The sequence below is a fragment of the Roseovarius sp. THAF8 genome (genome assembly GCF_009363735.1).
In the GTDB taxonomy this organism is placed as follows: domain Bacteria; phylum Pseudomonadota; class Alphaproteobacteria; order Rhodobacterales; family Rhodobacteraceae; genus Roseovarius.
Genome location: NZ_CP045410.1, coordinates 1,124,889 through 1,352,458 on the forward strand (window position 1 = coordinate 1,124,889; position 227,570 = coordinate 1,352,458).

Annotated in this window: 214 protein-coding genes, 1 tRNA gene, 1 pseudogene and 2 riboswitches (2 of these 218 cut by a window edge); of the genes and pseudogenes, 78 read left to right on the forward strand and 138 right to left on the reverse strand. The window is 64.5% G+C overall.

Annotated elements, in window-relative coordinates; translation table 11 throughout:
• A protein-coding gene (locus tag FIU85_RS05480; RefSeq protein WP_152496150.1) for a CocE/NonD family hydrolase crosses the window boundary here: on the reverse strand, positions 1-1,728 show its 5' portion. The gene continues 111 nt to the left of window position 1, outside the view; the window shows 1,728 of its 1,839 coding nt (coding positions 1-1,728); its start codon is at positions 1,726-1,728; its stop codon lies beyond the left edge, outside the window.
• Between the two features lie 116 nt (positions 1,729-1,844).
• On the opposite strand from FIU85_RS05480, the gene FIU85_RS05485 reads away from it, so the two are divergent.
• Together FIU85_RS05485 and FIU85_RS05490 are read left to right on the forward strand one after the other, a co-directional pair.
• Positions 1,845-2,768: a LysR family transcriptional regulator gene (locus tag FIU85_RS05485; RefSeq protein ID WP_152496151.1), complete on the forward strand. Its 924-nt coding sequence runs from the start codon at positions 1,845-1,847 to the stop codon at positions 2,766-2,768.
• Positions 2,769-2,841: 73 nt separating this feature from the next.
• Positions 2,842-3,915 (forward strand): serine hydrolase, encoded by a 1,074-nt coding sequence (locus tag FIU85_RS05490; protein WP_152496152.1) that lies wholly within the window; start codon positions 2,842-2,844, stop codon positions 3,913-3,915.
• 133 nt (positions 3,916-4,048) lie between these two features.
• Here FIU85_RS05490 and FIU85_RS05495 read toward each other — a convergent pair whose 3' ends face one another.
• From FIU85_RS05495 to FIU85_RS05520, 6 genes are all read right to left on the reverse strand, one after another.
• Positions 4,049-5,425: an MmgE/PrpD family protein gene (locus FIU85_RS05495; RefSeq protein ID WP_152496153.1), complete on the reverse strand. Its 1,377-nt coding sequence runs from the start codon at positions 5,423-5,425 to the stop codon at positions 4,049-4,051.
• A gap of 17 nt (positions 5,426-5,442) precedes the next feature.
• Complete coding sequence (gene purB, locus FIU85_RS05500; protein WP_152496154.1) at positions 5,443-6,804, reverse strand: adenylosuccinate lyase; 1,362 nt, start codon at positions 6,802-6,804, stop codon at positions 5,443-5,445.
• Between the two features lie 62 nt (positions 6,805-6,866).
• Complete coding sequence (metC, locus tag FIU85_RS05505) at positions 6,867-8,015, reverse strand: cystathionine beta-lyase (RefSeq protein ID WP_152496155.1); 1,149 nt, start codon at positions 8,013-8,015, stop codon at positions 6,867-6,869.
• A complete protein-coding gene (locus FIU85_RS05510; RefSeq protein WP_254703011.1) occupies positions 8,012-9,550 on the reverse strand; it encodes a tripartite tricarboxylate transporter permease in 1,539 nt (512 codons plus the stop codon). The genes metC and FIU85_RS05510 overlap by 4 nt, the downstream gene beginning before the upstream one ends.
• A 15-nt stretch (positions 9,551-9,565) precedes the next feature.
• Positions 9,566-10,000, reverse strand: coding sequence for a tripartite tricarboxylate transporter TctB family protein (locus tag FIU85_RS05515; RefSeq protein WP_172978805.1), 435 nt, complete (start codon positions 9,998-10,000; stop codon positions 9,566-9,568).
• An 85-nt stretch (positions 10,001-10,085) separates the two neighbouring features.
• The gene (locus FIU85_RS05520; RefSeq protein ID WP_152496158.1) at positions 10,086-11,036 is read right to left on the reverse strand and encodes a tripartite tricarboxylate transporter substrate binding protein; all 951 of its coding nucleotides are present in this window, start codon (positions 11,034-11,036) and stop codon (positions 10,086-10,088) included.
• A 148-nt stretch (positions 11,037-11,184) separates the two neighbouring features.
• Here FIU85_RS05520 and FIU85_RS05525 point away from each other — a divergent pair, with 148 nt between their 5' ends.
• A complete protein-coding gene (locus tag FIU85_RS05525; RefSeq protein WP_152496159.1) occupies positions 11,185-12,060 on the forward strand; it encodes a LysR family transcriptional regulator in 876 nt (291 codons plus the stop codon).
• Between the two features lie 51 nt (positions 12,061-12,111).
• Here FIU85_RS05525 and FIU85_RS05530 read toward each other — a convergent pair whose 3' ends face one another.
• The 11 genes from FIU85_RS05530 to FIU85_RS05580 form a co-directional block, all read right to left on the reverse strand.
• On the reverse strand, positions 12,112-13,683 hold the full coding sequence (locus FIU85_RS05530) for a rhodanese-like domain-containing protein (RefSeq protein WP_152496160.1): 1,572 nt from the start codon (positions 13,681-13,683) through the stop codon (positions 12,112-12,114).
• Positions 13,684-14,016: 333 nt separating this feature from the next.
• Positions 14,017-15,189: an AAA family ATPase gene (locus FIU85_RS05535; RefSeq protein ID WP_152496161.1), complete on the reverse strand. Its 1,173-nt coding sequence runs from the start codon at positions 15,187-15,189 to the stop codon at positions 14,017-14,019.
• A 46-nt stretch (positions 15,190-15,235) separates the two neighbouring features.
• Positions 15,236-15,466: a helix-turn-helix transcriptional regulator gene (locus FIU85_RS22590; protein ID WP_368372980.1), complete on the reverse strand. Its 231-nt coding sequence runs from the start codon at positions 15,464-15,466 to the stop codon at positions 15,236-15,238.
• 51 nt (positions 15,467-15,517) lie between these two features.
• Complete coding sequence (locus tag FIU85_RS05545) at positions 15,518-15,973, reverse strand: hypothetical protein (RefSeq protein WP_152496163.1); 456 nt, start codon at positions 15,971-15,973, stop codon at positions 15,518-15,520.
• Positions 15,970-17,277 carry a site-specific integrase gene (locus tag FIU85_RS05550; RefSeq protein WP_152496164.1) on the reverse strand — a complete coding sequence of 436 codons (1,308 nt, stop codon included), beginning with the start codon at positions 17,275-17,277 and terminating at the stop codon, positions 15,970-15,972. Before FIU85_RS05550 ends, FIU85_RS05545 begins: the two co-directional genes overlap by 4 nt.
• A 420-nt stretch (positions 17,278-17,697) precedes the next feature.
• Positions 17,698-19,509, reverse strand: a complete 1,812-nt coding sequence (locus FIU85_RS05555; RefSeq protein ID WP_152496165.1) for a GMC oxidoreductase — start codon at positions 19,507-19,509, stop codon at positions 17,698-17,700.
• A complete protein-coding gene (locus FIU85_RS05560; RefSeq protein WP_152496166.1) occupies positions 19,502-20,344 on the reverse strand; it encodes a glycosyltransferase family 25 protein in 843 nt (280 codons plus the stop codon). The genes FIU85_RS05555 and FIU85_RS05560 overlap by 8 nt, the downstream gene beginning before the upstream one ends.
• Complete coding sequence (locus tag FIU85_RS05565; protein ID WP_152496167.1) at positions 20,341-21,516, reverse strand: DegT/DnrJ/EryC1/StrS aminotransferase family protein; 1,176 nt, start codon at positions 21,514-21,516, stop codon at positions 20,341-20,343. The genes FIU85_RS05560 and FIU85_RS05565 overlap by 4 nt, the downstream gene beginning before the upstream one ends.
• Before the next feature lie 47 nt (positions 21,517-21,563).
• Positions 21,564-22,721 carry a glycosyltransferase family 1 protein gene (locus FIU85_RS05570; protein ID WP_152496168.1) on the reverse strand — a complete coding sequence of 386 codons (1,158 nt, stop codon included), beginning with the start codon at positions 22,719-22,721 and terminating at the stop codon, positions 21,564-21,566.
• A gap of 34 nt (positions 22,722-22,755) precedes the next feature.
• Entirely contained in the window at positions 22,756-23,346 is a 591-nt protein-coding gene (locus FIU85_RS05575) for a sugar transferase (RefSeq protein ID WP_254701800.1), read from the reverse strand.
• 430 nt (positions 23,347-23,776) lie between these two features.
• A complete protein-coding gene (locus FIU85_RS05580) occupies positions 23,777-24,694 on the reverse strand; it encodes a glycosyltransferase family 2 protein (protein WP_152496169.1) in 918 nt (305 codons plus the stop codon).
• On the opposite strand from FIU85_RS05580, the gene FIU85_RS05585 reads away from it, so the two are divergent.
• On the forward strand, positions 24,687-25,991 hold the full coding sequence (locus FIU85_RS05585) for a GNAT family N-acetyltransferase (protein WP_172978806.1): 1,305 nt from the start codon (positions 24,687-24,689) through the stop codon (positions 25,989-25,991). The two genes, FIU85_RS05580 and FIU85_RS05585, sit on opposite strands and share 8 nt — an antisense overlap.
• Before the next feature lie 23 nt (positions 25,992-26,014).
• On the opposite strand, the gene FIU85_RS05590 is transcribed toward FIU85_RS05585, so the two are convergent.
• The 3 genes from FIU85_RS05590 to FIU85_RS05600 are packed head-to-tail and all read right to left on the reverse strand — an operon-like array spanning position 26,015 to position 30,389.
• On the reverse strand, positions 26,015-27,274 hold the full coding sequence (locus FIU85_RS05590; RefSeq protein WP_216648894.1) for a glycosyltransferase family 4 protein: 1,260 nt from the start codon (positions 27,272-27,274) through the stop codon (positions 26,015-26,017).
• 8 nt (positions 27,275-27,282) lie between these two features.
• The gene (locus FIU85_RS05595) at positions 27,283-28,932 is read right to left on the reverse strand and encodes a hypothetical protein (RefSeq protein WP_172978808.1); all 1,650 of its coding nucleotides are present in this window, start codon (positions 28,930-28,932) and stop codon (positions 27,283-27,285) included.
• 8 nt (positions 28,933-28,940) lie between these two features.
• Positions 28,941-30,389 (reverse strand): hypothetical protein, encoded by a 1,449-nt coding sequence (locus tag FIU85_RS05600; RefSeq protein ID WP_152496173.1) that lies wholly within the window; start codon positions 30,387-30,389, stop codon positions 28,941-28,943.
• Between the two features lie 706 nt (positions 30,390-31,095).
• Here FIU85_RS05600 and FIU85_RS05605 point away from each other — a divergent pair.
• Genes FIU85_RS05605 through FIU85_RS05615 form a run of 3 tightly spaced genes read left to right on the forward strand, consistent with a single transcriptional unit; the run spans position 31,096 to position 35,884 of the window.
• Positions 31,096-33,177 carry a polysaccharide biosynthesis tyrosine autokinase gene (locus tag FIU85_RS05605; protein ID WP_152496174.1) on the forward strand — a complete coding sequence of 694 codons (2,082 nt, stop codon included), beginning with the start codon at positions 31,096-31,098 and terminating at the stop codon, positions 33,175-33,177.
• A gap of 19 nt (positions 33,178-33,196) precedes the next feature.
• Entirely contained in the window at positions 33,197-34,435 is a 1,239-nt protein-coding gene (locus FIU85_RS05610) for a glycosyltransferase (protein ID WP_152496175.1), read from the forward strand.
• A gap of 33 nt (positions 34,436-34,468) precedes the next feature.
• Positions 34,469-35,884, forward strand: a complete 1,416-nt coding sequence (locus FIU85_RS05615; protein ID WP_152496176.1) for an oligosaccharide flippase family protein — start codon at positions 34,469-34,471, stop codon at positions 35,882-35,884.
• A gap of 9 nt (positions 35,885-35,893) precedes the next feature.
• On the opposite strand, the gene FIU85_RS05620 is transcribed toward FIU85_RS05615, so the two are convergent.
• Positions 35,894-37,423 (reverse strand): hypothetical protein, encoded by a 1,530-nt coding sequence (locus FIU85_RS05620; protein ID WP_152496177.1) that lies wholly within the window; start codon positions 37,421-37,423, stop codon positions 35,894-35,896.
• A 307-nt stretch (positions 37,424-37,730) separates the two neighbouring features.
• On the reverse strand, positions 37,731-38,702 hold the full coding sequence (locus FIU85_RS05625; RefSeq protein ID WP_152491710.1) for a LysR family transcriptional regulator: 972 nt from the start codon (positions 38,700-38,702) through the stop codon (positions 37,731-37,733).
• 139 nt (positions 38,703-38,841) lie between these two features.
• Here FIU85_RS05625 and FIU85_RS05630 point away from each other — a divergent pair, with 139 nt between their 5' ends.
• The 11 genes from FIU85_RS05630 to FIU85_RS05680 all read left to right on the forward strand — a co-directional run bounded on the left by FIU85_RS05630 (position 38,842) and on the right by FIU85_RS05680 (position 49,341).
• A complete protein-coding gene (locus FIU85_RS05630) occupies positions 38,842-39,618 on the forward strand; it encodes a transporter substrate-binding domain-containing protein (RefSeq protein WP_152496178.1) in 777 nt (258 codons plus the stop codon).
• A 179-nt stretch (positions 39,619-39,797) separates the two neighbouring features.
• Positions 39,798-40,445 carry an amino acid ABC transporter permease gene (locus FIU85_RS05635; RefSeq protein ID WP_152491708.1) on the forward strand — a complete coding sequence of 216 codons (648 nt, stop codon included), beginning with the start codon at positions 39,798-39,800 and terminating at the stop codon, positions 40,443-40,445.
• Between the two features lie 18 nt (positions 40,446-40,463).
• Positions 40,464-41,120 (forward strand): amino acid ABC transporter permease, encoded by a 657-nt coding sequence (locus FIU85_RS05640; protein WP_152475523.1) that lies wholly within the window; start codon positions 40,464-40,466, stop codon positions 41,118-41,120.
• A gap of 17 nt (positions 41,121-41,137) precedes the next feature.
• The gene (locus FIU85_RS05645; RefSeq protein WP_152496179.1) at positions 41,138-41,908 is read left to right on the forward strand and encodes an amino acid ABC transporter ATP-binding protein; all 771 of its coding nucleotides are present in this window, start codon (positions 41,138-41,140) and stop codon (positions 41,906-41,908) included.
• Positions 41,905-43,257: an aspartate aminotransferase family protein gene (locus FIU85_RS05650; protein ID WP_152496180.1), complete on the forward strand. Its 1,353-nt coding sequence runs from the start codon at positions 41,905-41,907 to the stop codon at positions 43,255-43,257. The genes FIU85_RS05645 and FIU85_RS05650 overlap by 4 nt, the downstream gene beginning before the upstream one ends.
• Positions 43,254-43,946, forward strand: coding sequence for a CoA transferase subunit A (locus FIU85_RS05655; RefSeq protein WP_152496181.1), 693 nt, complete (start codon positions 43,254-43,256; stop codon positions 43,944-43,946). The genes FIU85_RS05650 and FIU85_RS05655 overlap by 4 nt, the downstream gene beginning before the upstream one ends.
• Entirely contained in the window at positions 43,933-44,586 is a 654-nt protein-coding gene (locus FIU85_RS05660; protein WP_254703012.1) for a 3-oxoacid CoA-transferase subunit B, read from the forward strand. Before FIU85_RS05655 ends, FIU85_RS05660 begins: the two co-directional genes overlap by 14 nt.
• A gap of 6 nt (positions 44,587-44,592) precedes the next feature.
• Positions 44,593-45,885: an ArgE/DapE family deacylase gene (locus FIU85_RS05665; protein ID WP_152496182.1), complete on the forward strand. Its 1,293-nt coding sequence runs from the start codon at positions 44,593-44,595 to the stop codon at positions 45,883-45,885.
• Between the two features lie 3 nt (positions 45,886-45,888).
• Positions 45,889-47,064, forward strand: coding sequence for a thiolase family protein (locus FIU85_RS05670; protein WP_152496183.1), 1,176 nt, complete (start codon positions 45,889-45,891; stop codon positions 47,062-47,064).
• 7 nt (positions 47,065-47,071) lie between these two features.
• Entirely contained in the window at positions 47,072-48,229 is a 1,158-nt protein-coding gene (locus FIU85_RS05675) for an amidohydrolase (RefSeq protein WP_152496184.1), read from the forward strand.
• Entirely contained in the window at positions 48,226-49,341 is a 1,116-nt protein-coding gene (locus FIU85_RS05680; protein WP_152496185.1) for an alanine racemase, read from the forward strand. Before FIU85_RS05675 ends, FIU85_RS05680 begins: the two co-directional genes overlap by 4 nt.
• Positions 49,342-49,347: 6 nt before the next feature.
• On the opposite strand, the gene FIU85_RS05685 is transcribed toward FIU85_RS05680, so the two are convergent.
• The 8 genes from FIU85_RS05685 to FIU85_RS05720 form a co-directional block, all read right to left on the reverse strand.
• A complete protein-coding gene (locus FIU85_RS05685) occupies positions 49,348-50,394 on the reverse strand; it encodes an energy transducer TonB (protein WP_152496186.1) in 1,047 nt (348 codons plus the stop codon).
• Positions 50,391-50,777, reverse strand: coding sequence for a biopolymer transporter ExbD (locus FIU85_RS05690; protein WP_152491698.1), 387 nt, complete (start codon positions 50,775-50,777; stop codon positions 50,391-50,393). The genes FIU85_RS05685 and FIU85_RS05690 overlap by 4 nt, the downstream gene beginning before the upstream one ends.
• Before the next feature lies 1 nt (position 50,778).
• Positions 50,779-51,159 (reverse strand): biopolymer transporter ExbD, encoded by a 381-nt coding sequence (locus tag FIU85_RS05695; protein WP_254703013.1) that lies wholly within the window; start codon positions 51,157-51,159, stop codon positions 50,779-50,781.
• On the reverse strand, positions 51,152-51,805 hold the full coding sequence (locus FIU85_RS05700; protein WP_152496187.1) for a MotA/TolQ/ExbB proton channel family protein: 654 nt from the start codon (positions 51,803-51,805) through the stop codon (positions 51,152-51,154). The genes FIU85_RS05695 and FIU85_RS05700 overlap by 8 nt, the downstream gene beginning before the upstream one ends.
• Positions 51,802-52,236: a hypothetical protein gene (locus FIU85_RS05705; protein ID WP_152491695.1), complete on the reverse strand. Its 435-nt coding sequence runs from the start codon at positions 52,234-52,236 to the stop codon at positions 51,802-51,804. The genes FIU85_RS05700 and FIU85_RS05705 overlap by 4 nt, the downstream gene beginning before the upstream one ends.
• Before the next feature lie 387 nt (positions 52,237-52,623).
• The gene (locus FIU85_RS05710; RefSeq protein WP_152491694.1) at positions 52,624-52,818 is read right to left on the reverse strand and encodes a PLDc N-terminal domain-containing protein; all 195 of its coding nucleotides are present in this window, start codon (positions 52,816-52,818) and stop codon (positions 52,624-52,626) included.
• 47 nt (positions 52,819-52,865) lie between these two features.
• Positions 52,866-53,078 (reverse strand): DUF2945 domain-containing protein, encoded by a 213-nt coding sequence (locus FIU85_RS05715; RefSeq protein WP_152496188.1) that lies wholly within the window; start codon positions 53,076-53,078, stop codon positions 52,866-52,868.
• A 1-nt stretch (position 53,079) separates the two neighbouring features.
• Positions 53,080-53,343 (reverse strand): Rho termination factor N-terminal domain-containing protein, encoded by a 264-nt coding sequence (locus tag FIU85_RS05720; RefSeq protein WP_152491692.1) that lies wholly within the window; start codon positions 53,341-53,343, stop codon positions 53,080-53,082.
• Between the two features lie 113 nt (positions 53,344-53,456).
• Between FIU85_RS05720 and FIU85_RS05725 the strand changes: the two genes are divergently transcribed.
• Positions 53,457-54,290 (forward strand): formate/nitrite transporter family protein, encoded by an 834-nt coding sequence (locus tag FIU85_RS05725; RefSeq protein WP_152496189.1) that lies wholly within the window; start codon positions 53,457-53,459, stop codon positions 54,288-54,290.
• Between the two features lie 78 nt (positions 54,291-54,368).
• On the opposite strand, the gene FIU85_RS05730 is transcribed toward FIU85_RS05725, so the two are convergent.
• The 4 genes from FIU85_RS05730 to FIU85_RS05745 all read right to left on the reverse strand — a co-directional run bounded on the left by FIU85_RS05730 (position 54,369) and on the right by FIU85_RS05745 (position 56,954).
• Positions 54,369-54,662 (reverse strand): hypothetical protein, encoded by a 294-nt coding sequence (locus tag FIU85_RS05730; protein ID WP_152491690.1) that lies wholly within the window; start codon positions 54,660-54,662, stop codon positions 54,369-54,371.
• 293 nt (positions 54,663-54,955) lie between these two features.
• On the reverse strand, positions 54,956-55,159 hold the full coding sequence (locus tag FIU85_RS05735; protein ID WP_152491689.1) for a hypothetical protein: 204 nt from the start codon (positions 55,157-55,159) through the stop codon (positions 54,956-54,958).
• Positions 55,160-55,231: 72 nt separating this feature from the next.
• The gene (locus FIU85_RS05740; protein WP_254703014.1) at positions 55,232-56,206 is read right to left on the reverse strand and encodes a DNA topoisomerase IB; all 975 of its coding nucleotides are present in this window, start codon (positions 56,204-56,206) and stop codon (positions 55,232-55,234) included.
• Positions 56,207-56,225: 19 nt separating this feature from the next.
• Entirely contained in the window at positions 56,226-56,954 is a 729-nt protein-coding gene (locus tag FIU85_RS05745) for a Crp/Fnr family transcriptional regulator (RefSeq protein WP_152496191.1), read from the reverse strand.
• Positions 56,955-57,031: 77 nt separating this feature from the next.
• Between FIU85_RS05745 and FIU85_RS05750 the strand changes: the two genes are divergently transcribed.
• Complete coding sequence (locus FIU85_RS05750) at positions 57,032-57,409, forward strand: hypothetical protein (protein ID WP_152496192.1); 378 nt, start codon at positions 57,032-57,034, stop codon at positions 57,407-57,409.
• Between the two features lie 93 nt (positions 57,410-57,502).
• A complete protein-coding gene (locus FIU85_RS05755; RefSeq protein ID WP_152496193.1) occupies positions 57,503-57,673 on the forward strand; it encodes a DUF1328 domain-containing protein in 171 nt (56 codons plus the stop codon).
• 127 nt (positions 57,674-57,800) lie between these two features.
• Here the strand turns inward: FIU85_RS05755 and FIU85_RS05760 are convergent, their stop codons facing one another.
• Positions 57,801-58,610, reverse strand: coding sequence for a response regulator (locus FIU85_RS05760; RefSeq protein ID WP_152496194.1), 810 nt, complete (start codon positions 58,608-58,610; stop codon positions 57,801-57,803).
• 123 nt (positions 58,611-58,733) lie between these two features.
• Between FIU85_RS05760 and FIU85_RS05765 the strand changes: the two genes are divergently transcribed.
• The 5 genes from FIU85_RS05765 (at position 58,734) to FIU85_RS05785 (ending at position 62,960) form a co-directional block, all read left to right on the forward strand.
• Positions 58,734-58,883, forward strand: coding sequence for a NepR family anti-sigma factor (locus FIU85_RS05765; RefSeq protein ID WP_315899485.1), 150 nt, complete (start codon positions 58,734-58,736; stop codon positions 58,881-58,883).
• Positions 58,880-59,428, forward strand: coding sequence for an RNA polymerase sigma factor (locus tag FIU85_RS05770; protein WP_152491682.1), 549 nt, complete (start codon positions 58,880-58,882; stop codon positions 59,426-59,428). Before FIU85_RS05765 ends, FIU85_RS05770 begins: the two co-directional genes overlap by 4 nt.
• The gene (locus FIU85_RS05775) at positions 59,421-61,160 is read left to right on the forward strand and encodes a sensor histidine kinase (RefSeq protein WP_152496195.1); all 1,740 of its coding nucleotides are present in this window, start codon (positions 59,421-59,423) and stop codon (positions 61,158-61,160) included. Before FIU85_RS05770 ends, FIU85_RS05775 begins: the two co-directional genes overlap by 8 nt.
• Positions 61,160-62,647, forward strand: a complete 1,488-nt coding sequence (locus FIU85_RS05780) for a phospholipase D-like domain-containing protein (protein WP_152496196.1) — start codon at positions 61,160-61,162, stop codon at positions 62,645-62,647. Before FIU85_RS05775 ends, FIU85_RS05780 begins: the two co-directional genes overlap by 1 nt.
• Positions 62,648-62,762: 115 nt before the next feature.
• Complete coding sequence (locus FIU85_RS05785) at positions 62,763-62,960, forward strand: CsbD family protein (RefSeq protein ID WP_152496197.1); 198 nt, start codon at positions 62,763-62,765, stop codon at positions 62,958-62,960.
• Between the two features lie 45 nt (positions 62,961-63,005).
• Here FIU85_RS05785 and FIU85_RS05790 read toward each other — a convergent pair whose 3' ends face one another.
• The 7 genes from FIU85_RS05790 to FIU85_RS05820 all read right to left on the reverse strand — a co-directional run bounded on the left by FIU85_RS05790 (position 63,006) and on the right by FIU85_RS05820 (position 68,061).
• Entirely contained in the window at positions 63,006-63,719 is a 714-nt protein-coding gene (locus FIU85_RS05790) for a gamma-glutamyl-gamma-aminobutyrate hydrolase family protein (protein ID WP_152496198.1), read from the reverse strand.
• Complete coding sequence (locus FIU85_RS05795) at positions 63,716-64,690, reverse strand: amidoligase family protein (protein ID WP_152496199.1); 975 nt, start codon at positions 64,688-64,690, stop codon at positions 63,716-63,718. The genes FIU85_RS05790 and FIU85_RS05795 overlap by 4 nt, the downstream gene beginning before the upstream one ends.
• Entirely contained in the window at positions 64,687-65,703 is a 1,017-nt protein-coding gene (locus FIU85_RS05800; RefSeq protein WP_152491676.1) for an AI-2E family transporter, read from the reverse strand. Before FIU85_RS05800 ends, FIU85_RS05795 begins: the two co-directional genes overlap by 4 nt.
• A gap of 15 nt (positions 65,704-65,718) precedes the next feature.
• A complete protein-coding gene (locus FIU85_RS05805) occupies positions 65,719-66,483 on the reverse strand; it encodes a hypothetical protein (protein WP_152496200.1) in 765 nt (254 codons plus the stop codon).
• Positions 66,455-66,871 carry a phage holin family protein gene (locus FIU85_RS05810; RefSeq protein ID WP_152496201.1) on the reverse strand — a complete coding sequence of 139 codons (417 nt, stop codon included), beginning with the start codon at positions 66,869-66,871 and terminating at the stop codon, positions 66,455-66,457. The genes FIU85_RS05805 and FIU85_RS05810 overlap by 29 nt, the downstream gene beginning before the upstream one ends.
• Positions 66,871-67,314, reverse strand: coding sequence for a hypothetical protein (locus FIU85_RS05815; RefSeq protein WP_152491673.1), 444 nt, complete (start codon positions 67,312-67,314; stop codon positions 66,871-66,873). Before FIU85_RS05815 ends, FIU85_RS05810 begins: the two co-directional genes overlap by 1 nt.
• A 201-nt stretch (positions 67,315-67,515) precedes the next feature.
• A complete protein-coding gene (locus FIU85_RS05820) occupies positions 67,516-68,061 on the reverse strand; it encodes a hypothetical protein (RefSeq protein ID WP_152496202.1) in 546 nt (181 codons plus the stop codon).
• A gap of 362 nt (positions 68,062-68,423) precedes the next feature.
• Between FIU85_RS05820 and FIU85_RS05825 the strand changes: the two genes are divergently transcribed.
• Together FIU85_RS05825 and phnX are read left to right on the forward strand one after the other, a co-directional pair.
• Positions 68,424-69,437, forward strand: coding sequence for a histone deacetylase family protein (locus tag FIU85_RS05825; protein WP_152496203.1), 1,014 nt, complete (start codon positions 68,424-68,426; stop codon positions 69,435-69,437).
• Between the two features lie 66 nt (positions 69,438-69,503).
• Positions 69,504-70,286: a phosphonoacetaldehyde hydrolase gene (gene phnX, locus FIU85_RS05830; protein WP_152496204.1), complete on the forward strand. Its 783-nt coding sequence runs from the start codon at positions 69,504-69,506 to the stop codon at positions 70,284-70,286.
• On the opposite strand, the gene FIU85_RS05835 is transcribed toward phnX, so the two are convergent.
• The 5 genes from FIU85_RS05835 to hisS form a co-directional block, all read right to left on the reverse strand.
• A complete protein-coding gene (locus FIU85_RS05835; protein ID WP_172978030.1) occupies positions 70,251-70,796 on the reverse strand; it encodes a DUF4166 domain-containing protein in 546 nt (181 codons plus the stop codon). The genes phnX and FIU85_RS05835 overlap by 36 nt on opposite strands.
• Entirely contained in the window at positions 70,793-71,254 is a 462-nt protein-coding gene (locus tag FIU85_RS05840) for a thiol-disulfide oxidoreductase DCC family protein (protein WP_152496205.1), read from the reverse strand. Before FIU85_RS05840 ends, FIU85_RS05835 begins: the two co-directional genes overlap by 4 nt.
• Before the next feature lie 122 nt (positions 71,255-71,376).
• Positions 71,377-72,072 carry an ATP phosphoribosyltransferase gene (gene hisG / locus FIU85_RS05845; protein ID WP_152491667.1) on the reverse strand — a complete coding sequence of 232 codons (696 nt, stop codon included), beginning with the start codon at positions 72,070-72,072 and terminating at the stop codon, positions 71,377-71,379.
• The gene (locus tag FIU85_RS05850; RefSeq protein WP_152496206.1) at positions 72,069-73,166 is read right to left on the reverse strand and encodes an ATP phosphoribosyltransferase regulatory subunit; all 1,098 of its coding nucleotides are present in this window, start codon (positions 73,164-73,166) and stop codon (positions 72,069-72,071) included. The genes hisG and FIU85_RS05850 overlap by 4 nt, the downstream gene beginning before the upstream one ends.
• Entirely contained in the window at positions 73,166-74,662 is a 1,497-nt protein-coding gene (hisS, locus tag FIU85_RS05855) for a histidine--tRNA ligase (RefSeq protein WP_152496207.1), read from the reverse strand. The genes FIU85_RS05850 and hisS overlap by 1 nt, the downstream gene beginning before the upstream one ends.
• A 165-nt stretch (positions 74,663-74,827) precedes the next feature.
• On the opposite strand from hisS, the gene FIU85_RS05860 reads away from it, so the two are divergent.
• Entirely contained in the window at positions 74,828-75,022 is a 195-nt protein-coding gene (locus FIU85_RS05860; RefSeq protein WP_152496208.1) for a SlyX family protein, read from the forward strand.
• A 23-nt stretch (positions 75,023-75,045) separates the two neighbouring features.
• Here the strand turns inward: FIU85_RS05860 and FIU85_RS05865 are convergent, their stop codons facing one another.
• Both FIU85_RS05865 and dnaE read right to left on the reverse strand, forming a co-directional pair.
• A complete protein-coding gene (locus FIU85_RS05865) occupies positions 75,046-75,903 on the reverse strand; it encodes a hypothetical protein (protein ID WP_152496209.1) in 858 nt (285 codons plus the stop codon).
• A gap of 117 nt (positions 75,904-76,020) precedes the next feature.
• Positions 76,021-79,569, reverse strand: coding sequence for a DNA polymerase III subunit alpha (dnaE, locus tag FIU85_RS05870; RefSeq protein ID WP_152496210.1), 3,549 nt, complete (start codon positions 79,567-79,569; stop codon positions 76,021-76,023).
• A 166-nt stretch (positions 79,570-79,735) separates the two neighbouring features.
• On the opposite strand from dnaE, the gene FIU85_RS05875 reads away from it, so the two are divergent.
• The 6 genes from FIU85_RS05875 (at position 79,736) to FIU85_RS05900 (ending at position 86,129) form a co-directional block, all read left to right on the forward strand.
• The gene (locus tag FIU85_RS05875; protein ID WP_152496211.1) at positions 79,736-81,253 is read left to right on the forward strand and encodes an ABC transporter ATP-binding protein; all 1,518 of its coding nucleotides are present in this window, start codon (positions 79,736-79,738) and stop codon (positions 81,251-81,253) included.
• A 90-nt stretch (positions 81,254-81,343) separates the two neighbouring features.
• Positions 81,344-82,426 carry an ABC transporter permease gene (locus FIU85_RS05880; RefSeq protein WP_152496212.1) on the forward strand — a complete coding sequence of 361 codons (1,083 nt, stop codon included), beginning with the start codon at positions 81,344-81,346 and terminating at the stop codon, positions 82,424-82,426.
• Positions 82,426-83,346, forward strand: a complete 921-nt coding sequence (locus FIU85_RS05885) for an ABC transporter permease (protein WP_152496213.1) — start codon at positions 82,426-82,428, stop codon at positions 83,344-83,346. Before FIU85_RS05880 ends, FIU85_RS05885 begins: the two co-directional genes overlap by 1 nt.
• A 28-nt stretch (positions 83,347-83,374) precedes the next feature.
• Positions 83,375-84,448, forward strand: a complete 1,074-nt coding sequence (locus FIU85_RS05890) for a BMP family ABC transporter substrate-binding protein (protein WP_152496214.1) — start codon at positions 83,375-83,377, stop codon at positions 84,446-84,448.
• Positions 84,449-84,726: 278 nt separating this feature from the next.
• Positions 84,727-85,386: a DUF938 domain-containing protein gene (locus tag FIU85_RS05895; protein WP_152496215.1), complete on the forward strand. Its 660-nt coding sequence runs from the start codon at positions 84,727-84,729 to the stop codon at positions 85,384-85,386.
• Positions 85,383-86,129, forward strand: a complete 747-nt coding sequence (locus FIU85_RS05900) for a GH25 family lysozyme (RefSeq protein ID WP_152491656.1) — start codon at positions 85,383-85,385, stop codon at positions 86,127-86,129. Before FIU85_RS05895 ends, FIU85_RS05900 begins: the two co-directional genes overlap by 4 nt.
• Positions 86,130-86,414: 285 nt before the next feature.
• On the opposite strand, the gene cysK is transcribed toward FIU85_RS05900, so the two are convergent.
• The 5 genes from cysK to FIU85_RS05925 all read right to left on the reverse strand — a co-directional run bounded on the left by cysK (position 86,415) and on the right by FIU85_RS05925 (position 94,912).
• Complete coding sequence (gene cysK, locus FIU85_RS05905; RefSeq protein ID WP_152496216.1) at positions 86,415-87,485, reverse strand: cysteine synthase A; 1,071 nt, start codon at positions 87,483-87,485, stop codon at positions 86,415-86,417.
• A gap of 170 nt (positions 87,486-87,655) precedes the next feature.
• Complete coding sequence (locus FIU85_RS05910) at positions 87,656-90,163, reverse strand: FAD-dependent oxidoreductase (protein ID WP_152496217.1); 2,508 nt, start codon at positions 90,161-90,163, stop codon at positions 87,656-87,658.
• A 152-nt stretch (positions 90,164-90,315) separates the two neighbouring features.
• The gene (locus tag FIU85_RS05915) at positions 90,316-92,022 is read right to left on the reverse strand and encodes a hypothetical protein (protein WP_152496218.1); all 1,707 of its coding nucleotides are present in this window, start codon (positions 92,020-92,022) and stop codon (positions 90,316-90,318) included.
• Between the two features lie 87 nt (positions 92,023-92,109).
• Positions 92,110-93,888, reverse strand: a complete 1,779-nt coding sequence (gene ggt / locus FIU85_RS05920) for a gamma-glutamyltransferase (RefSeq protein WP_152496219.1) — start codon at positions 93,886-93,888, stop codon at positions 92,110-92,112.
• 37 nt (positions 93,889-93,925) lie between these two features.
• Positions 93,926-94,912: a D-glycerate dehydrogenase gene (locus tag FIU85_RS05925; protein WP_152491651.1), complete on the reverse strand. Its 987-nt coding sequence runs from the start codon at positions 94,910-94,912 to the stop codon at positions 93,926-93,928.
• A 156-nt stretch (positions 94,913-95,068) separates the two neighbouring features.
• Between FIU85_RS05925 and FIU85_RS05930 the strand changes: the two genes are divergently transcribed.
• The gene (locus FIU85_RS05930) at positions 95,069-95,524 is read left to right on the forward strand and encodes an SH3 domain-containing protein (protein ID WP_254703047.1); all 456 of its coding nucleotides are present in this window, start codon (positions 95,069-95,071) and stop codon (positions 95,522-95,524) included.
• Positions 95,525-95,619: 95 nt separating this feature from the next.
• Positions 95,620-95,694 (forward strand) — tRNA-Gln (locus tag FIU85_RS05935).
• A gap of 130 nt (positions 95,695-95,824) precedes the next feature.
• On the opposite strand, the gene FIU85_RS05940 is transcribed toward FIU85_RS05935, so the two are convergent.
• Positions 95,825-96,187 (reverse strand): HNH endonuclease, encoded by a 363-nt coding sequence (locus tag FIU85_RS05940; RefSeq protein WP_152491649.1) that lies wholly within the window; start codon positions 96,185-96,187, stop codon positions 95,825-95,827.
• A 99-nt stretch (positions 96,188-96,286) separates the two neighbouring features.
• On the opposite strand from FIU85_RS05940, the gene FIU85_RS05945 reads away from it, so the two are divergent.
• Positions 96,287-97,434 (forward strand): IS3 family transposase gene (locus FIU85_RS05945; protein ID WP_152496220.1). Its coding sequence is split into 2 segments (ribosomal slippage): positions 96,287-96,539 and positions 96,539-97,434, totalling 1,149 coding nucleotides; the frame shifts between segments, so codons are not numbered across the junction.
• A gap of 35 nt (positions 97,435-97,469) precedes the next feature.
• Positions 97,470-98,531 (forward strand): annotated as a pseudogene (locus FIU85_RS22215) (DDE-type integrase/transposase/recombinase); the annotation flags it as partial.
• 448 nt (positions 98,532-98,979) lie between these two features.
• Here the strand turns inward: FIU85_RS22215 and FIU85_RS05965 are convergent.
• From FIU85_RS05965 to FIU85_RS05995, 7 genes are all read right to left on the reverse strand, one after another.
• Entirely contained in the window at positions 98,980-100,032 is a 1,053-nt protein-coding gene (locus tag FIU85_RS05965; RefSeq protein WP_152496222.1) for a 2,3-butanediol dehydrogenase, read from the reverse strand.
• A 93-nt stretch (positions 100,033-100,125) separates the two neighbouring features.
• Positions 100,126-101,925: an NAD(P)/FAD-dependent oxidoreductase gene (locus FIU85_RS05970; RefSeq protein ID WP_152496223.1), complete on the reverse strand. Its 1,800-nt coding sequence runs from the start codon at positions 101,923-101,925 to the stop codon at positions 100,126-100,128.
• A gap of 140 nt (positions 101,926-102,065) precedes the next feature.
• On the reverse strand, positions 102,066-103,814 hold the full coding sequence (locus FIU85_RS05975; RefSeq protein ID WP_152496224.1) for a sigma-54-dependent Fis family transcriptional regulator: 1,749 nt from the start codon (positions 103,812-103,814) through the stop codon (positions 102,066-102,068).
• A 270-nt stretch (positions 103,815-104,084) separates the two neighbouring features.
• Positions 104,085-104,837 carry an ABC transporter ATP-binding protein gene (locus FIU85_RS05980; protein ID WP_152491643.1) on the reverse strand — a complete coding sequence of 251 codons (753 nt, stop codon included), beginning with the start codon at positions 104,835-104,837 and terminating at the stop codon, positions 104,085-104,087.
• On the reverse strand, positions 104,834-105,778 hold the full coding sequence (locus tag FIU85_RS05985; RefSeq protein ID WP_152491642.1) for an iron chelate uptake ABC transporter family permease subunit: 945 nt from the start codon (positions 105,776-105,778) through the stop codon (positions 104,834-104,836). Before FIU85_RS05985 ends, FIU85_RS05980 begins: the two co-directional genes overlap by 4 nt.
• Positions 105,768-106,721 (reverse strand): ABC transporter permease, encoded by a 954-nt coding sequence (locus FIU85_RS05990; RefSeq protein WP_152491641.1) that lies wholly within the window; start codon positions 106,719-106,721, stop codon positions 105,768-105,770. The genes FIU85_RS05985 and FIU85_RS05990 overlap by 11 nt, the downstream gene beginning before the upstream one ends.
• A 3-nt stretch (positions 106,722-106,724) precedes the next feature.
• Positions 106,725-107,612 carry a siderophore ABC transporter substrate-binding protein gene (locus tag FIU85_RS05995; RefSeq protein WP_152491640.1) on the reverse strand — a complete coding sequence of 296 codons (888 nt, stop codon included), beginning with the start codon at positions 107,610-107,612 and terminating at the stop codon, positions 106,725-106,727.
• A gap of 125 nt (positions 107,613-107,737) precedes the next feature.
• On the opposite strand from FIU85_RS05995, the gene FIU85_RS06000 reads away from it, so the two are divergent.
• On the forward strand, positions 107,738-108,025 hold the full coding sequence (locus FIU85_RS06000) for a DUF2218 domain-containing protein (RefSeq protein ID WP_152496225.1): 288 nt from the start codon (positions 107,738-107,740) through the stop codon (positions 108,023-108,025).
• A 674-nt stretch (positions 108,026-108,699) separates the two neighbouring features.
• Here the strand turns inward: FIU85_RS06000 and FIU85_RS06005 are convergent.
• From FIU85_RS06005 to FIU85_RS06045, 9 genes are all read right to left on the reverse strand, one after another.
• Positions 108,700-110,643 carry a TonB-dependent receptor gene (locus FIU85_RS06005; RefSeq protein WP_152491638.1) on the reverse strand — a complete coding sequence of 648 codons (1,944 nt, stop codon included), beginning with the start codon at positions 110,641-110,643 and terminating at the stop codon, positions 108,700-108,702.
• Positions 110,644-111,041: 398 nt separating this feature from the next.
• Positions 111,042-112,487: an NAD-dependent succinate-semialdehyde dehydrogenase gene (locus FIU85_RS06010; protein WP_152496226.1), complete on the reverse strand. Its 1,446-nt coding sequence runs from the start codon at positions 112,485-112,487 to the stop codon at positions 111,042-111,044.
• Positions 112,488-112,490: 3 nt separating this feature from the next.
• Positions 112,491-113,537: a tartrate dehydrogenase gene (locus FIU85_RS06015; protein ID WP_152491636.1), complete on the reverse strand. Its 1,047-nt coding sequence runs from the start codon at positions 113,535-113,537 to the stop codon at positions 112,491-112,493.
• Positions 113,538-113,560: 23 nt separating this feature from the next.
• Entirely contained in the window at positions 113,561-115,024 is a 1,464-nt protein-coding gene (locus FIU85_RS06020; protein ID WP_152496227.1) for an aldehyde dehydrogenase, read from the reverse strand.
• 122 nt (positions 115,025-115,146) lie between these two features.
• A complete protein-coding gene (locus FIU85_RS06025) occupies positions 115,147-116,520 on the reverse strand; it encodes an NAD(P)/FAD-dependent oxidoreductase (protein WP_152496228.1) in 1,374 nt (457 codons plus the stop codon).
• Complete coding sequence (locus FIU85_RS06030; RefSeq protein WP_152491634.1) at positions 116,517-116,840, reverse strand: (2Fe-2S)-binding protein; 324 nt, start codon at positions 116,838-116,840, stop codon at positions 116,517-116,519. Before FIU85_RS06030 ends, FIU85_RS06025 begins: the two co-directional genes overlap by 4 nt.
• Positions 116,837-118,822 (reverse strand): hydantoinase B/oxoprolinase family protein, encoded by a 1,986-nt coding sequence (locus FIU85_RS06035; RefSeq protein ID WP_152496229.1) that lies wholly within the window; start codon positions 118,820-118,822, stop codon positions 116,837-116,839. Before FIU85_RS06035 ends, FIU85_RS06030 begins: the two co-directional genes overlap by 4 nt.
• A gap of 4 nt (positions 118,823-118,826) precedes the next feature.
• Complete coding sequence (locus tag FIU85_RS06040; RefSeq protein ID WP_152496230.1) at positions 118,827-120,881, reverse strand: hydantoinase/oxoprolinase family protein; 2,055 nt, start codon at positions 120,879-120,881, stop codon at positions 118,827-118,829.
• 91 nt (positions 120,882-120,972) lie between these two features.
• Positions 120,973-121,857 (reverse strand): LysR family transcriptional regulator, encoded by an 885-nt coding sequence (locus FIU85_RS06045; protein WP_152494410.1) that lies wholly within the window; start codon positions 121,855-121,857, stop codon positions 120,973-120,975.
• Positions 121,858-121,968: 111 nt separating this feature from the next.
• Between FIU85_RS06045 and FIU85_RS06050 the strand changes: the two genes are divergently transcribed.
• Positions 121,969-123,075, forward strand: coding sequence for an FAD-binding oxidoreductase (locus tag FIU85_RS06050; protein ID WP_152496231.1), 1,107 nt, complete (start codon positions 121,969-121,971; stop codon positions 123,073-123,075).
• A gap of 2 nt (positions 123,076-123,077) precedes the next feature.
• On the opposite strand, the gene FIU85_RS06055 is transcribed toward FIU85_RS06050, so the two are convergent.
• On the reverse strand, positions 123,078-124,403 hold the full coding sequence (locus FIU85_RS06055; protein WP_152496232.1) for an FAD-binding oxidoreductase: 1,326 nt from the start codon (positions 124,401-124,403) through the stop codon (positions 123,078-123,080).
• A gap of 158 nt (positions 124,404-124,561) precedes the next feature.
• On the opposite strand from FIU85_RS06055, the gene FIU85_RS06060 reads away from it, so the two are divergent.
• Entirely contained in the window at positions 124,562-125,056 is a 495-nt protein-coding gene (locus tag FIU85_RS06060) for an Lrp/AsnC family transcriptional regulator (protein WP_152491629.1), read from the forward strand.
• A gap of 15 nt (positions 125,057-125,071) precedes the next feature.
• On the opposite strand, the gene FIU85_RS06065 is transcribed toward FIU85_RS06060, so the two are convergent.
• The 9 genes from FIU85_RS06065 to argE all read right to left on the reverse strand — a co-directional run bounded on the left by FIU85_RS06065 (position 125,072) and on the right by argE (position 135,627).
• Entirely contained in the window at positions 125,072-126,736 is a 1,665-nt protein-coding gene (locus tag FIU85_RS06065) for an ABC transporter ATP-binding protein (protein ID WP_152496233.1), read from the reverse strand.
• Positions 126,736-127,602 (reverse strand): ABC transporter permease, encoded by an 867-nt coding sequence (locus tag FIU85_RS06070; RefSeq protein WP_152496234.1) that lies wholly within the window; start codon positions 127,600-127,602, stop codon positions 126,736-126,738. The genes FIU85_RS06065 and FIU85_RS06070 overlap by 1 nt, the downstream gene beginning before the upstream one ends.
• Positions 127,602-128,561, reverse strand: coding sequence for an ABC transporter permease (locus tag FIU85_RS06075; protein WP_152491626.1), 960 nt, complete (start codon positions 128,559-128,561; stop codon positions 127,602-127,604). The genes FIU85_RS06070 and FIU85_RS06075 overlap by 1 nt, the downstream gene beginning before the upstream one ends.
• A gap of 75 nt (positions 128,562-128,636) precedes the next feature.
• Positions 128,637-130,250, reverse strand: coding sequence for an ABC transporter substrate-binding protein (locus FIU85_RS06080; protein WP_152496235.1), 1,614 nt, complete (start codon positions 130,248-130,250; stop codon positions 128,637-128,639).
• 88 nt (positions 130,251-130,338) lie between these two features.
• The gene (locus tag FIU85_RS06085; protein ID WP_254703015.1) at positions 130,339-131,061 is read right to left on the reverse strand and encodes an HAD-IA family hydrolase; all 723 of its coding nucleotides are present in this window, start codon (positions 131,059-131,061) and stop codon (positions 130,339-130,341) included.
• Between the two features lie 178 nt (positions 131,062-131,239).
• Positions 131,240-132,151 carry a glyoxylate/hydroxypyruvate reductase A gene (locus FIU85_RS06090; RefSeq protein ID WP_152496237.1) on the reverse strand — a complete coding sequence of 304 codons (912 nt, stop codon included), beginning with the start codon at positions 132,149-132,151 and terminating at the stop codon, positions 131,240-131,242.
• Positions 132,148-133,527 carry an aspartate aminotransferase family protein gene (locus tag FIU85_RS06095; RefSeq protein WP_152491622.1) on the reverse strand — a complete coding sequence of 460 codons (1,380 nt, stop codon included), beginning with the start codon at positions 133,525-133,527 and terminating at the stop codon, positions 132,148-132,150. Before FIU85_RS06095 ends, FIU85_RS06090 begins: the two co-directional genes overlap by 4 nt.
• A gap of 12 nt (positions 133,528-133,539) precedes the next feature.
• The gene (locus FIU85_RS06100) at positions 133,540-134,379 is read right to left on the reverse strand and encodes a GNAT family N-acetyltransferase (protein ID WP_152496238.1); all 840 of its coding nucleotides are present in this window, start codon (positions 134,377-134,379) and stop codon (positions 133,540-133,542) included.
• Between the two features lie 123 nt (positions 134,380-134,502).
• A complete protein-coding gene (argE, locus tag FIU85_RS06105; RefSeq protein WP_152496239.1) occupies positions 134,503-135,627 on the reverse strand; it encodes an acetylornithine deacetylase in 1,125 nt (374 codons plus the stop codon).
• A gap of 218 nt (positions 135,628-135,845) precedes the next feature.
• Between argE and FIU85_RS06110 the strand changes: the two genes are divergently transcribed.
• Together FIU85_RS06110 and FIU85_RS06115 are read left to right on the forward strand one after the other, a co-directional pair.
• On the forward strand, positions 135,846-136,511 hold the full coding sequence (locus FIU85_RS06110) for a haloacid dehalogenase type II (protein ID WP_152496240.1): 666 nt from the start codon (positions 135,846-135,848) through the stop codon (positions 136,509-136,511).
• 17 nt (positions 136,512-136,528) lie between these two features.
• The gene (locus FIU85_RS06115; protein ID WP_152496241.1) at positions 136,529-137,818 is read left to right on the forward strand and encodes an FAD-binding oxidoreductase; all 1,290 of its coding nucleotides are present in this window, start codon (positions 136,529-136,531) and stop codon (positions 137,816-137,818) included.
• A 12-nt stretch (positions 137,819-137,830) separates the two neighbouring features.
• On the opposite strand, the gene FIU85_RS06120 is transcribed toward FIU85_RS06115, so the two are convergent.
• Positions 137,831-138,760: a GNAT family N-acetyltransferase gene (locus FIU85_RS06120; protein WP_152496242.1), complete on the reverse strand. Its 930-nt coding sequence runs from the start codon at positions 138,758-138,760 to the stop codon at positions 137,831-137,833.
• Positions 138,761-138,997: 237 nt separating this feature from the next.
• On the opposite strand from FIU85_RS06120, the gene FIU85_RS06125 reads away from it, so the two are divergent.
• Entirely contained in the window at positions 138,998-141,034 is a 2,037-nt protein-coding gene (locus FIU85_RS06125; protein ID WP_152496243.1) for an NADH:flavin oxidoreductase, read from the forward strand.
• A 121-nt stretch (positions 141,035-141,155) separates the two neighbouring features.
• Here FIU85_RS06125 and nrdF read toward each other — a convergent pair whose 3' ends face one another.
• The 4 genes from nrdF to nrdH form a co-directional block, all read right to left on the reverse strand.
• Complete coding sequence (nrdF, locus tag FIU85_RS06130; protein ID WP_152491615.1) at positions 141,156-142,136, reverse strand: class 1b ribonucleoside-diphosphate reductase subunit beta; 981 nt, start codon at positions 142,134-142,136, stop codon at positions 141,156-141,158.
• Between the two features lie 93 nt (positions 142,137-142,229).
• Positions 142,230-144,362, reverse strand: coding sequence for a class 1b ribonucleoside-diphosphate reductase subunit alpha (gene nrdE / locus FIU85_RS06135; RefSeq protein WP_152496244.1), 2,133 nt, complete (start codon positions 144,360-144,362; stop codon positions 142,230-142,232).
• Positions 144,344-144,760, reverse strand: coding sequence for a class Ib ribonucleoside-diphosphate reductase assembly flavoprotein NrdI (gene nrdI, locus FIU85_RS06140; RefSeq protein WP_152491613.1), 417 nt, complete (start codon positions 144,758-144,760; stop codon positions 144,344-144,346). The genes nrdE and nrdI overlap by 19 nt, the downstream gene beginning before the upstream one ends.
• A 4-nt stretch (positions 144,761-144,764) precedes the next feature.
• Positions 144,765-144,986, reverse strand: coding sequence for a glutaredoxin-like protein NrdH (gene nrdH, locus FIU85_RS06145; RefSeq protein ID WP_152491612.1), 222 nt, complete (start codon positions 144,984-144,986; stop codon positions 144,765-144,767).
• A gap of 101 nt (positions 144,987-145,087) precedes the next feature.
• Positions 145,088-145,281, reverse strand: a riboswitch (cobalamin riboswitch).
• Positions 145,282-145,407: 126 nt separating this feature from the next.
• Positions 145,408-145,615: riboswitch (cobalamin riboswitch) on the forward strand.
• A 114-nt stretch (positions 145,616-145,729) separates the two neighbouring features.
• Between nrdH and FIU85_RS06150 the strand changes: the two genes are divergently transcribed.
• Together FIU85_RS06150 and FIU85_RS06155 are read left to right on the forward strand one after the other, a co-directional pair.
• Positions 145,730-146,959: an aromatic ring-hydroxylating dioxygenase subunit alpha gene (locus FIU85_RS06150; protein ID WP_152496245.1), complete on the forward strand. Its 1,230-nt coding sequence runs from the start codon at positions 145,730-145,732 to the stop codon at positions 146,957-146,959.
• A gap of 4 nt (positions 146,960-146,963) precedes the next feature.
• Positions 146,964-148,040, forward strand: a complete 1,077-nt coding sequence (locus FIU85_RS06155) for a hybrid-cluster NAD(P)-dependent oxidoreductase (protein ID WP_152496246.1) — start codon at positions 146,964-146,966, stop codon at positions 148,038-148,040.
• A 792-nt stretch (positions 148,041-148,832) separates the two neighbouring features.
• On the opposite strand, the gene FIU85_RS06160 is transcribed toward FIU85_RS06155, so the two are convergent.
• Genes FIU85_RS06160 through FIU85_RS06170 form a run of 3 tightly spaced genes read right to left on the reverse strand, consistent with a single transcriptional unit; the run spans position 148,833 to position 150,657 of the window.
• On the reverse strand, positions 148,833-149,534 hold the full coding sequence (locus tag FIU85_RS06160) for a Crp/Fnr family transcriptional regulator (RefSeq protein WP_152496247.1): 702 nt from the start codon (positions 149,532-149,534) through the stop codon (positions 148,833-148,835).
• Between the two features lie 44 nt (positions 149,535-149,578).
• Complete coding sequence (locus FIU85_RS06165; protein WP_152496248.1) at positions 149,579-149,953, reverse strand: DUF3307 domain-containing protein; 375 nt, start codon at positions 149,951-149,953, stop codon at positions 149,579-149,581.
• Positions 149,950-150,657 carry a cyclic nucleotide-binding domain-containing protein gene (locus FIU85_RS06170; protein WP_152496249.1) on the reverse strand — a complete coding sequence of 236 codons (708 nt, stop codon included), beginning with the start codon at positions 150,655-150,657 and terminating at the stop codon, positions 149,950-149,952. Before FIU85_RS06170 ends, FIU85_RS06165 begins: the two co-directional genes overlap by 4 nt.
• Before the next feature lie 203 nt (positions 150,658-150,860).
• On the opposite strand from FIU85_RS06170, the gene FIU85_RS06175 reads away from it, so the two are divergent.
• The 4 genes from FIU85_RS06175 to FIU85_RS06190 all read left to right on the forward strand — a co-directional run bounded on the left by FIU85_RS06175 (position 150,861) and on the right by FIU85_RS06190 (position 155,399).
• A complete protein-coding gene (locus FIU85_RS06175) occupies positions 150,861-152,060 on the forward strand; it encodes a YcaO-like family protein (protein WP_152496250.1) in 1,200 nt (399 codons plus the stop codon).
• Positions 152,057-153,394, forward strand: coding sequence for a TfuA-like protein (locus tag FIU85_RS06180; RefSeq protein WP_152496251.1), 1,338 nt, complete (start codon positions 152,057-152,059; stop codon positions 153,392-153,394). The genes FIU85_RS06175 and FIU85_RS06180 overlap by 4 nt, the downstream gene beginning before the upstream one ends.
• A gap of 43 nt (positions 153,395-153,437) precedes the next feature.
• Positions 153,438-154,739, forward strand: a complete 1,302-nt coding sequence (locus FIU85_RS06185) for a hypothetical protein (protein WP_152496252.1) — start codon at positions 153,438-153,440, stop codon at positions 154,737-154,739.
• A 72-nt stretch (positions 154,740-154,811) separates the two neighbouring features.
• The gene (locus FIU85_RS06190; RefSeq protein ID WP_152496253.1) at positions 154,812-155,399 is read left to right on the forward strand and encodes a hypothetical protein; all 588 of its coding nucleotides are present in this window, start codon (positions 154,812-154,814) and stop codon (positions 155,397-155,399) included.
• 71 nt (positions 155,400-155,470) lie between these two features.
• On the opposite strand, the gene FIU85_RS06195 is transcribed toward FIU85_RS06190, so the two are convergent.
• From FIU85_RS06195 to FIU85_RS06220, 6 genes are all read right to left on the reverse strand, one after another.
• Positions 155,471-157,156: a tetratricopeptide repeat protein gene (locus FIU85_RS06195; RefSeq protein WP_152498191.1), complete on the reverse strand. Its 1,686-nt coding sequence runs from the start codon at positions 157,154-157,156 to the stop codon at positions 155,471-155,473.
• A gap of 93 nt (positions 157,157-157,249) precedes the next feature.
• Positions 157,250-157,894: a GNAT family N-acetyltransferase gene (locus FIU85_RS06200; RefSeq protein WP_152496254.1), complete on the reverse strand. Its 645-nt coding sequence runs from the start codon at positions 157,892-157,894 to the stop codon at positions 157,250-157,252.
• Between the two features lie 365 nt (positions 157,895-158,259).
• The gene (locus FIU85_RS06205) at positions 158,260-159,750 is read right to left on the reverse strand and encodes a tripartite tricarboxylate transporter permease (RefSeq protein ID WP_152496255.1); all 1,491 of its coding nucleotides are present in this window, start codon (positions 159,748-159,750) and stop codon (positions 158,260-158,262) included.
• 13 nt (positions 159,751-159,763) lie between these two features.
• On the reverse strand, positions 159,764-160,198 hold the full coding sequence (locus FIU85_RS06210; RefSeq protein WP_152496256.1) for a tripartite tricarboxylate transporter TctB family protein: 435 nt from the start codon (positions 160,196-160,198) through the stop codon (positions 159,764-159,766).
• The gene (locus FIU85_RS06215; RefSeq protein WP_152496257.1) at positions 160,198-161,148 is read right to left on the reverse strand and encodes a tripartite tricarboxylate transporter substrate binding protein; all 951 of its coding nucleotides are present in this window, start codon (positions 161,146-161,148) and stop codon (positions 160,198-160,200) included. Before FIU85_RS06215 ends, FIU85_RS06210 begins: the two co-directional genes overlap by 1 nt.
• A gap of 26 nt (positions 161,149-161,174) precedes the next feature.
• Positions 161,175-161,903, reverse strand: a complete 729-nt coding sequence (locus tag FIU85_RS06220) for a GntR family transcriptional regulator (RefSeq protein ID WP_152496258.1) — start codon at positions 161,901-161,903, stop codon at positions 161,175-161,177.
• A gap of 86 nt (positions 161,904-161,989) precedes the next feature.
• Here FIU85_RS06220 and FIU85_RS06225 point away from each other — a divergent pair, with 86 nt between their 5' ends.
• A complete protein-coding gene (locus FIU85_RS06225; protein ID WP_152496259.1) occupies positions 161,990-162,760 on the forward strand; it encodes an amidohydrolase in 771 nt (256 codons plus the stop codon).
• A gap of 50 nt (positions 162,761-162,810) precedes the next feature.
• Here FIU85_RS06225 and FIU85_RS06230 read toward each other — a convergent pair whose 3' ends face one another.
• From FIU85_RS06230 to FIU85_RS06295, 14 genes are all read right to left on the reverse strand, one after another.
• Positions 162,811-163,488, reverse strand: coding sequence for a cysteine hydrolase family protein (locus FIU85_RS06230; RefSeq protein WP_152496260.1), 678 nt, complete (start codon positions 163,486-163,488; stop codon positions 162,811-162,813).
• A gap of 24 nt (positions 163,489-163,512) precedes the next feature.
• On the reverse strand, positions 163,513-164,520 hold the full coding sequence (locus FIU85_RS06235) for a phosphotransferase enzyme family protein (protein WP_216648896.1): 1,008 nt from the start codon (positions 164,518-164,520) through the stop codon (positions 163,513-163,515).
• A 33-nt stretch (positions 164,521-164,553) separates the two neighbouring features.
• Entirely contained in the window at positions 164,554-165,324 is a 771-nt protein-coding gene (gene fabG, locus FIU85_RS06240; protein WP_152491595.1) for a 3-oxoacyl-ACP reductase FabG, read from the reverse strand.
• 36 nt (positions 165,325-165,360) lie between these two features.
• The gene (locus FIU85_RS06245) at positions 165,361-166,173 is read right to left on the reverse strand and encodes an ABC transporter permease (protein ID WP_152491594.1); all 813 of its coding nucleotides are present in this window, start codon (positions 166,171-166,173) and stop codon (positions 165,361-165,363) included.
• The gene (locus tag FIU85_RS06250; RefSeq protein WP_152496261.1) at positions 166,173-167,027 is read right to left on the reverse strand and encodes an ABC transporter permease; all 855 of its coding nucleotides are present in this window, start codon (positions 167,025-167,027) and stop codon (positions 166,173-166,175) included. The genes FIU85_RS06245 and FIU85_RS06250 overlap by 1 nt, the downstream gene beginning before the upstream one ends.
• Positions 167,024-168,097 (reverse strand): ABC transporter ATP-binding protein, encoded by a 1,074-nt coding sequence (locus tag FIU85_RS06255; RefSeq protein WP_152496262.1) that lies wholly within the window; start codon positions 168,095-168,097, stop codon positions 167,024-167,026. The genes FIU85_RS06250 and FIU85_RS06255 overlap by 4 nt, the downstream gene beginning before the upstream one ends.
• A 70-nt stretch (positions 168,098-168,167) precedes the next feature.
• Positions 168,168-169,310 carry a PotD/PotF family extracellular solute-binding protein gene (locus FIU85_RS06260; RefSeq protein WP_152496263.1) on the reverse strand — a complete coding sequence of 381 codons (1,143 nt, stop codon included), beginning with the start codon at positions 169,308-169,310 and terminating at the stop codon, positions 168,168-168,170.
• A gap of 35 nt (positions 169,311-169,345) precedes the next feature.
• A complete protein-coding gene (locus FIU85_RS06265; RefSeq protein WP_152491590.1) occupies positions 169,346-169,975 on the reverse strand; it encodes a microcompartment protein in 630 nt (209 codons plus the stop codon).
• A gap of 27 nt (positions 169,976-170,002) precedes the next feature.
• Complete coding sequence (locus tag FIU85_RS06270; RefSeq protein WP_152491589.1) at positions 170,003-170,290, reverse strand: BMC domain-containing protein; 288 nt, start codon at positions 170,288-170,290, stop codon at positions 170,003-170,005.
• 25 nt (positions 170,291-170,315) lie between these two features.
• Entirely contained in the window at positions 170,316-170,558 is a 243-nt protein-coding gene (locus FIU85_RS06275) for a EutN/CcmL family microcompartment protein (protein WP_152496264.1), read from the reverse strand.
• Positions 170,555-170,995: a hypothetical protein gene (locus FIU85_RS06280; RefSeq protein ID WP_152496265.1), complete on the reverse strand. Its 441-nt coding sequence runs from the start codon at positions 170,993-170,995 to the stop codon at positions 170,555-170,557. The genes FIU85_RS06275 and FIU85_RS06280 overlap by 4 nt, the downstream gene beginning before the upstream one ends.
• Complete coding sequence (locus tag FIU85_RS06285) at positions 170,995-171,606, reverse strand: BMC domain-containing protein (RefSeq protein WP_152496266.1); 612 nt, start codon at positions 171,604-171,606, stop codon at positions 170,995-170,997. Before FIU85_RS06285 ends, FIU85_RS06280 begins: the two co-directional genes overlap by 1 nt.
• Positions 171,603-173,147, reverse strand: a complete 1,545-nt coding sequence (locus tag FIU85_RS06290) for an aldehyde dehydrogenase family protein (RefSeq protein WP_152496267.1) — start codon at positions 173,145-173,147, stop codon at positions 171,603-171,605. Before FIU85_RS06290 ends, FIU85_RS06285 begins: the two co-directional genes overlap by 4 nt.
• Positions 173,144-174,424 carry an aspartate aminotransferase family protein gene (locus tag FIU85_RS06295; protein WP_152496268.1) on the reverse strand — a complete coding sequence of 427 codons (1,281 nt, stop codon included), beginning with the start codon at positions 174,422-174,424 and terminating at the stop codon, positions 173,144-173,146. Before FIU85_RS06295 ends, FIU85_RS06290 begins: the two co-directional genes overlap by 4 nt.
• Positions 174,425-174,567: 143 nt before the next feature.
• On the opposite strand from FIU85_RS06295, the gene FIU85_RS06300 reads away from it, so the two are divergent.
• Entirely contained in the window at positions 174,568-175,326 is a 759-nt protein-coding gene (locus tag FIU85_RS06300) for a DeoR/GlpR family DNA-binding transcription regulator (RefSeq protein ID WP_152496269.1), read from the forward strand.
• An 18-nt stretch (positions 175,327-175,344) separates the two neighbouring features.
• Here the strand turns inward: FIU85_RS06300 and FIU85_RS06305 are convergent, their stop codons facing one another.
• On the reverse strand, positions 175,345-175,791 hold the full coding sequence (locus tag FIU85_RS06305) for an NUDIX domain-containing protein (protein WP_152496270.1): 447 nt from the start codon (positions 175,789-175,791) through the stop codon (positions 175,345-175,347).
• Positions 175,792-175,907: 116 nt separating this feature from the next.
• Here FIU85_RS06305 and FIU85_RS06310 point away from each other — a divergent pair, with 116 nt between their 5' ends.
• Both FIU85_RS06310 and FIU85_RS06315 read left to right on the forward strand, forming a co-directional pair.
• Positions 175,908-178,181 (forward strand): propanediol/glycerol family dehydratase large subunit, encoded by a 2,274-nt coding sequence (locus tag FIU85_RS06310; protein WP_152496271.1) that lies wholly within the window; start codon positions 175,908-175,910, stop codon positions 178,179-178,181.
• Entirely contained in the window at positions 178,181-178,609 is a 429-nt protein-coding gene (locus tag FIU85_RS06315; protein ID WP_152496272.1) for a diol dehydratase small subunit, read from the forward strand. The genes FIU85_RS06310 and FIU85_RS06315 overlap by 1 nt, the downstream gene beginning before the upstream one ends.
• A 160-nt stretch (positions 178,610-178,769) precedes the next feature.
• Here the strand turns inward: FIU85_RS06315 and FIU85_RS06320 are convergent, their stop codons facing one another.
• From FIU85_RS06320 to FIU85_RS06340, 5 genes are read right to left on the reverse strand one after another with little or no spacing between them, the layout of a single operon-like run.
• Complete coding sequence (locus FIU85_RS06320; RefSeq protein WP_152496273.1) at positions 178,770-180,248, reverse strand: aldehyde dehydrogenase; 1,479 nt, start codon at positions 180,246-180,248, stop codon at positions 178,770-178,772.
• 8 nt (positions 180,249-180,256) lie between these two features.
• The gene (locus tag FIU85_RS06325) at positions 180,257-181,291 is read right to left on the reverse strand and encodes an LLM class flavin-dependent oxidoreductase (protein WP_152491578.1); all 1,035 of its coding nucleotides are present in this window, start codon (positions 181,289-181,291) and stop codon (positions 180,257-180,259) included.
• Between the two features lie 2 nt (positions 181,292-181,293).
• Positions 181,294-182,205 (reverse strand): flavin reductase family protein, encoded by a 912-nt coding sequence (locus tag FIU85_RS06330; RefSeq protein WP_152496274.1) that lies wholly within the window; start codon positions 182,203-182,205, stop codon positions 181,294-181,296.
• Positions 182,202-182,990, reverse strand: coding sequence for an alpha/beta fold hydrolase (locus FIU85_RS06335; RefSeq protein ID WP_152496275.1), 789 nt, complete (start codon positions 182,988-182,990; stop codon positions 182,202-182,204). The genes FIU85_RS06330 and FIU85_RS06335 overlap by 4 nt, the downstream gene beginning before the upstream one ends.
• Positions 182,962-183,561 carry an amino acid synthesis family protein gene (locus tag FIU85_RS06340; protein ID WP_152496276.1) on the reverse strand — a complete coding sequence of 200 codons (600 nt, stop codon included), beginning with the start codon at positions 183,559-183,561 and terminating at the stop codon, positions 182,962-182,964. Before FIU85_RS06340 ends, FIU85_RS06335 begins: the two co-directional genes overlap by 29 nt.
• 105 nt (positions 183,562-183,666) lie before the next feature.
• Between FIU85_RS06340 and FIU85_RS06345 the strand changes: the two genes are divergently transcribed.
• Positions 183,667-184,497 (forward strand): LysR family transcriptional regulator, encoded by an 831-nt coding sequence (locus tag FIU85_RS06345; protein WP_152491574.1) that lies wholly within the window; start codon positions 183,667-183,669, stop codon positions 184,495-184,497.
• A 301-nt stretch (positions 184,498-184,798) separates the two neighbouring features.
• Complete coding sequence (locus tag FIU85_RS06350) at positions 184,799-185,149, forward strand: hypothetical protein (protein ID WP_172978810.1); 351 nt, start codon at positions 184,799-184,801, stop codon at positions 185,147-185,149.
• On the opposite strand, the gene FIU85_RS06355 is transcribed toward FIU85_RS06350, so the two are convergent.
• From FIU85_RS06355 to FIU85_RS06390, 8 genes are all read right to left on the reverse strand, one after another.
• Positions 185,130-185,819, reverse strand: coding sequence for a GntR family transcriptional regulator (locus tag FIU85_RS06355; RefSeq protein WP_152496278.1), 690 nt, complete (start codon positions 185,817-185,819; stop codon positions 185,130-185,132). The two genes, FIU85_RS06350 and FIU85_RS06355, sit on opposite strands and share 20 nt — an antisense overlap.
• A 66-nt stretch (positions 185,820-185,885) precedes the next feature.
• Positions 185,886-186,218: a DUF6166 domain-containing protein gene (locus FIU85_RS06360; RefSeq protein WP_172978811.1), complete on the reverse strand. Its 333-nt coding sequence runs from the start codon at positions 186,216-186,218 to the stop codon at positions 185,886-185,888.
• A gap of 360 nt (positions 186,219-186,578) precedes the next feature.
• Positions 186,579-187,538, reverse strand: a complete 960-nt coding sequence (locus tag FIU85_RS06365) for an ABC transporter ATP-binding protein (RefSeq protein ID WP_152496280.1) — start codon at positions 187,536-187,538, stop codon at positions 186,579-186,581.
• On the reverse strand, positions 187,535-188,563 hold the full coding sequence (locus FIU85_RS06370) for an ABC transporter ATP-binding protein (RefSeq protein ID WP_152496281.1): 1,029 nt from the start codon (positions 188,561-188,563) through the stop codon (positions 187,535-187,537). The genes FIU85_RS06365 and FIU85_RS06370 overlap by 4 nt, the downstream gene beginning before the upstream one ends.
• Entirely contained in the window at positions 188,563-189,441 is an 879-nt protein-coding gene (locus FIU85_RS06375) for an ABC transporter permease (protein ID WP_172978028.1), read from the reverse strand. The genes FIU85_RS06370 and FIU85_RS06375 overlap by 1 nt, the downstream gene beginning before the upstream one ends.
• A gap of 1 nt (position 189,442) precedes the next feature.
• On the reverse strand, positions 189,443-190,381 hold the full coding sequence (locus FIU85_RS06380) for an ABC transporter permease (RefSeq protein ID WP_152496282.1): 939 nt from the start codon (positions 190,379-190,381) through the stop codon (positions 189,443-189,445).
• A gap of 21 nt (positions 190,382-190,402) precedes the next feature.
• On the reverse strand, positions 190,403-191,995 hold the full coding sequence (locus FIU85_RS06385; protein WP_254703016.1) for an ABC transporter substrate-binding protein: 1,593 nt from the start codon (positions 191,993-191,995) through the stop codon (positions 190,403-190,405).
• 106 nt (positions 191,996-192,101) lie between these two features.
• Complete coding sequence (locus FIU85_RS06390; RefSeq protein ID WP_152496283.1) at positions 192,102-194,108, reverse strand: CocE/NonD family hydrolase; 2,007 nt, start codon at positions 194,106-194,108, stop codon at positions 192,102-192,104.
• 112 nt (positions 194,109-194,220) lie between these two features.
• On the opposite strand from FIU85_RS06390, the gene FIU85_RS06395 reads away from it, so the two are divergent.
• A complete protein-coding gene (locus FIU85_RS06395) occupies positions 194,221-195,027 on the forward strand; it encodes a helix-turn-helix transcriptional regulator (RefSeq protein ID WP_152496284.1) in 807 nt (268 codons plus the stop codon).
• 19 nt (positions 195,028-195,046) lie between these two features.
• Here FIU85_RS06395 and pxpA read toward each other — a convergent pair whose 3' ends face one another.
• The 6 genes from pxpA to FIU85_RS06425 form a co-directional block, all read right to left on the reverse strand.
• A complete protein-coding gene (gene pxpA / locus FIU85_RS06400) occupies positions 195,047-195,826 on the reverse strand; it encodes a LamB/YcsF family protein (RefSeq protein ID WP_152496285.1) in 780 nt (259 codons plus the stop codon).
• A 1-nt stretch (position 195,827) separates the two neighbouring features.
• Complete coding sequence (locus FIU85_RS06405; protein WP_152496286.1) at positions 195,828-196,850, reverse strand: biotin-dependent carboxyltransferase family protein; 1,023 nt, start codon at positions 196,848-196,850, stop codon at positions 195,828-195,830.
• On the reverse strand, positions 196,847-197,608 hold the full coding sequence (locus FIU85_RS06410; RefSeq protein ID WP_152496287.1) for an allophanate hydrolase subunit 1: 762 nt from the start codon (positions 197,606-197,608) through the stop codon (positions 196,847-196,849). Before FIU85_RS06410 ends, FIU85_RS06405 begins: the two co-directional genes overlap by 4 nt.
• Position 197,609: 1 nt before the next feature.
• Complete coding sequence (locus FIU85_RS06415; RefSeq protein ID WP_152496288.1) at positions 197,610-198,905, reverse strand: TRAP transporter large permease; 1,296 nt, start codon at positions 198,903-198,905, stop codon at positions 197,610-197,612.
• 9 nt (positions 198,906-198,914) lie between these two features.
• Positions 198,915-199,463, reverse strand: coding sequence for a TRAP transporter small permease (locus FIU85_RS06420; protein ID WP_152496289.1), 549 nt, complete (start codon positions 199,461-199,463; stop codon positions 198,915-198,917).
• 72 nt (positions 199,464-199,535) lie between these two features.
• Positions 199,536-200,507: a TRAP transporter substrate-binding protein gene (locus FIU85_RS06425; RefSeq protein WP_152496290.1), complete on the reverse strand. Its 972-nt coding sequence runs from the start codon at positions 200,505-200,507 to the stop codon at positions 199,536-199,538.
• A 223-nt stretch (positions 200,508-200,730) separates the two neighbouring features.
• Here FIU85_RS06425 and FIU85_RS06430 point away from each other — a divergent pair, with 223 nt between their 5' ends.
• From FIU85_RS06430 to FIU85_RS06455, 6 genes are all read left to right on the forward strand, one after another.
• Positions 200,731-201,252, forward strand: a complete 522-nt coding sequence (locus FIU85_RS06430) for a winged helix DNA-binding protein (protein WP_152491559.1) — start codon at positions 200,731-200,733, stop codon at positions 201,250-201,252.
• Between the two features lie 113 nt (positions 201,253-201,365).
• Complete coding sequence (locus tag FIU85_RS06435) at positions 201,366-202,580, forward strand: CaiB/BaiF CoA-transferase family protein (protein WP_152496291.1); 1,215 nt, start codon at positions 201,366-201,368, stop codon at positions 202,578-202,580.
• Entirely contained in the window at positions 202,577-203,302 is a 726-nt protein-coding gene (locus tag FIU85_RS06440; RefSeq protein WP_152496292.1) for a glutathione S-transferase N-terminal domain-containing protein, read from the forward strand. Before FIU85_RS06435 ends, FIU85_RS06440 begins: the two co-directional genes overlap by 4 nt.
• A 227-nt stretch (positions 203,303-203,529) precedes the next feature.
• Positions 203,530-204,033: a (2Fe-2S)-binding protein gene (locus tag FIU85_RS06445; protein ID WP_152496293.1), complete on the forward strand. Its 504-nt coding sequence runs from the start codon at positions 203,530-203,532 to the stop codon at positions 204,031-204,033.
• On the forward strand, positions 204,030-205,034 hold the full coding sequence (locus tag FIU85_RS06450; protein ID WP_152496294.1) for a xanthine dehydrogenase family protein subunit M: 1,005 nt from the start codon (positions 204,030-204,032) through the stop codon (positions 205,032-205,034). Before FIU85_RS06445 ends, FIU85_RS06450 begins: the two co-directional genes overlap by 4 nt.
• Positions 205,031-207,214, forward strand: coding sequence for a xanthine dehydrogenase family protein molybdopterin-binding subunit (locus tag FIU85_RS06455; protein ID WP_152496295.1), 2,184 nt, complete (start codon positions 205,031-205,033; stop codon positions 207,212-207,214). The genes FIU85_RS06450 and FIU85_RS06455 overlap by 4 nt, the downstream gene beginning before the upstream one ends.
• Positions 207,215-207,313: 99 nt before the next feature.
• Here FIU85_RS06455 and FIU85_RS06460 read toward each other — a convergent pair whose 3' ends face one another.
• Positions 207,314-209,572: an adenosylcobalamin-dependent ribonucleoside-diphosphate reductase gene (locus FIU85_RS06460; RefSeq protein WP_152496296.1), complete on the reverse strand. Its 2,259-nt coding sequence runs from the start codon at positions 209,570-209,572 to the stop codon at positions 207,314-207,316.
• Between the two features lie 362 nt (positions 209,573-209,934).
• Between FIU85_RS06460 and FIU85_RS06465 the strand changes: the two genes are divergently transcribed.
• From FIU85_RS06465 to FIU85_RS06475, 3 genes are all read left to right on the forward strand, one after another.
• A complete protein-coding gene (locus FIU85_RS06465; protein WP_254701793.1) occupies positions 209,935-210,396 on the forward strand; it encodes a DUF1489 family protein in 462 nt (153 codons plus the stop codon).
• A gap of 319 nt (positions 210,397-210,715) precedes the next feature.
• Positions 210,716-211,315 carry an outer membrane protein gene (locus FIU85_RS06470; protein WP_152491512.1) on the forward strand — a complete coding sequence of 200 codons (600 nt, stop codon included), beginning with the start codon at positions 210,716-210,718 and terminating at the stop codon, positions 211,313-211,315.
• Between the two features lie 348 nt (positions 211,316-211,663).
• The gene (locus tag FIU85_RS06475; RefSeq protein WP_152496297.1) at positions 211,664-212,260 is read left to right on the forward strand and encodes an outer membrane protein; all 597 of its coding nucleotides are present in this window, start codon (positions 211,664-211,666) and stop codon (positions 212,258-212,260) included.
• Positions 212,261-212,510: 250 nt separating this feature from the next.
• Here FIU85_RS06475 and arsC read toward each other — a convergent pair whose 3' ends face one another.
• Genes arsC through FIU85_RS06490 form a run of 3 tightly spaced genes read right to left on the reverse strand, consistent with a single transcriptional unit; the run spans position 212,511 to position 214,242 of the window.
• On the reverse strand, positions 212,511-212,852 hold the full coding sequence (gene arsC, locus FIU85_RS06480; RefSeq protein WP_152498194.1) for an arsenate reductase (glutaredoxin): 342 nt from the start codon (positions 212,850-212,852) through the stop codon (positions 212,511-212,513).
• Positions 212,849-213,907 (reverse strand): quinone-dependent dihydroorotate dehydrogenase, encoded by a 1,059-nt coding sequence (locus FIU85_RS06485; protein WP_152496298.1) that lies wholly within the window; start codon positions 213,905-213,907, stop codon positions 212,849-212,851. The genes arsC and FIU85_RS06485 overlap by 4 nt, the downstream gene beginning before the upstream one ends.
• Positions 213,904-214,242 (reverse strand): DUF952 domain-containing protein, encoded by a 339-nt coding sequence (locus FIU85_RS06490; protein WP_152494401.1) that lies wholly within the window; start codon positions 214,240-214,242, stop codon positions 213,904-213,906. The genes FIU85_RS06485 and FIU85_RS06490 overlap by 4 nt, the downstream gene beginning before the upstream one ends.
• Before the next feature lie 102 nt (positions 214,243-214,344).
• Here FIU85_RS06490 and FIU85_RS06495 point away from each other — a divergent pair, with 102 nt between their 5' ends.
• The 3 genes from FIU85_RS06495 to FIU85_RS06505 are packed head-to-tail and all read left to right on the forward strand — an operon-like array spanning position 214,345 to position 217,819.
• Positions 214,345-215,904, forward strand: a complete 1,560-nt coding sequence (locus FIU85_RS06495) for a bifunctional UDP-sugar hydrolase/5'-nucleotidase (RefSeq protein WP_152496299.1) — start codon at positions 214,345-214,347, stop codon at positions 215,902-215,904.
• Between the two features lie 57 nt (positions 215,905-215,961).
• A complete protein-coding gene (locus FIU85_RS06500) occupies positions 215,962-217,149 on the forward strand; it encodes a bifunctional 2-polyprenyl-6-hydroxyphenol methylase/3-demethylubiquinol 3-O-methyltransferase UbiG (protein WP_152496300.1) in 1,188 nt (395 codons plus the stop codon).
• Between the two features lie 4 nt (positions 217,150-217,153).
• Complete coding sequence (locus FIU85_RS06505; protein ID WP_152496301.1) at positions 217,154-217,819, forward strand: SOS response-associated peptidase; 666 nt, start codon at positions 217,154-217,156, stop codon at positions 217,817-217,819.
• Between the two features lie 72 nt (positions 217,820-217,891).
• On the opposite strand, the gene FIU85_RS06510 is transcribed toward FIU85_RS06505, so the two are convergent.
• The 4 genes from FIU85_RS06510 to FIU85_RS06525 all read right to left on the reverse strand — a co-directional run bounded on the left by FIU85_RS06510 (position 217,892) and on the right by FIU85_RS06525 (position 221,246).
• On the reverse strand, positions 217,892-218,887 hold the full coding sequence (locus FIU85_RS06510; RefSeq protein WP_152496302.1) for a type I glyceraldehyde-3-phosphate dehydrogenase: 996 nt from the start codon (positions 218,885-218,887) through the stop codon (positions 217,892-217,894).
• Between the two features lie 88 nt (positions 218,888-218,975).
• On the reverse strand, positions 218,976-220,325 hold the full coding sequence (locus FIU85_RS06515; protein ID WP_152496303.1) for an MATE family efflux transporter: 1,350 nt from the start codon (positions 220,323-220,325) through the stop codon (positions 218,976-218,978).
• Positions 220,318-220,827 carry a PaaI family thioesterase gene (locus tag FIU85_RS06520; RefSeq protein WP_152496304.1) on the reverse strand — a complete coding sequence of 170 codons (510 nt, stop codon included), beginning with the start codon at positions 220,825-220,827 and terminating at the stop codon, positions 220,318-220,320. The genes FIU85_RS06515 and FIU85_RS06520 overlap by 8 nt, the downstream gene beginning before the upstream one ends.
• Positions 220,824-221,246 (reverse strand): PaaI family thioesterase, encoded by a 423-nt coding sequence (locus tag FIU85_RS06525; protein ID WP_152491503.1) that lies wholly within the window; start codon positions 221,244-221,246, stop codon positions 220,824-220,826. Before FIU85_RS06525 ends, FIU85_RS06520 begins: the two co-directional genes overlap by 4 nt.
• Positions 221,247-221,360: 114 nt before the next feature.
• On the opposite strand from FIU85_RS06525, the gene FIU85_RS06530 reads away from it, so the two are divergent.
• The 8 genes from FIU85_RS06530 to FIU85_RS06565 all read left to right on the forward strand — a co-directional run.
• The gene (locus FIU85_RS06530; protein ID WP_152496305.1) at positions 221,361-221,729 is read left to right on the forward strand and encodes a MerR family DNA-binding transcriptional regulator; all 369 of its coding nucleotides are present in this window, start codon (positions 221,361-221,363) and stop codon (positions 221,727-221,729) included.
• 190 nt (positions 221,730-221,919) lie between these two features.
• Positions 221,920-222,321, forward strand: coding sequence for a MerR family DNA-binding transcriptional regulator (locus tag FIU85_RS06535; protein ID WP_152491501.1), 402 nt, complete (start codon positions 221,920-221,922; stop codon positions 222,319-222,321).
• A gap of 41 nt (positions 222,322-222,362) precedes the next feature.
• Positions 222,363-224,141, forward strand: coding sequence for an acyl-CoA dehydrogenase C-terminal domain-containing protein (locus FIU85_RS06540; protein WP_152496306.1), 1,779 nt, complete (start codon positions 222,363-222,365; stop codon positions 224,139-224,141).
• 59 nt (positions 224,142-224,200) lie between these two features.
• The gene (locus tag FIU85_RS06545; protein ID WP_057796430.1) at positions 224,201-224,413 is read left to right on the forward strand and encodes a hypothetical protein; all 213 of its coding nucleotides are present in this window, start codon (positions 224,201-224,203) and stop codon (positions 224,411-224,413) included.
• An 11-nt stretch (positions 224,414-224,424) separates the two neighbouring features.
• The gene (locus FIU85_RS06550) at positions 224,425-225,564 is read left to right on the forward strand and encodes an acyl-CoA dehydrogenase family protein (RefSeq protein ID WP_152491499.1); all 1,140 of its coding nucleotides are present in this window, start codon (positions 224,425-224,427) and stop codon (positions 225,562-225,564) included.
• Positions 225,565-225,607: 43 nt separating this feature from the next.
• Positions 225,608-226,246: a glutathione S-transferase family protein gene (locus FIU85_RS06555; protein WP_152491498.1), complete on the forward strand. Its 639-nt coding sequence runs from the start codon at positions 225,608-225,610 to the stop codon at positions 226,244-226,246.
• A 63-nt stretch (positions 226,247-226,309) separates the two neighbouring features.
• The gene (locus FIU85_RS06560; protein ID WP_152496307.1) at positions 226,310-227,521 is read left to right on the forward strand and encodes an acetyl-CoA C-acetyltransferase; all 1,212 of its coding nucleotides are present in this window, start codon (positions 226,310-226,312) and stop codon (positions 227,519-227,521) included.
• Positions 227,521-227,570: the 5' end (the start) of a cupin domain-containing protein gene (locus FIU85_RS06565; protein WP_152496308.1), read on the forward strand. Its footprint extends 433 nt past the window's final position; 50 of the gene's 483 nt are visible here — the first part of the coding sequence; it begins with the start codon at positions 227,521-227,523; the stop codon falls past the right edge of the window. Before FIU85_RS06560 ends, FIU85_RS06565 begins: the two co-directional genes overlap by 1 nt.

Sequence of the window (227,570 nt, forward strand, 5' to 3'; positions counted from 1 at the left end):
CGCTGCCGCGACGGAGACGCGAATCCGGCTGCCGCGGGCAAAGCGCCAAGCGGTCGGCAACAGTGCGAACCTGAGCTCTGCGGGCTCGCCGGGCACCAGCGGCGCGCTGTTCTTGCGACTGTAATCTCGGTACGGCCATGTCCAGTTCTGATCCGCGGGCGCGGGAATTACCTTGCGGTGCAGGGCGCGCAACACACCTTCAGTGACGTATCGCAGGCTGCCATCCGCTTCCAGTTCGGACAGGTAGACGTGCAGAACCGCGTCGGCCTCGCTGGACTTTATCGACAGGTTCACGACCGGATGTCCGGCAATTTCGGACGCGGCTTCCAGCGGTGGCGACGTCCATGAGAGCAGACCGCTCTCCTTCTCGGACCAGTCGGCGTAGTAGTCCGTGACCGGCTGCGCCGACAAACGCTCGTGCCGCGTGCCGGAGCCGGTTCCCCGCGTAAAATCGGCACGAAAGCTGTCCTCGCCTTGGAGGCCCGGCTCGAAGGACAAGGCGCTCTCCCGGTCGGGATAAAGACGGCGGGCCTCGGATAGCGGGGGCCATTGCCGAGCCGTGCGCCATTCTTCGGCGTGCAGCGCGAAATAGTGGATGGGGGCTTCTTCCTGAAGCTGCGTATCAAGCCCCATCAGGTAGTGGTCGAAGAAACGCAAGACCGCGCCCATCATGGGAAATTCACTGCTCACTTCTTCCCGCCAAGGCGATACGTTGCTGCGTGCGCCATGATCCCAAGGCCCTAGCAGCACATGCTGGTTAGGATTCGGCAGGGACAGGAACCGCGCGATGGAGCCGTTGGCGAAGCCCGCGCCATCGAACCAGCCTGATACGGACAGGACTGCGACATCAGATGAAATCTTGTCGGCATAGTGATACGGGCTGAACGAATGACTGCCGAAATCGGGATCATATGGCAGGCGATCATCGGTGAATCTGAACTCGGTGATGAAATCAGGCATGTGGAAATTGCCCAGATGCTCCTTCACAGCCGCGCATTTCAGCGCTCCGTCAGGGTCTTCGTCCACGGGCTGCGGACCGGAATAATCCGGGTTGTTGAAATACGAGAACGCCTCCAGCACATCGGGGCGGTCGTGGTCCAGACCGACCATGATATCATCATATGTCGTCGCAAGTCGGTTCAGCAGCACGCCACCGGGATAGAAATGATCCGCGTACGTGTTCCAGACCGCGAAAAGCGGCGCGATGGCCTTGATCGCGGGATGCCCGGTACTTGCAAGGAAACACGCAGCCGCCCCGAGGTACGAGATACCGGTGGAACCGATCGTCCCGTCCGACCAATCCTGATCGACAATCCAGTCCGCGATCGTGTGAAAGTCCTCCCGCTCCGTCGGAGAGCGAAAGCTGTCCCGGGTCCCGAAACTCGCCCCTGTGCCACGGACATCCACGACCACCAACGCGTATCCGCGCGGCACGAAGAAGTCACGGTAAAGAGCAATGTTCGGGCTGGGTTCTGTCGCCGCGCTGTATCCATCCCGAAGTGCAAACCGACGATAATAGGGCGTCAGGATCAATATCGTCGGAAAGTCGCCGGAACTTGGCGTGTCCGATTGTGGCAGGTAGGTATCGACGGCCAGCCGGCACCCGTCCTTCATCTCGACATATTGCGACTGGGGCCGTTTTGGCAGCGTGTACGTCACCGGACGCTGTTCCAGGTATTGCGACGGCGCTTTAACCCAAGCCGCACTGTTTCCGTCGAAGTCTGACATCAGCCAACCTATTCCCGCGCCAGCTTCCCGCCGACATTTTCTGCTTTGCACGAACCTGCCGCAGGCTTATCATATAAGTCAAATGCGGTTTTTGTACTTATACATGCTAAAAACGCATGTATTTTGAGGGCTACGTAATGAACCACAAAAGTCTTCTGGCCTTCCGCGCCTTCATGGAGGGCGGGTCGGTAAACGACGCGGCCGAGCGGCTGCATCGGACCCAGCCACAGGTCAGCAGGCTTTTGTCCATTTTGGAGGACGAGGTCGGCTTTACCCTTTTCGTGCGCAAGGGCCGGCGCCTCAATCCGACCCGTGAAGCCCGCGAACTCTACTCACCGGTCGAACGTGCGTTGTCTTCCCTTGACGAAATCGAGAACGAGGCGCGGCGTATCAAGGCCCATCAACGCAGCCATGTGCGCATCCTGACTGCGCCTCACGTGACCAATGCCCTCGTCGCTGAGGCCATCGCAACCATTACGGAAGAAGACCCTCAGTTCACCGCCACGATTGACAGCCGGACGCGCATCGACATCGACATCTGGCTTGGCCGCGAGCAATTCGACGTCGGGATTTCGGTGCTGCCACTGGATGACAGCTCCATGGATATCGAACCTATGGCATCAGTAGATGCCGTCGCTGTGATGCACGAAGATCATCCTTTAGCCGCGCAAGACGAGGTATCGCTTGAAGACTTGATTGACGAACCCCTGGTCATCAACAGCCCTCGCACGGTGATGCGCCAGCGGATTGACGCACTGTTCCGAAGGAAGGGAGCATCCCCGAACATCCGGCTTGAAACACCCAATGGGGTCGTGGCCTGCGAACTTGCGGCACGAGGATTGGGGGTTTCCGTCTCCGATGGGTTTGTCGCGCGGTCCAGTATCAGGCCGAACATGGTCATCCGCCCTTTCGTGCCAAAGCTGACGCTGGAATACGTGATTTTCTTCCCCCGCTGGCGAACCAGAACTCCCGCAATCAACCGGTTGGCGGAACTGATCCTTCTCTCTGCAAAACGCGTCAATGAAGGCGCGCAGCCCTGAGCCTTCCCGGCAACACAAATCACGCCGTCGAGGCATCCAAAGCTTCAAAACTTAAACAAAAGAAAGACCAAACATGACGTCTCAAGCCGTAGATCCGGCCCTTCAACCCGTTGTCGATATCGCCCTCGCAAATGAAACCAACTGGCCACGGAGCATGTACCACGCGGACGGCACGTATGCGGGAAGTGCGGAATGGAACGAGTCCGGTCCCTTGGCCGAGGTCGTCGGTCCCGTGACCGAACGCGGCGGTCCTGCCGGGGTCATCCTGCATCGCGGCGAACGTGTCGCGGACTGGGGTGATACAGACCGGCCAGACATGACGTTTTCGATCGCGAAGAGCTACCTGTCTGTCCTCGCCGGCATCGCCGTGAAGGACGGGCTTATCACGGACTTGGACGAACCCGTCAGCGCCACCGTTGAGGGGCCACATTTTTCCAGCGATCAAAACCGCGCCATAACGTGGCGCCACATGCTCCAAATGAACAGCGAATGGCGCGGAGAGCTCTTCGGCAAGGACGACCAGATTGACCATTTTCGGCAGATCGGTGTCGGCGCGGACAATAGCCGCAAGGGGCAATTGCGCCAGGTTGGCCGCCCCGGAACTTACTACGAATACAACGACGTTCGGGTGAATGCCCTCGCCTATGCCTTGCTGTGCCGGTTCCGCCGTCCCCTGCCGGATATCCTGCGCGAACGGATAATGGACCCGATCGGCGCGTCGAACGGCTGGCGCTGGGACGGGTACTCCACATCTTGGGTAGAGATTGACGGACAGAAAGTGCAATCGGTCACCGGCGGCGGCCATTGGGGCGGCGGTCTGGTCATCAGCGCCGATGATCACGCACGCTTTGGACTGTTCATCAGCCAAAACGGCTGCTGGGATGGTCAACAGATCTTGCCCGCAGATTGGATGGCGCAATCCATCTTGCCGACGTCGACACTCGACAAGTACGGCTTCCTGTGGTGGCTGAACCGCGGCGGTGACGCCAATTCCAATCTGCCGTCCAGCGCCTTCAGCGCGCTGGGAGCGGGTGGACATTGCATCTGGATCAACCCGGAGGATGACGTCGTCGCCGTGATGCGATGGCTTGACCCAGCCAAAACACAAAGCTTTCTCGAGGCTCTGGTGGGCGCGATCCGGAAATAGGAGTTTACCGGCTGTTGGGCAGCCTTGACCGCACCCAGAGTGCCGACCGACTTTAATCGTAATGAGGCCAACTACGGGGTGTCCGTAGTGCGGCTCGCGGCTGGGTAGGTCCTGGCGACTGATTTTCTCCGGACTACATCACCAGTTCGCGCGACAGGTCTGATAGGTCCTGCAAGCTCTCCAATGCCCCTATCTTCTCTACGATCATCTTGGCTCGACGCTTGCTGAGAAGGCCATCGACATTTCGAAAGAACTTGTCGGCAACCTCCACGTCGCTCAGCGGCGCATCGGGATTTCCCCGGTTGATGGGCACCCGCTTTTCGACCTTGCGGCCATCTGTCAGCGTGACCACTAAATGGCCCGGGAAATACTTCGGAAATCCTGTGGTGCCTTTTTCAGCGTGCTCCGACGACACCCGGCTGGCCAATGCTAGCAGGTCGTCGCGCGCAATGGAGCTGTCGTCGAAGGATGCCATTGACACCTCGCCGTCGATAAGCCCCGAGGCCACCAGATAGGGCAGGCTGAACTTCGCACCGTATGCGCTTGTCGGAGCCCACTTGGCCTCGATCGGGTCACAGACGAAACCGGCGGCCACCTCGTCGATGATCGCGTGGATGTTCTGCACATCGGTCGCTACAATCCCGTCCTGCCGCAGGGCAATTGCGCAATCAATCGCGCCATGCGCAAAGTGGCAACAGGGATAGGGCTTGATCGAGACCCGCTCCGCCTCCCATCGAGCACCCAAATCCGCGACAAGCTGCGGCGGATCGATACGGTCCGGCAAGCCATGTGTGGCCAAGAGACCATTTGTGCCCTCGAACACGCTGAGCGGCCCGGTCGCCCCTGCCCGTGCCAGATACCCGATCTCCATCGCGTTACGGGCGGCCCAGCCAACATGGTATCCCTTGGATGAAGAGCTGTTCGTCAGAAATTCCGTGATCCCCGAGGCCTGGCTGCCGGCCAGGCCGAAGGCATGGGTCATTTGTTCCGGCGTCAGATCGAGAAGCTTGCCTGCCGCCGCCGTTGCCCCGAAGATTCCGGCAATCGCTGTCGAATGGAAGCCGCGGTTGTGGAAACTGTTCCCCGAAGCGATCCCGACCCGAGCGGCGACTTCCCAGCCCGCGACAAAAGCTGTCTGCACGTCCTTGCCCGACCGGCCCAGCTCTTCGCCCAATGCCAGGACGAGCGGCAAGAATATGGCGCTGCCATGCACGATCGAGGCCGTGTGCGTGTCGTCGAAATCGAGCACATGGCACGCCACCCCGTTGGCCAACGCCGCATAGGTGGCCAAGAATCGTGTCGAACATCCGATGACCGGATGGTCACCGCGTGTCCCGGGTATGGCCGACACGGCGGCCATTGCGTTCTCGAAGTTCGGATGGCGCGTCCCGGCGAGCCCGACACCAAGCGTGTCGGTCATCAACTGGCGCGCGCGGGCCCGCGTGCCTTCGGGGATTTTCTCCGTCGTAAGGGTGCAGACAAACGCGGCAAGCTCTTGGGAATACGTCATGGTCCGGACCTCGCGCCTTAAATGCGCCCTTTGGAGCGTACGGAGGCGACTGCATTATCCGTCAGTTCCGGTGCCGCGCCCACATAGGTGGTCGGATCCAGAAGCGCATCCAGCTCCTTCTCGCTGACGGCCGCACGGATCGCCTCGTTCGCCAACAAGGCGTCGCGGAACAGGATGTCAGATTCCAGCCCGCGCATGGCCGCCTCGTAGACTTCTTCATGCGCGGTCTGCTTGCCCATCTTGTCGGACAGCGCAAACATCACCCGCTCTGCAAGCGCGTAGCCCTTCAACAAGTTGAGGTTCGCCAACATGCTCTCCTTGCGGACGTCAAGATCTGAAAAGACGAACTTCAGGTTATCCAAAACGACGGAGAGCATCAGGCAGATCTCGGGCAGGATCTTCCACTCCATCTTCCACACCGCGCCGTCGCGCTCATGTTCGTGCTTGGTAATGTCCGACAGCATGTTGATATTCGACTTCAGCGTGTTGCTGACGGTGACGGAATTCTCGGTCACCGCCGGATTGCGCTTGTGCGGCATGGTCGACGAACCGACCTGCCCCTTCCCGAACGGCTCCGCGATCTCGTCGAACTCGTTATGCGCCAGCAGCAGAAGCTGGTTGCCGATCTTGTTGAGCGTGGCATTGATACCGCCCATCACGGATCCAAACTCGTAGAAACGGTCACGCGCAGCCTGCCAAGAAATGTTCGGCGTGCCGAGACCCAAGCGCTCGTTGATCGCGTGCTCCATCTGGTCCGCTTTGGGACCGAACGAGGCCTTGGTGCCAACCGCGCCGACGATGGAACCGACGAAAACGCGCTTTTCCATCTCGTCCAGCCGCTCGAGGTGCCTGTCGATTTCCGACATCCAGATCGCGGTCTTGAACCCGAACGTGACCGGAATGGCCTGAAGCGACAGTGTCCGCCCCATCATCGGGGTGTTGCGATGCTCCTCACTCAGGTGCATCAAGTCTCTGGCGATGGCCTTCAGATCGCGGCGCAGGATTTCCGTCGCGCTACGCAATTGCAGCACCAGCGCGGTGTCCATGATGTCCTGCGTTGTGACCCCGAAATGCACATATTCGCCGGCGCCGCCCTCGCAGGCATGTTCCAGCGCGCGTACGGTGGGAACCAAGGGGTGCTTAGTGACGCGAAGATGTTCCAGCACGAGGTCGAGGTCGATAGCGTCGTAGTTGGATTTCGCCGCGATTTCCTTGGCGGCCTCCACCGGGATAATGTCCAGCTCAGCCTGCACTAGCGCCAGGGCCGCTTCGACATCTAGCCAGGCCTGCATGCGGGCACGGTCATTGAAGACGTCGCGCATCTCGGCGGTGGACCATGCGTTCATCAGCAATTCGGAATCAAAGACACTCGTTCCCATGAGGTACTCTCCTAGTCATGTTTGGTTTTTCAGGCGCGGTAATCGTGCCCGTGATGGAGCCATCAGGCGTTGCAGAAAGATTGGTCCAAGTCGGCAATCAGGTCGTCGACATGTTCAAGCCCGGCGTGAAAGCGGATCATGGCGCGGGCGCCGGTGTCCGATCCGAAAGCGCGGCCATAGTCTGGGGTGCAGGGCATTGCAAGGCTTTCGAAACCGCCCCAGGAACTGCCGATAGAGAATAGCTGAAGGCGATCGACAAAGCGCTCGGCATCGAACCAGTCGCAGAAATCCACCGTCAAAAGGCCATTGGTGCCGCTTGCATCCCGGGCCCAGATACCTGCGCCCGGATGGTCGGGCAGACCGGGATGCAAGACCCTGGACACTTCCGACCGGCCCTGGAACCACTGCGCCAGTGCCAAACCATTCTCGCCGTGCCGTTCCATGCGCAGTCCGAGGGTCCGCAGGCCCCGGATACAGGCATAGGCATCATCCGGGCTGATCGTCTGGCCAGTCGTCGCAGTGTGCTTGCGCAAAGCATCCACCGCCTGCCCTCTTGCAGCCACCGCACCCATCATGCTGTCCGCGTGGCCGCCAATGTATTTCGTCCCGGCGATGATCGACACGTCGCAGCCCAGCGCCAGCGGCCGATAGAGCCAGCTTGACCCATAAGTGTTGTCCGCCGCCACGATCAGCCCGTGATCGTGCGCGTTCTTGCAAAGCGCGGGCAGGTCCATCACCTCGTAGGTTTGCGAGGCGGGGCTTTCGGCCAGCACGAGGCGCGTGCTTGGCTTTACGTACTCCGACAGGTCTGTCGTGCTCCACGGAATATAATCGACCTCAACGCCGTAGCGCGCCAGAACCGTGTCACAGAAGCTGCGCGTCGCGGGAAAGATCGTGTCCACCACCAACAGGTGGTCGCCCGACGCAAGGTACGGCATCAGGCCACCTGCAATGGCAGCCACGCCGGTGGGAAACAGAAAACACGCCTCGGCCTCTTCCAGCGAACACAGTGCCGCAGACAATTCGTGCGCTGTCGTTGTGCCGCGGCGCCCGTAGGACAGAACGCGGTCATCCGTGTCCCGCGCGGCTTTGGTTTCACGGTAAGATTCGACCGTGTCGTGCAGTACGGTCGATGCGCGCACGATCGGCGGGTTTGCGGGCCCCGGCGTCTGTGTCCGGCCGAAGTGCATCAACATGGTTTCGCGATTCATCTTTTGTCTTTCTTCATGGCGGCCCGGTCACGCAGCCCCACAAGGATCGGCACGATCCACAACAACGCCGAAAAGATCATCATGCCGAAGCTGATCGGGTGATTGACCGGATCAACGAACACCAGCCAGTTTCCCTGCGAGATGTTGAGAGAGTTGTTCAGCGACGCCTCCAGCTGCGGCCCCAGCACCAGACCGAGGATTGCCGGACCAAGCGGAATGCTGGCCAGGCGCATCACGTAGGCCACGAGGCCCGCAACGATGGCGACCCACATATTAAAAATGTTCGCGCCGTCAGAATAGGCCCCCATCAGGCAGAGCATCGCGATAACACCCACCATCGCTTCCTTGCGGATGGCAAAGATCGACCGGGACACCGTGCGCAGCACCAGCCATGCCACCGGCCACAGAAAGATGTTGGCGGCAAGAAACGCGACGATGATCATCCAAGCCACGTCTCCATGCTGGGTGAACAGCAGCGGACCGGGCACCATGCCATGCAGCGCCAGCGCACCGATGAACAACGCCGAGGTAGAGTTTCCCGGAATGCCGAGCGACAGTAACGGCACCATCGAACTGGCCGTGACAGCATTGTTGGCGGCCTCGGGCGCGGCGACGCCCTCGGGGGCGCCATCGCCCCAGTCGTTCTCGCCGGGCTTGCCGGCGAACTTGTTGCGAAAGCGGCGCGCGGCCTGGTCATAGGCAAGGAAAATCGCCATCAGCATCCCCGCACCGGGCAACATTCCGATCACGTTGCCGATGGCCGCGCTGATGCCCCAGACCGGCGCAAGCCGCCGAACCAGCCCACGCGAAAGCTTTAGCGAGCCGATCTTCGGCAGGGACGGCGTGGTCACATTGGCGTCGCGGTCCTTAAGGATATCGGCCTTCAGGTCCAGCATCGCGGCGATGCCGAACAACCCGACCAGCAGCGGCACGAAGGGAATGCCTTCGATCAGGTTGACGTTGCCGAAAGTAAAGCGCGGCGAGCCTGTCATCGGACTGAACCCGATCGTCGCGACCAGCAGGCCGATTACAGCAGAAATGCACCCTTTCAAAATATTGCCGCGCAGCAGCCCGACCACGCTCGACAAGCCCAAGATCGTCAGCGCGAAATTCTCGACATAGCCGAACTCCAGCGCCACCTTCGCCAGCGAAGGTGCGAACAGAAGCAACACGACAGAACTCAGCAGGCCGCCCACGACCGAAGAGGTGATGGCAATAGACAACGCCAGCCCGGCCTTGTCCTTGCCGGCCAGGGCGTTCCCGTCTTCCGCGGTCAACAGGGCCGAGGCCGTTCCAGGCACCTTGATGACAATGGCCGGGATGGCACCGCCCGTCGCCGCCGCGCAATAGACTCCGACCATCAGAGCCAATGCCTGATCGGCCGGCATCGAAAACGAGAACGGAATAAAGACCGCAAAGGCTATGTTGTCATTGATACCGGGTATCGAGCCGACAACCATTCCGGCGATCACGCCAACCAGCAGCATCATCGCGACCATAGGATCGGTAAGGGTCTGGAACCCTAGAAGGATCATTTCCATGGTCCTGCCTCAGATAAGATACGGGGAGAGGGCTTCGGGCAGACGAACGCCCAGCACCCACACAAAAGCCGCGTAACCCACAAGCGTGACAAGCGCAGCGTAAATCACGACGCGCCCGAACGGGCGGATACCGCAAATCGCAAGGAAAGCGATCTGCATCAGCAGCGTCGGCAAGACGAAACCCAGCCCCAGCGACAGCGCTGCGATCCAAAAGAGGATCACCAGTGTCGCGAGGGCGGCGACCTTCCCCGGCAGAGCAAGGGATACATTCTCAGGCGAGGACAGGACGACACGCAAGATCAGCCCTGCGCCGAAAACCATTAGCAAAATCGACAACAGCAGCGGATAGCTGCGCGACATAGGATCAAATCCACTGGCCATCGCTGTGGCCGCAGCTCCGAAAGCAAAGGTACCCAGACCGACCCAGGTATCGCTGTGTCCCAACAGACCCTTCCCGCGCGCATTAGACTTCATCGTTTCCCTCGACATGAATAAGCCCCCGGCCTGTGCCGGGGGCGTCGATCCGGCCTTATTGCCCGAGACCAGCTTCCTCGATGATCGCCGAGGTCTGATCCGCGTAGTTGTTGACCACGAATTCAAAGCCCTCCGCGTCGCGGTAAACCGGCACATAGCCGGCCGCCTGCATCTTCTCGACGTATTCCGGGGTTTCGTAGACCGACTTCATGAGGTCCGAAAGCACTTTCACGGCTTCATCCGGCGTGCCCTTTGGCACGGCCCATCCGCGGAAAGTGGCCCAGATCGGAATATCGATCCCGGCCTCCTGGAAGGTCGGCACATCGGGGAAATCCTCGTGACGTTCCTCGGACGCGATCGCGAGGATACGCACACCGTCGGGGCCGACCTGGCCACTCGCTTCGCCCATCGGCCACAGCGCGGCGTCGGCATGACCCCCGGCAATCGCCTGAACCTGCGCACCGAACCCTTTGGTCGGGACATAGGTGAACTCCAGCCCGGTGGCGCGTTCGATGGCCAGGCCCGACATGTGGTGCGACGTGGCAATGCCGGCGACCACGATGTTCAGACGCTCGTTCTCGGCCGCGGCAAGAAACTCCTCGGCGGTCTCATAGGGCGAATCCGCCGGAACCGCGATGACCTCGGGGTCCAGGTTATAAAGGGCAACCGGCCGGAAATCGGTCACTTCGTACGAGGCACCTTTCATCTGCGGGTTCGTCACGACCGAGCTGGTCATCGCCAGAACAGTGTAACCATCGGCTTTGGCCGTCGCGACGCTGGTCTGGCCGACGACACCGCCGCCGCCGGACCGGTTCACGACATTTATCTCCGCACCTTCGAGGATCGTGTTCGCAGTTTCCGCGATGATGCGAGAGGTCACATCAACGGAGCCACCGGGATCGAACGGAACAACTAGGTCGATGTCTTTTTCGGGGTACGACTGAGCCCAGGCGGACCCTGCCATAACAATTGCGCTGAGCGCCGTTGCAAGTGTGAGGTGTTTCATATTTTTCCTTCCCTGTACCTGAAAAAAATCCCGACAATCCCTGCAGGAAGGCCGGCGCGTTTGATCAGCGAGACTGTTACTTGAATAAAACCTTTTTAAAAATTAATAATTTTGGAGAACCCATAAGTTTTTCTTTAGGACTTTCACCATGCACCCGGATTTGCAGATTGCACATCTCAAGACCCTGATCGCGATAGACGAACACGGCAGCTTTACCGCTGCGGCAGACGTCCTCGGCCGGTCCCAGTCAGCCATCACGCAACAAATGCGAAGCCTAGAGGACGCTGTCGGCAGGCCGGTCTTTATTACCGCCGGGCGTCAAAGAAAGCTGACCGAGGCCGGGCATGCCCTTTTGCGACACGCCCGTGAAATCATATCTATGTGTAACCATGCCATTTTGTCCGCAGAGCGCAGCCACGCGTCTGAGATCGTGCGCATCGGCGCGCCGCTCGAAATCGCCAACGCGATCCTCCCAGGCATTTTACGAGAGTTCGCCCGCCTACACCCGACCAACCGGGTCATTCTTCAGATCGACCGCAGTCGCGCCCTGATGGAGGCGCTTGAGGATGGAGGTCTCGATCTGGCGATTAGCACCTGGCGCCTCGGCAACCGCGAAGGCAAGCTGATAAAGCTGCTGCGGGCCCATTGGGTCGCCGCGCAGGATTGGGAACGCCCCGACGAAGCCGCCTGGCCTCTGATCCTGACCGACGAGCCCAGCATGTTCCGCCGGATCGGTCTCAACGCATTGGACATGGCCGGCCTGCCCTATTACGAGCGCCTGACAACCGCCAGCCCCACCGGCGTGCGTTTCGCGGTCGAAGCGGGGCTGGGTATAACCCCTCGAGCACTGAGCGCCTTTCGCAGCGACGTCAAGATCCTGGGTCCGGAGTTCGGCCTGCCGTCGCTGCCTCGGGTCTCCTATTACCTGCACCGGTCCACAGTCAGGTACGGCGACCATATCGAGGCGCTCTACGAAATGGCGCTCTCTCATGAAAAGCGCAATCACGGGCCTGCTCCCGGCTAGATCGTTTGCTTGGTGGAAATTCCTTGCGGTACCACACCCACCTACGCCCCCTCACACATCCGCATGCGCCTTTGTCCGTATGATTTTAAAAGCCCTCCGCTCACCGAGGTCCAATTGCCGGACAAGGCCGGTTTCCCACTCAAGATAGCGCCGTGACGCCTCGAGGTTGCCGTCGTGGCGGTCATGGACGAAAAACAGAAAATCAATGGCCTCGTCATCCGCCGGTCTTTCAGGGGTGACCTCAATCGCGCCACCGGCCCGCGTCCACGCCTCCATCCCACCTTCGAGATATCGGCAATCCGCCAGAGTCTCGTCGTCAAGTTCCGACGCAAAGAGTGTCGCGACGCCAGAATCATCGGCAACGAGCACCACAGATCCCTCGACCTCCGCCTTGACGTCTTCAGCACGTGGCCGGATTGCCCAAAGCGCTCCCGGGATGTGGCCGGCGCGATAGGCCATACTTGAACGAAGGTCGATTACGGTTGCTGAACAGCCCAACCTAGCCAGTTCGACACATGTGATACCAGAGAGCCTCTCGGGCATTGAACGGGCCGAATCGTCTGCCACGAGCTTCAATCCATCCATGACGACAACTGCGTCATGACCCAACTGCCGCAACCAGAATGCCGCCAGGGCTGCACGCACGCCATTGTCGTCGAAGAGCGCAATCCGCGCCCGGCGCATTGCCACCCATTCATCCGTCGCCTGAACCAGTTGGACGACCGGTGCATGCACTGCCCCAGGCACATGACCGGCCGCAAATTCCGCATCCGAGCGGACGTCGATCACGTAGGCCTGTTCGTCGCGCCACGCCGGCACTTCCCCAGGGCCTATCGCGGGCAGGTCATACCGGGCGATAAAACGCTCGGCGAACGCGCGCCCTTGCTCCAACTGGTCCACTGAAAGGTCCGGCAAAGGCGCCGCGTCATTGCCGCGGGACAGCTTCCTGCCCGACAGCGCCCACCCTTGGGTCCCGTTTTCCATTGCATAAACTGGGTTCCGAATACCTGCGTTGATCAGGCTCTGCACGCCGATCAGGCCACGGGTGCGCCCGGCGCAATGAATGACGACCGGCTGGTCTTCGGGAAGGCCCAGCGCGGCGAACCGATAGAGCATCTCGCCATTCGGCAGATGTCGCGAACCGGGCACCGTCATCTTGCGGTAATCCCGGGCGGGCCGGCCGTCGAACAGGCTCAAGCCGCCCTCGTTCTTTTGCAGGTCTTCCAATGCCTCGGCGCTGATCTGCGGAGTACGTTCCGCCACTTCGACCAGTTCGCCCAGAACCTTGCTTGGCACGTTGACCCCCTTGAACGTCCCGTATCCCGCCGCTTGCCACGCGGCCAGACCGCCGCGAAGAACCAACACGTCTTCATATCCGATACACGCAAGCCGGTCAGCAGCGCGTTCGGCGACACCTTCGCCCTCGTCGTACAGATAAATCTCGGCTTTCCTGTCGGGTAACAGCAGCGGCGCGCGCAGCTCCAACCGACTGTACGGACAGTTTGAAGCGAAAAGAAGGTGTCCTTCGCCGTACTGGCCATGCTCTCGAACATCGATAAGTCCGATCCTCGCATGTGCATCTAGGCGGTCTTTCAGCTCGGTCGCTGAAGCGTATTTGATCATCTGAGCACCTTAAGCTTTACACGCCTATAAGAAGAACTTGGGAGCATACTAGCTTCAGGCCATGACGGACAGTTTCATGGGTTGGTAGAAAAGAATCCAGTTGACAGTATTGTCGGGCTAGCGGGGGCTTTCGAGCTGGCGTTTCAGAGCAATCTGAGATTGGATTTCTCTATTCAATTTCCATTCGCTGCAAAGAAAGGCTCCCTCTCCGGTCCTTTCCGAATTCGATTTTGTCTTGCCCCCTCCCCCCTCCAATTTTCCGCTTCCACCACCACCACGCCCTCCTTTATGAGGGCGTGGTGGTGGTGCGAGACGGGAGAACGCATGGAGCTCTCATTCGTTGGCCCATTCACCGACCACTACGATCGGAGTCTCCCGGGAATTGATTCGGGTCGTAGTCTTCAGCAGGGCGCCGTTACTGATCCAGGTATCGACCATCTTCTTGATCCTTGCCTTGTTCTTCTTACTGTCGAGGCCCAGAATAGGCGCAACCACGTTACCGACCCAGCGTTCGGACTGGCACGAATAACGAAACTCTTTGCCATCAATGGCATGTTGGGCCTGCAGCAGATGAGCCAGCGATACTCCATCGAAAACATCCGGCGGTTCAAAGCGCTCCACGACGGCCACGTCATCTCCCTGACCGAGAGCAACTGAAACAGTCCGGTAAACTTCCCGACCACCTGAATGGGCGAGATTGGCCTTGTCCCGCTCGACGAAGAAATACGTGCCCTTGTCGTCGGCCACGCCCCACTCACGACGGTCCTTCTCACTGACCTTCTGGATGGTCCTCGAGGATCGCGCTGCTGCAAGAAGGCTGCTGGCCCCCCGGCTGGCTTCCGAGGTCACGTCCGTCCCGTTGAGCTTCCGAGTGTGGTGAACGAGTTCAATAGAACAGTTGCAGTCCTTGCAAAGACGCGCGAGATGCTTCGCGATGCGATCAATTTTCCCGTTGTCGGCTTCATTGACCTGATGCGCCGAAACGAACGGATCGATTATGACAACGTCAATCTTCTCCCGGCGGATTTCCTCTTCAAGTCTCCGGAACACCGCCTCGTTCAGGAACAGGTCATCCCGCCTCTCGCTGGCGAGAAGAAGCTCCTGGTCGAGCCCGCTGTCCAAGAAGAGGCGGTCGCCGATGGCGCCGGGATCGAGGCCATGGTGCTTCATCGCCGCGGCGACGCGGCGTTGCAGTTCGTCCCTGTCGTCCTCGAGGTTAAACAGCCAAACCCGACTGGGAGCGCCGACACTATGTCCGAGCAGTTGTCGTCCAGAGGCCAGCTCCAATGCCTGCACCACCATCAGGCTCGACTTGCCCACGCCGCCGGGCGCGACTGTCAGCGAAACGATACCGCGCATCAGGTGTCGACCATAGAGCCAGTCCCTCGGCGGGATTAGTTCGGGATCCTGCCAGGTGAAACGTGTCGGCGACACCGCCGTGTTTGCAGGAGGTTCCGTGTACGGGTTCTCGATCTCTTCGACATTGAGCGAGACAGGAGCATTCATACGGTCACCCTCCTCTGCAGTGCCTTTGCAAAGTCAACGACGCGCATCACGCCTCTCCGCCCCCGCCTGCACGGAGAGCCTCCCATGCTTCGAGGTCGGAAAGCCGCCATCGCGTCGTTCCAGGCGTAAGCTTGACCGGCGTGGGAAAGTCTGGATCTGCCTTGCACCAGCGCCATATCGCGGCACGGTCAACAGCGTATCGCGCGGCTGCTTGCTTGTCGGAGAGATAAGTTTGATGGGTCATTAGTGCATCCTTGTTGTGATGGATGCTCCCCATTATTCACACGATTCGCCCGATTGCGACATCGAAGGAGTCCGAATAAGTCTCCTACTTCTTTGGATCTGAGATCGGCACATAGTGCGGGTGATCGCGCTTTGAGAGTCCGAGGACCATCTCTTTGTGCTCCTTGAATACATCCGGGTCACGGTCTTCTCGACAGCGCTTCAGCGCGTCGGTGACCGTCGTGCGCGAAACGCCGAACCTCTTCTCGGCTGCGTGGAACACGACTTTTGTCGGGACATTGTGGATATCGACCTGGATTTCCACGAATTCCTCCAGCTCCCAGTTCCTCGCCCTCGGCGGAGCGTGTTTCGGCCCCTTAAGCACGAGCTTCCTCCCCCCGACCGGACGCCGATCGGGATGGATCATGTGCGCCAGCATCGTGCGAAAAAGCGGATCGTCGTTGCCTTCCAGCACCTGGTCGGCAACTTCGCGCAGCGCGTCCTCCGGATTACTGAACCTGAGCCGGTAGATTGCCGAGACCTTGTCCTCCCATTTACTCATTTGCCCGTCTCCGTCATTTCGGTTTTCAAAGCGTCACCCTCGCCCATCGAACCGCCGGCTTGCCCGGGCTCGCCGGCAAGAAACCTGTACCAGTCTTCCATCATGTCCCGGCGCTTTTCGACCTGGTCTGCACGATCATAGGCCTGTCGCACTTTCGATCCCACCGAGTGGGCCAGCGCGATCTCCGCCATGTCGCCATCATACTGCGTGTGTTCTCCCACCCAGGTTCGAAACGTCGAGCGCAGTCCGTGCGGCACGGCCGGCGTCGTCAGGCGCGCATCAACGAACCCGCCTTCCCCTTTCCGAAGGCTTGCCTCGTGTATCTTGCGCATGACCGCGGCGAGCGCCGCATCGGAGAGCTCACCGCCTTTACCGTTCCAGAAGACAAGCTGTACGCCGGCAAGGCGCGGAATCTCGTCGAGCAGGGCCATCGCGCGCGATGAGAGTGGCACGCGGTGCGGCCGCCCGGACGGCGGGATCTTCGACGACGTCCGACCGGGCTGGATCGTCCAGAGCTTCCTGTCGAGGTCGATCTCGTCCCACGTCATGAACCGCACGGCACCAGAGCGCGCGGCCGTCAGCGCCTGGAATTCGAGGGCGCGAGCACTCAGCCCCTCGCGCGACAAAAGAGCGGCGAACCAGTCCACAGCATCGTCGAGCTTCAGCGCGGGATAATTGCGCCCGCCGGTCAGCTTCGTGGGCGCCGGCAGGATCATATCGAGGTTCCCGCGCCAACGTGCGGGATTCTCTCCTGCCCGTTGCCCCGCAACTGTCGCGTAATCGAGCACGCGCTCGACGCGCTGGCGCACCTTGGACGCTGTCTCAGTCTTGGTGGTCCAGATGGGTCGGAGAACGTCGAGGACATCCTGCAGTTCAACCTCTGCCACCGGCATATCGCCGATGACAGGTACGGCGTGGCGTTCCAGCGACGCACGCCACTGGCGCCGGTGAACCTTGCTACGGAATTCAACCGCCTTCTCGTCGTCGTAAAGGGCCACGGCCTCGGAGAAAGTCAGCAGCTTGCGCTGGAGCGACTGGCGGTGCGTGATCGGGTCTATCCCCTGCCTGATCTGGTCGCGCGCCTCCCGCGCGTACTCCCGCGCCTTGGCGAGCGGTACGTCGGGATAGGGGCCAAGGCCTGCCTCCCGTCGGCGCCCCCGGAACCGGTAACGAAAAACCCAGGATCGGGAATCGAACTGCCCGATCTGCAGCGCCAGCCCAGCTACCCCTCCAACCGCGTAAGTCCCTTTTCCTTTCAGGCGCTTGACTTCAAGCGACCCGAGCTCTTTCGCACGTTTTGGCATGCCTCGCCCTCCCGAAATCGGCCCGTTTTTGTTCGAACACGGAATCGAACCAGGCGCTTTCCGAGCCCCCGAAATTCTGACCCCTCACGTACCCGCCCAAAGCCGTGTTATTGATGGCTACAGGTCGCGACAGGGCGCGACAAGACATTTCCTGGAAGATACTGAAAGTAATACGGAAAGCGACGAATCGCGACCCGCGGAACACGGCGGTACTCGCCTCCAAATTCTCCCCGTGAATGACAGCACCCTAGGGGGAACTTCCGCTGTCATTAACGCATTCAGCCCCATCTTTGGGCCTGATTTAGCAGATTACTTGCAGTAAACCCTCTTGAACAAGACCCGGGTCAGTGGCGCCGACACAAGGGTGCGGACACCGTGGTTGGCCTTCACGACGCTTCCAGAAACCGGCTGCCACGCGGATCATGCGTTGTCTGCCGGGGCGGCCCGCAGATGATCGGCCAGCCTGTGAGCCAGGGCAACGATCATCAGCGTTGGATTGGCATGGCCGCTGGTTGCGAAAACCGAAGCGCCCGCGACGTAAATGTTGGAAAAGCCGTGCACGCGGCAATCCGCGTCGACGACGCCTTTCGTCGGATCCGTGGCCATCCGCGTCGTACCGGAGGAATGCGCCATGTCGATGATCGTCGCAGGGGCATCGCCCCCATCGCGCACCCAGGGGTCAAGCCTTGGACATGGCAGCCCGGCACGTTCGAACTCAAGCGCGACCAATTCCCCCAGTCGCGCCAATGTGCGCGTCTCCCGCTCTCCCACGCGCCACTGCACGAGAGGCAGCGGTTGCCCGAAGCGATCGACCCGGTCCGACAAGGATACTCTGTTCTCGGCATTCGGAGCCTGCTCGCATATCGCCTGAACGGCCAGACCCGTAAGCTTGTGCGGCATGCCGCCGGTAAGGTACTCCTCGGCGGCGAAATTCGGGCGGAAGCGAAGAACCTGTTCGACGGCGAAACGGGTCAAGCCGGTGGGAAATCGCGGGTGCTGCGCTGCCATGCGCGCGAGACCCTTTGCGATGATACCCGGTGAGCGCAGGACGTTCGCGATATCCTGCAACGTGTTTTCGCTTTGCCCTTTGAGAATCCGCTTCGCCGCCGGAAGCGGATCGTCAGCCGCGCGTTCGCTCGGCATGAACACCGCGCAGTTCAGCAATTCTTCCTTCTGCTGAACTGCGGCCGTCGGGGCCAGGCCCCGCATGTACATGCTGGTGCCGTGTTCGGTTCTCAGTCCGAAAAAGCCGAACATCCTGGACATTGGTATGATCGCGTCGTCTTCGAAATGTGCGACCACCGCACTTGGATGATCCATAAGATAGCGCCCGACGACACCATGACGGTTCCCCAGCCCACGACCGGGCTGGTCCGTGGAATTCAGAAGAAGCCGGGCGTTCTCGATCGCGCTCGCCGCAAGCACGACCTGCCGGGCAGGAATGACCCGGGTCGCACCTTTTGCATCGGCGACACGCACCCCCGTGACACGCCCGCCCGCGGCATCGCACAAAATGGTCAGCGCGGTCGCCCCGGTCACGACGCGGCAGTTCCGTGGCTGGTTCTTCCGAAACTCATGACCCATCTGCATGACTTCCATCGGCGCGATACGCGAACGCGCGAACTGCCAGAAATACGAACCAAGCACATCCCGGTCCGGGCAAGGCACTGGCGCCTCTCGGTTCATCAGCGCCCAAAGCTCTTCGTCATAGCAGTTCGGACCCAGATTGAGGGTACGTGCCGCGCGCTCGAGCGGCTCGGCAAGGTCGCCGGCCGAGATGGGCCAACCACTGTCTGGCAACCAGCTACGGGCGGAGAAGTCGATCGCGTCGAAGGCTGCCGATTTGCCCGCCCAGGCTTGAGTGGAACCACCCAGCACACGGCAACGGACACCGAAGCCCTGCCTGGCGTGATCCCACAAGTCCGTTTGCGCACCGTGAAAATCGCGGCGACGGGCTTGCTGGTCCTCGTTCCAGAGCCCCGGCTCGGTATCGACGGCATTCAGGGCCTCGGCCGCTTCGGTTTCCTCCAGACCGCCGCTTTCCAGCACCAGCACCTCGCGCTCTGTCCCTGCGAGGCCCTGTGCCACGGTCAGCCCTGCGGCCCCGCCGCCGACGATCACGACATCCGACGGCAATTCCTCGCACGGATCGATCTCGTGCAGATCACGCATGCGCCACGTCTGCCGGCTCGGCCGGGCGGGCACGCGACGGGCGCCGTCGCCTTCAACCATGGCGAATCATGTCGTCGTCGACCTGCTGAAAGCCCGGATCGCGGGCGCGCAGCGACCTGTCGGCTTGCGCCAACCGAAGGTTGGCTCGCAGTTTTCGCAGCTTGTTGCGCGCGCGATGCGCCAACCAGGCGAGCCGCTCGCGCGGAGACAGCGGCCCATACTCGTTCATCGGCACCGAGCTCGCCGAGAAACGCTCCATCACCGGAAACGGATAGACCGAGTAGATCGGAAGCCCGGTCTTCCAGAACTCGTCAAGCGACAGATCCCAGGCCGTCTCGATATCGCGGCATGTCTCCATCACGCGTGCCGCGCCTTTCCGGGAAAGCATATACGCCTGCGCGCCTGCCGGGGATGACCGATAGCGCACGATTGACCTGTCGAAAAAGAAATTTAGCTGTTTGGCCGCCGCGTAATACATCCCGAATAGCCGTATGTAATCGATCCCTGTGTCGCTGCAGTATCGGGTGAGTGCATCAAGAGGGAACGCGGTGTCGAAGAGCACGTCATCCTCAAAAACCAGCAGGTAATCGCCTGCACCGTTTTCGGCAAAGTCGGCAATCGCGGTGTAATGACTGGAACAAAGCGCAAGCTGTGATGGTGTCATCTGGCGCGCATAAGTGCGCAGGATCCGAGCGGGATCATACCGCAGAGCGGGGTTGGTGAGCGTCGTATGCGCCTCGAAGAACCGCCACGGGTGACCGAGCGTGGCGAACTGAGCCGTGATACGACGTCGTCGTTCCTCCGCCTGCCTCACGTTGATGACCACGATTTCGAGCGCCGGCGCGGACGGCAAGGTCACAGGTTTGCTGACCGATATGCTGGGTTCATGGATCATGCCAAAGCCTTGCCGGAAATGCCGGGTGCGCGCTGCAAAGCCCGCGCCACCGCGCGCCGCCGAAACTTCATTATCGGCAGCGGGTACTGCGCGCCTAGCGCGACCCGACAGGTGCGCCGCAGGATATCGAGTGTCCTCTCGAAGTCCTCGACGCGGTATTCGATGTCGCGCTTGGCCCACTGATAGGGGTTCATGCGCGGGTCGAACCAGCGCTTTGAAAAGATCACTTCCCAATTGGTAAAGACATGCCGATCGGTTTCGATCAACCGCTCGAAGCCGCGAAGCTGGCCGAAGGCCCGTGCATCCGCCTCGCGGTCGAAGATCACCGCCATGCCGATAGCGTTTTCCGGATCATGATGCGGTGACAGGCGCACACCGGGCGCGTCTTCAAAGACCTCCGCCATCATGCGGTGACGTCGGCGCAGTCGCGTCAGAAGCGGCTCCAGCCGTGCCAACTGCGCATCCAGCATTGCGCCCGTCAGCTCCGACACCCGCATGTTCAGGCAGGAAAACAGTGGCTCGTTGTTTCGCTCGTGACCCCGGATGAAATTGCCAGGATCGTGAAACATCCGCGCCCGCGTGAAAAGCCGGTCGTCATTGGTCAGAACGGCGCCGCCTTCGCCGGACGTCATGTTCTTGTAATGGTTGAAACTGACGGCGTTGACGTCGCCGATGCTGCCGACCCGGCGGCCCTTGTAGGTCGCGCCGATCGCCTGGCAGGCATCCTCGATCACCTTCAGGTCATGGGCGCGTGCGATCTGCATGATCCGGTCCATGTCGCAAACGAGGTTGAGCATGTGCACCGGCATGATGGCCTTGGTCTGAGGCGTTATGTTGCGCTCTATGTCCTCGGGGTCGATTGTCAGGCTTTCGTCGATGTTCACAAGCACCGGCACGGCCCCGACGGCCATGGGGGCGATTGCCGTGGACACCCAAGTATAGGCCGGCACGAGAACTTCGTCCCCCGGCCCGATGCCGGCCGCGGCCAAAGCCGCGACAAGCGCGTTGGTGCCGCTGTTGACGGTCAGGACATGCTCGACGCCCATTGTCTCTGCGAAGGCGGTTTCAAACCGGCTGGTGTATCCGCGGTCTCCTTTCGCATAACGGAGCAGTTGCCCGTCGGCGACCACGTGACCCAACCTGAAAAGTTCCTTGAATCCGACTCTCGGCATGGTGTTGTCCAATGATGTAAGGCGCCTTTTTTCGCGCCGAATAAGTATTAAAGCATCGTAGAAAGGCGTTGCCAGAGTGTCGCCCCGGCCTGATCCCAAGTCAATTGTTGCGCACGCACCCGCCCCCGGGCCTCAAGCGCCGATCGTGCGGCGTCGTCCCCCAGGTATTTCAGCACTGCCTCCGCCCACGCACCGGGATCACGCGTCGGCAACACGCAAGCACCCGGGCCACTGACCTCCGGGATCGCGCCGCCGTCCGACACCAGCGCGGCCGTCCCGCAATGCATCGCCTCGATCGGAGGCAGGCCGAACCCTTCCGTGACCGACGGAAAGAGAAAGGCCGTTGCCTGCGTATAGAGCGCACGCAATTCCGCGTCGTTTACCGGCCCCACGAAGACTGCGTTTCTTGGCGGGGACCACCCGCGCGCCTCGTAGTCCCGGCGCCCGGGCTGCCCGACCAGCACCAATGGGACATCGGCCAGTTGCGGAGCCTCGAAAGCGCGGAACAAAGTCGCCAGGTTCTTGTGCGGTTGCAGCGATCCCAACGCCACTACAAAGCGCCGGTCGGCCAGGTTCATCCGTTGCAGTATCGTTTCGTCCGGGGCGGTGCGCAGGATATGGTCCGTCCCGTTATGCACCACGAACGTCTTGTCGAGAGGCGCAAAACCCAGCTCCGCGAGTGTCTGGCGCGAATGCTCTGACACGGTCAGTATCGCGCGCGCGTGCCGCGAGATCTGCCGCCAGAGCAGCCGGTACCCCAGCACCTGCCGCCGGCTGTAGGACTGGGGCTGTGTCAGGATCTGCGCGTCATGGATCATCACGACGCTGTTGCGATGCAGGATCGGACCCAGATTGCAGAAATTGACCAGAAGTTCCCCACGGGTCAGCGCCGGCAAGGTCAACATCTCCCACCCCTGGCCCTTGCCAAGCCGGCCGGCGAACACTTCAGGCTCCAGGCCAAGCATGCCTACGGTCCTGACGTCGTTCACGTGCGGTGCCACGATCCTGGCCGGTATGACCCCTTGCGCCCGCCGCATGATCTGGGCGGAGAAGTTCAGGGCGGTCCGGTGCACGCCGTTCCGCATCAGATCACCTTGCAGGAACTTGCCGTTGATCGTGATACGGCTGACAGACGAGACGCTGTCAGTGTGTGCAAGAGCGAGATCAGACCTCTGGAGCTGTGTCACCGTTTCAACCGATCGCATCGAGGCAACGCCTTTTACCGGGATCTATACGCCATCATACAGCACCGCGACGTGCCAGAACAATTCCGATTGTTTGAAGCAGGATCTTCAGATCCGACGAAAGGGATGCCGACCGAATATAGCGTACATCAAGTGCGACACGTTCGGGATAATCCGTATCGCTGCGTCCGCTGACCTGCCACAGGCCGGTCAACCCCGGGCGCACGGACTTGTAGTACGCTGCGTGCAATCCGTAGAATTCCAGCTCCGCCTGGGTGATCGGCCGCGGTCCGACTAGCGTCATGTCGCCGCGCAGCACGTTGATCAGCTGTGGCAGCTCGTCGATGCTGGTGCGCCGCAGAAACCGTCCAACCCACGTGACACGGCTGTCATTCTCGAACTTGTAGTTTGCCGTCCATTCGGCACGCGCGACCGGGTCCGTCTTCAGAATGAACTGAAGCAGGTTCTCGGCATCCGGAACCATCGTGCAGAATTTGAGGCAGCCGAATTGTTGCCCGCCGAGGCCCACCCTTCGATGCTGGAAGAACACGGGACCGCCAGTTGTAAGCCTGATCGCTACTGCTGCCGCCAGCATCACGGGAAAAAGAGCCAGAAGAGCGGAACCGGCAATGACCTTATCGAGCAATAACTTGGTTACAGATGCGGATCTTCGGGCGTCAGTGCGACCGCTCAAATATGACGGAACTTCGACCTTTCCATTAGGCAATACCTCAACTGGACCCTGCTTAGCAGGATCTTCAAACACAAACATAGTATTTCCCCCAATTTTCGGGCCGCTATCGCCCGAAACCTTTCCTTAAAATGACATCAAATTGCCGCAATCCAACATATCACATGTTTTAACTTTCCATTAAGGAAATTCGACTCCACACACGCAGAGCGCGCATCCGCCTCTCGCAACTCTTCTTTCGCGACAGATTGCACTGCAGGCTTGAAAAAGATTGTTTCCAATACCTTGTGAGACCGCTTCAAACCGGGTGCTTGCGGACAAAAATCGTCCCTGAACAAGAGCGGTAGAGCAAAATCGCTCGATCGCGATGACCGTCGAAACGCCTTTAGAGCGAATCGATTCTGCCTGGAGTCGCCCGCCCGAGCAGCACATCGCAGAGACCGCGCCAGTTCCCACGCATCCGGCCCGCACGGTCGATCCACGGCTCCGGCCGGAGCGCCTTGACGTGGTTGGCCACCACGTTTCTCAGGACGAGGTTCAGGGCGTGACCGGCAGTGACCGTGCCCTTCCGCCACAGGTAGTGCAGGTTCACGACCTGGCTGTACCCAAGAAGCTCACCGCGACTCTCTCTTCCTGCCTTGGTTCCCAGATGCACACCCGTGAAGTTCTCGATCTGAACGCAGCGCCCAGGCAGTCTCGCACCGAAATCGACATCTTCCTGCCATCCATAGGCCGGCAGCACTTCATCGAACCGCAGACCATGAGCGGCACTGCTGCGTATGGCCATGTTGCAGCCGTAAAGCCCAAGTGTGTCCCGAACGATCCGCGGGGGGGCCTGAGGATCAGGGTCGAAAGCGGTGTCCCAATCGCTCAGCATGGTCGCGGCCTCTTGGGGCGAGAGCCCGGGCCCGTTGATGCCGTCCGCGACAAGCGTCCCGGTAATGCCATCCACATCCTCGTGAAACCCGAAGCCCCGCACCAGTTCGGACAATGCATGACGGGACGGGTAGAAATCGTCGTCGTAGAAAACGCAAAAGTCGATGTCGTCCCCCAGCCTGTCCAGGGCGCGATTGCGTTGCTTGCACGCCCCGGCCGCGCTGATGATCACCTCACCCGAGATTGCCGGGTCCAGAAGGGTCTCAAGGTCGAAATCGGCATCGGCAGGACTGGTGACCGCGAAAACCAGTTTCGCCGGTTTCAGGGTTTGCCGGTTGATAAATGGAACAAGCCCTTGCAATACGTCCGATCGCCCTTTCGAAGCGACAATTATGGCAACACGGGCTTCGGACTGGGACGTGAACATCGGGCGAATTGCTTTCCTGCGAATGGCGCACCCAGCTAGAAAGAATTTGCCGCGCGCGTCAATCCATCGCCGCATACGAAACATGGCAGCGCCCGCCCTGCGGGAACCCGGTTACACGCGTATCTCGGCAGGCCTTTTTCAAAGGGCCCCGAGTTTTGCTCACTATACGCAACCAGTGCCCTCCACTACTGTTGCCGACATGAACCCTATCTCAAGCAAGCTCCGGCCTGGTATCGAATTGATCGACCCGTCAGACCTCGATTCCGGGCTCATGCAGACATGGCGCCAATTGCAGGCGGGCAACCCTCTGTTGCGCAGCCCGTTCTTTTCGCTCGCGTTCCTTCAGGTCGTTGCCGACGTCCGCAGTGACGTCAAAATCGCCATCCTGCGGGACGGCGACACCATAAAGGGGTTCTTTCCATTTCACCGTCGGCCCGGCGCGCGTGGGGCACCACTGGCCGCGCCGATTGCCGATTACCAGGGCATCGTGGGCGAGGCGCCAGAGGCCTTGCATCCGCGCGATTTACTGGTGGCGTGCGGCCTCTCCACATACGATTTCGACCATGCGCTCCGCGACACCCCCTTGTTCGAAAGAAATGCGTTTCGACGGACCGGGTCACCATTGATAGACCTCTCGGACGGGATCGAGGCCTGGCGTGCGGGGCGGATGAACTCTGGCAGCGCACTCAAAAACGTCGAGCGCAAACTGCGAAAAATGGAGCGCGAACTTGGGCCGGTCCGGTTCGAAACGGATGACAAGGCAGCCGATACCTGGACAACCTTTCTGACCTGGAAGCGGGCGGCGATCGCTGCGATGGGCGCGCGGTTCGTGCTCGATCAGCCGTGGGCGATGCAGGTCCTCGAACGGATTCGCGGCACGGATCAGCCGGAATTCTCGGGCCGCCTCTCTTCGCTTTATGCGGGCGACCGCCTTGTCGCGGCGCATTTCGGGATGAGGTCGGAAAACACCTGGCACTGGTGGTTTCCCACCTACGACAACGCGGCGTCTCGGTACACGCCCGGGCTCGGGTTGCTGCTGCATTGTGTCCGGCAGGCCGCGAAAGAAGGACTGACCGAGATAGATCTAGGGCGCGGCGACGAGCGTTACAAAAAGGAATTCGCCAACGAGACGCGCGCGCTCTGCGAAGGGTCACTGGAACGCGGCCTGACACCGCCCGGCGCGGCGCGGCGTTTCCGCAAGTTCACCTATCGCACCGCGGAAACCGTGCTTCCGCCCCGGTATCTCGATCTCAAGCGACGCGCGTTCAACCGCCTTCTTCGGGCCGGACAGGTATAGGCACGACGCCGGCTCTCCGTCGCTCAACGCGCCACGGCAGCACCATAGAGTTCGACCAGCATGTCAGCCCAACTGTCCGGTGTCGTCGACAGGAGTGATCCGTCGGAGAAACCTCGTCTGCTCATTCCGGCGACCTCCGCGCTGTTCATATCCCGGATGCGTGACAGCTTGGCATCGACGTCCGCAGGATCGAACACATCAAAGGCCAGCCCGCAGCCCAGGCGTTCGACATCCGCCGCCAACGCCGTCTGGTCCGAGACAAGCACCGGAAGGCCGCATTGCGCGGCCTCGGCAATCACGAGACCAAAGGTCTCGGGATGTCGGGAGGGCATGACTAGCGCGCGCGCATCGGCGACCAGCGCACCGATCCGGTCCGCGGGCTGCCACCCTGCCAGTTCAACCGTGGGATAGTCTCGTTCGATCCGGTCATGCAGATCGCCAACCCCGATCAGCCTCAATCGCTGGCCGGTGCGTGCCGCGGCCTCGACCAGGTCCATGACCCCCTTGTCCCGTTCCAAGCGGCCGACATAGACCAAAAGATCATTCTCCTCCGCCTCAACCCGCGTAGCGGTGTAGGGTTCGGCCGGGTTGCGCACGACCCGCAACAGACGTTCCGGGTACCCCGCGCGTCGGAACTTTTCCACCTGCTGCTCGTGGATCGCGATGACACCGGCCCAGGGCGCTTGCCGGTCAATGTGCCGGAACAAGACCGCGTGGCGTGCAGCACGCCAAAGCTTGTGCGCATAGTTGCGTTTGTCGCAGTTCGTCATCCAGCAGGCCGCGCTCAGCGGCACCAGCGGGCAACTATGACCACGGCGATAATTCATGTACATCCCGTTCGGACAGGCCAGAAAATTGTCGTGGGCATGCAGGAATACCCGGTCCGCGACCGGCCTCAGGGCCCGAAAGACCGACGGCGAAAAGATCTGGGACCAGTTATGCATGTGATAGACCGTTCCCGGCCCATCCAGCCCGGAAACGGCCCGGGCGACAAACTTCTCCGCCGCAGCGTCATGCAATCCCCGGGCAAGGGCCTCCCCCTTCGACCGGCTCAGCAGATCGCTGCCACCATACGCGATCACGTCGACGCCCAGATCGGCAAGTTCCGGATTGTCGCCCGCATCCCCGGTGACGAAACTTACGGCCAGCCCGCGTTCCCTCAGCTTCTGGATCAGAAGCAGCGCAAGGATCGCGGCTCCGCCGTTGCGGCTACTGTGATCGTTGAACACCACCACGCGCTCGACCCTATCGTCAGCAGCGTACCGCGACGGCGTCGATGCCATGACCTCTGTCATTGCGCACTCAGTACGGTCACGCGCCAGCGCGTGTGGTCCCCCTCGGCGCTGCGGTTTGGCCCCAGGATGACCTCCACGCCTTCACCGGCACCAAGAGCTATCCCGTCGGATCGCAGGGTCGTCGGCGTCGAAACGACGGTCTTCGACACGACGCGCCCCTCGTGCCGCACTGTCAACAGAACCCCGTCCGTGCTGTCCGCGTCCGGCGCGACCTCTACGCGCAGATCGACCTCGCGCGGCGCGCGCGTGTCGTACCGATAGACAACCGACACCGGGTCGTCCGGCCCCCAGGATGACGGCACGGCCCAATCCGCGCCAACCCGGACCGTCCCGTCCTGCGGCAGGGCCAGATAGGGGGTCCAGGGGACGCCGTCGCTCTCCTGCCCAGGACGCGGTTCCAGCGGCAGGTCGGTCTCACCCCGCCGGACGAACAGGGACCTGTCCTCGACCTCCAGGTACGAAAACCCGTCATAGCTGTCGGCCAGCACCCGCTGAGGACCGAGCCTGACCGTGTCACCCAGCTCGACCGGGGGGCCATCCGAAAGGATCAAGAGCGTCTTGTCGCGCGACAACCGCAAAGGTGCCTCCAGCATGAGGCCCGCGCTGTTCAATGCCCGCAAACCCGGGGCCAACATGACGCCGCGCGGCGCGCCCCATATCACCAACGCGCTCTGGCCGAACTTGCACGCATAGGTAAAGGGGTCGGGTGCGACATCGCTTGCGACCCGGCCTTCGAGATGCGCACGGATAAGCGCGAAAGCCTGCCCCGTGGCCGTCGGCGTTCCGTCATCGTCAACGATGGGGACCAGCCCGTCGCCACGCGGGCTGAACGGGTACCAGATTGCACGGTTCACGCCGCCAAGCGCCATCTGGCAATACATACGCACAAGATAATCCGGGGCCTGGTCGGCATCGGTGGTGCCGAACTCGGTGATGGCGATCGGCATGTCCGACAGGCCCGGCACCTGGCGCAGCACGTCGATCTGGCGCCCGATCATTTCCGGCTTGCTCGTATAGGGGTGCAACACGAAGGCATCCATGTGCACCAGACCACCGGCGGCAACCACGGCTTCGGCCCACGCCACGGGAACCGAATGCGCCGCTCCGCCCAGGATCTCGATCTCCGGCCTGATCGCTCGAACGGCGCCCGCGGTGGTCGCAAGCAGGTCCACATAGGCCTCCGCCCGCGCCTGAAGGTCGGGTGGCCAGCCTTCGAGCTCCGCAAACTCCCACGAATTGAACTCGTTGCCGATCTCGATCGCCTCTATGGCGGGAAACCGCTGCAGGATCCGCGTCTGATAATTCGCGAACGCCGCCTGCCCCTCTGCGTCTTGCGGCACATGCCCCTCCTCCCAGTTCGGGTGCCCGCTATAGGCCAGAAGAAGCAGATTCGCGCCAAGCTCCGCAAGCATCTCCGGGTATGCCTCGCGCATTGACCCGAACTCCAGCCGTCCGTCCGACTGTTCCACGTGGTTCCAGATCACCTCGTCGCGAAACACCTCGACGCCCAGCTTTCGACCTCCCGCGAGCGCCTCCGGCTGCCAGCTTTGGCCGAAATTCGACGCCGCACCCAGCAAAGGCCCCCGCAGCGGCTCGGCTGCAACGGCGCTCGTCATCGCCACGAAGGCCAGAACCCAAGGTCGCACGGCGCGGATCAAGGCACTTGCCTCCGGCGCAGTCCATGCGCGGGTCGCGGGTGCGCAAGCCACTGGGAGGCGTTGTCCGCCCGCACCACGATCCGGCTGCGCGACAGCCCGACAACCAGGCCCGCGAAGATGAAAAAGAGCGTGCCCAGGTTCGGCGTAGCTGCCGTCAGCATTGCCGCGATGATCTGCGCCAGACACGCCACCTTCAGGGCTTGAATGACGTTGTCGCGTGGTTTCGACCCGGTTCTTGCCGGTGCCGAAAACAACGAGGCCAGGAACAAGAGATAAAGTGCCGTACCAAGGACCCCCAGGCTGCCGAGGCAAGCCATGAACCAGTTCGATGCCCGCACACTGCCAAGCCCCGCCCCCATCAGCCACGTATCCGTGAAATTCTTGTACGCCTGGGCATTCCACGCCATCCGCTCGACGCCCGAGTCGCTTTGAAGCTTGCTGAAAAGCGTTTCGTTCAGGAACCGCTCCACGACGTCGAACATATGGTACCCGACCAGCATCGCGATGCCGGCCAGCCACGCGACCGCGATCGTCGTGACAAGATAGAAGGCCACCCGTCTCGGAAACGCCCCTCCGGCCGATCTGAACAGTACCGCTATGGAATAGTATATCAGCAGCAATACCAGCGCGACATAGGCCCCCGACGAGGTCGAGCGCAGGACACAGAAAAGCGCGATCAGGAGCATCGCCGTGACCAGCCGTGACCTGGCCGACACCGTCCAGTAATGCAGCCAGAATCCGAAGAGCACGACAGAAAAGGAACCGAACGCCGAAGCTTCGGGCATGCCGCCCACCATGCGTTTGATACCCGCCATTTCATGGAAAACAGCCATGGCGTAATTCGCCGTCCGAAGCGGGTCCATCAGTGTCTTCAATCCGGCAGCGGCAGAGACCACGTCGATCATCCCGAGCGCGAAATTGACCGATGTGCAAATCACCAGTGCCTTGAACACCGCCCCTTCATCCGGCCGCAGGCGATAGAGCGTCGCCAAGGCCAGAAAGACGAGGGACGACAAAAGGAAATAAAAGCTCTGCGTGATGTTGCCGCTCGATGGCGCAAGAGGGATGGAGATGATCCGATCTTCGTTCACCGCGCGCGACAATCCGAAGATCTCCGTATCGCCCGCAAAGATCCGCGGAAAGAACACAGCCGAGATGAAGCAGTAGATCAGGAGCAGAAGCAGGAAGAAACCGGGCTGCAAGGGCATCAGGGTCCCAAGAATACGATCCGGCCCGCCATGACGGGCAATGGCTATGAAGAAGACGATGCACAACGTGAATTCGAGCTGCCCTATCGTGGCCCCACCGAGCGCCGGTAGGTTGAAGGCGGCCGCGGCGCCGAACGGCGCCAGTCCGACGAATGCCCAAAGTCCCCGGAACGGGCCGATCCAAAGCAGCGTTGCGGCAGCAACAAGCGCAAGAAATGTGCTTGGAACGATTTCCAAATCAGGCCCCTACAAATAATCGACTGCGCAGTTCATCGACGAACTTTGAAAAAACGCACCGCCCCGCACCTTGGCGCGTGTCGCGGTACCAAGACTAGACGATCCCGCGCTCAAACAAAGAAAATTGTCCAATTTCGCTCAAACCGCGCGCCATGCACCCCAAGCGCGTAAGCAGTGCGGTGGCATCGCGTGAATTGGACATGATTTGGCAACGATAAGACCTTCGACCCCGGTCCGCGAAAGCTGCGTGCAGGCCGTATGCCGACAAGCCTCGATTATCGTGCGGCTACCAGGAACCAGACATGACAGATGGCGAAACCCAGCAGGTTATGCCACAGAATTGCCTTCACAAGGACACCAAAATGGTCTTGGGACGAGAGTGATCGTCGGCTCTATCGCACAGCGCGAATCATCATGCAGAACACCCGAAACCTGATCTCCCAAAACCCGCTCAGCGTTCACTTTTACGCACGAATAGCAACAATTCTCCAAGACTGTTCACATTCTGACCCAAGATCAAATGCATTTCCCGGTATTCGTTGACTCGAAGCGGCGCTCCCAAGCTTAATTGGACGGGGGTTTTTACGAATTTAGTATCCCAGCCGCATTCGGATCGGCATGTATACGTGTCTGTCCGTCCGCTTGAAAAGCGGCGTGATTTTGACGGCAGGGTAAGACAAGTGATTGTAAACTGGAGTGGTCTCGGATGAATACGGTCTTCCCGGAGTCCGACCGGATGCGGGTCGACGCGTCGATGCACGGCGCAAGCAGATCGCGTGATCCTGACGCCGTCGACATGCGCGCGCTTCTGGGACAGTTCTTGCGCCGCTGGAAGCTGATCCTGGGCCTGAGCGCGTTGGCCGCATACACGGCATATTTCCTCGTCAGCCTTCTGCCCTTCTCCTATAGCGCGACAACGAAAATCCTGCTCGACCCCAGCCGTGCCCAGTTTCTCACCGGCATCGAGGTTCTTGAAAACCGCGAACCGTCGCAACAGGTGATCAACGGCGAAATCGCGATTCTGACCTCCAATCTCCTGCTTCAGGATGTCATCGAAACGGTCGGGCGCGAGCGTATCCTCGCCCTCGTTCCGGAACTGAACGAGCTGCCGCAGGAAACGCTCATGGACGGGCTTGTCTGGGCGGTGCGCGAACGATTGACGGTCTGGGCCGAAAACGAAAGCTATGTCATCGTGATGTCGTTTTCGTCGCGCGATCCACAGCTCACGATGGACCTGCCCAACGTGCTGGCAGAGCGTTACCTCGCCAATCAGGTCGACACCCGCAGGCAAACGATCCGACAAGCCGGAAGTTGGCTCGAAGAGCGGCTGGAAGCGCTTGGCGATGAAGTGGCCAAGACGGAAGAAGACGTCGCCAAGATGCGGACCGAAAGCCTGCTTGCGAATGGCGGCACGCTGGAAAACGCCAGCGAACAGATATCGAGGCTGAACAATCAACTGGTCGAAGCGCGCGCCGCGCGCACGACGGCCGAGGCGCAGATGCTTCAGCTGCGTCAGGTCATGGAAAACCAGGGCCCGCTTGCGGCCGCGGCCCTGGTGCCAAGCACTGCCATGGACGACCTGCAAGAGCGCGCTGTCGATCTGCGTCAGCTTGATGCCGGATGGGCCGAAACCGTGGGGCCCGATCACCCCCGCCGCGCCCGCATCCTCCGCGATCTGAAACAGATCGAGGACGAAATCGCCCTGGAAGTGCGTCTCGAACTGGAGAATCTCGAAAGCGGATACGAGGTCGCGCGGCTGAGTGAGGACGCGATCGGCGAGACCATCAGCCAGATGGAACGGCGCGTCGTCGAAATGTCCCGCGGTGAAATCGCCCAGCGCAAGACCGAACGGCAGGCACAGGCCGCACGCCAGACCTACGAGGCATTGCTTTCAAAGCTCACCGACGCGCGCACCCAGGAACGCCTGCAAAACGCCGAGGCCAAGCTGATCGAGCGCGCCACCCTGCCGTTGAGCCCCTCTGCGCCGAGGCCGAAACTGATGGCCGCGCTGGCCGGCACCACGATGTTGGCCCTTGTATCCGTCTGGGCCTTCATGGCCGAATTGACCGCAACGACCTTCCGAACGCCGAGGGAGGTCGCCGACGAGATCGGCCTTCCCGTCGTCGCCACCTTGCCCGCCGAACGCTGGTTCTCGACTCGCGGTTTCCTGAAACACATTCGAAAGAAGCCGTATTCGCCTTTCGCCGAGAATATTCGCAAGCTCATGACGATGCTGCTGATGCGCGATGAATTCGCGATCTCCACAAGCGTGACGGTGCTGTCCACGAAGCCAGGCGAAGGCCGCACGACCACGGCGCTGGCCTTGGCGGAAGTGTCGGCGCGCTCCGGTCGCGCCGCGATTTTCGTAGATTTCGACCTGCGCCAGGCAACCGTGGCACGGCAATTCCATTGGAAGGTTCAGCATGACCTGGCAGATGTAATCGCAGGCGAGTGCGACCTGAAACAGGCCATCAGCACGCCTGAAGACATGCCGTTCGACGTTCTGGTGTGCGCACGCCCCTCGCCCGAAATCGCAGAGGAGCTTTCGAGCCTGGATATCGAGGCGATCGTCGAAGAACTCAAACAGCTCTACGACATGGTCATTCTGCAGGGACCTGCGCTCCTGTCCTCGGCCTTTTCCGTCATCGTCGCCAAGGCATCGGACAATCGCGTTCTTGTCATCGAAAGCGAAAAGACCAGGCGCAGCGAAGTGAAGGAAGGGCTGGCCATGCTGCAAAAGCTGCGACTGCCGGTCGAAGGCATTGTGTTAAACAAGTTGCGCACGTAGGCGAAAAGGTCCCAATGGCATGAGTACGGTCGACGTATCACTCGTTCAACCCCTCGATCCCGGGCAATCCGGCCGGTCCGAGGCCGAGGTGCGTGGCTCTGCGTCCCACGGCCCCGCAATTCTGCACGGGGCGCAACCGCGCGTCGCGCTGATACATTACTGGCTGGTCGGCATGCGCGGCGGTGAAAAAGTGCTTGAAGCCCTCTGCCGCCTCTTTCCCGATGCCGACATCTACACGCATGTCTACGATCCTGGCAAAGTCAGCTCCACGATCCGGCGCCACAGGGTCTTCACGACGAACATCGCGCGGCTGCCGATGGCGCGGCGCTTTTACACCAAGTATGTCTCGAAGATGCCGCGCGCGCTGGAAGACCTGGATTTGTCCGCCTACGACCTTGTGATTTCGTCCGAATCCGGTCCCGCAAAGGGGGTGATCCCGCAACCCAATGCCCTGCATCTAAGCTATGTGCATTCCCCCATGCGCTACATCTGGGACCAGTACGGCCTCTACCGCAAGAACACCGATCCGCTGACCAGGGCCCTGATGGGGCCCTTGACCAGCCGGTTGCGAAGCTGGGACGTCACGAGCGCTGCACGGGTCGATGATTTTGTGGCGAATTCGCATTTCGTGCAGCGCAGGATCATGAAGTACTGGCGGCGCACGTCGCACGTGATCCATCCGCCCGTCGACGTGTCGGCTTTCGCCCCTTCGCCCGATACCGAAGTCGGATCGTTCTACCTCTATGCCGGCGAACTGACCTCCTACAAACGCCCCGATCTCGCGATCGAGGCGTTCAATCGCCTCGACAAGCCCCTGATCGTCATCGGCGGACCTGACAAGGCGCGACGTGCCCTGGCCCGGGGCGCCGGGCGCAATATCCGCTTCCTGGGTCGTGTCTCGGACGACAAGCTGAAATCCTACTTTGCCGCGTGCCGGGCCCTGATCTTTCCCGGCGAAGAGGATTTCGGCATCCTGCCCGTGGAAGTCATGGCGGCGGGTCGGCCCGTGATCGCGTATGGTCGCGGCGGCGTGCTCGACACCGTGGTGGACGGAGAGACCGGCCATCTCTTCCACGACCAGACGGCCGATTCTCTGGTCGACGCGGTGCGACTGTTCGAATCCGAACAGCTGCAACGGCTGGACAGCCGGCTCATCATGTCGCATGCCGCGCGTTTCGACGAGACCCAGTTCCGAGACAGGTTCATCGACCTGTTGGAATCACACGGAATTCAGACAGTAAGGCCAAAGGGGCCCTGAGCCTTTGGCGCGATCGGATCGGGAAGGGATTTGATGCTGCGGACCCTCTTGTCGCCTTTCGCCGTCGGCGTCGCCTCCAGGGTGGTTTCTCAGGTCTGCGCCTTCGTGCTCATCCTCGTGGCGTCTCGCGCGCTGGACCTTGCGGAATTCGGCAGCTTCGCAATCGCCTCGGCACTGTGCGTCATCTTCACCACCCTCATGTATACCGGCGTCTATCAGACGATCCTGCGCACCAAGGACCTGATAGCGGATCGCGACACGCTATTCGCGTTGCAATTCGCTATCGGCGCCGCCGGGTCGATGACGATGGTTCTCATCGGTCTGTCCATCGGCAACCTGTCGGACCTTGGAACGGCCTTCGCCCTGGTCGGCCTCGCCCCTATTCCGGTCCTCGCCTCGTTCAGCGCATGGCTCGAAGCCCATCTGGTGCGCGACGGTCGGGTTCGGGCCACCGCAATCCTGGTTCTGCTGTCAGAGCTGGTGGCCCTGGCGACGGCTGTTGGCATGTTCCGGGCAGGCTTCGGCATCGAGGCTTTGGTCATGTCGCGTCTGACCTCGATGGCCTTCATCCTGGTGCTCTATGCAGCGCTCGTGCGCATCGTGCCGAAACCCCGCATCAAGCGTGCGACCATCCGCAGCGGCCTGCGCGAGGCCTGGCCGCTCTGGGGCTCGTCCTCGCTGGGCATGCTGTCGAACTATGGCGCGGACCTGATCCTCGGCGCCTTTCTCAATCCCGCCGCGGTGGGCGCCTACCGGGCCGGCTCGCGCATCGCGAACACGGCCGCGGACGTCGTGACACAGCCGATGGGCATCATCAGCTGGGCACAATTCGCGCGCAAGGAAGCGTCGGACAACCAATCTGACATCCGAACCCTCTGGAAGAACAATGTCGCGCTGTGCTTCGCCCTCATGGCGCCGGCCATGATCACCGTCAGCGTCCTGGCGTCCGATATCGTCACGGCTGTGTTTGACCCCTCCTGGGCGGCCGCCGTCACGATCATCTCGATCATCGCAATCGCGCGCCTCATAGAAAGCCTCAGCTTTCTTCTCGAGCCGACGCTGACATGTCTGGGCCGTTCAAAGCAGCAGTTCTTCGTGCGGCTGGGCGACACGCTGTTGCTTGTCACACTGCTCTTCGCCATCGGCCGGCACTCCCCCGAAGCCGCGGCGCTGGCGGTCCTGCTCAAGACCTGTGTGACCATGTGCGTATCGGTGACCCTGATGATGCGTGCCGCCGGAATCACCGTGGCCGACCTGGTAGAGATCACGCTGCCCGGGCTTGGCCTGACCGCCCTGTGCCTGTCGGTCATCTATATTGTCGGCCTGCTTCCGCTTGCGGGCGGCTCGGCGACCCTCTTACTGGCCACTGCCGCAGCCGAGATCACCGTCTGGTCGATCTGCATCGCTGCACTGTTGCGCAGCCGGATACTGGTGATGCCCGCGATCTGACCTGCCCGTTCAGCGTTTGCGAACGTCGAAGATCACCTGTCCGTCCAACACGTCGATATGGTGGATGCCGATGGTTCCGGGCACCTGCCGCGGCGTGATGTGGCGCACCAGCCTTTCCTGGTAGCGGTCCATGTCCAGCGCCTCGATCTCCATGATGTTCAGCCCGTACCCATACGTGCCATGCGAATTGTCCTGGCTCGGGCGAAACAACCGCCCGTCCTGCTGAAACACGCGCCCTCCCCCGCGTGCGGTGCGCGAGTTGACCACGACCGGGTTCATCGGATGCGGGGTGATCTCGGCCAGGTCCGGCCCATCGACACGAAACAGATGCAACTCGGAGCAGAAATCATCGAAACTGTCCTCGCAAAGATTGGTGAACAACCACCAATCCCCGCCCACCTTGGCCAACGTGCTGTCGGACGCGCTTACACCCTCCATCGCCGTTGCATGCAACGTCCACCCCAGCGGAAAGTCGGTCGCACGCCAAAGTTCCAGCCTTTTCCCTTCGCTCGTCTCGGGCAGCATGAAGATGTCGTCGCCGTGCTGAAACACGAACGGATAGGACAAGTGATAAGAGGTCCGGATGGCATCCCCGACGAAATCCAGCCGCCCCGCGTTCAGACGGCCTGCCGCGATATGTCCGCGCCCCGAGCGGTAATCGAACACCTCGAAGAACACATGGACCGCGCCCTGATGCGCAATCAGAAACGGATCTGCCCAGTACGACCCGGCAGGCGCGTCGAACTCGACCGCCGAAACCGGATCGAAGGTCAGCGCGGTGCCCTCCGCCAGCCGCAAGCAAAATCTCCCGGGACGCCCGCCCATGCGCGCACGGATCGTGTTGGCGCTGCGCACTGCGGCTTCCGCCGCAACGCGCCCGACATATTGCGGCAACTGAAGAACCGACGCCGCCTTGTCGTCAGGCACCTCGTCCGGCAGCTCCTCCAGCGCCGGCACCTCGCACAGCGCAAGGCGCGCCAACTGGCCGGTCAGGAAGCGCACGGCCTTCTCGCGTTGAAACAGCAGGTTGCGCGAGGCCAGGAACTTGGTGTCAAACTCCGTTTCGGCAATCCTCCGCCAGCCATCTTTCTCCGACGTGAAACTCCACAGGCGGACCGGCGTGACCGGCGCATTCGTCACCGCAGCATGAAGCCCGCTCACCGGATCAACCGTCGAAAGCCGCCAAATTCCATGTTGCGCGTTTCCGGCAAGCTCTTCGACGGCGGGAATTCCCGAATCATCGAGGATAAGGTCAAGGTCCGGCACGATCCCGGGATCCGCGGGCAGGATGTCCCGGTCATGCAGGCCGGGTATCGGTACGTCCCGCGCGGTTTGCCGGGTGACGGCCGTTTCAAGCGCCAAAGCGGACGACATAAGGCTGGTTGCGCTTGTGGCCTCCTCGCCCGAGGCGACGATGCACACCAGGTCGACCAGGTCCATGTCATCGAGGATTTCGACCAGACGCGCACTGTCAGGTCTTGCCGCGTTGGGATCGCCGAGCACCAAACCGACGCGCAAGGCCCGTTGCTCATCCTGCATTGCAGTATCCGACTAGTCGACACGACTTACCGTCGCGGCCGCGGTCAACGCACCGTCGGCCCGTGTGGAATTTCAAATCGCTCAGATCCGTCACCGTTTTATCCCTGTGGCACTCGTTTCGACAAGTCACCTTGCATCCCTGACCCGCTCGCGTGCAGCCTGTCGAAAATGGTAGCTATCGCAAGCACACCAATCTACCCCAAAGGCGATCACACGCGACACTTCCCTTCGGCTTTCGGGTGACTGCTCCGGTCGAGGCGCACGCCCGGATCGGGCCGATGCCCTGCCGGATTCGCGTCCGATCCCGTCAGACCGGCGCCGACGCTCCATAGGTCCGATCCTTCAGCGCGGTCCGTGACAGGCTGTCCTCGACCGCCTCCAGGAACTTCGCCTCCGCCTCGGAGTGCCGTCGCGACGGGTTGCTCAGCAAGTATATGTCGACCATCGGCAGATCATCGAACGGGGGCAGCTGGCGGATTCGACCCGCCGCCACGTCCTGCGCCGCCACGTGCAGCGGCAGCGCCCCGATCCCCACATTCGCCATGATCATGCGCCGGATCTCGTTCAGGCTGGACGACACGCCGCGCCAGTTGCGCGACAGGTTCAGCCGGGCGCGCAGCTGCGAGATCGCCTCCAGCGGTCCGCCTTCCGCCTCGGTCTGGAAGGCCACGAACGGCTCGCCCTCCAGATCCTCCGGCAGGATCGCATCCGCCCCGAACAACGGATGCCGCGCGCCGCAGTAAAGGCCGAAATATTCGCGGTAAAGCACCATCGTCCTCAGGTTCTTGGGCATCGTCGTCAGCAGGCAGATCCCGAAACTGGCGCGGTTGAGCTTTATCATCGTCTCGACCTCGTCGCTCTCGAACACCGTGAAGGAATAGGTCACGCCGGGATGCGCCTGCGCAAAGCGGTTCAGCACACCGTCGAAATGTTCCGATATCACCGAAGAGGTGATCGCGATGGACAAGTGCCCGCGCAGCTCGGCCTTGTCCTCGTCCAGGATCGCCGGGATCTGCGACACCGTGCCGAAGATCGTCGCGCATTCGGTATACAGGACCTGCCCCGCCCGCGTGATGGTGAACTCGTTGGGTTTGCGGATCACCAGCGTCTTGCCGATGCTCTGCTCCAGCCGCTTCAGGGCCGCCGAGACCGTGGGCTGTTTCAGGCCCAGATGGCTCGCCGCCTTCGAGATGCCGCGCTGTTCGACGATCACCATGAAGGTGCGCAACAGGTTCCAGTCCAGGTTCCAGGGAAAGCGACGGCGCTGCGGCAGGCTCATAGATTTTCTCTATAATAAGAATGCTTATTATTTATTTGCGCGATAATTCCGACCATGCAAGGCTTTTGCGCAAGCGGCGCAGGCCGCCAATGCCGCACGGGCAAAAGACCCGGCGCCGAAAATCAACATGGAGACACATATGACAATCCGCCGAACCGTTCTGAAATCCGTTGTCGCGGCCATGGGCCTTGCCGTGGCGGGCCTCGCCCCCGCCGCCGCGGAAGAACTTGAAACCCTTAAGGAAAAGGGTGTCATCCGCATTGCGATGTCCGGCGCCTACCCGCCGTTCAACTTCGTCAACGACCAGAACGAGGTGGTGGGCTTCGACCCCGCCATCGGCACCGAGATGGCCAAGCGCATGGGGCTCGAGGCCGAGATCGTCACCACCGCGTGGGACGGAATCATCGGCGGGCTTCTGTCCAACAAGTACGACGCCATCGTCGGCTCCATGACCATCACCGAGGAGCGGGACGAGGTCGTGGATTTCGTCGGCCCCTATTATTCCGACAAGCGCGCCATCTTCACCCAGCCCGGCTCGGGTATCACCAGCCTCGAGGATCTCGAAGGCAAGAAGGTCGGCCTGACCCTGGGGGAAACCCATGAGGACTGGGCGCGCGAGCGTGGATACAACGTCAGCACCTACAAGGGCCTGCCCGAACTGCTCCTGGAGCTTGAAAACGGCCGCGTCGACGCCATCGTGAACGATTCCATCGCCGCCATCCTCGCCATGGGCGAGAAGGGCCAGGAATACGAGATGTTCGCCGACCCCACGACCGAACCCTTCGGCGCGGGCATCGCCATCCGCGAAGGCAGCCCCGAACTGGCCGCCGCCATGCAGGAGGCGCTGGATTCCATGATGGAAGACGGCACCTACATGGAAATCGCCGAAAAATGGGTCGGCGCGGACATCCGCTAAGCCCTTTTGCCCCGCCGCCATCGCAGGTTGGCGGGGCCTTCCGGACCCCTGCCCCGGATTGGACCGGCTGACCGCCCGGGCGCGGTGCGTCTTGCCCCTGACCTGTTCAGCCACGCTCCCGATTTCGCCGGAATGTCTTCGCCACGCCCCGGCCCCGCGACCTGCCAGAAGGAAACGCCATGGACATAGAGTTGATGCAAAGGGTCTATCCCTTCTTCCTGCAGGCCGCCTGGGTCACGATCCAACTGTCCGTGCTGACCGCCCTGCTCGGCCTTACGTGTGGCGCGCTCGGCGCGGCGATGCGCCTGTCGCGCCTCGCGGTCTTCCGTTTCCTCGGCGCGGCCTATGTCAGCGTCTTTCGCGGCACGCCCGCGCTCATCCAGCTTTTCATCCTCTATTTCGGCGGCCCCCAGGTCGGCATCCAGCTCGACGCGTTCGAGGCGGGCGTCATCGGCCTCGGCGTCAACGTGGGCGCTTACATGACCGAAACCATCCGCGGCGCGATCATCTCGATCCCCAAGGGCCAGCGTGAGGCGGCCCGCACTCTCGGCCTCAGCCGCTGGCAGGCGTTCTACAACACGACCCTGCCCCAGGCCGCGCGCCTGATGGTCCGCCCGCTCGGCGTCAACCTCAACATGCTCATCAAGTCCACGGCGCTGGTCGCGGCCATCTCGGTCGTGGAACTCACCTACACCGCCCAGCGCTACATCGGCTCCACCTACAAACCGTTCGAAATGTTCCTGCTCGCGGGCCTTCTCTACATGATCATCATCTACGCCACCGGCCGGGCCGTCGCCTGGCTCGATCGCCGCGTCCAGATTAACTGACCGGAAAGGAAAACCAGAATGGGCCTCGACTTCACGGTTGTTCCGGAACACCTCGACGTGATCCTGCTGGGTTGCCTCTGGACGATCTTCATCGCCGTCGCCGCCGCGCTCGTCAGCTTCTTCGGCGGCATCATTTTCGCGGTCATCGCGCTTTACGCGCCGTGGATCATCCGCCAGCCCTTCCGCCTGCTGGAATGGGTCTTCATGGGCACGCCGCTGCTCCTGCAACTCTTCCTGATCTATTTCGGCCTCGTGCAGATCGGCATCGACCTGCCCGCCTTCGTCGCCGGCATCATCGGGCTTGGCCTGCATTTCGCGGTCTACAATTCCGAACTGATCCAGACCGCCATCCTCTCGGTCGACAAGGGCCAGATGGAGGCCGCCCGCACCGTCGGCCTCAGCCGTGGCCAGGCGCTGCGCAAGGTGGTGATCCCGCAGGCCGTGCGCGACGTGATCCCGCCCATCGGCAACAACATGATCGCGCTTCTGAAGGACAGCGCGCTTGTCTCGGTGATCGGCGTCAGCGAGCTGACCCTCTCGGCCCAACGCGTGATCGGAGCCACCTACAGGCCGTTCGAGTTCTACCTCGTCGCCGCCGCCTTCTACTACGTCATTAACCTCTGCATGGAATGGGTGCAGCGCCGTATCGAACGCCGCATCGCAATCTCGCGCTGATCGTCAGGAGACCAACCATGACCGACAAGGACCATTTCGTCGAAATCAAGCACGCCCAGAAATCCTTCGGCAAGCTGGAAGTACTCAAGGATATCAGCCTCAACGTCGCCCGCGGCCAGATCGTGGCGATCATCGGCCCCTCCGGCTCGGGCAAGTCCACCCTCCTGCGCGCCATCAACGACCTCGACGCGCTGACGGGCGGCGAGATCTGGCTCGACGGCGTGCAGGTAAACAGGGACCTGCCCTATCGCCAGTACGAAAAGCACATCAACCAGATGCGCCAGGACATCGGCATGGTGTTCCAGCACTTCAATCTTTTCCCCCACATGACCGCCCGCGACAACGTCACCATGGCGCCAAAACTGCTCAAGGGCCTGTCGAACGAAGAGGCCGACAAGCTGGCCGAGGAACAGCTCGACAAGGTCGGGATGCTGGAACGGATCGACTATTACCCCTCGCAACTCTCCGGCGGCCAGAAGCAGCGCGTCGCCATCGCCCGCGCGCTCGCCATGAAGCCCAAGCTGATGCTCTTTGACGAGGCCACCTCCGCCCTCGACCCCGAATTGGTGGACGAGGTGAACCAGGTCATGAAGAAACTGGCCGAGGAACACATGACCATGATCATCGTCACCCACGAGATGGATTTCGCGGCCTCGGTCTGCGACCGCGTGCTCTTCATGGACAAGGGCGTCGTGGTGGAGGAAGGCCCGCCCAGCGTGGTCTTCAAGAACCCCACCAAGGAACGCACCCGCGAATTTCTTCGCAAACATCTTGCAGGCGCCAAGTGACCGACACCACGTCCTACCTCTTCTACCAGTCGCGCAACCCGCGACCCTTCCTCGACCACGGCGAGGGGATCTACCTGATCGACGAGGCGGGCAAGCGGTACATCGACGGCTCAAGCGGCGCGATGGTCTCCAATATCGGCCACTCCAACCCGCGCGTGCTGGCCAAGATGAAAGCGCAGATGGACAAGGCCACCTTCGGCTACCGCCTGCATTTCCGCACCCACCCGTCCGAGGATCTGGCGGCGAAAACCGTCGCCATGACACCCGATGGACTTGACCGCGTCTTCTTCGTCTCCGGCGGCTCCGAAGCCGTTGAAAGCGCCGTGAAACTCGCCCGCCAGTATGCGCTGACCCAGGGCCAAAACGACCGCTACAAGGTCATCTCGCGCTTCCCCTCCTACCACGGCTGCACCTTCGGCGCGCTCGACCTCACCGGCTACGCCCCCTTGCGCGATCCTTTCGCGCCGATGCTGAGCGGGATGCCCAAGGTCGCCGCCCCCACCACCTATCTCGACCGCGACAACCTCACGGAAGAGGCGCGCGGCCTCAAATACGCCGACCTCCTGCGCGACAAGATCCTCGCCGAGGGCCCCGACACCGTGCTTGCCTTCATCATGGAGCCCGTCGGCGGCGCCTCCACCGGCGCGCTGGTCGCGCCCGACAGCTATTACGGCCGCATCCGCGAAATCTGCGACGAGTTCGGCGTGCTGCTGATCTATGACGAGGTCATGACCGGCGCGGGCCGCACCGGTAAATTCCTCGCCGCCGAACACTGGGGCATCACCCCCGATATCGTCTCCATGTCCAAGGGCTTCGGCGCGGGCTACGCGCCCCTTGGCGCTATGGTCGCGGGCCGCCGCCTCGTCGATCCGGTGCTTGACGCGGTCGGCTTCGCCCACGGCTTCACCTATGCCGGCAACCCGCTGGCCTGCGCCGCCGGCCTCGCCGTGCTGGAAGAGATGGAGGACCACGACCTCATCGGCAACGCCGCCCGGATGGGCGACGTCCTGATGGCCGAACTGCGCGCCCTGATGGACCGCTACCCGTTCATCGGCGACGTGCGCGGCAAGGGGCTTCTGACCGCGTTCGAGTTTGTCTCCGACCGCACCACGATGGCACCGCTGGACCCTGCACTCAACGCCCACGACCGCCTCGTCGAACTGGCCTATGCCCGCGGCCTCATCCTCTATTCCCGCCGCACGCGCGGCGGGACCAAGGGCGACCATTTCCTCGTCGCCCCGCCCCTCATCATCACCGTCGATCAAATCGCCGAAATGATGGCAATCCTTCGCGACGCCCTCGACGCCTTCGCGGTTGAGATCGGCCTGCCGGTGGAGTCAGCGGCATGAGGCTCCCCGACAAGCGCACTTCCATCAAGGCCGCCATTGCCCAGATCAAGGACGGTGCCACCATCATGGTCGGCGGCTTCGGCGTGCCCGGCACGCCCATGACCCTGATCCGCGCGCTGGTGGCCCACGGCGCCCGCGACCTCACCCTGATCAAGAACGACGCCAACGAGCCCGGCATGGGCATCGACCACCTGCTGCAAAGCGGGCAGGTCAAACGCCTCATCACCACGCACCTGGGTCTCAACAGCCACGCCATCGGCCTGATGAACTCCGGCGCGCTCGAGGTCGAATTCAATGCCCAAGGCATCCTGGCCGAACGCATCCGCGCGGGCGGCGCCGGCATCGGCGCGATCCTCAGCGATATCGGCATCGACACCGAACTCGCTCGCGGCAAGCAGGTGGTCGAGATGAACGGCACGCCCTACCTCGTCGAGCCTGCCCTGCGCGCCGACGTGGCCCTCATCCACGCCGACACTGCCGACCCGTTCGGCAACCTCGCCTATGTCGCCACCGCGCAAAACTTCAACCCGCTCATGGCCATGGCCGCGCCCTTGGTGATCGCCGAGGCCGAGCGTGTCGTGCCCCTGGGACAGCTTGACCCCAATGCCGTCCACACCCCCGGCGTCTTTGTCGATCACGTCACGGAACTGCCTGAAATATCAGAGGATTACGCCGTTGTCCGACGCTAGGGATCGCATGGTCGCCCGCGCCGCGCGCGAGATTGCACCGGGCATGGTCGTCAACCTCGGGATCGGCCTGCCAACGAAGGTGGTCAATCACCTGCCCGCCGATTTCCCGGTCTGCCTACACACCGAAAACGGCATGACCGGCATCGGTCCCGCCCTCTCGCCCGACCGCGCCGACCGCAACCTGATCGACGCGGGCGGCGCCTATGTCACCCCCGTCCCCGGCTCCGCCTACTTCGACAGCGCCACCAGCTTCGCCGTGGTCCGCTCCGGCCGGCTGGACCTCACCATGCTCGGCGCCTTCGAGGTCAGCCAGACCGGCGATCTCGCCAATTGGAAGATCCCCGGCAAGTTCAGCCCCGGCGCGGGCGGCGGCATCGAACTGGCGCAAAAGGCCCGCCGCGTCGCGGTGCTGACCACCCACACCGACCGCGCCGGCAACCCCAAGCTCAAGGCCACCTGCGCCCTGCCCCTCTCGGCCAGCGCCTGCGTCACCCGCATCTTCACCGACCTCGCCGTGATCGACGTCACCCCTGACGGCTTCGCCCTGACCGAACTCGCCGAAGGCACCAGCGTCGAGGACGTGACCAAGGCCACCGACGCCCCCCTTTCGATTCCCGACGCCCCCATTCCGACTTTCTGAGCCCCCATGACCGAAGACCTCAAAACCCGCCTCTGCGCCGCCGTCGATGCCGCCTTCGACCGACAAGTCGCGTTCCTGACCGAACTCACGTCCCACCCCTCGACTCGGGGCAACGAACAATCCGCGCAGGACTTAATGGCCTCCGAACTGAACGACCGTGGCTACAACGTGGACCGCTGGCAGATCGACCTCGCCGACATTCAGCACCTCCCCGGCTTTTCCCCGGTCCTCGGCCCCTATGACGACGCGGTAAACGTCGTCGCCACCCACCGCTCGAGAACCGCGCGGGGCCGCTCCCTCATCCTCAACGGCCATATCGACGTGGTCCCCGCGGGCCCCCTCGACATGTGGGACAGCCCGCCGTTCGCGCCGCATGTGGCCGACGGCTGGCTCTACGGTCGCGGCGGCGGAGACATGAAGGCGGGCCTCGCCTCCAACCTCTTCGCCCTCGACGCGCTCCGCGCCTGCGGCCTCGCCCCGGCGGCGGACGTCCACTTCCAATCGGTGGTCGAGGAAGAATGCACCGGCAACGGCGCGCTCGCCTGTCTCGCCCGTGGCTACACCGCCGAGGCCGCGCTCATCCCCGAACCTTTCGCCGAACACCTGGTCTCGGCCCAGCTTGGCGTCCTGTGGTTTCAGGTCCACCTCAAGGGCCTGCCCACCCATGTGGCCTATGCCGGCACAGGCGCCAACGCCATCGAGGCGGCCTTTCCACTGATCCAGGCCCTGCACGACATGGAACACCGCTGGAACGACGCCGCCAACCGCCCGCCCGAATACGCCCACATGGACCACGCGCTCAACCTCAACATCGGCAAGTTTCAGGGCGGCGACTGGACCAGTTCCGTCCCCGCCTGGGCCGTCTTCGACGTGCGCATGGGCCTCTTCCCCGGCCACTCCCTAGACGCTGCCAAACAGGAAATCAGCCAAGTCATCCGCGACGCCGCACTGCAAAACGCCTTCCTGCGCAACTCCCTGCCCGAGATCGTCTATCACGGCTTTCACGCCGAAGGGTACGCGCTCTCCCGCGACAGCTCGCAGACCGCCACCAACGCCGTCACCGCGCTTGAGACCGCCCACCAGACCGTCACCGGCACCCCCCTCACCCGCGAGCCAATCACCGCCACCACCGACGCGCGTTTCTTCGGCCTCTACGCCGACGCGCCCGCGCTGGTCTACGGCCCCCGGGCCGAGGCGATCCACGGCTTCAACGAACGGGTCGACCTCGAAAGCCTCCGCCGCGTCACCCAGACCACAGCACTCTTCATCGCCGACTGGTGCGGCACCGAGGAGGCCTGAGCCATGCGCGACGCCGTCATCGTCTCCACCGCCCGCACACCCATCGGCAAGGCCTATCGCGGCGCCTTCAACACCCTCACGGCCCCCAGCCTCGCCGCGCCCGCCGTCCGCGCCGTGCTCGAACGCGCCGGGCTGGAGGGGGCCGAGGTCGAAGACGTCATCTTCGGCTCCGCCCTCACGCAAGGCACCTCCGGCGTCAACGTCGCCCGCCACATCGCGCAAGCATCCGGCCTGCCCGACAGCGTCGCGGGCGCCACCATCGACCGCCAATGCGCCTCGGGTCTCAACGCGCTCGCCATCGCCTCGCACATGGTCCGGGCCGAGGGCGTTGACGTGGCCCTCGCCGGTGGCCTCGACAGCATTTCCCTCGTCCAGAACGATCACTGGAACGCCCACCGCTACCGCGACCCATTGGTGCCCGACAGCTATTACATGGCCATGCTGGACACCGCCGAGGTCGTCGCCGCCCGCTACGGCGTCACCCGCGCCGCACAAGACGCCTATGCCCTGCAAAGCCAGCAGCGCACCGCCAAGGCGCAGGAAGCCGGCCTTTTCGCCGACGAAATCATTCCCGTCGAGGCGACCAAGCTCGAAACCGACAAGACCACCAAGGAAACCTACGAAGAGCCCGTCCGCCTCGCCGAGGACGAATGCAACCGCCCCGGCACCACCGCCGAGGGGCTCGCCAACCTCCACCCCGTGCGCGGCGAGGGCAAAACCGTCACCGCCGGCAATGCCAGCCAGCTCTCCGACGGCGCCGCTGCCCTCGTCGTGATGTCCGAAACGGAGGCTACCCGCCGCAACCTCACGCCCCTCGGCGCCCTGCGCGGCTTCGCCGTCGCCGGTGTCGCGCCGCAGGAGATGGGCATCGGTCCCGTCCACGCCATCTCCCGCCTGCTGAAACGCGCGGGCCTCTCCACGGACGACATCGACCTTTGGGAAATCAACGAGGCCTTCGCCGCGCAGCTTCTCCATTGCCGCGACAAGCTGGGCATCCCCGACGACAAACTCAACGTCAACGGCGGCGCCATCTCCATCGGCCACCCCTACGGCATGTCCGGTGCCCGCATGGCGGGGCATATCCTGCTCGAAGGCCGCCGCCGGGGCGCCAGATGGGGCGTCGTCTCCATGTGTGTCGGCGGCGGCCAGGGCGCCGCCGGCCTTCTTGAAATCTTCTGAGGATCCCATGACCACGCTGCCCTCCAACCAGATCGCCTACCTCACCGCCCTGCGCCAGGACCTGCACCGCCAGCCCGAGATCTCCGGCGACGAGGTCGAGACGGCAAAGCGCATCACCCGCGAACTTACCGCCCTCGGGGCAGACCGCATCTGGCAGGGCCTCGGCGGCCACGGCGTCGCCGCCGAATTCACCGGGCGCGCGCCGGGCCCCACGGTCCTTTTGCGCTCTGAACTCGACGGTCTGCCGATCCGCGAGATCAACGACATCCCCCATGCCTCGCAGATCGACGGCAAGGGTCACCTCTGCGGCCATGACGGTCATATGGCCACGCTGATGGGTGTCGCCATGCGCCTCGCAACCCGCCCCGCCAGGGGCCGCGTCATCCTGCTCTTCCAGCCGGCCGAGGAAACCGGCGCGGGCGCGCAGGCCGTCATCGAGGACCCGCAATGGCCCCAGATCCGGCCTGACTACGCCTTCGCCTACCACAACGTCCCGGGGCTGCCCTTGGGCGAGATCGGCCTGCGCTCCGGCCCCGCGAACTGCGCCTCGCGCGGGATGCAGATCCTGTTCACCGGCAAAAGCTCTCACGCCGCCTTGCCCGAGGACGGCCTCTCGCCCGCTCGCGCCATGGCGAGCCTGATGACAGCTCTGCCCGCCCTCAGCCGCGGCACCATCGCCGACGCCGATTTCACCCTCGCCACCCTCACCCACGCCAACCTGGGCGAGCCTGCCTTCGGCATCGCCCCCGCCGATGGCGAATTGCGCGTGACGCTGCGCACGATGACCAACGAGGGCATGGATCAGCTGATAGACACGGCCCTGCACAAGGTCGCCCAGGCCCAGGGCGACCTTGTCACCGACATCCATTGGCACGACGTCTTTCGCGGCGTGGTTAACGACACCGACGCCACCGACATCGCCCGCCATGTGGCCCATGATCTCGGGCACGAGGTCAACGAGATGCCCACCCCCATGCGCTGGTCCGAGGATTTCGGGCGCATCGGCGATGACGGCGCCAAGGCCACGATGCTCTATGTCGGCGCGGGCACCGACATGCCCCAGTTGCACAACCCCGACTATGATTTCCCCGATGCGCTCCTGCCCGTCGTGATCGACCAGTTCGCCGGCATCGTCGACCGCCTCCTGGGCCTGCCCGACACATGACCGACCCCGCGATCCCCGACGCCTGGTGCGAGGTGCATCGCGACCGGATCGACGCCAACCTCCGAATCGCGCTCGGCCTCGTCCCCAAGGGCCGCCGGTTCTGCGCCGTGCTGAAGGCCGACGCCTATGGCCACGGCATCGCCACCGTCGTACCGCTGGTCCGCGCCCACGGCATCGACTGCATCGCCATCACCTCGAACGCCGAAGCCCGCGCCGTGCGCGCCGCCGGCTACACCGGCCAGCTGATCCGCCTGCGCGCCGCCACGCCGATCGAGGCCCGCGCCGCCCTGCCCGACCGGGTCGAGGAACAGGTCGGCACGATCGAGGCGGCCGAGAACCTCGCCGCGCTGAAAATTTCCGGCGCGCCGGTCCGCGCCCACCTGTCGCTCAACGCCATGGGCATGTCCCGCGACGGGCTGGAAATCGGCACGGAAGAGGGCCGCGCCGCCTGCCGCGCCATTCTCGACCGGCTGGGCGACAGCATCACGGCCATCTGCACTCATTTTCCCGACAATGCGCCCGACGAGTTGCGCGCCAGCGCCGCGCTCTTTCAAAAGCACGCCGACTGGGTCCTGGACCAGGGCAACCTCTCGCGCGAAGGCACGCTCGTCCACGCCGGCAGTTCGCTGACGCTGGTCTCCGATCAGCCGGTCCGGACCGACATGTATCGCTGCGGCGCCGTGCTCTATGGCATCCTCAAGCCTGAATGGGGCTTTCAGACCACGATGACCCTCAAGACCCGCGTGGTCAGCGTCACCGATTACCCCGCGGGCGCCACGGTGGGCTATGACCGCACCTGCGTTCTTGACACGCCCCGCCGCCTGGCGTGCCTGTCCATCGGCTATGCCAACGGTGTCCGCCGCGCCGGTCAGAACACCGGCACCGTCCTGATCGGGGGGCACGAGGCCCCCATCCTGGGCCGCATTTCCATGAACACCACCGTGGCCGACGTCACCGGCCTCGACGGTATCTCGGTCGGCGACCCGGCGGCGATCTTCGGCGGATCGCACGACACGCGCGGCGCGCTGGACACGGCCGAGGCACAGTTCGGCACGATCATCGCCGATCTCTATACCGACTGGGGCCTGAGCAATCACCGGATCGTCCGGTAAGCGCCGTCAGCTGCCCTTGATGTTGATCGAGAAACTGGTGCGCGCGCCTGCGGGCGGCGGCGGGAAGGGCGCGGCGCGCTTCACCATCCGCAGCGCCGCCTGGTCCAGCTTGGCCGAGCCCGAGCTGCGGGCAATCGACAGTCCCGCCAGCCCGCCATTGCCGCCGATGCGGAACGCCACCACCGCCGTGCCCCGGCTGCCCACCCGCGGACGCGGCACGCGAGAGATTTTCCGCATCACCTGTCCGGGATAGTTGCTGGCGGCGGCATTGCCCGCGGCCTGCGACTTGCCCGATCCCTGCGCCGTCGATCTGGTCTGCGTCTGTGTCCCCGAGGCACTGCCCGCGCGCGCGTTCTGCTGCGCGTTGCCCTTGGGCTGGGTCTTGGGCTGGGTCCTGGGCTTTGACTGCGTCGTGCGCTGCGGCTTCGGTTCGGTCCGCTTCGGCTGCGCCTTCGGCGGCTCGGGCTTGTGCGCTTCCTCGAACTCCGCACTGCGCGGCTTGGGCCGCAACGACCGGGTCACCGCGCTCGGCGACTCGTCCACCGGCTCCAGGATTTCCGCCTGCTCCGGCTCTGTGGGCTGCACGCTTTCCTCCGGCACGGACTCCGACGGGGTCACGGGCACCAGCGGCACGTTCGGCGTGATCTCCGCCTGCTCGACAGGCTGGGCCTCGGCCGGCTCCGGCACGTTTTCGACAGGCGTTTCGGTCGGCGTCACCGGCGCGGTCTCGGCCTGCTCGACAGGTTCGGCGGTCTCCTGCGGCGCGACTTCGGGCGACGTGTCCTCGGGCCGGTCCTGTGCGGTTTCCTCGGGCATGTCCTGCGCCGAGACCTCTTCCGGGGGCGTTTCCTCGACGACTTCCTCGGTGGCGTCGGGCGTCATCACCCCCGCCGCCATGTCGGCAAAGCTGTTGCCGATGCTGGCCTCGACGCCGCCCGCATCGCCCTCGATCTCTATCGCTTCGCCCTGGAACACCGCCGCCACCACGGTGCCGTGCACCACGAGCGCCGCCGTCACGGCCACGGTTTTCACAAGACGCGACGACGCGATCATTCCAGCCCCCTCTGCGTGACGATCACCACGCGCTCCGCCCCGGCGCCGCGCAGGTCCCGCGCCAGGTTCACCAGCGTCTGCGCCGACAACTCCTGGTCCGGCACCACGCGCACCAACGCGCGGTCTTCCTCGCTGCGCCGCGCCAGGAAGTCTTCTGCCGAGGCAACATCGTCGCCCCGGAAGCTCATCCGCCCGTCGGGATGCACCACCAGCGTGTCGGGCGGCGACCGCCCTTCCAGGTCCGCCGTCCGCACCAGGCTCAGATCCTTGTCCAGCGGTTGCGACAGGGTGCCCGCCACCATGAAGAAGACCAGCATCAGGAACACGATGTTGATCAGCGCAATGGTCGGCTCCCGTCGCGAGGATGTCTTGACCTTGCGCATCTCAGGACCCCAGCACGCTGATGCTGACGCGCTCGATGCCGCGCAGCACGACCAGCAGATCGGTCAGGCGCTGCGCCGTCACGCCGTCGCGCAGGCTGACCACCACGGGCCGCGCCTCGTCGCTTTGCGGCATCTCGGCAAAGGCGGCGCTCAACCCGTCCAGTTCGACCTGCTGTCCGTTCAGGCTCAGGTCCTCGTCGCTCAGGCGCAGAAAGCTGATCTTGGTCTCGCTGCTGCCGCTGCCCCCCGCTCCCGCTGCGGCCAGCTCGACCTCCGCAAAGCGCGAAAAGGTCGATGACAGCATGAAGAACAACAGCAGCAGGAAGATCACGTCGATCAGCGACGTCATCGACAAGCGCCTGCGCCGCGAGGTCTTACGCACGGCCCGGCTCCGCTTCGAAATCCGCCGCAGGCGCCGGGCGGCCCTGTGGATGCAGCACCGTCGAAATCGCCCGCTCTGCGGTGACACGCTCGCCGTCCATCCGGCCCTCCAGCCAGCTTAGCACCATCGAGGTCGGCATCGCCACGGCCAGCCCCACGGCGGTCGTCAGCAGCGCCACCCAGATACCGCCCGCCAGAAGCGAAGGATCGACCTGCGCCCCGGCCTCCTGCAGCGACTGGAACGCTTCGATCATGCCCAGAACCGTGCCGAAAAGGCCCAGCAGCGGTGCCAGCTGCGCCACGCTGTCCAGCAGGCGAAAGCCGCGCTCCAGCCGCGCGAACCGCGATTCCGCCTCCGCCTCCAGCCGCTTGCGGTTCTGTGGCTGCGCGGAAAACGCCATCTCGACGACCGGAGCGAGGTAGCTCTTCGATTGCTTCAGCGCCGCCAGCGCGGCCGCCAGGTCACCCTCGTCCCACGACTCGACCGCCTCTTTCATCGCCTTGTGCCGTCCCACCCCGGCAGCCGAGAACTGCCACAGCTTGTAAAGCACCGTTGCCAGCGTGACCACCGACACCGCCAGCAGGATCATGACGACCGGACCGCCCAGGTCCGCAACCTGGCGCAGGCTTTCCAGAATCCCGTTCATCCCGTCACCTCGATATTCGTGCGCGTCTCCAGCTTCAGCCCGGTCTCGCAGGCGGTGTCGGGCAGCTCGGCCGCCTCGCAGGTATGCGCCCCGTTGATCAGCACCTGGCCCAGCCCGTCACAGGCCATGCCGGGCACGGAAAACTGCCGCACACGCGGCCGCCCCGGGGGCAGCGCGCCGAAATCGAACAGGGTCAGGCGATCCACCTGGCCCTCGCTGTCGAACAGCACGGTCTCGTAAACCGCCTTGTCGATCTGGGTGGGATGGCCGTTTATCACCAGGAAGGTCAGCGTGCAGCTGCTTTCGTTCGCCTTGGTGGCGTTCAGCTCGATCAGGACGGCCTCGCCCAGCTCTTCTTCCTGCGCCACTGCGGCCTGCATGCCGGCGATCCCCGTCAGCATCGCCATGAGGGCGGTGGTGAACCTTTTCATCTCGCGTCTCCCTTTCACGTGATCCGCGCCGCATCCCGCAAGATGCAGGCCGGGCCACGTTTCAAACCAATTCTCGGCGCGGTCAAGCGCTTCACGGCCGTGACTATCGCGAAAGATGGGGGATTTGGAACGCCGCTTGCCCTGAAGTCGCGCTTTCGTGTGCATCCCCGGTCTTCTGCAGCCGGCCATGTTCGTGCGTCGGCCTGGCAAAAGACGGGTCTCGGCTTGGGGACGCTTTGGCGAATGTCTCTCACATCCGGCCCGGACACTCAATACCCAAACAAATCTATCAGAAATAGAAATCGCCCGTCCTTGCCCCGGACGGCGCGAAACGAAAACGGGGCGCATCCACCGGATGCGCCCCGCAAATTCAGAATTTCAGTACAGTTATACCTTCGAGGCCGCCGCGCTGCGCGGGCCTGCGATCAGCCAGATGATGAAGCCGATAATCGGCAGGATGATCACCAGCAAACTCCACAGGACCTTCTTGCCGGTCGAGGCGCCCGAGCCGATGATATTCACCAAGGCCCAGATATCCAGGACCAGAACGATAAGGCCACCAAGGCCACCAATCTCCAACATGCTTGTCTCCTTTTCTGCGTGTCTAACGCGTCAGTCTCACGTTTGTTTCAGGCTTTGCGGATTTCGCTGGCACTTTTCAGCACCTCGTCGCCGTCTTCCTGTTGGATCAGGTACGCCGGGCAGTCGTCGTCGGCCTCCCGCGTAATCTCCGATCCTTTGATCTTGACGGTCGTCTTTTGGGTGTAGACTTTCCTGACCTCACCCTGACCGGTGCCATTGCCCCAGTCCCATTCAACGGTGTCGCCCTGGGAAAACGCCATCTCAGTCGCGCCTCAGCGCATCGATCAACTCTTCCTTGGTCATGTCCGACCGACCCTCGATGCCGACGTTCTGGGCCTGATCGTAAAGGTCGGCTTTCGACCATTCCTCGTAGGGCGGCGCCTTGCCGCCTTTCTTCGACGGTGCCATGTCGTCATTGGCCTGGGCATTGGCGATCCGCGCGGATTTGGACTTGCTGTAGCCCTTGTCGCGCAGCGCCTCGTAAGTGTCTTCGTCCTTGATGGACGAACCGTTCGACTGTGCCATGACGGTGTCTCCGAATAATGCTGGAGATAAAACGTCGCGCAGCCCTATTTGTTCCCGCAAACGTGGTGTAACCGCGATACGTGCAGCCAATGAGCCGATGACCGGAGTGGGTAATGTCGAAGTCCGATAACGATCTGATCAAGCAGGAAAAGGAAAAGGAAGCCATCGAGGAAGCCGCGGCGCTGTCACCGCGCCTGATCTTCGAGTCGATCCGCCGCAACGGCGAGGAAGAGCTCGAACGGCCGATGACCGCCCTGTGGTTCTCGGGCATCGCCGCGGGCCTTCTGATTTCCTTCTCGGTCCTGACCGAGGCGATCCTGCGCTCCCACCTGCCGGACGCGGAATGGGCCTACATCGTCGAGAATTTCGGCTATTCGCTGGGCTTCGTGCTGGTCATCATGGCCCGGCTTCAGCTGTTCACCGAAAACACCATCACCACGGTCGTCCCCGTCATGATCGACCCGTGCGCCCACACCATTGGCCGCACCGCCCGGCTGTGGAGCGCGGTTCTGGTGGCCAACATCGTCGGCGCCTTCATCGTCGCCGCGTTCTTCGCCTTCGGCGGTGTCCTGTCCGATGACGTCGCCGCCGCCTTCACCGATCTCAGCCGCCATGCCACCAGCTTTCCTGCGCTCGAAGGCTTCATGCGCGGTATTCCCGCCGGCGTGCTGATCGCCGCGATCGTCTGGATGCTGCCCTCGTCCAAGCGCAACGAGATCGGGCTGATCGTGCTCTTCACCTGGCTCATCGCGCTCGGCGATTTCACCCATGTCATCGCCGGATCCGTCGAAATGGCCTACCTCATGGTCCAGGGCCAGCTCGCGGTCGGCCCCGCCGTTCTGGATTTCTTCCTGCCCGTCCTGCTCGGCAACGTGGTGGGCGGCACGATGATCTTCACCGTTCTGACCTACGCCCAGGTCATGCCGGAAGTAGAAGAACAGCGCTGAGAAGCGCCGCGCAGGAAAAATGCGCGCGCCCGGGCTGCGGGCACGCGCATGTCGGACGCTCAGTTCCAACGATTTCGTTCAGTTGAGCGAAGCCAGATCGACCTGCGCCTCGCCTTCGTCCAGCGGGCCGCCGTGAATGTCGACATCGCGCAGCGCGTTGTTCCGGTCAAGAACGGTGTGAACGCTCAGCACCTTGTTGCCATGGCTTTTGGCCGGATCGTCCATGATGGTCCGAAGCTCGGCGCGGGCCTCGTCGTCCAGCGCGGCCACGTCCACAGCAACCACGTAGGCCTTCAATTCGTCCGCCAGTGATCCAGCGGTCGCGGTCACGGGCAGGGTTCCCATCAGTACGGCAAATGCAAAGCGTTTCATCGTTACTCCCCTCTCATAAGGTTCATCCTGTAAACGACTGAAATCAATTACGGTTCCCAGAAATAAAGCACCGCAGTCTGGGACGGACTGCGGTGCTGGGCGCGTCGGGCGCGCCGCGCTGACAGGGGACGGGGATGCAGTCAGCGCTATGTGTTGGCGTCAGTCGCGCATTCCGCGCGCTCTTGCCGTTTCATTCTGTTCTTCGACGCTATGCCGAATGCGACGAGTACAAGGTTCAGAGCCACGAACAGACCCGGCACGATGATGTCTGCCGCAGTGCCGGTCTGCACCGCTCAGTTGGTGTCCTCGGCGGCTGCAGGTTCCTCGCTGGTCGCTGCAGGTGCGGAGGCACCGTCATCTGTTGGGTCGTCGCTGGTTGCGAAAATGTAGAACAACCCGAACAGGATCGCGGCGAACGCAACCACCAGCAACATACCGCCAAGCGGACCGATATGGCGTTTCTTCTGCGTTTCCAGATTTGTTTCGGGTGCTGACATATCGTCTCCTATCCGTCTCGTTTCACTGGCCCAACGCCGCGGCTGGTGCGCGGTTCCGAAAAAAATTGGCGATCACGAAAGAAACTTGATCAGCGCTTCCTCGCCGCGCCGAAACCCGTCCCGCGCGGTCTTGATTGGCGGCAATTTCCGCTTGCGCGCGCCAGTGCCCGCCCGCGCCAGATCCAGCACATCGGGGTGGACGTAACTTTTCTGCGCGATGGCGGGCGTGTTGTGCAGCCGCTCCGAAGCGGCGCCTGCCAGCATCTTGATGCTGATCTCCTCGGCGTCCTCCGCTGCCAGGAACGCCGCCAACGTGCCGTGCCAGGTGCGCAGCGTCTTGGCCGTGGCGCGCGTCTCGCACAGCGCCTCCAGGCGCGTGTTCAATTGCTCGGACGATACCGCGCGGGCGGCTCCGTCCTCATCCACCCACGACACCAGCGATGGCCCGGGCAGGTCCTGGCACGCTTCCAGCACCTTGGCCAGCTTGGTGCCTCTCAGGGTCTTCTCGACCGGCTTTCCGCCCTTCCCCTTGAACGACAGCTCGACCGAGTCTCCCTCGATGCTCATGTGGCGCGCCTGCAACGTGGTCGCGCCATAGGTCCGGTTCTCGTCAGCATAGCTCTTCGCGCCGGGCCGTAACGCCGCCCGGTCGATCAGCGCAAGCGCCGCGGCCACGGCCATGTCCTCGCTGCCCACGTCGCCCGACAGGTTGTGATCTATCCAGCGCCGCAGGCGCGGCAGGCTCCGGGCGAACGTGCCCAGACCGTCGAACTTGGTCTGCGACCGCTGCGCCGACCAGTCAGGGTGATACCTGTATTGCTTGCGTGTCCGCGCGTCACGCCCGGTGGCCAGCAGATGCGCATTGGCCATCGGTGCCATCCACACATCGGTATAGGCCGGCGGCACCGCCAGCGCCTTCAGCTCGCGACGCTTCCTGGGGCAGTCGATGCGCGTGCCGTCCACGTTGATATACGAAAAGCCCCGCCCCCGCTTCTCGCGGCGAATACCGGGGTTGCTGTCCGGGTAATAGACCAGCCGCTCTGCCACGGGCGATATCCTCCATCATTCAGATAAGAGGACGCAAAGAGATCGTGTTGGGTTCCACGTTGCCCAGGCGGGCCAGTTCCTGTTCCTTGTGCACGACCAGGAAATCGTCCTGCCATGTCGCCACGCCCGCCTCTCGCAGACGCGTCAGGGTCTTGTTCGTATGCACCAGCGACAGGCCCACCGCATCGGCCAGATCCTGCTGGCGATAGGGCAGCGGAACACGGCCGTTCTTCATCATGTCCAGCGCCCGCAGCCGCTGGAAGAACCTGTAAAGCGCCCAGGCCACGCGCGTGACCCCGTTCATCTGTCCGATCGTGACCAGCGCCTCGCCCAGCATCTGCTCTTCCCGCGCGGCCAGGTGCGTCAGGTCGAACGCCCGCTTGGGTTGCGACTTGAACAGCCGCCAGAAATCGGACCTGTTGAACACGCACAGCTTCATCGTCGTCGTGGCCTCGACCGAATGCTGCATTTCTCCCATGACGCCGCTCTGCAATCCGACAAAGTCGCCCGGCAGCACAAAGCCCACCACCTGCCGGCGCCCGTCTTCCATCGTCTTGTAGCGGATCCCCATCCCGCTCAGCGCGGTGTAAAGCTGCGTCGACGAGGCCCCCTCGGCCAGGATCTCGGTGCCCTGCTCGGCCGTCAGCTCGCCGGTCTTGAAACTTTTCATGAATTCAAGCTCTTCGTCCGACATCGGCGCGAACAGCTCAAGCTCTCTCAGTGGGCAGGCAGCGCAATCGATGGCCATCTTCTCAATCTATGTCGCAGTTTAATGTGGACGTCATGATTCTGTGTCATATTCAACCAATACCGAGGGGGTAGTAAATGCAAAATACATCGCCGCGCGAGGACCTTGTGCTGGTGTCTTCACGTAAAACGCTCGAAGCCGCCGATCTGGCGGATTTCGCTCAGTCGCGTTCACTCGGAGAGGTGATCGTCGAGAGCGATACCGACCGTGCGCGTGTACTGCTCAGCGAAAGACACTTCTCCTTCGCCTTCATCGGCTTGCCCGATACCGAGGATCGCGGCACCCTGCTGACGGCGCTCAGCGCCGAACGCACGCACATCGTGCTGCTGGACGACAGCGGCGTCGCGGCGGGCTCTCCAAGCCTGCGTGTGGTGTCGCGGCCCTTCACGGACATCGATCTCGAAGGGGCGATTTCCGGCGGCATCACGGCCGTGGACGTGCCGGACCCGCAATAGGCAAGTCTCCTCCAACGCGCGAAAATCCACCGGAACCCGCGCGCAGCTTGATCGTTATGGTCGCGTATCGACTGTAATCGAAGGATCGAGCAAATGTTTCATTGGGCCCTTATATTTCTGGTCGTGGCCTTCATCGCCGGGATCTTCGGCTTCGGCGGCATCGCGTCAGCTTCGGCCGGCATCGCTCAGGTGCTGTTCGTGATCTTCATGGTGCTCTTCGTGATCGCCCTGGTGGCGCGGGCTTTCAACCGCACCCACTGGTGACCCGCCCGCACCACCGACGCAGCGGCAGGGGCCGGCGACACCGCTGGCCCTTTTTTGCGTCCCTGCCCAACGAAAAAAGCCCCGGCGCACGCCGGGGCTTTTTCAATGAAACGCGCTGACGCGGGTCTCAGGCCTTCAGCGTCTCGGTCGACGAAAAGAACATCGCCTGGCTCACCGCCGAGCGGACCTGGTCCGACTGGTATGGTTTCGGGATCAGGAATGCCGGCTCCGGCCCTTCGCCGGTCAGCAGGCGTTCCGGGAACGCCGTGATGAAGATGACGGGAACATCCGGCGCATTCTCCATGATGCCATTGACGGCGTCGATCCCGCTGGAACCGTCGGCCAGCTGGATGTCCGACAGGATCAGGTCGGGCGTTTCCTCGTTGAACAGCTTCAGCGCATCGGCCTCGGTGCGGGCGATGCCCGTCACGCGGTGCCCCATGTCGCCGACAATCCCCTCGAGGTCCATCGCGATGATCGCCTCGTCCTCGATGATCATCACGCGTCCTGACAGAACGCTCGACATCTCGTCATAGGCGATATCGACAAGTGACCGCGCCTCGTCTTCCGAAATGTCCATGATCACGGCCACTTCGGCAAAGCTGAACTCTTCGATTGTATGAAGCAGCAGAGCCTCGCGCGTGTTGGTCGTCAACTTCGCCAGGTGCGCCTGGGCTTTCGCCTGAAGCCCGGTCTCGTCGTCCGAAAAAACCGCGCCGGATGTCGCCCAGATCGGTTGGAAAACCTTGAACAGGGCCGTCTTGGACGCGATCGAGGCGTCGAAAACGCTGGGATCGCTCAGCACCGCTTCCAGCGCCGCCACCGCGTACTGATCGCCGCGCTCCTGCGACCCGGTCAATGCACGTGCATACCGGCGCAAATAAGGCAAATTTGCACCGATCTGTTCGCTAAGTTCCGCGGAGTTGGTTTCGCTCATTTGATAGCTTCCAGTTTTATTCTACTTTCATGGAACCCAACACGCATAGCGTGGTTAAGTTCCAGACACACTATACAAATGTGGCCAAAAGACAAAATGACTCGAGATAAACGGAATTCAAGAGTGCAAAATACCATCGACGAAAACCTCAAGCGCGCATTCGAGGATGTGGCCAGTGAGCCTTTGCCGTCTCGCTTCACTGACCTGCTGGAGCAGCTCAAGACAAGCGGGCACGGCGCGGACAAATCTTCCGGGACGGACGACAATTCATGAGCGACCCGCGTGAAGAACTGGTCGAACACCTCGGGCCCATGCGGGCGTTCGCCATGAGCCTGACGCGCAACTCCGCGCTGGCCGACGATATGGTGCAGGACGCCTTGGTCAAAGCCTGGACCAATATCGAAAAGTTTCAGCCCGGCACGAACATGCGCGCCTGGCTCTTTACAATTCTGCGCAACACGTATTATTCCCATCATCGCAAGGCGCGCCGCGAGGTGTCCGACACCGACGGCGAACTGGCTGCGTCGCTGGCGAAAAAGCCGGACCACGATGGCAGATTGCAGATGCGCGACTTTCACGTTGCCTTCGACAAGCTGCCCGACGAACAGCGCGAAGCCTTGGTACTGGTCGGCGCCGGCGGCTTTTCCTACGAGGAAGCCGCGGAAACCTGCGGCGTCGCCGTGGGTACGATCAAGAGCCGTGTCAACCGCGCCCGTGCGCGACTGGTGGAATTGATGCATCTGGACGAGGATCAGGTACTCGAAACGACGGACGCGGTCACCGCGGGCATCGTATCGGCGAACAAAAGCGTTGCCTAAGAAGTCCAAAGCCCTGCTCGACGCATACGGAACGATGGTCAACCGGCTGTCGTTCCGTCTTTTTGCGTTGCTGGCCTTGGCGCTGTTCCCGCTCGGCGTCATCGCCGTCTATCAGACCGACCAGGTCCTGGACGAGACCGAGAACCTGCGCCGCAACGCGCTTTTCTTCGAAACCACCTCGGCCGCCCGCGACGAACGCGAACTGATCCAGCAGACTCTCGGCTCTGCCGAAGGCCTGGCAGCGCTGTCGATCCTCGACGACGCCCCCGCCTGCCGCGAGGTCATGCGCGAATTCGCCGAAAGCAACGCCCACATCGCCTTTGCCGGCTACACCAAGCTTTCGGGCATCATGGAATGCGGCTCCGAGGGAGACGAAGTGCGCGACTTCCGCACGCTCGAGCGCCTGCAACGTGCGCTCGACGCGGACGGTCCCAGTGTCTATGTCGCGCCGCTCGGCTCCATAAGCCAGCAACCCGTGCTGGTCGTGAACCATCCCGTCTATGTCGATCGCAGCCTGACGGGCATTGTCTCGCTCTCGGTGCCGCTGCGCCTCACCTACCAGCCGCTCACATCGCCCCGCTACGACCATGAACTGCGCTTCGTCACCTTCACCAATGATGGCCAGACCATTTCCGCCAGCGGCGGCCGCGAGAATGCCGATGACATCCTGCCGCAGATGATCGACCCCGAGGATCTCACCCGCCATGTCGGCACCACCTTCACCGGCGAGGACGGCCTTGGCGAGGAACGCATCTACGCGGTGGCCAGCATCTTCCAGGACCAGGTCAGCGTCATCGCAAGCTGGCCCGCGCGCACCTCCGTCTGGGGCGGCGCGCTCGCATTCTACGTTCTGAATCTTCTGTTTCCCTTTGCGATCTGGGCGGCCGGGCTCGCCTTCGCCTGGTATGAACTGCGCCGCGTCGTGATCCGCCATGTCCGCGATCTGCGCTCCGCCATGCGCCGCTTCGCGCTGGGCCAGCGTGACGGCTTCCCCCTGCGCCTGCAAAACCCGCCCGAGGAATTTGCCGAGGCCGAACGCGCCTTCAACCGCATGGCGATCATCATCGCCGAATCCGAGGCGCGGCAGGACAAGGACCTGAAGGACAAGGAGGTGCTGCTGAAAGAGGTGCACCACCGCGTCAAGAACAACCTGCAAATGATCGCCTCGATCATGAACATGCAGCTGCGCAGCGCCAAGACGCCCGAGGCGAAGTTCATGCTGGCCAGCCTGCAACGGCGGGTCAACGGCCTCGCCATGCTGCACCGCACGCTCTACACCACGCCCGACCTGCTGACGATCGAGGCCAACGAGCTGCTCGAAGCGGTCGTCACCGACATCTCCACCATGATGACCGTCCCCGGCATCAAGATCGAGCGCGAACTCGATGCGTTGCCGCTCTACCCCGACCAGGCGGTGCCGCTCTCGATGCTGCTGGCCGAGGCACTGACCAACGCGCTGAAATATGTCGGGGCGAAAAAGGATGAAACCCCGTCCGTCCGGGTTACGTTGAAAGAACAGTCCGGCGGGCAATATCAGCTCAGCGTCATCAACTCCAAGGGTCCGATCATGCTCCGGCCCATCCCCGAGGTCGAGACCATCAGCGGCCTTGGCACCAAGTTGATGAAGGCGTTTGTCAGCCAGCTTGACGGCCACCAGGAGGTGACGGAAGACGACGACCACTACGGTCTGCACGTCACGTTCGAACGAAAGGACTTCGACTCGGCAACGTGATGCAGAATGGCGACGATCCAGACTTCCAGGTGATGATAACCGCGCAGGAGGCGTGGCCCGTGTTCGAGCGCGCCGTGCTTGCTGCCAAATCGCATATCTGGGGCTCCTTTCGCATCTTCGACCTGGCCACGCAGCTGCGCAGCCCGGAGGCCCGCGAAATCGGCGAGACGTGGTTCGACCTTCTGGAACACGTCCTCTGCCGCGGCGTGCGCATCCACATCACCGTCAGTGATTTCGATCCGATCTTCGCCACCGAACTGCACCGACTGACCTGGCGTACCGTGCGCCAGGCCGCCGCGCTGGCCGAAGTCTCCGATTGCTCGATCCACAATCTGCGTGTCACCCCGCACCTCCACCCGGCCAAGGCCGGGCGCCTCCCCTGGCTGGCCTTCCTTCCGGCTGTCCTGCGGCGCCGGTCCAAGCGGCTGATGGCGCTCAGCGACGACCAGAAGCTGCGCGAGGCCGTGCGCCTGGACAATGGTGCCCTGCCCGAGCTGCACACCACGTCGCATCACCAGAAGATCGCCGTGATCGACGACGAGGTGGTCTACGTCGGCGGCCTCGACCTGAACGAACGGCGCTACGACACGCCGCAGCATGACCGGATCGCCGCGCATACATGGTCCGACGTCCAGCTTCTGGTGCGCGGTCCCGAGGCGATCGAGGCGGCGCATCACGTCAAGACCTTCCTCACCAGCATCGACGCCTGCCGCAAGCCCGCGCCGATGAAATACATCCGGCGCACGCTCTCGGCCCCGCGTCCGACGCAACTGCCCTACGTCTCGCCCAAGACGCTGCTGCACGAGATCGAAGAGGATCATGTCCGCGCCTTCAAGCGCGCCAAGGACATGGTCTATATCGAGACCCAGTATTTCCGCGCTCGTGGCCTGGCCCGGCGGCTGGCCAAGGAAGGCCGCCGGCGGCCCGATCTCCACGCCATCCTCATCCTGCCCGGCCTGCCCGACGAGGTCGCCTATTCCAGCGAGATCGGCGTCGACGCCCGCTATGGCATGTCGCTTCAGCACGACGCGATCGAAATGGTGCGCGACAGCTTCGGCGACCGCATCATCGTCGCCACGCCGGTGCAGCCCCGGTTCGCCGCCCGCGACACGATCCAGACGCTCTCGGGCTCTCCGCTGATCCACGTCCACAACAAGATCCTCGTGCAGGACGACTCGTTCGCGCTGGTCGGATCGGCCAATCTCAACGGTCGCTCGCTCTACTGGGATACCGAAGCGGCGGTGCGCGTCACCCGGCCCGAGCGCATCCAGACCCTGCGCGAACGGCTCATGGCGCACTGGTGGTTCGAGGATCTGCCGCCCGAGGCACGCGCACATGACACCATGTTCCCCTGGTGGTCCAAGAAGATTGCCGAGAACAGCGTCATGACCCCCGAGAACCGTCACGGCTTCCTGGTCCAGCATGACAGTGCCCAATTGCGCGATACTTGGCTCAATCTGCCCGGCGTGACGGAAAATATCGTCTGACGGCGGCAACGGCTGGAACTCCGGCCAGCGAATTGCGTTTTCCCTATACAGACGAGATGACGGGCCGCCCCGCGGTGGGACGGCTCAAACCCCTAGGATTATTGGAGAATTCGAGATGGACCAAGATCGCATCGAAGGCAACTGGACCCAGATCAAAGGCAAGCTCCGCGAGATCTACGGCGACCTCAGCGACGACGACCTGGAAGAAGCGCGCGGCGAGCGCGAACAGATGATCGGCAAGCTGCAAGCGAAGGTCGGCAAGGACAAGGACGAAGTCCGCCGCGACGTCGACAAGATTCTCTCGGGCTACTGATCTGCCCCGAACGAGCCAGAAAGGGCGTCCTCGCGGCGCCCTTTTTCATGCGTCCTTCAAGACCGCGTCGACCTGCGCGCGTGACGCGCGATAGGCCCGTGCGGCGACCACCAACGCCTTGAACAGCAGCCGCTGGCGCCTGGCATAGAACAGGTGTTCGGGATGCCACTGCACCCCCACCGCGAACGGGTCGGTCGGACGTTCTATCGCCTGGATCATGCCCCAGCTGTCGCGCGCCGCCACCCGCAATCCGCGCCCCAGGCCGTCGACGGCCTGCGTGTGCAGCGCGTTCACCCGCATCCGCTCGGGCCCGCAGATCCGCGCCAGAAGTGTGTCTTCCAGAACGTCCACATCGCGCTTTGGCAGGATCGTCTTGATCTTTTTCGCCTTGCCGAACGTCTGCCACGCATTCTGGTCAAGCGATCCGCCGAAGGCGACGTTCATCATCTGCGCGCCCCGGCAGATGCCCAGGACCGGCACACCCTGTTCCAGCGCCTCGGTCGCCAGTTCGCGCTCCAGGTCGTCGCGGTCGCGATCCAGTTCCGCCGACAGGCCGATCGTGCCACCGTAAAGCTCCGGCCCCACGTCGTCCCCACCACCGATGATCAGGCCGTCGACCTCTTCCAGGTTCGCCGGACGTCCCACACCCCAGCGCACCGCGCCCGCACCGGCCAGCCAAAGGTTGAACCACACCAGAGGAAAGATCCGCCACCCCGACCGCTGCGAGGTCGTCACGGCAATGACCGGCTTTGTCGTCATGCGTCGTCGCGGCTCAGGATATCGCTGGCGACGCGCACCCATGCGCTGTCGCGGCGCAACACGCCGTGCGCCCGCTTTCGCTCGGTCCACGCCTCCTCCAACCGCTCCAGCCGATCCGACGCCGCCACCTCCTCGACCGTGCGCCACATCTCCCACGGCTCCCGCAGCGACCAGCCCGGCTCGTTGATTCGGCTGTCGGGCAGGCGAAAATGAAAGGCAGGCCGCGCCGTCGTGCTCTGCTCGTCGGGATAGCTCGCCTCGAACAGTTTCGGCCGAGCGTGTTTCAGAAGGGGCAGCAGGTCCAGCGCGTGGTTGCGGCTGCGCACATACGGGTCGATGAGGTCGATCAGCGCCGCCAGGCGATCCGGCTTTTCCTCGATCAGAAGGTCCACCAGCGCCCTTGGCCAGGATGTCACGAAAGGCAGCACGCGGCGGGTCACGTCAATGCCCTTCTCGGCCCGCAGCACCGGGTCGAGCAGGGCAAAGGCCCGGATCGTGCGCATCGTGTGCGGGTCGGCCGGCGCTACCACCTCGGCATTGAGATGCACGCCGAAGCCCAGGAAGACCCCGTCCCGTGATCCGCTCGCGCCCGCCTCGCGCAGCACCGGCATGACCGTGTCGAACAGCGCCACCTGGTCGGGAAGCAACGGTTCGGTGACGATCTCGACCGGCACCAGCCCGCGCAGCAGGTCCTTCAGCCGACTTTGGCTCTCCGCCCCCATCCCCGTCTTGCCAAGCACGGTGTCCAGCTCGACTTCCAGGTCGCCAAGCGCACCGCCGCGCACAAACAGCTGATGAGGGTTGCTGTCGTCAAGTTCTCCGCCGAAGGTCTCCTGCAGGATCGACGCGGCGCGGCGCTCGCTCAACCCCGAAAACTCCACCTCCACGCCGACACGCCGCGCCGCGCCTTGCGCGTTCGTCTCGATGGGCAGTGGCGAGAAACGATATGCGTCAGCGTCCTGACATGTCATGCAACCTGTTCCATCTTGTATTCGGACGCGGTCCCGCGCTTGGATTGCGCGGTGGTCAGGGCATAGGCCCAAATCACCACCGGCAGCGCGACGATACCGCCAAGTGGCCCCCAAAGCCACAGTCCGAATACGATGGACAGGAAAACGACAAGCGGATTGACCTTCAGCTGTGCGCCCACCAGCGCCGGTGTCACGAACTGCGCCTCGATCGCGTTCAGCATCAGGAACGACGCCGGCGCCACCATCGCATAGGCCGAACTGAAGGCGATCAACCCCGCCAGCAGCAGCGACAGCATGATGGCAAGCGGCCCCAGGTACAGCACGAAGTTGGCCAGGAACGCGGCCGCCCCCCACAGCATCGGATTGGGCATCCCGATCAGCATCAGGACGCCGCACAGCGCGGTGCCAAGACCCAGGTTGATCAGAGTGATCGTCACGAAATAATGCGACACGGCGCGATCCGCCTGTTGCAGCGCCACCCTGTACTGGGGCACCGCGCGGTAGATTTCGTCGCGGGTCAGCAGAAAGAAGAAGAGCGTACCCGAAAAGATCAGCAACTGCCCCAGAAGGTTCGGCGCCAGCCACAACGCTTCGGCAACCGATGGAATCGCTTTTTCGACCGCGTCCTCGCCCCCTTCCGAGATCGTCCGCTCAAGGTCGATCGTCATCCCGCCGAAACTGCGCAGCATGAACGTCAATTCGTTCATCCATCCGCGAAACTGCTGCTGGATGCGCGGGACCTGTTCGATCAGTGCCGACAGCAACGGCCCCAACGCGACAATCAGCAAGAAGATCAACGCGGCCGCCATGATCAGCGCACAGGCCGCGCTGACAGAGCGCGGCACGCCAAGACCGTGAAGCCGACTGGCGACAGGCGACAGAACGACGCCCAGCACGATGGCAAACGTCGCCGGAGCCAGCAGGTTCTGTGCCTGTCTGGCCGCGGCGACGGCTGCGATGAAGGTCAGGATGACAAGGCAGGTGCGAACCAGCTTTGACGACGCATGATCCATGGCCACCTTTGGTATTTACCCTGCCTTGGTCTGGAATTGCTCGGAACCGGCGCGAACCGCTTCGTTGACGGCAGCCTTGCCCCGGGTTTCGAGCTCGGCGATCTCGGCGCTCAGCCGTTCCTCGGCCGCGCGCAGAAACGCGTCGCGACGCGCCCCCATGATCTCGGCTTCGCGGCGGGTGCTGGGCAGAAGGGCGCCCAGAAGCCCGCCGATCCCGGCAGCGACCAGCCCGGTCACCAGCGGTTGCGAATTATGCGTGTCGACCGCCGATTTCGCGGCACCGCGGGCATAGCGCTCCGCAGCTTCCTGCGCGTCGACCGCTTTCAGCCGCATCGAGATCACGCGGTCGCGCGCCTCGGGTCCAAGCCGGTCCAGTCCGCTGTCCAGCATCCGGCGCATCCGCGAAGAGGACGGGCTGGCGCGGCCCACCGCGACCTGGGCGCGCTTGGCGTTCCGGTCGGCGGCCCGGGCAATGCGCTCGTCCTGGCTCAACTCGCTGTTGCGCCGCAGGTTCGGCAACGCACCTTTCTGATGGGCGGTACCCCCGGCGACCAGCATGGCGGCACCGATGCCGACCAGCGCGAGGCCCACTGGATGGTCCTTGGCCGATTGCGCGATGCTGTGCGTGGCGCTGCGGCCGTACTCGGCGACGTCGTGCACCGTCTGGCGGCCCAACCGCGCCGGGTTCACGGTGTCGGCGAAATCACCGATCGCATCGGCCAGGCCGGTGCGATGCTCTTCTGCATCTTTCTCAAGCTTTTCCATAGACTTCGCGGTCATTGTGACTCTCCTCGAATATTGCAATGTCAGACTTCAGGCTGTCGATCGTCCGCCGCGGCATCATCGCGCGGGCAGACAGGCGCCGCATCCCGATCATGGCAAGCACGATCGTCACCACGACGAACACGCCGAACACGATCGCCGCAGCCGTACCCAGCCCCAGGCCCAAGTCCGCCAGCGCCAGAACGGCGACGACGCCAAGGGCGTGGATGCTGACCAGGGCGAACAGCATCGCACCGGCAAGCAGGATAAGACCCGCCTTGGCCGAGCGAACGCTTTGACGCATCTCGCGACCGGCCAGGTCGGCGTGGGCCGCCAGCAATCCCCGCGCCTCGCGCAGGATGCGGGCCACAACCTCGCCAAGCGGTTGTTTCGGTCGGTCCGTCATCAGTCGCGGCTTTCCGCCTTCGGCGCTTCGGGCAGATAGCCCGACCACACGTCTTCATCCGCCGTGATCAGTTCGGGTTCGTCCTCCGCCGGGGCGCTTGCACTCAGGAAACGCGCCGCGGCGAACCCCGCCAGGGCGGCACCGCCCAGAAACAGCAGCGGGTTGCGGCGGGCAAAGGCCGACACATCGTCGACCAGATCGGGGATCGACCGTTCGCGCAGGCGGTTGGTCGCGTCTTCAACCGCTTCGCTCGCCTGGGTCAGGATCGAATTCACGGCATCGTAATCCTCGAACTCGCCAGCGGCCTTCCGGGCCGCACTCGAAACGGTATCGGCATGCTCGGCCATGTCGTCGCGCACGTCGTCCATGCGGGCTTCGGCTTCCTTGGTGACGGCTTCTTTTCCGTCGTTCACCATATCTTTCACTTTGGTCTTCGCGTTCATTTTTCCGTCTCCTCACGTAGGTGTAACGTGTTGCGATCTGTATTGCTCTCACAACGCCCCCACCCGTCAGAGGTTCCGCTCCGGCCGCAATATCTTTGCCGTCGCCACCGGGCCCAGAGCACCGGCAAAACCGCGCTCAGAACACAAAAAAACCGGGGCGCCGAAGCACCCCGGTTCATACTCGCTACGTCACAGCTGGCGTTAGCCGCGGTTGATCGCGTCGGCAATGCGGTCACGCAGGTAGTCGACCGAAAACGCGTACTCGAGCGCTTTACCTTGGTTGGTCGTCTGCAGCGACTTCACCTGAATGCCGACGGTCGGCACCTGGTAGCCGGCTTCGGGGTCGAGGTCGACAAAGACCAGACCACCCATCTCACCGTTGTCCTCGGTGTAGGACACGGTACCGACCGGCTCGCCCGTCACGGTAAAGATCTGGGTGCCCGGCTCTGCGATCAGCAGGATGTTTTCGCTCTCGGTGTTCTCCGAGCCAGTTTCGTCCTGCGCGACCTCGTCGTCGACACCTTCATCGGCCGAACCCGACGTCTGCGATCCGATCACGACGATGTCGTCGCCATCTTCAGAATAAGTTTTCGTCTCGACGGTGGTCTTGCCGTCCGTCACTTCGGCGGCGTTTTCGAGAACCTGACCTTTGTTGGTCACATCTTCGCCGACGGTGGAATCAGCGTAGGCGGCAAGGGCGCCTGCGGTCGAGAATGCGGCTGCGAGTGCAATCGTACGGTTAAACATGGTAATCTCCTTCGCTAGTGCAGCACCGTGCTGCGATCTGGGATAAGAACCACGTGCCCCCGTCCGAGTTCCCAAAAATTTCTTGCATGGATGATTTTATCCGATTGCTCACGGTGAAGAGAACCGCTGGGGCTTGACATGAATCCCACATAAGCATCTGAAAATACTTTGATTTTTGTCTTGCCAAAGCAGATTCTCGTGCACGCTCCTCACTGGCGCAAACAATATCGTGAACCCGCGAAACCGCTGCAGACGTGCCGTCACCGCGCGCACCTGTGCATCTTTTCGCCGAGCCTCACGGTGTCATTCCCCGACGCTCCGGGCTAACCTGAGTGCCGCACCATCTCGAACGGGACCCGATCATGCACGCCTACCTCGCCACGGCCCAGTCCGATCACGCGCCGCAAACCTTTCTGCACCAAGGCGTGCCGAAGCCCTCGCCCGAGGCGCCCGAACGCATCGGCATCCTTCAGGAGGCCGCCCTGGCCGCGGGCTGCAGTTTTACCGACCCACCCGATGCCGGTCTCGCGCCCATCGCCACGGTGCACAGTTCCGAATACATCACCTTCCTGCGCACCATCCACGCCCGCTGGTCCGCCCTCGACGGCGCCGCGCCCGAGGTCGTTCCCAATATCCACCCGCGCACGCGCGGCGACAGCTACCCCACCTCGCCGGTGGGCCAGGCCGGCTATCACCAGGCCGATACCGCCTGCCCCATCGGGCCGCACACCTGGGACGCCGCCTATGCCTCGGCTCAATCCGCCATCGCCGCCGCCGATGCGGTGGCTTCCGGCGCACCCCACGCCTACGCGCTCTGCCGCCCGCCCGGGCACCACGCCTATGCCGACCAGGCCGGCGGCTTCTGCTTTCTCAACAACTCCGCCATCGCCGCGCAGCGCCTGCTGGGCGCGGGCCACCGCCCCGCCATTCTGGATATCGACGTGCACCACGGCAACGGCACCCAGGGCATCTTCTACGACCGCGCCGACGTGCTCACCGTCTCGATCCATAAAGACCCGTCGGATTTCTACCCGTTCTTCTGGGGCCACGCACACGAACGCGGCACCGGCCCCGGCCTCGGCGCCAATCTCAACCTGCCCCTTCCCCGCCTGACGGATGACGACGGCTATGCCCCCGCCCTCGACACGGCACTGACCCGCGTCACCGATTTCGGCACCACCGCGCTGGTCGTGGCGCTCGGCCTCGATGCGCATCAAAACGACCCGTTTAAGGCGCTCGCCCTCACCACCCCCGGTTTCACCCGCATCGCCCGCACCTTGGCCGATACCGGCCTGCCGATCGTGCTGGTGCAGGAGGGCGGCTATGTCTCCGACCATCTTGGCCCGGCCCTCTCGGCCTTCCTCTCGGGCCTCTGACATCTGTCACAAAACCATCAAATCCGCCCGCTAGACCCGACCGAACCGCCACGAGGGACCGCTTTCATGACCCGCTTCACCGCCGCCGTGTTCGACTGGGCCGGCACCACCGTCGATTTCGGCTCCTTCGCGCCCATGGGCGTCTTCGTCGAGGCCTTCGCGCAGTTCGGCATCACCGCCACCATCGAACAGGCCCGCGACCCGATGGGCGCGCCCAAGTGGGACCACATCCGCACGATGCTCGACATGCCCGAGCTCGCCCGCCAGTGGCAGGATCGGCATGGCCGCGTGCCCACCGACGCCGATGTCGATGCCGTCTACAAGGTCTTCGTGCCGATGAACGAGAAGGTGGCGTCCGACTACGCCACGCTGGTGCCGGGCTGCGCCGAAGCCATCGCCGAACTGCGCCGAATGGGCCTCAAGATCGGCTCCACCACCGGCTACAGCCGCTCGATCATGACCCACGTCCTGCCCGTCGCGGCCGCACAGGGCTACGCCCCCGACAACCTGGTATGCTCCGACGACCTGCCCGAGGGCCGCCCCGGCCCGCTTGGCATGTACAAATGCATGATCGACCTCGTCGCCTACCCGCCCTCAACGATCCTCAAGATCGACGACACCGCCCCCGGCATCAAGGAAGGCGTTGCGGCGGGTTGCGTCACCGTGGGCGTCGCCCTCTCCGGCAACGCGGTCGGCAAGACGCCCGAGGAACTGGCCGCCCTCACCGAGGCCGAGATCGACCCGCTCCGCGCTCACGCTACCGCCCTGCTGAAAGACGCGGGCGCCGATCACGTCATCGACACCGTCGCCGACCTACCCGCCCTCGTCCGCCGCCTGGGCCACGTCTAACCACCCGTGATAGCGCAGCACCGGCGCGCGCCCCCAGGGCAACCCGATGGAGATCTCGAACAGGTAGCGCCCCGCGTCGGGACGCTCGCGCGCCGCGACCTTCGGCGCGATCCACCCCGGCACCGGCAGCCCCAGGCACCGGAACCGCCAGTCCGTCAGGTCCAGGCCCCCCTCCGCAGGCACCAGCCTGCTGATGGCCACCATCGCCCCCAACCGCTCGGCCAGCCTGCCCTCGGGCGTGGCCCATTGCACGGTCTCCATCACCTGACCGTCCATGCGGCGCGTCCAGACGTCCCTGTCGCCGCGCCCGCGCTTTTCGAACCGCAGTTCCGCATCCTCGACCTCCAGCGGAAACCCCGCCATCCGCAGCGCCGCCCGCAGCACCGGGTTGCGCGTCACCTCCACCGTGATCCGCCCGTGAAACACCCCGTCGCCCTTGTGCAGCGCCAGACATTCCGGCGCCAGCGCGGCCAACCCGTCCGCGCCCAGAAGCCGCGCATAGACCGTCACCGCAGCAACCGTCTGTGAACTTCCGCATCCGGCAGAGCACACAGGTCCGAATATCCGAACACCGCGTACCTGTTCCGCGCGATCCGCGCATAGATCCAGTCGCGCAAGCCCACCGGCAACGCCCACACCAGCCGCATCGGCGCATAAGCCCAATGCAGCCGCGGAAACAGCAGCGCCATGCCCTCCAGCGACCCCCAGGCCCGCCCCTCCTCTATCATCAGCCAGGACGCCGGGTCCTCCGCATCCAGCCCGCAATGCTCCAGCAGCGCCCGCCCCAGCCCGCCCTGCATCGGCGCGATCCGCACCCGGTCCTCCTTGTCCAGCCGCGCAATCCGACGCGCCGCGCGGGAACAGAGCGCACATCCCGCATCCATCACCACGACGATGCGGCCGTCATCGAAACCCGGCACCGCCGGATCGTCCCGAAACGAATAGGGCTGCCGCGCTTCGGGCTGCATCACCGCAGCCCGGGCTTTTTCTTGCCAAAAATACTCACAATCCCTCCGCCCACGTTCCGCACCGCCGCCGGATCATCGCACCGGCGGGGTGTCACACTCCCGGAAATACTCAAGAGACGTCGTCAGTCCACGCCCAGCGTATCCAGAAGCGCTTTCAGCGCCGCGTGATCGTCCGGGTCATGCGCCACCCGGCGCGAGCGAAACAGCGTCGCCTGGCTGCGCAGGATCATTCCGTCCTCCAGCGTCTTCAGGTGATTGGCCCTGAGCGTATCCCCGGACGAGGTGATGTCGGCAATCGCCTCCGCCGTCTCGTTCTTCACCGTGCCCTCGGTCGCGCCCTGGCTGTCGACCAGCTGGTAATCCGCCACGCCGTTGTCGCGCAGGAATTCCCGCACCAGCCGGTGATACTTCGTCGCGATCCGCAGGCGATACCCGTGTTTTTCCCGAAACGCCGCCGCCACCGCATCCAGGTCATCCAGCGTGCCCACGTCCACCCAGGCCTGCGGCACCGCCAGCACCAGGTCCGCGGCGCCAAAGCCCAGCACCTCGACCTCTTCCACGACCTGCTCCCAGCCGCCCAACTTCTCGCGCACCAGGTCCTGCCCGGTCACGCCCAGATGGATACGGCCCGCCGCAAGCTCGCGCGGGATCTCCCCCGCCGACAACAGCACCAGCTCGACATTCTCGACACCGCGCACGAACCCCGCGTACTCGCGTTCCTCGCCGCTCCGGCCCAGCTCCACGCCCCGGTCCGCGAACCAGCCAAAGGTCTTTTCCATCAACCGGCCCTTCGAGGGCACACCGATCTTCACGCTCATGCCCCGCCCTCCAGCGCCAGCACCTGGTCGGGGCGGACCACGCCGCCCACCGCCGGGATCTCGTGCCCCCCGCCCAGCCGCCGGGTCAGCGCGTCATAGCGCCCGCCCGTGGCGACGGGCGGCAGGTCCGGGCGCTTGGGCACCGAAAAGCCGAAGACGAAGCCGTCGTAATATTCCATCTGGGTGCGGCCATAGCTGGCCTCGAACTCCAGGCTATCGGGCGCCAGTCCCGCGCGCTCCAGCGCCTCCAGCCGTTTGGCCAGAACCTCCACCGCCCCGGCAATCGCCGGCATGTCCACCGCGATGTCGCGCAACTGCTCCAGCGCGTTGTCGGCGGTCTCGCGCACCGCCAGCACGGCGTCCAGCAACTCGACCTCCCGCGCCGCCAGCGGCGCGGTCCCGGCGTCCTCGCGCAGCGCCTTGATCCGCGCCGCAATCTCGTCCGGCCCGCGCAGGCCGATCATCGGCGCATCAGAGGCCATCGGGTCCTTCGCCTTCAAGAGCGCCGCCCGGCTCTGCGGCACCGGCGCCCGGCCCGAGAACCGCTCGATCAGCGCGCGGAACCGCCGGGGCCGCCAGATATGACGGCGCAGCGCCACCTTGCGCCGCTCGGTCGTCTCCAGCCCGTCGACCGCGGCCATCAGGATGCCGATATCGCCGATCACCGCCTGCAAGGGCAGATCCTTCACCGCCTCGTGGATCACCGCGAAGACCCGCGCATCCGCCTCTTCGGGCGCGCGCCGGTCGAACATCTCGAACCCCACTTGCAGGAATTCATTGGCCCGATCCGGGTCCTCTTCCTGCCGCCGGAACACCTCGCCCGCATAGGTATAACAGGCAGGCTCGGCGCCGTGCGCCATGTGCATCTGCACCACCGGCACGGTGAAATCGGGCCGCAACATCTGCTCGCCGCGCAGCGCGTCCGAGGTCACGTAGGCCCGCGCCCGGATATCCTCGCCATACAGATCCAGAAGCGTGTCCGCCGGTTGCAGTACCGAGGTCTCCACCGGCACCGCGCCCGCCGCCTCGAACATGTCGCGCAGCCGCGCCGCCTCGGCCTTGACCGCCGCACGGTTGTCGGGGGTCGGTCCCATCAGCCCTGTCCGTTTTCCTGCCCGTCCAGCATCTCGCGCACCTTCGCGACCAGTTGGTCGCGCGGCACCTCGAACTGGCTCGGGCGCTCCTTCCATTCCTCCAGCGTCGCGTTCTCGGCGATCTGCGCGCCCAGCACCAGATCCTTGATCTGCACCTTGCCCGCATCGAACTCTTCGCTGCCCGCAATGACCGCGACGGGACTTCCCCGCCGGTCCGCGTATTTCATCTGGTTGCCGAAATTCTTGGGATTGCCAAGGTACACCTCGGCGCGGATGCCCGCATTGCGCAGCTCCGACACCATCGCCTGGTAATCCGCCATCCGGTCCCGGTCCATGACGGTCACCACGATAGGCCCCTCGACCGAGCCCCCGATCCGCCCCTTTTCGCGCAGCGCCGCCAGCAGGCGGTCGACACCGATGGAGACCCCCGTCGCCGGCACCGCCTGCCCGGTGAACCGCTTCACGAGGTCGTCGTAACGCCCACCCCCCGCGACCGAGCCGAACTGTCGCTTCCGGCCCTTGTCGTCAAAGATCTCGAAGGTCAGCTCCGCCTCGTAAACCGGCCCGGTGTAATACCCAAGACCTCGCACCACGCTCGGGTCGATGACGATCCGGTCCGGGCCATAGCCCTGCGCCGCCAACAGGTCGGCAATCGCCTCAAGCTCCTGCACGCCCTCCGCGCCCATCGCGCTTTCGCCCACCGCGTCGCGCAGGTTCGCCAGCGTATCCGCCGCGTCCTCGGCCTTGGACGTCAGAAACGCCAGCACCGGCTTGGCCTGCGCATGGGTCAGCCCAACCCCGTCGATATAGGCCCCCGACGCATCCAGCCGCCCTTCGGTCAAGAGCGCGCGCACGCCCTCCTCGCCCACCTTGTCGAACTTGTCGATGGTCCGCAGAACCGCGTCGCGCTGGTCGCCTTCGTCAAGGCCCATGACCTCCAGCACCCCGTTCAGAACCTTCCGGTTGTTCACCCGGATCAAGTAATCCCCGCGCGGAATGCCCACCTCTTCCAGCGTGTCCGCCAGCATCGCGCAGATCTCGGCATCGGCGGCCATGCTGGCCGTGCCCACCGTGTCCGCGTCGCATTGATAGAACTGCCGGTACCGCCCCGGCCCCGGCTTCTCGTTGCGCCACACCGGCCCCATCGCGTAGCGCCGGTAAGGCGTTGGCAGGTCGTTGCGATACTGCGCATAGACCCGCGCCAAGGGCGCCGTCAGGTCATAGCGCAGCGCCATCCAGTCGCCCTTGTCGTCCTCGTCGAACTCCTGCCAGGCAAAGACGCCCTCGTTGGGCCGGTCCACGTCGGGCAGGAACTTGCCCAGCGCCTCGACCGTCTCCACCGCGCTCGTCTCCAGCGCGTCGAACCCATAGCGATGATAGACCCCGGCGATCTTGCGCAGCATATCGGCGCGCTCGGTGACTTCGACACCGAAATAATCGCGGAACCCCTTGGGCGTTTCCGCCTTGGGGCGCGGGGCCTTCTTGATCTTCGCCATGTCCCTAATTCCTTGGCTAAGGGCTTTGCGGCGCGGTCTAGCCGAAGGCGCGTTGCGGGGCAAGCACGGCGCGGGCCCGACTGTGACCTAGCATCACTTGTTTTCCCCTTGATCGCGGGCAGACAAGGTTTGATCATGTTTTGGCACACAGCCCCAAGGTCGCATATGCAAGAACTCGAAGAGAAAATCGCCCACCTGATCCGGGCCGTGGACGACCTGTCCGACACGGTCGCCCGGCAGGAAACCGTGATCGCCCTGCTCAATCGCCGCGTTCAGCTGCTGCTGGAGCGCGAGGCCGAACGCGAGTCGACGATGGACGGCCAGAGCGTCGTCGGCGACAGCCGCCCGCCCCACTGGTAGGCAAGACCGGATGCGAAGGGCGCTCAGCCCCCCTTGCGGTCCTGCGCCACCACCGCGCCGTCATGCACCAAGACCGTGTTCCACTGCGCATTGCTGCCGAACCGCTCGTAGATGCTGACGAACACCGTGTCCCGCTCCAGCCGGTTGATCCGGGTGCCGCAGGGCTTGCCCCGTCCCACCCGGCACACGCGTGACTTGAGGTCCTCGTAGGCCTTGTCGGTCGTGCTGTAGGGCTGCACCTCCGCGGGCAGACCATAGCGCAGTTGCTCGTGCGACTCGGCCCCGGCCAGCACCGCGACGGCGGCCGAGAACTGCCGCGCGCAGCCGTCGTCGAACCCGGTCAGGTAAAAGCTCCGCAGCGCCGTGCTGCCCGGTGCGCTGTCGTAAAGCGCGTACCTGCCCCGCCCTTCCGGCAGGGTCTCGACCCGCTTGCCCATCTGCCTGTCGCTCAGCCCGCAGATCCGGGCGACCTTGCCATAGGGCAGCACCGTGCCCGGCGCGACCTCGCTCGTGGCGCCCTCGGCGGGGGTGTCGCTCCCGCCGCCGCCCAGCAGCCCGAAAAGGCCGCGACGCTGCGGTGTCCGCTCGACCTCGCGCGTGGCGCCATAGGTTTCCGGGGGCGTCAGGCTGGCCGTCTCCACGGACGCACCGGCCTCCGCGTCTTCGGGATTGTCCGCGGCCTCCGCCTTTGGCGCGTTCCCGCCCAGCAGGCGCGCCAGGAACCCGCCGCTCTCGGCCTCTGCCTGCGCTTCGGGTCCGGGCACCGCGCCCATGGTCCGGGCATCCTCGGCCAGGTCCTGCTCCGACAACCGGCCGATCTCGGCCTCGGGCGCGCCACAGCCCGCCAGGGCCAGCACGCAAAACAACGCAATTTTCCGCATGGTCCTCCCGGGGTCCCATCGCATCCGGTCAACGACTTAGCCCAGAACCGCGATCCGGTCCACTGGCCCGCCGCCGCGCCGGTGGAGTGTTGCCGATCCGAATCACTCGAGCCCGGTTCAGAGGTCCTCGACCATCACCACGCCTTCCAGGCTCTTGATCGCGCCCTTGATCTGCGGCGTCACCGGAAATTCCCGACCCGCGTCGATCTCCACTTCGCCGGGCAGCGCCTCGTTCATCAGGCAGAACCGGATCGGCCCGCGCCCGCCCCGCGCCGCGGTCGTTGGCGCATTGCTCAGCACCTGCGCGACCGACCCGATGGCGGCCTCGCTGTCGACGAAAATCTTCAGCCCGCTGGCGCCCGCATCCGCGACCACCGCATCGGCGGGCTGCACCGACCGCGCCAGCAACTTCAGCTGATCGCTTTCCATCGTCGCCTCGACCACGATCACCACCTGGTTGCCGGTTTCCAGATGCTCGCGCGCCACCTCCAGCGTGTCCGAGAACATCGTCACCTCGTAGCCTCCCGTGACATCACTCAACTGGACGAAGGCAAACCGGTTGCCCCGCGCCGATTTCCGCTCCTGCCGCCCGGCGACGACGCCCGCCATCTTGGCCACGACGGCCCCCGACCGCGCCGCCAGCTCGTTCACCTCGTCGAGCGTTTTCACGTCCTTTCGCTTAAGCGCGGCCATGTAATCGTCCAGCGGATGCCCCGACAGGTAGAATCCCACGGCGGCATATTCCTCGGTCAGCCGTTCGGCGGGCAGCCAATCCTCGACCGGACTCAGCCGCGGCTCCGGCAGGTCCTCACCCGCCTCGCCGAACAGCGACACCTGCGCCGAGCCCTTCTGTTCATGGATCGCCGCCGAATAGCGCATCAGCGCCTCCAGGCTGTCGAACACGCGCCGCCGGTTGCGGTCCAGCTCGTCGAACGCCCCCGACCGCGCCAGCATCTCCAGCGGCCGCTTGCCGACCGCCTTCAGGTCCACCCGCCGCGCGAAATCATAGAGCGTCACGAACGGCTTCTCGCCGCCCCCGCCCCGGACCTGATCCGGGGCCTCCTCGCCCCCCTCACGCCGTGCCGCCACAATCAGCCGCATCGCCTCGACGCCCACATTCTTCAGCGCGCCCAAGCCATAATGCAGCACGCCGTCCTTCACATGGAAGGTCGCGTCCGACCGGTTCACGCAGGGCGGCGCCCAAGGCAATTCCAGCCCTTTCTTCACTTCCTCGAAGTAAATCGCCAGCTTGTCCGTCAGGTGAATATCGCAGTTCATCACCCCGGCCATGAACTCCACAGGGTGATTGGTCTTCAGCCACGCCGTCTGGTAACTGACCACGGCGTAGGCTGCAGCGTGCGACTTGTTGAAGCCGTAGTTGGCGAACTTGTCCAGAAGGTTCCAGACCTCCAGCGCCTTGGCATCATCGACGCCGTTTTCCTTGGCCCCGGCGATGAACTTGGGCCGCTCGGCATCCATCGCCTCCTGGATCTTCTTGCCCATGGCCCGGCGCAAAAGGTCCGCACCGCCAAGCGAATACCCGGCCATCTCCTGCGCGATCTGCATCACCTGTTCCTGGTAGACGATGATGCCCTGCGTCTCGTCCAGGATATGATCCACGGACGGGTGCAGATGGTCCCGCTCACTCAGCCCGTTCTTCACCTCGCAGTATTTCGGGATATTCTCCATCGGCCCGGGCCGGTAGAGCGCGACCAGCGCCACGATATCCTCGATGCAGGTCGGCTTCATCCGCTTCAGCGCATCCATCATGCCCGAGCTTTCCACCTGGAACACCGCGACCGTCTTCGCCTTGGCATAAAGCGCATAGGTCTTTTCGTCATCGAGCGGAATTTGTCCGATATCGTTCTCGGCCCCCTCGTTGGGCTCGTAGATCCGGCTGCCATCGGCGGCGGTATGCAAATCCCGCCCGCCCGCATGGATCTGCTCGATCGCGTTCTGAATGACCGTCAGCGTCTTCAGGCCCAGAAAGTCGAACTTTACCAGCCCGGCCTGCTCGACCCATTTCATGTTGAACTGCGTCGCTGGCATGTCCGAGCGCGGGTCCTGATACAAAGGCACCAGCTCATCCAAGGAGCGATCCCCGATCACCACGCCCGCCGCGTGCGTCGAGGCGTTGCGCAACAATCCCTCAACCTGCATCCCGTATTTCAGCAGGCGGTCCACGACCTCCTCGTTGCGGGCCTCCTCGCGCAGACGATCCTCCTGCGCCAGCGCCTTCTCGATGCTTACAGGCTTCACGCCTTCCACCGGGATCATCTTCGACAGGCGGTCGACCTGGCCGTAAGGCATCTGCAAAACCCGCCCGATGTCGCGCACCGCGGCCTTGGACAAAAGCGCACCGAAGGTGATGATCTGCCCCACCTTGTCGCGCCCGTATTTCTGCTGAACGTACTGGATCACCTCCTCCCGGCGATCCATGCAAAAGTCGATGTCGAAGTCGGGCATCGACACACGCTCGGGGTTCAGGAACCGCTCGAACAGCAGGGAATACCGCAGCGGATCAAGGTCCGTGATCGTCAGCGCATAGGCCACCAGACTGCCGGCACCCGAGCCGCGCCCCGGCCCCACCGGGATGTCGTGGTCCTTCGCCCACTTGATGAAATCGGCAACGATCAGGAAGTAGCCGGGAAAGCCCATCCCCTCGATGATCCCCAGCTCGAACTCCAGCCGCTTCTCGTACTCCTCGACCGACGCCGCATGGGGAATGACAGCCAGACGCTCTTTCAAGCCCTCCTGCGCCTGCCGCCGCAGCTCGTCCACCTCGTCATCGGCAAAGCGCGGCAGGATCGGGTCGCGCCGATACGCGCCAAAGGCACAGCGTTGCGCGATCTCCACCGTGTTCTCCAGCGCCTCGGGCAGGTCGGCAAACAGCGTCGCCATCTCGGCGGGCGACTTGAAATAATGCTCCGCCGTCAGCCGCCGCCGCGGCTCGGACTGATCCACATAGGCGCCTTCCGCGACGCAGATCATCGCGTCATGCGCCTCGTACATCTTGGCTTCGGGGAAATAGACGTCATTCGTCGCCACCAGCGGCAGGTCCATGGCATAGGCCATCTCGACGAACCCGCGCTCGGTCTGGGCCTCGGCCTCCGGCACGCCTGCTTCACCACGATGCCGCTGCAACTCGACATAAAGCCGATCCCCGAAGATCCCCGCCAGCTTCTGCATCAGCGCCTCCGCCGCCGGGCGCTGCCCCAGCTGCAAGAGCTTGCCCACGGCCCCCTCCGGCCCGCCGGTCAGGCAGATCACCGAGGCCCCATGCGCCTCCAAGTCATCCACCGTCAGATGCGGCAACTGCCCGTCCCCGCGCAGGTACAGCGCGGAGTTCAGCTTCATCAGGTTCTCGTAGCCTTCCTCGTTCTGCGCCAGCAGAACCACCGGCGCGGGTGGCACGGGCCGCTTGCCCGGCTCGGGCGTCATGTATTGCAGGTCCATCTGGCAGCCCATGATCGGCTGCACGCCCGCCCCCTGCGCCGTGACGGAAAATTCCAAAGCGGCGAACATGTTGTTGGTGTCGGTCACGACCACCGCGGGCATCTGATGCTTTGTACAAAGGTCGGCCAGCTTTTTCAGCCGAACCGCCCCTTCCAGCAGGGAATACTCGGTATGGACGCGAAGATGGATGAATCGGGGGGAACTGCTCATACCGACACACTATCCAGCGCCGCGCCCCTCGCCAAGCCCGACATCTGCCCAAATCCGCATCACCCGCACCCGCCCGACGCCGCGTCTCCCACGCGCGCCATTGCCGTGCCCGCCCGCCTTGCGCTAACAGGGACGGGGGACCGCGAAACCGGGGGGACAACGGCGCGTGACGGAACCGCTGCTCAGCATCGACGGGCTGACCAAGGCCTATCCCGGCGTGGTCGCCAACGAGGACGTCAGCTTCGACATCCGCGCGGGCGAGGTGCACGCCCTTCTGGGCGAAAACGGCGCGGGCAAGTCCACGCTGGTCAAGATGATCTACGGGCTGGTCAAGCCGGACAGCGGAACCATGCACCTGCATGGAGCTCTCTTCGCACCGTCCAAACCCAGCGACGCGCGGCAACAGGGCGTGGCCATGGTGTTCCAGCATTTCTCGCTTTTCGACGCGCTCACCGTGGCCGAAAACGTGGCGCTCGGCATGGAAGCCCCGCCGCCCATGCGCACCCTCGCCGCCCGGATCCGCGAGGTCTCGGAAACCTACGGTCTGCCGCTCGACCCCGGGCGCATCGTGGGCGAGCTCTCGGCAGGCGAACGCCAGCGTGTCGAGATCATCCGTTGCCTGCTTCAAGAGCCGCGCCTTTTGATCATGGACGAACCCACATCCGTCCTGACCCCGCAAGAGGTCGCGATCCTGTTCAAGACCTTGCGGAAACTCACCTCCGAGGGCGTGGCCATCCTCTATATTTCCCACAAGCTGGAAGAGATCCGAACGCTCTGCGACCGCGCCACCGTCCTGCGCCGGGGCCGCAACGTGGGCACCTGTGACCCCGCGCAGACCACGGCACAGGCGATGGCCGAGATGATGGTCGGCAGCGCCTTCGCCACCCCGGCAAAGCGCGACACGCAACCCGGCGCGCCACGCCTGACGCTCAATAAGCTTTCCGCCCGCGCGCCCTCGGCCTTCGGCACGTCGCTCCGGGACGTGTCCCTCACCCTGCACGCCGGCGAAATCCTTGGCATCGGGGGCGTCGCGGGCAACGGGCAAGATGAACTCCTCGCCGCGCTCTCGGGCGAGCTGCCGATGACGTCCGACGCCCTGCGCCTCAACGAGAAACCCATCGGCCGCCTGCCCCCGCAGGCCCGTCGCAACCTCGGCCTGTTCGCCGCTCCCGAGGAACGCCTGGGCCACGCCGCCGCGCCCGAGATGAGCCTGACCGAAAACACCATGCTCACCGGCGCCACCAAGCAGAATCTCTCCAACCGCGGCTTCCTCCACTGGCCCCGCGCGCAAGGCTTTGCCGAAACGGTCATCGCCGCCTTCGACGTACGCACCCCGGGGCCGAATACCGCCGCGCGCGCCCTCTCGGGCGGCAACCTGCAAAAATTCGTCATCGGCCGCGAGATGGCGCACGACCCCGAGGTGCTGATCGTCAACCAGCCCACCTGGGGCGTCGACGCCGCCGCCGCCGCCTTCATCCGGCAGGCGCTGATGGACCTTGCCGCCAAGGGCGCTGCCATAATGGTCATCAGCCAGGATCTCGACGAGCTGATGCAGATCTCCGACCGCTTCGCCGCGCTGAACGCAGGTCGCCTGTCAGAGATCCATCCCACCGCCGACCTCACGACAGAGCAGGTCGGCCTGATGATGGGCGGTGCCCACGACATGGAGGTGGCACATGTCTGAACCCGCGCAGAAAGAGTATCTTGCCTCCGGCGGGGATATTTTCGGCCAGAGGAAGACACGGGATTTCGCCCCCCGTACAGGACAAACCCCATGCTGAAACTCGAACGCCGCCCCCAGCCGTCCCGCACCTGGTCCGCGCTGGCCCCGGTGCTGGCCGTCGTCATCACCATGATCGCCGGCGGCGCGATGTTCGCCGCGCTCGGGCAAGGCCCGGTCGAGGCCATCCGAACGATCTTCTGGGAACCGCTTTTCGGCGAATTCGCCTTCTACTACCGCCCGCAACTGCTGGTGAAGGCCGCGCCGCTGATCCTCATCGCCATCGGCCTCGCGCTCGGTTTCCGGGCGAACATCTGGAACATCGGCGCCGAAGGGCAGTATATCATCGGCGCGCTCACCGGCGCCGGCGTCGGGCTGGCGTTTTACCCCACCGAATCCGCTCTCATCTTCCCGTTGATGGTTCTCGCAGGCGCCCTTGGCGGCTGGGCCTGGGCGATGATCCCGGGCTTTCTGAAGGTCCGCTTCGGCACCAACGAGATCCTCGTCTCGCTCATGCTGGTCTACGTGGCCGAGCAACTGCTGGCCAAGATGGCGCTCGGCCTTCTGCGCAATCCCGAGGGGCGCGGTTTTCCCGGCTCGCGCAACCTGCGCGACTATCCGTCGGCCCACAATGCCGAGATCTTCGCCGATACCGGCATCCATTGGGGGGTCGTGGCCGCCACAATCGCCGTGATCTTCGCCTATGTCCTGCTGACCCGGCACATCCTCGGCTTTCATATCAGGCTGACAGGCCAGGCCCCCCGCGCCGCGCGGTTCGCGGGCGTGAACCCGGCGCGTCTGACCCTGATCTGCCTCGGGATTTCCGGCGCGCTGGCGGGCCTTGCCGGCATGTTCGAGGTCGCGGGCCCCGCCGGCCAGATCAATATCGACTTCAACGTGGGCTACGGTTTCACCGCCATCATCGTGGCCTTCCTCGGCCGCCTGCACCCCGTCGGCATCCTGCTGGCCGGGCTCTTGATGGCGCTGACCTATATCGGTGGCGAGGCTGCCGAGTCGAACCTCGGCCTGCCCGCCGCCGCCATCCAGATGTTCCAGGGAATGCTGCTCTTCTTCCTGCTGGCCGTGGACGTGCTGACCCATTTCCGCCTGCGGTGGAAATCGGCGGAGGTGGCCTGATGGACCTCTCCGCGATCGACCCCATCCTGCTTCTGGCCTCGCTCATCGTGGCCTCCACCCCGATCCTGCTGGCCGCGCTGGGAGAACTGGTGGTGGAGCGCGCCGGTGTCCTGAACCTCGGCGTCGAGGGCATGATGATCACCGGCGCGATCTGCGGCTTCGCCATCGCGGTCAACACCGGCTCGCCCTTCATCGGCTTCGTGGCGGCAGCCCTCGGCGGGGCGGTCCTGGCGCTGCTCTTCGGCCTCCTGACCCAGGTCGCGCTCGCCAACCAGGTCGCCTCGGGCCTTGCCCTCACGCTTTTCGGCCTGGGGCTCAGCGCGCTCCTGGGCCAGGGCTACCAGGGCATCAAGCCGCCCGCCACGCGCAGCCTCGACATCCCCGTCCTGTCGGATCTGCCCGTCGTCGGCCGCATCCTCTTTTCCCACGACCCGATGGTCTACCTCGCCCTCGCGCTTGTCGTCGCCGTCTGGGCGATGCTCAAATACACGAGGCTGGGCCTCATCCTGCGCGCGGTGGGCGAGAACCACGATGCCGCCCATGCGCTGGGCTACAAGGTCGTGCGCGTGCGCCTTCTGGCCATCCTCTTCGGCGGCGCCTGCGCGGGGCTGGGCGGCGCGTATCTCAGCCTCGTGCGCGTCCCGCAATGGACCGAAGGCATGACCGCCGGCTACGGTTGGATCGCGCTGGCTCTCGTGGTCTTCGCCAGCTGGAAGGCCGGCCGCGTCCTCCTGGGTGCCTGGCTTTTCGGCGGCATCTCGGTGCTGCAACTCAACCTTCAGCCCACCGGCATCCCGATCCCGGTCGAATACCTCTCGATGTCACCCTACTTGATCACCATCCTCGTGCTGGTCATCATGTCCGGCGACAAATCCCGCGCGCCCGGCTCGCTGGGCCGAACGTTCCACGCCTCGCAATGAGGCCAAAAACCTTAATAGGGAGACCTCAATGATCCTCACCCGAATTCTGGCCATGGCGGCGCTGTCGCTCGGCCTCGCCCTGCCCGCGCAGGCGCAGGACAAGACCAAGGTCGGCTTCATCTATGTCGGCCCCGTCGGCGACGGCGGCTGGACCTATGAACACGACCGGGGCCGCCTCGCCGTCGAGGAACATTTCGGCGACCAGGTCGAGACAGTGTTTCAGGAAAGCGTCCCCGAAGGCGCCGATGCCGAGCGCGCCGTCACCCAGATGGCCCTGCAGGGCGCGGATCTCATCTTCACCACCTCCTTCGGCTTCATGGACGCCACCATGGCCGTGGCGCAGAAATTTCCCGATGTGAAGTTCGAGCACGCCACCGGCTTCAAGACGGCGGACAACGTCTCGGTCTACTCCGCCCGCTTCTACGAGGGGCGCGCGATCCAGGGTCACATCGCCGGCAAGATGACCGAATCCAACATCATCGGCTACATCGCCTCATTCCCGATTCCCGAGGTCATCCGCGGCATCAACGCCGCCTATATCCACGCGAAGAAGGTCAACCCGGAGGTCGAGTTCAAGGTGATCTGGGCCTACACCTGGTTCGATCCCCCGAAAGAGGCCGACGCCGCCACCGCGCTCATCGACCAGGGCGCCGACGTGATCCTGCAACACACCGACTCGACCGCGCCCCAGGCGGCGGCGGAAAAGGCCGAGGGCGTCATCACCTTCGGGCAGGCGTCCGACATGGCCGAATACAAGCCCGCACCGCGCGTGAGTTCCATTATCGACAACTGGGCGCCCTACTACATCGCTCGCACCCAGGCAGTGATCGACGGCACCTGGGAAAGCACCGAGACCTGGGACGGCATCGCCCCCGGCATGGTCGAGATCGGCGAGATCACAGACGCCGTGCCCGTGGAGGTCAAGGAAGAGGCGCTGGCGATGAAAGAATCCATCGCGGCAGGCGAGTACCACCCCTTCACCGGTCCGCTGAACCGCCAGGACGGCTCGAACTGGCTGGCGGAGGGCGAAGTGGCCGATGACAGCACGCTCCTGGGCATGGATTTCTTCGTCGAAGGCATCAACGCCGAGATCCCGCAATAAACATCAAGGCCCCGCCAACCCGGCGGGGCCCACGGTCATCCTCGGGTCCAATCGGGAATGACCTCCGCGCTTTCGTAGGGTGGGTGAAACCCACCTCTTTGATGGGTGCCAACCCGCCTCTCTGGTGGGCGACAACCCACGCGCCGCGCCGTCCGCCAACTCCGACACCCATCGGCGCCCTATGCCTCCCGCGCCCACCCGTCCCGGGCCTGACCCGGGACCTCCTGTCCGCAAAATCGCCCTTGCACGATGGCGCGATCCCGTCCCAACTGTCCCCCATGACAGACACGCCCCCCCGCATCTCCGTCGCCCACAAGGGCACAGGCGCCCGCCTGCACGCCCCCGCCGCCGAGCGCAACGCGGGCGCACTTCTCGACCTGCTCAAGACCCACGCTCCGGCGTCGGGCATGGCGCTCGAACTCGCCAGCGGCACCGGCCAGCACGTCACTCATTTCGCCACCCACCTGCCCCGTCTCACCTGGCAGCCCACCGACATCACCGACGACCGCCTCGCCTCCATCGCCGCCTGGTCCGCCGACGCACCCCAAGGCGCGATCCTGCCGCCGCTTGCCCTCGACGCGACCCGAGCCGGCTGGTCTGGCACCCACAACGGATTTGCCCTCGTCCTGCTGGTCAACCTGCTGCACCTCGTCTCGACCCAGGCCGCCCGCACGCTGATCGCCGAGGCCGGCAAGGCCCTCGCCCCGCAGGGCCGCTTCATCACCTACGGCCCCTTCCTGCGCGATGGCCGGGCTACATCTGACGGCGACGCCCGGTTCGACGCGGCGATCCGCGCCGATCATCCCGAAGCGGGCTACAAGAACGACGCCGACATGTTACGCTGGGCGGGCGAGTCAGGTCTGGACGTCATCGCGCGCACCGAGATGCCGGCCAACAACCTCGCCCTGGTAATGGTACGATCAAAGGACACTGCATGATCCGGTTTCTTGTCGCGGCACTGACCCTTTGCCTGCTCACCCTGACCTCCGCCTGCGCAGGCCCCCAATTCGGCGACAACGATCCGGTCGACTGGGACGGCCCTCCGCCCTGGGCCTACGACATTCACGGCATCGACGTCGCCCGTTTCCAGAACGACATCGACTGGGCCCGCGTCCGCCAGTCCGGCATCGAGTTCGCCTTCATCAAGGCGACCGAAGGCGGCGACAGGCTCGACCCGAAGTTCGCCCGCAACTGGGCCGGCGCGGGTCAGGCCGGCATCCCGCGCGGCGCTTACCATTTCTACTATTTCTGCACCCCGCCCGAGGTGCAGGCCCGCTGGTTCATCCGCAATGTCCCCCGCGAAAGCGGCGCCCTGCCGCCGGTGATCGACCTGGAATGGAACCCCTATTCGCCCACCTGCACCACCCGCCCGCCGGGCGCCGAGGTGCGCCGCCAGGCGCGGGTCTTCATGGACATTCTTGAACGTCACTACGGCCAGCGCCCGATCATCTACACCACGCTGGAATTCTACCGCCAGACCGGCATCGGCCAGCTGAACGAGGAATTCTGGCTGCGCTCCACCGCGCGCACGCTCGCCACGACCTATCCCGGCCAAAGCTGGAGCTTCTGGCAGTACACCGGCACCGGCGTGGTGCCGGGCGTGGCGGGCGGCGTCGACATCAACGTCTTTGCCGGCAACAGCAGCACCTGGCAACGCTGGCTTCGGGCGCGCACGCGATAAGGCGCGCCCAGGTCAGATCGCCTTAAGCCACGCGGCTCTTTCCCGATGGTGTCGATAGACCAGCGCCATCGACGGGCCGCGGCGCGGCGATCCGACGGTGGTTCGGCAGCACTTTATCCAAGCCAAATCCGAAACAGGATCGAGCGATTCACCGTATTTCACCCAATCGCCGGGCCGTGGGGGCGGCCCGTCGATGGCGCGGGGCCTGCGGCCCGTTTCCGCGCCGGGGCTGTCGATCGAGCGTCTTCTTTGTCCGCAAAGACCACATCCGAATCGACGACGCCCCTACCCCATCTGCGCCGACGGGGTGGAACGGGAAATCTCCGCCTCCTCCTCGGTCATCTCCTCCGGCACGCCCTCGAACAGCGGCGTCGACAAGTACCGCTCGCCCGTATCGGGCAGCATCACCAATATCACCGCCCCTTCCGGCGCGGTCTCCGCCACCTGCATCCCGACCGCGAAGGTGGCGCCGCCCGAAATGCCGGTAAAGATGCCTTCCTCCGCCGCCAGCCGACGCGCCCATTTCACGCCATCGGCCCCGGCAACCGGGATCAGCTCGTCATAATAGCTGTTGTCGATCGCCTCCTGGATCACGTAGGGAATGAAATCCGGCGTCCAACCCTGGATCGGATGCGGCTCGAAATTCGGGTGGCTTTCCGTGGGCTGATGCTGGTCGTTGCGGGTATTCACATACCCCGAAGAGATGATCGCCGCATTGGCCGGCTCGCTCAGGATGATCTTCGTGTCGGGCCGCTCGCGCCGCAGCACCCGCGCCACGCCCGTCACCGTCCCGCCGGTGCCATAGCCCGTCACCCAGTAATCCAGCCGCTCGCCCTCGAAATCGCCCAGAATCTCGCGCGCCGTCGTGGCCTCGTGGATATCGGCGTTCGCCTTTGTCTCGAACTGGCTCGCCAGGAACCAGCCGTTCTCCTCCGCCAGTTCCTTGGCCTTGGTGTACATCCCGAACCCCTTCAGCGCCTTCGGCGTCAGCACCACCTTCGCCCCCAGCATCCGCATCAGCTTGCGCCGCTCGACCGAGAAACTCTCGGCCATCGTCACCACCAGCGGATAGCCCTTGGCGGCGCAGACCATCGCCAGCCCGATCCCGGTATTGCCCGACGTGGCCTCCACCACCGTCTGCCCCGGCTTCAGGCTGCCATCGGCTTCGGCGGCCTCGATGATGTTCAGCGCCAGCCGGTCCTTGACCGAAGCCGCCGGGTTGAACGCCTCGGCCTTGACGTAGACGGTCACGCCCTTGGGCACGATGCGGTTCACCCGGATCACGGGCGTGTCGCCCACCGTGTCCAGAACGCTGTCATAGCGGCGGCCGCGGCCCTTTGTTGTTCGGCGTGTCATGGTATCCTCCCGGGGTCTGGTTTCCCCCGAGTCTTAACACAGTTTTAACCGCTTTTGGGACGCTCCATTAAGAAACGCGCCGGTGCGCAAGGCACCGACGCGTTACCACTGAAATACCGACGTGATACCGACCCGGGTTTCAGGCTTTAACGCCCAGGGTCGCGCACCCCTCACCCATCCTTGCGGATGGTCTCGTTTTTCGGGTCATACGGGCTGTCGCAGGTCACGGTCGCGTCCCACAGCTTGTCGAACATCTTGACCTTCAGCCTGGTGCCTTCCACGGCCAGATCGGGCGTGACATAGCCCATCCCGATCGACTTGCCGAAATGCACCGAGTAGCCACCCGAGGTCAGCCGCCCGACCCGCGTGCCGTCTTCCGAATAAAGCACCTCGCGGCCCCACGGATCGGCATCCTCCGGCCCGTCGATCAGAACGGTGCAGCACTTGGAACGGACACCCGTCTCCTGCAATTTATCCTTTCCGTGGAAGTCTTTATCCAGATCGACAAAGCGCGGCAGGTCGGCCTCCAGCGGGGTCGCGTCGCGGCCCAGCTCGTTGCCAAAGGCACGATAGGACTTCTCCTGCCGCAGCCAGTTCTGCGCCCGTGCCCCGACCAGCTTCATGCCGTGCTTCTCGCCTGCCTTTTCCAGCAGATCGAACAGGTAGTTCTGCATCTCCATCGGGTGATGCAATTCCCAGCCCAGCTCGCCGGTATAGGCCACGCGGATCGCCTTAACGGGGCACATGCCCAGCTCGATCTCGCGGCACGACAACCACGGAAAACGCTTGTTGCTCAAGGCCGTAGCCGGATCCGCGTCCTTGATCACCTCGTTCAGAACGGCACGCGATTTCGGCCCTGCGATGGCGAAGACACCCCATTGGCTCGTCACGTCCTGGATCTCGATATACCCGAACTCTTCGGCCTTGTCGGCGGCCGCCTTGCGCAGGTAATCGGCGTCATATTCCGTCCAAGCCCCTGCAGAGACACAGTAATACGCGTTCTCGCCGGTCCGGACGATGGTGTATTCCGTGCGCGTCGTGCCATGATCCGTCAGCGCATAGGTCAGGTTGATGCGGCCCACCTTTGGCAGCTTGTTGCAGGTGAACCAGTCCAGAAACGCCGTCGCCCCGGGTCCCTTCACCACGTGCTTGGTGAATGCGGTTGCATCGATCAGGCCCACGCCGTTGCGAACGGCTTCTGCTTCGGCCTTGGTGTGCTCCCACCAGCCGCCGCGGCGGAACGATCGCGCGTCGTGATCGAAATTGTCATCGGCATCCAAGGGCCCGAAATAGTTGGGTCTTTCCCACCCGTTGACGAAGCCGAACTGCGCGCCCCGTGCCTTCTGCCGGTCATAGGCGGGCGCCGTGCGCAGCGGGCGGCAGGCGGGCCGCTCCTCGTCGGGGTGGTGCAGGATGTAGACGTGCTCGTAGGCTTCCTCGTTCTTGCGCGCGGCGAACTCGGTCGTCATCCAGTTCGATGAATACCGCTTGGGATCGAGGCTCGCCATGTCGATCTCGGCCTCGCCCTCGACCATCAGCTGCGCGAGGTAATAGCCCGTACCACCGGCGGCCGTGATGCCAAAGCTGAAGCCCTCGGCCAACCACATGTTGCGCAGCCCCGGCGCGGGCCCGACCAGCGGGTTGCCATCGGGGGTATAGCAGATCGGACCGTTGTAATCGTCTTTCAAACCAACGGTTTCCGTCGACGGGATCCGGTGGATCATCGACATGTATTCTTCCTCGATCCGCTCCAGATCCAGCGGGAAGAGGTCAGCGCGGAACGTGTCCGGCACCGAGTATTCGAACCGCGCCGGCGCGTTCAGTTCATACGGCCCAAGGATCCAGCCGCCCCGCTCTTCGCGCACGTACCACTTGGCATCGGCATCGCGCAGAACCGGATGCTCTTCGCCACCGTCCTGGCGGTACTTGACCAGCTCGGCATCAGGCTCGGTCACGATGAACTGGTGCTCCACCGGGATCGCCGGCATCTTGATGCCCAGCATCCGCGCGGTGCGCTGCGCGTGGTTGCCGCTGGCGGTCACAACATGTTCTGCGGACACGACAATCTGCTCGTCCGAGAACACCAGGTTGCCGCCCTTCTCGACCATCTTGGTCAGCGTCACATCCCAGTGATCGCCCTTCCATTCAAAGCCGTCGGCCTGCCATTTGCGCTCGATCATCACGCCGCGCTGGCGCGCGCCCTTGGCCATCGCCATGGTCACGTCGGCGGGGTTGATATAGCCGTCGGTAGGGTGATAGATCGCGCCTTCCAGATCGTCGGTATTGACCAGCGGCCACCGCTCCTTGATCTGCGCGGGCGTCATCCACTCATACGGCACGCCACAAGTCTCGGCGGTCGAGGCGTAAAGCATATATTCATCCATACGCTCTTTGCTCTGGGCCATGCGCAGGTTACCCACGACGGAGAAGCCGGCGTTCAGGCCTGTCTCTTCTTCCAGCGTCTTGTAGAACTTGATCGAGTAGTCATGAATATGCGTCGTCGCATAAGACATGTTGAAATACGGCAAGAGACCCGCGGCGTGCCACGTCGAGCCGGAGGTCAGCTCGTCACGCTCGATCAGCATGACGTCTTCCCAGCCTGCGCGGGCCAGATGATAGGCGATCGAGGTCCCGACGGCACCGCCGCCCACGATCAGTGCTTTTACTTGGGTTTTCATGACATCCGACTCCCTTGGCAGGCATGCTGGCGAGCGTTGTATCACGCCTGTAAACATGCGGCGGGTCCATCCGACATGTCACCGAACAAAAACGACGCGCCGCGCCCATACTCGGGCACGGCGCCTTCAGGATTCGTTAAGACAGCTCTGGTCTAGTCGCAAAAACTTCCGACGCAGCGTTGGCCGGACTTTCCGCTGCCACTGGACAACTCGAGCCGCTTGGGCATGGCCGCGGGTTCCGTGGGTTGGGGCGTCAACGACGCGGCTTCCTCGCCGCCGGTGACCTGGGTGATCAGCTTGGACAGCAGGCCGCCGGGTTGTATTCCCTTCGACGTGTCGCATTCCACCCGCAGCGCAGCCATGTCAAAGCCGCAACTGCCCTGCGGCAGGTCGTGCCTGCTTTCGAAGCCCGAGGCGGCGATGGCCATGCCCATCTCCATTTCCTCGTCACTGGCATTGCGCGCAGCGCGGAATGTTTCGAATTCGACAAGGCCGATGGCCTTGGAAAAGATCATCCCGGCGTCGCGGTCGCTGTTTTCCTCGTCGACCTGCATCAGGATCTTGCCGCCCGCCGATGCCTCCATGTCCCGTGCCCGGTTGGCGGCGGCAATCGCTTCCGTGCCGAGCGCGTTCGATGCCGGAGCGGTCTTGAGCGGCATGTTCGTGGCCTCGCTCAGCGCGCCAAGCTCGGCCTGCAGCTCGGGCGACATTTCCGGCTCGGGCGCGTTGGCGGCGCGGGCTGCCGCGGCTGCGGTCTCGGCATCGGCCACCATCATCACGGTGTCGACCATCTGCTTGACCTCGGCCTGCACCTCCTCGGCGGATTTGCCCGCCATCACGGCCTCGCGGCCCCGGTAATAGCCGAGCTCGATCAACCCGCTCAGGTCGGTGACCTTGCCGCCTGTGATGTCGATGTCGCCGCCCATGCCCCCAAGGCGCGTCGAATAGGCACTGAGAACCATGGCGCCGGTGTCGATATTCTCGATCTTGTACTGCGCCTCCAGCGCGCGGAGACCCAGGAACTCCGTCTTCAGGCGGCGCAACTCCAGGCTCAGCGCGACCGGGTCGATGCCGTCGGGCAGGCCCACGTCATTGCCCACGCTCGGCACCGGACGCGGCAGCAGGCTGTTCAGGCCGTCATAGTCGATCCGGCTCAGGATTTCCTGCGTGGCGTCGCGCGACGCGTTGGCGTGGACCCGCAGGTGCACTTCGTTGCCGAAGCCGATCGACCCTTCGAGATAGCGAAAGTGATAGGGCCGCTCGCCGTCATGCGCCAGCTTCTCGGTCAGGCCGAACCCGCCGGTCACGCCGTATCCCACATTGCGCTCGAAGGCGTTCATCATGGCGCCATCCATCGCACTGGCCACGACACCGAAAAGCGAGTTCGAGCTGGGCCGCTTCACCAGCCGCACCTCGACAAGGACGGTTTCGGTTCCGCGCTGATAGATCCAGGACTGCTTGGCGCGCTCCTTGAGCTGCTTGACGTGGTCGCGCGCCTCCATCTGTTGCAGAAACCCCTTGCCGGCAGAGCTGCTCATAGAGCCGTCCACCCCGGCCTCGGGCGGCAGGATCGCACTGTCGTCGCCTTCCAGCAGGGCGCGCCGCTCCCAGCCTTCGGGTGCCTCGGGCAGATAGAGCTGGCCGCCCTGCCGCCAGCGGCTCTGGCGCTCGCGCTCGGCCTGCTCGGCCAGCTTCTCATCCTTGGCGGCGCTGAACCTGTTCGGAATGGTCTCGATATAGGCCCCAGGCGTCATTTGCCCGAACGAAAAGCCGGCCCTGTTCGATTGATCGTAATAATCCACACCGGCCAGGATGGTCCCGGCGGTCAGAACGAACCCGATGGAATATGCGTTAATCATGCCCTGCTCCGCAACGTGTTTGCGACATGGCATGCCAGTCAATTCGGGCAGGATTGGGATGGCTGCGGGGCGATTTCCCGGCGCGGTTTATTCGCCCAGGGCAATACCTTCGCGCCGCGGATCGGCCCCGCCTTGCAACGTCTCGCCAATGGAAATCGCGTGCAGCCCGGAGACGAGCACTTGCGGTGCCATCTCGAAACCCAGCGCTTCCAGTCCCGGCAAAAGCTCCATCGCCCCGGTCCCCACTTCCACGTCATAGGTGCCGAACCTGTTGACCAGATGGGGCAATTCCACTGCCGCCTGCACATCGAGGCCCCAATCCAGATGCGCGATGATCGTCTTGGCCACGTAACCGATGATGCGGCTGCCGCCGGGGCTGCCCACGGCCAGCACGGGTGCGCCGTCCTTCATCACGATGGTCGGCGCCATGGAAGAGCGCGGCCGCTTGCCCGGCTCCACCCGATTGGCGATGGGCCGGCCATCCTCATGGCTGCGAAACGAGAAATCCGTCAGCTCGTTGTTGAGCAGGAACCCCCGCACCATGAGCCGCGAGCCGAAGGCATTCTCGATAGTGGTGGTCATCGACGCCACGTTCCCGAAGCGGTCCACGATCGAGACATGCGAGGTCGAGGGCAACTCGATCGAGGCATCGTCCCCGAGATCGAGCGCATGGTCGAACTCGGGCTCTCCCGGCGAGACGTCCGGCAAAGCGGTGTTGCGGTTCAGACGTTCCGCGCGACCGGCCAGGTATCCCGGATTCAGCAGGCCTTTCACTGGCACGGGCACGTAATCGCTGTCTGCCATGTACCGGCCCCGGTCGGCAAAGGCGAGACGGCTGGCATCTCCGATCAGCCGCCATGCGTCCAGGCTGTCGGGTCCCAGATCCCCGATATCGAACGGTGCTAGCAGACCCAGGATCTGCCCGACGGTCAACGCACCCGAGGATGGCGGGCCCATCCCGCACACGTCGAAGCCCCGGTAGGGCGCACAGACCGCGGCACGTTCCTTGACGCGATAGATCGCCAAGTCGACTGCCGCCATCACCCCGGGGTTGCCCTCCGCCTGCGTCACGGCGGTCACGATGTCGGCGGCGATGTCTCCGGTATAGAACGGCTCCGCGCCCTCTTCGGCAAAGCGGCGCAAGGTGTCGGCATAGGCCGGATTCTTCAGGCGATCACCGGGCTCGATGCGCCGGCCTGCCGGAAAGAAATAATCGCGCGTCGCCCCGAACCGGAACAGGCGGACTGCGTCCTGCACCACCATCGCCGCCAGTCTCGGCGACACCTCGAACCCGTCCCGGGCAAGGGTCGTGGCCTCGGTGAACAGGCTTTCCCAAGGGGCGCCTCCCCAGCGTTCATGGGCTTCCTGCAAAAGCGCAGGTGTACCGGGAATCCCCACCGACCGCCCGCCCACGACCGCATCGTAAAAGGACAACGGCTCACCCGCCTCATCCTGGAACAATGTCGGCGAGGCGGCCAGCGGCGCGGTCTCGCGACCGTCGAGCGTGGTCAACGCGCCGCTTTCGGCGTCATACCAGACAAGGAACGCCCCACCTCCCAGGCCAGAGCTTTGAGGCTCCACCAGCCCCAGCACCAGTTGCACCGCCACGAGCGCATCCGCCGCCGTGCCCCCCTCGCGCAAAACCCGTGCCCCGGCCTCGACCGCCAGCGGATTGGCCGCCGCCACCATCCAGCCTTGTGCCTCGACCGGACGGCCCGCCTGTTTCGCGTCCAGCGCCGCGGCCACGGTTTCGGAGGTGACCACCGCGCCCGCGCCTTCGCCTTCAGGCTGGACCCCGTCGGCGGCCTGCTGGGCCACCGCCATCCCGGCAAGAAACACGGCGAGACTGGCAAGAAGCAGGCGCATGGGCATTCTCCGGTGTTTGCGACGCTCGCGCGAAGCCTTACAGCATGGACGGTACGACCTGGTCCGGCGGGCGGTGGCCGTCGTCGAAGGTCTTGATGTTCAGCAGGACCTTCTCGCCCATTTCCAGCCGCCCCTCGACCGTAGCCGACCCCATGTGGGGCAACAGGACCACGTTCTTCAGCTCTCGCAGGCGAGGGTTGATCGCGCCGGCGTTCTCGTAGACGTCCAGTCCGGCGCCGGCGATCTCTCCGGCGCGCAGCATCCGCGTCAGGGCGTTTTCGTCCACCACCTCGCCCCGGCTGGTGTTCACCAGCACCGCGTCGGGCTTCATCAGTTTCAGGCGCCGGGCATTCATCAGGTGAAAGGTCGACGGCGTGTGCGGGCAGTTCACGCTCAGCACATCCATCCGAGCCACCATCTGGTCGAGGCTTTCCCAGTAAGTCGCGCCAAGCTCGTCCTCGACTTCGGGCCGGAGGCGATGCCGGTTGTGATAATGCACCTGCATCCCGAACGCCGCGGCGCGCCGCGCCACCGCCTGCCCGATCCGGCCCATTCCGAGGATACCCAGGCGCCGTCCGGCGATGCGGCCGCCGAGCATGGCGGTCGGGGACCAGCCGGGCCAGTCCTCCTTCTGCATCAACGAAAGCCCTTCGGGAATGCGGCGGGTCACGCTCAGGATCAGCGCCATCGTCATGTCGGCGGTGTCGTCTGTCAGCACACCCGGGGTGTTCGACACGAGAATGCCGCGCTGCCGGGCGGTATGCACGTCGATATGGTCCACCCCCGCGCCGTAATTCGCGATCAGCTTCAACCGTTCGCCCGCCTGCCCGATCAGCCCGCCATCGATCTGGTCGCTCAGCGTCGGCACCAGCACATCTGCCGACTTGACAGCCTCGACCAGCGCGTCACGGCTCATCGGCCTGTCGTCCTCGCGCAGCGTGACGTCGAACAATTCCTGCATACGCCGCTCGACAGCCTCCGGCAGGCGTCGCGTTACGACAACACTCAGTCGACCAGATGGCATATAGCGTTTCCCCCGTCTTCCATAATGCGTGTTCTTCTGTACAGTGACTCAGGACGACCGAGGGCACAAGAACCCCGGGTCATATGAGTGAGCAGTATTGACGCCATGAAACGGTTTTCCGCCTCAATCGGGGCCGCCCTGATCGCGGTGCTGGCAATGCCCGCCCTCCCTCAGGACACAGAGGAACGCGGCCCGGTCACGAACCTTCCCCTGCCGCGTTTCGTGTCGATGAAGGCCGCCGAGGCCAACGTCCGACGCGGACCCAGCCTGACACACCGCATCGACTGGGTGTTCAAGCGGCGCGACCTGCCTTTGGAGATCATTGCAGAGCATGGCCATTGGCGCCGCGTCCGCGACCGCGACGGTCAGGGTGGCTGGATTCACTATTCGCTTCTGTCCGGCACGCGCACGGTGATCGTCGAGTCCGACATGGCAAACCTATATTCTAAGCCCGACCCCGGCGCGATGATGGTGGCGCAGCTGGAAATGGGCGTGGTCGCACGGATTGACGAGTGCGCGATCGACTGGTGCCGTCTGATGGCCGGCGGCTATCGCGGCTGGGCGGAAAAGGCGGCCCTGTGGGGCGTGGAATCGGGCGAAATTCTCGAGTGATCTCGCGTCCGACCACGGGCATCAAGAAACCGCCAAATAAATTCATCTCAGCCCTTGAACCGCACCGAAGAGCAGAGTAATTAGCGCGGCACCGTTGGGGTGTAGCCAAGTGGTAAGGCATCGGTTTTTGGTACCGTGTATCGTAGGTTCGAATCCTACCACCCCAGCCATCTCTCTCCGATCCTTGCCCCGCTGAGACCGCGACGCCGTCCGGGCGGCGAAGTGCCCCGGAAAGTGCCCCCGCCGGGTGCCGCGGGTGAGCGGCTCGGTGGTTCCGGCGGAGGCATTCCCGCTTGGCCGTCAGAGGAAGTCCGGGTCCGTTCCGTAGGCCCAATGCTCCCAGTCGTCGTGCTTGTTGTCTCTCTGCGACCCGATCCGGAGGTGGTCCGGGTTGACGCATCGACGATTGTGGCAGCGGTGACGCACCACCCGATCCCGCGACGCGACCTCGCCGGTCAACACGCAGCAGATGAAGCGGTAGGCGTCGATCGTGCGCCCGTGGAAGCGTATCTTCTGAGGTCGTTCGGTGTTTGTGACGAAGCACCCGTCCTCTTGCTTCACGGCGTTTTCGATGATCGAGAAAGCCCGTTTCCGGGCCTCCTCAATTTGGTCATCGATGACTTCTCTGAACCACACCTCGCTGTCGTCTTCGTATCGAAGCATTTCGGCTCCTTTCTAGATTTTGCTCAGTGTGCGTTAAGGATCATCTGGACTTGCCCTGGAAAAGTGGAGAGCACCAACTGAGGAACCAGGAGGTGTTCTATGGGAAACGGAAACAGACCGACGCCGGAGTTCCGGCGTGAAGCGGTGCGGCTGGCGCTGACCAGCGGCCGGACGCGACGGGAGATCGCGGAAGATCTGGGGATCGGGCTTTCGACACTGACGCGATGGCTCAGTCGCGAGCGGGACGCTGGTGGGCCGGTCGAGGCATCGGTCGATCTGCACGCGGAGCTGAAGCGGTTGCGACGCGAGAACGCGGTTCTGAAGCAGGAGCGCGACATCTTAAAAAAGGCCGCAACCTTCTTCGCGAAAGACGCAAGTCGATGAGCTTCGCTTTCATAGAGGCGGAGAAGGCCAGCTTCCCGATCCGGCGAATGTGTCATGTTCTCGGTGTCAGCCAGAGCGGGTTCTTCGCTTGGCGGGACCGCCCTGCCTGTCATCGCCAGCAGCAGGACATGATCCATCTTGCCCACATTCGAACGGCCTTTGAGCTGTCGAACGGGACCTACGGCAGTCCCCGCATGCACCGCGACCTCGTCGATGAGGGGCTCAAGATAGGGCGGCACCGCACGGCACGACTGATGCGCGAGAACCAGTTGATCGCGCGGCAAAAGCGGCGCTTTAAACGGACGACGGACAGTGAACATGCCTGGCCTGTGGCGCCCAACCTCGTGGCACAAGATTTCGCGGCGGACTGTCCGGACAGGAAGTGGGGGGCGGACATCTCCTACATCTGGACGGCAGAGGGCTGGCTTTACCTTGCCATTGTCTTGGACCTCTTCTCGCGCCGCGTCGTCGGTTGGGCCACGAGTGATCGTCTGAAGCGTGACCTCGCCATCGCAGCCCTGCGCCATGCTCTGGCCGCTCGCAACCCTGAGCCAGGACTGGTTCACCATTCCGACCGCGGATCGCAATACTGCTCGGTGGACTATCAGGCGCGGCTCCGCAAACGTGGCATCTTGATCTCGATGAGCGGGCGCGGGAACTGCTATGACAACTCAATGGTGGAAACGTTCTTCAAAACCATCAAGTCGGAGCTGATCTGGCCGGTCGCCTGGAAATCCCGCCAACAGGCCGAAAACGCCATCGCCAGATACATCGACGGGTTCTACAATCCCGTCAGACGCCATTCATCGCTCGGCTTCCAAAGCCCGATAGCATTCGAGCGAAAGGCCCGCGAAGTGAGCTAAACGCTCTCCACTTTTCCAGGGCAAGTCCATAGAGATGGGGACGACGACGCATGAGATATCCAGCCTCTGAAAAGCTGGAGATCATTCGTATCGTTGAGCAGTCTCACCTGCCGGTTAAGCGCACACTTGGGATGCTCGGCATCCCGCGGACCACCTTTTATCGCTGGTACGACCGCTACCTCTCGTTGGGCGAAGCCGGTCTTGAGGATCAGTCCTCGCGGCCTGGTCGGGTCTGGACCCGTATCCCGGACACCGTGCGCCGCCAGATCGTGGACCTGGCCCTGGATGAACCGGAGCTGTCGCCACGTGATCTCGCGGTCCGGTTCACGGATACGAAGCGCTACTTCGTCTCCGAGGCCAGCGTTTACAGGCTCCTGAAGGCCCATGACCTCGTCACGAGCCCGGCCCTCGCGGTGATCAAGGCAGCGGATGAGTTCCACGAGAAGACGACCCGGTCGAACCAGCTCTGGCAGACCGACTTCACCTATCTGAAGGTTATCGGTCACGCCGGAGGCGTGCCTTCGGCACGACGGCTGGTTCTATCTCTCGACGATCCTCGACGACTACAGCCGTTACATCGTTGCCTGGCAGCTCTGCACGACGATCCGCGCCGGGGATGTCACATCGACCTTGGAGGATGCCTTGGCTGCCTCAGGATGCGACGGCGCGACGGTCGCCCATAGACCGCGGCTGCTCAGCGATAACGGATCGTCCTACATCTCTGGCGATCTGGCCGCCTGGCTCGAACAGCAGGGCATGGATCACGTCCGCGGCGCGCCGAACCATCCCCAGACCCAGGGCAAGATCGAGTCCCTCTCGGCAGATTGCTTTGCAATCGCCTGCCGGGCAGTGGCTGGCACCAGACCCTGAAGGACCGCATCCTGCTCGAGAACTACTACCTGCCCGGCGCGCTCGAGGAGTCCATCGGCGACTTTGTCGAGCAATACAACCACCAGCGGTACCACGAAAGCCTCGGGAACCTGACCCCGGCCGACGTCTACTTCGGCAGGGCAGACACCATCCTCAGACGACGAAAGGAGATCAAACAGAAGACAATCGAGAAGCGGCGCTTGCTTCATCGCCAGACAGCCGCGTAGCCTAAACCATGAAAGAGCCAGAGCCTCCGCTAACCGTCAGGCCAACGTGTTCCAAATCATCTGACGACGGACAGTTCGCCGGTGAAAAGAAGGCTGCACGCCGTCTGCGAAGTGCCGCAAAGACCATGGACTTTCCGGCAAGCGAACTTTACATAACCGCGTTCTGGGCCATGTGAGGGGCCTCGGCGACCTGCACATTTGGTGCACTGACAACAGCACCGAACCCTTGGTAAATTCCCGAACCGATGGGCGACCGGAAAGGGACAGCCTGCTGCGCGAAGATGCAGCGTCCAGCATAGGTTTTTTCGCGAGCGTTTGAATTGCAGTGCCAACCGCCAGCGCCAAAACACATCAAACCGATGCAATACATGGGGTGTGGATGACCCCTGTAAGGGGCTCCGGCCGCCGCCTGTGATCGGGGTGGCCGGAATTCTACTGCCGCAGGACATCAGTCGGGCGCTTCGACCAGGATTTTCACATGAGACTTCTCCGCCGCAAGCGCTTCAAAGCCCTTTGCGACGATTTCATCCAATGGAATCCGCTTGGTGACCAGTTGATCGGCGCTGAAATACCCTTGGGTCATGAGCGCCATTACCGCCGGGTAGACATTGCGATAGGCGATGGTACCCTGCAACTGCCTCTCCTTGAGTACGACTGTGTTGGGCTGGAAGGAGGCCTCCTGTTCCCAGATCGACACGACCAGAACCTGTCCCTCGTGGCGCGTGGCGTCGATGCATTGCGGCAGTACCTGAGGTACGCCGGTCACCTCGAAGGCAACATGAACCCCGCCCGTCGCTTCTCGAACCTCCGCGACAGCGTCGGTCGCGGTTGGGTCTACCGCCGACGTCGCGCCGAGATCCAGCGCCTTTTTCCGCCGCACGTCAGAGGGTTCCACGACGTGAATCTCCGACGCGCCGGCAACGCGCAGCGACTCCACAACCAGAAGTCCGATCGGACCCGCGCCGAAGACAGCGGCCTTATCACCCGCCTTGATCTTCGAAAGGCGCACCGCGTGCAGGGCGACGGCAGCAGGCTCGACGAGCGCGCCTTGCTCCATGGATAGCGCCTGAGGCATCTTGTGCACCATGCGGGCGGGGACAACGCTGTGGGTGGCAAAACCACCGTGCCCGCCGGACAGGCCTACAAAACCGAGGCTGTCACACAGGTTGTATTTCCCTTCCAGGCAAGCGGCGCACTCCCCGCAGGCAAATATCGGCTCGATGGCGACGCGGTCGCCCACCGAAATATCCGTGACGCCCTCGCCCAGTTCCGCGACGGTACCACAATATTCGTGCCCCATGGTGATCGGCGCCTTGTCGTGGCTCAGGGGGTGATCGTCATCCACCGGCACGAAAATCGGCCCGGCCAGATATTCGTGCAGGTCGCTACCGCAGATCCCGGTCCATGCCACCTTGACCTTCACCTCGCCTTTGCCCGGTTTTGGTTCCGTGATGTCTTCGACGCGAATATCCTTCACGCCATGCCAACGTGCTGCTTTCATTTCTTTTCTCCAGTGTCAGTTAAGGGTGCGCCCGGCGGGAGGAAGGTGCCGGGCACTTGGGCGCGCCATGTTAGGTGCTGCCCGGTCACGGCATCACGACAAGTGATGCACCTCCTGCAGGCCGTAGACGGGGGTATCGATGCCTTCCATCCGCGCCTTCAGTTGCAACGCAAGGTACAAGGAATAATGGCGAGACTGGTGCAGATTGCCGCCATGGAACCAGAGATTGTCCTGCTGAGTCGGCTTCCACATGTTGCGTTGCTCGCCTTCCCAGGGGCCGGGGTCCTTGGTTGTGTCGGAGCCCAACCCCCAAACCTTGCCAACCTTGTCTGCAACGTCCTGGCTGATCAGGTCTGCGGCCCAGCCGTTCATCGAGCCGTATCCAGTCGCCATGACCACCAGGTCGGCGTCCAGATGCGTGCCGTCCGACAGCACGACACCGGTCGCGTCAAAGCGCTCTACCTGGCCTTTCACCAGCTTTATCTCGCCATCAATGATCAACTGGCTGGCGCCCACGTCGATATAATACCCCGAGCCGCGTCGCAGGTATTTCATGAACAGGCCAGACCCGTCATCGCCCCAGTCGAGTTCAAACCCGGCCTTCTCAAGCCCGGCATAGAACTCGGCATCCCGCTCGCGCATCTGGTCATAAAGCGGGATCTGGAATTCATGCATGATCCGATATGGCAGCGAGGCAAAGATCATGTCGGCCTTCTCGGTCGTCACGCCATTGGCCACCGCCTCCTCGGAGTAGAGCGCGCCAAGCCCGATATCCATCAACGTATCGGACCGCACGATATGCGTAGACGAGCGCTGAACCATCGTCACATCAGCATCTGCCTCCCAGAGCGCGGCACAGATGTCATGGGCCGAGTTGTTCGATCCGACGACGACCACTTTCTTGCCGCTCCAGGCGTCCGGGCCTTCATGCTGCGAGCTGTGCTGGATCGTGCCGTTGAAGCTGTCCATGCCGGGAAACTCCGGCATGTTGGGCTTGCCTGACATGCCCGTGGCCAGCACCAGCTGCGTCGGATGCAAGGTGACGTTTTCGCCGTCGCGGTTGACGGTGACGGTCCAGGTGCCTGCGGCCTCGTCGAACTTGGCGCTGGTGACTTCGGAGCGGCTCCAGTAGTTCAGTTCCATGACCTTGGTGTACATTTCCAGCCAGTCGCCCACCTTGTCCTTGGGCGTGAAGACCGGCCAATTATCGGGGAACTTGATGTACGGAAGGTGATCGTACCAGATCGGGTCATGCAGGCAGAGCGACTTGTAGCGCGACCGCCACTGGTCGCCGGGCCGGTCGTGTTTGTCGAGAACTATGGCCGGCACGCCCAGCTGGCGCAGGCGCGCGCCAAGGGCGATGCCGCCCTGCCCGCCACCGACGATCACGGTGTATGGCTGCTCGGAATATCCAAGCTCGGCGGCCTCGGCTTCGCGCTTTTCCTTCCACGACTTGCGGTTCTTGGCGGCGCCGTGTTCTGCCCCGAACGGACGGCGCTTGCCGCTGTTTTCCTCGAAGCCCTTCAATTCCTGCAGCGCAGTCAGCAGTGTCCAGATCCGCCCATCCTTCAGGCGCATCAGGCCCCAACCGCGGCCCACGGCGGTTCCAAAAGTGATCCATGCGGTGACGACACCGCCATCCTCGCCGGGAGCTTCGTCTTCTTGGATAGCGAACGCGTGCGGCTTGGTGTGTTTCAATTGCGCCGTCAGCATGTCCTGAACTCCAGACGGTCCTTCTACCGTCTTGAGGTTCCAGGTCACGGCGACCAGGTCGCGCCAGTAACTGTCGGTGGCAAACAGAGCGCTTGCTGCCTGCACGTCGCCTTCCTCCAAGGCGGCGTTCAGGCTGTCGAGCACCTCTTGCATCTGTGTGGTGACTGTCGAATCGAGCATTGCGGTTCCTCCTCATCAGCAATGTGATGAGCAAAGAGTGGCGAATGGCCCTGCGGCCATTCCACGGAAATCCGATCAATGTCGTCCTATGTGTGATTGCCGCGCTCCAGCATGTTGCACACGCAACAAGACGCAACATTTCAGTCGGGCGCCCGCAACCCTTCTTTGCGGATGCGGCGCAGAACCGTGGAACGGTTGACCCCCAATCGACGTGCGGCACGGGCCATGTTCCAGTTGCAGGCGTCCAGAACCGCCTCCAGATCCTGCTCGTGCGCCCGAGACTGCGGGGCGGGAGGTAGATCGGGCAGATCGATCACGTTGGTTTCCGCCATCGCGCAGGCCACATCCAGCACATTGCCAAGTTCGCGCAGGTTGCCTGGCCAGGTGCGCGCAGTCAGTTCGGCCCGCGCCGAAGGTGTCAGGCGCATTTCCCCGCCGCGGCGACGTCTCAGCAGGCGGTCAATCAACCAGCCAAGGTCTTGCCTTTCGCGCAGGGGCGGCAGTTCCAGTGCGGAGCCAGAAAGCCGGAAGTACAGCGCAGATGGCATGATCTTTTGCACCATCAGGTCCGACGGCGCGTATGTGGTGGTCGAGATCGGGCGCAAATCCGGGTTCGCATCCAGAAGCCCCGCCAGAACCCGCGCGGTGTCCGGCTGCAGATCCTCGATTCGGCGCAGCAGCAACGTTCCCGGCCCCGACTGACAGTTAAGCGCGTCACGCATCTCTTCGGGCTGCGTTCCGGCGCAATCAATGGCAACGAAACGCCCGCGGCGGGATGCCATGTGAATGGCGCGGGCCAGCTTGGTCTTGCCGCTGCCGCTTTCGCCGCAGATGAGCAACGGCACCTGCGTCGGCGCGAGCCGGTCCGCCTGCGACAAAAGCCGGATCAAGGTTGGATCGCTTCCAGCGAGGGTTGCATGGAAACCGCTCAGCGCACGTCTTTCCGAAGCCTCCGCACCCACGGACGCCCTGCGCGGAGCCTGCGGTGATATGGCATGGCCGAACACGGCGCCTCCGTCTCCCAAAGCCACGACCCTTTCTTCGGTGGGACGATCCCGCATCAGGTCAGGCAGGTCATCGACGTTCAACCCCAGAAGACTGTCGATCCTTTCACCGATAAGGCTCTTGCCACGCGACAGCATCCGTGTAGCGGCGCGCGTGGCCCCGATCACCCGACCTGATCCATCGAGGGATACGGCCGCTTCCGGGTCCACGTCGAGGAATTCGGGGCTGGAGGAAAACCTCAGCACCCACTCGCGACGGCTGGCCGCCATGAGGTTCGCCATTTCGACCCGCCGGGCGGCCGCCGTAACCAGGGACATGGCCAGGTTTTGGCTGCTTTTCGGGGCCGGAGAGCGCAGCAGAGAGATATCCAGCACTGCCGCAAGTTGCCCAAGGCTGTCGTAGATCGGCGCTGCGGTACATGACAGCCCCGTGTGGGCGTTTCCGAAGTGATCGTCCTGATGCACGGTCACCGGCTCGCCCGTGAAGATGCATGCCCCGACACCGCAGGTACCGGCAAGGTCTTCGGACCAGTTCGAACCGAGGTAAAGACCTGCGTTGCGCAACTCGTCGACAAACAGATCATCGCCGAAAAAGTCGACACAGACGCCTTTTGCGTCCGTCAGCAGCAGAACGTAGTTCTGTCCTGTGACCTGCCGAAACAGGCTTTGCAGGCTGGAGCGCGCCGCGCCGATCATCCAGTCAGCCTGATCGCGATGTATGCGAAACTCCGTGTCCGTTACGATATGGGCCGGATCGCTGCGCGTCGGGTCCATCCCGTAAAGCTCGACACACCGACGCCAGGAGGCATCTACGTAACCGTCCCGACCAGACGCATGACCGTCCAGAACCTGCGCGATCTCCTCGACATGATGACGCTCAACCATGAGACCCTCCTGACGAACACGATAGCACAATCAAGACATGCCCGCACAACCGAAGACCGTTCGTCAGGTTTCGGGGCCCCGCTCGGTGCTTCGCCGAAGATCGGAACATCACAGTCTATGCTTTGCGAAACAGGCGGCAGGCCAGCGGCATGAACGGCCCGCGTTGCGGCATGCCGCCCCAAGGCAACGGCTGAGACGCTCCGCTCAAGCTTGGCGACCTTAGCCTCCGAATCCTAAGCGGGAAGACGCCAGGAATCCGGACGGGCTTGTTCATACCGCCACGAAGGTCCGCCCGCCGATCCTGTGCACCACTGCGTCGGTTCCGAAAATGTCCTGCATCAGCCTGCCGTCCACCAGTGTTTCGGCATCCCCCTGCGGGCCGATTTGCCCGCCTTTCATGGTCACGATATGATCGGCATAGGCGCAGGCATAGTTGATGTCATGCAACACGATTACCACTGTGCGCCTGTGCTCCTGCGCCAGCCTCTGCAACAGCGCCATGAGCGACCGTGACGCCGCGATATCGAGATTGTTCAGCGGCTCGTCGAGCAGCATGTAGTCGGTGTCCTGCGCAAAGATCATCGCCAGAAGTGCCCGCTGCCGCTGCCCGCCCGACACCGTGTCCAGCGTCCGCTGTGCCAGCGGGTCCAGGTCGAACAGGGTCAGCGCCTCGGCCACCTTTTCGCGGTCGTGCTTGCCCGGCCGCCCCAGATGGTGCGGATAACGCCCGAAGGCGACCAGTTCCGCGATGGTCAGGCGCGGCGCGATTTCGGAACTTTGCGGCAGGATCGCCAGCCGCCGCGCCAGCGCGTTCGACGCGCAGACGCCCACCTCCAGCTCGTCCACCATGATCCGCCCCGTGCGATGCCGCGCCAGCCGCGCGATCAGCGACAGAAGCGTGCTCTTGCCCGCCCCGTTCGGACCGATCAGCGCGGTCACCTTGCCCTTAGGGATTTCCAGCTCGATATCGTGCAGCACCATGGTGCCGCCCAGGTCGTGGCTCACGCCCGTCACGGAAATCATCGCTTCAATCCTTTCATCACCAGCACTAGGAACAGCACGCCGCCCGCAAGGTCGATTACCACGGTCAGCGGTGTCACCAGCCCGAACACACGCTCCAGAAGGGCCTGTCCCCCGACCAGCGTCGTTGCCGAAATCAGCGCGGCCGAAACCAGCAGCACGGCATGTCGCCCCGTAGGCGTCACCGCATGGGCGATGCTGACCACCAGCAGCCCCAGGAACGCCGTCGGCCCGACCAGCGCGGTCGCTACCGACACCAGCACGCCGATCAGGAACAGCACCTGCAACGTGCCGCGCCGTACGTCCTCGCCCAGATTTATCGCCGCCTCGCGCCCCAGCGACAGCACGTCCAGCCGGTGCCGCATGGCCCATGCGCCGACCAACGCCGCGCCGATGGTCACCGCCGCGATGGCCAGCAGCCCGGTCTCGATCTGGTGGAACCGGGCATAGGACGACACTTGCACCACGCTGAACTCGTTGGGGTCCAGCATCCGCACCAACAGCGTGCGCAGAGATCGGAACAGCACGGTCAGCACCAGCCCGGTCAGGATCATCCGCATCAGGTCGGGGCGCTCCTGCAACAACAGCGTCCCGAACAGCAGCATCGACGCCCCGGTCATCAGCACCAGCGACACCACGAACTGCACCCACGAGGTTACGAGAAGGTAATCGGTCATCCCGAAAACGAAGACGCCCATCGCCACGATCAGCACGAACAGTTCGTCGAACCCCATGATCGACGGCGTCAGGATGCGGTTCTGCGTGATCGTCTGAAACAGAACCGTCGAGGTCGACAGCGCCACCGCCACAAGGCACAGCGCCGCCAGCTTCGCGCCGCGAAACTCCAGCACGAAGCCCCAGTTGCCGCGCGCGCCGATCGTCATGTAGGCCACCGCCGACGCCACGAACAGCACCGCAAGAACGATCAGACGCCTACGGTGCATGGCGCGCCGGACGGTAAAGCAGCCAGATGAACACAACCGCGCCCACCACCCCCAGCACCGTGGCCGAGGGCATCTCGAACGGATAGCGCAGCACGCGGGCCACGATATCCGCCGCCAAAACCAGCCCCGCGCCCATCATCGCGATCACCGGCAGCGTGCGGCGCAGGTTGTCGCCCATCATGCGCGATACGATGTTGGGCACGATCAGACCCACGAAAGGAATGATCCCCACGCTCACAACGGTCAGCGCGCAGACCAGCGACACGGCCAGAAGCCCGAACAGCATCACCTGCCGGTAATTGAGCCCAAGGTTGATGCTGGCCGCGTGCCCCAACCCCAGGATCGAAAACTGGTCGGCGGCCACGAAGCACAGCACCGCCGCGACGGCGGCCAGCCACAACGTCTCGTAGCGGCCCTGCAACACGGCCGAGAACTCTCCGGTCACCCAGACGCCGATCATCTGCAACAGGTCGTTCTGGTAGGCCACGAAGGTCACAGCCGCCCCGATCACCCCGCCATAGACCAGCCCCACGAGGGCGACCATGTAGGGCTGCGTCGGCGGCAGCCGCCGGGCAATGGCCAGGAAACCGGCGGTCGAGGCGAACGCCGTCGCCGACGCCATCGCGATCTTTGCAAAAAGCGATGCCGCCGGCGCATAAAGCGTGACCAACAGGATGCCCAGCGCCGCGCCTTCACCGCTGCCCACCGTCATCGGCTCGACGAAACGGTTGCGCACCAGCATCTGCAGGACCGTCCCCGCCACCGCCAGCGACGCCCCGGTGATCAAAACCGCAAACAGGCGCGGCGCGCGGCTCACCGCGATCAGCTGCAGCGCCGCGGGGTCCTGCAACAGCGCAGCCGGGCGCAAGTCGATCACGCCGATGAAAAGCGACACGACCGACAGCGCCAGCAGCGCCACCACCCCGAGGACGATCTTCCCCACAGTTCAGCTTCCGGAAAATGCGGCCAGCAACTGGTCCATGGTGAGATTGAGCGCCTGAACCCCGCCCGCCGCGATGTAGATCGGCGCACTATCGAGGGTGATGACCTTGCCGTTGCGCCACGCTTTCGTCTCGCGCACCAGCACGTTGTCCAGCGTCGATGTCGCCGTCTCCACGTCGCCGATCGCGGCGCTGCGGTCGATCACCAGGATCACGTCGGGATCGACCTGACGGATGAATTCGAAACTGATCGCCTCGCCATGGTCCGAGCCCGCCACCTCTTCGGCGGCCACCTCCAGCCCGAAGGCCGTGTGCAGCCAGCCGAACCGCCCGGACGGGCCGTAGGCCGAAACCTTCGGCCCGTTCGTCATCACGATCAGCGTCCGGCCCGCGCCAGCGGCGGCCTCGGTTACTTCGGCCTGCTTGCGGGTCAACTTGTCAGCCAATGCCGCCGCCTCGTCCTGCCTGCCGAAAATCGCGCCGTAGGCCTCCAGCCGCTTCAGCCCCGTCGCCAGCGTCTCCACATGGATCGTCATGTCGATCGTCGGCGCGATCTTGGCAAGATCGGGCACCTTGTCATGGCTGCGCCCCCCGGCCACAATCAGGTCCGGCTGCAACGCGTAAAGCGCCTCCATATCCGGCTCGAACAGGGTGCCGATCCGCGCCGCGCCCTCCGCCGCGTCTTCCAGGTAGTCCAGGTAAACATTGGAAATCGTACCATCCACCTCGACACCCAGCGCCTCCAGCGTATCGAGCGCGGCCATGTCGTATACGGCGACTGTCTCAGGGGTCTGCGCAACGGCCACAGCGCCGCGAAACGTCTCGACGGTCACATCCTGAGCACCAACCGGCCCTGCCGTAAGGCAAAGCGCAAAAGCGAATTTTCGAAGCATGTCTTCCCTCTGTCTTGAAAAACCTGCATGGCTGGGAAGTCTGGCTTTGCAGGCGCGGTCGCGCTGTGCTTAACCGCAGCGAAAAGAAGAGTCTACGCCCAACACTTCACGAAAAGGAGCCAGCCATGCCAACCCTCATCGGACGCATCGAAACCGAGCACGGCGCCAAATACCTCACCCAGCTCTGCAAGCATTTCGCCCACAAGATCGACGCCACCTGGGACGGCAACCACGGCCGTGCCGATTTCGTCTTCGGCCGCGCGATCATGGAGGCCGACCCTCAGGGCCTCACGATCTGCTTCGAAGTTGACAAGGACGAAAACGTGCCCGCCGCCAAGGGCGTCATAGACAGCCACCTCGTGACCTTCGCCCACCGCGAAAAGATCGCAGGCATGGAATGGACCGCAGCGTGACCCTGGTGCTGCGCCGCGCCCCCCAACGGCTGTCCGCTCAGCGGAACGAAGCGGACGTTATTTTGCCACGGTGAGGAGACGCGCATCGACGGGCCGTGGTGCGGCGAACCGACGATGGTGATGGGCAGTTTATGCCTGCCAGGCACATCCAACCTGAGAGCGTGGCACGTCACCTGCCAAATCGCCGTGCCGTCGCACCAAAGGTGCGCCAACTATAGTCGGCACGCCTCTGGCGAGACGGAGCGGCCCGGCGATACGCGGCGGGCTTCGCCCTTGTTCCGCGCCAGCGCTTTGTTACTATGGCAAATATGGGTTCGCACCGTACATTCGCTGCGATGAAAGTGAATGGCCGAGATGCAGGTCTTGCTGCCGTTCACGACGGAGGCGAGCGTCAGCCCCTGGGATGGCGATCCGACGGGAATTCTGACGCACTTTATGCCTGCCAAAGACATCCTCAGTATGATGATTGCGCCCAGCCTCAGCCAAATCGCCAGCCCAAGGGAGGGGCTGACGATGGCCGGGCCGCTTCGCGGCTGTTCACCGGCTAGGTGCTTGACGCCTTTGTCTGGCAACGGGCTCACAACGGACTTTCGCCCTTTGATGACCGCGACCCTTACGGTCGCGATAATCAACACGCCTTGCACGGACCCCCGCCCACACGGGCAGGCCCATGCTCAGAACCGCAGCGTGGCCCGCAGGTTGAAGGACCGGCCCGGCTCCCGCAGCGGCGTCACCGTCGCGAATTCCTGACCGTAGGTCGCCCGCTCGGTATAGGTCTCGTCGAAGATGTTGTCGATCTCCGCCCGCACGGTCAGGTTCTCCATCCGGCGCGGCGTGTACTCGGCAAAGGCGTTGACCACTTCGAACCCGTCGATCTCGCCCCCGGGCGCGCCCGCCGCCGACTTGTCGAACACGATCTGCGCATCCGCACCCAACGTCAGACCCAGCCGATCCCACGTGTTGGCCACCTCGAACACAAGGTTGTCCCCCAGGGGCGTGGTCAGGTAACGCCCGGTGTAGCTGTCGGCAGGACCTCCGTTGATCTTGGTGTCGATATCGGCATAGGCGATGCGGGCGAACCCGCTCGACCATGTATAGGCCGCGCCGATCTCGTACCCCTCGGTGTCGAGGTCCGAAACCTGCCCCGGCCCGCCGTTGAACAGGCCTGTCGTGGGGTCCAGCAGGGTCCGCGCGTTGTCGATATCGGTCTTGAACAGCTTGGCGTTGAAGTCCCAGTTGCCCACCCGGTAATTGGCCCCGAGGTAATAATTCTCCGAGGTCACCGGCTCGATCGACGCCGGATAGGTCCAGGCGGTGTCGAACAGGAAGCTTTCCGCCAATGCGATACCGCCCCACACGCGCGAGGCCCCGGCACTGACCGTGATCGCGTCGGTCACGTCGAAATCCCCGGCGATGTTCGCCGACAGCCCGTCATTGTCATAGGTCGTGCCGTCGACGCCCTCGAACTCTTGGAAATCGTATCGCGCGCCTGTCGACAGGCGGAACCGATCCGTCAGGTCCAGCTCGGCCTGCACGAAGAGGCCGATATTCGTGGCCTTCTCCTCGGCAAAGAATACCGCCGTGCCCTCGCCGTTGATATCCGCCACGTCGCTGTAAAAATCGAGACCCGCATTCACGGTGCCATTCGCCACCTGGAACTCGTTCTGGATCTTGCCCGTGAAACTCGTGGTCTTGCCCGCATAGGCGTCCGTGGCGCCCGGCATCGGCCCGGTGTAAAGGTCGGTCGAATTGTAGGCGATCTGCACCGACGGATTCCACATCGCCGTGGTGTTCCCGAACTCATAGGACAACACCAGGTTCTGGCGCTCCAGCGTATAGGTCCTCGTGTCCAGAACGCCGCGCAAGCCCGCGAAATCCGCCCGCAGGGGACGCTGCGCATCGTCGCGCACGATCTCGTACCCCAGTTCCAGCCGCCCGCCGTTGTCGGCGTTGAACGCCACCTTGGCCAACCCGCTGGTCAGCCCCGTGCCCGAGCCGGTAATATCCACGCCGGAGCCGTCCTCGCGCAGACCGCCATCGGCATACTTCCCGAAGGCCAGATACTCGAACCGCCCGGACACGCCAAAGAGCGCCAGGCTGTTGGTAAAGACATCACCATTGCTCTGATACTCGGTGATGAACCGCCCGCCGAACGTGCGTCCCTCTTCCAACAGGTCGCCCACGTCCTTCGTCTCGAACGCGATCGCGCCGGCCATCGCTCCGGGTCCCGCATCTGCCGGCGCCACGCCGGGGTCGACCCGCACCGCCTTCAGCAGTTCTGGGTCGATATAGGTCGTGGCGCTGTGGTGAAAGATTCGGTTGTTCTGCCGCGCGCCATCGATTGTGACGTTCAGGTTGTTCTCCTCGACTCCGTTTACATAGATTTTCTGCGATATCGGCAACGAACTACCCACCGACACCGACGGCTCGGACTTGAAGACCTCCTGCAGATCCTTCGGCGTCGTGCGCGTCAGGTCCTCGTTGTCGATCCCGATGGAGGTGGTGGCATCCGAACCGATATAGATCGTGCCCAGAACGAACGGTTCGGGCGCTTGCGCAAACGCGCTCCCGGTTCCGATGATGAAGATAGCCGACGCATACGGCGTGACAGTGCGCATAATCCATTCCCCAGTAGATTTGATTTTTCTGGGTAGCGGATGACTGGCTGCCTAAGGGTGGTCCATTTCACAGGCAGGTGCGGATTGCAATTCAGAACGGCACGCGGCCCAGCACGCTGAAGGAATGCGCAGCTATCCTGTGTCGTTCCGAGAACGTGCTTTCACTCTGCACGGAGATGACGACCATTAAGATCGTCGAGCGAATGCCAAGCCCTTGAGCAGAGTGCATTCGGTTGATTGACCCGCGCCTAGTGATTGATCGATTTCAACGCGACCAACTCTGCCTCTCCCGACGCAATATGCGAACCTTGACAGTTCGCGCCGAGAACCGTTCATCCCTTGGGCGTTGACGGCGGGCGGTGCGGCGGGCGTCCTGCGCCCGACGCCCGGCCGGTCCCTCAGGACACCGAAAGTCCGCCCACGTGAAACGCCTTGGTCTCGAGATATTCCTCGATGCCTTCCCGCGCCCCTTCGCGGCCAAGCCCCGATGCCTTGACCCCGCCGAACGGGCTTTCGGCATGACTGACCACGCCGGTATTTAGCGCGACGATGCCGAATTCCAGCGCCTCGCCCACCCGGAACGCGCGGGCCAGATCGCGCGTGTAGAAGTAGGCCGCCAATCCGAAGGGTGTCCCGTTGGCAAGCGCCAGCGCCTCGTCTTCAGTCTCGAACCTGAAGACCGGCGCCACGGGGCCAAAGGTCTCTTCCCCGGCAAGCTGCATGTCGGGCGTGGCATCGGTCAGCACCATCGGATCGGCATATTGCGTTGCCAGTTCGCGCACTTCGGTACTGCGCCGCGCGCCCTTCGACAGGGCGTCCTCGACATGGGCGGTGATCTTCTGGATCGCGGCCTGGTTGATCATCGGCCCGATGTCGCTGCCTTCCGCATCCCCCGGCCCGACCTTGAGCGCGTTCACCCGCTCTGACAGCGCCGCCACGAATGAGTCGTGTATCCCGGCCTGCACCAGAATACGGTTCGCGCAAACGCAGGTCTGCCCGCCATTGCGGAATTTCGACAGCATCGCCCCTTCGACCGCCGCGTCGAGATCGGCGTCGTCGAACACGATGAAAGGTGCGTTGCCACCCAACTCCAGCGAGAGCTTCTTGAGCGTGGGGGCGCATTGCTCGGCCAAAAGAGCGCCCACGCGCGTCGAGCCGGTAAAGGACAGTTTCCGCACCACCGGCGATGATGTCAGCGTCTTGCCAATGACCTCGGGCCGCCCGGTCAGAACATTCACCACCCCCTTCGGCAGACCGGCCCGCTCTGCCAGAACGGCCAGCGCGAGGGCCGAGTAAGGCGTGAAATCAGACGGTTTGACCACCATGCTGCACCCCGCAGCCAGACCGGGCGCGACCTTGCGGGTGATCATGGCGATGGGGAAGTTCCAGGGCGTTATGATCGCGCAGACACCCACCGGCTCCTTCATTGCGAGGATCTTCTTGCCCTGTACCGGCGACGGGATGATTGACCCGTCAATGCGACGGGCTTCTTCGGAGAACCAGCGGATGAACGATGCGCCATAGGCAACCTCTCCCCGCGACTCGGCCAGCGTCTTTCCCTGCTCGGCGGTCAGGATTTGCGCCAGATCCTCGGTATGCTCCAGCACCAGGTCGTGCCACCGCATCAGGATATCGGCACGCGCGGCATGGGTTCGCGCCCGCCAATCCCGCATCGCCGCCTCGGCGGCCTGAATGGCGCGCTCAGTCTCGTCGGCCGTCGTGTCGGGCATGGTGCCCATGACCGCGCCGGTCGCGGGGTTGGTAACCTCCATGTCAGGACGCGCAATCCACTCACCGTCGATCAGCGCGGCTTGGCGAAAAAGATCGGGGTCGGATAGCTTCATCGTTCAACCTTTCATCGCGGCAATCACCGCATTGGTGATATCGTCCGTACCGTGGCTGCCGGGGCGTATGCCGATGCCCTGAGCCGTCGTCGCGGATATGGCCTCTTCCACCCGATCGGCGGCACCGTCTTCGCCCAGATGGCGCAGCATCATCGCCCCCGACCAGATGGCCGCAATAGGGTTTGCAATCCCCTTGCCCGCGATATCCGGGGCCGAGCCGTGCACCGGCTCGAACATCGAAGGCGCGGTCCGGTCAGGACAGATATTGGCCGACGCGGCAAACCCAAGCCCGCCCTGAATGGCCGCGCCCAAGTCCGTCAGGATGTCGCCGAACAGGTTGGACGCCACGATCACGTCGAGATCCTCGGGGTTCATCACCATCTTGGCCGCCATTGCGTCGATATGCACATGGCTTACCGTGACATCGGGATAATCGGCCGCAACCGCACGCGTCATGTCATCCCAGAAAACCATGGAATACTGCTGAGCGTTCGACTTCGTGACCGAGGTCAGGTGCCCGCGCCGTGCTTGCGCCTGCTCGAAGCCAAAGCGCAGGATGCGCTCCACCCCCTGCCGCGTGAAGACCGAGGTCTGCACGGCCACCTCGTTGTCGCGCCCCGGGTGCACGCGCCCGCCCGCCCCCGCATATTCGCCTTCGGTGTTCTCGCGGATGCACAGGATATCGAAGGCGTCGGATTTCAACGGGCCTTCCACGCCCGGCAACAGACGATGCGGGCGGATATTGGCATATTGATCGAACGCCTTGCGGATCGGAAGCAGCAGACCGTGCAGTGAAACCGCGTCCGGCACCGTCTCGGGCCAGCCGACCGCCCCCAGAAAGATCGCGTCGAAGCCGCGCAGGGTCTCGATCCCGTCCTCCGGCATCATCGCGCCCGTCTCGTGGTAATAGGCGCAGGACCATGGGAAGGTCCCGGTGCGAAGCGTGAAATTCTCCACCTCGGCGACGGCGTGCATCACCTTCATGGTCGCCTCCGTCACGTCAACTCCGATCCCGTCGCCGGGGATCAAGGCAATCTGGTGCTCGCTCATGGAAATTCCTTTGTCTTACTCATTCAGATAGTCGCCAGCACGGATTTCGTGCGGCGGTTGGCGGTATAGGCTTCGCGACCAAGGTCCTTGCCCAACCCGCTGGCCTTCCAGCCGCCGGTGGGCAGGATGTGGTCGCGCGATCGGCCATAGCGGTTGATCCAGACCGTCCCCGCCTCGATGCGGCCCGCAACGCGCAGCGCGCGGGCCAGGTCGCGGGTGAAGATGCCGGAACACAGACCGTATGTCGGATGCGCCGCCATGGCGATGGCTTCTTCCTCGGTCTCGAACGTCTGGAAGGTGGCGACGGGACCGAAGATTTCTTCGGTGACGGCCGGATTGTCCGGCGACGGCCCCGCCAGCAGCGTCGGCCGGTAATAGCTGCCCTCACGATCGAACCGCGCAGCACCGCACAGCGGCTCGGCCCCGTGCTCGCAGGAGGCGCGTACAAGGCTGTCGATACGGCCAAGCTGCGCCTCCGAGATGATCGGGCAAAACCCGGATTGTGCGTCCCAGGTGGCTGCGGGCTCATGCCGGTTGAACCTTTCGGTCAGGCGCCCGGCCAGCTCGTCGGCGATGCTGCGGGCCACGATCATCCGCGACCCTGCCACGCAGAACTGGCCCGCGTTGGGCAATATGCCACGCTCCAGGCACTCTGTCGCAAGGTCGAGATCGGCATCCTCGAAAACGATCATCGGGCTCTTGCCGCCCAGCTCCAGCGTCATTGGCTTGATGCCGCAGCGTGCGACGTTTTCCATGATCGCGGCACCGGCGCGGGTAGACCCGGTAAAGGAGATCTTGTCGATCCCGGGATGCCCCGTGATCGCCCCGCCGGTTTCGGGACCGTCCCCGAGAACCACGTTGACCAGCCCTTCGGGCAGACCGGCACGCACTGAAAGCTCGGCCATGTAAAGCGCGGACCAGGGCGTCATCTCGGACGGTTTGAGAACCACTGCGTTGCCGGCTGCAAGCGCCGGTCCCAGTTTCCATCCCGCCATCGAGATCGGGAAATTCCACGGCGTGATGGCGCCCACCACGCCATGCGGCTCCGAGGTAATCATACCCAGGCTTCCCTCTGCCGTGGGCGCCAGCGTGTCGCATTCCTTGTCGGCGAACTCGGCGAAGAACCGGATCTGCTCGGCGGTCACGGGGATGTCCCCGGCCACCGTGTCGGACACGGGGCGGCTTGAACAGACCGCTTCCAGCCGGGCCAGTACGGGGGCCTCCTCTTCCATCAGGTCGGCCCACCGATGCAGCGCGCGCAACCGTTCGCGCGGGGCCGCACGCCCCCAGCCGGACGTGCGCAGAGCGGTGCGCGCGGCCTCGACCGCGCGGTCCACCACCGCCATGTCCGCTTGGGGCACTGCGCTCAGCGTGGCACCGTTCGACGGGGCCGTCACTGTGATTTGGCCGCGGGCGGGCACATAGCGTCCACCGATGTAATGCCCGCGGGGCAGCGTCAGCTCCGCAGGATCGAAGGCAAGTGTCATGGTCACCTCTCGTTGGTTGTCCACAGTCTGACGTGATCGGATTGGCAACACTTGCCGAAAGCGTTCGGATGGCGGCATTTTTCGCCGCCAACGCCATCATGGGACGCAGAAGATTGTGTCGCTCATTCGCGCGCGTCGGCGCGTGCGGCCAACAGGCCAAGCGGCGCTGGACGCGCCGGCGGCTGTGATCGCAGACGGCTCACGGAGGCCGGATCGCACCCCGCCTGCGCCGCCATCACCTCGGCCCCCGCAATCTGGCAGTACCGACCCTGGCAGCGCCCCATGCCGACACGGCTGAGCGACTTGGCCCGGTTCGCCTCCTTTCCGGACAGGCTCAGGCTCCGGCGCAGCTCGCCCGCGGTGATGCCTTCGCAGCGGCAAAGGACCGCTCCGTCCGGCACGGCCCGGACCATCTCCGCAGGCCAGGGAAACGCGGCGGCGACCGCCTTGGCGAAACGGGCCATGCGCCGCATCCTTCGAATATCGCCATCCTGCTCCCCCGTGTCCACGGGATGCCCCAGATCGGCAAGGCAGGCGCGCGCGGCCAACCGCCCGGCGATCTCCGCTCCGTCGGCTCCCAAAAGACACATCCCGTCCCCCGCCAGATACAGCCCGTCCCGGACCCGTCCTGCCATGTCCGTCCGGGGCAGCCACTGCGCCCATGTATCCGACCACGCGAACTCTGCCCCCGCCAGATCGGCCAGCGCCGTCTCGGCGCGCAGGTGCCACCCAAGCGCCACGGTATCGCAGGGCGTGCGATGATGCCGACCGCCTGCGTCCCGCCAGGTGATCGCGGCAGGGCCGCTCCCATCGCCCTCGATCCCCGTCAGGTTGACACCGGCCGAGTATCGCCGGCCCAGCCCGATCCGCAGCCGCAGACCGCGCAACGTGACCCCCGGCCGGGCCAGCGCCATACCGATACCGCCCCGGACTTGAGCACGCCATGGCGCGGTGTCCAGCACCGCAGCCACCGTCGCCCCCGCGGCAATCAGCTGCGAGGCCACCAGCGTCAAAAGCGGCCCGGAGCCCGCCAGCACGATCCGCCGTCCGAGCGCCACGCCCTGGGACTTCAGCGCTATCTGCGCGGCGCCCAGCGTGTAGACGCCGGCCATCTGCCATCCCGGCACCGGCGCCAGCCGATCGGTCGCGCCGGGCGCGAGCAGCAGGCAATCGTACGGCAGCGACAGGACACCGTCAGGAGAGAGCACCTGAGCGCTCCCGTCCTGCAGACCCAGGACACTGCACCGAGGGTGATAATCGATCTGCCGGTCACGCACGAGGGCATCGAACGTCTCGTGTAAGTTCATGGCCTTCCCGGCCTCGGATCCGTACAGGGTACGCGGCGGGCGCAGGAAGCCTTCGGGGGGGCGACGATAGATCTGGCCTCCGGCGCGTGCACCCTCGTCCACGACAACCGGGCACAGACCGGCGGCGACGAGCGTTTCCGCCGCGCGGATGCCCGCCGGCCCCGCCCCAACAATCAGAACGCGCGTCATGGCCCGGGCCAGCGGTCGGGCGGGGCCGGGTGCAACCGCATCCCCTCTTGCAGCAATGTCGAACAGGCGCGCAATCGCGGGCCGTTCTCTTGCCAGAGCCAGCAATCCTGGCACGCGCCCATCAGGCAGAACCCCGCACGCCGTTCCGGTCCGAATTCCGCGTCCCGCAGCGAGGGCTCCGACGCCAGGATCGCCGTCAGCACCGTGTCGCCTTGCAAACCGAAAAGCGTACGGTCTCCGAACGTAAAGGCCAGAACGGGACGGTCCGCCTCGGCCACCCGTTGCAGGCGCCCTGTTTCCGTCGGACCGGCCTGGCTCATTCCGCGGCCTCGACAGTGGCCTGCAAGTGCGGGATATCCGGAAAACGAACGCAGGTCTCTTCGAACGCGGCACTGACACCTTCGGCGCCTGCGCGTCCGTCCATCCTGCGGAATATCTCCGTCTTGACGAAAAAGCGCCAATGCACGGGCAGCGCCATCAGGATATCGGTCAGGCGCGCATAGGCCGGGGCCGTCCATTGCGCTTCAAACGCCTCTCGCTCGGGTCCGAAATGGAAATGTCCTTCATGCGCACGGGACTCGGCCCGCAGCCTGGCGGTCGCCTCTTCGTCCACCGCTCCGGCGACGATCACCACGCCATACTCGCTTCGGGCAGCCTCTTCGGATACATGCCCGCGCCGCACGTCCAGTGCGACACGCCAGGCTTCGCGCTCCATCGGGTCGCCGCGACCACCACCGCCGGCCGACCGCAGCGAAAGCACATCGCCCGGCTGCAGGATTGCGGTGTCGGCGCTGCCCATCCCGCGGGCCTCCGGCGTGCCGGGATTGACCACCATCTCGGCCAGCCCCGCCGCGCGCCCGCCCAGAACGCCCCAGGGGCGGAAACGCGAACGGTCGCGGTTGCGCGCCGTGATACGCGTGTCGGGCGCAAAGACGCGGAACGCCATTTCCGTGGCCAGCCCGCCGCGCCAGCGCCCTGCCCCGCCGGTATCCTGGGCCAGACCGTATTTCACGAATTCCACCGGCACCTCGGTCTCGGTGATCTCGATCGGCGTGTTGCGCAGATAGGCGGCGTCCGCGCCCGACCCGTTGGTGCCGTCACGGTCGGGCATCCCGCCGCCGCCGCCCACCACGGGGTTCACCGCCGCGATGATCTTCTGTCCGCTGCGCTCGTCATGGGTCATGACGTTGACGATGCAGTTGTTGCCCGCGGGCGCGGCGGGCATCCGCTCGGGCACCGCCTGGCTGAACGCACCGAAAATGACCGAGCGCAGCCGCGCACAGGTCAGCGACCGCATCCCCACCGCCGCCGGTGCGACGGGGTTCAGCACGGTCCCCTCAGGCGCGATGCAGGTGAATGGCCGCGTGATGCCGGTATTCAGCAACAGCTGCGGATTGAGGGTGTAAAGCACATAGTAGACCCCCACCATCAGGATCGTGTGGCGCGGGTCGCCACCCGACGGCACGTTCAGCGACGAGCCGAGTTGCGGGTCCGATCCGGTAAAATCCAGCTCCGCGGTGTCGCCACGGATGCGCAGGGTCAGGTTCAGACGGCAGGGATTGGCGAAATCGCTGTCCTCGTCGGCGTAATCGGCGAATGTATACTCACCGTCGGGGATCGCCTCCAGAATCTCGCGCGCCTGCGCTTCCGCCTGATCCTTGAGTGCCGCGACGCCTGTCAGAAATCCGTCCCGCCCGAAGCGGTCCAGCATCGCATGAACCTTGCGCTCGCCGGTGTTGAGCGCGCCCACCAGCGCTTTGATGTCGCCGATATTCAGGCCCGGTTTGCGCACGTTTGTCTCCATGATCCGCAGGATCTGCGCATCGAAAACACCTTCGTTCACCAGTTTCATGGGCGGGAAACGTACCCCTTCCTGGTGGATCTCGGTCAGCGACCGCGACAGTGACGCAGGCACAGCGCCGCCCATGTCTGTGTTGTGGATATGGCCGCCGGTCCAGGCCACGATCTCGCCGTCGCAAAAGACAGGCTTCCACAGGTGCGTGTCCGGTGCGTGGGTCGCCACGTGCCCGGAATAGGGGTCGTTGGTAAAGGCCACGTCGCCGGGACGGTAATCGTCGATCATGTCGATGGCCCGCCCGTAGGTCAGTCCGGGATACCACGTCGCACCCAGTTCCATAGGCACGGCAAAGGTATCGCCCAGGCGGTCCATGATCATGACCGTGAAGTCCTGCGTCTCCTTGACGAAGGCGGAATGCGCCGTGCGGTGCAAGGTAAAGGCCATGTTCTCAGCCGCGGCGCGGGCGTGATTTGCCAGAACCCGAAGGGTCATCTTGTCGGTCATGGGGTCACTCCGCGAATTCAAGGTGTATATTGAGATGGCGGTCGACATGCGCCGCGGCGCCATCTGGGATCGCCAGAGTTGTGTCCTCCTGGCAGACCACGGCCGGACCGTGGAACGCCGCCCCCGGCACAAGGTCGGTCCGCATGAACAGAGGAATGTCGCGGGCGCCGTGCAGATGCACCTGTACGTGCCGCGCGGGCAACGCGGGCGCCGCGCCTGTGTCAGCCTCTTCGGTCATGTCGGGCTTGGGCGTGATGCCGATGGTCGAAAGCCGCAGGTTCACAATCTCGATTGCGCCATTTCGGTCCTCGAAATCATAGATCTGGCGGTGCGCCTCATGAAACGCCCCGGCGATGCGTGCCGGATCGGTCAGCCAGTCAGGCTCCAGCGCCGTTTCGATCTCATAGCTCTGCCCGGCATAGCGCATGTCCGCCGACAGCCGCACCTCCGCCGGGCCATCGTGACCTTGCGCCGCGAGCCAGGCCTGCCCGTCGCGCCGCAGCGCTTCGAACGCGGCCCGCAGTTGAGGCACGGCGCCGGTATCAAGCCCGGTAAAGACGGTCTGCAGGAAATCGCCCCGCATGTCTGCCACGAGGCCACCCAGTGCGGACACCACCCCTGGCCGTCGTGGCGCCAGCACCCGCGCCATGCCCAACTCACGCGCAAGAAACGCCCCCAGCATCGGCCCGCCACCGCCAAACGGCATCAGCGTGAAGTCCCGCAGGTCCACCCCGGCCCGAGAGCCCAGCTTCTCGACCTCGACGAACAGTTCCGACACCGCGATATCGAGGATGGCTTGAGCGGTTTCTTCCACGCTGCGACCCACCGGCCCGGCAAGACGCGCAACCGCCGCGCGGGCAAGGTCGCGGTCGATGTTCAGTTGGCCATAGGCCATTTCAACCTGCCCCAACCAGCCGCAGACGGCCATCGCATCGGTCACGGTAGGTGCGGTGCCGCCGCGCCCATAACATGCAGGCCCCGGGGTCGATCCGGCGGATTCCGGCCCGACACGCAGCACGCCCTGGCGGTCGACACTGGCGATGGAGCCACCGCCGATGGCGATGGAACTGACCGAGACCGACGGGATATGCAGCGGGAAGTCGCCAATTTTCTCGTCCGAGCCGTACTGGACCTCTCCGTCCACGATCAGCGCAAAATCCGCCGACGTCCCGCCGATATCCAATGTCAGGATTCTCGATGCCCCCGCTTGCCGCGCCAGCCAAGCCGCGCCCATCACTCCCGAGGCCGTGCCCGACAGGAGCATCGAAACACAGTCGCGTCGCCCCTCGAAGGCGCTCATCAGGCCGCCGTTCGACTTGGTCAGCAACGCCTTCGCCGGCACCTCGCGCCCCGCCAGTCTTTCCTCCAGCGCCGCCAAATAACCCGATACCCGCGGGTGGACATAGCCGTTCAGGATCGCCGTGGAACTGCGCTCATATTCCCGGATGACCGGCCAGACCTCGGATGAGGTGAAAACAAAGAGGTCCGGCGCCTCGGCCTCGATCATGCCCTTCACCGCTGTTTCCTGCGCCCCGTTGCGCCAGCTGTGAAGGAACGACACCACGATCCCTTCGGCACCGACACCGCGCGCGTGTTCAACCGCCTGCCGCACGGCTTCGGAGGTCGGCGCCAGTGGTTCGCTGCCGTCAGCCCGCAGTCTTACCGGAATACCGAACACTCGGTCGCGCGGCACCAGCGGCTCTGCCCTGTGACAGAACAGCGAGTACATGTCGGGCATGGCAAGCCGCGCCAGTTCGATGACGTCCTCGAAACCCTCGTTCGTGATCAGCGCCAGCGTCGCGCCCTTGCGCTGAAGGATGGTGTTGATGCCCACCGTTGTCCCGTGCACGAACCGCGTCACGCAGGCAGGGTCGAGCCCCTCGCGCTCGGCCAGAAGGTCGAGGCCAGTCAGAAGTTCGGCCCCCGGATCATCGGGCGTGGTCAGTACCTTGAGCGACGCGATGCGTCCGCTGGTCGTGTCCAGCGCGCAGAAATCCATGAAGGTGCCGCCAATATCGACGCCGACCTTCCAGTCCGCCGGGGCGCGAGTGCCATCCATCTTGCCTGGTCCTTTCCGTGATTTGCCATGACAGGACCAGATAAGCCGCACGCCGTCCAAGACTGATCGCGCGGCGGCGCATAAGGATGGCTTATGGCTCGGTCAAGGGTGTCGCGTGGAGCAGCTTGCGCATCGCCTCCTCGGCGCGGGAAAGGCTCCTGTCGCGCGCCACCAGGAGCGACACGGGCAGGCTCGGCGTGTCGCTCAGCGGTCTCGGCACGACGCCGGGAAACTGTGCCCACGGCAATAGCGCATCGACCAGCGCCACGCCCAGCCCGGCGCGCACGAACCCCGCCGCCGAGATCGAACTGTCGATTTCGATCTGCGGCGCAAAGGTCTCGCCGCGCCTGCGCATCGCCATGTCCAGCTCGTCATGCGGTCGGGTCTGGCTGCGATACGAGATGATCGTCTCGTCCTTCAGGTCGCTGTAGTCGAGCGCCTCTGCTTCCGCGAGAGCATGATCTTCGGGAAGCAGGCAGCAGAAATGCGTCGTGCCGATATGTTCGACCGTGATATCAGGCGGCAGGTCGTCATCCAGCGCAAGTGCCATCGACGCATCCCCTGTGCGCAGCAGATCCACCATCGCCGCCAGCGGCGCCACGTGAGTCCGCAGCACCACCTCGGGGTGATCCGCGCGAAACGCCCGAAGCGCCCGAGGCAGCAGCGACATTCCCGGTGGCGGCGACGCGGCGATGCGCACCAGGCCCGCCCGGCCCAGTCGCAAATCCGACGTCTTGCGCCGCAACCCTTCGAGCCCGGCAAACAGGCGCTCGGCCTCGGGGTAAATCTCGAACGCTTCGGGCGTCGGCCGCAAGCGGCCTTTTTCCCGGTCGAAAAGGTCGAAGCCCAGTTGCGCCTCGGTGTGAATAAGGATCTGGCTCAGCGCGGGCTGAGATATGTTGAGCAGTCGCGCCGCTCCTGTGACGGTTCCGGCCCGCATGACGGCGGTAAAGACTTCAAGCTGACGTGCGCGCATCATTCATATCCTATAGGTGCGACTTATAGCGTGCCACGTATCCGGTCTTTGACACAAGCGGCCTTGCAGCGTCTCATTGCGCAAATTCCTGTGTCGAAAGGACAGTGCTGCATGGATGCAATCGTTCTCGGTGGCGGTCTTATGGGAACGGCCTCGGCCTATTTCCTGACCCGTCGCGGAGTCCGCGTCAACCTGATCGAGCGCGCCCGGATCGGAGCCGGGGCGACCGTGGCCTCCTTCGGCAACATCCGGCGCAGTGGGCGTCACCTGTCGCAACTGCCCCTGGCCGCCCGCTCGCTGGCGATCTGGAACGAGGCGGAGACACTCCTCGGTCGCGACGTGGAGTTCCGGCCCACCGGGCATCTGAGACTGATTTTCGACGCCGACAGCCTGGAGGATATGCGCAGCTACGCCCAGGCGGCCCAAGCCGAGGGCCTGGTCCTTGACGAACTCGACCCGGCGGAACTGCACGCCCGGTTTCCCGGCATCGGCCCGGACGCCATCGCGGCCTCGTTCTCGCCGCGCGATGGATCCGCAAATCCCCGGTTGATCGGCCCGGCCTTCGCGGACGCGGCGGCACGGGCGGGCGCGTCGGTGATCGACGAAGCCCCGGTCTCGGACATCCGCAGGACCGGCACGGGCTTCACGGTCGAGACCGCCAAGGGCACGTTTCACGCCGCCCACCTGCTGAATTGTGCCGGCGCTTGGGGCCGCGCCATCGCCGCACGCTTTGGCGAGGACGTGCCCCTGGAAACCTGGGGCCCGCAGATGGCGGTGACCGAGCCTCTGCCGCACCGTATCGCGCCCGTGGTTGGCGTCTGGTCCCAGGCGCACGGCGCCTATCTGCGCCAGGTCGAACGCGGCAACGTCGTCTTTGGCGGCGCTGTCGACCGCGTGCGCGTTGCGGAGGAGCCGGGCTATGCAAGACCCGATCCCGCCCGCCTGCCCGCCCAGGTGGCGGCGGTCCTCAAGCTGGTTCCGGCGCTGGCGGACGTGGCCATCATACGTCAATGGTCGGGCTGTGAAGGCTACGTGGCCGACGCTCTGCCCGTCATGGGGCCCTCGGGGACGACACCGGGCCTCTTCCACGCCTTCGGGTTCTGCGGGCACGGGTTTCAGCTGGGTCCAGGCGTCGGCTCGGCCATGGCAGAACTGATCGCGACGGGGCAGTGCGAGACACCGCTGGAAGATTTCTCCATCACTCGATTCGCGGCATGAGATCAGAAGTCGGCAACCTTGCCCCACTGCCCTTTGCCGAAACGGGCAAGACGATATTGCCGGGTCTCGGTGATCGGCGTGCGCCCAAGAACCAGGTCCGCCACCAGGTGCCCGACGCCTGGCCCGATACCAAAGCCATGCCCGGACAAGCCCGCGGCCAGCACCAGCCCGGGCGTGCCGATATCGGCGTCGATCACCGGCACGCCGTCCGGCGTGCTGTCGATATAACCCGCCCATTGCGCCTGCACCGGCAGCCCGGCCAACCCGGGCAACAGCGCACGCGCGCGCTTCAGCGTCAGGTCGATCAGCGCCTTGCTGGGTCTTGGATCCAGAATGCGGGTGTGCTCCATCGGCGTCTCGCGGTCGAACGCCCAGGCCTTGCGCGTCTCGAAACCGGCGCGCCACGCCTGTGCGCCACCGGGGCGCAGAACCCGCCATCGCCTGGCGAACATGGGCAGGAAATGTCGCGCCCCGGCTATGGCCCCCGGCGTCGGATCGAGATTGGCCAGCCCCGAGACCGCCAGCGTATAGGCGCCGTCCCGGCGCCGCGTGGCGGACACCTTGGCAGTGTGCAGCGCATCCGGAATGCCCGTCGCGCCGGGCGCCACCGACAGGATCGAGCTGCGCGCCGAGGCCTGCGGGAACCCTATGCCGTGGCGGTACATGAAGCTGCCGGCCCAGGCCCCGCCGGCCATCACCGCCACCCGGGTGCGGATCGTCCCGCGCTCTGTGATCACCCCAGAGACCGCGCCGTCTTCGGTTTCCAGCCCGCGCGCCGCGCATCCCTGCACGACAGTGCCGCCGTGCTGGATGATCCCCGTCGCAATCAGCGGGGCCGCACGCGACGGGTCCGCAACACCGTCACTGGGCGACCATACACCGCCCTGCCAGTCCTTGCCGGTGGCCGATCCGCGCTGCGTTGCCTCGTCTGCGCTCAACATCCGCGTGTCCACACCCTCGCCGCGGGCAAACCGTCCCCAGCGCGCCCAGCCGTCCAGTTCAGCCGCATCGTTCGACAGGTACAACAACCCGCAGCGCTGAAAGCCCAAGTCCGCGCCGATATCGGCAGTCATCTCTTCCCACAAGCCAAGGCTCCGGGTGGACAACGGCAACTCGCGCGCATCGCGGTTCTGCTGGCGGCACCAGCCCCAGTTGCGGCTGGATTGTTCGGCACCGATCCGGCCTTTCTCCAGCAGGACGACGCTTTGTCCCGCGCGGGCCAGCCAGTACGCGGCGCTGACGCCGACGATCCCGCCGCCGATGACCACGCAATCGGCGTGCTCCGGAATTTCGCTGTGCGTTTCGATTTCAAGCAAAGGTGCAGGCATGATTATTCCATGTGTTTCTCGAAACCTAGCTGTAGAGTTTCGGTGCTTTGTGCCGCATATGGGAAATTGACCGGCAGATCGTTGCGTATTTGCCGGGGCTCGTGGGCGGGCAAACCACGGCATGGCGTGGGGCGCCGTTTCATGCAAGGACAGGACTGATGAGCAATTCGCAAAAGCTGGACCGCATCGACGTCAGGATACTGGCCGAGTTGCAGCGCAACGGCCGGATCACGAATGTCGAACTGGCCGATCTCGTCCACTTGTCGCCCTCCCCCTGCCTGACCCGCGTGAAGAAGTTGCAGAAATCTGGCTACATCACCGGCTATTCGGCGCTGATCAACGTGGCCAAGCTGGGCGAGACGCTGACCGTCTTCACCGAATTCACGCTGAAGAACCATCGTCAGATAGATTTCGCCCGCTTTCAGGAGGCCCTTGAAAAGATCGACAACTGTGTCGAATGTCACCTGATTTCGGGCGGTTACGACTATCTGGCAAAGTTCGTCACGTCCGGTATCAGCGACTATCAGGAAATCATCGAGGACCTCATCGACCGCAGCGAGGTCATCGACCGCTATTTCAGCTTCGTCGTGATGAAGACCCCGTTCGTCAAGCGGCAACTGCCACTGACCCGGCTCTTTGCCGACACCCAGTGACACGCCGCGCTCGCGCTATCGGTCCGAGAATGCCGCCAACAGTTCCGGATCCTGCTCGAGGCCGGAAAGCCAGCCAGTATCCAGTTGCGGCACTGAAGAAACCAGCAGACGCGAATACGCATGTTTGGCTTCCTCGGACATGCGCGCGGCCGGCAGAGCCTCGACGACCTCGCCCTTGTACATGACCAGAACGTCGTCGCAGATCGCCTCGACCGTCGACAGGTCGTGGCTGATGAACATGTAGCTGAGGCCCAGCTCCTGCTGCAGTTCCTTCAGCAGCTCCAGAATCGCAGCGGCCACGACGGTATCCAGCGCCGAGGTGATCTCGTCACACAGGATCAATTCCGGCTCGGCCGCCAGCGCACGCGCGAGGTTCACACGCTGTTTCTGCCCGCCCGACAGTTCCGACGGCAGGCGGTGCCGCAGAGCCGGTGGCAAGTGGACCATGTTCAAGAGTTCGATCACGCGCTTATCGCAGGCCTCTCCGCGCAAACCCTTGTAGAACTTCAAGGGCCGCGCGATGATCGCACCCACCGAATGCGCCGGGTTCAGCGCCGTATCGGCCAACTGAAAGACGATCTGAGCACGGCGCAATTCCTGCTTGCTGCGCTTGGCCAGCGACGGATCCAGTACCTTTCCATCCAGCAGCACCTCGCCGCGATAGGCCGGCAGAATTCCGGCGACGGCCCGCGCCAGTGTCGACTTGCCAGAGCCCGATTCGCCGATCACGCCCAGGTTCCGACCGCGATACAACTCGAAATTCACATCTTTCATCACCTTGGCAAGAGGCTCACCATCCTTCATCGGGCCGTAGCCCGCGCACAGGTTCCGAACCTCCAGGATCGGCGTCTCCTTCTCGGGTTCGACCTGGGCGACGGCCTCGTGCGGCACCGGGTCGAAAGCCGCGAGCAATTCCTTGGTGTAGGGATGTTTCGGCGCGTTCAGGATCTGCTCGGTCGTGCCCTGCTCCTGGATCTCGCCGTTCTTCAGCACCACGATCCGGTCCGCGATCTGCGCCACGACGGCCAGATCGTGGCTCACATAGACACCGGCCATCCCCCCGTCTTCCATCACCCGCTTGAACGCGCGCAAGACCTCGATCTGCGTGGTGACATCCAGCGCCGTCGTAGGTTCGTCGAAGATCACGAGTTGCGGATCACCGATCAAGGCCATGGCCGCCGACAGGCGCTGAAGCTGCCCGCCCGACACCTGGTGCGGATACCTATCCCCGATCGTGTCGGGATCGGGCAGCGCAAGCGCTCGAAAGAGCGACCGCGCACGTTCGCGCGCCTTGTCCAGCGGCATCAGGTCGTGAATGCGCGTGGCTTCGACCACCTGGTCCATGATTCTTTTCGAGGGGTTGAACGCCGCCGCCGCCGATTGCGGAACGTACGAGACGTCCGAGCCACGCAGCCGCGCCCGTTTGCGTTCGCTCATGCCGGTGATGTCATGCTCGCCCACCCGGATCGTGCCGCCCTTGATGTCGCAGCCCCGGCGCGTATGGCCCATGAGCGACAGTGCGATCGTCGTCTTTCCCGACCCGGATTCTCCGATCAGCGCCAGCATCTCGCCCGGCGCAATGTCGAAATCCACGCCGCGAATGATCTCGACTTTGCGGCCCGAGTCGGTCACCGCGCCGATGTGCAGGTCGCGGACGGAAACAAGTGGTGTATCTGTCATCAGTCTGCCCTGTCTCTGATCTTGGTGGGAAGGTTGTCGATGAACATGTTCACCGAGATGGTCAGCGACGCGATGGCGATGCAGGGAAAGATCACCGCCGGCGCCCCAAGGCTCAGCCCTTCGATATTCTCGCGCACCAGTGCGCCCCAGTCCGCATAGGGCGGCTGAACGCCGAGCCCCAGGAACGACAGTCCCGACAGGACCAGAACGATAAAGACGAACCGCAAGCCCAGGTCCGCCAGCACGGGCCCCAGGATGTTGGGAAATATCTCGCGCGCGATCATGTAGGGCGTGCCCTCACCCCTCGCGCGCGCAACGGTGACGAAATCCATGGTGTTGATATTGACCGCCAGCGCCCGCGCGAATCGGTACGAGCCGGGCATGTAGATGGCCGCCAGCGTCAGGATCAGAACCGGGATCGAGGAGCCCACGGCAGCCACGACAACAAGGCCGAAAAGCAGCGAGGGGATGCCGTTGAACGCATCCAGCAGCCGCGACAGCAGCGTGTCGAACCAACCACCGATGACCGCCGCGATCATCCCCAGGATGACCCCGATCGAACAGGCCAGCGTCACCGCCGCCAGGGCAATCCCCACCGTGTAACGTGCGCCCATCAGGACCCGCGAGAAGATGTCCCGGCCCAGGTAATCCGTGCCCATCCAATGCGCCGCGCTGACGCCGCTGAAATAGTCCCAGTCGACAATCTCGCCCACGGGATAAGGGGTGATCCAGTTGCCGACCAGCGCGACGATCGCCCAGAACAGTATGATCGCGGCGCCGATCCTGCCGACCCAGCCAAAGCTGTAGCCCATGTTTCCGGGCGTCGGCAGGCGGAATTTGCGGGAAGAGCCGTTGGTTGTCGTCATCACTGGCGTAGCCTTGGGTTCGAGAGGATTGCGACCATGTCCGCCAGCGTGATCAGCGTCAGGTAGCTGACGCAGAAGACCATCGCGCAGGACTGGATCAGTGGCAGGTCCCGGGTCGAGACGGCATCCACCATCAGCTTGGCGACCCCGGGATAGTTGAAGACGGTCTCGACGATGATCACCCCGCCCACGAGATACGAAAGCGACAGCGCCACCGCGTTGGCAATGGGTCCTAGGGCATTTGGCAGGGCGTGAACCAGGACCATGCGCTGGCGCGACGCGCCTTTCAGCAGCGCCATCTCGACATAGGGCGTCTCGATCGTCTCGATCACGGCGGCGCGGGTCATGCGGATCATCTGCGCCGACACGACGAAGCTCAGGGTGATGACCGGCATCGCATAGGCCCGCAACATCGCGCCGATGCTGTCCACGTTGACGCCATAGCTTAGCGCCGGCAGCCAATCGAGCCAGACGGCAAAGACCAGAACGGCCAACGTTGCGACCATGAACTCCGGCACCGAGATGACCGAGATAGTCGCCACGGACACGGCCCGGTCAAGCCACGAGCCGCGGTACATCGCGGCGACGATCCCCAGGGTCAGCGCCACCGGCACGCAGATCGCGGTCACGATCCCGGCCAGCCGCAACGAATTCTGCAAGCGTCCGCCCAGCAACTCGGCCACATCGATGCCATTGACGTAAGAACGCCCCATGTCGCCCGTGGCAAGGCCCGCCAACCACCCCAGGAAGCGCTGCAATGCAGGTTCATTCAGGCCCATCGCATCGCGCAGGCCGGCCACGGCCTCGGGGGTCGCCGCCTGCCCCAGCAGGATCTGCGCCACGTCACCCGGCAGCATTTCGGTCGCGAAGAACACCGCGAAGGACACGATGATCAGCGTCAGGAACGCGATACCCAGCCGTTTGCCGACAAGGATCCATGTTGTGGTCGAGCGGAGCATGAGGCGCCTCGCGTGTCAGGAATGAAAGTGGCCCGCGCATGATACCACGCGCGGGCGTTTGGTTCAGCCGGGGCCTCAGGCGTCCAGCCAGACGTACTCTGCAAAGGCATAACCCATCTGCCCGCCAAGCGGGTTCGGACGCATGCCCTTCACTTCCTTGGCCATGCCGTCCACGTTCGAGATGTAGGTCGGGATGATCGTGCCGGCCTCGTTGGCGACCATCTCCTGCATCTCCCAGTACATGTCGGTCCGCTTGGTCTCGTCCAGCATTCCGCGCGCCTCGACCAGCATGCTGTCGAACTTCTCGGACTTGTACTGGCTTTCGTTCCAGGGCGCCTCGGAATGATACAGAAGCGAGAACAGGATGTCCGGCGTCGGCCGCGGGTTGATGTTGCCGAAATGGACAGGCGACTTCAGCCAGTAGTTGGACCAGTAGCCATCCGACGGCACCCTCTGCACATCAAAGGTCATGCCGATTTCGGCACCGGCCTGTTGCACCACGGTCGCCATGTCGATCGACGCGTTGGCGGCGTCCGACGCGATGATCGGGATCGTTTGGCCCATCAGACCGGCCTTCTCGAACAATGCCTTGGCCTTCTCGGGATCATAGGCCTTCGGCGCCAATTCGCTGTTGTGATAGCGGTTCGCGGGCGAAACCGGCTGGTCATTGCCGATCTCGGCCAGACCGCGCAGAACCGATTTCTGGATCTGCTCACGGCGCACAAGGTGCTTCATGCCCTCGATGAACCCGGCCTTCGCGCCCGGCTCCAGGTCCAGACGGATATTCAGGTTGGTATAGTTGCCGGAGGTGCTGATCATCGTCTCGACGTTCGGCTGGCCTTCCATCATCCGCAGCGACCGCGCGTTGACCGCCGCGGCCAGGTGGATGTCCCCGGACAAGAGCGCGTTGACGCGGGCATTGTTGTCGGGAATCGCGAAGTATTCGAAGCTGTCCAGGTAGGGCCCGCTTTCTTTGAAGTAATCCGGGTTCTTCACCAGGATCGACCGGACGCCCGGCTCGAACTCCTCCACCTTGAATGCGCCGGTGCCGTTGCCCTTGGCGAAATCCGTGGTGCCATCGGCCACGATCATGAAGTGGTGCAGCGACAGGATGGTGGGCAGGTCGGCGTTGGGTTCCGACAGAACGATCTTGACGTTCAGATCGTCCACCGCCGAAATCTCGGCCATCTGCGACGCGATCGAGTTCACCTTCGAGCCGACATCGGGATCCAGGTGGCGCTTCAGCGTGAACACCACATCGGCAGAGCTCAGCGTCTTGCCATCGTGGAAGGTGACGTTCGGTCTCAGCTTGACGTTCCAGGTCTGTGCGTCTTCGGACTCGACCGCTTCGGCCAGTTCCATCTCGACTTCGCCTGCCTCGTTCAGGAAGGTCAGGCGGTTGTAGATCGCGCAGCAGCGGGTGTAGTCGGTCGACAGCGACGCCTTTGCGGGGTCAAGCGTGTCAGCGGTCGAGGCGGACCAGCCCGCGGCCTTGAGGTGACCGCCGCTCTTGGGCGTCTCGGCCACGGCGCGGCTTGCACTCATCAGCAGGCTGCTCCCGGCGCCAAGGGCGATACCGGAGCCCATGAGCATCTTCAGCAGATCGCGGCGCGAGGCACCGCGGCGAATCGCATCCTCGACCATGGCGTCGTCGCGCCCGGTCCAGTTGTTGGGTTTCTTGTGGGTCATGTCTTGTCTTCCCTGTTGCTAAGTCGGTTTCTGGTTCAGGTTTGGCCACGCCCGGCTCTGGCGGCCGGTTCGCGACTGGATGCCGGGCTCAATTCCCGGCGGCGCGGTCGGCCGCATCGGCCAGTTCCGCAAGAGATTTGAAGTGGTAATCGGGTTCGGTAACGGCCTCGGGTTTGATGGTGCCGCCGTACCCGGCCTGCCCGTGGCGACGCTCGATCCAGGCATTCGTCATGCCAAGCTGCCGCGAGATTCCGATGTCGTGATACTGGCTTTGCGCCGCGTGCAGGATCTGCTCCGGCGTACCGCCTGTCGCCTCGACATGGGCGAAAACCTTGTGAAAGAAGGCCGGGTCCGGCTTCTCGGTGCCCGTGTCATCGGTCGTGAAACCGGCCCAGAAGGGATGACCCAGCTTGGCGTCGTAGCGCTCGAAAGCCCACCGGCGGGCGTTGGTCATGGCAATCAGCCGGTAGCGTTCGCCCAGCCGCGCCAGCGCCTCGGCACTGTCGGGGAAAGGGTCGGCATCCCCGACCGCCTCGACGATGCGTGTGCGCAATTCGGGTGTGTCGGGCAACCCGAACTCGGCGGCGATACGGCCGTAGCACCGTGCCAGGTCATCCGGGAAAAGTTCCGCCTCGGGCTCGCTGCGCAGTGCGCCGTAGAATGACAGCACCTTCTCCAAGTCGAGGTCGACACCCGCCTCCACCGCGACGCTGTCAATCGCCCCGGTGATCGCAGCTTCGAAATCGATCAGCGTGCCGACCACGTCGAAACTCACGTAGCTGAAGGTGGTCAAGGGTTTTGTCGCTGTCATCTGTGCCATATGAACCTTTTCGTTGCCTGCCACCGCGTTACCTGCGTAGAAGGCGCCTTTCCTTCATTGATACTGGCCGCGTCAGCAGGCGGTGTGGGATCGAAAGTTGCTTGCGAAGCGGCAGATTCTTTCGTTTTGCCCGGTTGCGCGGTGCGAAATGCCGGGGCATTTTCTTGCGTCAGTACCCCTTTTTTCCGTGTACGAGACCCGGCAGATCATCGCCCGTCCGGCTGGCGCGAATGACAGCCAGGGCGTGACGCGCCCCTTCTTCCGAATCCGTCTGCCCGCCGATATGCGGCGTGACGATGACCCGCGGATCCTGCCAGGCCCAATGGTCCTTCGGCAGGGGCTCGGGCTCTGTCACGTCCAGCATCGCGGACTTGAGGTGTCCGTCGTCCAGCGCAGCACGCATCGCCTCCATGTCCAGCTGCGCGCCGCGTCCCGCATGAACCAGCGCAGCCCCCCGGGGCAGCATTGCGAAAACGCGTGAGGACAACAGCCCTCGCGTCTCATCGGTCAACGGCAGCAGGCAGATCAACAGGTCGGTCCGCGCCAGGAATGGCTCCAGATCATCCGGCCCGTAAACATCGACGCCGGCGACGGGCGCGCCCGACCGGCTCCAGCCCGCAACATCGAAACCCAGCGCCCCCGCGACCTCCGCGACCGCGCGTCCGATCCGGCCCAGGCCCATGATCCCCACCCGGCCGGCACTGGCCCGTTGCGGCGGATGGGCGCGCCATTCGCCCTCGGAGGCCTGCGCAAGATAGCGCGGCATGTCGCGGTACAGCATCAGGGTGGCCATCAGGACCCAGTCGCGAACCATCTCGTCGACGCTGGGCGCCAGCGTGCGCACAAGGGCGACGCCTTGCGGCATTGGCGGCATCTGGTCGACCCCGGCACCGACACTGATCACGGTCTTCAGGTTGGGATAGCGCCCCAGGTCATCGGGCGGGTTCCAGCAGGCCAGGTGAGAGACCGCCTTCGGATCGTCCACCGCGTCCTCGCCGAATACCATCGGCTCCCCGGCCTCATCGAAGATCTGGCGCCAGACCCGCCCCCGTTCGGATGGTCCGATCAACAGCAAGGTCATGCGCGCATCACCTCGCGGATCTCGGGATCTTCCAACGTCAGGTCCAGCACCCGGCGAGTGCGCTCGATGATCTGATCGATCTCTCCATCGGTGCAACACAGCGGCGGGGCAAAACCCAAGATGCCCTGGGCAAAAGCCCGTACGATCAAGCCGTTATCGTAGGCGCGGTCGAACAGCCGCGTACCGCCCTCCAGCGCAGCTGCGGGCAGCGGTGTCTTTTTGTCCTTGTCCGTGACAAGCTCCACCGCCGCCAGCATTCCGCGTCCCCGCACATCCCCCACCAGCGGGTGGTCCGAAAGCCCGGCCAGCCCGGCCTGCAGTCGTGCGCCTTGCCGGCGGCCGTTTTCCAGAAGCCCGCCTTCGTAGAGTCTCAGGACCTCGAGGCCCACCGCCGCGGAGACCGGGTGCCCCGAATAGGTAAACCCGTGCCCGATCAGCTTCTGGCCCGCGCCTTCGGCGATCGTCTGGTAGACGTGGTCGCGCATGAACACGGCGCCCATGGGGGCGTAACCCGAGGTCAGTCCCTTGGCGACCGTCATCAGGTCGGGCACGATCCCTTCCTCTTCGCTGGCGAACAGTGGCCCGGTCCGGCCGAACCCGGTGATCACCTCGTCGGCCACGAACAGGATGCCAAGCTCGGTGCACACCTCGCGCATTGCCTTGATCCATCCCTTGGGCGGGACCAGGACCCCGCCCGATCCCTGGATAGGCTCGACGAAGAACGCGGCGACGCGCTCGGGGCCAAGTTCCTCGGCCTTGGCACGCAGGGCCGCGGTCGAGGCGGCGATGATCCCGGCCTCGTCCGATCCAACCGGATTGCGATAGGCATAATGCGACGGGATCTTGTGCTGCCAGTCATAGGGCACACCGAACCCCTCATGGAAAACCGGCAGCGCCGTCAGACCCGCGCCCGCCGAGGTCGAACCGTGAAACCCCTGCGCGACAGAGATGAACTGATCCCGCTCGGGCTTGCCTTGCGCATGCCAGTAGTAGCGGATGAACCGCACGGCACTGTCCACCGCATCCGACCCGCCCAGGCTGAAATAGACGTGGTCCAGATCGCCCGGCGCCCGCTCGGCCAGTTCCGCCGCCAGCCGGATCGGTGCCTCCGCGCCCAGATTGAAATACCCGGTGGCATAGGGCAGTTCCCGCATCTGCGCCGCGGCGGCCTCGACAACGCTTTCCTGGCCGTAGCCTGCATTGACACACCACAGTCCAGCGAACCCGTCGATCAGTTCATGCCCCTCGTTATCGGTCACCCGCGCCCCTTGCGCGGACCGCATGACGCGTACGCCGCGCGCCTCATGCCCGCGAAAAGAGGAAAGCGGGTGCACCAGGTGCCGGCGGTCAAGTTCAACGAGCGAATTTGCGAGCATGTTTATCTCCGATTATCCAAGGGCTTGGGATACAAGCGCATAAGTCGTATAGTCTGAGGGCGTTGCGGGCGCAGGCGTGCGAACCATCGCGGTTCCTCCGCCCACGTGTTCCAGCCCCAGGGCGGTGACGAATTCCGACAGTCCAGCCGCCTCGGGCAGGTCGATACGCAGGAAGCGGCCCTCGGTCCGGCTTGCCGCTACGGCAATCAGGGCGCGCGCCACGACCGCGTCCTTCGCCACCACCGGCCCGACCACGTGCCCGCGTCCGAATTCCCGCAACAGCGCAAAGCCTTCCTCCGCCAGAAGCACCTGACCCTGCGCCGCGATCCGCTCCAGCAGAGCCTGCCGTTCCAGCCCGCACGCTCCCCGGTCCAATTCCGCAAGGCGGCCGATGTCGGACAGGCTGCCGTCGCGCACGACAAGCTGCGGTGCGGCGGCTCGGGTGATGCCCTGATGCTGCAAGATCTGGTGCGTCGCCGTGAATCCCAGCTTCTCGTAGAGGGGCAGTCCCTCGCGCGTCGCCACCAGACGCATCTCGTCGCCTGCGCCCAGCGCCATCGCGGCCTCCATCAGGCGGCGGCCAAGGCCACGCCCACGCATCGCCTCGTCGACGATGATCATGTTGATCAACGCGACGGAACCGAAGCGGCTGCAACAGGCGGTTCCCGTCACCCTGTCGCCCTCGGTCGCGACAACCCCCTCCGAAACGGCCAGGGCAAGGTCCCAGTCCTCTTTCCGGTGCGGCCAGCCAACCTGGCGAGACAGCGCCAGCGCGCCGTCCACATGTTCTGGCCCAAGCGGCCGGATTTCCAGTTTCTCTGCGGGCTGCGTCTGCACGGGTGCCTCGGACATGAACTCACTCTTGCTGATTTTTCTGGATGCTAGGCTGCACGGATCGGCATGTTTCGCCTGATGCGAAATGCGTCCGGCAGTTTTCTGTCGCACCCGGTGTCCCGCGCCGCAGGAAATGCCGCCCTAGGCGGCACAGCGCTGGCCCAGCCCCAGAATCATCGCATGGCAGGCGTGCAACTCGGACCGTGTCAGGTATTCCTCGGGCCGGTGCGCCCGCTCGATGTCGCCAGGTCCGCAGATGATCGCGGGCATGCCAGCCTGCTGGAAAAGTCCCGCCTCGGTCCCGAAACTGACGGCGCGGACGAAAGAATTGCCCGACAACTCCGCCACCAGCGTGGCCAGCGGATCGCCCGCGTCCAGCGCCAATGGCGGGTAGCTCGACAGCCACTCGGTGCCGACACCCGCCTTCTCCGCCGCATCAATCACTGGCGCCAGCAGCGACCGGGGCTCAACACCGGCGATGGCGCGTGCCTCGATCTCCGCCTCCGCCCGCTCGGGAATGATGTTGAGCGCCTGGCCACCCGCCACCGTGCCGATCTGCAGGCTGGACCACGGCGGCGCAAAGCGGTCGTCCCGCGGACCCTCGGCCTCCAGCGCTTGCGCCTGTGCCCGGGCCGCGAGCAGCACCGGCAATAACGCATGGATCGCGTTCGCCCCAAGGTCGGGCCGCGAGCTGTGACCGGCCACGCCCGTCGCCCGCAGGCGCAGCGCGGCCTTGCCCTTGTGCGCCAGCACCGGCACGAGCCCCGTGGGTTCGCCCACGATGCAGCCCAGCGGCGGCGCACATAACTCCGGCATCGCCGCGATCATGTGCGGCACGCCCTTGCACCCCGCCTCCTCGTCATAGGACAGCGCGATGTGGATCGGAACGGCGGGCCTCATCTCGGCCAACCCGGGCGCCGCCGCCAGGACCGCGGCAACGAACCCCTTCATGTCGCACGCGCCCCGCCCGATCAGCCGGTCGTTGCGCCTGCGCAGGCGGAACGGATCGCCCTGCCATTCCGGCTCGCCCGCCGGCACCACGTCCACATGGCCCGACAGAACATAGCCTGGCCGATCCGCGTTCCCGATCGTGGCGAAAAGGTTGGCCCGGTCGCCCTCCGGCCCAACCAGGATACGGCAGGATATGCCGTGACCCACCAGCCAGTCCGCCACCTCCTCGATCAAAGACAGATTCGGGCGCCCCACGACCGTCTCGTGGCCCACAAGTTCTTCCAGCATATCTTCGGGTGCGCACGAAAATGGCATGTCGTCTCGACTCCTCTTGTTTCGGCTTGCAAGCCTGCATGGTGTATCCTGGATGGAAAGCGGCGATCAGGGGCATCGCATCGCCACGATACCACGGCACCTTTTGCCGCATCCCGCCCGATCAACGCGATATCCTGCGGCAGGCGCGGAAAACCCGGCAATCCATTCCGTCCGGATACGGCGAGGATGAAAGCATCTTGAACCCTTCGGAGACCCCCATGCCTTTCACCCCCAAGTTCATCACTTTCGACTGCCACGGCACCATGATCTTCTTCGACATGAGCCAGGCCGCGCGCGATCACTACGGCAAGGTGCTGTCGTCCGACGCGATGGAGGTCTTCATCCGGGATTTCTCCGCCTACCGCCTGGACGAAGTTCTGGGGGCCTGGAAACCTTATGCCGAGGTTGTGCACAACGCGCTTGAACGCACCTGCAAGCGCAACGGCGTGGCGTTCGACCCTGCTGTCGCCACCGAAATCTATGAACGCGTGCCCACCTGGGGTCCGCATCCCGACGTCACCGCCGGGCTCTCCAAGATCGCCGGCAAGATCCCTCTCGTTGCGCTGACCAACGCGATGAACAGCCAGATCCCGCACAACATCGCCAACCTCGGCGTGCCCATCACGCATGTCTTCACCGCCGAGGATGCGCAGGCCTACAAACCCCGGATGCAGGCCTTCGAGTACATGTTCGACCAGCTGGGTTGCGGCCCCGAGGATGTTCTGCACGTCTCCTCAAGTTTCCGCTACGACCTGATGACGGCACATGATCTTGGCATGACGCACAAAGCCTGGGTCAATCGTGGCCACGAACCGGCCAATCCCTATTATGGCTACACCGAGATTCCGGACATCTCGAAACTGCCCGCACTGGTCGGGCTTTGACGCACGCGGTGAACGAAATGAAATACACCTCCTACTGGCTCGACACCGCCGCGCCCTTCGAGGGTGGTTGCGAAGGCCCGGTCGAAGGACGGTTCGACGTCGCCATCATCGGTGGCGGCTTCACCGGCCTCAGCGCCGCGCTGCGACTGGCGCGCGCGGGCGTGTCGGTGGCCCTGCTCGAGGCACAGCATGTCGGCGCAGGCGGATCGGGCCGCAACGGCGGGCATCTCAACAACGGCCTTGCGCATGGCTATGCCGCCGCCAAGGCACATCTGGGCGCAACACGCGCCCACGCGCTTTACAAGGCCTACGATCGCTCGATCGACATGATAGAGGATATCATTGCCGAGGAACGTATCTCCTGCGATTTCCGCCGCTCGGGCAAGCTCAAGCTCGCCTCCAAACCCGGCCATGTCGCCGGGCTGCGCGCGAACTGCGACCTGATCGCCCGCGAGGTCGACCCCGAGGCGCGCTGGCTCGAGGCGTCCGAACTGCGCGATGAAATCGGCTCTCGCGCCTTCCACGGCGCGACGCTTCAGCCGAAATCGGCGATGATGCATATGGGCCGCTACGTCACCGGCCTGGCCCGCGCCGCCTCCGGCCACGGAGCGCGGATCTGGGAAGGCGCGCCGGTGACGGCCCGGCACAGGCAGAATGGCGGCTGGCGGCTCGAAACCCCGCGCGGTCACCTCCAGGCGGTGCGTGTGATCGCCGCGACCGACGCCTACTCGGGCGTCCACGGCGCCGCCCCACTCAAGCCCTTCCGCAAGCGCATCATCGCGGTCGGCTCCTTCATCGTGGCCACGCGCCCGCTCGACGACGCCGAAGTCGCGGCGACCATGCCCGGCAACCGCACCTGCGTAACCTCCATGAACATCGGAAACTATTTCCGCCTGTCGCCCGACAACCGCCTGATCTTCGGCGGACGCGCGCGGTTCTCGGCCACGTCCGACCAGCGGTCCGACGCCAAGTCGGGGGCCATCCTGCGCGCCGGCATGGCGCAGATCTTTCCGCAGCTTGCAAATGTGCCGATCGACTATTGCTGGGGCGGGCTTGTGGGCATGACCAAGGACAGGCTGCCCCGCGCCGGCGAGATGGACGACATGATCTACGGCATGGGATACTCCGGGCACGGCGCACAGATGTCGACCTTGGTGGGCGCGTCGCTCGCCGACCTCGCCATGGGCCGCGAAGACACCAACCCTCTGGCCGGGCTCGACTGGCCGACCGTGCCGGGTTACTCCGGCCGTCCCTGGTTCCTGCCCTTCGTCGGCATGTGGTTTGCGCTCAAGGATCGTCTGGCCTGATGCCCGCCGCGCTCAGCCAAGCGAGTGGGCCGCCAGTCCGAACATCCGCGGGCCGTCCAGCGGTCGACGCTGCCGGCCCAGGTACATTTCGGTGACGGTGTCGTAGACCCCCATACCGATGGCCGACAGGAAAGCGCTGAACTTCTCGCTTTCCACTGGCGTGTCAAGGCGCACGAACTCGCCTTCACTGCGCTTGATCAGCGGGGCGGCCAGCATCATCGCGATGTCCTCGGTCTCGGCGACCACGGGTCCTATGACCCACCCGCGCCCGAAACGGCGGCGCAGCGCAAAACCGCAGATCGTGCCCTCCCGCTCGACGACCATGCCATCGGACAGGCGCAGCATCTCCGCCAGGATCCTGTCCCTTGCCGCCCCATACGCTTGCGTATCCAACGCCGCGATTGCGGCGGTGTCTTCCACCTCCATCGCGCGCGCGGTGACGCCAGGCACCGGATCGGGCGACTGAACCCGCCGCGTCATGCCCTGATGCTGCCGGATCGTCGTCAGCGGCACAAAGCCCGCTTCCTTGTAAAGCCGGTATCCCTGCCGCGTCGCGCTGAGCCGCAAGTCCGCCTTGGAGCATTCTTTCATCACCCTGCGCAACAGCCAACGCCCCGTTCCCATCGTCTGAAGCCGCGGCGCGGTCACCATCATGCCCAGCATCGCGAAATCCGGCTCCGCGCGAAAACACATGGCCGACCCCATGGCGCGACCGATCTCGTCGACCGCCAAGTACCCTTCGCCCAGCGAAATGAAGACATCCAGATCACGCCATCGGTGCGGCCAGAAAACCCCGACGGTCAGTTCGTGCAACAGCGCCCGGTCGGCCAGGCTGATCCGGTGCGCGGTGGCCACGAACTTGTCCACGCGAAAGCTGTCGTCCGTCGACGCGTCTCCCGCGGACAATGCGTCATTTCCGGGCTCGCCAACCTGTCTTACCATGCGTACGCATATCCCTCATCTTCCGCGGCGCAGGCACGTCGGGCCGTGCCGCGCGGGGTCGAATACCACTTCCTACACAGTATCGACCAATCGTCACGGTTTTTTCTGCGGTTTCCGGCCCGGATACCACAGCATATGCGCTTTGTTTTTTGCAAAGCTGCCCTTGAACCCCGCGCGCTCGGGATCGCACCGGCCCGGGTGACAAGACAACCGCCACCAACGAGGATAGACCGACCCATGCGCGAAGACCCATTGATGCAGCCCTTCCAGATCGGGCCGCTGACGCTCAAGAACCGCCTGCTGATCACCGGGCACGAGCCGGGTTACTCCGAGGACGGGCTGCCCAAGGAGCGCTATCGCGCCTATCATGTCGCGCGGGCCCGCGGCGGGGTGGCGCTGACGATGACGATGGGCTCCGCCGCGGTCTCGCCCGACAGTGCCCCCAGTTCAGGCGGCGTGCAGGCCTATCGCGACGAGATCGTACCGCTGATGCGCAGATTGGCCGACGAGTGCCACGATCATGGCTGCGCGGTGATGATCCAGCTCACCCATCACGGCCGGCGCACCCGCTGGGACCGGGGCGACTGGCTGCCGACGATTTCCGCCAGCCACGAGCGCGAGGTCGCGCACCGGCACGCGGCCAAGCTGGCCGAGGACTGGGATATCGCCCGCATCATCGACGATTACGCAACCGCCGCCGAACGGATGCGTGATGCAGGCCTCGACGGGCTCGAATTTCTCGCCACCGGCCACCTGCTGGATCAGTTCTGGTCGCCACGCTCCAATCACCTTGACGCGCCCTATGGCGGATCGCTCGAAAACCGCATGCGTCTCGCGATGGAGGTGCTGACCGAGACCCGCCGCCGCGTCGGCCCGGACTTCCTTCTGGGGCTGCGCTATGCCGGCGATGAAATGTGCGCCGACGGCGTCGACGCCGAAGAGGGGGGGGAAATCTCGCGTCGCCTCCGCGACAGCGGCCTCGTGGACTTCCTCAACGTGACCCGTGGCCATATCGACACCGATGCCGGACTGACCGATATGATCCCGGTTCACGGAATGCCCAGCGCGCCACATCTCGACGCCGCGGCCAGCCTGCGCAAGGCCACCGGAATGCCCGTCTTTCATGCCGCCAAGGTGGCCGATGTCGCCACCGCGCGGCACGCCATCGCCTCCGGCATGGTGGACATGATCGGCATGACCCGCGCCCATCTGGCCGATCCCGATATCGGACGCCGGATCGCCGCCGGCGAAGAAGAGCGCATCCGCCCCTGCGTCGGGGCCAACTTCTGCCTCGACCGCCGGTTTCAGGGGGCCGCCGCGCTCTGCGCCCACAACCCCTCGACCGGGCGGGAACGCGAACAGCCCCATCGCATCGAACCCGCCGAAACGGCCCGCCGCGTGCTGGTGATCGGCGCCGGCCCCGGCGGTCTCGAAGCGGCGCGCGTCGCCGCCCTGCGGGGCCACCGGGTCGAGCTTCACGAAGCCGCGAACGACCCCGGCGGACAGGTGCGGCTGCTGGCCCAGTCGCCGCGGCGGCGAGAGATCCTGTCGCTGATCGGCTGGCGCATGGCCGAATGCGAACGATTGGGCGTGCGGTTCCACTTCAACAGCTTCGCCGAGACCGAAACCGTCACCGAGGCCGGCGCGGACGTGGTGATCGTCGCCACCGGCGGCCTGCCCCACGAGGTGCCGCTCACCTCCGGTCAGGACCTGACCGTGTCCAGCTGGGACATCCTCTCGGGGGATGCGCAGCCCGGCCGCAACGTTCTCGTGTTCGACAATTCCGGCGACGCGGCCGGCCTTCAAGCGGCCGAGATGATCGCGGCCACCGGTGCAAGGGTCGAGATCGTCAGCCCCGAGCGCGCCCTGTCGGCCGAGGTGATGCCGATGACGCTGACGCCCTTCCTGCGCGAGATGCAGGCGCGCGATGTAACCTTCACCGTCACCTGGCGGCTGCATTCGATCGAGCGCGCGGGCAACCGTCTCCTGGCCAGGCTGGGCAGCGATTTCAGTGCCGCGCAGTCCACGCGCGAGGTGGACCAGGTCGTGGTCAACAACGGCACCATTCCCCTGGACGACCTCTATTTCGACCTCAAACCCCTCTCCCGCAACCTGGGCGAGGTGAACCGGGACGCTCTCCTGGCCGGACGCCCCCAGACCCTCATCCGCAACGCGCAATCCGGCTTTTCGCTTTTCCGGATCGGCGACGCCGTTGCCTCCCGTAATATCCATGCGGCCGTCTATGACGGTCTTCGGCTTCTGAGAACATGTTGAAACCCGCATGGTCGACGTCAGCACCGAAGGAACGAGGTGCCTCGGCACATCCGCTGGTCTCTAGCGTCTCAGCCGCAAGACTCGCACAGGCCCGTCGTCCCGAAAAAGTGAAGACCTCACTTCAGAAATCCCAGTCTTCGTCTTCTGTCGCGACGGCCTTCCCGATGACATAGCTGGACCCCGAGCCCGAGAAGAAATCGTGGTTCTCGTCCGAGTTGGGCGACAGGGCCGCCATGATCGCCGGATTTACCTTGCAGGCCTCGTCGGGAAATAGCGCCTCGAACCCGAGGTTGTGCAGCGCCTTGTTGGCGTTGTAATGCAGGAAGGCTTTCACATCCTCGGTCAGTCCCAGCGGATCGTAAAGCTGCTCGGTATAGCGCGCCTCGATCTCGTAGAGGTCAAACAGCAGACCGAAGGCAAAATCCTTGATCTCCTGCCGTTCGGCCTCGGGCAGACGCTCCAGTCCGCGCTGGAACTTGTAGCCGATGTAATAGCCATGGATCGCCTCGTCACGGATGATCAGGCGGATCAGGTCGGCGGTATTGGTCAGCCGTGCCCGGCTGGACCAGTGCATCGGCAGGTAGAAGCCCGAGTAGAACAGGAAGGACTCCAGAAATACGCTGGCCACCTTCTTTCGCAGGGGCGAGGCGGTGGCGTCGTACTCGTCGAGGATCAGGCGCGACTTCGCCTGAAGGTGCTCGTTCTCGGCCGACCAGCGGAACGCCTCGTCCACCTCGGCCGTCTGGCAAAGGGTTGAAAACACGGAAGAATAGCTGCGGGCATGGACCGCTTCCATGAAGGAGATATTACTCAGCACCGCCTCTTCATGGGGCGTGATCGCATCTTCCATCAGGCTCGGTGCGCCCACGGTGTTCTGGATCGTGTCGAGCAGCGTAAGCCCGGTGAATACCCTGATCGTCAACTGTCGCTCGTCCTCGGTCAGCTGCGACCAGCTGGGGATGTCATTCGACAACGGCACCTTTTCCGGCAGCCAGAAATTGACCGTCAGGCGGTTCCAGACGTCGAGGTCGATCTCGTCCTCGAGGCGGTTCCAGTTGACGGCGCGGGGTATGGCGCGGGTGGTTTTGGCGAGGTCTTTCATGGTGGTCTCCGGGCCTTTGGGGGCGGATTTTCGACGTCGGCATCACGTCTGTATCGCGTCGGTATTGCGGCGGTGCGGTTGCGGGGCGTCAGGTCAAAGAGAGCACGAGACGCAGCCCTGCACCTCGGTCCCTTCCAGGGCCATCTGGCGCAGGCGGATATAGTAGATCGTCTTGATCCCCTTCTTCCACGCGTAGATCTGCGCCCGGTTGATATCGCGGGTAGTGGCCTCGGCGGGGAAGAACAGCGTCAGCGACAGCCCCTGGTCGACATGCTGCGTGGCCGCGGCATAGGTGTCGATGATCGCCTCGGGCCCGATCTCGTAGGCGTCGCGGTAGAATTCCAGGTTGTCGTTGGTCATGTAGGGCGCGGGATAATAGACGCGCCCGATCTTGCCTTCCTTGCGGATCTCGATCTTCGACGTGATCGGATGGATCGAGGAGGTGGCGTAGTTGATGTAGCTGATCGAGCCGGTGGGCGGCACCGCCTGAAGGTTGCGATTGTAAAGCCCGTCCGCCATCACGGCGTCGCGCAGGTTCGCCCAGTCCTCTTGGGTGGGCACGGCAACACCGGCCTCCGCGAAAAGCGTCGTCACCCGCTCGGTCTCGGGCACCCAGTCGCGGCTGACGTATTTGTCGAAAAAGGTACCGTCGGCGTAATCGGAGGCCTCGAACCCCTTGAACGACCGCCCCCGCTCGCGGGCCAGCGCGTTCGATGCCCGCAACGCGTGATAGAGCACGGTGCAGAAATAGATGTTGGTGAAGTCGATCCCCTCGGGCGAGCCATAGTGGATGCGCTCGCGCGCGAGGTAGCCGTGCAGGTTCATCTGCCCCAGCCCGATGGCGTGGCTGTCCTCGTTGCCCTTGCGGATCGACGGCACGCTGTCGATGGCGCTCATTTCAGACACCGCGTTCAGCGCCCGGATCGCTGTGCCGACCGCCCCGGCCAGGTCACCGCCGTCCATCGCGCGGGCGATGTTCATCGACCCGAGGTTGCAGGAAATATCAGCGCCCATACGGGCATAGCTGAGGTCGTCGTTGAACTCCGACGCCTCGTTTACCTGCAGGATTTCCGAGCAAAGGTTCGACATGGCGATGCGCCCCGCGATCGGGTTGGCGCGGTTCACCGTGTCCTCGAACATGATGTAGGGATACCCGCTTTCGAACTGGATCTCGGCGATGGTCTGAAAGAACGCGCGGGCGTTGATCTTCTTCTTGCGGATGCGCGGATCGTCGACCATCTCGTGATATTTCTCGGTGACAGAGATGTCCGAGAACGCGCAGCCGTACACCTTTTCCACGTCATGGGGCGAGAACAGGTACATGTCCTCGTTCTTCTTGGCCAGTTCGAAGGTGATATCGGGGATCACCACGCCAAGCGACAGCGTCTTGATGCGGATCTTTTCGTCCGCATTCTCGCGCTTGGTATCGAGGAAGCGCAGGATATCGGGGTGATGCGCATTGAGATAGACCGCCCCGGCCCCCTGCCGCGCCCCGAGCTGGTTGGCGTAGGAAAAGCTGTCTTCCAGCAGCTTCATCACCGGGATAACGCCGGAGGACTGGTTCTCGATGCCCTTGATCGGGGCGCCGTGCTCTCGGATGTTGGTCAGCACCAGGGCGACGCCGCCGCCGCGTTTTGACAATTGCAGCGCCGAGTTGATGCCCCGCCCGATGCTTTCCATGTTGTCTTCCAGCCGCAGCAGGAAGCACGACACGAACTCGCCCCGCGCCTTCTTGCCGGCATTCAGGAAGGTGGGCGTGGCGGGCTGGAACCGGCCCTCGATGATCTCGGTCATCAGTTGCAGCGCCAGCGTCTCGTCGCCGCGCGCCAGCGCCAGCGCGTTCATCACGACGCGGTCCTCGTACCGTTCCAGGTAACGCTGCCCGTCCCAGGTTTTCAGCGTGTAGGAGGTGTAATACTTGAACGCCCCCAGAAAGCTGGGGAAGCGGAACTTCTTTCCATAGGCCGCGTCCCAGATCCGGCGCTGGAAGTTCTTCGAGTACTGGTCCAGCACCTCGGGCTCGTAATAGCCTTCGTCGACAAGGTAGCCCAGCTTTTCGTCCAGCGAGTGGAAGAACACTGTGTTCTGGTTGACGTGCTGCAAAAAGAACTGCCGCGCCGCCATCCGGTCGGCCTCGAACTGGATGCGGCCCTGATCGTCGTAAAGGTTCAGCATCGCGTTCAGCGCGTGATAGTCGAGGTCGGCGGTCAGGCTGGCGTCAAGCATGTCTCTCTCCAGAATATGTCGAGCCCGGCGCGCACGCGGGCGATGTCGGTGTCGGTGCCGGCCAGTTCGAACCGATAGAGCACGGGCACGCTGCATTTGGCGGCGATCACGTCGCCGGCCATGGCGAAGGTCTTGCCGAAATTGCGATTGCCGCTGGCGATGACCCCGCGCAGCAGGGCGCGGGCGGCGGGATCATTCAGCAGGCGGATCACCTGCTTTGGGACTGCGCCCTTGCCATGCCCATCGGCATAGGTCGGGCAGATCAGAACGAAAGGCGCGGTGATCTGCGGGACAGGATCGCTCGCGACACGCGGCAGCCGCCGTGCCGGCAGGTCCAGCTTTTCGACGAAGCGCCGCGTGTTGCCGGACCCGCTCGAGAAATAGACCAGCCCCGCCATGCGCTCAGCAGAGCCGGCCGATCATGTCGGGACGGAACCCGGCCCAGTGATCGTCTCCGGCGACGACGACAGGCACCTGCCGGTAGCCCAGGTCCTGTACATGCTCCATCGCGGCGGTGTCCTCGGTCAGGTCGACGATGTCATAGGCGAGGCCACGGGCGTCCAGCGCTCGGGTCGTTGCGGTGCACTGCACGCAGGCAGGTTTGGAATAGACGGTGATGCTCATGGTGCTCTGTCCCTTGTTTTGGTTTGCGAATGGCGGGACAGGACACGGGAACAGCAGGCCACCAGGGCCCCTGACACGCGCCCGGGCCCTCCGCCCGCGGTCGTCGTTCACTGCGCCTTGGCAGGTCTCCTGGCTCGCGGCTCTTGCGCCTTGGTCCGCCTTCCCGGTGTTGCCTCACCAGTGGTTCCGGACCTTGGCTTGCCGCTTACAGTTGCGGGGGCAGCGCCGGTGTCGCACCGGCTTCCCTTTTCACCCACAACGTTGAGTCGCGGGCACCAAAGCAACACCATATTGGGTTCTGGCACACGAAACTGTCAATATATAGTTTGCCTTGCTGCAGCGATTTTTGTCCCATCGTGCAGGATGTCTGATTCACTTCAGCGAGTGTCGCAATTCTCATATTGCGCCGCCCGGCCTGTGATAATCGGGGAAGTTGCAAGGTGCCGCCTGCGGGCGGAGAATTGGGAAGCCGGTGAAATCCCGGCACTGCCCCCGCAACGGTAACGGTGTTGCAACGGGCGCGGTCACGACCACTGGGGAAGAGGAGCCCCGGGAAGGTTTCGCGCCACGAGGTCCCGCACAAGGGCCGCACCGGAGTCCGGAAACCAGCCTTGCAATGACGTCAAACCGCGGGTGGCGGTGCGGGCGCTGCTTCGGGTCCGGCTCCTCGCTTGCCGCACCTGCGGACCGCGCGTGCCGACCTCCTGCCCGAATTCGCCGCGGGGCGCGGCAGGAGGCCAAGGATGAACACCCAACCGATCAGCGATCTGCTGGCGCGGCGTCGGCCGGGCCATGCGCTGGAGCAGGCATTCTATACCGATGCGGACGTGTTCCGCGCGGACATGGAAAACATCTTCTACCGCGACTGGCTCTTTGCCGTGCCGGCCTGCGAACTGCCCAAGCCGGGCAGCTTCGTGACCCACCGCGTCGGCGACTATGGCGTCGTCATCGTGCGCAGCGCCGATGGCGAGATCCGCGCCTTCCACAATTCCTGCCGCCACCGCGGCTCGGTTCTGTGCAAGGTGGCCAAGGGCAACGCGCCCAAGCTGGTCTGCCCCTATCACCAATGGACCTACGAACTGGACGGGCGGCTGCTGTGGGCGCGGGAAATGGGGCCTGACTTCGACCCCACCAAGCACGGGCTGAAGCCGGTGCATTGCCGTATCCTCAGCGGGCTGGTCTATATCTGCCTGGCCGACGATGCCCCCGATTTCGACGCCTTCGCCGAACTGGCGCAGCCCTACCTGCAGGTGCATGACCTGACGAATGCCAAGCTCGCCTTCGAGACCTCGATCGTCGAGCACGGCAACTGGAAACTGGTGTGGGAGAACAACCGCGAGTGCTATCACTGCGGCGGCAACCATCCGGGCCTCTGCCGCTCCTTCACCGACGACCCCACCGTCACCGGCATCGAGGAAGGCGTCACCCCGCCCCATCTTCAGGCGCATTTCGACCGGCTGGAGGCACAGGGCGTCCCGTCGCAGTTCCGCATGTCGGACGACATGCAATACCGCCTCGCGCGGATGCCGCTGCTGCCCGGCGCCAAGAGCTTTACCATGGACCTCAAGCCCGCCGTGTCGAAATGGCTGGGCCGGGTCAGCGATGACACGGCGGGCACGCTGCTGAAATACCATTACCCCACGACCTGGAACCATTTCCTGCCGGATCACTCCATCGTCTTCCGCGTCACGCCCCTGACGCCGATGACGACCGAGGTCACCACCAAGTGGCTGGTGCACAAGGACGCGGTCGAGGGCGTGGATTACGACGTCACGCGCCTGTCCGAGGTCTGGGTCGCCACCAATGACGAGGACCGCCGCGTGGTCGAGGACAACCAGCTTGGCATCCTGTCCCCGGCCTACGAACCCGGCCCCTATTCCCCGATCCACGAAACGGGCGTGATCGGCTTCGTCGAGTGGTACTGCAACACGATGCGCCAGCGGCTGGACCCTGTCGCGATGGCGGCGGAGTGATCCGATGAACGATCTGTCCCACGTTCCCGCCCGCGCGATCTGGTCGGATGACGAGATGCTGGAATGCGTCTCGGTCATTCCCGAGCGACCGAACACCGCGACCTTTACCTTTCGCGCGCCGTCGGGGGCGCTGTTCGACTATCGCCCCGGCCAGTTCCTGACGCTGGAAATCCCCGCGCCGGGCGGCACCGTGCGCCGGACCTACACGATATCGTCCTCGCCGTCGCGGCCGCGGTCGATCTCGGTCACGGTCAAGGCGCAGGCCGAAAGCGTGGGCACGCGCTGGATGCTCGACAACCTCGTGCCCGGCGTTCGGATCAGGGCCTTGGGGCCTTCGGGCCTTTTCACCCATCTCGATCACCCCGCCGAGAAGTACCTGTTCATCTCGGCCGGCTCCGGCATCACGCCGATGATGTCGATGACGACATGGATGTTCGACCTGGGAACCGAACCCGACATCGTCTTCATCAACTGCGCCCGGCGCCCCGGCGAGATCATCTTTCGCGAACGGCTGGAACACATGTCCAGCCGCGTGCCGGGCATCGACCTGCACTGGGTGGTCGAAACCCCTGACCGCTATGCGCCCTGGACCGGCTATCGCGGCACGTTCAACCAGTTGATGCTGGGGCTGATGGCGCAGGATTACCTCGAACGCGAAGTCTTCTGCTGCGGGCCCGAGCCCTTCATGCAGGCAGTGCGCGAGGCGCTTCAAGGTCTCGGCTTCGACATGGCGCATTACCACCAGGAAAGCTTCCACGCACCGGCGGCGACCGAGGCCGAGATCCCCGAGATCGACGATGTCGTCCCCGACCAGGCCGCACAGGCCGAGATCGAGTTCGCCCTCTCCGGCGTCAGCGCGAATGTCTCGGAGACAGACACCATCCTGTCGGCGGCGCGGGCCAACGGGCTGAACATCCCGTCGGGCTGCACCTTCGGCGTGTGCGGCACCTGCAAGGTCCGCAAAAGCGCGGGCGAGGTCCACATGGTGCATAACGGTGGCATCTCGGAAGACGATATCGCCGAGGGTTATATTCTCGCCTGCTGTTCGCACCCCATCGGCAAGGTGTCGGTGGACGTGTGAACGCAATGATGAACCGGCCGCTGCCTCGGGCAGCGGCCACCTCCTGCCGGCGGCGGCCTTGAACTTCCGCCGGTTCTGGAGACACCAAGGCCCGCTCGCCGACATCCTCTCCCGCTAAATCACGCCAGTTTGTTCCCAACGCGCTGACGGGTTACGCCATTTCCAGGCGCTCACCTGTCAGCACGTTAGAGAAACACTGCAGCAGGATATCACGCGAAGTCCTGTCCGACCCCAAGGATACTTCCGGGTGGTTTCCATGGCGGCAAGCAATATTCCCGCGCAAGAGGTGGGAAATGCAGAACTGGTCGGACGTCCCGTCCGAAGGCAATCCGGGCTGTCACCACGCCTCGAAAGGTCCGTACCAGTATAAAAACCCGGGTCCGAACCGCATACTGCTTTGACACAGCTGCCAGCCCGTCCCGGGAGCTTTGGTACTAAAAAATGATGCTTCCTATGTACAATTCGGCCAGCTAGTATCCTGCCAACCCGAGAGAACAGTTCTCACAGACCACTCACTGTCTTGCCCCCGGTTTGCCCAGACGGCCTTGACCGCCCTAGCCTGAATCGCAGTTGGCTAATACCCAAGGCTGCTACCAGAAATCCCGGAGGTAAGCTCTGTCCCCCTGTTAAGCATTATTAACCAAAGCCAAGCGCCCGACTGTGAACGGGATCACATGTTTTCGATTTTGTCGTCACCGGCCGGGTTTGAAACAATTTTGTTGCGCAAACCGACACCACAGCGGTCGCGAAGATCTCCCGGCCTGTGCATGGGGTCAAACAGCTCGCAAGGATTCAACGACCGGGCGTGTTCTTGACGATATCCGCAGGTGACATGATCTGAATGACGCCTTTGCGCATCGAGATCGTTCCCTGGTCCTGCAAAAGCTTCAACTGCTTGTTGATCGCCTCTCGCGTGACGCCCAGCATCTCGGCCAACGCGCTCTGGGAAAACTTCCGGCCCAGGTCCAACACCTCGTCGTCGAGCGTGCCGTGTTTCAACCCGAGCTCCGCAAGCTTCTGAAGCAGCCGTTGCGACAGGTTGTCGAATGCGAATTTCTGAAGCGTCTCGTTCGACTCCCGAAGCCGCTGCGACAGAAACCCGATCAGGTGCGCCGCAAGCGCCGGTTCTTCGGCCAGCAGCGCGATCATGGTGCCCGTCTCGAGGTGAAGCAGGCTGGAATCCTCCATCGCGGTCACCGTGGCCGACCGGGGATCGGGGCTGACCAGGGTCATCTCGCCCAGGGGCGCCCCCCGTTCCGGCACCGCGAGGGTCAGGACGTCACCATCCGTATTGACGATGCTGACCCGGACCATCCCGGTGCAGTGCACGTAAAGGCCGTCCGATGGATCGCCTTGGTGAAACAGGACTTTTCCACGCGAAAGGAACACACCCTGTGCCCGCGCCGCAATGCGCTCGACCACGTCTTTCCCGAGGTTCGAGAACAGCGGGCAGGCACACAGGTACTTCTGTTTCTGCTTGTCCGCGATCTTCATTGGATGCTCCGCAAACACGTGCCTGTTCCGACCGGCAAAACCAACTACAGCAGACCGACCGCAAGTATCGCCACATAGGTCAGCTGATGTGCGGCCTGATCCAGCCCGACCAGCCTCCAGAACCCGGCCTCGCCAAGATCGGCCTTTTCTTTCTGAAGGTTGGCCTTTTTCCAGTCGATCACGTGATGCACGAAAACTTCGGCCAATGCCAGCCCGACGATCAGACCGGGCCCGCCCAGACCCGCAAGCGCCATGACCGGCAAGCTCAGCAGACCGTGAAGCCCTGCATGCGCCAACCCGGCCGGGTGCAGGAACTCCCCCTTGTTTGCGAGCATGTCACCCGTCTGCCATCGGAAGTCCGCGAAATAGTGTTTGACCTGTATCAGGACGAGAAAGATCAGGATCCCGCTCTCGGTCACTCTGCCGCTGCCTTCTGTCGTGTCAGGGCCTTGTTGGCGGCAACCAGCTTGCTGCGGGTGTCAAGGTTCATCCCGCTTTCCAGCCCGCGCCGGAATTCGACATCCGTCGCCGCCAGCTCCGCCAGGGCCTCGGACGATATCATGAAGATGCGGCTTGGTTCTGCCGTGCGCACGGTCGCGGATGCGGGCCCCTTCTGCATGACGTTCAATTCGCCAACCAGCCCGGAAACAACCCTGCCGATCCGCTCCGACGACGAAAACACGTCGGCCGAGCCGCGGGCCAGGAAGGTAAGATGCGTGACCGGCTCGTGTTCCTGCGTGATCCTGATGCCCGGTTCGGCATCGAGCCAGATACCGTGGTCAAGAAACCTGCGCGCCGTTGTCTTGGAGAACTCCGGAAAGATCTTGTCGACAAAGGCGCTTTCCTCCTCGTTCAATCGGGCCATGCGATCCAGCAGCAACATGCGGACAAGCCCGACGACGCTGATCAGGATCCAGAGGATCGGAACAATCGCCACGGACAAGCTGAACGCGACCGTCAAACCGACAAGAACGAAGGACGCCGCGAGGAAATTCAGGATCACGTAAGCATAGCCGTTCCCGCGGATCACCCCGGTCTGCAGCAAGGCATACGCCCCGAGATACAGCGCGACACCAAGATATCCGATCCAGTGATAGACGTCTTCGGGAATACCGTTCAGCATCCGTTGGCTCCGTTCGGTGGGCTCCGGCCTTCGTCGGTTATACCACTTTTTCGAAATCTGGAGAATGATGCGGGCAAGACATCGTTCGTCATCGGCCACATTGACCGGCGACGGGCGATGGATCACTCTTGCAAGCGGGGATGTGTCATCGCCGCATTTGATTACCGATTTCCGTCGAAGCCGCTGAAAGCAAAGTCATTCGCATGTCGTCCAGGAAAGAATACCTGCTTGATACGCATCGCCTGTGCGATCCCGCCGAAACGCTGGAGCGCGTCCGGCCGCATCTGTCCCGCATGGGCATCACCCGCATCGCCAACCTGACGGGCCTCGACCGTATCGGCTTGCCGACGGTCATGGTGACGCGGCCGAATTCCCGCTCGGTCGCGGTGTCGCTGGGCAAAGGGCTGTCGCTGGAGGCGGCGCGGGTTTCGGGCGTCATGGAGGCTGTCGAGACCTGGCACGCCGAAAGGGTCGTACGACCGATCCGCCGCGAGTCTTTTGCCGGGTTGCAGGCCGAGGTGGCTGTCGCGGACGTCATGCGCCTGCCGGACGTCACCGGCGCCAGGTTCGACCCGCATCGCCGGATCCTGTGGGTCGAAGGGCGGGATCTGGGTCAGGACGTCGCCTGCTGGGTGCCGCTGGAGATGGTCGACACCGACTATACCGGGCCACCCGATGGCGGGCACGGTACGTTCCCGCGTACCACGAACGGCCTTGCCTCCGGCAACGACACGACCGAGGCGACCTGTCACGCGATCTGCGAACTGATCGAGCGGGACGCGACAACGCTTTGGCATCACGGGTCCGGGGACACGCGGATCGACCCCGCATCGGTTGACGACCCCAGGTGCCGCGACGCGCTCAATCGAGTGGTCGGGGCCGGCTTGGACATCGGGCTGTGGGAGACAACGTCGGATATCGGCGTGCCCGCCTTTCGCTGCATGATCCGCGAGGCAGGCGACATCCAAGGCCATATCGGGATCGGGGACGGCTGCCACCCGGACCGCGCCATCGCCCTTCTGCGCGCGGTGACCGAGGCGGCGCAGACCCGGCTGACCTACATTTCCGGCGCACGCGACGATCTCGATCCTTCGGAATTCACGACCCGGGCCGTGGCGGCCAGGGGGCGCTACGTGCGTCACCTGATCGCCGGCGCGATGCCGGTGCGCCGTTTCACCGATGCCCCGAACGCGACGACGGAAACCTTCGAGGATGACCTGGCATGGTTGCTGCAGCGCCTGTCTTCCGCCGGCATGGACCAGGTCGTGACGGTCGACCTGTCGCGCCCGGACATCGGGATTTCCGTGATCCGCGCGGTCATTCCGGGGCTCGAGGCACCGCATGACGACCCGGATTTCGTCGCCGGCCCAAGGGCACGGGCATTGCAGGCAGGTGCCGCATGACGCCCGTGATCTTTGCAGGCCCGACCATCGCCGCCCAGGATATTCGGACCGTGCTCGATGCCGAGGTTCTGCCGCCCGTGGCCCAGGGCGACGTCTATCGCGCGGCGCGGCGGCGTCCACCGGCCATCGGTATCATCGACGGCTATTTCGAAGGGGTGCCGTCGGTCTGGCACAAGGAAATCCTCTGGGCCTTGGAGCAAGGCATCCCGGTCTTCGGAAGCGCCAGCATGGGCGCCCTGCGGGCCGCCGAACTGCACGACTTCGGCATGATCGGCGTCGGTGCGATATTCGAGTCCTACCTGCAAGGCGAGATCGCCGACGATGACGAAGTCGCCGTCCTGCACGGTCCGGCAGAGCTTGGGTTCGTGGCATTGAGCGAGCCCATGGTCTCCGTCCGCGCCACGGTGAAACGCGCCATCTCCGCGCAGGTCCTGACGCCCGACGCGGCCGCGCTTCTGACCGAAACCGCAAAATCGCTCCACTACAAGACCCGCACCTGGGACGAAATATCGGCGCGGCTTCTGCATGAGCCGGGCCTTGCAGCGTTCTTCGCTTGGCTTCCCGATGGAAAGGTCGACGCCAAAGGCGACGATGCCCGATCCATGCTGGATCGCATGGCCACGTTCCTGGAAAGCGACGCCCGAAGCGACGGGACAGAGGCGCAGAGGGTCGAGCGCACGCTGGTCTGGCAGGGTCTCGTGCGGCGTATCGAGGAGGAAGGCGAAACCGGAACCGCCGCCGCCGGGGCCGTGCTGGACGAACTGCGACTGGACCCCGAAAGATACGAAGCCACACGCGACCGGGCCATGTTGCGCAGCCTTGCCCTGGAGAATGCCGCACGACGCGGTGCGCAGGCGGACCGCGACACCCTGCGCGCGGTGATGGACAGCCATCGGCGCCGGAACACCCTGGCCCGCCGTGACGCCCTTCTCACCTGGCTCGACGCGAACGACCTTGACGGGCAAAGCTACGAGACCCTGCTGACGGAGGCCGCCCTGATAGAAGACACACGTGCCGCACGGTCGCCGGGGCTGGACGCGCATATCCTGTCCGAGCTGCGCTGGACGGGTGCCTATGCCAAGCTGAAGCACCGGGCCGAGGCAAAGGCCCGGACCACCGCCGAAGAGTCCGGCCCGCAGGCATCGCCGGACCGGCTGCGCCTGCTGGTCTGGTTCTTCGAAACCCGTCTCGGCCGCGCGGTGCCTGACGATCCGGACGCGTTCGCCCGATCGCTCGGGCTGGAAGGCCGCGACGAACTTATCGCGCTCATCGCACGCGAGTTCCGGTATAACCCAGATGAAGGTGACACCCAGAGTGCCGGCAGCCGGGGCTGACCCGCGCCCATGAAGCACGCGCCAGGACGAAACGGAGGATCTGATGCAGTTTCCGGATTACGCGGCAGAGGATGAAGCGCCGGGCACGCGCTTTCTTCTGTTTCCGCAATCCCCGTTCGGAGAGGCCGCGGCGGAACTGGAACTGGTCGAAATCTCGGCCCCGCCCGGCACGATCGGCCCCGGTCCGTCCGGGCCGCGCATGTACGTGGTCGACCCCATCGGCAAGACCATACCTTACGGCGCCATCGTTCCCGGGCCCTTCGGGCCGGGCATGTACCTGCCGCCCTGGCACGGACAGCGCAATGCGCCGGCCGTCCCGGACGAATACGGCAACTTCCTCCACATCGCGCCCGGCGACCCGGAATTCGAGGCGGCGCATCTGTTCGGCTCGGCGCATTTCACGATGGATGTCTGGGAAGGGTATTTCGGACGCCGGATCCCGTGGCATTTCGAGGCTGACTACGACAGGTTGGAACTGTCGCTGCTGCCCAGCCTCGACAATGCGCATATCGGTTGGGGGTTCCTTGAAACCGGCGGCACCACGGAACACGGGGGAGAATACAGGCCCTACAGCCTGAATTTCGATGTCGTCGCCCATGAAATCGGGCACGCCTTGATCTACAGCGTCATCGGCCTGCCCTCGGACGACAACGCATCGGGCGAATATTACGGCTTCCACGAATCCGCCGCCGACATGGTCGCACTTCTGGCGTCGCTGCATTTCGGGTCGGTGGTCGAGACGCTGCTCGACGAAACGCGGGGCAACCTCTACACCTACAATCGCCTCAATCGGTTCGCCGAAACGGCACAGACGGCCCAGATCCGCATGGCGGCCAACGACAGGCTCCTGTCCGATTTCGCGTGCGGCTGGACGAGCGAACACGCCTTGTCGGAACCGCTGACCGGCGCCTTGTTCGATATCCTGATCGACGTGTTCCACGAACGGTTGCTGGACCACGGCCTGATTACGCCCGAGATCGAAGACCTGTCCGATCGGCTCGAAGGCACGCCCGACTACAGCACCGTGATGCAGGCCCTATTCGACGAGCGCTACGCGCGGGATCCCGAAGGTTTCCGCATCGCGCTTTTGGAAGCGCGGGACCTGATGGGCTCTTATCTTGCGGACGCGTGGGATATGCTGGACGCGGACGGGCTGAGCTATTCGCATGTCGAAGAGGCGCTGCTGGCCGTCGATCGCGATATCTCCGGCGGGGCGTACCAACAGATCATCGAAGGCAATTTCCGCGTGCGCGACATTGGTCTGGCGCGGGTGGGGCCACGACTTGCCGATCCCGATGGCAACAGCCACGCGGCGTCGGTCCGGACGCGTGTGCCGCACCCGTAGCGGCGCAAATACCTTTGGCGATCCTCCGAGTTTGTGGCATCCTGCCTGAAATACATTTTAAAAGAGGACATCATGTCGGAGTCATTGTTGAGCTTTTCAGAAGTGCTGTTGTTCGGCCGCATTCTCGATGATCTTGTCTACAAGCGCAGCCCGTCCAGAAGCCTTGGCGGCAACAAGCATCTCGACGAACAGTTCGCCCTGGCCGACGACAAGGAATGCGAGCAGTCGCCCGGGTTCGCCAAGATCTACGGCTTCGCCCACGAAGGCACGTATTTCGATCTGCCGGAACCCGTGATCTTTCTCGTTCATGGCAAGGGTCAAAGCGCCACCGATGGCGACCTGCCCGGTAACCTGGGGGCACGCGCACCCAGCGACCCGTCGAAAAGCGGCGTTGCCGCCGCCGACTTCCAGATCGCGAACGACATCCGGGTCTGGAACTATGACAAGGCCGATCAGACCATGCGCATGGACGTCTCGACCGGCATGTTCGAGCAGGTCCTGCTGGAGGCCTACTTTGCCGGTGACGGTGGCGGCGTGAGCGGCGCGAAGGTCAGTGGGGCCAAGGTCAGCGGCGCTAAGGTCAGTGGTGCCAAGGTAAGCGGCGCAAAGGTAAGCGGTGCCAAAGTGAGTGGCGCGAAAGCACGTGGATCGGGCGACTGAAGCGCCACTTGAACCTTGGTTAATGGCAGTTGGTTTCAAGGATGGGTCCTTGGCGAGGCCTGATAGCCCCGTCAGAACCCGGCCTTCTTCAGACCTTCCAGGAAATGCTGCGTGTCCTCTTCCAGGCGGTCGGGAATGATCTGTTCCCACCGCTTGATCGAAAAGTTCGGATGCACGGTGCGGTGCTTCTCCGCGATCTTGCGCGCCAGTTCGGTCTGGCCCAGCTGCGCATAGCTCGCCGCCAGCATCCGCTGCCCCTCCGTCGGGTTGTTCATCTTGCTGACGGTTTCGATCACCGCGTCATATTGCTTGAGGTTATAGTAAGCCCCGCCAAGGTGCCACAGGTACTGGTCCGGGAAGAACGGGTTCAGCCGCATCGCCCGTTGCAGGTGCTGGATCGCCTCCTCGTTCTGCCCGGAATGCGCCAGGGCATCCGCGTAATCCGACAAAAGGTCTGCATCGTTCGGATTAAGCTTGAGCGCTCGATCATACGCCCCCAGCGCCGCATCGTGTTCCTTTCGGTACAGGTGCACGAAACCGAGTTCTCCGAAGGCGCGAGCATCCGTCGGGTCCTGGTCGGCGGCGCGACGGGCATAGGAAAGAGCGGTGTCGAGCGCCTCGTCGCCGTCCGCGTTCCAGGAATAGCGCCAGTCGATGTTCAGGGTCCGCGACAACGCCGCCGATGCACGGGCATATTTCCCGTCCAGTGACAGGGCCTGCTCGTAAAGCATCCGCGCATGCTCGTTGTCCTGCCGGGTGTATTTGAAAATCAACTGCTGGGCCCGCAGCACAAAGCCGTAGGCCGCAAGATCCGAAGGGATCGACGCACTGAACCGGCGACGTTCCTCTGCCTCGACCAGGACCGCCGCCGCTCCGACGATCGACGAGGTCATTTCGTCCTGGATCTCGAAGATGTCCTCGTGATCGCGTTTGTAGGTTTCGCCCCAGATCGTCCGGGATGAATCCGTATCGATCAGTTCGACCTTGATCCGCAGCTTCGTCTTCGCGCGCTGGACGCTGCCGCGCACGACATAGCGCACCCCCAGCTTCGCCGCGGCCTGGCTCGGGGGCAGGTCCTGCGTCCTGAACGCAAAGCTCGTGTTCCGATTGATGACGAACAGGTTCTTGAACTTTGACAGCGCCAGAATGATGTCCTCGGTCAACCCTTCCGCAAACCAGCTCTCGGAGTCGTCGCCGCCGCGAATATCGAAGGGAAGAACGGCGATCGAGGGCGTGTCCGGCCGGCTATACTGCATCGACGCCGACGATGGTCGAACCGTGGCCGCCATGGTCGCGCCCTCGACTTCGGTGCGGATGCAGAAGATGGGGATCGGCTGCTCGATGTTCTTGAGCATCTGCGGGCCAAGAAACTCGTAGCCCAGGCGCAGCTTGTCGCGAACCTGCTCGTACACGCTGGAACTGACGAAGACACGACCGGGGTCCGCGATCTCCTGCAGTCGGGCCGCGATGTTGACGATGTCGCCATGAATGCCGCGGTCGTCGAGCAGGAATTCACCAAGGTGGATCCCGACCCGAAAGCTGATCTTTTTGGCCAGGGGCACGGCGGCATTGCTGCGCTCGGTGATGCGTTGCAGTTCCACGCCGAACAGCACCGCATCCGTCGCCGTGTCGAACCGCGCGAGGATACCGTCGCCCTTGACGTCGACGAACATCCCGCCGTGCTCGACACAGGCCGCCTCGAGCCGTTCCAGAAGAGCGCGCAGGGCCTTGTAGGTGTCGATCTCGTTCCGCCCCATGAGCCGGGAATACCCGACGACATCGGCAAACAGGACAGCCCCGAGCCGCTGTCTGAAAATAGGTTCCTGCGGGGTCAACTATCCTGCTTCCATTCAGAGCGCTGCGGACCTCTGCGGTGGCCATTTCGATCCCGACGTCGTCCCGTCGCCGAACGCGATCACCGTTTCTTCTCCAAGTTCATGTGCGAGCGCGTCCCGCCGCGCATTCCAGTTCTCCGCCAAAAGACCGACGACGATCATGTCGTGGTACTTCCCGCCGGAAAACCAGGCCTGCCGCATCGTGCCCTCGACTTCAAAGCCGGCCTGGCTGGTCAGGTCGCGGCTGCCCGCGTTGTCCTTGCGGTAATAGGATGTCACCCGGTTCAGCCCGAGCTGCCGGAATCCGAAATCCAGCACCAGCGCAGATGCCCGAATGCCCAGTCCCTGTCGCCGGATCGCGCGGTCGACAAAAAGCGCTATGACCGCGTCGCGATTGACATGCGAAATCCGTTCCAGGCCGACGATACCCGCAACGCCGGCGGCCTCGGATGTGATCGTGAACCAGCACTTGTCGTCCTGGTCCTGGGGCGTGTCAGTCATGTTCCACAGTTTCTCACAGGTCGCCATATCGTAGGGGACGCGCGAGTTGCGATCAAATAGCGCCAGATCCCCCACGTCCTGAAACCACTGTGTAATCGCAGTCAGATCCGGCTTTTCCAATGGTCTGAGAGAGTATGAATTCGAAGTATTGTCAGGCATGTGTCAAAACCATTCAATAAAGGTTGAGTAAGTCAGCGTAGCATAAAATCCGTGCAATCAAACGACCTGCGTTGCCAAACACCATTGCGGCTTCTTGGGGCTTCGGCGCCCGGCCCGCGACCGAATCAGCAGGCCCCGGATCGTGACCGAACGCGGAACGGATTGCCAGACGGGAGGGCCTGCCGCCTTCCCGGAATGCGAAATCTCGGCCCGTGCCAAAACCGCCAAGTGTCAAAGATGTGGCCCCTGGGAGGTCCGAGCACCACCCACGGATGCACACCTGGCCTCACGGTCCCGACCTCCGGAACGTCTCTGGAGGAAGAGACGCCCTGGACATCTCCCCGACCGTTCGGGGGGACCTCCGGTCAGGCTCTGCGCCGCCGCCGCGAGACGGCCGACAGGATCGGCAGGAGGATCAGCCCGAGCGTGGCAAGGGCGATCACGGCAGAGATCGGTCGCGTCACCAGCTCCGTGACATCACCGCGACTGATCAGAAGCGCGCGGCGCACGTTCTGCTCCGCCATGGGGCCAAGGATCAGGCCAAGGACGATCGGCGCAAGCGGGACGTTCACCTTCTCGAAAACATAGCCCGCAAGACCGGCGGCAAACATGATCCACAAGTCCACGATCCGGCCGTTGATGACATAGACGCCGACGGCCATCAGCACGAGGATCGTGGGAACCAGCAGCACACCCGGCAGCCGCTGGACCTGGGCAAAGACCTTGGTTGCCGCCGCCCCGCCCACGGCGAGGATCAAAAGCGACGTCAGCAGCATCTGCACCATGAACCCGCCGACAAGGCTCGGGTTCTGGTGGAACAGCTGCGGTCCGGGCTGCAGACCGTGGATCAAAAGCGCGCCCAGCACCAGCGCGGCGACCACGTTGCCGGGAATGCCAAGTGTCAGCGCCGGGATCATCGAGGCCGCGTTGTCGGCATTGTTGCCGCATTCCGCCGCCGCCACGCCGGCGGGATTGCCCTTGCCAAAGCTGTCGGGGTCGTCGCTGGCACTCTTGGCCGCATTGTAGCTCAGGAAGGCCGCGATGTTGCCACCGGCGCCGGGCAGGATGCCCACACCGATGCCGATCAGCGACGAGCGGATCCAGGTCGGGACGAAGCCGCGGATCTCGGACCACGGCACCTTTGCCGGTTCAAGTTTCAACTGCGCGGCCGACAGCCCCTTGAGGTCCGCCGACTCGGCCAGCGCGATGACCGGCGGCAGGGCGTAAAGACCGACGAGGATCACGATCAGGTCCAGGCCGCTCAGCAGCCAGACCTGGTCGAATGTAAAGCGCGCCGCGCCGGACAACTGGTCGAGGCCGACCGTTCCAAGCAGCAGGCCCAGGGTCGCGGCCATCAGGCCCTTGGCCGCATCGGACCCCACCAGCACGCCGATGGAGGCCATGCCGAACATCGCGATCCAGAAATACTCTGCCGGTCCGAAGGCCAGCGTGGCCCGCGCCAGGATCGGGCCGATCGTCATCAGCGCGATGGCCGATGCGGTGCCGCCGAGCGCCGAGGACCAGCAGGCGATCTTGAGCGCGCGGGCCGCCTCGCCCCGCTGCGCCATCGGATAGCCGTCGAACGTGGTCGCGATGGCCGCCGGCGTGCCGGGAATGCGCAGCAGGATCGCCGGAATCGCGCCGCCATACATCGACCCGTTGTAGATCCCCGCGACCATGCCAAGCGCGACAAGCGGTTCCATCGAATAGGTCAGCGGCAGCAGAAGCGCGATGGCCATGACCGGGTTGAGGCCCGGCAACGCGCCGATGAACACGCCCAGGATGGACGCGCCGAGCATCGCCGCCACCGGCCCGAGCGCAAAGACGCCCGAAAGAACTTGGGTCACGATATCCATGAAATCGCCTCGGTCAGAAGGTTTGCCAGAACTCTGTCGGCAGCGGCTTTTCGAGAACAATCGAGAAGACGGCCCACACGATGCCGATGAAGACGGCGGTCGCCAACGCCAGAAGGACGGGCTGCCGGAAGCCCAGGGCGACCGGCAGGGCAAGGACGACAAGCGCCGATGCGGTGTAGAACCCGAGGATCGGAACGATCGCCAGATAGACAGCGCCGATCGCAACGGTGATGAAGACGCGCCCGGTATGGTTGGTCAGCGGGCGCGGCTCGGCCCGCCCCCGGACCACGCCCCTGCCCCCAACCAGCAGGCCGAAACCGGACAGCACCAGGCCAAGCACCATGGGATAGGTGCCCGACGCACCGGAATACGCGGCGGCCTTGACCGCCGCGAAGATACCAAGGGCGGCAAAGACAGTGCCGAGAACGATATCCTGCCGCCGTTCCATCAGCCGCCCAGGCCCAGCTTTTCGGCGACCTTGGCAAGCGCGTCGTATTCGTTGCGCAGCCGCTCGGCGAGCGCGTCTCCGGTCACGACATTCGGGATCTCGCCTTTCGTCGCAAGGAACTCGACATAGGACGGATCATTCACGGTCTTCTCCAGCGCCGCGGACAGACGCTCCGCGATGGCCGGATCGAGGCCCGCAGGTGCCAGCACCATCCGCCACAAAAGCGTTTCCTCGTCGCCAAGCCCCAGCGTTTCCAGGCCCGCGGCCTGCGGCAACGCTTCAACCGGAGCGGCCGAGGTCACGATCAGGCACTTGGCCTCGCCGGACTCGGTATAGGGCAGCACCGGCGAGATCGAACCGCCATAGATGTCGACGTGCCCGCCAAGGAAGTTCTGCAAGGTCTCGCCCGCCCCGCCAAAGGGAATGGCGACAGCCTCGATCTCCTTGGCCTGGAAGATGCGCTCGGCGGCCATCTGCATCGTGCCGCCGATGCCGTCGTTGCCATAGGTGTACTTGCCCGGATTGGCCGCAAGCTCGGCCAGGAATTCCTCGCCGGTCTCGGCTGGAAAGTCGGGGCCCACGCACATCGTGTAGGCGGTCTCGGAGGTCGACGCGATGGGGGTGAAGCTGTCGATGTCATAGGCGACGCTCTGGACTTGCGGCACCGTGGTGATCGGGCTGTTCCAGGTCGCCAGCAGCGAGTATCCGCTGGGCTTGTCCATCATGAACTGGGTCACGCCGACAGAGCCGCCGCCGCCGGCCACGTTCAGGATCGCGATGGACTGGCCAAGCTCTTCCTCGAGCAGGGTGGCCAGCTTGCGCGCGCTCGTGTCGGTGCCGCCGCCGGCAGGGGCCGGGATCGTCACCTCGATGGCGCGTTCGGGGTATTCTGCAAAAGCTGCCACGGTGGACAGGGCCAGCGCACTGGCGCCGATAAGCAGGGTCTTCATGGGTTTCCTCCCTCTGGTGGTAAGTCTCAGCCGATACGGCTGCGATAGCGAAATCGGTCGGCCCGCCCGTAGGCGACCCGCCATTCAACGGCTTCGCCGGTCATGGCAAAGGCCGTGCGTTCGATGGTTGCGACAGCAGCGCCCTCGCCCAGCCCGAGACGCTGGGCGACGGCGTGATCTGCGGTGCCGAAACTGACTTCGTCCTCGGCCCGCGCCACGAAGACGCCGAAACGCTCGAAATAGACCGGGTAGAGCAGCGGACCGATCTCGTCCGCCGGGATCGTCGCGAATCCGGGAAAGCGGGACTGCGGAATGTATATCTCCTCGAACAGCAACGGCTGCTCGGACAGGCAGCGCAGGCGTTCGATGCGGATGACCTCGGTCGTCCCCAGCGCGGCGGCCACATGCTCGGTTGGCGTCACCAGCGCGCGCGAGATCAGGCGGCTGGTGGGAATGCTCTGTTCCGAACCGTGCTCGCGCACCTGGAAAAACCGGAACAGCGTCGCATCGAAGGCGGGCTTGCGCAGGAACGTCCCAGCGCCCTGGCGCCGTTCAAGCAGTCCTTCGTCGGAGAGTTGCTGCAACGCCTTCCGCACGGTGCCGACCGAAAGCGCGTGTTCCGCCGCCAGGCGGTTGTCGGACGGCAGGGCCTCGTCCGGTTTCCACTCGCCCGCGGCAATCCGGCGGGCGATATCGTCGCGCAGACGCAGGTAAGCCGGAAGCCGGTTGTCGCTGACGTTCAATGCCTGGGCCATGTGGTCTCCTCCGACGCCGGGTATACGCGTGTTGACCACGCCAGTCAACTAGTTCTATATATAAGTACATAACTTGAGGACTCCCGGTGATAAATTTCGACTGTCACGCCCATGTCTACGAACACATCCGTGCGGTGCCGGGCGCCCGGTATGTCCCGCACGCGCCCGCACCGCTCGACACATGGCTGCGGCTTCAATCCGATCATGGTTTGCGCGGCGGAGTCATCGTGCAGGTCAGCTTTCTGGGAACGGACAACTCCCAGCTTCTGAAGGCACTGTCGCTGCTCGACCAGGATCGGTTCGCCGGCATTGCATGCCTCGGCATGGACGCGCCCGAATCCGACCTCCGCGACCTCGCGATGGCGGGGGTGCGGGGCGTGCGCTGGAACCTCGTCGCCGGCGCGGCGCTGCCTGATCCCGCGGACAGACAGGTGCGCCGGTTCCTCGACCTCCTTCACGCGCACGGGATGCATGTCGAGGTCCAGCTCGAAAGCGACCGATGGGCAGATTACCTGCCTGCCCTGGCCGGGTTGCCCGTTGCCGTCGTCATCGACCACATGGGCCTGCCGATATCGCAGGACGCGCAGGCCGAGCCCTGGCTCGATGCCTTGGTGGCCTGCCCGAACCGGGAACGCTTCTTCGTCAAGCTGAGCGCGCCCTATCGCGGCACGCGGGACACCCGCGCGCATCTCGACCGGCTGACCGGCCTCCTGCCCGCCGGTCGCTTTGTCTGGGGCAGCGACTGGCCGCACACACGGTTCGAGCACGCCGCCTCCTACGCCGAAGGCCTGCAGGAGGTCGCGGCGCGTTTCGACGACACGCAAGCCGCCCGATCCCTCTACGGCATTCGGGTCTGAAGCGCGACCGGGGCTTCGCCCCCGTCGCCCCCGGCCAACACCAGAGCGCTTCAGCCGCGGGTGACGAACCCGTCCAGGTCGCTCATCCCCACGACGTGGCAGTAGATCATGTTGATGATCTTCAGCTCCTCTTCGTGCAAGGCATCGGTGGCCGCAGCGCAGGCATCATGAACGACCAGCACCTCGAAGCTTTCGTCGGCCAGCGAGCGGACCGTCGAGCTGACGCATTGATCGGTGAAGATGCCTGACACGATCACGTGGCGGATGCCGATATTGTGCAGCATCAGCCGCAGGTTGGTCCCGGTGAGCGCGCTGTCGGTGGTCTTGGTGACCACGATCTCGTCGCCTTTCGGCGCGAGCGCGTCGACGATCTGGCTGTCTTCGCGCCCCTTGGGCAAGAGCAGATAGTTGAACCCCGGTTTCTTCTGGCTGAGCGAGCGGTCGCGGCCGTCTTCCGTCTGGCAGGCGATCCGGGCGAACATCACTTCGATCCCTTCCGCACGCGCCCATTCGATCAGCCGCGCGTTGTTCGGAATGACGATATCGTTCATCCGGTCGAAAAACGGCTGCCAGCGTCGGGCCTCGATGTCGTCGTCCGGAGCTTCGAGATAGGTGTTCTGGATGTCGATCACCAGCAGCGCGGTGCTCGCCGGATCGAGCGCGATGTCCTCGGGCTCTTCGGCGGTCTCGTAGTAAAAGCTGCGGAACGCGGTTTTCCAGTTGCTCATGTCGGTCCCTCTTGCCAACGGGGGCTAGGCCCCGATCCTGTCCATATAGGCCTGGCCCAGCCGCGCCGTCGTGGCCGCGAAACCCGGCGCCAGTTCCTGCGGCTCGGGCGCCTCGATATGGCTGCCGATCCAAGCCAGCAGCGCCATGCGCCGCAACATCACGAACGTGTCGATCTCGGCCTCTTCCTCGTCGCTCATCTCGCGGACGGAGCGATAGCCGCGCACCCAGGCCTCGCGCATGGCGGGAATGCGCGGGTCGTCTTCGATAAAGCTGATGGCGGCGGCGAAATCGTAAAGGAACCACCCCCAGCCGCAATCGTCGAAATCGATCAGGCGGGTGCCGTTGGCATCCACCAGAAGGTTGGCCAGACGCATGTCGGCGTGGATCAGGTTGAAGCGGTCGGGCGCCTTGCCGAACGCATCGAGCCGGTCGCAGATCGTCTGCTCCACCTTTTCCAGCACCTGCGCGACCTCCGGCGTGACCTCCGGCGCGTCGCGCCAGTCGCCCCATGTCGCCTGGGGGCCGAACATCGCGTCGGCATCCCATGTCAGGCGCTCGAAGTCCTGCGGCTTGTCCCATCCCAGCACGTGGTCATGACAGCGCGCGGCAATGGTGCCCAGTTCCTCGAACCCCTCGGTCATGTCACCGCTTTCATCGGGCTCCGAGCCTTCTACGAAATGGAACAGGACCATGTAGCGGGCATCGGGCAGGCCATCGACCTTGCCGCGCTGGATCGGGTCGCCGTTCCTGCCGGTATAATAGCCGGGCGTGGTGACCACCCCGTCGCGGTCGAGCGCTTCGAGCCAGGCAAGCTCGCACTCGATGGCGCGGTGCGAATGATAGTTCTCGCGGTGGATGCGCAGGACGGACCTGTAGCCGTCCGGCGCCTCCACCAGGTAGGTCGCGTTTTCCGATACGTTGATCAGCCGCGCCTTGGCCCCGTCGGGAACGTCCCACAGCGAGAGCGACTGCTGCGCGAGCCGGTCAAGATGGCGCAGCAATTCTTCCAGTGGCATATCCGATCCGGACATCGCGATCTCCCTTCCTGTCGTCTCTTTCGGTCGTCAGATCTCTTCCATCGCCTCGAGCGATTCGGGCAGGATCTGGCCACCGTCGATAACGATTTGCTGGCCGGTGATGTAGCCGGCTTCGTCCGACGCGAAAAAGAGCGCGGCATTGCCGATATCCTCGACATCCCCCAGGCGCTTGAGCGGGATCGACGCGGCCATGGTGTCGAGATAGTCTTGGCCGAGATCCTGCAAACCTTCGGTATAGATGTTGCCCGGCATCACGGCATTGATCGTGGTGTTGTAGCGCGACAATTCCATCGCCGCCGTCTTGATGAAGCCGAGTTGGCCGGATTTCGAGGCCCCGTAATGCGCCCAGCCCGGAAAGCCCGTATGCGGTCCGGTGATGGACGAGGTGATCACGACCCGGCCCTTGCCCGCCTTCTCGAAATGCGGAATCGCCGCTTTCACGCAAAGGAAGGACGAGCGCAGGTTCGTGGCCATGACCTGGTCCCATTCGGCGGGGTCCATGTCGATCATCTTGGTCTGCGGGAATGCGCCGGCATTGGCGCACAGCACGTGCAGGCCGCCCTGCGCCTCGGCGGTGCTGTCCACCATGGCCTTGACCGAGTCCCAGTCGGCCACGTCGCACACTTCGTATCGGACATCGCCCTCGATCTCGCTTGCGGCCTTTTTCAGGTCATCCTCGTTGCGGGCGGCGATCGTCAGCTTCGCGCCTTGCCGCGCAAAGACCGTGGCGATCCCGCGGCCGATGCCCTTGGACCCGCCTGTGACGATGACGCTTTTGCCTTTGAGTGACGTAAGCATGAAATTTCCTCCGTGTTGGTGTGGTCTTGTGTTGGTTCAGTCCTGGGCCGTTCTGGCCTCTTTGTTTGCCCGCATCAGCCAGACCACCGCGAAGGCGAACAGGATCAGCAGGAACGACCCGACCACGGACATGATGCCAAGCGTGGGCACGAGCGGCGAATAGCCCGACACCATCTTCGCATAGAGCCATTCGGGAAGGGTCGAATCCGCGCCGGTGGTGAACAGCGACAGGGGAAAGTTGCCCCAGCTGAGAAGGAAGGCGAACAGGCCCGCCGACACCAGTCCGGGCATAAGCAGCGGCAACGTGATCTCGCGCAGGACGGTGAAGGTGCCTGCGCCCATGTCGCGCGCCGCTTCCTCCAGCGCCGGGTCGAAGCTGTAGGCACGGATGGCGACGATCAGCGTGGCGATCGGCGTGATCCAGACCAGGTGGGCGACGACCGCCGTCTTCCACGTGGGAATGATGCCAAGCGAGTTGAACCACATCAACAGGGCCAGGCCCAGCACGGTCTGCGGAAAGAAGATCGGCAACAGGATCAGTTTCTGAAACGCGTTACGAAAGCGCCACTGATACCGGGCAAAGGCCAGCGCGCCGAAGAACGCGAAGACCAGCGACACGATGGTTACCACGACCGCGACCGAAAGCGAGGTCAGCAGCAACTCGCTGACGGTGCTGCTTTCCAGTGCTTCGCCGTACCACTTGGTCGAGTAGCGCCGGATCGGAAAGGTGAGATACCGCGCCTGCGACACGGACGCGAAGCCCACCGACACCAGCGGCAGGTACAGAAACGCGATCATCGCGATCCCGTAGATGAACAGGACGGTCCGGGTCAGACGACTGGCGTTCATCAGCGTTTCCTTCCCATGATGGCGTCAAGGTCGACCTTCGAGACACCGAAGAGCGCAAGCGTGCCGATAATCACGATCAGCACCATCGACAGGGCAGAGCCCAGCGGCCAGTTCTGGCCGAAGGTGAATGCGGTCTCGATGTCGTCGGCGATGGCGATGACGGCCTGCCCGCCGAGGATCTTGGATTCGGCCAGCGCCCCCGCCGCCAGCACGAAGCTGAGCAGCGAGCCCACGACGATGCCGGGGGCGGCCAGGGGGATCTCGATCTGCCACAGGACCTGCCAGCGCGACGCGCCAAGGTCATAGGCGGCCTGGCGTGTGTCGTCGGGCACCATCGCAATGCCCTGCGCCAGCGGGAACAGCATGAAGGGCAGGTAGACATAGACAAGACCGAAGACGATGATCGGCACGCCGTAAAGCGGGCTGTCGAACCCGACGCCGGTGAAGGCACGGAAATGTCCTTCGATCAGGCCGCCTTTCATCAGGGTCAGGACCCAGCCGAAAAGCCGGATATTCTCCGACACGAACAGGCTCATGACGATCGCGATGGTCAGCACCAGCGTGAACCGCTTGAATATCTTGGCCATGGCATAGGCCAGCGGCCAGCACACGACCAGCAGGATCGCGGTGGAGGCCAGCGCCATCCCCAGCGACCACAGGAGCGACTTGTAATAGCCCTGCTGGACGAACACCGCATAGGCCGAAAAGTCCGGCGTATTGGCGAGCGAAAAGACCTTGGGCGGCATGATCGAGAACAGCGCCACCACCAGCAGCGGCGCAAGAAACGCCAGCCCCAGCAGCACCACAACCGGCAGGGCCGAGAAGAGCCCGAGTTTTTGATCGAGGGTCTTCATGGGGCCTCGTCGATGAAATGCGTGTTTTCGACATTGAAACCGACGGTCAGCGTTTCGCCCTCGGACACGCTGCGCCGGTCCTCGCGAAGCTTTTCGACCGTGACCATGCCGGTCGGGGTCTCGATTTCGTACTGGATGCGCGATCCAAGCGCGTATTCCCCGTGCAGCGGACCGGACAGGGTAAAGTCGAAGGCATCGGCGGAGTCCGCAAAGCCCACATACTCGGGGCGCACCATGAGCAGGCCACGTGCCCCCTGCCCCGCCCGCTTCAGTTTCACTCCGGACCGGCTCGGCAGAACATCGCTCGACACCGCCCCATCGGCGGCAACCGTCACGTCGAACAGGTTCACTTCGCCCATGAACTCGGCCACGAACCGGCTGACCGGCGCGCCGTAGATCTCGTCGGCCACCGAAATCTGCTCGATCCTGCCCTGTTTCATGATGGCGATCCGGTCCGACATCACCATCGCCTCTTCGAGGGAGTGGGTGATGTAGACAAAGGTCTTGCCGGTGCGGGCGTGCAGGTCCTTCAGCTCTTTTTCCAGCGTCTTGCGCAGGCGGTAATCGAGCGCCGAAAGCGGTTCGTCGAAGAACAGGATCTCGGGGTCGAAGGCCAGTGCGCGCGCCAGGGCGACGCGTTGCTTCTCGCCGCCGGAGCATTGCGAGACGCGCTTGTCGTAATAGCTTTGCGGCAGGCGCAGCAGGTCAAGCAGCTCCAGCGCCCTGGCCTTGCGGCGGTCCGGGGCTTCCTTGCGCAGTTTCAGCGGAAACTCGATGTTCTGGCCGACCGTCATGTGCGGAAACAGCGCCAGCGACTGAAACACCATGCAGGTCGGACGCTTGTTCGCGGGGGTGTCGTCGATGCGTTTGTCACGCAACCGGATTTCACCGCCCGTCAGGTCGTCCATGCCCACGAGCAGGCGGATGAGCGTCGATTTACCGCTGCCGGAGGGGCCGACGATCGTGAAGAACTCGCCCTCTTTGATGTCGAGATCGATCCGATCAAGTGCGGTGAAGTTTCCGAAGGACTTCACGACGCCGCGCAGGCTCAGAAAAGGCGAGGAATTCATGCTCTACCCTTGAAAATAGGAAAATCAGAAGAGACGGTCCCGGCGCCCCAAGCGCCGGGACCGAACGCGCCTACGATCGGCGCTCTTGGGTGTAGATGTCGATCAGCGTGTCGTAGGAGGCCACGACCTGGTAGTCGAGCGATCGTGACATCTCCTCCTCGAGCGAATCCATCTGGATCGCGTCCAGTTCATCCGCGTCGAACAGCGCCATGACGGCATCGTCGCCCATCTGGCTGACCGGGTTGTACGTGCCCTCGGTAAAGGCCACGGCCTTGGAGATTTCCGGCGTCTGCACGAATTCGAGGAAGTCCTGCGCCAGGTCGCTCGGGTCCGGGTTGTTGACCAGCGAGGTCAACTCGATCCAGACCACGCCGCCCTTGCCGTCGACCGGCCCGGACAGGGGCGTGATCGCGCGGACATTTGTGGCGCCGTCATAGCGCGCGGGCGATGCGGTATAGGTGCCGCCGGTGAAATAGGCGTCGATCTCGCCGTTGATCAGGGCGGTGTTCATCGCCACCAGATCGTCCGTCATCAGCTTGGCGCCGCCAAAGATCGTCCGGGCGGTTTCGCGGAACTTCTCGACATTGTCGCCCTCGACAGGCTCGAACGGGTTCAGCCCGGCGGTCAGGCACATGTGCATGACGTTCCAGTTGTCATAGGTCAGAACGCCGTAACGGTCTTTCATCGCCGGATCGAGGAAGAGGTTCCAGCCCTGCTCTTCGGCGGTTTCGCGGCTGATCTTGTCGGTGTTCACCACAAAGCTGAACGGACCGTAGCGCTGCGGCATCCCGATAAGCTCCCCGTCATCCGCGAAGGACAGCTCGTAGGGAGGGTTCTTGAAGGACGGCAGCATCTTGTCGAAATACGGCAGGAAGCGATCCTTATCGAGCGGCTTGATCAGGTTCTCCGGGTAAAGCCGGTCGCGCGCCCAGGGCTGGTTGACGTTGATCAGGTCCCAGACCGAGGTTTCCCCGGCGCGAAGCTTGTTGATCATGTCAGGGTCGGACGTGCCGCTTTCGGCGCGCACCGTCGCGTCGGGATGCGCGTCGCGGAACGGTCCAAGCACTTCGTCCGAGTTGTAGCCTTCCCAGCAAAGGATGTTCATCCGGTCGCTGCGCGCCGCGAAAGCGGGGCTGAGCGGACCTGCGGCGGCCAGGCCGGCCATTGCGGCCGAACGACCGACGAACTGTCTTCTCGAAATTCCCTTTTTCATTTTTCTCTCCTGTTGGTTGGTTTATTGCGCTCCGTTCAAGCGGAGCGGCCTTTGATTTCGTTCAATGTCTCCGTGATCCGGTCCCTTGCGACCTTCATGTCCTCCAGGCTGCCGGACATGAAGACCCGCCCCGTCGCGCCCATCATCTGGACGTCGTTGATCACCGCCTCCGGCGCGGCCTTCTCGGCCTCGTTGGCGGCGACGCAGGCAAAAAGCGCCGGCGTCATCTCGTAGATCAAGAGCGCCACGCCGGGCACCAGAATGGAACCGTCACGCGATCGGTTCAAGATGATGGCGTGCTGGTCCGACAGGTCCTCGATGATGTCATGGTACAGCACCTTCGGCGCAAGCTGATCGGTATGCTTGGCACCGATCCCCTTCAGGATCGCCCGCCCCGCGGCGTCGAGATCCTTCATGTCGTCGGCATGCAGCTCCAGCAACCCGAACTGGCGCTCGGTAAACAGGATGCCCGGCTCCATGTCCGGGGCCTCCTTCAGCGCCAGGTCGGCGATGCGGTGGATGCTGAGCGCGGGCGCGACCTCGATGATCAGCGAGTTCTGCCCGCGGAACGGCGGATAGGCGCGCGCCCGCAGGGGCGAGGACAGATAGGCCGCGAACTGCGGCTGCAGATCCTTGATCGGCAGATATACGCGAAGTTCCGTCATGATCCTGTCCTGTCCCCCTGCCCGGGCTTACTTGGAAACGGCCGCGGCCGAAAAATGCTTGCCAAGATCGGCGTGCGGACGCGGGATGACATGCACCGCGGTCACTTCGCCGACTTGGCTGGCCGCCTCTGCGCCCGCCTCGGTGGCGGCCTTGACCGCGCCGACGTCGCCCTTGACGACAACCGAGACGAGCCCGCCGCCGACTTCGTTGCGCGCGACGATTTCCACGTTCGCGGCCTTGACCATGGCGTCCGCCGCGGAAAGCGCGGGGACGTATCCCTTGGTTTCGATCATTCCGATTGCTAAGTTAGCCATGAGTATCTTCCTTCATGTTTGACTGTTATTTCTTGTCGTCGATGGAGCCGATGATCAGGGCGTCCACGGGCACCGTGTCGCCTTGAAAGTAACTGGCGGCGACAGACCCTTGCGTCACCAGGACGGTCTCTCCGGCATCGCATCCAAGCGGGTCGTAGGCGATGAGCTTGCCGCCGCCGTCCGTTTCCACCTCCAGCAGCGCGCCGCGTGGCAGCGACGTCACGCGACGGGTCGACCAGACCTTTCCGATCACACGCGCTTGTATCATGTCTTATCCCTTTCGATCCGGATGCCGCGACGCCGCGCCTCGTCGCGCGCAAGCGGCGTCAGCCGGCTTGATGGCGCGATCCGCAGGCTGCGGGCGGACACGGAGAGCGCATTGATGTCGCGCTCTGTGATCAGCGACTTGTCCAGCCGGTCCGGCGCGGTGCGTCGGGGCCCGGTAACAATCGGCGGCGCGGCAGCGGCCGGCGCGGCCGAGGGCATCGGGGTGGCCAGGTCGAACACCAGCTCGCCCCGCGCCACGCGGTCGGCAAAGCCCGGCTCGGCAGCCCGCTGCACCAGCTCCTGGGCAAAACGGGTCAGGTCGGCGCCGGAGGCTATACGCACCTGTTCGCGCGCGGGCGCCATGCTGCCCGCCTCGTTGCGCAGCGCGGCAATCTCCTCGCGCAGGATCGCGCGGATCTCGTCCCTCAGGGCTGACATCACGACGCTCCTGCATCACGCAATGCGCCTTCTGCCGCATTTCTCGCATTCCGGACATCGGCCTCGGTCCCGGCCATGTACAGCCGCCCGTTCGCGCCGATCATCCGCATGTCGATCAGCTTCACGTCCGCTTCCTTTTCCGCCTCGTTGCAGGCAAGGATCGCATAGGCGGCGGACTGACATTCCAGCAGGTAGATGCTGTCACCGCCAAGCACCATCGACCCCAGCTTGTTGCGGTTCATCAGAAACGCGTGCTGGTCGTCCACATTCGTGACCAGCTTCGAGGCAAGGATCTTGGGCGGTGCCACGTCGTCAGCTGACTTTCCAAGCGCCTCGAGAATGGCCGCGGCCCCGGAATGCACCTCGGCGGTAGAGCGCGAATGGAATTGCAGCGTGCCGAACTGGCGTTCGACCACCAGGAGGCCGGCGTGGACATCGGCGCTTTTCAGCACCGTATCGGTCAGCGCCTCGACATCCAGCCCGGGCGCGATTTCGACGATCTGCGCCGCCATCCGAAGACGCGGCAGCGTGCCCCGCATCCAGGTCGAGATATAGGCCAGGGTCTGGGGCTGAAGCTGATCGATGAAGATCGACGCACGAAGATCGGTCATGCGTCACCCCCTTTCAGGCTGCGCAGTTCTTCCAGGATAAGCCGGCGCAACTCGTCGCGACTGACGTCACCCGACCCCTGAGGGTCCGCAGGCTGCGATGATTCGGCGGGGGCCGCAGGCATCGCGCGTCCCGACGAGACCGCATCGAGGTCTACGCCGCCAAGGTCCGCCGGCGCGTCCTTGCCATAGGCGATGCGCGTCCACTGGACCAGGTGCTGGGGCCCGAGATTCTCGCCGATCGAGGAGCGCCCGGCAAAGCCTGTCCCGATGGTAAAGGACGGCGGCAGATGCGTGGCGAATCCCGCCGCGCCTTGCGAACACGGCGCGTTGACCACCACGCGGTAGACCGGCACGCCCTGCGAGAAGGCCACCAGCCGGTCGGTATCCTCGCCGTGGAACGCCGCCGAATGCCCCGCCCCGCGCCGCGTGGTGTGCTTGGCGAATGTCAGGGCCTGTTCGAAATCCCCCGCGGCGGTCAGCGTCAGCACCGGGCACAGCTTCTCGCGGAAAAGCAGGTCGTCCTGGCCCGGCGTTTCCACCACCGGCACGAGGATTTTCGTCGACGGGTTCACGCGCAGGCCCGCGCGCTCGGCGATCCAGGTGGCGCTCTTTCCGATGGCCTCCAGGTTGAAGCCCTTCTCGGTGAACAGGTAGTCGCGCAGCCGGTCGGTGTCGGCGGCGTTGCACACATGCGCCCCGGCGGACCGCAGCGCGCGCTCCATGTTGCCCCGGTTGCTGGCCAGCGTGATCGCGACGCTTTCGTTGGTGCAAAGCACCGAATTGTCGAACGCCTTGCTTTCGACCAGGCAGCGCGCGGCGGCATCCACCCTGGCGGTCGGGTCGATATAGGCCACGGCATTGCCCGGCCCCACCCCGAGCGCGGGATTGCCCGAGGAATAGGCGGCCCGCACCATCGCGGTGCCACCCGTGGCAAGGATGACGTTGATCCGGTCGGACGCCATGATGTCCTGCACCAGCGGAACCGACGGGTTTTCCACGCACTGGATCAGGCCGGCGGGGGCGCCCGCGGCCTCGGCCGCCTGTGCGATATGCCGGGCCGCGGCCGCCGAAACCGACTTGGAGGCCGGATGCGGGCTGAGCACGATGGCGTTGCGACTCAGGATCGCCAGCATCGCCTTGTAATAGACCGTTGCGACCGGGTTGGTCGCGGGCGCCAGGGCAAAGACCACGCCGGCGGGTTTCGGCAATTCGATGATCTTGCGCGCCTCGTCGACGCGGGGCGTCACCAGGTCGAGGTCGCGGTAGTAGTCCAGCAGCTCATGGGTGCAAAGACGGTTCTTGATCGTCTTGTGCTCTACCACGCCAAAGCCGGTTTCGGCCACCGCCTCCTCGGCGAACTGCGCCGCTTTCTCGTAGCCTGCCTTGGCCACGGCCTCGGCGATGGCCAGCACCGCGTCGCGGCTGAAATCCTTGTAGTAGCGCGCCGCCCATGCCGCACGGCCCACCTTCATCCGGGCGCGCGACAGCTCCCTGTCCGGGACCGAAAGACGCGGCGCGTCCAGTGTAGCCTGCTCGCTCATGCTGCCCGCCTCATGCTTTTCAGAAGTTCCCGTGCGCGCGGCATCGCCGCATCGAACCTGTCCATGATCTCCTGGCAGGTGTCGACGTCCAGCACGACGCCCGGCTTGAACTGCAGCACGCGCTTGTCGAGCGACGAGAAGATCGCCCAGACGCCATTTTCATACAGCGCGCGCGACACCGCGACAGCACCTTCCGGGTGGTCGAATTCCAGCCCCAGAACGACGCCCCGCTGGCGCACGCCCACGAAGATGTCGCTGTGGCGCGCCATCATCTCTTCCATGCCGCGGGCAAAGAACTCCGCCACAAAATGCACGTTCGAGACAACCTCGGGACGTTGCAGCATCTCGATCACGTGATGCCCGACAAGACAGCCCAGCTCAGAGCCGCCGGCGGTGCTGATATGGGCCGCACCGTCCTCGATCAGCCACTGGCCGCATTCCTCCGTGGCAAGGCAGGCACTGATCGGGTAGATGCCGCCACCCAGCCCCTTGCCGCAAACGAACATGTCGGGTGTCAGGCCGTATCCCTGCCAGCCCCACATCGTGCCGGTCCGCATCAGGCCGGTCTGCACCTCGTCGGCGATGAACTTGGTGCCGTATTTCCGGCACAGATCCTGGCAGGCCTTGAGATAACCCTCCTCGGGCATGGGAAACCCGTAAGTCGCCGGGATCGTCTCGATGATGAAACCGGCCACGTCACGGTTCTTCAGCACCTGCTCCAGCGCATCGACGTCGTTGAAGGGCACCTGGATGAATTCGTCGGGCTTTTCCGACAGGAAGATCTTGGAAAAGCGTTCGTCCCCGGCCGCGACCGACAGACCGGAATGGCCGTGATATCCCTTGATGATCGACACGATCTTGCGCCGCTTTGTGGCGTAACGCGATGTTTTCAGGGCGATTTCCACGGCCTCGGCCCCGCCTGCCCCAAAGATCGCGTACTTGGTGTGCGGCGCCGTCGCGACCAGTTTCTCGGCAAAGGCGGCGCGGGCGACGGAGGGGAACCAGTGATTGCCCATGTCGAAATAATCGAGCCCGGACTTGAGCACTTCGACCAGTTCGGGATGACGGTGCCCGAAATTGTAGGTCCCGCCATTCAGGTGGAGGTCGATCAGCCGCTTGCCCGACATGTCGTAAAGGAAATATCCCTCGCGGCGGTCGATCACCATCGGCGTGCCGGCTTCCTTCCAGAAGCTGACCTTGCCCGGATTCCAGTATTCCGCCGCCTTCTTCAGAAGGTCGTCCTTCGAGTCGAAGGAAAAGTATCCGTAGTTGAACACGCGATTCCCCTTTGCAGTTGGTCACCACGTTAGCACCTAATTTTTGACTAACAACATTTTTTGACCGAAGTCGGTCATTTTTGTTTCGATTCTTTGTGGCAATTGCGTATATTCATGCATGAGAGGCAGCCAACGGGCCTGAAATGTCTAAGAAAACACTGCGGCACGACCAGATTTTAAGCATTCTGGAAGTCAGCCCCTCCATACGCGTGGCCGAGATGGCGGAGAAACTCGGTGTGTCCAGCGAGACGGTCCGGCGCGACCTGACCGAGCTTGACGAGTCCGGGCGGATCAAGCGCACCTACGGCGGAGCCGTCAGGACCCGGTCGTTCGAGCCCGCGCTGGCCGAACGGTTGCAACTGCACACGCGCGCCCGCGAACAGATTGCCCGGCTGGCGGTCGAAAGCATCGGCGACGCCGGCAGCCTTTTCATCGGCGGCGGGGCCACGACAATGCATTTCGCGCGCGCGCTGCGCGGGATCGACCGGCAGCTGACCGTCCTGACCCCCGCCTTCAGCATCGCGACCGAGTTGTCGGTCAATCCTCTGATACAGGTCCTGTCGCTCCCCGGTATCGTCGAGCCGCGCGAGGGCCTGGTCTACGGCTCCCAGACCACCGAATGCATCAAGCAGTTCCGCGCGCCGATCGCCATCACCGGCGCGTCGGGCATCGACGAGAACGGTGTCAGCGAGGCCCTGCTGCACGCCGGCCATGTCTATGCCGCCATGATCGAGGCCTCCGACGAGGCCTTCATCCTCGCCGATGCGTCGAAATTCGGAAACCGCTCCCTGCAGCAGATCGTCGACTGGAACCCCCGCCTGACCCTGATCACGGACGAGCGTCCTCCCCCCAACCTGTGGGACGCGATCCGCAAGGCCGACGCGCAGATCGTCGCGGGGTGAGGGATGACGGGGCGCGCATCAGGACCGAGCCAGCAGGACGTCGCGGACAAAGGCCCGGTCACCGGCATTCGTCAGGCGGCGGGCGGCCTCGGCGGGCGTGACCCAGACGACGCTGTGCTCGGGGTGATACGGCTCGGACAGGCGGCGCACCGGCCGGGCAATGTAGACGCTGCACAGCTTTTCGGCCCACATGTCGTATTCCGGCAGGTACCCGTACTGGCGATACCGCCCCAGAAGGCGCGGCGCGCCGACGCGCCAGCCGGTTTCCTCCAGCACCTCGCGCGCCAGGGCCCGCAGCGGCGCCTCGCCCCGGTCCACGCCGCCACCGGGCAGTTGCAGCTCCGGGACCGGCGCACTCTGAAAGGTCAGCAGAACGCGCCCACCGCGCGGCAAGAGCGCATAGACGCCCGGCCGCCTGTCATAGCGGCGCGTGGAGTGGGGGCGGGGGCCGTGGATCGGTATCATGCCTTCATCCTGCCAAGGGTCGCGCCCGATCGGAGCAGACCGGCCGCGACAATTCAACACCAAGACACGGCGGAAACGCTTCATCCAAGGACCGGCGCAGGGAGGCGCTACCCAAAATGAGCAACAGTTACGACGCCAACCGCTGGAAACGTTTCGACGAGTGGGATGCGCGGCCGCTGCGCCACGACCAGTTCGCGGTCGAGGATCCCGAGAACGGGTTTTCCGCCTTCAACGGGGCGGCCGACCCCGGCCCCGGCCTGAAGATCGAGAACGGCAAGGTCAGCATGATGGACGGCGTCGCGGCACAGGATTTCGACATGATCGACGCGTTCATCGCGGCGCATCACCTGGACATGGACGTGGCCGAGGAAGCGATGGCGATCCCGGCCGAGCAACTCGCGCGTATGCTGGTCGACATGAACGTGCCACGGGCCGAGCTTGTCCGCCTGGCGCGCGGCCTGACACCGGCCCGGCTGGCCGAGGCCGTGGCACAACTGAACGCAATGGAAATCGCCTTCGCCTATTCAAAGATGCGCGCCCGCAGAACCCCCGGCAACCAGGCGCACGTGACCAACGCCAAGGACGACCCCCTGCAGCTGGCCGCCGACGCCGCCGTGGCCGTGGCGCTCGGGTTCGACGAGATCGAGACGACGATGCGGGTGGCGCGCAATTCGTGGTCGAACGCGCTGGCCTGCTGCGTGGGGTCGGTCGTGGGCCGGGCCGGCACGCTCTTTCAATGCTCCAGCGAAGAGGCGGAAGAGCTCGAAATCGGCATGGCGGGGTTCACCTCCTACGCCGAAACCGTGTCGGTCTATGGCACGGAAAGCGCGTTCATCGACGGCGATGACACGCCCTGGTCCAAGGCGTGGCTGGCCGCCGCCTATGCCTCGCGCGGGATCAAGATGCGCTGCACCTCCGGCGCGGCGTCGGAACTTCTGATGGGCTATCACGAGGCCAAGTCGCTGCTCTACCTCGAGGCGCGCTGTCTGTGCATCCAGCGCGGCATGGGCTCCCAGGGCACGCAGAACGGCGGCATCGACGGCGCGCCGCTGGCCTCGTCCATTCCCGGCGGCGTGCGCGAGATCTGGGCCGAGAACCTGCTGGCGGTCTGGCTGGACCTGGAATGCGCCTCGGGCAACGATGCCAGGCATTCCGAATCCGAGATGCGGGTCGCCGCCAAGGTGCTGCCCTTCCTGATTGGCGGATCGGACCTGATCTGCTCGGGCTTCGGCAGCATCCTGAAATACGACAATTCCTTCAATCCGTCTTCGTTCAACGGCGAGGAACTGGAGGAATTCCTGGTGCTCCAGCGCGATTTCGAGGCCGATGGCGGGCTGACCTCGATCGAGGACGCAAGCGCGCTGGACCTGCGCCGCCGCGCCATCGACGCGCTGTCGCATGTGCTGAAGGATCTGGACCTGGCCGCGCCGACCGAGATCATGAAACGCTCCGTCGCGGTCGCGTCGGGCTCGAACGACACGCAAAGCTTCGCACCGCGCGACGTCGCGGTGATCAGCGACAAGATCAGCCGCCAGCGCATCACCGTCCTGGACGTGCTCCGGTCGCTGCATCGTGGCGGTTTCGTGCCCGAGGCGCAGAACCTGCTGTTCCTGGTGAAGCTGCGCGTTTCGGGCGACTACCTCCAGACCTCGGCGATCGTCCGGGACGGGCACGTCATCAGCGCCATCAACGATCCCAACGACTATACCGGCCCGGGCACCGGCTATCGGCTGACCGAGGCGCGGCGCAAGGAACTGGCGGCGATCCGCAACGTGCTGGACCGCGACGAGGTGCTGCGCCGCGAGGCGGCAAGCGAACCTGCCGAGGCCCGCGCGATCGAGTACAGCACCATGGGTCCCGCCGAGCGCGGCACCGACCCGCACGAGGTGGTCGTGGGTATCAGCCCCGGGTTCGGCACCAGGATATTCCGGACACTTTCGGGGCTTCCCCTCAGCAAGGTGTTGAAGGCGCTTCGCGACGGGATCGAAAAAGGCGGCGGACGGATGCGGCTGATGCGGATCCGGCATACCGCCGACACGTCCTTCCTGGGTCTCAGCGCCGCGCGGCTCTCGGGCTCGGGCATCGGGATCGGGATCCAGTCCAAGGGCACGGCGGTGATCCACCAGAAGGACCGCCTGCCCCACAACAACCTCGAACTGTTCTCGAACGCGCCGGTGACCAACCTGGAACATTACCGCGCGCTCGGAGAGAACGCGGCACAATACGCCCGCGGCGACCTGCCCGCGCCGGTCGTCGTGCCGACCCAGGGCGAGGCGCTTGGCGCACGGTTCCATGCCCGCGTGGCGCTGACCTATGCGATCGAAACCAAGATGACCGAGAACAACGCCTCGCCCGAGACCGTCGAGATCAATTTCCTGGGAGAAACCTGATGCCCGATCAGCCGCTCACGACCGAAAACTACCCCCTTGCGGAAACGTCGCCCGAACGGGTCACCGGCCATCGCGGCAAGTCGCTGGACGAGCTGACGCTTCAGGCGGTGCTTGCCGGCGACGTCGGGATGGAGGACTTGCGCATCACGCCGAACGCGCTTTTGCAGCAAGCCCAGATCGCGCGCTCCGCGGGCCGCGCCGCCCTGGCGCGGAACTTCGAGAGGGCTGCGGAAATGACGCGGGTGCCGCAGGACACGATCATGGAAATCTACGAACTGCTGCGCCCCGGACGGACCCGCTCGATCGACAGCCTGCAGGACACCGCGCAAAGGCTCAGGCGCGACTTCGACGCACCCCTGCTTGCCCAGCTGGTAGAGGAAGCTGCCTCCGCCTACGAAAAGCGCGGATTGTTCCGCAATCGTTACTGACGCGGGTCTGCCTTTTGGCAGGTCGGCTCCCCGATCCGGCCCCGGTTTCAGGCCGACTTCCCGCGCAGCGGGCAAGGCACCGGCGACACGCCGCGAAGCCTCGCCTTGCCTTGGGGCGGCGCGTTCCCCGCCGATCCCGGACCGGCTGTCGTCGCCCGGCTCACCGCATGACGAAGGGATTTGCCATGGGTGCGTCCGACGTGCTGATCCACACGGTCTTCGTGCAGGTATAGTCCCGGATCGCGTCCAGCCCGGCCTCGCGGCCATAGCCGGACTGATCGAACCCGCCGAACGGCGCGATGGGTGACACGGCCCGGTAGGTGTTGACCCAGCATATCCCGGCCTTCAGCCGTGACGAGACCCGGTGCGCCCGCGCGACATTCTGCGTGAAGATGCCCGACCCCAGGCCGAACGGCGTGCCGTTGGCAAGGGCGATGGCCTCGTCCTCGGTCTCGAACGGCAAGAGCGACATCACCGGACCGAACATTTCGACCTTCAATGTCTCCGCGCCCGGATCGGCGCATTCGACCAGCGTCGGCGCCATGTAGTTGCCCGGACGATCCAGCGGCGCGCCACCGAACCGCACCCGCGCCCCGCCGGATATGGCGGCGGCAAGCGTGGCCTCGATCCTGCGGATCTGGTCCGCCGTGCATAGCGGGCCGATCTGGGTGCTGGCGTCAAGCGGGTCTCCGATCACGACGCCGTTCATCTTTTCCTCGATTTTCCCCGCCACCTCCTCGAAGACCGAGCGCTGCATTAGTCCGCGGGTCCCGGCCACGCAGCTTTGCCCCGAGGCCCCGAAATTGCCCGCGATCAGACCGTTCGCCGCGCTTTCCAGGTCCGCATCCTCGAACACGAGGATGGGGGATTTCCCGCCCAGTTCCAGCGTCGTGACCGCGAAATTCTCGGCCGAGTTGCGCACCACGTGCCGCGCGGTCTCGGGGCCGCCGGTGAACGCGATACGGTCCACGTCCGGATGCCGCGTCAGGGGAATGGCGCAGTTTTCCGCGTCCCCCGTGATGACCGAAACCACACCCGCGGGAAACCCCGCCATCTCGATCAGGCGGGCGAATTCCAGCATCGGTGCGGGCGCAATTTCCGAGGCTTTCAACACCACGGCGCAGCCCGCCGCAAGCGCGGGCCCCAGTTTCGTCGCGGTCAGGAACATCTGCGCGTTCCACGGCACGATCGCGGCGACCACACCGATCGGCTCGCGCCGCGTGTAGACATGCATGTCCGGCTTGTCGATCGGCAGGACCGCGCCTTCGATCTTGTCCGCCAGCCCCGCGTAATAGCGGTAATAGTCACCCACATAGGCCGACTGCGCCGCCGTCTCCGCCAGCAGCTTTCCACTGTCGGTGGTCTCGATCCGGCCAAGCTCGGCCGCGTGCTCCTCGATCAGCTCCGCCAGCCGGTACAGCAGCTTGCCGCGTTGCGTCTGGGTCATGTCCCGCCAGGCAGGATCGTTCAGCGCCCTGCGGGCCGCCAGCACGGCCCGGTCCACATCCGCGCCCGAAGCGCAGGCGAAACTGGCCCAGTCCTGCCCGGTCGCGGGGTTCTGCGAGGTCATCGTCTGCCCGTCCGACCCTTCGGTCCAGGCCCCGTCGATAAACAGCTGGAAATGTGGTCTGTCCTGCATTCTGCACCTCATCCAAAGGCCGGCATGACGGTCTCGATGAACCGCGCCAGCGACGCCCGCTTGCGTTCGAAACTCATACCGCTGTCGATCCAGAAGGCATACTCGTCATATCCCAGCTCTTCATACCTCTTGATCTTCTCGATCACAGCATCGGCGGTTCCGATGGTCAGGTCACGCGCCATGTTCTCGGGGCTCATCAGCGTGTTCGCCGCCATCTCCTCCTCGGACAAGGGCGCAAGCAGACCCTTCTCGACCGGGCGCTTGTTCTGGAACCAGGCGCCGAAATAGCAGTAGAAGCGCGACAATTCCCGCGCCGCCAGCGCCACGTCCCCGGCATCCGAGCCGACATAGGTGTGATGCAGCAGCATGATCTTGGGCCGGGGGCCATCATGGGCGTCGCAGGCGGCGTCGAAGCGTTGCTTCAGCGTTACGATCTCGTCCAGCCCCTGCCAAAGCGGCGTGACCTGGATGTTGAACCCGTTCTTCACCCCGAATTCATGGCTGTTGGGATCGCGCGCCGCGATCCAGATCGGCGGCCCGCCCTCCTGTACCGGCGCGGGCGCGGCGGTGGTGGCGGGAAAGCTGTAGAACTCTCCGTCATGGGCACAGTCACCGGCCCATAGCTTGGGCAGCAGCGGGGCAAGCTCGCGCATCCGCTGTCCCGCCTCCCACGCGTCCAGTCCCGGCATCAAACGCTCGTATTCATAAGAATAGGCCCCGCGCGCAATACCCAGCTCGATGCGGCCATCGGTCATCAGGTCCGCCGCCGCCGCCTCCCCGGCAAGCTTGATCGGGTGCCAGAACGGCGCGATGACGGTCCCGGTCCCCAGCTTCACATTCTTCGTGTGGTGGGCAATATTCACCAGCGACATCAACGGGTTCGGCGCGATGGTGAACTCCATGCCATGATGCTCGCCGGTCCAGACGGCGCGCATCCCGGCGTCATCGGCCATCTTGCACAGTTCGATCAGCTCGGCATTGAGCTCCTTGTGCGACTGGTCGGGCGCAAGCCGTTCCATGTGTACGAACAGCGAGAAATCCATTGCTACGTCCTTTCGAATGGCTGGTGTACGTCGCCGTGCCGCGCATCGCCGATGTAAAGGCCGAAATTGCGCGTCCGCGTCTCGACCGCGAAGCGCATCATCATGTCTCGGATGGCGGATGACGCGAATGTCTGGTCCGGGATCTCGCGGACCGGGCAGCGGGTGAACGCGTCGCTGGCACCCGTCGCGGTCGCAAGAAAGTACGAGCTTTGCGCCGCGTCGTCGCGAAACACGGAATAGGCAGGACCCAGGGTGACGGGCTGTCCGCGACGCGCAAGCTCCTGAACCAGCCGCGTGCGGGTGTTTTCGTGATCCTGCGCGACAACCTGCGGCGGCCGGAACCCCGCGTCGGTCTTCTCCAGAAGCACGTCGTCGCCAAGCGATATGATCGCGCCGCAGAGCGCCGCCCCGTCCGCGGGTTCCAGCGCCGCGCGCTCCAGCCCCAGGCTGAAGAACCGGCCTCCCGCATATCCCAGTCCACGCCCGCCCGCATGGGTGAACGCCTGCACCTCGCCGATCAGGATCGCGTGGTCGCCCGCGTCGATCACCTCATGCGTCCGGCACGAGAACCGCGACAGCGCCCCGCCGATCAGAACGTTGCCAAGCGCGTCCTCGCCGTGATCCACCTGCGCGAAACGGTCGCCCTTGTAGCTGGCAAAGGTGGTGGCGACGTCTTCCTGACCTTCGGCCAGGACATTGACCGCGAAATGGGTGCAGCCCGCAAAGCTGTCGAAGCTCGACAGGAACTTGCCCGGGCACACCAGCAGCAGCGGAGGCTCCAGCGAGACCGAGGAAAACGAATTGGCGGTGAACCCGACGGGCCGTCCGGCGGCGTCGCGGGTCGTCACCACGGTCACGCCCGTCATGAAACTGCCGAAGGCGCTGCGCAGCGCGCGACTGTCGAGGGAGGTCATGGCCAGACCTCCCGCGCCAGGCCCACCAGGGCGCCAAGAACGCGGTTCGCATGGGTCATCGGCATCATGTGCGCCGCGTCGTCGATCACCAGGGCGCGGCCATCGGGCGCAAGGTCCGCCATCGTCCGTGACATGTGCGGCGTCGAATTGGGGTCGAGCGCCCCCGTGGCGAAAAGCGCCGGGCACGCAATCGCACGCACGGTCTCGCGGCTCGGCGCTTCGTCGCGGGCAAAGGCGGTGTAGGCGGCCTTGTAACCGGCGGGGTCCACCGCGCGCAGCCACCTGTCGCAGGCCGCCCGCTCGGGCGAGGCCGCGTTGCCGAACCAGCGCTCCAGGGTTTGCGTCGGGTCCGGCACCGTCCTGCCGTCATGGCGGCCGGCGCGCTCCCGAATGGCCGCCGCGGCCCCGGGCGGGCGTTCGAACACCGCGTTCAGCGCCGCAACCGCGCAGACCTTCGCGGGCGCCCGCGCTGCCAGCTCGACCGCGATCAGCGCCCCCATCGAGTGGCCGGCGATCATGGCAGGCTCGGTCAGGCTTTCGAGCAGCGGCAAGACGGCCTGCACGTAATCCTCCAGCGATGGCTGCCCGTTCAGGCGGCGGCTTTGCCCGTGGCCCGGCATGTCGGGCGCGACCACCCGGCAGACGCCGCTCAGCTCGTCGATCTGCGCCCCCCACGCCTCTGCGTTCAGGCCGACCCCGTGCAACAGCACCACGGGCCGCCCTGCCCCCGCCTCCAGCACGGCAAGGCCCGCGCGCTCAGACCGCGGCAGGATTGTCGACGTCATGACCCTGATCCTTCAGATCCTGGTAGCGATCCCCGATCCGGTGATGCGGCCGGCCCGACAGGGCCGCGCCCAGCACCACGACAACTTCGTCCGCTCGCGGGGCGTCGGGGATGGCGAACTGGATCGTCAGGTAATGCGACCGCCGACCGGCATCGTTCTTGTCCATCAAGGGTACCATGATCGGCGCATTGGCGGGCCCGCGCGTGTTGGTGAACGCCAGATACGACCTGGCCTCGACCGCTTCGCGGTAGAAATTGCCGAAGCGCAGCGTGTGGATCAGGCCCGAGGCATGTTCGATCTCGCCGTCCAGCCCCACGACCGCCGCTTTGCCATAGGCCTCTATCGCCGCGCCGCTTCCGGCCAGGCGGATCATTCGATCCGTCATCATCTCGCCCAGCGCCGGCCCATACGCGCGAATGTCCGGGGCCAGGTCCTCGACGAAGCGGCCCGCCCACGGATTGCGCAGCACGACCGCCACCGCGAACATGCGCCACGGCGTGCGGGTGGCGCGAAACCCCTCGATGAGGACCTCTTCATCGAAGGTCACGATTTTCCTGATTTCCGGGCTCACAATACATCCTTTCGCTTTGGTCCCAGCGTAGAAAGCCCCGAATTCTTTGACAAACGAATGGATTATGCCCTTAGGTATTACAAACACTAATGGCTGTCTTGCCCAATGACGAAATCGCTCCCGCCTCTCGGATGGCTGCGGTCCTTCGAGGCCGCGGCGCGCCACCTCAGCTTTACCATGGCGGCCGAGGAAATCGGCCTCACCCAGTCGGCGATCAGCCAGCAGGTCAAGTCGCTGGAAATGCGACTGGGCGTGCAGCTTTTCGTGCGGCACGCGCGCGGGCTGGCCCTGACCGATGCGGGGCGCCGCCTGTTGCCCGAGGTCGGCGCGCCGCTTCAGGCGCTCGCGAACGCGATGGTCGGCATGGACACGCGCCCCTCGCGGCACCTTTTGACGGTCGCCGCCTCGATCAGTGTCGCGCACTGGATCATCGCCCCGCGCCTGCCGGGCTTCCGCGCACGCTTTCCCGATGTCGAGGTCAGGATCCTCAGCGCGATCTGGCCGGATGATTTCCACACCACACGCGCGGATGTCGAGATACGCTTCGGCTCCGGCAAGCAGGCCGGCCCCGAGGCCCAGGCGATCCGGCCCAACGGCCTCGTCGCCATCAAGGCGCCGACGCTGCACGGCCCGATCTCCGACCTGCCGCGCATCGAAACCGTCGGAACGTCCAGCGGCTGGCAGGCCTGGTCCCGGCAGGTCGAGCCCCTGCCCGGCCCGTCGATCTATACCGACACGTATGGCATGGCGCTGCACCTGGCGGTACACGGCAACGGCGTCGCGCTGGTGAATGAATGGATGACCCGGGACGCCATCCGCACCGGGCTTGTCGACCGGGCACATCCCGCCTCGATCCCAAGCCAGGAGGGCTATTATCTCTCCGTCACCACGGACAAGCCCGAGGCGGACGCCTTCCGCGCCCTGATCCTGCAATGATACTCCGAAGATTGGTCGCCTGAGGCCAACACCATTCCGAATTCCAGCGCGCCGGACTGTACCGGAAATGTCGGCGGCCTTTCCCCCCTTGTCTGCCCTCGAACCAGGCCGTCGCGCACAGCCGCGCCGCGGCCACGCCAGCACCCATATTTCGCTTAAGATTCTCACATGTGCTCAACTAACATATTAGCTACGTATTACTTGCATATTGACCGTCGACCGAAAGTCGTCTACGACTTCGCGGTGCAGGTTCCCGGTGCGGTTTGGAGTCCGCCTCGGTCGACTTTTCCTTTCGAAACAGATGCCGGGGCTTTTCACCCGCGGCGACATGGCCGCGACCGGCGACGCGATGACCATCGTGGGCATCCTGCGGCAAGCCCCCTACCTGTCGAACGCCCTGCGCGCGGCCGGCAAGGGCAAACGCGCCGAACGCATGGCGCCTTACAGCCCGTGGCGCGATGCGCCGATGCTCGTGCCCCTCGGCCCGCGCCTCGGGGCCAGCCACCTGCCCCTGCCGGCACCGCTGGCCCATGCGTGCACCCTGCGCGGCCTCGGCGACGCGCTGACACGCCTGGCCAAGGGCCGCGACCTCTTTGTCGGGAAATACCGCCGCCTGCTTCGCGCGCCGCGCTTCAAAGGGTCGCGCGGGTGAACTCGTAGATATAGTCGATCAGCCGGTCCGACGCCGTGCCCGCGCCGGCTTCGTCGCCCTCCGCGATCTTCTGCGCCACGCCCGCATGCAGGTTGGCGCAGCGCTCGAGGTCCAGCGCCACGCGGTAGTTCTGAAACCAGAACCGACGCGACAGCCCCTGCATCCGCCGCATCGAGCGTTCGATGAACTCGTTGCGGCAGGCGGCCAGCACCGCGCGGTTGAACTCCAGGTCCAGTTGCATGAACGCGTCGTAATCCCGCGCCTCGGCCGATGCCGCCAGCCTCGCGGCCAGTTCCGCGAAGAACGCGCGCTCGGCCTCGGTCGAGCGCAGCGCCGCCTTGCAGGCACAAAGCCGCTCCACCTCGCGCCGCAACTCCAGCAGCTGCAACTGCTTGGCGATGTTGATCTCGGAAACCATGACGCCGCGGCGCGGCATCACCACGACCAGCCCCTCGGCCGCCAGCCGCTGCAGCGCCTCGCGCACGGGGGTGCGCCCGATGCCCAGTTCCTCGACCAGCTGCGACTCCGACAGAACCTGCCCCGGCTCCAGCTCCAGCGCCACGATCCGCGCCTCTATCATCTGGTGGGCCCGGTCGGTCAGCGTCACGCTGTCGATCTTTCGCGCGCGCGGCGGACCGTTGTCCAACACGCTCTCAGTGTCTTTGTTCATATTCTGCCTGTCTTTGGCCTTGACCATCGCGGTCGGTCATAGGGTCTTTTGTCACCATGTGAAAACCTAAGGCGCTTCGCGCCATGCCGCAAGGCTTGGGCGCACCTTCGGCAGGCCACCGCGCCGCGCGGTACGGCCCCCCGCCGCAAAGGCCGTCACGGCGGCGGGGCAACTCCGGCACGTTCCGGGCTCATATTTCCGCAGCCGCTCTCTTTGCTCCGGCTGGACCTGAATGATGGCGGCCCGGATATCGGCCTCGGTCATTTCCCAGTCGTTGCCGAAATCCACGGTCACTTCGCGCATGAACGGCTCGGCCGGGCGCCTGTCCAGCCCCGCATCGCCGGTCACGTCATGGATCAGCGCAAACGCCATGGTCAGCCTAAGATATACCAACTTCATTCGTATGATATATGACAAATATGTTTATATTAATGCAAGCCATTCCCCATGAAGCCGCAATCGCCGAACTCGGCGCCTGCCGGTCTGCGGCCCTCCGTGATTGAAAGGCAAGCGCACCGGCCCACCCCGGCGCCTCGCTCATGCACGAGGGTCGGGTCGTCGGCACCGTCACCTCGGGCGCGTGGGATATCGCGTGGGCATGAACCTGGCCTACGGCATCGTCTCCCCCGGGTTGACGCAAATGGGCGCCGCGTTCGAGCTGGACATGTGCGGCGAGATGATCCCCGTGCGGGTGATCGACCCCTTGCCCCTACGACCCCGAAATGCGCCTGCCGCGCGGTTAGCAGACCCGCGCGGCGCTCACAGCGGAAATAGGCACCTGTACCCGCGCCCGTCCTCGTCGGTCCAGCTTGGCTCAGTCACGGCACAGGTGGCCTGCGCCCAGGGGCAGCGCGGGTGAAAATCGCAACCCGAGGGCCGGTTCACCGGGCTCGGCACCTCGCCCTTCAGCGCCACCCGATCATGCCGCGCATCGGGGTCCGGCTCGGGGTTCGCGGCCAGCAACGCCTTGGTATAGGGATGGCGCGGATGGGCGAAAACCCGGTCTGTCGGGCCTTTCTCCACGAACCGGCCCAGGTACATGATGGCCATCTGGTCGGTGACATGCCGCACCAGGTTCAGGTTGTGGGTGATGATCACGATCGCCACGCCGCTGCGCGCCTGCACGTCGGCCAGAAGGTTCAGCACCTCGCCCTGCACCGACATGTCGAGACCCGCCGTAGGCTCGTCCGCGATCAGCAGCTTGGGGTCCAGTGCCAGCGCCCGCGCCACGCCGACGCGCCGCGCCTGCCCGCCCGACAACTGGTGCGGATAGCGCGTTGCGAACTCGGCCGGCAGCCCCACGAGGCCCAGCAGGCGCTCGGCCTCGCCGCGCCCGGCGGGCCGCCCGTGAATGCGCAGCGGTTCCGTCACCAGGGACTTGACCGTCAGCCGGGGCGACAGCGACCCCACCGGGTCCTGCCACATCATCGACATGTCGGTGCGCAGGCGGGCCCACTCGCGGGCCGAGGCCTCCGATATTTCCGCCCCGTCAAAGCGGATCGACCCGCCCGAGGGTTTCTTCAGCCCGATCAGCGTGCGCGCGATGGTGGACTTGCCCGAGCCGCTTTCGCCCACCAGCCCCAGCGTCTCGCCCGCACCCAGCGTGAAGGACACGCCGCACACCGCCTCGAAATCATATGGCTCGCGGCGCAACGCGGCCTTCAGACGCCCCTGCCGCGCATACCGGATGCGCAGGTCCTCGACTTCCAGAAGGCTCATGCCCTGTCCTCCGCCGGGTCGTTCAAATGGCACCGCGCGGCCTGCCCCCCGCCGGCGTCGTAAAGCGGCGGGTGCTCGGTACTGCAGCGCTCGAACGCCTTGGGACAGCGGGCGCGAAACGCACACCCCATGGGCGGACGGCGCAGGTCCGGCAAGGTGCCCGGAATGGTCGGCAGCCGGCGCGTCGCCTCTCGGATCCGCGCCGGGTCGCACTCGAACAGCGCCTGCGTGTAGGGATGGCACGGGTCGCGGAACACCTGCGCCACGGCGCCGCGCTCCACCACTTCGCCGGCATACATCACCGCCACCTCGTCGCACAGCTCGGCCACCGTTCCCAGGTGGTGCGACACGAACAGCACCGAACAGCCGAACTTTTCCTGCAACTCGCGCAGCAGGGTGACGATCTGCATCTCCAGCGTGGCATCCAGCGCCGTCGTTGGCTCGTCCGCGATCAACAGGTCCGGCCGCGTCAGCAGCGCCATGGCGATGCACACCCGCTGGCGCATCCCGCCCGAAAGCTGATGCGGATAGGCATCGAGCTTCGACGCCGCATCGGGCAATTGCACCTGTTCGAGAAACTCGATGGCGCGGGCGCGTTTTTCGGCCCGCCCGCCCGGTTCGCGATACTGGATGTCCATCATCTGCTTGCCGATGGTCGTCACCGGGTTGAGCGAGGTCATCGGGTCCTGAAAGATCATCGAGATCCGCTTGCCCCGCAACGCGCGCCACTCCCTCGGCCTCAGCTGCGCCAAGTTCTGGCCATCCATGTCGATCCGCCCGCCCGCGATCCGCGCGTTCTCGGCCAGAAGACCGATCAGCGAATACGCGAGCGTGGACTTGCCACACCCGCTTTCGCCGACAAGGCCCAGCACCTTGCCCCGGGGCACGTCCAACGTGATGTCGCGCAGCGCATGGATCGCCCCGCGCGGCGTGGCGAAATCCACCGAAAGCCCGTCGATCCGCACCAGCGGCTCGGTGCCGCCTTCCGACTGCCGGTCCGGCTCTGTCGCAACGCTGGATACCATCAGCCGGCCTTTCTCAGCTTGGGATCGAAGATGTCGCGCAGCGCCTCGCCCATGAAGGTGAACCCAAGCGTGACCAGGATGATCGGGATCGAGCCGCCGATCACCGGCCAGGGCGAGTTGCGGATGAAATTGTAGCCGTCGTTCAGGATCACGCCCCAGGACGGCGTCGGCGGCCGTACCCCCATGCCAAGGAAACTCAGGCCCGCCTCGGTCGCGATCACCAGCGGCACGTCCATCGACGCCAGGATCAGCAGCGGGCCCAGCACGTTCGGCAGCACATGCACGAACAGGAGGCGCGGCGTGCCCACCCCCATCGCGCGCTCGGCCAGGATGAACTCGGCGTTCTTCAGCGCCATCGTCTGGGTCCGCACGATGCGGGCATAGATCGGGACCGAGGTAATCGCCACCACCAGCATCACCGTGAACAGGCTCGGGCCGATGATGGTCACCACCGCCAGGCCGAAAACGATGGTGGGAAACGAGCGCAGCGCGTCGAAGATCAACAGCAGGATATTGTCCAGCCAGCGCGGCCCCAGCCCCGCGATCAGCCCCAGAAGCAACCCGATGCTCAGCGCCGCGGCCAGCGAGGCCGCGGCGACCAGCATCGCGATGCGCCCGCCCGCGATGACCCGGCTGAAGATGTCGCGCCCGATATTGTCGGTGCCCAGCCAGTGCTCGGCCGAGGGCGGCGCCATGCGCGGGCCGGTCATGATGGCGGCGGGATCATAAGGCACGATCCACGGCGCGAGAATGGCCGAGCCGACGATCAGCGCCACCAGCACGAAACCGATCAGGCCGGTCGGGCTGGCCGACAGAACCCGCCAGGTCCGGATCATCACACCCGGTTCGGAAACGGCCTCTTGCGTGGCGTCGGTCATGTCACATGTCCTCCCGCTGGCGCGGATCCAGCCAGGCAATCACCAGGTCCGAGATCAGCGTCGCCAGCACGATGATGCCGGTGGTCACCAGCACCGCACCCAGCACGATGGGATAGTTGCGTTCGTTCACCGCCTGCACGATCAGCGCGCCGATCCCGGGCCGGGCAAAGATCACCTCGACGAACACCGCCGCCGAGAAAAGATGCGCCACGCCCGTGCCGATCAGGGTCACGGCGGGCTGCACCGCGATCTTCAGGATATGCGAGCGGGTGATCCATCGGTCGGGCAGGCCATAGGCGCGCGCCATGCGCACATGCGGCTGGCCCATCACCTCCAGCATCGAGGCCCGCACGATCCGGGAGACGTATCCCACCCAAGACACCCCGATGGCAAAGGACGGCAGGATCAGGTGCGTGACCCGGTCCCAGAACCCCTCGCCCGCGCCGATCGCCGGCAGCCATTGCAGCCAGACCGCAAAAACCAGCACCGAATAGAGCGCCATGACGAAGGCCGGGATCGAGATCGTGCCGACCGACAGCACCCCGGTCAGCGTATCGAGCCACGTGTTGCGCCGCAGCGCCGAATAGCAGCCCAAGGCGATGCCCAGCACCGCCGCCCAGAGGATCGAGACGCTGATCAGGATCAGCGTGTAGGGCAGTTGCTCGAACACGATCTGCGACACCTCGCGGCCCGTGAACACGTCCTGCCCCAGGTCGCCGCGCAGGATGTTGCCGAAAAACGTCACGATCTGCACCGGCAGGGGCTTGTCCAGCCCCATCGCCTCGCGCGTCTGCTCGATCAGCTCTGGCGTGGCGCGAGGGCCCAGGATCATCACCGCCGGGTCGCCCGGCACCACGTGCAGCATGAGCGTCAGGATAGAGACCGCGACCATCACGATCACGACCGAAAGGACAAGCCTTTGGGAGGCGTATAACAGCACGGGCCGCGGTCTCCTTTAGCGTCAGACTTCGCCGTCGAAGTCGATGAACAAGGGCCGCCCGTCGGGCCGCAGCGCCGGCTCCAGTCCTTCGCGGTACATCACCGGGGTGCCTTCATGGGTGATGAACTTGTAGGCCCCGGTCGCTTCCATCAGGTCCTGCATCTTGCGATACATCTCGGCGCGTTTCTCGCCATCCGCCTCGCTCAGCGCAGCGGCGTGCAGCTCGTCGAATTCCGCGTTCGAGAACCGTTCCCAGTTCCAGATGCCGACCTGATCGGTCACGAACCAGCTGGTCGCGTAATAGGGGTCGGGCAGCATCGAGAAGCGGTTCAGCACCAGCTGCATGTCCTTCCAGCGTTCGCCCTCGCTTTCCATGCCCAGCGTCCAGAAAGACCCAGAGTCCTGCACGTTGATCTGCGTCTGGATGCCGATCTGCGCCAGCTGCGCCTGGACCACCTCGGCAATGGTCTTCCACACCGTGGCATTGAGCGCGTCGATGGTCAGCGGCTCGGCCGGCGGACCGCCCGCCGCCTCCAGGTACTCGCGCGCCTTGTCCAGATCGCCCGCCACCGGAACCGACGGGGTCTCGCGGTGGCCCGGCAGGCCGGGGGCGATCATGCCGGTGGCCGGAGCCGCCTCGCCGAAATAGGCCGCGTCGATGATCTGCTCGGCGTTGATGGCGTGCTGGATCGCCTTGCGCAGGTTCTCGTCGCCCAGCGCGGGGTTGTCCAGGTTCATGCCCAGCCAGACATAGTACAGCGACGGGTATTCCTCGATCACCGTGTTGGCGGGCACGTTGCCGCGATACTGCGCCAGAGACGACAGCGTGATCTCGGTATAGTCCAGGTCGCCGGCCTCATAGGCGCGCTCGGCGGTCTTGGTGTCGTCCATCGGCAGGATGCGGATCTCGTCGAACCCGGGCGCCTCGCCTTTCCAGTCGGGGTTGCGCACCAGGTGCACGTACTGGTTCGGCTTCCACGCTTCCAGGATGTAGGGGCCGGAAAAGGCCGGCGGCTCCATCCCGAAATTGCCGCCGCTTTCCGTGGCTTCCATCACCGCCTTCTTCGACACGATATGCCCCGTGCTATAGGGCAGCGTGATGCTCCACAGCGGCTGGAACGGCTCTTTCAGAACGATGGTGCCCTCGTACTTGCCGGTCACCTCGACATGGTCCAGCGGACCCCAGTCGCTTTTCACCGGGCTGTCATGCTCCAGCACGCGCTCGAACGAGAACTTGACGTCCTCTGCGGTCATCTCGCCATAACCGCCGGTGAACATCAGCCCCTCTTTCAGCTTGAAGGTGATGTGGGTGTCGTCGACCTGCTCGATGGACTCCGCGGCCTCCAGCTCCCACTCCCATTCGCGGCCAGGCACATAGCGCACCAGCTTGGAATAGATGCAGTTCATGACATCGACGTTATAGCCGTTCTGGTAAAAGCCGGGGTCGAGCGCGTCGATATCGGCATAGGAACTGACGCGCAGCACCTTGCCCGACTGCGCCCAGATGCGCGAGCCCAGGGGCATGGTGGTGGCGGCGAGGCCCGTCGCGGCGGCCCCGCGCAGGAACGCGCGACGCCCGATGCCGGGTTTGTTGGCGGTCATGTGATCGGTCATTCTTGTTACTCCCAGTTGTTTGGCCGTTTCGGCCTTTCGTGTTCGGCGCCGGACGATCCCGGCGCGAAAAGTGATGGTCCGCGCCACGCCGGGCGCGGAACGCGGGTCAGGCCAGGTCGCGCGGAATCTCGCAGGACCAGGTCTGTTCGTGGGCAATCGCATCGCCTTCCCTGGCGACCAGCTTGGCGTTGATGACGAAATGCGTGGCCGTGGCGGTCATCGCGGTTTCCGTGCGGCTGGACATGCGCCAGTCGCCGCGCGACATCTCCAGGTCCCACACCACGTGCCCCTTGAACGAGCGCCAGTCGGTGCCGGTGAACGAATAGGTCTCGACGCAGGTCGCCCCGCGGGTCATGTCGTTGTCCTTGATCCGCAGCCGCCCGTCGGAATCGACGATCCGCACCTGCGTCTCGCCCGTGCCGAGGTCCTCGCGCACGATCCATTCAGCCTGCTCCGGTTCCAGCACTTCCTTGTCCATCGGCGGCGCGCCCTTGGGCGTGCCCAGATCGCGCGGCTGGGTCACCGCATCCATATCCCGCACCGGCAGCACAAGCCGGCTGGCGGCGGTATCGATCTGCAGCGTTACCGGCTCCGGCGCGGGCCAGGCCACGGGGAAATAGCTGGTCGAAACCGACAGCCGCAGCCGGTGCCCGGCGCGGAACGTCTGCGCGACATGCTTGAACGGCACCGTCGCGGTGTAGGTCTCACCCGGCACCAGCGCCTCCGGCGTCTCGTGGCTGTCGCGATGGGTCAGGTTCAGCAACCCGTAACAGACGCGCGTCGCCGCACCGTCGGGGGCCACGTCCACAAGACGCGCGGCCACCTGCGCTACCGGCTGATCGACCGAAAAGCTGATCTCAAGCTGCGCGTCGCCGGCAATCTCCAGCGGCGTCTCCAAAGGCTCCGTCTCGAACACCAGGCTCCCGGCGTCGTCGCGGCGCTGGTCCACCGGCTGGTCGCCCGGATTGGCATAGGAACACCACTTGCCCCCGGCAATTCCGGTGCCCAGCGGCGAGCGGATATTCAGCGTCCCCTTGGGCGCGTCCTCCTGCCCCAGCGTCCCGTCGCGGCCCAGCGAGAACGGCGTCCGCGTCACGTTCGGCGACGGCCAGGACGGCTCTTCCACCCAGCGGCCCTCGCGCTCCGCGTAATAGCTGGCGGGCTCGGCGTGGTCCTGCATGAAAAGGCGCAGCTGCGGCTCGTCCATGATCCCGGTCTCGACACCCTTCAGCCACTGGTCCCACCAGCGCAGCTCCTCGCCCAGCCAGTCGATGGCAGGCCCCGGAACGCCGATATGCGGGTACTTGTGCGACCAGGGACCAACGAGGCCCTTCTTGGGGCATTGCAGGTTTTCCATCAGCCGGAACACCGTCCGGCAATACCCGTCCGCCCAGCCCGACACGGCATATACCGGCACCTGGATGCGGCCGATATCCTCGCAGACAGACCCGTGTTTCCAGAAATCGTCGCGGCGCTGGTGCTCGGCCCAGTTCTTCAGCCACAGACCAGAGCCGGTCAGCCGCTGCATCCACATCTCGCGCCACTTGTCGCCCACCAGGTCGGGGTCGGGCGGCAGCGTGTTGATGGCAAACATGTGCGACGCCCAGGAGATCTGGTCGACCACCATCGTGCCGCCCATGTAATGCACGTCATCGGCATAGCGGTCGTCGGTCGAGGCGATGGACACCACCGCCTTCAGCGCGGGCGGCTGCAGCGCCGCCACCTGCAAGCCGTTGAACCCGCCCCAGGAAATGCCCACCATGCCCACGGCACCGTCGCACCAGTCCTGCGCGGCGATCCACGCGATCACGTCGCAGCCGTCCTGCAACTCCTGCGCGGTATACTCGTCCTCCATCAACCCTTCGGATTCGCCCGTGCCCCGCAGGTCGGCGCGCACATAGGCATAGCCGCGCGCCGCGATGTAGGGCGCGCGCACAGAGTCGCGCGGCAACGTCACGTCGCCCTTGCGATAGGGCAGAAACTCGAAGATGGCGGGAACCGGCCTGCCATTGGCCGGACGCCAGATCCGCGCCGCCAGGATGCAGCCATCCGGCAAGGGGATCTCGACGTGGCGTTCCTCGATGACGTCGCTGGGCGGTCCAGACTGATTCATGCGGTGCTTCCTTGCGTGATTCAGGCGTATATCGTTGCATGCGCAGGACCTCCTCGCAATTTCGCTGGCTGACGCATGTTGACATTGAAAGTGCGTCAGGTAGCGTCAGTTCATGACCTCCGACCCCCTCTCCACCAATCTCACCTTCGCCTGCTCCTTCCTGCCCTCCATCGCGCTGGTCTGTCGCCGGATCGGCATCAACCGGCAACAGTTCAACAAGTATCTCTCGGGCCGCGTGCGCCCCTCGCGGCACAACATGCGCAAGATCTGCGAGTTCTTCGGCGTCACCGAGGGCGAGCTCTTGATGGAGCCTGCGCGCTTCGCCGACCTGATCGCCCTGCGCCGCCAGCCGGGCGGCGAGGTCGAGGCGACGCCCGTCGGCCCCACCCTGCGGCGGCTGAACCAGTTCTCAGGCCCCCTGGAACGCTACTGCGGCAGCTATTTCAGGTACTTCCATTCGTTCAGCAATCCCGGCTGCATCATGCGGTCCTACGCCAGGATGACCCGCAAGGACGGCTACTACCTGTGGAAGAACATCGAACGCGACGCGGGTCCGCAGGGCGGCGCGCGCGAGGTCCACAAGTACGAGGGCCTGGTGTTCTTCCTAGGGGAACGCATCAATGTCGTGGAAAACGAGACCACGCTGTCCTCCTCGATCACCCAGATGATCCTCTACCCGTCCTACAGCGCCGGCATCGACTATCTGTTCGGGGTCCAGACCGGCGGCCCGCTGCGGCTGGGGCGCAAGCCCGCCGCCTCGCGCGTCGTGCTCGACTACCTGGGGCAGAATGTCGATCCGCGCCGCGCGATGGCGCAATGCGGGCTGTTGAAGCCCGATCAGATCGACCCGCGCATCGCGCAGCTGGTCCGCAACGAGATGCCGCCCGGCGCCTGGACCTTCGAGGTCGAGCAGCTCTAGGCGCAGGCTGTCGAACGCCTCACGCCGAAACCGGCTCGCCCGCGAAGGCCTTCAACTCCGTTCCGGCGGCTTTCAGCGCCTGCCGGACATGGCGCGCGATGTCGACGGCGGTGGGCGTGTCGCCATGCAGGCAGATCGTGTCGATCCGGGTGGGAATGCGCTTGCCGCTTTCGGTGATGATCGCGCCTGCGCCCACCATCTCGACCATCCGCGCCGCGGCGGCCTCGGGGTCGTGAATGACGGCCCCCGGCTGGCTGCGGTCGACCAGCGTCGCGTCGTCGTTATAGGCGCGGTCGGCAAAGATCTCGCAGGCCGCGCGGCAGCCCAGTTCGGCCACCGCCTCCTGCTGCGCCGTGCCCGCCAGCACCATGACGATCAGATCCGGCGCGACCGACAGGGCCGCCTCGTAACAGGCCCGCGCCACCGTCTTGTCCTCCGACGCCATGTTGGCCAGCGCCCCGTGCAGCTTCAGGTGCCGCACCTCGGCGCCTTCCGCCCGCGCCATGCCCAGCGCCGCGCCCAGCTGATAGCGCACCAGGTTGCCCAGGCTCTCCGCCGGCAGGGTCATCCGCCGCCGCCCGAAGCCCTGCAAGTCGGGAAAGCCCGGATGCGCCCCGATCCCGACACCGCGCTCCGCCGCCGCGCGCATGGTCGCGGCCATCACGTCCCAGTCGCCCGCGTGCTGGCCGCAGGCGATGTTGGCCGAGGTCACGATCTCCAGCACCGCCGCGTCGTTTCCCATCACCCAGGGGCCGAAACTTTCGCCCATATCTGCGTTCAGATCCACCGTTGCCGTCATGTCAGGTCTCCTCCAGTTCCCGTCCCGCCGTCGCCCCGCTGATCAGCTGATAGGCAAGCAGGTCTCTGATGTTATGCGGGTCGCGCACCAGCGGCGTCAGCGCCGACCGCAACCCGTTGCGATGCGCGGCGGCGCGGCGCTCGGCCTCCACCGCCTCTTCCAGCGTCACGAAGCGGAACCGCAGCGCCGTGCCCGGCGTGGCCTGCACCACCGTCGGCAGGTCGCAGGGCAGTACCGAGGCGATACGCGGGTACCCCCCCGTCGTCTGGCATTCGCCCAAGAGCACGAAAGGCGCGCCGTCGCCGGTAATCTGGATATCCCCCGGCACCACCACCTCGGACAGCACACTCAGGCCCGCGTCGCTGTGAAATCCCTCGCCGTCGAAATCCAGCCGCACGCCCATGCGGCTGCCGCGGGCGTCTCGTGTGAAACCGGTCGTCTCGAACCGCTCGATCTGGTCGGCGTCGAAGAAATCCGTCTGCAGGCTCGGCACGACGCGCACAGTGCCGCCCTCGAACCGCGGCGCGACGGGCAGCAGCCGGTTCACCTCCGCCGGCGCGGTCTCTTCGCCGATCTCCAGCCGCGCTTCGGATTCTACCGCCTGTCCCAGCCCGCTTGCCACGTGCACGCTGCGCGACCCGAGCCGCGCATCGCCGCCAAAACCGCCGCCCACATGCAGATAGCCGTAACTGCCCGCTTCCGCCCCGCCGATGGTCAGCCGCGCCCCGGCGGGCAACGCGTGGCTGGCGTGCCAGGCCACCCTTGTGCCGTCGATGGCCGCCCGCATCGGCGCGCCGGTCAGGGCAATGCGCATATCGCTGTCCGCCTCGAACTCGCCGCCCATCCCGGCCATCTCCAGCGCCGCCAATCCGTCGTCCTGACCCAACAGCGCCGCGCCCTCGGCCAGCGCCAGCCGGTCGGCAGCCCCCCCCGGCGACAGACCGAAGCCCATATAGCCCGGCCGCCCTCGATCCTGCAGCGTCAGGCCCGGCCCCGCGCGGCGTACGATCAGCGCCCGGCTCATGTCAGCTCCTTCGCGCGCGCGCCGCCATCGGGGTCGTCCTTCATCGCCTCGAACCGCTCCCGCGAGACCGGCTCGAACCGCACCGCATCGCCGGGCCGCAACACGAAGGGCGTCTCGGCCTCGGGCCGGAACAGGCGAAACCCGGTCTGCCCCACATGCCGCCACCCGGTCGGGGTGGAGACCGAAAAGAGCACCAACTGCCGGATCGCCACCGCCAGCGCGCCCTCGGGAATGCGCTCGGTCAGGTCCTTCTGGCGCGGGATGTCCCATTCCGGCCCAAGCTCGCCCAGATAGGGCTGACCGGGGGCAAAGCCGATGGTCTGCACCCGCACGACCGTCTCCGAGATTGAGGCAATCGCCTCTTCCGCCGTCATCCCCGCCGCCTCTGCGGCCTCGTCCAGCTGGGGCGCAAGATCCGTGCCAAAGACCGTCGGAATGCGCCATTCCCGCCGCCCCTGCGGTAGGTCGGCCTCGTACCAGTCGCGCTCCTGCACCAGCGCATCGAGGTCGGCGCGCAGGCCCGCGTGATCCCGGTGCACCGGGTTGAACCGGACATAGGCCGAGACCAGCGATGTCGATGTCTCCTCCACTCCCTCCGGCGCGGCCCGGTCCAGCGCGGCGCGGAACGCCAGCGCCGCGCGGTTCGCCGGCTCGCTCAGGCGGTCGCCGAAGCTGACCAGCATCCCGTCCACCCCGACGGTGCGGATCTTCGGCCAGTCCGACGCGGCCTCCTGCCGCTCTGTGCCCGTGTCGCTCATCCTACATCTGCCCCGGCAGGAAGGTGACGATGGACGGGAAGACCGAGATGATCACCAGCGCCGCCACCATCAGCATGAAGAACGGCAAGGCCGCCTTGGCGACGTAAAGAATGTCGCGCCCGGTCAGCGATTGCAGCACGAACAGGTTGAAGCCCACGGGCGGCGTGATCTGCGACATCTCGACCACGATCACCAGGAAGATGCCGAACCACATCGGGTCGATCCCGGCCTCGGTCACCATCGGCATGATGACGGACGCGGTCAGCACCACCACCGAAATCCCGTCCAGGAAACATCCCATGATGACGAAGAAAACCGTCAGCGCCGCCAGCAAGGTGAAGGTCGACAGGTCCAGCGACCCGATCCATTCCGCCAGAATGCGCGGGATGCCGGTGAACCCCATGGCGACGGTCAGGAACGACGCGCCCGCCAGGATGAAGGCGATCATGCACGATGTCACCGTCGCCCCCATCAGCCCGTCCATGAAGCTCTGTTTCGTCAGCGTGCCGGTACTCCACGACAGGATCAGCGCCAGCACCACGCCCACCGCCGCCGCGTCCGTGGGCGAGGCGAGCCCGGCATAGATCGACCCGATCACGCCGAGGATCAGCAGCATCACAGGGATCAGCCGCCGCGACCGGCGCAACCGCTCCATGAAACTCACCGCCAGCGACTCGTCGGGCAGCCGCGCGCGGTTCACCATTGCCCACAGGATCACGTAGCCAAGGAACAGCCCCACCAGCAGTACGCCGGGCAACACGCCCGCCACGAACAGCCGCGCAATGGATTGCTCGGTCGCAACGCCATAGACGATCAGGATGATCGACGGCGGGATCAGCAGCCCCAAAGTGGCCGAGCCGGCCAGCGTGCCGATCACCATCTTCTCGGGATAGCCGCGCTGCGTCAGCTCGGGGATCGACAGCTTGCCGATGGTCGCCGCCGTGGCCGCGGACGATCCCGAGACCGCGGCGAAGATCCCGCAGGCAAAGACGTTGACGTGCAAAAGCTGCCCCGGCAGCCGGTTCATCCACGGCGACAGCCCCGCGAACATGTCGTCCGACAGCCTTGAGCGGAACAGGATCTCGCCCATCCAGATAAAGAGCGGCAGCGCCGCCAGCGCCCAGTTGTTGCCATGCCCCCAAAGCGTGGTCGCCATGACCAGCCCCAAGGGCGCGTCGCTGAACAGCGCCATGGCGGCGATTCCCACGCCCAACAGGGCAAAGGCCACCCACAGCCCCGCGCCCAGAAACGCAAACAGCAGGACCAGAAGGATGATCGAAAGAACCGTGACGGACATGGGCGCAGCTCACTCGTTGAGAAGGTTTTCGCCCTTGCCGGTCCAGCTGGCAGAGCGTCCGCGCAGCAGCCCGACAAGCTCGTCGGCCAGCGCGATGGCAAGAATGATCAACCCCAGCGCCACTGGCACCTGCGGGATCCACAGCGGCACCGACACCATGCCGGAACTCTTGTCGCCGAATTCGTGCGACTCCAGCACAAGCAGGATCATGTACCACGCGGCAAAGCCCGACATGCCCAGGCCGATCGCGGTGACCACAACCTCCAGCGCGTGGCGGCTGCGCTCTCCCAGCGCTTGCGTGACCAGCGACACGCGAATGTGCCCCCCCGCCCGCAGCGTATAGGCCAACGCCAGAAAACTCGCGGCCGCCAGGAAGAACCCGGTGAAATCGGCGTAGGACGGGATGGTGACCCCCAGCCCCTTACCCGTCAGCCCGACGGTGATCTTGTCGGCCAGGTTCAGCCCCACCTGCGCAAAGACCAGCACGACGATAGCGAGGATGAAAAGCGCCGCCAGCCCGCCGGCCGCACGGTAAAGCGTGTCAAGAACGCGCCGCATGAAGTGTCTCCCTGTCGGATGATGGATGGCCCGGGCGCGTCTTGGCGCGCGCCTCGGGCCGGTCTGCCTGCGTCAGCCTTCGTAGGCGTCCAGAAGCTGTTGCCCGGTCTCGCCGGCCTCTTCCTTCCACGCCTCCAGCATCTGCGCACCGATCTCCTGCAGGCCGGAGGTCAGCTCCTCGGACGGCTCGACCACGGTGATGCCGTTGTCCTTCAGGACCTGCGTCATCTCCTCGGCTTCCGACTTGCTCATCTCCCAGCCGCGCGCCTCGGCGACCTCGGCGGCCTCAAGCACGGCGGTCTGCGTGTCCTCGTCCAGACGGCGGAAGGCCCGCTTGTTCACCACGACGATATTCTTCGGAATCCACGCCTGGATGTCGGTGTAATGCGTCAGAAAATCCCACGCCTTGGAATTCACCCCGGTCGAGGGCGAGGTGATCATCGCCTCGACACGCCCGGTGCTGAAGGCCTGCGGAATGTCGGGCACTTCCACCTGCGTCGGCGCGGCGCCGGCAAGGTTCGCGAACTGCTCCAGCGTGGCATTGTAGGTGCGGAACTTCAGGCCCGCCAGGTCATCGACCGAATTGATCTCCTTCGTGGTATAGAGCCCCTGCGGCGGCCACGGCACGGCATAAAGCGGCATCAGCCCCTGCTCGTCCAGCAATTGCGTGATCACCTCTTCCTGCGCGGCCCACAGCGCCTGCGCCTCGTCATAGCTGGTCGCCAGGAACGGCAGCGAATCCGCCCCGAAGACCGGGTTGTCGTTGGCCAGCAGCGACAGGAAGAACTCGCCCGCCGGCACCTGCCCGCTGCGCACGGCCTTGCTGATCTCGGGGTGCTTGAACAGCGAGCCCGCGGAATGGACCTTGATCGCCAGATCGCCGCCGGTCGCCTCTTCGACGTCCTTGGCGAACTCCGCGATGTTGACCGTGTGGAACGTGGCATCCGGATAGGGCGTCGGCATGTCCCACGTCTCGGCCTTGATCGGCAGGGCCAGCGCCGCCACGGCAACCGCCGCGCCGCCCAGTGTCTTCATCAGTGTCATCACGTTTCTCCCTGTGACTTATTCAATGACGGAATATTGACGATACGTTTGCAATTTGTCAACGTTTTGTCACCTACGGTGTTTTTCAGGCGCAGCCCCCGCAAGGTTCGACACCGTGCCGGAGCCGCGGAAACGCCCCGGACCGGAAGAATTGCGCGGCACATCAAAATGTGAAAAAGTCAACGAAATGCCAGCGTTTCGCCAGAGAATGAGAGGCCGCAGAATGGAAAAATCCCAACCGGAAAACCGCCGCATCGTCTCCTCGCGCCACCTGGCCGAAGGCGAAGGCTGGGAACTTTCCGAGTTCGAATTCGGCCTGATCATCGCCTACAACGCGTTCTCCCGCTGGATGACCCGCTGCATGGCCGCCGCCGGCCAGGGCGAACTCAACCCGCTCGACATCCTGATTCTGCACAACACCAACCACCGCAACCGCGACAAGCGCCTGTCCGACATCTGCTTCCTGCTCAACATCGAGGACACGCACACCGTCAACTACGCGCTGCGAAAGCTGTCCAAGGCGGGGCTGATCGTGTCCGAAAAGCGCGGCAAGGAAGTGTTCTATCGCACCTCCGACGCGGGCAGCGACCTCTGCCAATCCTATCGCGACGTGCGCCGTCAGTGCCTGCTGGACGCCTCCGGCGGCACCGGCCTCAGCGGTGAGGAACTGCGCGAGATCGCCCGCATCCTGCGCGGCCTCTCGGGCCAGTACGACCAGGCCAGCCGCGCCGCCGCCTCGCTCTAGCGGTGTCGCGGGGCCACCGCCCCGGCCCGGGCCGTCACCGACGCGACGATCCGCGCCCGCGCACTATCCTTTGCATCCCGGCGCCGCCACGCGCCCAGACGGAGACCGACCACATGCCAGGACCGCTCAACGGCTTTCGGGTGATCGACCTGACCACCATGATCTCTGGCCCGCTGGCCACGATGACGCTGGCCGACCAGGGCGCCGAGGTGATCAAGATCGAGCACCCCAGGGGCGGCGACCACAGCCGGCAGGTGACCGGGAGGCGCGGCGGCTTCTCGGCCTCGTTCCTCAACAACAACCGCGGCAAGAAATCCGTCACCCTGAACCTCAAGGATCCGCGCGGCGTCGCGGCCGCGCTGCGCCTCTGCCGGACGGCGGATGTCTTCGTGCAGAACTTCCGCCCCGGCGTGGCCGAGCGGATCGGGCTGGGCGAGGACGCGGTGCGCGCCGTGCGCCCCGACATCATCTACACCTCCATCGCCGGTTTCGGGTTTCAGGGCGACTGGGCCGGCAAACCCGTCTACGACCCGCTCATCCAGGCGCTCTCGGGTCTGGCCAGCGTGCAGGGCGGCGCGGACGCCGCCCGCCCCCGGCTGGTGCGAACCATCTTGCCCGACAAGCTGACCGCGATCCAGACCGCCCAAAGCATCACCGCCGCCCTTCTCGCCCGCAGCCGCACCGGCCAGGGCAGCCACGTGCACATCTCCATGCTGGACACGGTCCTGGCGTTCCTGTGGAGTTCCGACATGGCCGGCTATACCTTCATCGGCGACGAGGTGACGCCCGAGAAAAGCGCCGATGCGCAGACCTTCGTGGAACTGATCTACCAGACCGCCGATGGCTGGATGGCCGTCTCGGCCCATACCGACAGCACCTGGGCGGGGCTGGCCGCCGCGGTGAACCGGCCTGACTGGCTGGACGACCCGCGCTTCGCCACCGTCGCGGCCCGCGAAGAGAACAAGCCCGCCCGCCTGGAACTGACGCAGGAGGCGCTGCTGACGGACACAACCGCCAACTGGATGGAGCGTCTCGGCACCCATGACGTGCCCTGCGCCCCGGTCCTGACCCGCGCCGAGGTCTACGCCCACCCGCAGGTCGCCGCCAACGGCATCATCCTCGAACAGGACCACCCCCAGGCCGGCCCGCTGCGCCAGGCCCGCACGCCCGCGCGGTTCTCGGCCACCCCCACGGACCGCCCCGCACCCGCCCGGCGGCTGGGCGAGGACACCCGCGCCGTTCTGGCCGAGGCGGGCTATGCCGAGCCCGAGATCGACGCCATGATAACGGACGGCGTCGCCACCGACACACAGGACCCCACCGCATGATCGACCTCTACTACGCCCCCACCCCCAACGGCTGGAAGGCCGCCATCATGCTCGAGGAAACCGGCCTCGAATACCGCCCCGTCCTGATGCGCCTCAGCGAGGGCGACCAGTTCGCCCCCGGCTTTCTTGAAATCAGCCCCAACGCCAAGATGCCCGCCATCGTCGATCACGCGCCGGGCGAGGGCTGGGGCGACGCGCCCGTGCCGGTCTTCGAATCCGGCGCGATCCTGCTCTACCTTGCCGACAAGGTGGGCCGGTTCGCCCCGCCCCAGAGCGACCTGCGCGCCCGCAAGGACCTGATGGAGTGGCTCTTCTGGCAGGTCGGCAACCAGGGGCCGATGGGCGGCCAACTCAGCCATTTCCGCAACTACGCGCCCGAGGACGAGCGCGACTACGGCTTCAAGCGCTACCTCGGCGAATACGACCGCAACCTCGGCGTGCTCGAGGCGCGGCTGGAAACCCGCGACTACATCCTGGGCGATTATTCCATCGCCGACATGCTGGCCTTTCCCTGGGCCTTCATCGCCAAACCCCTGGGGGCCTCGCTCGATGCCTTCCCCCGCGTGGCCGACTGGCGCGGGCGGATCAAGCAAAGACCGGCCGTGCAACGCGCCATCGACCTGCACAAGTCCGAACAGAATGGCGGGCGGCACCGGGTCGACAACAACAGCATCCTGTTCAACCAGTCCGCCGCGTCCTTCAAGCCCGGGTCCGGGGACTAGACGGAAGCGCCCCTGCCGGTCCTTCCACTGCGGCCGGCGCGTCTCGATGAACGCGGCCCGCCCTATCCCGCCGCCTCCCGCCCACTCCGCCCCGTGGCGCGACCGTTCCGCGCAGCCGGGCCTCTATCGCCGCCGCCATGGAACAGACCGGCGCCGCAACGGTTGGCAGTGAAAGGCGGCCCGCCCCTCGGGGCCGCGACCCTGCCCCTGCGATCGCGGAGATGCCCATGAAGACGACCCTCACCGTCAACGACCAGCCCCACGAGGTAGAGCATGATCCGCGCCGCACGCTCCTCGACACGCTGCGCGACGATCTCGGCCTGCCGGGCACCAAGAAAGGCTGCGATCACGGGCAATGCGGCGCCTGCACCGTCCTGCTGAACGGTGAGCGGGTGAATTCCTGCCTCTGCCTCACCGCGATGCATGACGGCGACGAGATCACCACCATCGAAGGCATCGGCACGCCGGAACGTCTTTCGGCCCTGCAGAAGGCCTTCGTGGAAATGGATGGTTACCAATGCGGCTACTGCACCCCCGGCCAGATCATGTCGGCCACCGCCATGCTGCGCGAAGTGGCCGACGGCGCGCCCTCCTACGTCAGCGACGATCTCGGCACTCCCGACCTCTCCGACCCCGAAATGGCCGAGCGCATGTCCGGCAACCTCTGCCGCTGTTCCGCCTATCCCCTGATCCGCGAAGCCATCGCCATGGCAGCAAAGGCTGACACATGAGACCGTTCGACTATCACCGCGCCACCGATTTCAGCGACGCCACCGCGGGGCAGATCATCGCCGGCGGCACCAACCTGCTGGACCTGATGAAGATCCAGGTGGTCACGCCTTCCACGCTCGTCGACATCACCCGGCTCGCGGGTCTGTCCGACATCACCGCCGAAGGCGACGGCCTGCGCATCGGCGCGCTCGTCACCAACACCGCGCTGGCCCATGACGCCCGCATCCGCGCAGGTTGGCCGCTGCTCTCCCGCGCGATCCTCGCCGGGGCCTCTGCCCAGATCCGCAACAAGGCCACCACCGGCGGCAACCTGCTTCAGCGCACCCGATGCCCCTATTTCTACGACACCTCGCAGCCCTGCAACAAGCGCAGCCCCGGCGCGGGCTGCGCCGCCCAGGGCGGCGCGGGGCGCATGCTCGCGCTGTTCGGCACGTCCGAACATTGCCTCGCCGCGCACCCGTCCGACATGGCCGTGGCGCTAAGCGCCCTGCAGGCCGAGGTCGAGATCCACAGCCCCGACGGCGCGACCCGCCGCGTGCCGCTGCACGACTTCTACCGCGGTCCGGGCGACCGCCCGGATATCGAAACCGCGCTCGATGACGGCGACCTGGTGACCGCCGTCATCCTGCCCGCGCCCCGCGCCGGCAGCCGGCAATGCTATCGCAAGGTGCGCGACCGCGCCTCCTATGCCTTCGCGCTGGTCTCCGTCGCGGGCTCCGTCCACATGGACGGCGACACCATCACCGATCTCGGCCTGTCCTACGGCAGCGTCGCGCCGCACCCGTGGATGAACGACGACGTGGCCGCGATGCTGACCGGCCAGACCGCATCGACCGACCTTTTCGAACGCGCGGCGGACGTCCTGACCGCCGCCCCGGCCCCGCATCCCGACACCGAGTACAAGCGCATTCTCCTGCGCCGCACCTTCATCGCCACGATGCGTCAGTTGACCGGCCTGTCGGACCCCAAGGGCACAGACATCGCAAGGAGCGCGGCATGAAAGACCACTTCACAATGGACAGCCCCCAGCCCCGCCTGCTGGACGAGACGAAACAGGGCGTGATCGGCACGCCGATGGACCGCCCCGATGGCCCGCTGAAGGTCTCCGGCACCGCCGCCTACACCGCCGATCACAACGTCGCCGGCATGGTCCACGGCGCCCTCGTGCGCGCCACCATCGCACGCGGCAAGGTCACCGGCATGGACCGCGACGCCGCACTCGCCATCGACGGCGTGATCGACGTGATCACCGATGCGCGCCTCACCCGCAACCCCGCGCAAGGCATGGCCGGCGCCGCCCCGGTCCAGCCCGGCGACGCGGTGCACTACCACGGCCAGCCCATCGCGCTGGTCGTCGCCGAAAGCTTCGAGGCCGCGCGCGACGCCGCCCAGCGCCTCGAGGTGCAGTACGAAACCACCGAGGCCAGGGTCACACCCGACGCGCCCATGCAGACCGAGACCGGCGACCCCGAGACGGCAGGCGATTTCGACGCCGCATGGGCCTCCGCCGATGCAAAGGTCGACCGCACCTATACCACCCCCTCGCATGTCTCCGCGGCGATGGAACCCCACGCCGCCATCGCGGAATGGGACGGTGACAGGCTCACCCTGCGCAGCGCGCTCCAGATGGTCCGCTTCAACAAGCAGGAGCTGGCGGATTCCCTGGGCATCGACCCGTCGCAGGTCCGCATCCTGTCGCCCTATGTGGGCGGCGGCTTCGGCTCCAAGCTCGGCATCGGCCCCGAGGCCGTCGCGGCCGCCGTCGCGGCGCAGAAGCTGGGCCGCCCGGTGCGCGTCGTCATGCCCCGCCAGACCGTCTTCGACGCCGTGCTGCGCCGCTCGGAAACCGAACAGCACCTGCGCCTCGGCGCCACCTCGGACGGCCGGATCACCGCGATCTCGCACGATGACCGCGTCTCGAACCTCGACGACGAAGGCTTCGCCGAGCCGACAAGCCAGGCCTCGCAGTTCCTCTACGCCGCAAAAGGTCTCAGCTTCACCCAGACCGTCGCCCGCATCGCCGCCACGCCCGCAGGCTCGGTCCGCGCCCCCGGCGAGGCCGTGGGGATGCTCGCCTTCGAGGCCGCGATAGACGAACTGGCCGACACCCTGGGCGTCGACCCGCTGACCTTGCGGCTGGACAACCTGCCGCAGACGCACCCGATGAACGACCTGCCCTACAGCGCCACGCGTCTGGCCGACTGCCTGACCGACGGCGCCGAACGCTTCGGCTGGTCGGATCGCTGGGCGCCCGGCACGCGCCGCGAAGGCGACTGGCTGATCGGCATGGGCCTGGCGTCGGCGGCCCGGCTCAACATGCTGATCCAGTCCTCCGCCCGCGTCCGCCTGACCGGCGACCGGGCCATCGTCGAAACCGACATGACCGATATCGGCACCGGCACCTACGCGATCCTGGCGCAGATCACCGCCGAAATGCTGGGCCTTCCGCCCGCGCAGGTCGACGTGCGCCTGGGCGATTCCGACCTGCCCGGTGCCGCAGGCTCGGGCGGCTCCTTCGGCGCCAGCTCCGCCGGCTCGGCCACCTTCCTCGCGGCCAAAAAGCTGCGCGCGCAGATCGCCCAGCGCCTGGGCTGCGCCGAGGACGCCCTGACGCTGCAGGACGGCCGCGCGCGCGGCGACAACCAGGACGCCGCCCTGTCGGACCTCGTCACCGACGAGATCCTGGCCGAGGCGACCATCGAAAGCGGCAAGACCGCCGAAAGCCATTTCTCCGCCGGTTTCGGTGCCCATTACGCCGAGGTCGCGGTCAACGAATGGACCGGCGAGGTCCGCGTGCGGCGCATGCTGGGCGTCATCGCCATGGGCCGCATCCTCAACGAGAAAACAGCCCGCAGCCAGGCCCTGGGCGGCATGATCTGGGGCATCGGCTCGGCCTTGACCGAAGACATGCAGTCCGACCCGCGCGACGGCCATGTCGTGACCCGCGATCTTGCCAACTACCACGTTCCGGCCCATGCCGACGTGCCCGGCGACATGCAGGTCGTGTTCCTGGACGAACGCGACGACTGGGCCAACCCGATCCAGACCAAGGGCATCGGCGAGCTGGGCATCTCCGGCGCCGGCGCCGCCGTCCTCAACGCCATCGCCCACGCCACCGGCCATCGCGTCTACGACTTCCCCGCCCTGCCCGACCAGGTGCTTGCTGCCATGGGTGTCTAGACCGGGTCCCGGCCTCCCGCGGCTCCGGCTCAAAAATCGGAAAGCAAGCAGCGCGCGGGCGCGGTCCTCACGCCGGGGCGCACGGTCCCTCTGCCCGCCTCACGCGCATTTCGAATGACCGCAGGACGCGCAGGTCAGGCAGCCTTCGACCTTGCGCATGTCATAGCTGCCGCAGGACGGACAGGCCGGGCCGCGCGGCGCCTCCAGGTTCACCACGTTGGCCGTCGGGTCTTCCTTCAGGCCCAGCCCCTCGCCTTCCAGGAACCCGATATTGATCATGTGGTTCTCCAGCACGCCGCCGATCGCGGCCAGCATCGAGGGGATGTACTTGCCGTTCATCCACGCCCCGCCGCGCGGATCGAACACCGCCTTCAGCTCCTCGACCACGAAACTCACGTCGCCGCCCCGCCGGAACACCGCACTGATCATCCGCGTCAGCGCCACGGTCCAGGCGAAATGCTCCATGTTCTTGGAGTTGATGAACACCTCGAAGGGCCGCCGCCGCCCGTCCAGCACGATATCGTTCACGGTGACGTAAATCGCATGACTGCTGTCGGGCCATTTCAGCTTGTAGGTCGCGCCCTCCAGCTCCGTCGGCCGGTCCAGCGGCTCGGACATATAGACCACCTCGCCGCCCTCCACGGGCATCGGCACCTTGTCCTCCGACCCCACGCTCAGCACGCTGCCGGTGATGTCGTTGGGCCGGTACGTGGTGCACCCCTTGCAGCCGGTGTCCCAGGCCTGCATGTAGACTTCCTTGAACGCCTCGAACCCGATATCGGCGGGCACGTTGATCGTCTTGGAAATGCTCGAGTCGACCCATTTCTGCGCGGCGGCCTGCATCTTCACATGCGCCTGCGGCTCCAGCGTCTGGGCATTGACGAAATACTCCGGCAGCTCCGCATCGCCCTTGGTCTCGCGCCACATCTGCACGGCGTAATCCACCACCTCTTCCTCGGTGCGGCTGCCATCCTTCTGCAAGACCTTGCGGGTGTAGGAATAGGCAAAGACCGGCTCGATACCGCTGCTCACATTCCCGGCATAAAGGCTGATCGTTCCGGTGGGCGCGACACTGGTCAACAGTGCGTTGCGGATACCATGCTCGGCCACCGCCGCGCGCACGTCCTCGTCCATCGCCTGCATCATGCCGCTTTGCAGGTACGGCTCCGCCTCGAACAGCGGAAACGCCCCCTTCTCCTTGGCCAGCTCGACCGACGCCAGGTAAGCCGCCCGCGCAATCGCCTTCATCCACGCCTCGCACTGCGCCGCCGCCTCGTCATCGCCATAGCGCAGCCCGCACATCAACAGCGCGTCGGCCAGCCCGGTGACCCCCAGCCCGATCCGCCGCTTGGCCTGCGCCTCGGCGCGCTGCTCGGGCAGCGGAAACTTCGACACGTCCACCACGTTGTCCATCATCCGCACCGCCGTGCCCACCAGCTCGGCCAGCGCGTCCTCGCCGATGCCCGCGCCCGCCTGGAACGGCTCCGTCACCAGCCGCGCCAGGTTGATCGACCCCAAAAGGCACGCGCCATAGGGCGGCAACGGCTGCTCGCCACAGGGGTTCGTCGCCGCGATCGTCTCGGCATAATGCAGGTTGTTGGCCTTGTTGATCCGGTCGATGAAGATCACGCCCGGCTCGGCGAAATCGTAGGTCGCCCGCATGATCCGGTTCCACAGGTCCCGCGCCTGCACCGTCTTGTAGACCTTGCCGCCAAAGACCAGCTCCCACGGCCCGTCCGCCTTCACGGCCTCCATGAAATCATCGGTCACCAGAACGCTCAGGTTGAACATCCGCAGCCGCGCCGCGTCGCCCTTCACCGCGATGAACTCCTCGATATCCGGGTGATCGCAGCGCATCGTCGCCATCATCGCCCCGCGCCGGCTGCCGGCACTCATGATCGTGCGGCACATCGCGTCCCACACATCCATGAAGCTGAGCGGCCCGCTGGCATCGGCCGCCACACCCTCGACCAATGCGCCCTTCGGCCGGATGGTCGAGAAATCATACCCGATCCCGCCGCCCTGCTGCATGGTCAGCGCCGCCTCGCGCAGGCCTTCAAAGATGCCGCTCATGCTGTCGGGGATCGTGCCCATCACGAAACAGTTGAACAGCGTCACCGCCCGGCCCGTGCCGGCGCCCGCCGTGATCCGCCCCGCGGGCAGGAACCTGAAATCCTCCAGCGCGCGATAGAACCGCTCTTCCCAGATCCCGGGGTCGTCCTCGGCCTGCGCCACCGCCCGCGCGATCCGGCGCCAGCTGTCCTCCACCGTGCCATCCATGGGCGTCCCGTCCGCCTCTTTCAGGCGATACTTCATATCCCAGATGGCCTCGGCGATAGGAGCGGCGAATCGAGTCATGCGAGGACCTGTTTTGTCTAGTGTTTTCGGGCAGCGATAGTGGCGAGCGAGACGTAACACACTAGTCGTTGTAGCCGCTCGGGTCAATCCATCCGAACCATCTTCTACCACCCTGCAGCCCTTTCCTCTGGCCGAAAATATCCCAGGGGGCATGGGGGACTGGTCCCCCATATCAGGCCGGGGGCATGGGGGACTGGCCCCCATATCAGGCCGGGGGCATGGGGGACTGGTCCCCCATAAAAAGGGGGGTTTGGGGGCCCCGCCCCCAAGGCCTGCGTGGCCCGAACGCAAATCAACCCTGCGTGCCATCGGCACACCACAAGGTGGCACCCGCTTGAATTCCCCCGCCCCGACCATAGGATATGAAACTGGTGGACATGGGGACAGTCGTGGCAGATCCGAAAATACATCTCGTCAAGCTCTCGGTCGGCTCGGAAACCGTCGAAAGCCTGATCGAATGGCAATCCAACAAACAGGCCCACGGCCCCGACGGCCTGCCACGCCACGTCACCCGCATGTGGCCCCGGCGCGAGGCCGAGCTGCTCGAGGGCGGCTCGATCTACTGGGTCATCCAGGGCCTCATCCAGTGCCGCCAGCGCATCCTGCGTCTTGACGAGGTGACCCGCGCCGACGGGATCCGCCGCTGCGGCATCGTGCTGGACCCTCAGATCATCCGCACCACCACCGCCCGCAAGCGCCCGTTCCAGGGCTGGCGCTACCTCGCGCCCGCCGACGCCCCCGCCGACCTGCCGCAAAACCGCCAGGACGAAGACGCGCTGCCGGCGGATCTCAGCGCTGCGCTGGCCGATATCGGCGTGCTCTGACCGCGCCCCTCCGCCCCGCAACCGACCGACGCAGCCCGGCCCGCGCCCTGCACCAGCGCACACCGCATGATCATGTGCGAACAACGCCGCCTGAAACCGGCGAATATCCGCGCTTACACCCTGATAAAAAGGTGTTTTTCAGCGGCTTTCCGCCCGAAAAACGCCCCGTTTCCAGCACCTGGCCGCCACTCACGCGCAGGTGATCGAACGTGCTCCGGCACCCCCCTTGCGGTGTCGGCGGTCAAGGCCATATCTGCCCGACACAGCGCCGTTAAGACGCGCTGCGGAACGAAGCAGAAATTGCTGAAAGGATAGCATGATGAAACGAGCAACACCAATTCTCGCGACCGCCCTTGCCCTTGGCGCCGCCCCCGCATTCGCAGGCAACACCACGCCCCCGCTGGAAGACAACACCGTCGCGGCCCCCGCCCCGGTGGCCCCGGTCCCGACCAATGTCGGCCCCGACTGGACCGGCTTTTACGGTGGTGCCCAGCTGGGCTATGGCGATGTCGACTCCAACGTTGGTGGCAGCGATGACGGCGTGATCGGCGGTGTGACCGCGGGTTACGATTACGACTTCGGCACATTCGTGCTCGGTGGCGGCCTGGACTACGACTTCGCCGACATCGGCGTGGCCAACAATGCCGCCACTGTCGAAAACGTGTTCCGCGCCAAGGCCCGCGGCGGCTACAAGCTGGGCGACGGCCTGCTCTATGCCACCGGCGGGTATGCCCAGGCCGATACCGACACCCTCGGCAGTGACGACGGCTACTTCGTCGGTGCCGGCTACGAGCACATGATCACGCAGAACTTCTCGATGGGCGGCGAACTGCTCTATCACGAGTTCGACGACTACAACAGCACCGCGGTCGACGTCGAAGCCACGACGCTTCAGGTGCGCGGCACGTTCCGCTTCTAAACCTGCAGACGCGCGCCAGCGCGTACCCCGGACAGGCAAGGCCCGGACCGACACAGATCGGCCCGGGCCTTTTTCGTGCCGGCTTTGTCCGCGCCGAAGAAAAACCCCTGTAAACGCGGGTCGCGCGGCTTTGTTCCAAGTCTCGCCCTGGGCGACTAAAAACAAGCGGCTTTTCGCTTAGGGTGTATCTCTTCCGCATCGGCCACTTAAAAAGAGGTGGCGCCGGGGCTGTCTTTCACCGCCCGCTCTTGCAGTCTGGACCCATGACGCCATATGCCCGGCGTAATGGCGCCCCCGCAAATGTTCGCGCCACATCGCAAGTAACATGTCCTGGAAGGATAAGTACCAATGAAACGCACTGCCCCTCTCTTCGCGGCCGCCTTCGCACTTGTCGCCGCGCCCGCATTCGCCGGCAACCTGACGCCGGTGCAAGACGACGTCGTCGCACCGCCGCCGCCGCCCCCGGCCGCCGTGACCCCCAACTGGACCGGCCTCTACGGCGGTGTGCAACTGGGCTACAACAACCTCGATTCCAACATCTCCGGCGGCGACGACGCGGTGATCGGCGGTCTCTTCGTCGGCTACGACTACGATTTCGGCGACTTCGTGCTCGGCAGCAGCATCGACTACGACTTCACCGATGCCGAAGTCTCGACCGCGCCGAACCCGCAGGTCGACCTGGAAAACATCTTCCGCGCCAAGCTGCGCGCCGGCTACAAGCTGGGCAACGGCCTGATCTACGGCACCGGCGGCTATGCCAAGGCGTACACCGACAACCTCGGCGACGATGACGGCTATTTCGTCGGCGCAGGCTACGAGACGATGGTCACCGACAACTTCTCGCTCGGCGGCGAACTGCTCTACCACGAGTTCGACAACTTCAACGGCACCAACGCCGATGTCGAGCCGACCACGGTTCAGCTGCGCGGCACCTTCCGCTTCTGATCGGGCAGGAACGATCCCGCCCGGCACGCATGCCGGGCCGGACTGACAGATCAAGGCGCCTGCCGTCCCCGAACGGCAGGCGCCTTTTTCATGCGCGGCGGACAGGGTCTCGGCGCTGCGCACCGCGCGGTGCGTTCATGCTACGGACCCAAAAAAATCGCACCGTCGCGATACCACCCGGATACCGACGCGATACCGACGTGCCGGTTTCGCCGGTTTCCGCGGCATTAACCCGTGATTCGAAAAACCGTCAGAGGATCTCCAGAACCGCGTCCGGCGGCCGGCCGATTGCAGCCTTGTCGCCCGCGAAAACGACCGGGCGCTCGATCAGGATCGGATGCGCGGCCATGGCGGCCAGCAACACCTCTTCCGGGCTGTCCGGGGTCAGACCCAGCTCCTTGAACCGGGATTCTCCCTTGCGGATCAGATCCTTGGCGCGAATGCCCAGACGGTCGAGCACGTCGCGCAACTCCGCGACTTCCGGTGCGTCCTCGAGATAGCGGCGCACCCGCAGGTCGCAGCCACGCTCCTGCAACAAGGCCAGCGTCTGCCGCGATTTCGAACAGCGTGGATTGTGCCATATCTCGATCAAAGCCATGCGTCCCGTCCCGTTCCAACTGCATCTGAAATGTTGGAATAACCCTTTTCTTCCAACAACTTGTCAAGTCCAAGCGCGATCCGCTCGACCAATCCGATCCCCTCGTAGACCAGCGCCGAGTACAGCTGGACCGCACTCGCCCCGGCCCGGATTTTCTCCAGCGCCTGCCCGGCACTTCCGACCCCGCCCACACCGATCAACGGCATCCGCCCGTCGGTCAGTTCGGACAGCCGCGCCAGTACCCTCGTCGACCGCTCGAACAGGGGCGCCCCGGACAGCCCGCCCGCCTCGTCCCGCATCGGGCTTTGCAACCCGCTTCGGTCAAGCGTCGTATTGGTGGCGATGATTGCGGCGACACCACCCTCCTGCGCCACATCGGCCACCTCGGACAGCTCCAAGTCACTGAGATCAGGCGCGATTTTCAGGAACACCGGGATCGGTCGCTCCAGCCAGTCGCGCGCCTCCATCACGCCTTTCAGCAGCGCCGACAGGGCCTCGGCCCCTTGCAGATCTCGCAGCTTCTCGGTGTTGGGGCTCGACACGTTGACGGTCGCGAAATCCAGGTGCGGGCCACATCGCGACAGCACGCGGGCAAAATCCTCCGCCCGGTCGTCGCTGTCCTTGTTGGCCCCGAGGTTCAAGCCCAGCACAGCGTCGCGCGGCCGTGCCGCCAGCCGTGCGACGACGTCCTCCATCCCGTTGTTGTTAAACCCGAAACGGTTGATCACGGCGCGATCATCGGTCAGCCGGAACAGCCTCGGCTTGGAGTTGCCCGCCTGCGGCTTCGGCGTCACGGCCCCCGCCTCGATGAACCCGAATCCGGCCCGCGACAGCGGCGAAAGGGCCACCGCGTTCTTGTCGAACCCGGCCGCCAGCCCGATCGGATTGGCCAGCCGCAGGCCCGCCACCTCGCAGCGCAACCGCGCCGACGTGACCAGTCCCGGCAACGGCACCAGCCCCGCCCGCAACGCCTGCAGCGCCAGTCCGTGCGCGCGTTCCGGGTCCATCCGGTGCATCAGCCCCAGACCGATCCGGTCGGCCAGTCTCATACCGCGCCCGCCGGAAACTGATGCGCGCCGTCGACCAGCGGCAAAGGTTGCGCCCAGACCACGTCGTCCAGTCGCAAAACCCTGTAAAGATGGGGAAACTTGTCACCTCCGCGGGACATCTCCCAGGTCAGGTCATCGCCCAGCCGGTCGGTCTCGACCGCCACCAGCACAAGGTCGTCTTCCCCCTTGAAATGCCTGGCCGCCGTCTCGGGCGCCTGGGCGGGCGTCGAGAAATGGATATAGCCATCGGCCACGTCCACCTGTGCCCCGCGGGTTTCCCCGTCGGACCGCAACGCGGCCCATTCGTCTGCGCGAAAAATCTTGTAAATCAGCATGCCTCGGTGATGCCCCGCCGCCGTGCCATGGTCAAGCAGATTGGCTTTGACGCCCTGCGCTCCCTGCCGCACTCTGGCTGCATTCATCCAGGAGACTTGCCGATGCGCTTCATTCCCCTTGCCCTGTCCGGCCTTCTGACCGCCACCGCGGCACAGGCCGAGTATACGCTCAACATCTTGCACACCAACGATTTTCACGCCCGGTTCGAGCCGATCAGCAAGTACAATTCCACCTGCGCGCCAGAAGACAACGAGGCCGGCGAGTGCTTCGGCGGTTCCGCGCGGCTTGCCACGGCGATCGAGCAGGCCCGTGCCGACGCGCCCAACCCGGTGCTCTTCGATGGCGGGGACCAGTTCCAGGGCACGCTTTTCTACAACTATTACAAGGGCAAGCTGGCCGCCGAGATGATGAACCGCCTGGGCTACGACGCGATGACCGTGGGCAATCACGAATTCGACGACGGCCCCGAGGTGCTGCGCGGCTTCATGGACGCGGTCGAGTTCCCCGTGCTGATGTCCAACGCCGATGTCAGCCGCGAGGGCCTGCTCAAGGATGTCCTGCAAAAGTCCACTATCATCGAGCGCGGCGGCGAAAAGATCGGCCTGATCGGGCTCACGCCGCAGGACACCGACGAACTGGCCAGCCCTGGTCCCAACATCATCTTCACCGATCCCGTCGATGCCGTGCAGCATCAGGTCGACAGGTTGACCGAAGAGGGCATCGACAAGATCATCGTGCTGTCGCATTCCGGCTATGGCGTCGATCAACGCGTGGCGCGCGAAACCACCGGCGTCGACGTGATCGTGGGCGGCCATTCCAACACATATCTGGCCAATGACGACCCCGACGCCGCGGGTCCCTACCCCACGATGGTCGGAGATACCGCCATCGTGCAGGCCTATGCCTACGGCAAGTTCCTGGGCCGTTTGGACGTTGTTTTCAACGACGCGGGCGAGGTCATCTCCGCCACAGGCAATCCCCTGATCATGGACGCCGCCGTGGCCGAGGATGCCGACATCGTCTCGCGCATCCAGGAGGCCGCCAAGCCGCTGGAAGAGATCCGCAACAAGGTCGTGGCAGAAGCCGCCGACGCCATCAGCGGCGACCGCGACGCCTGCCGCGTGGCCGAATGCGCCATGGGCAATGCCGTGGCCGAGGCGATGCTGGCCCGCGTGGCCGATCAGGGCGTTCAGGTCGCACTGATGAACGGGGGCGGGGTGCGCGCATCGATCGACGCGGGTCCTGTCACGATGGGCGAGGTGCTGACCGTGCTGCCCTTCCAGAACACGCTCTCGACCTTCCGCATCGACGGCGCCACGCTGAAAGAGGCGCTGGAAAATGGCGTCAGCCAGGTGGGCGAGGGTGCGGGACGCTTTCCGCAGGTGGCCGGCATGAGTTTCACCTTCGACCCCTCCGCCGAGGTCGGTAGCCGCATCACGGAGGTAACCGTCGACGGCGAACCTCTTGATCCCGAACGCGATTATCTCGCCGTGTCGAACGATTACCTCCGCAACGGGGGCGACGGCTATTCGATGCTGCGCGACGCCGCCGACGCCTATGATTTCGGCCCCGACGTGGCCGATGTGCTGGCCGAGTATTTCGCGCAGAACTCTCCCGTCTCGCCCATGACGGACGGCCGCATCCGACAGACCGGACAGTGACGTGACGCGCGCCGGTTCGGCTTTGCAATCCGGGCGGCACGCGGCATAAAAGGCGCCATGAACAAGGTGCGCGACCAGTACGAGGCCTTTCCCTATCCCGAGCGGGATCCGAGGGACGAGAAAAAGCGCCTGATCACCGGCTCGCCCTCGCTGCCGCAGGAGATCGACCATTACGTCTTCGGCGGTCAGCGGGACTGGTCGCAGCCGCTGCGCATTCTCGTGGCCGGGGGCGGCACCGGCGACGGGCTGATCCAGCTGACGACGCTGCTCACGCAATACGGCAAGCCTTTCCAGGCAACCTATATCGACCTCTCCAGCGCCTCGCGAAAGGTGGCCGAGGCACGGGCAAAGACCCGCGGGCTGAACAGCATCACCTTCGTCACCGGCAGCCTGCTGGACGCGGGCGATCATGGCCCGTTCGATTACATCGACTGTTGTGGCGTGCTGCACCATCTGCCCGACCCCGATGCGGGCTTCAACGCCCTGCGCGCGGCCCTCGCCCCCGGCGGCGGCATGGGCTTCATGGTCTATGCCCCCTATGGCCGCTCTGGCGTCTACCCCCTGCAAGAGGCGTTCGCCGCGCTCTACAGCGACAGCCCTCCGAAAGACCGGCTGAAGGCTGCAAAAAAGGTCGTCGAAAGCTTGCCCGCGGGCCATCCCTTCAAGTCGAACCCCAACCTCAACGATCACAAAAGCGGTGACGCGGGATTTTACGACCTGCTGCTGCACAGCACCGACCGCGCCTATGACGTGCAATCGCTGACCGAGACGCTCGACCGCACCGGCTGGTCCTTTGCGGGCTTCACCGTTCCGATCCTCTATGACCTCGCGCGGTTGGCGCCCGTGCCTGCGGGGATGAACCCGGTCGCGGCGATGGCCGTGGCAGAAAAACTGAACGGCACGATCCGCACCCACACGGGCTATGCCACCGATAGGCGCCGCCCGGTGGCCTCGGGAAAGACGCGCACGCTGGTGCCGCATCTGAAGGGCGTGCACCCCGCGCAACTGGCGCGCGCCGTGGCGCAAGGGCAGGCGCCCTCGCTCGACACCGACGGGATCAAGGGCAAGCTCGCCCTGCCCCGACAGGCCGCCGCCCTGCTTGCCGCCATCGACGGTCGCCGCAGCCTGCAGGAGATCGCCGGGCATGCCGGATTGGACCCGATCACCTTTGGCGGGCTCTGGAGCCAGGTCGAAAAGGCGCTGTTGCCCTGGGGCATGCTGCTCTACTCGAACGTGCTGAGGTAGGCCGATGTGCGGACGTTTCGCCGTCACCCTGCCGCAGGACGCCATGGCCCAGCTCTTTGCCGCGCGCCCCGTTAACGATTTGCCAGCGGTTCCCAATTACAACGTCTGTCCGACCAACGATGTGCACGTAGTGACCTCGGACGGCACCGACCGGCAGCTCGGGTCGATGCGCTGGGGCTTCCTCCCGCACTGGTACAAGACACCCAATGACGGCCCGCTGCTGATCAACGCGCGCGCCGAGACCATCGCGGAAAAGCCCGCCTTCCGCGCGGCGGCCCGCGAGCGGCGCTGCCTGATCCCGGCCAGCGGCTTTTATGAATGGACCAAGGACGCGGACGGCAATCGCCTGCCCTGGTTCATCCATCCGGCCCGGGGCGAGGCGCTGGCCTTCGCCGGGGTCTACCAGTCCTGGGACAAGGGCGATGCGCCGCTGACCACCTGCGCCATCGTCACCACCGGGGCCAATGGGCCGATGTCGAAGATCCATCACCGCATGCCGGTGATCCTGGCCGAAAAGGACTGGCCGCTCTGGCTCGGCGAAGCGGGCCACGGCGCCGCGACCTTGATGACGGCGGCCCCGGATGACGCGCTGGACTTCTACCGCGTGGACCCGAAGGTCAATTCCAACCGCGCCAGCGGGCCGGAATTGATCGACCCGCTCGACGACTGACCCTTCGTCGGAATAGTCAGCACGCAACATCGCGCGCGGCCTGCCCCGAGATTATTCGTACGAATAATCTCGTCACCGCGCTGCCATCCGTCGGGCCATGTCCAGCATCCGGCATGAAAAACCCCATTCGTTGTCGTACCAGCCGAACACCCGCAGCAACCCGCCCGCCGACACGCTGGTTTCCGGGCCGACCAACACGAGCGACTCCGCCCGCCCGCGCAGGTCGGAGCTGACCAAGGGCTGCTCCGTCCAGCCGAATACGCCGCCCGGCCGCGCCGCCGCTTTCAGAACGTCGTTCACCCCGTCCGACGTGACCGCCTCGCGCGTCTGGACCGTCAGGTCGATGCAAGACACGCTGGCGGTGGGCACGCGAATGGCCCGCGCCTCGATCCGGCCTTTCAGATGCGGCAGGACAAGCCCCGTCTGGTCCTGCGCACTGGTCGTCGTGGGCACCATCGACAGAGCCGCGGCGCGGCTCCGCTCGGGCGCGGCGCGGGGTTTGTCGACCGTGGGCTGGCTGCCGGTATAGCAATGTACCGTGGTCATCTGACCGCTTACCAGTCCGAACGCCTCGTCCAGCAGCCGCGCCAGCGGGGCCAGAGCGTTGGTCGTGCAGGACGCGTTCGAAACGATGCGTTCATCGCCCAAGTGTTCGTCATTGGCGCCCATGACCAGCGTTACGTCCGCCTCCGCAGAGGGGCCCGAGACCAGGACCTTGCGCGCGCCGGCGTCCAGCCCGCGTTCCGCCACGGCGCGTTTTCCGCCCATTCCTGTGCATTCCAGCACGACATCGACCCCCTGCAAATAGATACGTCGCAGGTCCGGCTCGGCGTGGAAGGGAATGCGCCGGCCGCCCACGACCAGGACTTGATCGTCCGTGCGCACCTCTTCCGGCCATGGCCCGAACACGCTGTCGAACTGGAAGAGGTAGGCGCAGGTGCTCAAGGGCTCGATGTCGTTGATCGCGACCAGTTCGAAGTCCCTGGCGTCGCGCAGCAGGATCCGCAGCAACGTCCGGCCAATACGTCCAAAGCCGTTGATGGCAACGCGGATCGGCGGTTGGGGCATGACGGTATCTCCTGGAGATGTTTGGTCCGCGAACCATTGCCGCGACCGTAAAGGTTTTCCAGCCGTGTAATATTATTTGATCAAATTTCTACCGCGCGGCGGCGGCCCTGGCCTGCGGTCCCGGCGCGACCGACGTTTCGAGCGCGGGATACCGCATCCACAGCGTTACACCCCGCGCCACGAAGCTGATCAACAGCGCCAGCCACAGCCCGTGATTGCCCAGCCAAGGTACCAGCAACAGGGCCGATATGACGTAGATCGCAAGGCTTATCGCCATCATGTTGCGCATGTCTCCCGCCCGGGTCGCGCCGATGAAGATACCATCCAGCATGAACGGCGCCACCCCAACCACCGGCGCGATACAGACATAGACCAGGTACGTTCTTGCCTCGGCTTGCACCTCCGGCGCCTTGGCCATCAGGTCGACGATCGCGCCACCCCAGACGGCAAACGCGACCGCGATCAGCAGAACGATGGTCAGAGCCCAGATGCTGGCCAGCACCGCACCCCGCCGCAGCCGCGCGACGCTGCCTTGCCCGTATGCCTGCCCCACAAGCGCCTCGGCGGCGAAGGCGAAACCGTCCAGCGCGTGCGACGATATGTTCAGGAATTGCAACAACACCTGGTTCGCGGCCAGCGTGACATCCCCCAAGTCCCCTCCGATCAGCAGGAAGGAGATGAAAATGCCCTGCAGCATCAGTGACCGTAGCAGGATATCGCGGTTCACCGCCATCATCCGGGCCAGCTGTACGCGGTCGAAGACCCGCCCCCAGTCGCGCCACGCCGGCACGGCCCAGGCATCGCGGCACAGCCACAGGCCAAGCAGCAGGCCTGACCATTCGGCGATGAACGTCGCCCAGGCCACCCCGGTTACGCCAAGCTCCAGCCCCAGCACGAACCATAGATCCAGAAGGATATTGACTCCGTTCATCACGACCTGAAGCGCCAGAACGGCGCGCGTGCGTTCCAGCGCGATCAGCCAGCCCGTGACGCCGTAGAGCCCGATCAGGGCCGGTGCGCTCCAGACCCGGACAATCATGTAGTCCCGCGCCAGCGCCTCGACTTCGGCGCTGGCCGGCGACACAAGGAAGGCACCCGCGAACAAGGGGCCTTGCAGTGCGATGATGCAAAGGCCGGCTGCCAGCCCGATCATCAGCGCGCGTGTCAGCATGGCCGCCACCTCGCCGCTGCGCCCCGCACCGTGCGCCTGGCTGGTCAGACCCGTCGTGCCCATCCGCAGGAACCCGAAGACCCAGTAAACCCCGGTCAGGATGATCGCACCGATACCAACCGCGCCGATCGGCACAGCCTCGCCCAACTGCCCCACGACGCCCGTGTCCACCGCGCCCAGAATAGGCACGGTGGCGTTGGACAACACGATCGGTACGGCGATCTTGAGCACACGCCTATGCGTGATCGCCAGCGGCGTCTCAGCCATCGCGGCGCGGCATCAGGAAATGCCCCGTGGCCTGCGCGAAGGCACGGGCGCGATTGTCCTGCCACGCCTCGGCCCGTACGGACGCATAGCGCCGGCCCGACCGCGTCACCACAGCGCGGGCATAGGCATCCCGTGGCAGGCCCGACCGCAGGTAGTCCACGGTGAAGTCGATGGTCTTGGGCAATCGCGGCAGGGATCCTGCCTCGAACGTCTCGAGGGACAGTTCGCCCGACTCCATCTCGTCCCACAGCATGGCCCAGCTCAGCGTGATGATCGACGTCACTTCCAGAAAGGCCGAAGTGGCGCCACCGTGCAAGGCCGGCAACAGCGGATTGCCGATCAGCTTCTCGTTGAACGGCATGACCCCCGTCAGCTCGTCGCCGCGACGATCGAACTCGATCCCCATGAAGCGGATGTATGGCACGCCATCGACCAGCGCGCGCAGGGCCGCGTCACGTCGCTGCTTGACCACCTGGACAGGTTCCGGGCGGATGCGGCTCATGGCTTGTCGGCCACGGTAAATGTGCCGGTGGCCTGCGCGACGGGCCGGTCGGCATCATCGTCCAGCGTCTGCGCCCGCACGAAGGCGACCGACCGGGTGATGTGATAGCACTCCGCGCGGGCCCGGATCGCCTGCCCCGGTCGGGCCGGGCGCATGTAGTCTATGCGCAGGTCGATCGTCGCCGTGGCGCCGGGCGAGTCCGGGTGGCTCATCACGGCAGCACCGCAACAGGTATCCATCAGTGCCGACACCGCCCCGCCGTGTATCACGCCGGTCTTCGGATCGCCCACCAGGTGGTCGGCATAGTCCATCTGCATCTCGGCCACGCCTTCGCCGACATGGGTGATCCGCATACCCAGCGCCTTGGCGTGGGGAATGGCGCCCATGAATTCCGCGGCCATCTTGTTCTTTTCGGTCATTGAAGGTCCTGCGACTTGGTGGCCTCTTTATGGTCCCGAATGCGGACGCGCCGCAAGGGTGCCTGTTGCGTGATCCGCCCTATGTCTCTTAAGTAGACGTAAGGAGGACCAGCGATGCCAGAGCAACGCCTGTCATTCAAGGAGATGTGCGCCAGGTTCGATGTGACGCCGCGCACGCTGCGGTACTACGAATATATCGAGTTGCTCAGTCCCATGCGCGAGGGGCGTTCGCGCTATTACGGCCCGCGGGAAGTGGCCCGCATGACCCTGATCCTGCGCGGCCGCCGCTGGGGTTTCGCGCTGGAAGACATCCGCCAGTGGCTGGAAATCTACGAGGAAAAGGGCACCGACGCGCAGTTGCGCACCTGGATCGACCTCGCCGACCGTCAGCTGGAAGAGCTGCGCACCCAGAAGGAACAGCTGGAACAGTCCATCGCGGAGCTGAAAAAGGCTCGCGATTCGACCGAGAAGTCGCTCGGCTAGACCTTGGGCCGCTCGGCCCAGCCTCTGCATTTCCGCAAAATAATTGCGCGCCCCGCGGGTTGACCTTGCCTGATCTCACGTAAAGCCCAAAGTGACGTTACGTATTGGTTACGTAAACCAGTCTACGTGTTGTACCGATAACCATCGCCTCACATGTTCCGGCCACGCAACGAGATTTACGGAAAGCGACATGACCGACGAAACGATGACAATTCGCGAGATGTGCGACGCGTTCAACGTGACGCCGCGAACCTTGCGTTTCTACGAGGCGAAAGAACTGCTCTTCCCCCGTCGGGAAGGACAGAAGCGACTGTTCACGAAAAGCGACCGCGCCCGTCTGAAACTGATCCTGCGCGGCAAACGCTTCGGCTTCAGCCTCGAGGAAATACGCCAGCTTCTGAACCTTTATGACCGGGGCGACCAGCAGCTGACGCAGCTGGAGAGCACGTATGAAATCGCCAAGGACCGTCTGGAAGAACTGGAGCGTCAGCGCGACGAGCTGACCGCGGCCATCGACGACCTGCGCGACCAGATGAAATGGGGCGAGAGGATGATCTCCTCGCTCCGCCAGACCCCCAAAGCCGCGGAATGACTTCCCGGCCCGACACTGTGATGATGTAGGGAGACCACCACATGCCGAGCTACACCCCGCCCACCAAGGACATGCAATTCATCCTTCACGATGTCCTGAAGGTCAGCACCACCGACACCCCCGGCTATTCCGAGCTGGACCGCGATTTCACCGGCGCCGTGCTGGAAGAGGCCGGCAAGATCGCGTCCGAGGTTCTGGCCCCCCTGAACGTCGTCGGTGATACCGAGGGCTGCAAGCTGGAGAACGGCGTGGTCCGCACGCCCACCGGCTTCAAGGCGGCCTTCGACCAGGTGCGGGAGGGCGGCTGGACCGCGCTCGACCTGCCCGAGGAATTCGGCGGGCAGAACATGCCCTATATCCTCGGCACCGCGGTGGGCGAGATGTTTTCGGCCGCCAACCAGGCCTTCACCATGTACCAGGGCCTCACGCACGGTGCGGCCTCGGCGATCCTTGCGCACGGGTCCGAGGATCAAAAGGCCACCTACCTGCCCAAGATGGCGTCCTGTGAATGGACCGGCACGATGAATCTGACCGAGCCGCATTGCGGCACCGATCTGGGCCTGATGCGTACCAAGGCGGAACCGCAGGGCGACGGCAGCTTCACGATCACCGGCCAGAAGATCTTTATATCGTCGGGCGAGCACGACATGGCCGACAACATCATCCACCTTGTGCTGGCCAAGATCCCCGGCGGCCCCGAGGGTATCAAGGGCGTCAGCCTTTTCATCGTGCCGAAATTCATGGTCAAGGAAGACGGCACCCTAGGTGAGCGCAACGGCGTCGCCTGCGGCAAGATCGAAGAGAAGATGGGTATCCACGGCAACTCGACCTGCGTCATGAACTATGACGAGGCGACGGGCTATCTGCTGGGTGAGGAACACAAGGGCATGCGCGCCATGTTCACCATGATGAACGAGGCCCGCATCGGTGTCGGGATGCAAGGCCTCGCCCAGGCCGACGTGGCCTACCAGAACGCGCTGGAATACGCCAAGGACCGGCTTCAGGGCCGCGACGTGACCGGCGTCAAGAACCCCGATGGCCCGGCCGACCCGCTGATCGTCCACCCGGACATCCGCCGTGCGCTTCTGGACCAGAAAAGCTTTGTCGAGGGCGCCCGCGCGTTCCTTCTCTGGGGCAGCCAGATGATCGACCAGTCGCATCGCGGCAATGACGCCGCCGCCGAGGGCATGGTCAGCCTGCTGACCCCGATCATCAAGGGCTTTCTGACCGACGAGGGCTTCGACATGACGATCCTCGCCCAGCAGGTCTATGGCGGCCATGGCTATATCGAGGAATGGGGCATGTCCCAGTTCGCCCGCGACGCCCGGATCGCCATGATCTACGAAGGCGCCAACGGTGTTCAGGCGCTCGACCTCGTCGGCCGCAAGCTGGCGCAGGATGGCGGCAAGCACGTCATGGCGTTCTTCGACATGGTCAAGGCGTTCATCAAGGAGAACGAGGGTCACCCGGCGCTGAAGCAGGACTTCCTCCACCCGCTCAAGGAAAGCTCCAAGCACCTGCAACAGGCCGGAATGTTCTTCATGCAGAACGGCATGAAGAACCCCAATGCGGCGCTGTCGGGGTCGTATGACTTCATGCACCTCTTCGGCCATGTCTGCCTGGGCCTGATGTGGGCACAGATGGCCAAGGCCGCGCACGCGGCGATCGAGGCCGGCGAAGGCGACACGGCCTTCTACAAAACCAAGATCGCCACGGGCCGCTTCTACATGAAGCGCCGCCTGCCCGCGACGGGGATGCACCTTGCACGCATCGAGTCCGGCGCCGAGCCCGTGATGGAGCTTGAATCCGAGGCATTCTGAACCCCTTAGGGTGGGTTTCAAACCCACCCTACGCCCGCCACGATGACTGGGAGGACATCATGCCGAAACGCTTTCGCCTGACCCGCCGCTTCAACGCCGCGATGACCGAGGACGGCTATCGCCGCTTGCGAAAATTCGCGCAGGAAGCGGGGCTCGACGAAGGCGAGGCCTTGTCCTTTCTCTTCGAGAATTTCGACAGCGTGATCGACGAAGACACGTTCGGTCACCGTCTGCGCATCTTCAATTCCGAACTCGACGCCCGCAAACGCTAGGGAGGCTCCTCATGTCCGCATGGATGACCGACGAGCACGAAATGCTCACCGAGATGACGGCCAAGTTCATCACCGAGGAATGGGGCCCGCATTTCGAGCGCTGGCGCAAGGCCGGCATCATGGACCGCGAGATCTGGCAGCAGGCTGGCGAACTGGGCCTGCTCTGCCCCTCGATCCCCGAGGAATACGGCGGCGCTGGCGGCGATTTCGGCCATGAGGCGGTGATCTGCATCGAGCAGAGCCGCGCAAATCTTGCAAGCTGGGGCAACCCGATCCACTCCGGCATCGTGGCGCATTACCTATTGGCCTATGGCAGCGAGAAACAGAAGAAACGCTGGCTGCCCAAGATGGTCTCGGGCGACTTGGTCGGCGCGCTTGCCATGACCGAACCGGGTGCAGGCTCGGACCTGCAAGGCATGAAGACCAAGGCCCTGCGCGAGGGCAATTCCTATCGTTTGACAGGCCAGAAGACCTTCATCACAAACGGCCAGCACGCCGACCTGATCATCGTCGCCGCCAAGACCGATCCCAAGCAGGGTGCCAAGGGCATCTCGCTCGTGGTGGTCGAAACCGAGGGGGCCGAGGGCTTCAGCCGCGGCCGCAACCTCGACAAGAATGGGCTGAAGGCCGGCGACACCTCCGAGCTTTTCTTCGACAATGTCGAGATCCCGCCCGAGAACATCCTGGGCGGCGAAGAGGGTCGCGGCTTTTACCAAATGATGGAGCAGCTCCCCCAGGAACGGCTGATCATCGCCTGCGGCGCACAAGGCGCGCTGGAAGGTGGCGTTGCACGTACCATCGCCTACACCAAGGAGCGCGAGGCGTTCGGCGCACCGATCTTCGACAAGTTCCAGACCATCCGTTTTACCCTGACCGAGTGCCTGACCAAGACCAAGGTCTGCCGCGCGTTCCTGGATGAATGTATCGAGGAACACCTGCACGGAAAGCTGAGCGTCGAGAAGGCCGCGATGGCCAAGTACTGGCTGACCGACACGCAATTCGAGGTGCTGGACGCCTGCGTGCAACTGCATGGCGGCTACGGCTACATGGCCGAGTACGACATCGCAGAAATGTGGGCCGACGCACGGGTGCAACGCATCTACGGCGGCACCAACGAGATCATGAAAGAACTGATCTCGCGGTCGCTGTGACGCGCAAAGCACCGGCCACGACGATGACATTGGGAGTGAGAACATGACGATCAAGCTTTACTGCTTCGGTGAAAGCGGCAACGCCTACAAGGCGGCGCTGGCACTGGAACTTTCCGGGCTCGACTGGGAGCCTGTGAAGGTCGATTTCTTCGGCGGTGAGACCCGCGGAGATGCGTACCGAAAAGACGTCAACGAGATGGGCGAAGCGCCGGTCATGATCGACGGCGATATCCGCCTGACCCAGTCGGGCGTGATCCAGCAATATGTCACCGACAAGACCGGCAAGTTCGGCGGTCGGGATCAGGCGGAAGAATACGAGGTTCTGCGCTGGGTGCTGTGGGACAATCACAAGCTTAGCAGCCAGGCCGGGATGACGCGTTTCCTGATGAACTTCCTGCCCGAGGAGAAGCGCCCGGCAGAGGTCATCAAATTCACCCAAGGGCGCCTCAAGGCTGCCTACACCACGCTGAACGACCGGCTGGAGGGGCGCGACTGGATCGTCGGTGACGGGCCGTCCAATGCCGACATCTCCTGCTGCGCCTACCTTTTCTATCCTGAGCCCTTCGGCTTTGCCCGCGCCGAATGGCCCAATATCGACAGATGGCTTTCCAACATCGAGGCCCTGCCCGGCTGGAAACACCCCTATGACCTGATGCCGGGCTCTCCGGCGGACCGTGCCTGAGCCCGGCTCAGCGCGCACACAAGCCAAAAACAGACACGACAGGACAACCAAAGGAGTCCGGACATGACCGAAGCCTATATCTATGACGCGGTCCGCACGCCGCGCGGCAAGGGCCGCAAGGACGGCGCGCTGCACGAAGTGACCGCCGTGCGCCTCAGCACCCACGTACTGAACGCGCTGAAAGAGCGTAACGGCCTTGAGGGTCACGCCGTCGAGGACGTGATCTGGGGCAACGTCACGCAGGTGATGGAACAGGGCGGCTGCCTGGCACGGACCGCCGTACTGGCCTCCGACCTCGACGAATCCATCCCCGGCCTGGCCATCAACCGCTTCTGCGCGTCCGGCATGGAAGCCGTGAACCTGGCCGCGAACCAGGTCAAGGGCGGCGCGGGCGAGGCCTATATCGCAGGCGGCGTCGAGATGATGGGCCGCGTGGCCATGGGCAGCGACGGGGCGGCGATTGCCGTGGATCCCAGCGTGGCGATGGACAGCTATTTCGTTCCCCAAGGCATCTCGGCGGACATCATCGCCACCGAGTACGGTTTCAACCGCGACCAGGCCGATGCGCTGGCCGTGGAAAGCCAGAACCGCGCGGCGGCGGCATGGAAGGACAACCGTTTCGAGAAATCCATCATCGAGGTGAAGGACCAGAACGGTCTGACCATCCTCGACCACGACGAATACATGCGCCCCGGCACCGACATGCAGGCGCTTGGCGCGCTCAATGCCAGCTTCCAGCAGATGGGCGAGGTGATGCCCGGCTTCGATGCCGTGGCAAAGCTGAAATACCCGCACCTTGAGAAGATCAACCACATCCACCACGCCGGCAACAGCTCGGGCATCGTGGACGGCTCGGCCGGTGTGCTGATCGGCAGTAAAGAATTCGGCGAGAAATGGGGCCTGAAGCCCCGCGCCCGCATCCGCCAGACCTGCAAGATCGGCACCGATCCCACCATCATGTTGACCGGCCCGGTGCCCGCCACACAGAAGATCCTCGCGGATAGTGGCATGAACATCGGCGACATCGACCTGTTCGAGGTAAACGAGGCCTTCGCCTCGGTCGTGCTGCGCTTCATGCAGGCCTTTGATGTCGATCCCGAACTTGTCAACGTGAACGGCGGCTCCATCGCCATGGGCCACCCGCTGGGCGCCACCGGCGCGATCATCATCGGCACGCTCTTGGACGAGCTGGAGCGCTCCGACAAGGAAGTCGGGCTCGCAACGCTCTGTATCGCGTCGGGCATGGGCGCGGCCACGATCATCGAGCGCGTGTGATGCCAAAGGTCGATATCAGCAAGGCGCCGGTTTCACGGGGGGCGGATTA

Bases quoted from the DNA above. Each gene is read 5' to 3' on its own strand.
- dnaE (WP_152496210.1), bottom strand. From the start codon at position 79,569: ATGAGCAGTTCCCCCCGATTCATCCATCTTCGCGTCCATACCGAGTAT.
- FIU85_RS06470 (WP_152491512.1), top strand. From the start codon at position 210,716: ATGAAACGAGCAACACCAATTCTCGCGACCGCCCTTGCCCTTGGCGCC.
- FIU85_RS05570 (WP_152496168.1), bottom strand. From the start codon at position 22,721: ATGCGATCGGTTGAAACGGTGACACAGCTCCAGAGGTCTGATCTCGCT.
- FIU85_RS05550 (WP_152496164.1), bottom strand. From the start codon at position 17,277: ATGCCAAAACGTGCGAAAGAGCTCGGGTCGCTTGAAGTCAAGCGCCTG.
- FIU85_RS06245 (WP_152491594.1), bottom strand. From the start codon at position 166,173: ATGAACGCCAGTCGTCTGACCCGGACCGTCCTGTTCATCTACGGGATC.
- FIU85_RS05530 (WP_152496160.1), bottom strand. From the start codon at position 13,683: ATGATCAAATACGCTTCAGCGACCGAGCTGAAAGACCGCCTAGATGCA.
- FIU85_RS06170 (WP_152496249.1), bottom strand. From the start codon at position 150,657: ATGCTGAACGGTATTCCCGAAGACGTCTATCACTGGATCGGATATCTT.
- FIU85_RS05625 (WP_152491710.1), bottom strand. From the start codon at position 38,702: ATGAGCCTGCCGCAGCGCCGTCGCTTTCCCTGGAACCTGGACTGGAAC.
- FIU85_RS06300 (WP_152496269.1), top strand. From the start codon at position 174,568: ATGTCTAAGAAAACACTGCGGCACGACCAGATTTTAAGCATTCTGGAA.
- FIU85_RS05880 (WP_152496212.1), top strand. From the start codon at position 81,344: ATGCTGAAACTCGAACGCCGCCCCCAGCCGTCCCGCACCTGGTCCGCG.
- FIU85_RS05720 (WP_152491692.1), bottom strand. From the start codon at position 53,343: ATGGCACAGTCGAACGGTTCGTCCATCAAGGACGAAGACACTTACGAG.
- FIU85_RS06555 (WP_152491498.1), top strand. From the start codon at position 225,608: ATGACGATCAAGCTTTACTGCTTCGGTGAAAGCGGCAACGCCTACAAG.
- FIU85_RS05785 (WP_152496197.1), top strand. From the start codon at position 62,763: ATGGACCAAGATCGCATCGAAGGCAACTGGACCCAGATCAAAGGCAAG.
- nrdI (WP_152491613.1), bottom strand. From the start codon at position 144,760: ATGGCGGGGCTGGTCTATTTCTCGAGCGGGTCCGGCAACACGCGGCGC.
- FIU85_RS06430 (WP_152491559.1), top strand. From the start codon at position 200,731: ATGGAAAAATCCCAACCGGAAAACCGCCGCATCGTCTCCTCGCGCCAC.
- FIU85_RS06050 (WP_152496231.1), top strand. From the start codon at position 121,969: ATGGATGCAATCGTTCTCGGTGGCGGTCTTATGGGAACGGCCTCGGCC.
- FIU85_RS05995 (WP_152491640.1), bottom strand. From the start codon at position 107,612: ATGCTTCGAAAATTCGCTTTTGCGCTTTGCCTTACGGCAGGGCCGGTT.
- FIU85_RS06420 (WP_152496289.1), bottom strand. From the start codon at position 199,463: ATGCGGCGCGTTCTTGACACGCTTTACCGTGCGGCCGGCGGGCTGGCG.
- FIU85_RS22590 (WP_368372980.1), bottom strand. From the start codon at position 15,466: ATGGGGAGCATCCATCACAACAAGGATGCACTAATGACCCATCAAACT.
- FIU85_RS06425 (WP_152496290.1), bottom strand. From the start codon at position 200,507: ATGACACTGATGAAGACACTGGGCGGCGCGGCGGTTGCCGTGGCGGCG.
- FIU85_RS06030 (WP_152491634.1), bottom strand. From the start codon at position 116,840: ATGAGCCAGGCCGGTCCGACGGAAACAGGGCGCCTGCAACGGGTGGCC.
- FIU85_RS06260 (WP_152496263.1), bottom strand. From the start codon at position 169,310: ATGAAAAAGGGAATTTCGAGAAGACAGTTCGTCGGTCGTTCGGCCGCA.
- FIU85_RS06220 (WP_152496258.1), bottom strand. From the start codon at position 161,903: ATGGCCCAGGCATTGAACGTCAGCGACAACCGGCTTCCGGCTTACCTG.
- FIU85_RS05525 (WP_152496159.1), top strand. From the start codon at position 11,185: ATGCACCCGGATTTGCAGATTGCACATCTCAAGACCCTGATCGCGATA.
- FIU85_RS06445 (WP_152496293.1), top strand. From the start codon at position 203,530: ATGAAGACGACCCTCACCGTCAACGACCAGCCCCACGAGGTAGAGCAT.
- FIU85_RS06460 (WP_152496296.1), bottom strand. From the start codon at position 209,572: ATGACTCGATTCGCCGCTCCTATCGCCGAGGCCATCTGGGATATGAAG.
- hisG (WP_152491667.1), bottom strand. From the start codon at position 72,072: ATGAGCGTGAAGATCGGTGTGCCCTCGAAGGGCCGGTTGATGGAAAAG.
- FIU85_RS06415 (WP_152496288.1), bottom strand. From the start codon at position 198,905: ATGTCCGTCACGGTTCTTTCGATCATCCTTCTGGTCCTGCTGTTTGCG.
- FIU85_RS05635 (WP_152491708.1), top strand. From the start codon at position 39,798: ATGGACATAGAGTTGATGCAAAGGGTCTATCCCTTCTTCCTGCAGGCC.
- FIU85_RS06375 (WP_172978028.1), bottom strand. From the start codon at position 189,441: ATGACCGACGCCACGCAAGAGGCCGTTTCCGAACCGGGTGTGATGATC.
- FIU85_RS06155 (WP_152496246.1), top strand. From the start codon at position 146,964: ATGAACGATCTGTCCCACGTTCCCGCCCGCGCGATCTGGTCGGATGAC.
- FIU85_RS06370 (WP_152496281.1), bottom strand. From the start codon at position 188,563: ATGGTATCCAGCGTTGCGACAGAGCCGGACCGGCAGTCGGAAGGCGGC.
- FIU85_RS06475 (WP_152496297.1), top strand. From the start codon at position 211,664: ATGAAACGCACTGCCCCTCTCTTCGCGGCCGCCTTCGCACTTGTCGCC.
- FIU85_RS06310 (WP_152496271.1), top strand. From the start codon at position 175,908: ATGAGCAACAGTTACGACGCCAACCGCTGGAAACGTTTCGACGAGTGG.
- FIU85_RS06360 (WP_172978811.1), bottom strand. From the start codon at position 186,218: ATGAAGTTGGTATATCTTAGGCTGACCATGGCGTTTGCGCTGATCCAT.
- FIU85_RS06265 (WP_152491590.1), bottom strand. From the start codon at position 169,975: ATGACGGAACTTCGCGTATATCTGCCGATCAAGGATCTGCAGCCGCAG.
- FIU85_RS05605 (WP_152496174.1), top strand. From the start codon at position 31,096: ATGAATACGGTCTTCCCGGAGTCCGACCGGATGCGGGTCGACGCGTCG.
- FIU85_RS05580 (WP_152496169.1), bottom strand. From the start codon at position 24,694: ATGTTCACGTCCCAGTCCGAAGCCCGTGTTGCCATAATTGTCGCTTCG.
- FIU85_RS06510 (WP_152496302.1), bottom strand. From the start codon at position 218,887: ATGCCCCAACCGCCGATCCGCGTTGCCATCAACGGCTTTGGACGTATT.
- FIU85_RS05545 (WP_152496163.1), bottom strand. From the start codon at position 15,973: ATGAGTAAATGGGAGGACAAGGTCTCGGCAATCTACCGGCTCAGGTTC.
- FIU85_RS06330 (WP_152496274.1), bottom strand. From the start codon at position 182,205: ATGACCTCCCTCGACAGTCGCGCGCTGCGCAGCGCCTTCGGCAGTTTC.
- FIU85_RS06390 (WP_152496283.1), bottom strand. From the start codon at position 194,108: ATGAATCAGTCTGGACCGCCCAGCGACGTCATCGAGGAACGCCACGTC.
- FIU85_RS05610 (WP_152496175.1), top strand. From the start codon at position 33,197: ATGAGTACGGTCGACGTATCACTCGTTCAACCCCTCGATCCCGGGCAA.
- FIU85_RS05510 (WP_254703011.1), bottom strand. From the start codon at position 9,550: ATGATCCTTCTAGGGTTCCAGACCCTTACCGATCCTATGGTCGCGATG.
- FIU85_RS05725 (WP_152496189.1), top strand. From the start codon at position 53,457: ATGTCGAAGTCCGATAACGATCTGATCAAGCAGGAAAAGGAAAAGGAA.
- FIU85_RS06490 (WP_152494401.1), bottom strand. From the start codon at position 214,242: ATGCTGATTTACAAGATTTTTCGCGCAGACGAATGGGCCGCGTTGCGG.
- FIU85_RS06355 (WP_152496278.1), bottom strand. From the start codon at position 185,819: ATGAACAAAGACACTGAGAGCGTGTTGGACAACGGTCCGCCGCGCGCG.
- FIU85_RS05670 (WP_152496183.1), top strand. From the start codon at position 45,889: ATGCGCGACGCCGTCATCGTCTCCACCGCCCGCACACCCATCGGCAAG.
- FIU85_RS06530 (WP_152496305.1), top strand. From the start codon at position 221,361: ATGCCAGAGCAACGCCTGTCATTCAAGGAGATGTGCGCCAGGTTCGAT.
- FIU85_RS06205 (WP_152496255.1), bottom strand. From the start codon at position 159,750: ATGGATATCGTGACCCAAGTTCTTTCGGGCGTCTTTGCGCTCGGGCCG.
- FIU85_RS06325 (WP_152491578.1), bottom strand. From the start codon at position 181,291: ATGGATTTCTCGCTGTTCGTACACATGGAACGGCTTGCGCCCGACCAG.
- FIU85_RS06045 (WP_152494410.1), bottom strand. From the start codon at position 121,857: ATGCGCGCACGTCAGCTTGAAGTCTTTACCGCCGTCATGCGGGCCGGA.
- FIU85_RS05620 (WP_152496177.1), bottom strand. From the start codon at position 37,423: ATGCAGGATGAGCAACGGGCCTTGCGCGTCGGTTTGGTGCTCGGCGAT.
- FIU85_RS05815 (WP_152491673.1), bottom strand. From the start codon at position 67,314: ATGAACGCGAAGACCAAAGTGAAAGATATGGTGAACGACGGAAAAGAA.
- FIU85_RS06505 (WP_152496301.1), top strand. From the start codon at position 217,154: ATGTGCGGACGTTTCGCCGTCACCCTGCCGCAGGACGCCATGGCCCAG.
- purB (WP_152496154.1), bottom strand. From the start codon at position 6,804: ATGGGAACGAGTGTCTTTGATTCCGAATTGCTGATGAACGCATGGTCC.
- FIU85_RS06210 (WP_152496256.1), bottom strand. From the start codon at position 160,198: ATGGAACGGCGGCAGGATATCGTTCTCGGCACTGTCTTTGCCGCCCTT.
- FIU85_RS06230 (WP_152496260.1), bottom strand. From the start codon at position 163,488: ATGAGCAACTGGAAAACCGCGTTCCGCAGCTTTTACTACGAGACCGCC.
- FIU85_RS06305 (WP_152496270.1), bottom strand. From the start codon at position 175,791: ATGATACCGATCCACGGCCCCCGCCCCCACTCCACGCGCCGCTATGAC.
- FIU85_RS06085 (WP_254703015.1), bottom strand. From the start codon at position 131,061: ATGACAGCGACAAAACCCTTGACCACCTTCAGCTACGTGAGTTTCGAC.
- FIU85_RS06195 (WP_152498191.1), bottom strand. From the start codon at position 157,156: ATGGGGCGGAACGAGATCGACACCTACAAGGCCCTGCGCGCTCTTCTG.
- FIU85_RS05790 (WP_152496198.1), bottom strand. From the start codon at position 63,719: ATGACGACAAAGCCGGTCATTGCCGTGACGACCTCGCAGCGGTCGGGG.
- FIU85_RS05710 (WP_152491694.1), bottom strand. From the start codon at position 52,818: ATGTTGGAGATTGGTGGCCTTGGTGGCCTTATCGTTCTGGTCCTGGAT.
- FIU85_RS06345 (WP_152491574.1), top strand. From the start codon at position 183,667: ATGACGAAATCGCTCCCGCCTCTCGGATGGCTGCGGTCCTTCGAGGCC.
- FIU85_RS06125 (WP_152496243.1), top strand. From the start codon at position 138,998: ATGCGCGAAGACCCATTGATGCAGCCCTTCCAGATCGGGCCGCTGACG.
- FIU85_RS05800 (WP_152491676.1), bottom strand. From the start codon at position 65,703: ATGGATCATGCGTCGTCAAAGCTGGTTCGCACCTGCCTTGTCATCCTG.
- FIU85_RS06025 (WP_152496228.1), bottom strand. From the start codon at position 116,520: ATGACGCGCGTTCTGATTGTTGGGGCGGGGCCGGCGGGCATCCGCGCG.
- FIU85_RS05850 (WP_152496206.1), bottom strand. From the start codon at position 73,166: ATGGGACCGACCCCCGACAACCGTGCGGCGGTCAAGGCCGAGGCGGCG.
- FIU85_RS05895 (WP_152496215.1), top strand. From the start codon at position 84,727: ATGACAGACACGCCCCCCCGCATCTCCGTCGCCCACAAGGGCACAGGC.
- FIU85_RS05780 (WP_152496196.1), top strand. From the start codon at position 61,160: ATGCAGAATGGCGACGATCCAGACTTCCAGGTGATGATAACCGCGCAG.
- FIU85_RS06270 (WP_152491589.1), bottom strand. From the start codon at position 170,290: ATGGCTAACTTAGCAATCGGAATGATCGAAACCAAGGGATACGTCCCC.
- FIU85_RS05795 (WP_152496199.1), bottom strand. From the start codon at position 64,690: ATGACATGTCAGGACGCTGACGCATATCGTTTCTCGCCACTGCCCATC.
- FIU85_RS06465 (WP_254701793.1), top strand. From the start codon at position 209,935: ATGAAACTGGTGGACATGGGGACAGTCGTGGCAGATCCGAAAATACAT.
- FIU85_RS05485 (WP_152496151.1), top strand. From the start codon at position 1,845: ATGTATTTTGAGGGCTACGTAATGAACCACAAAAGTCTTCTGGCCTTC.
- FIU85_RS05590 (WP_216648894.1), bottom strand. From the start codon at position 27,274: ATGGCATCGACGCCGTCGCGGTACGCTGCTGACGATAGGGTCGAGCGC.
- FIU85_RS05925 (WP_152491651.1), bottom strand. From the start codon at position 94,912: ATGCCATCTGGTCGACTGAGTGTTGTCGTAACGCGACGCCTGCCGGAG.
- FIU85_RS05495 (WP_152496153.1), bottom strand. From the start codon at position 5,425: ATGACGTATTCCCAAGAGCTTGCCGCGTTTGTCTGCACCCTTACGACG.
- FIU85_RS06075 (WP_152491626.1), bottom strand. From the start codon at position 128,561: ATGCTCCGCTCGACCACAACATGGATCCTTGTCGGCAAACGGCTGGGT.
- FIU85_RS06110 (WP_152496240.1), top strand. From the start codon at position 135,846: ATGCCTTTCACCCCCAAGTTCATCACTTTCGACTGCCACGGCACCATG.
- hisS (WP_152496207.1), bottom strand. From the start codon at position 74,662: ATGGCGAAGATCAAGAAGGCCCCGCGCCCCAAGGCGGAAACGCCCAAG.
- FIU85_RS06150 (WP_152496245.1), top strand. From the start codon at position 145,730: ATGAACACCCAACCGATCAGCGATCTGCTGGCGCGGCGTCGGCCGGGC.
- FIU85_RS05865 (WP_152496209.1), bottom strand. From the start codon at position 75,903: ATGCGGAAAATTGCGTTGTTTTGCGTGCTGGCCCTGGCGGGCTGTGGC.
- FIU85_RS06215 (WP_152496257.1), bottom strand. From the start codon at position 161,148: ATGAAGACCCTGCTTATCGGCGCCAGTGCGCTGGCCCTGTCCACCGTG.
- FIU85_RS06015 (WP_152491636.1), bottom strand. From the start codon at position 113,537: ATGAGCGAGCACCAGATTGCCTTGATCCCCGGCGACGGGATCGGAGTT.
- FIU85_RS06405 (WP_152496286.1), bottom strand. From the start codon at position 196,850: ATGAGCCGGGCGCTGATCGTACGCCGCGCGGGGCCGGGCCTGACGCTG.
- FIU85_RS05690 (WP_152491698.1), bottom strand. From the start codon at position 50,777: ATGCGCAAGGTCAAGACATCCTCGCGACGGGAGCCGACCATTGCGCTG.
- FIU85_RS05615 (WP_152496176.1), top strand. From the start codon at position 34,469: ATGCTGCGGACCCTCTTGTCGCCTTTCGCCGTCGGCGTCGCCTCCAGG.
- FIU85_RS06560 (WP_152496307.1), top strand. From the start codon at position 226,310: ATGACCGAAGCCTATATCTATGACGCGGTCCGCACGCCGCGCGGCAAG.
- FIU85_RS05700 (WP_152496187.1), bottom strand. From the start codon at position 51,805: ATGAACGGGATTCTGGAAAGCCTGCGCCAGGTTGCGGACCTGGGCGGT.
- FIU85_RS06255 (WP_152496262.1), bottom strand. From the start codon at position 168,097: ATGAATTCCTCGCCTTTTCTGAGCCTGCGCGGCGTCGTGAAGTCCTTC.
- FIU85_RS05675 (WP_152496184.1), top strand. From the start codon at position 47,072: ATGACCACGCTGCCCTCCAACCAGATCGCCTACCTCACCGCCCTGCGC.
- metC (WP_152496155.1), bottom strand. From the start codon at position 8,015: ATGAATCGCGAAACCATGTTGATGCACTTCGGCCGGACACAGACGCCG.
- FIU85_RS05745 (WP_152496191.1), bottom strand. From the start codon at position 56,954: ATGGCCATCGATTGCGCTGCCTGCCCACTGAGAGAGCTTGAGCTGTTC.
- FIU85_RS05900 (WP_152491656.1), top strand. From the start codon at position 85,383: ATGATCCGGTTTCTTGTCGCGGCACTGACCCTTTGCCTGCTCACCCTG.
- FIU85_RS05930 (WP_254703047.1), top strand. From the start codon at position 95,069: ATGCCCGCCCTCCCTCAGGACACAGAGGAACGCGGCCCGGTCACGAAC.
- FIU85_RS05645 (WP_152496179.1), top strand. From the start codon at position 41,138: ATGACCGACAAGGACCATTTCGTCGAAATCAAGCACGCCCAGAAATCC.
- FIU85_RS05760 (WP_152496194.1), bottom strand. From the start codon at position 58,610: ATGAGCGAAACCAACTCCGCGGAACTTAGCGAACAGATCGGTGCAAAT.
- FIU85_RS06540 (WP_152496306.1), top strand. From the start codon at position 222,363: ATGCCGAGCTACACCCCGCCCACCAAGGACATGCAATTCATCCTTCAC.
- FIU85_RS06100 (WP_152496238.1), bottom strand. From the start codon at position 134,379: ATGTCCGAGGCACCCGTGCAGACGCAGCCCGCAGAGAAACTGGAAATC.
- FIU85_RS05705 (WP_152491695.1), bottom strand. From the start codon at position 52,236: ATGAAAAGGTTCACCACCGCCCTCATGGCGATGCTGACGGGGATCGCC.
- argE (WP_152496239.1), bottom strand. From the start codon at position 135,627: ATGCCATTTTCGTGCGCACCCGAAGATATGCTGGAAGAACTTGTGGGC.
- FIU85_RS06180 (WP_152496251.1), top strand. From the start codon at position 152,057: ATGACGCCCGTGATCTTTGCAGGCCCGACCATCGCCGCCCAGGATATT.
- nrdH (WP_152491612.1), bottom strand. From the start codon at position 144,986: ATGAGCATCACCGTCTATTCCAAACCTGCCTGCGTGCAGTGCACCGCA.
- FIU85_RS06185 (WP_152496252.1), top strand. From the start codon at position 153,438: ATGCAGTTTCCGGATTACGCGGCAGAGGATGAAGCGCCGGGCACGCGC.
- FIU85_RS05755 (WP_152496193.1), top strand. From the start codon at position 57,503: ATGTTTCATTGGGCCCTTATATTTCTGGTCGTGGCCTTCATCGCCGGG.
- FIU85_RS05730 (WP_152491690.1), bottom strand. From the start codon at position 54,662: ATGAAACGCTTTGCATTTGCCGTACTGATGGGAACCCTGCCCGTGACC.
- FIU85_RS05975 (WP_152496224.1), bottom strand. From the start codon at position 103,814: ATGGTTGAGCGTCATCATGTCGAGGAGATCGCGCAGGTTCTGGACGGT.
- FIU85_RS06440 (WP_152496292.1), top strand. From the start codon at position 202,577: ATGATCGACCTCTACTACGCCCCCACCCCCAACGGCTGGAAGGCCGCC.
- FIU85_RS06090 (WP_152496237.1), bottom strand. From the start codon at position 132,151: ATGACCTTGCTGTTGATCGGACCATCCGAACGGGGGCGGGTCTGGCGC.
- FIU85_RS05685 (WP_152496186.1), bottom strand. From the start codon at position 50,394: ATGATCGCGTCGTCGCGTCTTGTGAAAACCGTGGCCGTGACGGCGGCG.
- phnX (WP_152496204.1), top strand. From the start codon at position 69,504: ATGACCCGCTTCACCGCCGCCGTGTTCGACTGGGCCGGCACCACCGTC.
- FIU85_RS05810 (WP_152496201.1), bottom strand. From the start codon at position 66,871: ATGACGGACCGACCGAAACAACCGCTTGGCGAGGTTGTGGCCCGCATC.
- FIU85_RS06435 (WP_152496291.1), top strand. From the start codon at position 201,366: ATGCCAGGACCGCTCAACGGCTTTCGGGTGATCGACCTGACCACCATG.
- FIU85_RS06040 (WP_152496230.1), bottom strand. From the start codon at position 120,881: ATGGATGGCACTCGCGCCCCGGCGGACTGGAAGGTCGGCGTCGATATT.
- FIU85_RS05630 (WP_152496178.1), top strand. From the start codon at position 38,842: ATGACAATCCGCCGAACCGTTCTGAAATCCGTTGTCGCGGCCATGGGC.
- FIU85_RS06535 (WP_152491501.1), top strand. From the start codon at position 221,920: ATGACCGACGAAACGATGACAATTCGCGAGATGTGCGACGCGTTCAAC.
- FIU85_RS06520 (WP_152496304.1), bottom strand. From the start codon at position 220,827: ATGAGCCGCATCCGCCCGGAACCTGTCCAGGTGGTCAAGCAGCGACGT.
- FIU85_RS06550 (WP_152491499.1), top strand. From the start codon at position 224,425: ATGTCCGCATGGATGACCGACGAGCACGAAATGCTCACCGAGATGACG.
- nrdF (WP_152491615.1), bottom strand. From the start codon at position 142,136: ATGAAAGACCTCGCCAAAACCACCCGCGCCATACCCCGCGCCGTCAAC.
- FIU85_RS06175 (WP_152496250.1), top strand. From the start codon at position 150,861: ATGTCGTCCAGGAAAGAATACCTGCTTGATACGCATCGCCTGTGCGAT.
- FIU85_RS06290 (WP_152496267.1), bottom strand. From the start codon at position 173,147: ATGAGCGAGCAGGCTACACTGGACGCGCCGCGTCTTTCGGTCCCGGAC.
- FIU85_RS06005 (WP_152491638.1), bottom strand. From the start codon at position 110,643: ATGCGCACTGTCACGCCGTATGCGTCGGCTATCTTCATCATCGGAACC.
- FIU85_RS05980 (WP_152491643.1), bottom strand. From the start codon at position 104,837: ATGATTTCCGTGACGGGCGTGAGCCACGACCTGGGCGGCACCATGGTG.
- FIU85_RS05970 (WP_152496223.1), bottom strand. From the start codon at position 101,925: ATGCTCGATTCGACAGTCACCACACAGATGCAAGAGGTGCTCGACAGC.
- FIU85_RS06485 (WP_152496298.1), bottom strand. From the start codon at position 213,907: ATGAGACTGGCCGACCGGATCGGTCTGGGGCTGATGCACCGGATGGAC.
- FIU85_RS05735 (WP_152491689.1), bottom strand. From the start codon at position 55,159: ATGTCAGCACCCGAAACAAATCTGGAAACGCAGAAGAAACGCCATATC.
- FIU85_RS06525 (WP_152491503.1), bottom strand. From the start codon at position 221,246: ATGACCGAAAAGAACAAGATGGCCGCGGAATTCATGGGCGCCATTCCC.
- FIU85_RS06335 (WP_152496275.1), bottom strand. From the start codon at position 182,990: ATGACGTCGACAATCCTGCCGCGGTCTGAGCGCGCGGGCCTTGCCGTG.
- FIU85_RS05910 (WP_152496217.1), bottom strand. From the start codon at position 90,163: ATGAAAACCCAAGTAAAAGCACTGATCGTGGGCGGCGGTGCCGTCGGG.
- FIU85_RS06275 (WP_152496264.1), bottom strand. From the start codon at position 170,558: ATGATACAAGCGCGTGTGATCGGAAAGGTCTGGTCGACCCGTCGCGTG.
- FIU85_RS06315 (WP_152496272.1), top strand. From the start codon at position 178,181: ATGCCCGATCAGCCGCTCACGACCGAAAACTACCCCCTTGCGGAAACG.
- FIU85_RS06070 (WP_152496234.1), bottom strand. From the start codon at position 127,602: ATGACGACAACCAACGGCTCTTCCCGCAAATTCCGCCTGCCGACGCCC.
- FIU85_RS06455 (WP_152496295.1), top strand. From the start codon at position 205,031: ATGAAAGACCACTTCACAATGGACAGCCCCCAGCCCCGCCTGCTGGAC.
- FIU85_RS06060 (WP_152491629.1), top strand. From the start codon at position 124,562: ATGAGCAATTCGCAAAAGCTGGACCGCATCGACGTCAGGATACTGGCC.
- FIU85_RS06035 (WP_152496229.1), bottom strand. From the start codon at position 118,822: ATGACCGACAAGATGACCCTTCGGGTTCTGGCAAATCACGCCCGCGCC.
- FIU85_RS06160 (WP_152496247.1), bottom strand. From the start codon at position 149,534: ATGAAGATCGCGGACAAGCAGAAACAGAAGTACCTGTGTGCCTGCCCG.
- FIU85_RS06250 (WP_152496261.1), bottom strand. From the start codon at position 167,027: ATGAAGACCCTCGATCAAAAACTCGGGCTCTTCTCGGCCCTGCCGGTT.
- FIU85_RS06055 (WP_152496232.1), bottom strand. From the start codon at position 124,403: ATGCCTGCACCTTTGCTTGAAATCGAAACGCACAGCGAAATTCCGGAG.
- FIU85_RS06280 (WP_152496265.1), bottom strand. From the start codon at position 170,995: ATGTCAGCCCTGAGGGACGAGATCCGCGCGATCCTGCGCGAGGAGATT.
- FIU85_RS05715 (WP_152496188.1), bottom strand. From the start codon at position 53,078: ATGGCGTTTTCCCAGGGCGACACCGTTGAATGGGACTGGGGCAATGGC.
- FIU85_RS06000 (WP_152496225.1), top strand. From the start codon at position 107,738: ATGCCAACCCTCATCGGACGCATCGAAACCGAGCACGGCGCCAAATAC.
- FIU85_RS05560 (WP_152496166.1), bottom strand. From the start codon at position 20,344: ATGATCCATGAACCCAGCATATCGGTCAGCAAACCTGTGACCTTGCCG.
- FIU85_RS05885 (WP_152496213.1), top strand. From the start codon at position 82,426: ATGGACCTCTCCGCGATCGACCCCATCCTGCTTCTGGCCTCGCTCATC.
- FIU85_RS05555 (WP_152496165.1), bottom strand. From the start codon at position 19,509: ATGGTTGAAGGCGACGGCGCCCGTCGCGTGCCCGCCCGGCCGAGCCGG.
- FIU85_RS06320 (WP_152496273.1), bottom strand. From the start codon at position 180,248: ATGCAGGACAGACCACATTTCCAGCTGTTTATCGACGGGGCCTGGACC.
- FIU85_RS06365 (WP_152496280.1), bottom strand. From the start codon at position 187,538: ATGAGCCTTCTGGAAGTCGAGGACCTGCGCATCCGGTATGCGCGGCAG.
- FIU85_RS05490 (WP_152496152.1), top strand. From the start codon at position 2,842: ATGACGTCTCAAGCCGTAGATCCGGCCCTTCAACCCGTTGTCGATATC.
- fabG (WP_152491595.1), bottom strand. From the start codon at position 165,324: ATGCTTACGTCACTCAAAGGCAAAAGCGTCATCGTCACAGGCGGGTCC.
- FIU85_RS05965 (WP_152496222.1), bottom strand. From the start codon at position 100,032: ATGAAAGCAGCACGTTGGCATGGCGTGAAGGATATTCGCGTCGAAGAC.
- FIU85_RS05655 (WP_152496181.1), top strand. From the start codon at position 43,254: ATGAGGCTCCCCGACAAGCGCACTTCCATCAAGGCCGCCATTGCCCAG.
- FIU85_RS06545 (WP_057796430.1), top strand. From the start codon at position 224,201: ATGCCGAAACGCTTTCGCCTGACCCGCCGCTTCAACGCCGCGATGACC.
- FIU85_RS05565 (WP_152496167.1), bottom strand. From the start codon at position 21,516: ATGCCGAGAGTCGGATTCAAGGAACTTTTCAGGTTGGGTCACGTGGTC.
- FIU85_RS05890 (WP_152496214.1), top strand. From the start codon at position 83,375: ATGATCCTCACCCGAATTCTGGCCATGGCGGCGCTGTCGCTCGGCCTC.
- FIU85_RS05750 (WP_152496192.1), top strand. From the start codon at position 57,032: ATGCAAAATACATCGCCGCGCGAGGACCTTGTGCTGGTGTCTTCACGT.
- FIU85_RS06350 (WP_172978810.1), top strand. From the start codon at position 184,799: ATGCCGGGGCTTTTCACCCGCGGCGACATGGCCGCGACCGGCGACGCG.
- FIU85_RS06190 (WP_152496253.1), top strand. From the start codon at position 154,812: ATGTCGGAGTCATTGTTGAGCTTTTCAGAAGTGCTGTTGTTCGGCCGC.
- FIU85_RS06200 (WP_152496254.1), bottom strand. From the start codon at position 157,894: ATGCCTGACAATACTTCGAATTCATACTCTCTCAGACCATTGGAAAAG.
- FIU85_RS06235 (WP_216648896.1), bottom strand. From the start codon at position 164,520: ATGTCCGGATCGGATATGCCACTGGAAGAATTGCTGCGCCATCTTGAC.
- pxpA (WP_152496285.1), bottom strand. From the start codon at position 195,826: ATGACGGCAACGGTGGATCTGAACGCAGATATGGGCGAAAGTTTCGGC.
- FIU85_RS05640 (WP_152475523.1), top strand. From the start codon at position 40,464: ATGGGCCTCGACTTCACGGTTGTTCCGGAACACCTCGACGTGATCCTG.
- FIU85_RS05535 (WP_152496161.1), bottom strand. From the start codon at position 15,189: ATGAATGCTCCTGTCTCGCTCAATGTCGAAGAGATCGAGAACCCGTAC.
- FIU85_RS05805 (WP_152496200.1), bottom strand. From the start codon at position 66,483: ATGACCGCGAAGTCTATGGAAAAGCTTGAGAAAGATGCAGAAGAGCAT.
- FIU85_RS05840 (WP_152496205.1), bottom strand. From the start codon at position 71,254: ATGCAGCCCGAAGCGCGGCAGCCCTATTCGTTTCGGGACGATCCGGCG.
- FIU85_RS06080 (WP_152496235.1), bottom strand. From the start codon at position 130,250: ATGACCCACAAGAAACCCAACAACTGGACCGGGCGCGACGACGCCATG.
- nrdE (WP_152496244.1), bottom strand. From the start codon at position 144,362: ATGCTTGACGCCAGCCTGACCGCCGACCTCGACTATCACGCGCTGAAC.
- FIU85_RS06395 (WP_152496284.1), top strand. From the start codon at position 194,221: ATGACCTCCGACCCCCTCTCCACCAATCTCACCTTCGCCTGCTCCTTC.
- FIU85_RS06500 (WP_152496300.1), top strand. From the start codon at position 215,962: ATGAACAAGGTGCGCGACCAGTACGAGGCCTTTCCCTATCCCGAGCGG.
- FIU85_RS06450 (WP_152496294.1), top strand. From the start codon at position 204,030: ATGAGACCGTTCGACTATCACCGCGCCACCGATTTCAGCGACGCCACC.
- FIU85_RS06120 (WP_152496242.1), bottom strand. From the start codon at position 138,760: ATGGTAAGACAGGTTGGCGAGCCCGGAAATGACGCATTGTCCGCGGGA.
- FIU85_RS06115 (WP_152496241.1), top strand. From the start codon at position 136,529: ATGAAATACACCTCCTACTGGCTCGACACCGCCGCGCCCTTCGAGGGT.
- FIU85_RS05680 (WP_152496185.1), top strand. From the start codon at position 48,226: ATGACCGACCCCGCGATCCCCGACGCCTGGTGCGAGGTGCATCGCGAC.
- FIU85_RS06285 (WP_152496266.1), bottom strand. From the start codon at position 171,606: ATGACCGATCTTCGTGCGTCGATCTTCATCGATCAGCTTCAGCCCCAG.
- cysK (WP_152496216.1), bottom strand. From the start codon at position 87,485: ATGACACGCCGAACAACAAAGGGCCGCGGCCGCCGCTATGACAGCGTT.
- FIU85_RS06385 (WP_254703016.1), bottom strand. From the start codon at position 191,995: ATGACCGATCACATGACCGCCAACAAACCCGGCATCGGGCGTCGCGCG.
- FIU85_RS05665 (WP_152496182.1), top strand. From the start codon at position 44,593: ATGACCGAAGACCTCAAAACCCGCCTCTGCGCCGCCGTCGATGCCGCC.
- FIU85_RS06515 (WP_152496303.1), bottom strand. From the start codon at position 220,325: ATGGCTGAGACGCCGCTGGCGATCACGCATAGGCGTGTGCTCAAGATC.
- FIU85_RS06495 (WP_152496299.1), top strand. From the start codon at position 214,345: ATGCGCTTCATTCCCCTTGCCCTGTCCGGCCTTCTGACCGCCACCGCG.
- FIU85_RS05820 (WP_152496202.1), bottom strand. From the start codon at position 68,061: ATGTTTAACCGTACGATTGCACTCGCAGCCGCATTCTCGACCGCAGGC.
- FIU85_RS06095 (WP_152491622.1), bottom strand. From the start codon at position 133,527: ATGCTCGCAAATTCGCTCGTTGAACTTGACCGCCGGCACCTGGTGCAC.
- FIU85_RS06010 (WP_152496226.1), bottom strand. From the start codon at position 112,487: ATGAAGCTATCCGACCCCGATCTTTTTCGCCAAGCCGCGCTGATCGAC.
- FIU85_RS06020 (WP_152496227.1), bottom strand. From the start codon at position 115,024: ATGACACTTGCCTTCGATCCTGCGGAGCTGACGCTGCCCCGCGGGCAT.
- FIU85_RS05915 (WP_152496218.1), bottom strand. From the start codon at position 92,022: ATGATTAACGCATATTCCATCGGGTTCGTTCTGACCGCCGGGACCATC.
- FIU85_RS05770 (WP_152491682.1), top strand. From the start codon at position 58,880: ATGAGCGACCCGCGTGAAGAACTGGTCGAACACCTCGGGCCCATGCGG.
- FIU85_RS05860 (WP_152496208.1), top strand. From the start codon at position 74,828: ATGCAAGAACTCGAAGAGAAAATCGCCCACCTGATCCGGGCCGTGGAC.
- FIU85_RS05825 (WP_152496203.1), top strand. From the start codon at position 68,424: ATGCACGCCTACCTCGCCACGGCCCAGTCCGATCACGCGCCGCAAACC.
- FIU85_RS06410 (WP_152496287.1), bottom strand. From the start codon at position 197,608: ATGAGCGACACGGGCACAGAGCGGCAGGAGGCCGCGTCGGACTGGCCG.
- FIU85_RS05940 (WP_152491649.1), bottom strand. From the start codon at position 96,187: ATGCTTCGATACGAAGACGACAGCGAGGTGTGGTTCAGAGAAGTCATC.
- FIU85_RS05520 (WP_152496158.1), bottom strand. From the start codon at position 11,036: ATGAAACACCTCACACTTGCAACGGCGCTCAGCGCAATTGTTATGGCA.
- ggt (WP_152496219.1), bottom strand. From the start codon at position 93,888: ATGCGCCTGCTTCTTGCCAGTCTCGCCGTGTTTCTTGCCGGGATGGCG.
- FIU85_RS06065 (WP_152496233.1), bottom strand. From the start codon at position 126,736: ATGACAGATACACCACTTGTTTCCGTCCGCGACCTGCACATCGGCGCG.
- FIU85_RS05985 (WP_152491642.1), bottom strand. From the start codon at position 105,778: ATGCACCGTAGGCGTCTGATCGTTCTTGCGGTGCTGTTCGTGGCGTCG.